Source organism: Streptomyces sp. NPDC093261, from assembly GCF_044753645.1.
Lineage (GTDB): Bacteria > Actinomycetota > Actinomycetes > Streptomycetales > Streptomycetaceae > Streptomyces.
This window is the reverse complement of the sequence record NZ_JBIVNO010000001.1, coordinates 338597-568076: the sequence shown is the minus strand read 5'-3', so window position 1 is coordinate 568076 and position 229480 is coordinate 338597. Positions and strand designations below refer to the sequence as shown.

Sequence of the window (229480 nt, the reverse complement as noted above, 5' to 3'; positions counted from 1 at the left end):
GGCAGACGGCGCCGGAAGAACAGCTCGCCCTCGCCCAAGTTCTCGTCTTCGTCGGCGGGCGAGAAGGGCGGGGAGTGCGGGTCCCGGCACAGCACGAACAGGCCCCTGGTCTGCGGGCCGTGCCGGGGCAGGACCCGTAACGCGTCCCCCGACCGAGCGGCCCGAGGATCGCGAGCGGCCCGAGGATCGGGGGAGCCCCGCACGGAACGGCCCCGCCCGTCATACGACGGGGGGGCCGGGTCCGATGCGGCGACCGCCGCGCTCACCGTGGTACCGGCGCACTCACCGTGGTGGACGCCATCGGCGCGCGCTCCCTCGTGCCGGTCAGGCCGCGGTGCCGGATTCCTTCGACTGCGCGGACGGCTTGCGGTGCCGGCCGTGCGGAGCCGCCTCGTGGTCCTCGGCGGAGACCGGGCCACGGTGCCGGCCGTGTCCCAGGGGGTCCTGGGCCTCGGCGGACAGCGGCGATGCGGTGCTGGTGTCGTTCATGAGAAGTGTTCACCCCGTCAACATGATCCTTCGTACAGCCGGGCGAGTCTAACGGGCCGCGGTGACAGCCGTGGCAGGGGTTGACGCGACGGTCGTGTCGGGGGGTGTGACCCTTGCCTTTCCGGGGGCTGCGGGGGTGGTCTCGGCCGCGGGCAGGGGTTCTCCCGGGGGCCGTGACCTGCCGGTGCTGCCGGTGCTGCCGGTGCCGGGACGGGGCCACGTGAGTGTGCGGCGGAGGGAGGCCCCGGTCGATGCGGGATTCCTGCGGGAGCGTGGTGGCGGGGCCGGCTGCTGCGGGGGCGCCTGTCGGGGTGGTGTCTGTCGGGGTGGTGTCTGTGGGGACGGTGGTTGTTGGAGTGGTGTCCGTTGGGACGGTGGCTGTGGGAGTGGTCGCGGGGGTGGCTGTGGGAGTGGCGCCTGTCGCAGGGGTGGCTGTGGGAGTGGCGCCTGTTGCAACGGCACCGGGCGCACCGGCGCCGGTGCGCCCGGCACCGGCTCCCGCACGGGAGACTCGACCGGCGTCACGGGCGGTTCCAGCCGTGCCACCCCACAGCTCACCGCACCCGTCGTGAACGGCAGCCGCAGTACGCCCTCCCGGGTCCACAGCCCCGCTCCTGCCAACCACCCCTGAGGCGCGGCGAGATGCAGGACCCGTCGGTGCGCGGGGCGCCAGACCGCGACCCAGCTGCCGTCCGCCCCGTCGACCCTCAGCGCCACCGCGCAGCTCTCCGGCGTGAGCACCTGCCCCGGCTGGATCGCGAACGGGGTCACCGGACAGTCCAGGCGCAGGCAGTCGGGGAAGCGCACCGGCAGCGTGCTCCCCAACACCCCCCAGCCGAGCCGCTCCCGGCCCGGGGAGGGGGCGTCGGAGCGGATCAGCAGCAGCCCACTGTCCGGATCCGCGAGCAGCAGCCGGTCGTTGCTCCCGTCCGTGATCTGCAGCAGCGGCGACACCTCCCCGCCCCGCGCCAGATCCACCACCACCGTCTTCGTGGGGCCCCCGTCCGGTGTGCGGTCCAGCGCCAGCGTCCGGCCGGCACGGTCCAGCCAGACCCCGCCCGAGCAGTGGCCGGGCAGCTCCGCCAGGCGCTCGGGCCCGGCCGCCCCGCCCGCCACCAGCCATACCGCCGTGGAGCGTGGGCCCACCGCGAGCGCGAACGCCCGGTCCCCGGTCGGCGCCGGCGGCAGCAGCCGCAGCCGGCCCCCCTCGCCCGGGTCGTCCACCGCGCCGAGCGGCAGCTCGCCGGTCCCCGCTCCGGCCGGGTACAGCAGCGAGAACAGGTGGCGTCCCGCCACGAGGCGGTGGATCAGCACCCGGCCGTCGGCCAGCGGCTGGACCTCGGTGCCGGGCTCCTCCGGCTGGCTGCCGGGCAGCGGTACGGCGTACGGTTCCGGGCCGTCCAGGGTCCAGCGCTCCGGGTACCAGGACTCGCCGCTCAGGGCGAGGCGGGCCGCGTAGGACCCGTCCGCGGTGATCACGCATCCGGGCCGGGCAGCCGACTCACTCCCGTCCGCCGTGGCGGACTCGAAGGCACAGGCCGTCATCGTTCGGTCACCTCCGGCGACGAAGCTAGTTTTCGTACGCACGGACGTGACCTGCACGGACGGCCGCTTCACACATAAGGGTGTTCGTGCGGCCAAATACCTGAGGAAACCGGGGCGGGTGTGCTGCACGACGGGGCGCACACCACAGCCGTTCGCAACCCCCGTCACCGGTTCGGCAGTCGGGTGGCCCCGGGGCCGGTACCCGGGATGTCCGGATCACTCGGCCCCGTGACCTGCCCGGCCGACCCGGAGTGTCCGGCCTGGGAGAATCGTCCGCGGCCGGTCGGGCACCGACCTGGGGCAGGTAGCCTTTTCCCCGTGCCCCGTCTGTCTGAAGTCATCGCCGCGCTGGAGACCCTGTGGCCCGCCGAGCGGGCCGAGTCCTGGGACGCGGTCGGCACCGTCGTCGGCGATCCCGGCCAGGAGGTCTCGCGGGTCCTCTTCGCGGTCGACCCCGTCCAGGAGATCGTGGACGAGGCGGTGAAGCTGGGCGCGGACCTGCTCGTGACCCACCACCCCCTCTATCTGCGCGGTACGACGACGGTGGCGGCCTCCACCTTCAAGGGCCGCGTGGTGCACACCCTCATCAAGAACGACATCGCGTTGCACGTCGCCCACACCAACGCCGACCGGGCCGACCCCGGCGTCAGCGACGCCCTCGCCGGCGCGCTCGACCTGCGGGTCGTGCGCCCCCTGGTCCCGGACACGACCGACCCGGAGGGCCGCCGGGGCCTCGGCCGGGTCTGCGAGCTGGAGCACCCCCTGACCGTGCGCGAGCTGGCCGCCCGCGCCGCCGAGCGGCTGCCCGCCACCGCGCAGGGCATCCGGGTCGCCGGTGACCCCGAGGCACTGGTCCGCACGATCGCCGTCAGCGGCGGTTCCGGCGACAGCCTCTTCGACGACGTCCGCGCGGCCGGTGTCGACGCCTTCCTCACCGCGGACCTGCGCCACCACCCCGCGTCCGAGTTCATGGCCGACGGCGCCCACCGGCCTCTCGCGCTGCTCGACGCGGCGCACTGGGCCACCGAATGGCCCTGGTGCGAGCTGGCAGCCGCCCAGCTCGACGAGATCTCCGACCGTCACGGATGGGACCTGCGCGTCCATGTCTCGAAGACGGTCACCGACCCCTGGACCGCCCACGCGGCGTCGTCCAACCCCACGAAGACCCCTGGAGCCCCCAACTGAACGCCGCGCCCGCCGACCAGATCCGACTTCTCGACGTACAGGCCCTGGACGTACGCCTGCAGCAGCTTGCGCACAAGCGGAAGTCCCTGCCCGAGCACGCCGAGATCGAGTCGCTGACCAAGGACCTCACGCAGCTGCGCGACCTGCTGGTGGCCGCGCAGACCGAGGAGAGCGACACCGCCCGCGAGCAGACCAAGGCGGAGCAGGACGTGGAGCAGGTGCGCCAGCGCGCCGCCCGTGACCAGCAGCGTCTCGACTCGGGTGCGGTCGCCTCCCCCAAGGACCTGGCGAACCTCCAGCACGAGATCGCCTCGCTCGCCAAGCGGCAGGGCGACCTCGAGGACGTCGTCCTGGAGGTGATGGAGCGCCGCGAGTCCGCGCAGGAGCGGGTGGCCGAGCTGACCGAGCGCGTCGCGTCGGTGCAGTCGAAGATCGACGATGCGACCGCGCGCCGGGACGCGGCCTTCGAGGAGATCGACGGGGAGGCCGCGTCGGTGTCGAAGGAGCGCGAGGTCGTCGCGGGCTCGGTGCCCGCGGATCTGCTGAAGCTGTACGACAAGCTGCGCGCGCAGCAGGGCGGCATCGGTGCGGCCAAGCTGTACCAGCGCACCTGCCAGGGCTGCCGCCAGGAGCTGGCGATCACCGAGTTGAACGAGATCCGCGCGGCCGCCCCCGACACGGTCGTCCGCTGCGAGAACTGCCGCCGCATCCTGGTGCGCACGTCCGAGTCCGGCCTGTAAGAGGCGTTGCACGTGCGCGAGTTCGTCGTCGAGGCCGATGGCGGTTCCCGGGGCAACCCGGGGCCCGCGGGCTACGGCAGCGTGGTGCGGGACGCGGCGACGGGTGACACGCTCGTGGAGCGGGCCGGGTTCATCGGGACCGCCACCAACAACGTCGCCGAGTACCGGGGGCTGCTGGCCGGGCTGAGCGCGGCCCATGAGCTGGACCCGGCCGCGCGGGTGCATGTCCGCATGGACTCCAAGCTGGTCGTGGAGCAGATGTCGGGCCGCTGGAAGATCAGGCATCCGGCGATGCGGCCGCTGGCGATGCAGGCTGCCGCCCTGTTCCCGGCCGGGCAGGTCACCTACGAGTGGATCCCGCGCGAGCAGAACAAGCACGCGGACCGGCTCGCCAACGAGGCGATGGACGCCGGGAGCCGGGGGGAGCGGTGGGAACAGGCCCGCTCCACCGCGGAGTTGGACACGCACACCGTCACGGACCCCGAGCCGGCCGGCCCACCGGGCGACGCGGCCGCGGGCGCGGCCCGGGCCCGCGCGGCCCTGGCCACCGCCACTGCCGGCACGACCCCCGCCGCCCCGGCCGCCGCCACTGCCGGCACGACCCCCGCCGCCCCGGCCGCCGCCACCGCCGGCACGGCCCCCGCCGCCCCGGCCGCGTCCCGCGAGGGAGCGGTGCCCGTGGCGCAGGAGACCGGACGTGCCGACGGCTCCGCGTCGGCCGATGTGCGGGCCGCCCGCAATGTCGCCTCCGCCCCGCCCGACCTCGGTACTCCGACCACCTTCGTCCTGCTGCGGCACGGCGAGACCCCGCTCACCGCGCTCAAGCGGTTCTCCGGCAGCGGCGGCAGTGATCCGTCGCTTTCCGACATCGGCCGCCGCCAGGCGGAACTGGCCGCCGGTGTGCTCGCCGCGAGGGGGACCGTCCAGGCCGTCGTCTCCTCGCCCCTCGCCCGGTGCCGTGAGACGGCCGAGGTCGCCGCCGCCCGCCTGGGGTGCGAGGTGAGCATCGAGGAGGGACTGCGGGAGACCGACTTCGGCGCCTGGGAGGGCCTGACCTTCGGTGAGGTCCGGGAGCGGTACCCGGACGACATGGACGCCTGGCTGCGCGACCCGGAGGCCGAACCCACCGGCGGCGGCGAGAGCTTCGCGGCCGTCGCCCGCCGGGTCGCCGCCGCACGGGACCGGCTCGTGGCCTCGTACGCGGGCCGCACGGTCCTGCTCGTCTCGCATGTCACGCCGATCAAGACCCTGGTCCGCCTCGCCCTCGGGGCGCCGCCGCAGGCGCTGTTCCGCATGGAGCTGTCGGCGGCCTCGCTGACCGCGGTGGCGTACTACGCGGACGGCAACGCGAGCGTCCGGCTGCTCAACGACACGTCGCACCTGCGCTGAGCACCCGTCGGCGGCACTCCGCCCGGGCTCTTGGGGCGGTGCGCTACCCCCGCAACGCCGCCGCCTCCCGCGCCAACCCCTCGATCCTCACCCAGTCCCGCTCCGCGATCGCGTCCTGAGGAACCATCCAAGTCCCGCCCACACAACCGACGTTGGGCAGCGACAGATACTCCGGGGCGTTCCCCGGCCCGATCCCGCCCGTCGGACAGAAGCGCGCCTGGGGGAGCGGTCCGGCCAGCGACTTCAGATACGCCGTGCCGCCCGCGGCCTGCGCCGGGAAGAACTTCATCTGCGTGACGCCCCGTTCCAGGAGCGCGACGACCTCGGACGTCGTCGAGACGCCCGGCAGAAACGGCACCCCGGACCCCTGCATCGCCGTCAGCAGCACGTCCGTCCACCCCGGACTGACGAGGAAGCGCGCGCCCGCCGCCACGCAGTCGCCGACCTGCCCGGGCGTGAGGACCGTGCCCGCCCCCACCACCGCGTCCGGGACGTCGGCCGAGGCCGCCCGGATCGCCTCCAGCGCGGCCGGGGTCCGCAGCGTCACCTCGATCGCCGGCAGCCCGCCCGCCACGAGCGCACGCGCGAGTGGTACGGCATCGGCCGCGTCCGCCACCACGACCACGGGGACGACGGGCGCGACGTCGAGGACGGAGAGCGCGGACGGCGACGAGGGCAGGGACGAGGCCATGGCCTCATCCTGCCCAGGCAAAGCACTCTGCGCAAAGGTCATTGCATATGCTGCAACGATCGGTCCTCCGTGGGGGGTACCTCAGTGGATCTCGGTCACCACCACATCCAGCGTCCACGCCTTCCCCGCCCGGCCCGGCGGCTCGGCCTCCACCACGTACCCCAGGTCCCGCAGGGCCTCCACCAGGTCCGCCGGACCTGCGGGGACGGCCCCCGCCGTCAGCAGACTGCGGACGATCCGCCCCTTCGTCGCCTTGTTGAAGTGGCTGACGACCGACCGCTTCTCCACCCCGTCCACCATCCGGGAGTGCAGCACCCGCACGGTCGCCGTCCGCCCGGCTACCTCGCCCTTCGGCTTCCACGCGGCGGCGTATGCGGAGGACCGCAGGTCGAGCACCAGCCCGTCGCCGGCCGCCTCCGGCAGGGCGGCGGCCATCGGCGTACGCCAGTACGCGCCGAGCGTGCCCAGGCCGGGCAGCTTCACCCCCATCGAGCAGCGGTACGAGGGAATGCGGTCCGTCACGCGGACCGCGCCCCACAGCCCGGAGAACACGAGCAGGCACCCGGCCGCGCGCCGGGCGGCCGCCGCGTCAAGCGAGCCGAGGTCCAGGGCGTCGTAGAGCACACCGGTGTAGATCTCCCCGGCGGGCCGTGCCCCCGCCGTCCGCAGCCCGGCGTTCTTGGCGATCTCCCCGCGCAGGCCCTCGCCGATCCCCAGCACCTCGCGCGCCTTGTCCTCGTCCCCCGAGCACAGCTCCACCAGCTCGCCGAGCACCGCCTCCCTGGCGGCGGTCAGCCCGGGCAGCGACAGCGACTCCAGATCCAGCGGGGCACCGCTCCCTGAGGGGGCCTTGCCTTCGGAGGGCGGCAGCAGGACGAGCACGAATACTCCTTGGTACCGGACGGCGGGACTCGCGCCAGGTTACGCGGGGTGTCGCGGGGGAGAAGCCTCCGCACCCGGGCCCCGCACCTTCCGGACCGGCGACGGCACGTTCGCCCCTCGGGAGCCGCGGATCTTCCGGGGCACCGGCTCCTGGATGCCGTGCGACGGCGTGACGATGGTCCTGGAGATGACGTCCACCAAGCCCGGGATCGGCCGCGAGGGCGAACGGCGCTGCTACGTCCCTCGGCGGCATCCCGCTCCATCCGCTGGTCGACCGTGACGCCTCCTCGGTCACCCTGTTCGGCGACCCGGAGCATGACGACTACCGCCGGCACTGCACGATCCCCCTCGGTAAACCGCTCGCCGTCCCGGAACCGCCCTCCCGGAACCCTTCGCCCTCGAGCCGGAGACGGCGGAGCGCCGCTGACCGCCGGACCGGGAGGTCGCGGCGCCCGGTATCATGGTCACCACGGCAGACGAGCCGGGCGGACGGCCGCGTGGAGGTCTTGTGACCTCCCCGAGGAACGTCCGGGCTCCACAGGGCAGGGTGGTGGCTAACGGCCACCCGGGGTGACCCGCGGGACAGTGCCACAGAAAACAGACCGCCGGGGACCTCGGTCCTCGGTAAGGGTGAAACGGTGGTGTAAGAGACCACCAGTGCCCAGGGTGACCTGGGCAGCTAGGTAAACCCCACCCGGAGCAAGGTCAAAAGGGGCCGCCGTAAAAGGCGCCCTGCGCGGACGTCGGAGGGCTGCCCGCCCGAGTCCGCGGGTAGACCGCACGAGGCCGGCGGCAACGCCGGCCCTAGATGGATGGCCGTCACCGAGGGGCCCGCGAGGACCCCCTGGTACAGAACCCGGCGTACAGCCCGACTCGTCTGCCGCTACCTGCGGCTTCGCCTGAGCAAGGGCCTCTGACCTGCGTCGGAGGCCCTTTCCGATCTTTCGGGGCCTTGCTGCGTCAGGCGGCGAAAAGTCCCTCGGAAGTCCCTCGGACAGCGCTGGAAGTCCCTGAAGAGTCCCAGGAGCAGAGCCTGCTGGCTTGGCCGCCGTGGGGTCGGTCGTGATGCGCCGGCTGCTGTGGCTCGGGGAGTCGGCTTGGCTCTTCTTACCTGTCGGGCGAGTCGGTACTCGTCGGCTTCACGGATGAGTTCTTGAGAGCGGATCTGGTGCAGCTCGGACCGCATGCCGCTCGCTCCTACTCCTGGAGCTCCGTCACGTCGGCGATCACACAGCTGACGTTGTCGGGGCCGCCGGAGCCGTTGGCGAGGGCGGTGAGTTCGCGGACGGCGTGTTCGGGCTCGCTGATCTCGGAGAGAACCCGGTGGATTTCTTCGGTCGGCACGACGGTCGACAGGCCGTCGGAGCAGAGCAGGTATCGGTCTCCCCGCTGGGCGTCGTGGAGGCGCATGTCGGTGGTGGCGTCGGTTCCTTGGCCCAGGGCGCGTGTGAGCAGCGACCGCTGGGGGTGGGAGGCGGCTTCCTCGGGGCTGAGGCGTCCTTCGTCAACCATCGACTGGACCATGGTGTGGTCGTGGGTGATCTGGAACAGTTTTCCGTCGCGCAGGAGGTAGACGCGGGAGTCGCCGATGTGGACGAGGGCGAGCTGTGATCCGGTCCAGAGCATTGCGGTGAGTGTCGTGCCTGTCTCTTCGGGTGAAGAGCTGGTTTCGGCGATGCCGTGCACGGCCTGTTTGGCTTGTTCGATGCCGTCTTCGAGGAGGTTGAGGAGGTCGCCTGCCGGGATGCTGTCGGTTTCGAGGTGCTTGAGCGCGTCGATGGCGGCGGCGCTTGCGGGGGCTCCTCCGCTGCCGCAGCCGTCGGCGACGGCGAGCAGGCGGGACCCGGCGTAGGCGGTGTCCTGGTTGCTCTGGCGGACAAGGCCCGTGTCGGAAAGTGCGGCGTAACGGATTCCCAGGGGCTTGGCGGTCGGGGGCATGGCAGGGTCCTTCCCGGACAGGTGGTCGATGAGGAAGGTGGCCAGGTCCCGTCGTGCGGCGGTGTCGGCCTCGACCTGGGCCCAGAACGCGCGGATCTCCTGGGCCGCCGGGACTGCCTCCAGCGTGCAGACGCGCCGGATGCGGGCGAGGGGCATCCCCAGACGTCGGAGCCAGGCGACCAGCCGGGCCTGGTCCAGTTGTTCCGGTGCGTAGAGGCGGTAGCCGGTCACCGGGTCGACGCGAGCGGGGGTCAGCAGGCCGAGTTCGTCGTAGAGACGCAACGCCTTCGGCGACAGCCGGGACGCCTTCGCGAAAGTCCCGATGGTCAGCAACCCCATGCTCGCTCCTCCTCATGCCGAGCACGTCGCCCGGCCCCACCGATGTTGTGGGCTCCCCCAAGGTGAAGGTCAACCCGGGTTCTGATCGGCTCCGTCTGATGGCCCCTCAACCGTTCGGGGACTGGGTGATCGGTCGAGGACGCTGGCCGGCGCGGGCCTCGATGCAAGCACCGCCTGGTCTACGACGGCAAGGGCACCCCGCTGCACGTCATCACGACCGCCGCCAACGTCAACGACATCACCCGGACCCTCGACCTCGTCGACGGCATCCCGGTCCGTCGCCGGACGACCCAGCCGGCCCCTGCGGCGGCCGGAGTGCCTCCTGGGCGGACAAGGCAGACGACTCGAAGGCTGTGCGCGGTGAGCTCCGAGTCCGCCGCATCCAGGCGGTGATCTCCCGCAAGGGTTCCCCCGCACATCAAGGGCCTGGGCAAGCTTCCGCTACGTCGTCAAGCAGACCTTCACCCGGCTCCACCAGGTCAAGCGCCTCGCCGTCCGCTGGGAACGACGTATCCAACTCCACGACTTCCCCCTCTCGTTGGCTTGCAGGCTCATCCGCTGGAGACGCCTCAAGAGGGCCGGATCTTGATCGCGCTACGAGCTGGCCGCGGTCGAGGACAAGCGGCTGTACCGCACCCGTGCAAGGGCAACAGCTCGATCAAGCCGCCGAAGACGCCGGAACGGAAGGCTCGCGCCTGGGAGCAGGATCGTGTTGACGCCGCACGTCAGAGCGTGATCGCTTCCTGAGCGGAACAGAACCCGGCGTCCAGCCCGACTCGTCTGCCGCCCGATCCCTGACCCGCGCAAGAAGCGGGGTCTTCTGCTCGGCTCGGCCGTTCAGGGCTGGGGTCGGGTGAGGAGGTAGCCCTGCACCGGGCCCAGGCTCTCGTCGTCCAGATGGCGCGTGTCCGACCAGTTGCGTTCCTGGACTGGTGCCAGCAGGGACTCGATCGTGCACGACCAGGCCTGGCACAGGCCCCGCAGGAAGAGTCCGTACAGGCCGCCCGACAAGCGCCACCACTCCTTCTGCCAGGTGAGTGTGGTGTCGTTGCGCGCGGACTCGTAGGCGGAGTCACGGTTCTCGACGTCCGGGAAGACCTCCGACAGCGGTGGGGTCATGACCTTGACGGCCACGATGATCCAGTTGTCGGGGAGCAGCACTGTCTGCCCGGAGAGGTAGTGGAAGGCCAGCGGGGGCCGGCTTCGCCAGGTGAGGGGCACGCCGAAGGCCATGAAGACCTCGTCCTTGGGTGCGGCCCAGTCGGCCAGGTCGGCGGGGCGCAGGACGCCCTCCGCCGTGAGGGCGAAGGCGACGTCGTCGGTGAGTGTGTGGAACGCGTTGTTGAGGGTATGGGCCAACTCCAGCTGGACCGGGTCCCCGAAGTGCCCGTTGTCCCGTAGCTGGTGTTCCTGCCGACGCATCCACAGCCGGACCTGGTCCTGGTTCGCGACGAGGCTCGCCCGGTCTCGTGAGGCCCGGCTGGGCTGACCGGCGAGGTATCCCGCAAAGGAGATCGATTCGTCGGCGAGCAGACCGTTCACCGTGACGATGCCCTGGAAATTGCGCCGTGACAGGTAGTACATGTCGTTCCAGAGGGTGGCCAGTCCGATCCGCCTTCCCTTGGCGTCCAGCAGCTCGGTGGCCCGGGCGATGAAGTCGTCACGCATCTGGAGACGCTGCTTCTCCTCTCCGACGCGCCGGTTGTCGATCGCGGGAGGGTAGAGGCGGTCGAAGACCTCGTCCGGTGATCCCGTGGCCAGCGTGAACGGGGCGAGGATGTCCGGTCTGGTGGAGCCGGGTTCCCAGGTGTGGACGGGCACCGCGTTCTCCAGAACCAGCCGCTGGACCAACTGGGTGAGCCGATCGTCGTCGGTGAGGTAGAGGAGGCCACGTACGTCGTTGGGACTCTTCTTGAGTCTGACGCGCACGGTCGTGCCCTCCGCAACCCAGTCCTGTGTGGGCAGCGGCGTGAGCAGGGGGCGATGGGAGGGGCCGTCGAAGGCGAGGCGACGGGCGTCCTGGGTGGACGAGTCGTAGCGGCGGGTGATCAGCTCGACCTGGTCGCCGAGGAGAAAGACGGAGAAGAAGCCGATGCCGAACCGGCCGCTGGGCTGGAAACCGCCGTCGGCCAGTCCTGGGAGCCCGTTGCGGATGCTCGTGGTGTTCCATCCGCTCTTGCCGAAGTCGAGCAGGCCGTGGATGAGGGTCTCCTCGTCCATGCCGATGCCGTTGTCTCGGATCTCGAGGCACCAGCACCCGTCGGTCTCGGTCAGCCGCACTTCGATGCGCCCGTCCGCGAAACCGGGTTGCAGGGCCCGGCGGGCCTGGACGGCGTCCTGGGCATTCTGGATCAGTTCTCGCACCGCGACTTCGGGCTCGTCCCCGTACAACTGCTCCCCGCCGAGGCCTTTGACCAGGGCGGGGACGTCGGTGATCTTGATGGCCGCGTCGATGGGGCGCCACCCCTGCACGCGGAAGAGCTCGGCAAAGCGCTCGGGGGAGTCGACTCCGGTGACCGCGCGAGCGGCGAGCCGGTCACGGCCGAGGTCGTGCAGCAGGGAGTCGACGGACTTCAGCTCCTGGTCGATACCACGCAGGTAGTCCAGTGCCAGCCACCAGGAAGCGGCCTCGTGTGAGGGAAAGGGGCGCAGCGAGGTGTATCGCACCCGGTCGCCGCTGAGATGCGGGCGGCTGATGTGCTCCTGGAACCGCCAGTGCTCGCGCGCCACACCCTGCGGATTGCGCAGGGAGAACAGCAGTGTCGGAGCCCGGCGGCTGTCGATCTGGGTCGCGTCGGCCAGCCGGAGCACGCAGGCCAGCTTGAGCGGTTCGATGGTCCACTCGCTCGGTTGCCAGGGCAATGACCCGATCGTATGCCGGAATTCACCTGCGAGCCGGTCCACCGGCCACCAGTGGCTGGCCGCCAGTTCGCCGATCAGCGGGCCGTACACCTCACGTAGCTGGACCTCCTCGATGAGGTGGATCTCGTTGCCCGTACTGGAGCGCCAGGGGTGGTCGACCAGGCGCCGTGCCTGCTCCGCATGCGTTTCGCGGATCGCGGTCGCCCGGCAGGCGTTGGCGATCTCGGTGGGTGGTGCGTTCAGCTGCTCCTGATCAGGCCAGCATCCCTCTCGGCGGTAGTAGGCCACCGACACCAGGTCGCGCCACCGCTTCTCACCCAGGGTCTCGCGCACGCTCGTCCCGTACGCGGCCGCCCCCATCGCCGCGTCGTGCAGCACGAAGGCACAGCCCAGCACATACGCTTCGGCGGGATTCAGCGTCACCTGACGACCGCACACGAGATCGGCCGTCTCCCACAGCGCGTCCACATGGCTGATGTCGTGCACCGTGAAGTCGGGCATGCTGTGCTCGTTCTCCTTGAGGAGCACGGCTGCCTTCCGCCGTAGTTCGACGTACGACGTGCGCAGTCGTTCACGCTGTTCGCCGTGGATGTCGCCGCCGGGACGTGCGGCGAGGGTGTCCCGCCACAGAGGCGCGCTGGTGTAGTCGTGCTCGGGCACTGGGGACGATCACCTCATTGCCGGCAGAAGGAGGAGCGTGGTGAGCACCCACATGGTGATCAGCGAGACAAGGATGAAGAGCAGCACGTAAGTCTCGTACCAGCGCAGGAAGTTGCCAGGACGCGGGCGTTTGCGGAAGCCCGGTCCGACCACCTCGTCGGTGATGTCGCACTCTTCGTTGCGGAAGTCGAGCCATGACAGGGCGCCCACGACGATGAGCGTGCCGGTGAACGCGGCGACCACCGTGACGAGGACCAGCAGTCCGATGACCCCGCCCCGTGCGGTGGCGGGCGGCACATTCCACCTGCGGTAGCCGACGAACAGGGCCAGGGCCCCGCTGACGAGTGCGGTGGCGAGCGTCTGATAGAGGGCGAGGAAGCGGTGGGCGTTCTCGTTCACCGCATTGATCTGCTGAAGGATGTACCGGTACCGCTCCAGCGCGAACTCATTGCGGACCGCAGTCACTTCCGGCCCTGTCTCCCCCGGTGCCGCCATCGCCCCCCACCCCGTCTGAGCCCCCATCAGCATAGATAAGTCGAGTCCGCTTGGCAGCCGGTGTCGCCGAGCTCGTGAGCGGAAAAGGAGGCCGGGAAGAGTCCGATGCGGTCCGGGCGTGAGCGCGATGGCGGGCGGTCCTGGGGAAGGGGAAGGGAAAGGGAGGGCGGGGACTAGGGCCCCCGCCCAGCCGTGGAGGCGGTTCAGACCAGGTGCCCGGTGCGGCGTCCGCCGCGGTTGTACCCGGCTTCCGCGAGGACCGATGCCAGCAGTTCGGAGTCGAGGGTGGAGGCGTCGGCCAGGCGGGTGGTTGCGGCGTGGGCGTTGAGCAGGAGTTTGTTGACGCGCAGGGCGGCGGGGGAGCGGCGGAGGATGGGCTTGGACCAGGCCGTCACCGCCGCGTCGAGGTCCTCTTCGGGGACGACGTTCTGCAGGATCGACAGGGTCCGGGCCTCGTGGGCGGTGAAGGCGCGGCTGGTGAGGATGAGTTCGCGGACGCCGGCCGCGCCGACCTCGTTCAGGAGCCGGGGGAGGAGGCCGCCCCAGGCGGTGGGGAGGCCGAGGGCGAGTTCCGGGAGCCGGAAGGTCGCGGTGTCGGCCCCGACCCTGAGATCGCAGGCGAGGGCGAGGGCGAGGCCCGCGCCGATGGCCTTGCCCTGGACGCGTGCGATGGTGACGGCCGGGTTGTCGGCGAGGGCCGCGCAGACGCGGCGGGCCTTGGCGCCGGAGGCGCGGATGCCGCTGCCCGCGGGATCCTGGGCCAGGTGCTCTGCGTACTCGGTGCGGTCGCCCCCGAGGCTGAAGTCGGGGCCGGCGCCGGAGAGCACGATGACCCGGGTGCCGGTGTCCTGGGCGTCGAGGACGGCCAGAAGCTCGTCGAGCAGGGTCTCGGTGACCGTGTTGCCCTGGTCGGGGGTGTTCAGCTCGATGGACAGCACGGGACCCTGCCGGTCGGTCCGCAGCGTCTTGAGGGACTGGCTGGCGTGGGTGGGCAGGACGCTCATGTCGTCACTTTCAGGGAGGTCACGCGCCGGAAGACCATGCGGGGTGCGTAGGTGGGGCCGGCGGCGAGTCGGAGGTTCGGGAATCGGTTCAGCAGGCTGGTCAGCAGGGTTCGGACCTCGAGCCGGGCGAGGGCCGCGCCGAGGCAGTAGTGGGCTCCGCCGCCGAAGGTGAGATGGGCGCCGTTGCGGAGGATGTCGAACGTGTGGGGGTTCTCGTTGCGGCGGGGGTCGTGGTTGGCGGCGCCGTACAGGACGTGGACCATCGTGTCCTTGGCCATGGGCACGCCCGCGAGGACGGTGTCGTCGGCGGCGATGCGCGAGTTGAGGTGGATGGGCGGGTCGTAGCGCAGGGCCTCGTCGATGGCGTCGTCGATGTGGTCGGGGTGGCGGCGCAGCCAGTCCCATCGGGCAGGGTTCTCCAGGAGGAGCCGTACGGCGTTGGAGAGCAGGGTCGCCGACGTCTCCAGGGAGGCGATGGTGATGAACATCGTGAGGTAGTAGAGGAGGCGGTCCGCGGTCGCCTGGTCGTCGGGCAGTTCGGCGTCCCAGTAGCGGATCCACCCGGAGACGACATCGTTGCCGGGACGGTCGCGGCGCCGGCGGACGAGGCCGGTGAAGTACTCCCGGAGCTGGAGGGTGGCCTCGGCGGAGACGGCGAGTTCGCTGCTGGTGGGCAGGAGTTCCTGGGCGTGGACCTGCCGGTGGGTGATGTCCAGGATGTGCGCGAAGTGCTCGGCGGGGATGCCGAGCCAGCGCCCGACGGTGTGGACCGGCAGCTGCTCGCTGACCGTGGCGACGAAGTCGGCGTCGCCGTGGGCTCGCAACCGTTCGTCGAGGTCGTCGAGGATCCGCTCGACGTGCTCTTCGATGTCGGGCCGCATGCTCTCGAGGGTCTGACGGTCGAAAAGGTTGCCGAGAGCGCGGCGCTGGCAGGTGTGGGCGGGAGCGTTGAGCCGGGACAGCGCGTGGCTCATCTCCTGGGTGGCCAGGGCCTGCCAGCGCTCCGGGTCGGGCCGGCGCTCCTGCCAGGCGATGTCGGGCACCAGCCAGTTCCTGTCGCGCAGGACCTGGCTGCATGCCTCGAAACCGGTGACGAAGTACCCGCCCCAGGGGGCGGGGACGACGTCTCCCATCGCGCGTAGTTCTGCCCAGACGGGGAGAGGGTTGTGTTGTCCGTCGGTGGAGCGAAGACGCCGGAGGACTGAGATGACGGCGCGGCGGTCGATGGATATGCCACCTATGTCGTCAACAGCGGTCACGCGGAGCTCCTTTGGCGGGGCGTTACCGAAGTGATTCCGGCGGAATCTACCCTTCCATGGCCTGAAGTCATGCCCCGCTGAGTGTTGCCCCTGTCACATTCCGTGTCTCACACGCGGAACAAGTCGAGGAAAGTGCTCCAGAATCCCTTCCTGGCCGGCCTGGTCTCCTGACGGGGAATCGGTGCGGCGTGGGCCCGGGGCGGCTCCGTCGTCGCCGTCCGAGTGGCCTGCACGGGGGTGTGCAGTGCGGCCACCCGGGTGCCGGGAGTCGGGGTGAACCGGACGGGCAGCGCGGCCAGGGCACGGTGGAAGGGGCCCGGGCGCCACTGGAGCTGGTCCGCCGGAACATCGAGGGCGAGGTCGGGAAGCGCGTTGAGGATCGCCTCGATCGCGGTCAGGGCGATCACCGTGGCCGGCGACTTCGCCGGGCAGGCGTGCGGCCCGGCGCCCCAGGCCAGGTGCGCCCCCTTGCTGAGGGACTGACGGGCGTCCCGGAGCGCGGGGTCGTTGTTGGCCGCCCCGAAGCTGATCACCAGGGGGGTGTTCGCCTCGACGGGAACGCCGCCCAGGTCCACGTCGTGAACGGGATAGTGGGTGGCGTAGTTGGCGATCGGCGGGTTGTTCCACAGGACGTGGTCCAGCGCCTCCTCCGTCAGCATGCCGGCGCCGCGGGCCGAGGAGCCGCTGGACAGCAGCAGGAGCAGGGCGCTGCCGATGAGATTGCGCTCGGGCTCGACGCCGGCGCCCATCAGCATGACCAGCTGGTCCTTGAGCTCCTCGTCGTTCAGCCCGGCGGGATGCTGGATGAGCCAGGAGGTGACGTCGTCCCCGGGTTCACGCCGCTTGAGCGTGATCAGCTCCATCAGGCAGGCGGTCAGCTCCTCGTTGGCCTTGAGGGCGTCCTTGCCGTCGAAGATCGCGGACATCGAGCTGGTGAGCCGGTCACCGATGCCGGCGGGGCAGCCGAAGAGCCGGTTGAACAGCAGCAGCGGCAGAAGCTTGGCGTAGTCGTTGAGGAGGTCGGCGCGCCCGCGCTCGCTGAACTGGTCGATCAGGAACGCGGCGATGGGCTCGACATCACGGCGGATCCTGCCGATGTTCAGCCGGTCGAGGCTGTCGGTGACGGCCTTGCGCAGCCGGAGATGGACGGCGCCGTCGGTGAACAGGCAGTTGGGACGGTACGCCATCATCGGCAGAACCGGGTTGTCCAGGGCTATCCGGCCTTCGTTGAGGGCCTTCCAGCGACGGGGGTCCCGGCTGAAGTCCGTGGTGTTCTGCAGGACGGTCCGCGCCGCCTGGTAATCGGTGACGAGGGTGGCGTCCACGCCCGGGGCGAGTTCGACCGGCGCCGCCGGCCCGAACGCGCGCAAGGCGTCATACACGTGGTGGGGGTCGTCCGCGAAGTCCTGGCCGTGCATGGGGCATCTCGCAGGGACGCCCGATACGGCGGCCGATTGCTGAAAGTCCATGAGGTGTTCCTTTGAGTTCCCGGAGCGCTCGCGCTCCGGGCCGTGGGGGCGAAAGGCGGTCGGCTCAGGCCGACCGGACGAGGAGATGCCTGACGAGGGTGATCAGTGCCTGGGCCGACGACTCCCGCTTGCGGGCGTCGCAGTACGAGACGGGCGTGTCGGGCAGGAGATCGAGCGCCTCACGAATCTCGTCCTCTTCGTACCGGGTGTGCGGGGTGAAGCTGTTCACCACGATGGAGTACTCGAGGCCGTACTTCTCGACCAGCTCGATCACCGGGAACGAGTCGGCGAGCCGGACGGGATCGACCAGGATCAGTGCCCCCATCGCGCCGCGGGCCATGTCCTCCCACAGCTGCATGAACCGCTGCTGACCAGGCGTGCCGAAGAGATACAGCACCACCTCGTCGCTGAGGGTGAGACGGCCGAAGTCCAGGGCCACGGTGGTCGTCAACTTGTCCGGCGCGCCGCGCAGATCGTCCACATGGGTGGACGCCTGCGTCATCTTCTCCTCGGTGCGCAGGGGGGCGATCTCGGACAGCGAGCCGATGAACGTGGTCTTGCCCACGGCGAAGTGCCCGACCACGAGAATCTTCGCGGTGGTGGTCACCGCGCCCGAGACATAGCGGCCCTCAGGCGAAACGGGTTTGGAGTCCATACAGCACCTTTTCGATCAGGTCTCTGTCGACGGCCTGGGCAGGGGGCGGCGCGGCGCGGCGCAACAGGTGTCCCTGCTCGGCTAAGTCGCTCAGCAGCAGACGGGCGACACCCACCGGCAGGCCCAGGTGCGCGGCCACTTCGGCCACGGCCAGATAGCCACCGCCGCACAGCTCCCAGATGGCCCGCACCTCCGGGCCGGCCCCCAGGGGCAGTTCGCGGTCGGGAGCCAGGGTGACCAGGGTGTGCAGCGACAGGTCCTCAGCGGAGGGCAGCCGCCGGCCGCCGGTGATGACGTAGGAGCGGACGAGTTCGCTGGAGACCGGAGCTTCCTCGCCGGGCATGGTCATGCCTCGGCACCAGCGCTCTGGCGCTCCGGTGTACTCAGAGCGACACCCAGTGCCTTCACCTGCTGCTGCATACGGATCGACATGAGCTCCATGTCGACGTCCAGGGCGGCGGAGACCGCCATATAGGACCCGCTGCCCGCCGCGATCAGGAAGATCCAGCCGCCGTCGTACTCCATGAGCGTCTGCTTCCAGACCCCCTTGCCGCCGGCCACGAAGGGGGCGACCGCCCGGCTCAGGGACTGCATCGAGCTCATCGCTGCGGCGTTCTTCTCGGCGTCGTCCCGGGAGATGTCGCTGGAGCGTTCCAGGAGCAGGCCGTCGGCCGAGACGAGGATCGCATGGCGGGCGCCGCTCACCGTCAACACGTCGTCGAGCACCCACGACAGATCGGGCTTCACTGTTCTTGAGTTCCTTCCGTGGTGGTCGTGTCCCGCCCGCGCAGCGTTCCGCGTGCGAAGGCCCCGATACGCGACGCGGTCACCTCGCTGTTGTGCTCCGACACCGGCCCCGGGTCCGGCTCGGCGACGGCCGGCTGCGGAACCACCGCGACCGCACGGCGGCGCTTGGGCAGTCCGCCCGCCGTCGTCCCGATGATCGGCACCGCGGCCGGAATCCGGGCGACGCGGGGCGCGACCGCCGGTGCGTCGGTGTCGGCGGACAGGTCGGTCTCGGCCGCGGGTTCGGGGGCTTCGTTGGTCAAGAGGCTCTCCGGCAGAAGGATGACCGCGCGTACACCGCCGTACGGCGATACGGAGTCGACGGAGACCTTGAAGCCGTACCGGTCGGAGAGCACTCCGGCGACGGCGAATCCGACGCGGGGCGGGTTGCCGAGGCTGGTGATCGAGATGGGGGCCGCCGGGCTCAGCAGAGCGGCGGCACGGTCCTTCTCCTCCTGGCTGATCCCGAGACCGGCATCGTCGACGATCAGGCAGATACCGGTCGGGACGGCCTGGATGTTGATTTCCACGGGCGTGCCCGGCGCGCTGTAGTTGGTGGCGTTGTCCAGCAGTTCCGCGAGAACGACGGCCACGGGCTCCACCGCTGTGGCGGCGACATGGACATTGACCCGGCTGTGGATCCTCACCCGGTCGAAGTGCTTGATACGGCCTGTGGCGCTCCGGGCCACGTCGTACACCGACGCGGCGGTCTCGCGGCGCCCCAGCCAGCCGCCGCACAGGGCGGCGATGCCCTGGGCACGCCGGCCGAACTGGCTGTTGGTGTGGTCGATCGTCATCAGGTCCGCGAGGATCTGCGGATCATTGCCGTACTTCAGTCGCGCCAGATCGCTGATGGAGCGCTGCTGCTGATCGGCCAGCACCTGCAGGCTGCGCATCCACGCCTTGAGAACGTCCTTCGTCTCCGTTTCCGCGTCGCCGCGCACCTCCGCCAGGGCGCGCTCCTGGGCGGCCCGCAGTGCCGCGTACTCGCCGTGCAGCCTCTGGGTCTCCGTGTGGAGTCCGTCCCGGACGGTGCGTAGATCGGCGTTCTGTTTCCGGAGCGCCATGTTGGTTCTCCGGGCTCGATTCACTGCGACACCCGCAGCGATCAGTACTACCAGCAGGATCCACAGGAGCGGATCCTTGATCAGTGACGTCATGAGACTCTCTTCAAGTCGCCTCGCGGAAGTAACTGCCGGCCACACGACCGCGGCCCCGTATCGCGGGCCGCGGGCCTTATCGGCGGACCAACGGCTACTCCTTCGCGATGGGGCCTGCGAGACTGTCCCCCGTTTGCGCGTACGTGACGCGATACCAGCCTGCTGAAAGTCCGTTGATCGTATCAGTCGGGTAAGTATCAACGCCCTTGCAGGAACGCTCACTTGGCCAGTTGGACACGAACACTTCACTGTCGTTCATCGCCCGGCTGCGGGGCGAGGCGGTGCCGAAACGATCCTCCAGTGTCATGGCCGGCAGTGGCTCGCCCAGTGGGTCCACAGCGCCTGCGATGCTCCTCCTGCCGGTGAGTCCGCTCCCGGGTGCGCCACCGTCCGAAGACGTTCGGCGGACCACCCCTGGCCCGCTCCCGGCCGGGGCGGCCCGCATGGCAGGCTGCAGACATGAACGAGCACGACACACCCGCGGACCTCTGGGAGTCGATCGGCCGGCTGCACGCCTGGCTGGACGCGCACCGTACGCACGACGGCGCGGAGGGGCTGCTGCTGCGGGTCCTGAAGCTGTCGGAGGAGGTCGGCGAGGTCGCCCAGGCGGTGATCGGCGCCACCGGGCAGAACCCCCGCAAGGGCACCACGCACGGCTGGGAGGACGTCCAGGCCGAGCTGTGCGACGTGGTGATCACGGCCCTGGTGGCGCTGCGCACGATGACCCCGGACGCGCGCGAGGTGTTCACGGCCCATCTGGAGCGGGTCACGACACGCTCGCTGGGCGCGCCGGATGCGGGGCCTGGGAACGCGGGGCCTGGGAACGCGGGGTCCGGGAACGCGGACTCCCGGAACGCCGGGTCCGGGGCGGCCGCCGGCCCGTACGCCGGCTCGTAGGGACGCGCGCCCACCTGGTCGTAGAACCGCCCACGCACTCGTAGAACCGCCCACCTGCTCGAAGAACGGCCCACCTGCTCGTAGAACCGCCCGCCCGCCCGCCGGCTCGTAGGGACGCCCGTCCCGAGGGGCCGTCGCCCCGCCCCGCCCGCTACTCCTCGAACAGGGCCTCCTGCTTCCCCGCCGAATTCCTCCGCAGCCGCCTGTTCCGCGCCCCGATCACCAGTGCCGTGACCGCCGCCGTCACCGCGAACGCCGCCGGGACCATCCACTCGCGGTTCATGGCCTGGCCGAACAGCGCGTCCACGGAGAGCCGGCCCGGCCCCGCGACCGCCAGGCCCGTCGCCATGAGGCCGAGGGTCGCCGGGTGCTCGTAGCCGCCGTTCTGGGCGAAGAAGCCGTTCGGTACGTGCACCGCCGCCGCCCCCGTCATCGCGCCGGCCGCCGCCGCGCCCGCCGCCGGTGTCGCGAGGCCGAGCGCCAGCAGCACACCGCTGCCCGTCTCCGTGAGCCCGGACGCCATCGCGGATGCCTTGCCCGGGTAGTAGCCCACCGACTCCATGAACTGACCGGTGCCCGCGATACCGCCGCCGCCGAACCAGCCGAACAGCTTCTGCGTGCCGTGCGCGGCGAGCACACCGCCGGTGCCCAGCCGGAGCAGCAGCAGCCCCACGTCGCGTCGGTCGATACAGTTCACGATCACTCCCGGGCCGGACAGCAGGAACGGTTTCCCCGTCTTCCCACCGTCCCACCGGCCCGGTCCGTCCGGCCTGTCCACCGTGCCGTTCGGGTGGCGCCGGCGCCAGGCGGAGGAGAGCGCGGGGCGATCGCGAAGGGGCCGCTCACGCCCGGCCAGGTGGCCGAGGTCGACCGGGTCCTCGGAAGGGGAGGGGTTCCAGGGGGAGCGGGCCAGGAAACGGCGGGCACGGGCCGGTAGTTCGTTCAGTCGGTGTCGAGGCCGTCGACCAGGCGGTTGAGGAACCGGGTGAAGGTGGCCTCGGGAGTGAGGGGGCGACCGGGGGCGGCGAGGGCCTCGGCGAGTTCCGGGTGGTGGCCGTCCGCGGCGACAGCGGCGAGGTAGCGAGCCTCGGCCGCGCTCCGGTCGGGGGATCGCGCGGCCGCGGCCTGGGCGATCTCATGGCCGACGTGCCCGGCCACGAAGGCGGTGAGCTGGGCGAAGATCTCCAGCCTCGCCGCACCGTCCAGTCCGGAGGGCCGCAGGGCGGCGAGGGCGCGTTCCAGGAAGGCCAGGGTGTGGGGGCCGGGGGTACGGCGGGTGGACAGGGCGGCGGGCAGCCAGGGGTGCCGCAGCATGAGAGCGCGCTGGAGGTGGGCCGTCGCCTTGAGGTCGGCTCGCCAGTCGCCGGTGAGGGGATCCGTCGTCGGGAGTTCGCCGCTGACGTGGTCGACCATCAGTTCCAGCAGCGTCTCCTTGTCGGGGGCGTAACTGTAGAGCGACATGACGCCGGCTCCGACCTCGGCGGCGACCCGCCGCATGGTGACCGCTTCGAGTCCCTCCGCGTCCGCCAGGGCGACGGCCGCCGCGGTGATCGCCGCGCGGCTGAAGGAGGGCCTGCGGCCCCTGCGGGGTTCGGTCGGACGCAGCCAGAGCTGTTCCGGGCTGACGCCCGCGGCGCCGGATCCTCCGTCACGGGGCACGGTCTCGCGCTCCTTTCCCTGGTCGGTGCGGCTTTCCGGCCGGTGCGGCCATCGCCGGTAGGCGCGGCCATAGCCGGCTGGTGCGGCCATCGCCGGTCGGTGCGGCGGCACTTGCGAAGGTCATCCAAGCATCCTCTATTCTCGTACATGGTACGCAATGAAGGAGGGGAACGATGTCATCACGCATGCCCGGTGCCGTGGCCGGGCCGCCCTGGGCGCCACCGGCCGGAAAGCCGCCGCTGTCCTCACGGATGATGCGGGCGACCTGGCGAGGCCTGCCGGCGAAGCGGCACGATGCCGGATGGGAGCCGGGGCTGGTGGTGCCGGCCGCCGACGGCAGCCCGTTGATCACCGACCGCTACTTCCCACGCACGGAGGGGGACTTCCCCACCCTCCTGGTCCGCTCGCCCTACGGCCGGGGCCTGCCGTGGGGTCCCATGTACGGCCTGCTCTTCGCCGAACAGGGCTTTCACGTCGTCCTTCAGAGCTGCCGCGGCACCGGTGGTTCGGGGGGCACGTTCGACCTGTGGCGCAACGAGGCGGCCGACGGCCGGGCCACGGTGTCCTGGCTGCGTGAGCAGCCCTGGTTCGACGGAACGCTCGGGACCGTCGGCCCCAGTTACCTGGGCTATGTGCAGTGGGCCCTGGCCTCGGATCCACCGCCGGAACTGAAGGCCATGGTGGTGCAGGTGGGCCTGCACGACCCCTACGCCCTGTTCTACGCGGACGGTGCCCTACGCCTGGAGAACGCCCTCGCCGTCGGTGTGGGCATGACCTACCAACACCAGGGCATGGCACCGTTTCTGAGGGCGGCACTGCGCCTGCAGCGCCGTCTGCGCTCCCTCACCACCGCGCGGCCGCTGCGTGGGGCGTACGCGTCGGCCCTCGGGGGCGAGGTGCCCTGGCTGGACGAGGTGATGGCCCATCCGGACGCCGGCGACACGTACTGGCGCGGCGCGTCGCCCGCGGAGTCGGCGGAGCGGACCGCCGTGCCCACGAGCCTGATCACCGGATGGCACGACGTGCTGGCCGATCAGACCTTCGAGCAGTACGACCGGCTGCGCCGGGCCGGATGCGAGACCGCCCTGCTCGTCGGCCCCTGGACCCACACGTCCGCCCTGCGGCAGGGGTGGCCCGAGGTGTTCGACGAGAGCCTCGCCTGGCTGCGCGCCCATCTGTGCGCCGACCCCTCCGGCCTGCGCCCCACCGCGGTGCGCGTGCACCTCGGCGGCGAGAACGCGTGGCGGGACCTCGACGACTGGCCGCCGGCCCCGGCCGCCGCCTCGTGGTACCCCGCCCCGGACGGCCATCTCACCCGGCAGGCCCCCACGGACTCCGCGCCGCTGACGGCGTTTCGCTACGACCCGGCCGACCCCACCCCGTCCCTCGGCGGCCCTCTGCTCTCCCGTACCGCCGGACCTCGCGACAACCGGGCCCTGGAAGCCCGGGCCGACGTCCTGACCTTCACCGGCCCGCCACTGACCGAGCCCCTGGACCTCCTGGGCCCGGTCTCCGCACGGCTGAGCATCTCCACGGACACCGGCGACGCCGACGTCTTCACCCGCCTGTGCGACGTGGACCCGCAAGGCCGCTCCGTCAACGTCTGCGACGGGCTGGGCCGGCCGCGGACGACCGGCCCTGCGCCCGCGCAGGTCACCGTGGCGATGAGCGCCACCGCCCATCGTTTCGCCGTCGGTCACCGCCTCCGCTGGCAGATCAGCGGAGGCGCTCATCCGCGCTACGTCCGCAATCCCGGGAGCGGGGAGTCGCCGGTGGATGCCACCACCTTCGCACCGGTGCGCGTCACGCTCCACGCGGACTCGGTGTTGACGCTTCCGCACAGGTGAGGGCGCGGGAGGCAGGCGCGGGTGACCTTGCCATGACCTCGGTTTTGCCGCCGCTTTGGGGTCCCGCTGTCCGCTGTTGAAGGCTTCCTTGTACGGTCCCGGGGTGCGTGATTCCTCTTCGCCCTCCCCGCGTGCCGCGCGGATGTCCCGGCGAGCCGTTCTCGGGCTCACCGCCGCCGCGCCGCTGACCGTCGCCGCGCCCGCCTCCGCGAGCCCCGAGCGTCCCGGGACCATCGGCGGCACACGTCTGGGCGGCTCCGGCGTTCAGGTGCGGGGGGCCGCCGCGGGCCTGCCGAAGAACCTCACCGCACGCTCCTGGCTCGTCGCCGACCACGACAGCGGCGAGGTGCTGGCCTCGTACAACGCGCACCAGCGGCTCGCGCCCGCCTCCACGCTGAAGATGCTGTTCGCGGACACCGTGCTGGGCAGATTCGACCGCACTCTCACCCACAAGGTGACCGACGCCGAACTCGCGGACGTCCCGGCCGGGTCCAGCCTGGTCGGCATCAAGCCCGGAATCACCTACACCGTCGAGCAGTTGTGGCTCGGTGTCTTCCTGCGTTCCGGCAACGACGCGGTGCACGTGCTCAGCCATATGAACGGCGGCCTCGCGAAGACCGTCGCCGAGATGCAGGCCAGGGCCGAGGACCTCCAGGCCCTCGACACCCATGTCATCAGCCCCGACGGCTTCGACCACAAGGGACAGCTGTCCTCCGCGTACGACCTCACGCTGTTCGCCCGTCACGGCCTGAAGAACGCCGACTTCCGCGGATACTGCGCCACGAGGACCGCCGAGTTCCCGGCGGGCGGCAGGAAGACCTTCCAGATCCAGAACACCGACCGCCTGCTCACCGGTGCATGGGGCCTTGGCACCTACAAGGGGCTCATCGGCGTCAAGAACGGCTACACCACCAACGCGGGCAACACCTTCACGGGAGCCGCCACCCGCGGGGGCCGCACCCTCCTCGTGACCGTGATGCACCCCCGGCCGGGCGGCAACGGTGTCTACGAGGAGACCGCCGCCCTGCTCGACTGGGGCTTCGGGCACGCGGGGGCCGCCGGGGCCGTGGGCGCGCTGGTGGAGCCGCTCAGCGAGGGCGGGGCGAAGGCGACGCCCTCACCGGGGGGACCGGCGCATGCCGCCTCGGCCGGGGCCGCCACCGCGCACGACCGCTCGTCGTGGGGCCTGGCCGGCGGGGCCTCGGGCGTGGTGGCGCTGCTGGCCGGCGGGGCGTACGCGCTGCGGGGGCGCCGGCGGCGGGTGGCGACGGAGGAGGGGCGGCACCGGTGCTGACGAGCCGTCGTAGACGGAGGAGGAGCGGCACCGGCGCTGACGAGCCGTCGTAGACGGACGAGGGGCGGCACCGGCGCCATCGGCGTGTGGGCGGCAGCCGTTCCGCGATCCGTGCGCACCCCGCGGTCCCGGGCGGGGTCCACCCCCTGCCGGTCCGCGGAACGGCTGCCGCCTCCCCCCTGGTGTGGTCTCCGGAACCCCAGTGCTCCAACTGTGAAGCTCTGGTGGAGGAGTGTTGAGCATAAGCCCGCTATATGCCCGCATGGTTCGGAGGCTCAAATTCCGCTTGTGTAGGTTGAACGGAGTGACGGCCCGCCTGGGGCGCCCGGAGCGCCCACCGGCCGTCCGGTTTCTCCTGGCGCCCTCCAGGAGCTGAGAACATGGGGGCGGAACGCGAGGAGAGGGAGGGGCTCATGCCCGAGCGTGGCCGCACCACGCGTCACCGGAACGAGCCGGAAGACCACATACCCGGGGCGGAGGCGACGGCCCCCGCCGCACCACCGCCCACCGCCACGGCGCCGATGGCCCCGGCCGCGCCCCCCGCCCAGGACGGTGCCGCGCTCCGCCGTACCGGGCTCCTCGTCACCTTCCTCCTCGGCGGGCTCACCGCCACACCCCCGCTGGCCATGGACATGTACCTCCCGTCGCTGCCGGAGGTCACCACATCCCTGCACGCGCCCGCCGCGACCGTGCAGCTCACCCTCACCGGCTGCCTCGCCGGCATGGCCGTCGGCCAGCTGGTGGTCGGCCCGATGAGCGACAGATGGGGACGGCGGAGCCCTCTGCTCGCGGGGCTGGCCGTCTATGTCGTCGCCACCGCGCTGTGCGCGCTCGCCCCCTCGATCGCGGCGCTCGCCGCGTTCCGGTTGGTGCAGGGGCTCGCGGGCGCGGCCGGCATCGTGATCGCGCGTGCCGTCGTCCGTGATCTGTACGACGGCGTGGCCATGGCCCGCTTCTTCTCCACCCTCATGCTGATCTCCGGGGTCGCGCCGATCGTCGCGCCGCTGATCGGTGGCCAGATCCTGCGCTTCACGGACTGGCGGGGCGTCTTCGTCGTCCTCACGGCCGTCGGGGTCGCGCTCGCCGCTCTCGTGTGGGCGAGGCTGCCCGAGACGCTTCCGCGAAGCCGCAGGCACGGCGGAGGAGCGGGCGCGGCCCTGGGCTCCCTGCGGGGCCTGCTCGTCGACCGGGCATTCACCGGCTACACCCTCGCGGGCGGCTGCGCCTTCGCCGCGCTCTTCGCCTACGTCAGCGCCTCCCCGTTCGTGATCCAGGAGATCTACGGCGCCTCCCCGCAGACCTTCAGCCTGCTGTTCGGCCTCAACTCCGTCGGCCTCATGGTCGCCGGGCAGATCAACGGCAAGGTCCTGGTCGGCCGGGTCGCTCTCGACAAGGTGCTGGCGACGGGCCTCACCGTCGTCACCCTCGCCACGGCCGCGCTGCTGCTGCTGACGACGGGCGCCCTCGGCCCCGTCGGGCTCGCGCCGGTCGCCACGGCCCTCTTCGTCCTCATGTCGGCGATGGGCTTCACCCTCCCCAACACCCAGGCGCTGGCCTTGATGCGCACCCGGCAGCACGCCGGTTCCGCCTCCGCGCTGCTCGGGACCACCTCCTTCCTCATCGCGGCGGGCGCCTCGCCGCTCGTCGGGATCGCCGGCGAGCACACCGCCGTCCCGATGGCCGTCGTCCAACTGGCGGCCGCACTGGTGGCCGTCACCTGCTTCGTGGCACTGTGCCGTCCCTGGCACACCCGCACCCGCGCGGGCGTGGAGAACGTGGGGGAGGAGAGCTGAGCGCACCGAGACTGCGCATCGACACCCCGGAGAAGGCCGGGCTCGATCCGGAGGAACTGCGTCTGGTCGTACGGGACCTCCATGACGCCGTCGGCGGGGAGCGCCCCTGGGCGGCGGGTGCCGTGGTGATCGCCGGACGCGGCCCGGTGATCGCCGTGGCGGAGGCGGCGGGCTGGGCGGTCCGGTACGCCGCCTACGACGCGGAGGCGGACCGGGGTGTCGAGCTGCCGCCCGAGGCGCGGGTGCCGATGACCGTGCACACGCCCTTCGATCTGGCCTCGCTCACCAAGCTGTTCACGGCGGTCGCCGCGATGCAGCAGCTCGAGCGCGGCACGCTCGGCATCGACGCGCGCGTGGCGGCGTATCTGCCGGACTTCCACGCGGCGGCGGAACACGGCATCACCGTACGGCAACTGCTCACCCATACCTCCGGGCTGCGGCCCGAACTCCCGCTGTACGACTGCCCGTCGGACGCGGACCGGTTCGCGCTGCTGCGCGCGGAGGCCCCGGTCGGCGCGCCCGGCACCTACCGCTACTCGGACCTGAATCCGCTGCTCCTTCAGTACGTCCTGGAACGCGTCACCGGGCACACGCTCGACGTGCTCGTCCACGACTGCATCGCCCGGCCCCTCGGGATGACGGCGACGGGCTTCGGACCGAGCCCGGAGGCGGCGGCGACCGAGGACCAGCGGCGCCCATGGGCCAAGGCGGACCGGGGCATGCTGCGCGGGGTGGTCCACGACGAGAACGCCTGGGCGCTCGGCGGGGTCGCCGGCCACGCGGGCCTCTTCTCGACGGCACGGGACCTGGCCGTCTTCTGCCGCGCCCTGCTCTCCGGCGGCTCCTACGGGCCCGCGCGCATCCTGGGTCCCGACCTCGTCGATCTGATGCTGACCCCGCCGGGCCTGGGCTTCGCGGTCGACCAGCCGTGGTTCATGGGCGCTCTGGCGGGCGGGGGCGCGGCGGGCCATACGGGCTTCACGGGCACGTCCCTGGTCCTGGACCCGGCGACGGACACCTTCCTCGTCCTCCTCGCGAACACGGTCCACCCCCGCCGCCGGGACCCGGACCACCGGGTGCGGGTGGCGATGGCGGATCGGCTGGCGCGGGCGGTCCGGGGCACCTGAGAGAATCGGCGGGTGAACGCCCCCGTCTCCCCATCCGACACCCTGCGCGCCGCCCTGGCCGGACTGCTCGACGGGCTGCCGCCCACGCAGGCCGCGCAGGCCGTGGAGCGGCTGATCGCCAACTACCGGGGGCGCACCCCGACCGATGCGCCCGTGCTGCGGGACCGTTCGGACGTGGTCGCGTATGCCGCGTACCGTATGCCCGCGACATTCGAGGCGGTGTCCGCGGCGCTGGAGGCGTTCGCCGACGCCGTGCCCGGATGGACGCCGGGGAGCCATGCGGACATCGGCGGCGGCACCGGGGCGGCGACCTGGGCCGTCAGCGCCACCTGGGACGGGGAGCGCCCGGTCACCGTGCTCGACTGGGCCGAGCCCGCGCTCGCGCTGGGCCGGGAGATCGCCGCCGCCAACCCGGCGCTGAAGGCCGCCGAGTGGCGCCGCTCTCGTATCGGATCGGCGCTCACTCTGGAGAGCACTGATCTCGTCACGGTCTCCTACGTTCTCGGCGAGCTGACCGAGGCCGACCGTGCCGCGGTCGTCGACGCCGCCGCGACCGCAGCGCAGGCCGTCGTGGTCGTCGAACCCGGCACCCCGGACGGCTACGCCCGAGTGATCGAGGCCCGCGACCGGCTGATCGGCGCCGGCTTCCAGGTCGCCGCCCCCTGCCCGCACAGCGCGGCCTGCCCCATCGTGCCCGGCGAGGACTGGTGCCACTTCTCGGCCCGGGTCAGCCGTTCCTCGCTGCACCGGCAGGTCAAGGGCGGCTCGCTGGCGTACGAGGACGAGAAGTTCAGCTATGTCGCAGCGGCCCGGTTCCCGGTGCACCCGGCCGCCTCCCGCGTCGTCCGCCGGCCGCAGATCCGCAAGGGCCAGGTGCTCCTCGACCTGTGCGGCCCGGACGAGTCCCTGCACCGCGACACGGTGACCAAACGCCACGGCGGCCTCTACCGGGCGGCCCGCGACACGAACTGGGGCGCCCCCTGGCCCCCACCACCCGAGGACTGACCCCAGACGGGCTACCGGAGGACGCCGTACCCCTGCTCCCGCCACCAGCACCGGGCCCCGCAGGCCACGGAAGCCCCGCTCGCACGCGAGTGCGGCCGGACACTCGCGTCGGTCTCCCTTTCGTCGCGTGCATGGGGACAAATCCCGCAATGGTCCCTGATACCGGCCCGCGGCTGGCATCGCCCCACCTACCCCGGATGGGGGCTCCGGTCACCCGGGGCGCAGGATGGTGGGACCATGGGACATGCGTCCCGACCACGGCAGTGAGGCGAGGGATAGATGAGCGCTGAGTTCGGCCGCCGCACGGGCGGGCAGGGCAGGATCTCCCAGTGGCTGCGCGGACGCCGTCCCGCCCGTCTCCAGGAGGACGCCGGCGACGGCGGCCGTGAGGCGATGCTGCTGGCTGCCGCCGCCGCGGGGCTGCCGCTCGCGCCCGCCGCGCACCCCCTCGGCTACCGCTGCTCCTGCGACCGCATCGGCTGTCCCACGCCCGCCCGGCACCCCGTCTCCTTCGCCTGGCAGACCCAGTCCACGACGGACCGCGCGCAGGTCGAGCGCTGGGTCAGGCACCAGCCACAGGCGAACTTCATCACCGCGACCGGGATGGTGCACGATGTGCTGGACGTCCCGAGGGAGGCCGGCGAGGAGGCCCTGGAGGCGCTGCTCGCCTCCGGCGTGGAGGTGGGGCCGGTCGCCACGACCGGTGACGGCCGCATGCTGTTCTTCACGCTGACCCGCGGCACCCCCGAGGACGAGGACGAGTGGTGGCCCTGCGCGCTGGACTGCCAGCCGGAGACGATGGACGAGCATCCGGGCCTGCGCTGGCACTGCCGGGGCTCGTATGTCCTCCTCCCGCCCGCGCGGCTGCCCGGTGAGCTGACGGTCGAGTGGGTACGGGGACCGGAGCACGCGCTGCCGGATCCGCTGAGCCTGCTGGAGCATCTGACGGACGCCTGCGCGCGTCACGCCGGGGACGCCGCCGAGGATCGGCTCGCGGGTCGGCCGCACGGGCGCTGAGCCTCGAGGAGCAGCTCGCGGGTCGGCCGCACGGGCGCTGAGCCCTCACTCCCCCTTCGCGCCCGTCAGCCCCTCCACCCGGCTCAGGAACTTCACCTGACCCCGCGTCGGGTCCAGCACCGCCTGGTTGGAGACGAACTCCAGCGTCAGGGACTGCTTGACCTCCCCGGTCAGCAGGGCCTTGACGCTCGGGTCGCCGATGGTGATGTTCACGCCCGCCGCGGCCGTCTGCTTCTCGTAGCGGCGCGTGGCGAAGAACACCAGCGCGCCACCGTCGGTGGTGCGCAGTCCCAGCGGGGCGTAGGCGCCGCCCGTCAGCGGCTGGTCGAGGTACTGCCGGGCCAGACCGGGCCTCTTCGCACTCGCCAGCCGGCCGGCCCGGAACTGCGAGGTGTGCGGACCGGGTGCGAACGTGTTCCCGCCGCTCCTCAGATACGACGCGTACGCCGCCGCGAGACCGCGCGGCCGCACGGCGAGCGCCGCGTCGTCCGCGGTGACGGGTTTGGCCCAGCCGTCCTTGTCCTTTTCGAACGTCGGCACGTCACCCGGCGCGAGGATGGTCAGATACGACACCGCCCACACTTTGTCGGGGTCGGTGCGGGTGAAGACCAGCAGCCAATGGGCGTCCGCGCTGCCCTTGTTGGCGTGGGCGTCGGCGACGAACCAGCGGGGCCACCCCGCCTTCTTCGGGATCGTGAACGTGGCGTCGGTCAGCTTCAGCGGGACATGGCCGGGGTTGCCGTCCGGGTTGGTCCTGTGCCCCGCCTCCAGCTTGCCGGCGTCGATGTCGGCGAGGGCGCCGGTGACGCGGTCCGCGTCCTGGGCGCGGTCGTAGGTCTTGTCCGCCTTGTTGTAGGCGGCGAGGAAGTCCTTGAGCGCACGGGCCGCCTCGGGCCTGGTCGCCGTCGGCACGACCTCGCGTTCGCCGTGGACGACGACACAGCCGCTCGCCGTCATGGAGACGACGGCGGCCACCGCTGTTGCCAGGGCGAAGCGGCTGTGACGACGAGGCGTCCGGGGGCCGCGACCACGAAGCGCCCGAAGGCTGCGACTACGAAGCGTCCGAGGGCTGCGATCCCCGCCGACCCCGCGATCCCTGCTCATGAGTGACCTTCACCTTCCCCTTCCCGGAGGCGAACCCTACCGGGACGGGGCAAGCGGTGAGCGGCGGGTTCCCCGGTCGCGTCCGCACCGTGACACCGCCGACGGCGGCCGGCGCCCCGTCAGACCTGGTCGCGTACCGGCGGAGGCGTGGCCTTCTGCCTGCCCTTGCCCGGGGCGAACCCGGTGGGGGAGAGGAAGAGCGCCAGCGTGGGGACCAGATACAGGGCCCACACGGTGAGTTGGAGGACCGTCGGGTCGGGCTGGAAGTTGAACACGCCCTTCAGCAGCGTGCCGTACCAGCTGTCCGGCGGGATGACGCCGCTGATGTCGAAGGCGAGGTGCGTCAGCCCCGGGAGCCAGTCGGCCTCCTGGAGATCGTGGAAGCCGTAGGCGAGCACGCCCGCGGCGATGACGACCAGCATGCCGCCGGTCCAGGTGAAGAACTTGGCGAGGTTGATCCTCAGTGCGCCGCAGTAGAACAGCCAGCCCAGCAGGACCGCCGTGGCGAGACCCAGGGCGACGCCGACGAGCGGACGCGGGGTGCCGTCGCCGGCCGCGTGCACCGACGCCCACACGAACAGCGCGGTCTCCAGGCCCTCCCGGCCGACGGCCAGGAACGCGGTGGCGACCAGCGCGCCCGTGCCCATGGAGAGGGCCGCGTCCAGCTTGCCGTGCAGCTCCGACTTCAGATGCCGGGCGGTGCGCCGCATCCAGAACACCATCCAGGTCACCAGGCCGACGGCGACGATCGACAGCGAGCCGCCGAGCGCCTCCTGGGCCTGGAACGTCAGCTCCTGGGAGCCGAACTCGAGGGCGCAGCCGAAGCCCATCGCGAGGGCGACCGCGATGCCGATGCCGATCCAGATCGGCTTCAGCGCGTCCCGGCGGCCGGTCTTGACGAGGTAGGCGATCAGGATGCAGACGACGAGCGACGCCTCCAGCCCCTCGCGCAGGCCGATCAGATAGTTGGAGAACACGGACTACGCCTCCTTGGTCAGTAGGGTCCGGCCCCACCAGTCGTCCTTGTCGCGGACGCCCGGCGGGACGGCGAAGACGGCCGAACCCACGTGCTGGATGTACTCGTTGAGCGCGTCGGACGCCGACAACTTGCGCTGCAGCGGGATGAATCCCTTGCGGGGGTCGCGCTGGTAGGCGAGGAAGAACAGGCCCGCGTCCAGGCGGCCCAGTCGGTCCGTGCCGTCGGTGAAGGAGTAGCCGCGGCGCAGGATCGTGATCCCGTTGTTGGACGCGGGGTGGGCGAGCCGCACATGGGCGTCGGGCTTCATCGCCTTCAGGAACGGCGCGTCGTGCTCCTTCGCCTTGCCGACGGGGGCGCCCTCGCGCTTGTCGCGGCCGAAGACGTCCTCCTGCTCCCGGAGCGAAGTGCGGTCCCAGGTCTCGATGTTCATGCGGATGCGCCGGGCGACGAGATACGAGCCGCCGCTCATCCAGGCCGTGTTCCGGTCACCGTCGCCGTCCCCGACCCACACGGACTTCTTCAGCCGGTCCGTCTCCGTGCCCGCGATGTTGCGGGTGCCGTCCTTGAATCCCATGAGGTTGCGGGGGGTCTGGGCGTCCGGGGTGGTCGACGAGGTCTTGCCGAAGCCGAGCTGGGACCAGCGGATGGCGACCTTGCCGAAGCCGATGCGGGCCAGGTTGCGGATCGCGTGCACGGCGACCTGCGGGTCGTCGGCGCAGGCCTGGACGCACAGGTCGCCGCCGGTGCGGGACTTGTCGAGGTTGTCGCCCGGGAAGGCGGGCAGATCGACCAGCGCCTCGGGCCGCTTGTCCCGCAGCCCGAACTTCTCGAAGAACGACGGTCCGAAGCCGATCGTCAGCGTCAGCCGTGACGGTTTGAGGCCCAGCGCCTCACCGGTGTCGTCCGGCGGGGCCTCGGCGAGCCCGCCGTAGGCGCCCTCACCGACCGTCCGGCCCGCGGTCATCCGCCGCGCGGCCGCCGTCCAGTCCTTGAGGAGCCGGACGAACTCCGCGCGGTCGTCGGTCTTCACATCGAACGCGGCGAAGTGCAGCCGGTCCTGCACGGGGGTGGCGATGCCCGCCTGGTGCGCGCCGTGGAAGTCCACCGCGGCGCCCGTCTCGGCGGCGGCCGGATCCACGTCGTTGCCCGCCGTGACCGCCGCCACCGCACCGCCGGCCGTGGCGGCGCCAAGCGCGAGCCCGGCGCCGCCCCAGCCGATCAGCGCGCGGCGGGAGGGGGAGGAACCGCCCTGGGTCTCGGTCATGTCCGTCTCCTACTTCACGACCGCGGCGGCGAGCTTGGACAGCGGCTCCGCGAGGGCGTTGACCGCGTCCGACAGCTCCTTGCGCTGGTCCTTGGTGACCTTGTCGTAGGAGACGAAGTCGTACCCGTTCCTGTCGATGCGGTACTTGTCCAGCAGCGTGTTCAGCGAGGTGAACTGCTTGTCGAGTTCGGTGGTGAGCGCGGAGTCGTTCTTCGCCGCGACCGGCCTCAGCAGTTCGTACGCCTTCTGCGCGCCTTCGACGTTGGCCTTGAAGTCGACGAGGTCGGTGTGCGAGTAGCGGTCCTCCTCACCGGTGACCTTGCCGGTGGCGACCTCGTCGAGCAGCTCCTTGGCGCCGTTGGCCATGGAGGTCGGGGTGATCTCCGCCTTGCCGACCCGGGTCTGCCAGTCCTTCAGGTCGGTGACAAGCCGGCCGGCGAGGGTCTTCTCCTCGGCGCCGACCTTCTTGTCCTGCCACAGGGCCTTCTCCAGCCGGTGCCAGCCGGTCCACTTCCGGCCCTGCTCCAGGCCGTCGGCGCGCGTGTCGGTCTTGGGGTCGATGTCACCGAAGGACTCCGCGACCGGCTCGGTGCGCTCCCAGCCGAGGCGCGAGGGCGCGTAGGCCTTCTTGGCGGCCTCGAGATCGCCGGCCTTGATGGCCTTCGCGAAGGTCTCGGCGAGGGGCACGGTGGCGTCGGCCTGCTCCTGGGCGTAGGCGCGGTAGTCGGCGACGGCCTTGTCCAGCTTCGGGTTCCGCTGGGCGACCGTGCCGCCGGTGACGGTCAGCTTCTGCCGCACACCGTGGCCCTGCATGCCCGGGCGGCAGGCGATCTCGTACGAACCGGCCTTGATCTCGGCGGTCAGCGTGTACTTGGTGCCCGGGCCGATGTTCTCCTTCTCGGAGACGATCCGGTCGTCCGGGAAGACGATCTCGACCTCGGTGGCCTTGGAGCCCTTGTTCTCGATCTTCAGCGTGACCTGGCCTGCCGGCACGGACCCGGCCGAGGTGTCGCACGTGGAGTCGGCGGCCGTCACCTGGATCGCGTCGCCGTCCTTGGCGTCGCTCTTCGCGGTGCAGGCCGTGACGGCGGTCAGGACGGCCGCGGTGGCGACGGCGGTGACGACGGGGAGTCGGACGGCTCGCATACATGCTCCAAGAGGGCGAACGAAGGACACACCGCCCGGAGAGGGTCCGTGCGGTGTGGTGAGGCTTACCTAAGTTACCTGAGCCTTACCTAACCCAGGCCCCCAGGTCGCGATTCGGCCGGCAGGGAAAGATCACGGATGCGGCTTGATTGCGCCGCCTCAAAGGGAACCCCAAGGAATAGCCAAAGGAAGGTCAAGTGGAGGTGGGGTGGTCCGGGAATCCAGGTCGGCACTCCCGCCTCCCGGGGGGATGTTTGAATGCCGGAGTGACTGACTACGACGTGCTGCGTGTCTTCTGCGGACCCGGCGGCGGTTACGGCAACGCCCTCGGTGTCGTCCGCGACGGCTCGACGGTTCCCGAGCGCGGCGACCGCCAGGCGCTGGCCGCCAAGCTCGGCTTCAGCGAGACCGTGTTCGTCGACGATCCCGAGCGCGGCGTCATCGACATCTACACCCCCACGCTGCGGCTGCCGTTCGCCGGGCACCCCTGCGTGGGCGCGGCCTGGCTGCTCGACGTGCCCGAACTCGTCACCCCGGCCGGGGTCGTGGGGGCACGCCTGGACGGAGAGTTCAGCTGGATCGAGGCCCTCCCCGAGTGGGCGCCGCCGCGCACGCTGAAGCAGTACGCGACGGCCGCCGAGGTGGATGCGCTGGAGGTCCCCCCGCCAGGGGAGTGGATCTACGCCTGGGCATGGGAGGACGAGGCGGCGGGCCGGGTCCGGGCGCGCGGCTTCCCCGGCCGCGACGACGGCATCGACGAGGACGAGGCGACGGGCGCGGCGGCGCTGCTGCTGACGGCGCGACTGGGCCGGGCGCTGAACATCACCCAGGGCGCGGGCTCGCAGATCCTGACGGCACCGCAGCCCGAGGGCCGGGTGGAGGTCGGCGGACGGGTGTTCCTGGAGCGCTGACGGACGCTACGCGCTCAGCGGGAACTCCTCGCCCAGGGCCCGGAAGACGGCCGTGTTGAGCGTGTACGCCTGCCGGCACTCGGCGACGACCCGCTGCTTCTCCATGTCGTCCGCCCGGATCCCGTCCAGCAGCGCCCGGTAGGTCTTCTTGAACGCCGCCGGGTTGGGGATCCCCTCGAACACATAGAACCGCACCCCATCGCCCTTCCGGGTGAATCCCCAGGTCCGCTCCGCCGTGTCGCGGATGATCTGGCCGCCGGCCAGGTCTCCCAGATAGCGGGTGTAGTGGTGGGCCACATACCCGCCGGGCCATCGCTCGGCGCACTCCCGCACCCGGGCCGCGTACGTGCGGGTCGCGGGCAGAGGGGCGAGGCGCGTCCGCCAGCGGGGGCCGCGCAGATGCGCGAGGTCCCGCTCCAGCGCGGCCAGCCGGAACAGTTCCGGCCGTACGAAGGGGCCCGCCACCGGGTCACCCGCCAGCCGCTCGGCCCCGGTCTCCAGGGCCTCGTAGACGAACCACAGCTGCTCGGTGTAGCGCGCGTAGGCCTCGACGCCGAAACCGCCGCCGAGCAGACCGGTGATGAAGGCGGAGGTGCTCGCCTCCCGGTGGTGGTCCAGGGATGCGGTGCGCAGGAGCGTCGAGAACGCCGTGCGGGACGGGTCCGGCGCGTTCATGGGGCCTCCTCGGTCTTACCGACGGGCTGTCGGTAAGACCGTACCCACGATGCCGGGACCTCTCCACATGACGGAGCCCGCTCCGTGGAGGGAGCGGGCTCCGGGGCGCGGACGGGCGCGGACGGGGTGCTACGGCAGAGTCAGGATCTCCGCGCCCGTGTCCGTCACGACCAGCGTGTGCTCGAACTGGGCCGTGCGCTTGCGGTCCTTCGTCACCACGGTCCAGCCGTCGTCCCACATGTCGTACTCGTGGCTGCCGAGGGTGAGCATGGGCTCGATGGTGAAGGTCATGCCGGGCTGCATCACCGTGGTGGCGTGCGGGCTGTCGTAGTGCGGGATGATCAGCCCGGAGTGGAACGACGAGTTGATCCCGTGCCCGGTGAAGTCCCGCACCACGCCGTAGCCGAACCGCTTGGCGTACGACTCGATGACCCGGCCGATGACGTTGATCTGGCGGCCCGGCCGGACGGCCTTGATCGCGCGGTTGAGGGACTCACGGGTGCGCTCGACCAGCAGCCGGGACTCCTCGTCCACGTCGCCGACGAGGTAGGTGGCGTTGTTGTCGCCGTGCACGCCGCCGATGTACGCCGTCACGTCCAGGTTGATGATGTCGCCGTCGCGCAGGACCGTGGAGTCCGGGATGCCATGGCAGATGACCTCGTTGATCGAGGTGCACAGCGACTTGGGGAAACCGCGGTAGCCGAGCGTCGACGGGTAGGCGCCGTGGTCGCACATGTAGGCGTGCGCGACCCGGTCCAGCTCGTCCGTGGTGACGCCCGGAGCGATCAGCTTCGCGGCCTCCGCCATCGCCTGGGCCGCGATCCGCCCGGCGACGCGCATCGCCTCGATGGTTTCGGGCGTCTGCACCTCGGGCCCGGCGTACGGGGTCGGCGCGGGCTTGCCCACGTATTCGGGGCGCCGGATGTTTCCTGGAACGGAACGGGTGGGAGACAGCTCTCCTGGTACGAGCAGCGACTGGCCAGACATGCCGGCGAGTCTATCCAGCGCGCGTACGGGAACATGGGCCCTGGGGAAAGGAGCTCCTGCGATGGCGCTGTTCAAGAAGCGGACGGCCGGGAAACCGGGCGAGTGGTACTACTGCCTGGTCCACAGGAAGGTCGAGGAGGGCCCCGAGTGCCCGGCGAAGGACCGCTTCGGTCCGTACGCGTCCCGCGAGGAGGCGCAGCACGCGATGGACATCGCGCGCGAGCGGAACGAGGAGTGGGACACGGACCCCCGGTGGCACGACGCGGCCGCGGGGGAGCGAGAGGACGACTGAGCGGTACGGCGACCGAGGGCGACGGCGACCGAGCGGGGCCGGGCGGGTGGGGCAGGCCCCGCCCGGCCGGCCTCAGACGGCCTCTCCCGCCCGCTGGGCCCTCAGCCGTAACGCGTGCTCGTTCGTCCGGGCGTCATAGCCCATCAGGCCCGGCAGGCACAGGGCCGGCAGGGCCACCGCGCCGGTGCACAGCACCCCGCCCGACCAGACCGAGGCACGCACACCCCGCCACGCCGCCATGCCGCCCGAGCGGACCTGACCGAGCTGCGCCAGGGCGCGAGGCCGGGGAGCAGGGCACGCAGCCGGGAGCCGCTCGCGGGGGAGGCGCCGCCGGCCTCGGGCCCCGGGGCGTCCAGGGGCGCCGGGGGCGGTGTGGCTGCTGTCGCGGGGGGAGCGGGGGCGTCGTGGGTCACGACGGGCCACAGCCGACCCGGCACAGCCGGGCAACCGGTTTTCCCGTCGCTCACCACCGTGGCGGCGGCGGTGACGTCAGATGGTCGGCCAGACGCGAGAGCCGGTCCCGGAAGCGACGGCGACCCCGCGGGGCCGGCAGCACGTTCTCCCCGGCCGCCGCGCTCACCAGGTGCTGCACCGTGTCCAGATCGAGGTCCGTGTCCGCCGGCACCGTCAGCGCCTCGTGCGCCAGGGCCTGAAGATCGCGGTCCCCGGACTCCAGCGCCAGCACCGTCGCCCCGGCCCGGCGCGCGTCATGGACCCGTTCCAGCAGCCCGGCCTCGGGCGCGGCGGGCGACACCACGAGCAGCGTCTCCCCGCGCCGCGCCGCCGACAACCGTCCGAGCCCCACCGCCAGATGCGCCGGGTCCGAGATCCGCGCCGCGTGCCGGACCAGCGTCGGGGACAGCTCGGGCGTGCCCGACCAGGCCGCCTCGTCGACCAGGTGCGCGGCCAGGTGCCAGGGCTCGTACTCCTCCGTGCCGACCAGCAGCAGCCCGCCCCCGTGCGACACCACGGAACCGCGCAGGGCCCCCGCGAACCGCCGCGTGGCACCCGGCCACTCGGTCCCGGCGAGCACTTCCCGCAACAACGCGACCCGTACGGCGTCCATACGAAAGCATCCTGCCGCAAACGGCCACTCGTGACCCGGAGTTCACCCCGAATTCGCCCGACTCGGGCAGGGAGCCGAACCATGGTTCACGATCGTCGCGCCACGCTCCACAGCCGCCTTGCCCGAGGAGCCGCATGACCGAGAAGAGCGAGAAGACCGAAGCAGCGGACGGGTCCGCCGAGACCTCCTGGACCCCCGGGCCCGCCGAGACCCCTGACACCCCCGAGCCCGCCGGCCCCGCCGAGACCCCTGACACCCCCGAGCCCGCCGGCCCCGCCGCGGGATCCGTCCCCTTCCGCGCGGGCCGCGAGGGATACGCCGGTTACCGGATCCCGGCCATCGTCGCGACCCGGGCCGGCACGCTCCTCGCCTTCTGTGAGGGGCGGGTGACCTCCAACGCCGACCACGGGCACATCGACATCGTGCTCAAGCGGTCCACGGACGGCGGCCGCACCTGGGGCCCGCTCCAGGCCGTCGCCCGCAACGGGACCGGGACGGCCGGCAACCCCGCGCCCGTCGTCCTGGACACCGGCCGCATCCTGCTCGTCCACGTCCGCGCGGCGGCGAGCGCGACGGAGGACGCCATTCTGCGCGGGAAGGTCAAGGCCGCCGACGGGCGCCGCGTCTGGGTGCAGCACAGCGACGACGACGGGCTGACCTGGTCCGCCTCGAGCGAGATCACCGGGCAGGTCAAGAAGCAGGGCTGGCGCTGGTACGCCACCACCCCCGGCCACGCCCTCCAGCTCACCACGGGCCGCGTCCTCGTCCCCGGCAACCACACCCTGACGCCCACCGGCGGCGACACCGGGGCCGAGGCCAGGTACAACAGCGGCCACTGTCTGCTCAGCGACGACCGCGGCGCGAGCTGGTACCTCGGCTATCTGGACGAGAACACGGACGGCTACATCAACGTCAACGAGACCACGGCGGCCGAGCTCCCCGACGGACGCGTCTACCTCAACACCCGCAACGACTCCCCGTCCCCCGGCAACCGGGCCGACGCCCACTCCGCCGACGGCGGCCGCACCCTCGTCAAGCCCTTCCGTCCCCAGGCGGGCCTTGTCGCGCCCGTCTGCCAGGGCAGCGTCCTGCATCTGCGCGACCCCGATCTTCTGCTGTTCTCCGGTCCCGCCGACCCCGCCTTCCGCGCCCTGATGACCGTGCGCGTCTCCGCCGACGCCGGGACCACCTGGCGGGCCGCGTACACCGTCGACGGACTGCCCGCCGCGTACTCCGACCTGGTCCGCGTCGACGCCGCCACCGTCGGCCTGCTCTACGAGACAGGCGACTTCGGCGCCTACGAGACGATCACCTTCCGCCGGATCCCCGTGGTGGCCCTCACCTGAGCGGCGAACGGGACCGCGGCGCACGTAGAGTCGGCCCATGACCTCTAGCGACAGTGCACCCAAGGCCCCCGCCAAGGACCCCTGGGACCTTCCCGACGTCTCCGGGCTCGTCGTCGGCGTGCTCGGCGGTACCGGGCCGCAGGGCAAGGGCCTCGCCTACCGGCTCGCCAGGGCCGGCCAGAAGGTGATCATCGGCTCCCGTGCCACGGAGCGCGCCCAGGCCGCCGCCGGACAACTCGGCCACGGCATCGAGGGCGCCGACAACGCCGAGACCGCGCGCCGCAGCGACGTCGTGATCGTCGCCGTGCCGTGGGAGGGCCACGGCCCGCTCCTTCAGTCCCTGCGCGAGGACCTGGCCGGCAAGCTCGTCGTCGACTGCGTCAACCCGCTCGGTTTCGACAAGAAGGGCGCCTACGCGCTCAAGCCCGAGGAGGGCAGCGCCGCCGAGCAGGCCGCGGCGCTGCTGCCGGACTCGCGCGTCACCGCCGCCTTCCACCATCTGTCCGCCGTCCTCCTGGAAGACCCGGAGATCGAGCGGATCGACACCGACGTCATGGTCCTCGGCGAGGAGCGCGCCGATGCCGAGATCGTGCAGGCGCTGGCCGGCCGTATCCCCGGCATGCGCGGCATCTACTCCGGGCGACTGCGCAACGCCCACCAGGTCGAGTCCCTCACGGCGAACCTGATCTCCGTCAACCGGCGGTACAAGGCACACGCCGGGCTGAGGGTGACCGACGTCTAGCGAACCCCGGGCATGGGGGACACTGGACGCGCCACGACCGCACCGTCCGTCCGTCAGGAGCCGACCCCCATGCCCCGCCTCGCTCTCTACGCCCTCGCCGTCTGCGTCCTGTCCGTCGCCGCGGCCGTCGTCTCCTTCGTCCAGGGCAGCTGGCTGGGGATCGTCTGGGTGCTGCTCGCGGGCGTGTCGTCCAACATGACCTGGTTCTACGTGCGCCGCGGACGCGGCCGGGGGCGGTCGGTCACGGGCTGACGCAGCCCTCGGGGGCGGGCCGCCAGAAGCGGTACAGCTCCCAGCCGCAGGCGCTGTGCAGATCGTCGATGCCCAGCGCGTTCAGGACCGAGTTGATCCCGTCGAAGAAGGCACCGCCCACCGACGGGATCCCCAGGACCGCGAACACGACGAGCAGCCCGAAGGGCGCGAAGGGCTCCACCTGGCGCTTGACGCCGTACGGCAGCCATGGCTCGATCACCCCGTAGCCGTCCAGGCCCGGAACCGGCAGGAAGTTCAGGATCGCGGCCGTCACCTGGAGCAGGCCCAGCAGGGCCAGGGCGAACTGGAACTCCGCGGGCACCCCGTCCAGCGCGTGCAGCCAGAACGGGGCCGTGCACACCACCGCGAACAGGACGTTCGTCAGCGGGCCCGCCGCCGAGATCAGGCTCTGCCGCCAGCGGCCCCGGATCCGGCCGCGCTCGATGAAGACGGCGCCGCCGGGCAGACCGATCCCGCCCATGATCAGGAAGATCACCGGCAGCACGATGCTCAGCAGCGCGTGGGTGTACTTCAGCGGGTTCAGCGTGAGATACCCCTTCGCGCCGACCGAGATGTCACCGCTGTGCAGGGCGGTGCGCGCGTGCGCGTACTCGTGCAGACACAGCGACACGATCCAGGCGGCCGTCACGAACAGGAAGACGGCGACTCCCGGCCTGGCGGCGAAGCCGGTCCAGGTGGCCCAGCCGGTGACCGACGTCACGGCCAGCAGCCCGACGAAGACGGGGCTGATCCTCCGGTCGCTGCGCCGGGTGGCGGCGGTGGTCATGGGGCTCCCTGGGCGTAAGAGGCGGTACGGACGGCCCGACCGTACCCGGCACACCGGGAAAACGTCTCGCCCCGCGGACCGAGTTCCGCAAAGGTGGGGGTGTGGGGATGTGGCAGGTGTTCTACGCGGACTGGCAGATGGAGTGCTGCGGCACGCCCTTCGCCGTGGGGGAGGAGGTGAGCTGGCCGCTGCTGCTCATGGACGCCGACGACGTGCTCGGGGGAGGCTGGAGCGACCCGCTCAGCACCCTGGCCGGGCCGGCGGAGGGGGCGGTCGACGCGACCGGCGCGCCACGGCTGGCGCGGGCGGCGGACGGGCTGGTCGCCGCGGTGTCCGGGGTGACCGCGAAGGCGGACGGCCGCCGGCGCGGACTGCTCTGTGTCGAGCGCCACAGCGACCGCTGGGCCGAGACGACCGGCCATGTGCGTGCGATCCGGCTGGTGCACCAGACCTGGGCCCCGGTCTCGCCCGGCTCGCGCACGCGGGTGCCCGTGCCCGGCGAGCGCTCGCTGGAGACCGTGTACCGCTGTCCGAAGTGGTTCGGCCAGGGGCGGTCGGGCGCCCTCGTCGACCTCGAGGTGTCCGGCGGCGCCCCGCCAGGACCGTGACCGGCTCGCCCGCCCTCCCGACTACTCCTTCCCGCTCCCGGCTTCGCCGGGCGGGGGCCCCGCCCGGGCGGTCCTCCCCTCGCCACCGGAGACAATGAACCCCGTGCGCTATCGCATTCTCGGCACCACCCAGGCACTCCGCCCCGACGGCACGACCGTCCCGGTCGGCGGGGCCCGGCTGCGTGCCCTGCTGACCGTGCTCGCCCTGCGGGCCGGCCGCCCGGTCCCCGTCGGCCTGCTCGTCGACGAGGTGTGGGACGGCGACCCGCCCGCCGATGCCACCGGCGCGCTACAGGCCCTGGTGGGGCGGCTGCGCCGGACGCTCGGGCCGGACGCGGTGGAGTCGGCGGACGGCGGCTACCGGCTGGCGGCGGCCCCGGACGACGTCGATCTGCACCGTTTTGAGCGGCTCGCCGGTGACGGACTGCGCGCGCTGGGCGACGGCGACCCCGGGAAGGCCGCGGTCGTGCTCGACGACGCCCTCGCCCTGTGGCACGGACCCGCCCTCGCCGACCTCCCGGACCGCACCGCCGAGGCGGCCCGCTGGGAGACCCGCCGTCTCGACGCGCGGCGCGCCCGTCTCACCGCGGCCCTCGCCCTCGGCGACGGGGAGCACCACCTGCCCGAGCTGACCACCCTGTGCGACCTCCACCCGCTCGACGAGTCCCTCCAGGCGCTACGGCTGCGCGCGCTGCGCGACGCGGGCCGCCCGGCGGAGGCCCTGGCCGCCTACGAGGCCGTACGACGGCTGCTGGCGGACCGCCTCGGGTCCGACCCGGGACCGGAACTGCGGGCCCTGCACGAGGAGTTGCTGCGCGGACAGGTGCCGCGCGACCCGGCACCACCCGCACCGTCCGCAGCCCCGCACGCCGGGGTCCCGGGAACCGCCGCCCCGCCCCTCGGCAAGGCGGGCGCCGCCGCCCCGCCCCTCGGCAAGGCGAGCGCCGCCACCCCGCACCGCGGCAACCTCCGGGCCCGCCTCACCTCCTTCGTCGGGCGGGACACCGACATCGAGACCCTGCGCGGGGACCTCGCGGCCGCACGGCTGGTCACCCTGCTCGGACCCGGCGGCGCCGGGAAGACACGGCTGTCGCAGGAGGCCGCCGAGGCCGTGGCGCAGGAGGTCCCGGACGGGGTGTGGCTGGCCGAGCTGGCGCCCGTCGACGACCCGGAGGCGGTGCCCGAGGCCGTGCTCACCGCCGTCGGGGCCCGCGAGACCGTGCTGCGCGGCGCGGGTGCCGAGGAGATGCGCGCCGTCACCGACCGGCACGACGACCCGCTCCAGCGGCTCGCCGAGCACTTCGCGCGCCGCCGTATGCTGCTCATCCTCGACAACTGCGAACACGTCGTGGACGCGGCCGCCCGCCTGGTCGAGTACCTCCTCCAGCACTGTCCCGAGCTGACGGTCCTCGCCACCAGCCGCGAACCGCTCGGCGTGCCCGGGGAGTCGCTGCGCCCCGTCGAGCCGCTGCCGCAGCCGCATGCGCTGAGGCTGCTCGCCGACCGCGGCGCCGCCGCCCGGCCCGGCTTCCGGGTCGACGCCGACGAGGACACCGCCGCGGCCGCCGCGGAGATCTGCCGCCGCCTCGACGGACTGCCGCTCGCCATCGAACTGGCGGCGGCCCGGCTGCGGATGCTGTCACCGCGGCAGATCGCCGACCGGCTCGACGACCGCTTCCGGCTGCTCACCTCCGGCAGCCGTACCCTGCTGCCCCGGCAGCAGACCCTGCGGGCCGTCGTCGACTGGTCCTGGGACCTTCTCGACGCGGACGAGCGCGCGGTGCTGTGCCGGCTGTCCGTCTTCGCCGGCGGCTGCGACCTCACCGCCGCGGAGGCCGTGTGCGGCCCCGCCGCACTGGAGCTGCTCGGCTCGCTCGTCGACAAGTCCCTGGTGGTGGCGGCCCCTTCGGGCGACGGGGAGATGCGCTACCGGCTGCTGGAGACCGTCGCCGAGTACGCGGGCGAACGGCTCGACGAGTCGGGCGACCGGCCCAGTGCCGAGCGCGCCCACCTCACGTACTACCGCGAACTGGCCCGCACCACGGATCCCTTGCTGCGCTCCTCCGCCCAGCGCGCGGCGGTCGAACGGATCCAGGTGGAGTACGAGAACCTGCGCACCGCCCTGCGCCGTGCCGTCGCCGACCGCGACGAGCACGAGGCGCTGTGCCTGCTGCACTCCCTGGCCTGGTACTGGCAGATCCGCGATCAGCGCGTCGAGTCCCGCAGCTGGTCCACCGCGGTCATCGCGCTGGGCCCCGATCCCTTCACGGCGCCCGCCCGGCCGGTGCCGGACCTCCTCGAGCAGTGCACCGCCGCCCCGCCCCCGATGCGTCCGGAGATCCTCCAGGAGGCCCGCCGCGGCGCCCATCTCGTCCATCTGGCCTGCATGGACACGGAGGTCCAGGCGTGGGACACGCCGGCGGCGCGGGAGAAGCTGCGGGTCGTCAGCGAGACCTACCGCCCCGGCCAGCCGCAGACCTGCCGGTTTCCCGGCTTTCTGTGGTTCTACGCCGTCGTGCTCAGCGGTGACGTCGACCGTATGCGTGAGCTCCTCGACAAGTCCGTCCGCACCTGCCGCGAACTGGGCTACACCTGGGAGCTGGCCCAGGTCCTGCAGATTCGCGCCAATATCCTCGCCAACCGCAGCCACTGGGCGGGGGACGCGACCCGGGACGCGGACGAGGCACTGGAGATCTTCCGCCGGCTCGGGGACGCCTGGGGCGCGGCCGAGGCACTGTCCGCCCGCGGCGAGGCCCGCGAACGGCGCGGCGACTACCTGCCCGCCGCCGACGACTACCGGGCCGCCCAGGAGTACGCCGAACAGCTCGGCGCCCGCTCCCAGATGGCCGTGCTCGGCGCCCGTCTCGGCAGTGTGCTGCTGGAGGCCGGGCAGGGCGAGCAGGGGGAGCGGCTGCTGCGCGAGGTCATCGAGGAGGTCCACGACACGACGCACGACGCCAATCCGTTCGCCCGGCTGTCCCTGGCGTGGTGGCTCAGCCGCACCGGCCGGGTACCGGAGGCACGCGAGCAGCTGCGCCTGCTGCGCAGCGAGTTCAGGGCCCTCGCCTTTCCGGTCTTCGAGGGCATCGTGCTCGGTCTGGAGGCCTGGCTGGATGTGCTGGAGGAGCGGTACCCGCAGGCCCTTGCCACGGTGCGGCAGGCGCTCGAGCGGGCCGGGGACCGGATGGCGCTGGTGATCGCGCCGCATCTGACGTCGATTCACCTGACGACCGCCGCGATAGCGCTCGCCGGCGCCGACGGCGGGAGCCGCGCCCGGGACGCGGCGGTCTGCCTGGGTGCCGCCGACGGTCTGCTGCCGCTCGGCCACTTCCTGGGGACGATGGAGCGCGAGACGCGGGCCAGGGCGGAGGCGGACGCGCGGGCCGTGCTGGGCGACGCGGTGTACGAGGCGGCGTACGCCGAGGGCGGCGGCCTCTCCGCTGAGGAGGCCACCGCCCTCGTCTGACGCGGACCGGTGTACCGCGCGGCAGGTCAGGTCTTGTTCGTGAACTTGCGGATGGCGATGGGAGCCATCACCAGCGTGAGGACGACCGACCAGCCCAGGGTCATCAGCACATCATGGGCGACCGGCTCATGGCCGTTCATCAGCCCGCGGGCCGCGTCCGCGAGCGACGACAGCGGGTTGTAGTCGGTGAAGGCCTGGAGCCAGCCCGGCATGGTCCTGGTCGGGGCGAAGATCGACGAACCGAACTGCAACGGCATCAGCACGAGGAACCCCATTCCCTGGACGGCCTGGGCACTCTTCATCACGACGCCCAGGGTCAGAAAGATCCACATGACTCCGAAGCCGAAGACCATCGACAGGCCGATGGCCGCGAACAGGCCGGGTACGTTCGACACCGACAGCCCGAGCAGGAAGCCCACCACGAGCAGGACCGCCGTGGCGACCAGCATCCGCCCGATCTCCACGGTGATCTTGGCGATCAGGACGGAACCGCGGCTGATGGGCAGGGACCGGAAGCGGTCCATCACGCCCTTCTGGAAGTCCTCGTTGAATCCGGTGCCGACACCCTGGGCGATGTTCATGCCCATCATCGCCATCAGTCCGGGGACCACGTAGTTCACGTAGGCGTGGCGGTTGTCGGCTCCGGCGATCGCGCCGCCGAAGACGAACACGAACAGCAGACAGAAGACGATCGGGAACAGGACCGCGTCGAACATCGACTCCGGGTCCTGGCGGATCCACAGCAGATTGCGGCGGACCAGGGCGCCGATGTGGCGCAGATTGCCGCGCAGCCCGATGCGGCCGTCGGCGGCCGGTGCGGGGGTAGCGGTGATGGTGGCCGTGCTCATGCGGCGATCTCCTCGCGGGCGGGGGACGCGTCCTGCGGGGCACTGGCCTTGTGGCCGGTGAGGGACAGGAACACCTCGTCCAGGCTGGGCAGTTCGGTGGCGATGCCGGCGAGCGTGATGCCGCGGGCGGTGAGCGCGCCGACCACCGCGGTCAGCTGCTCGTCGCTGAGGATCGGCACGAGGACGGTGCCGCTCTCGGTGTCCACGGTCGCGTTGCCGGGGCCGGTGAGGCCGAACTCGTCGAGCGCCGTGGCCGTCGGGCGCAGCTCCAGTGGGTCCGCCGGGCGGATGCGCAGCGTACGGCCGCCGACCTTGGACTTCAGGTCGTCGATGCGGCCGCCGGCGATGACCTTGCCGCGGTCGATGACGGTCAGTTCGGAGGCCAGCTGCTCGGCCTCCTCCATGTACTGGGTGGTGAGCAGCACGGTCGCGCCCTCGGCGACCATCCGCTTGACCTCGGTCCACACCTCGTTCCGGGTGCGGGGGTCGAGACCCGTGGTCGGCTCGTCCAGGTACAGGACGGCCGGGTGCCCGATCATGGAGGCGGCGAGGTCCAGCCGCCGCCGCATGCCGCCGGAGTAGGTGCGCGCCGGGCGCTTGGCGGCCTCGGTGAGGGAGAACCGCTCCAGAAGCCCCTCGGCCCGGGCCCGGGCCTCCTTGCGGGACAGGTCGAGAAGCCGGCCGATCATGTACAGGTTCTCGAAGCCGGAGAGCTTCTCGTCGACCGAGGCGTACTGGCCGGTGAGGCCGATCACGCGCCGGGTCTGGCGGGGCTGCCGGACGACGTCGTAGCCGGCGACCGTGGCGTGGCCGGCGTCGGGGGTGATGAGGGTGGACAGGCAGCGGACCAGGGTGGTCTTGCCGGCGCCGTTCGGCCCGAGCACGCCGAGGACGGTGCCCTCGCGCACATCGAGGTCGACGCCGTCCAGTGCCCTGGTCTCACCGTAGTGCTTGACCAGCCCCCGTACGGTGACGGCCGCGTCCGGAGCGGCGTCGGTGGGGTTCTTGTCGATTCGCGTCATGCCGACCAAGGTGTCAGCCACCACCGACAAACCGCCTACAGGCCGCCGACAGGATCGCCTACGACCGCCGACACTTCCCCGACGACTCCCACCACGCGCGACAGCCCGCCGACGGGGGAAGATCGGCGGGCTGTCGGGGCGCCCCGTCAGGAGGGCGCCGGGAACTGCGCGGCCGGCCTGAAACGGCCCGCAGTGGGTCGGTCAGCGCACCCGGCGGGCGCTCAGTGCACCGAGTGCTCCTCGAGCGGGAACGTTCCGCCCACGACGTCCTCGGCGAACGCCTTCGCCGCGTCGCCCATGACCTGGCGCAGATCGGCGTACTTCTTGACGAACTTCGGCACCCGGCCCCCGGTCAGACCCAGCATGTCGGTCCACACGAGCACCTGCGCGTCCGTCTCCGGACCGGCCCCGATGCCGACGGTCGGGATGTGCAGCGCGCGCGTGACCTCGGCCGCCAGCTCCGCCGGCACCAGCTCCAGCACCACCGCGAACGCGCCCGCGTCCTGGACCGCCTTGGCGTCCCGCATCAGCTGGGCGGCGGCCTCCTCGCCGCGGCCCTGCACGCGGTAGCCCATCGCGTTGACGGACTGCGGGGTCAGGCCGATGTGCGCCATGACGGGGATGCCGGACTCCACCAGCAGCTCGATCTGGCGGTGGGAGCGCTCGCCGCCCTCCAGCTTGACCGCGCCGACCCCGGCCTCCTTCACCAGGCGGGTGGCCGAGCGCAGCGCCTGCACCGGGCCCTCCTGGTAGGAGCCGAAGGGCAGGTCGCCGACGATCAGGGCGCGCCGGGTGCCCCGAACGACCGCGGCGGAGAGCATGGTCATCTCGTCGAGGGTGACGGGTACGGTCGTCTCGTACCCGAGGTGGCAGTTGCCCGCCGAGTCGCCGACGAGCATCACCGGGATGCCGGCCTCGTCGAACACGGACGCGGTCATCGCGTCGTAGGCGGTGAGCATGGGCCACTTCTCGCCGCGCTCCTTGGCGGCGGTGATGTCGCGCACGGTGATACGGCGGGTGCTCTTTCCCCCGTACAGCGCCTTGCTGCTGTCGGAGGGCCTGAGCGCGCCCTGGGCGGACTGCTCCTGGGCAGCCGGAAGCTGCGTCATCGCAACGGCTCCTTCGGTCATCTCGAGGCGCCCTTTCGGCGTCCCCGGATCACCCCCATGGTGGCACTTCGTGCCACGGGCGGCTAGTGGGGGGGATGCGCCGTGCCCGCACCGGGAGACGGGCCCGGGACCCCGCCACGTCCGACCGGTCTCTAAGCTTCACGTAAAGAGTTCAAGGTCTCCGCAAAGAATTTCGATACGAGACGGTTCCGTTTCATAAATGGCCTACGCTCAGCGCCATGACTACTCCAGCTGCCTCTGTCGAACGGCGGGTGCCGGAGGCGGTGCACCGGCGCCGGTGGGCCATCCTCGGCGTACTGATGCTCAGCCTGCTGATCGTGGTGCTCGACAACTCCATCCTGAACGTCGCCATCAAGACGATCTCCAGCCCGGCACCGACCGGTCTCGGGGCCACCCAGAGCGAGCTGGAGTGGGCCATCAACGCCTACACCCTCGTGTTCGCCGGGTTGCTGTTCACCGCGGGCCTCCTCGGCGACCGCCTGGGCCGGAAGAAGACGCTGCTGGCCGGTCTCGCCGTGTTCGGCGCGGGCTCGGCGCTCGCGGCCGAGTCCGGCTCCCCGGCCCAGCTCATCGCGTTCCGCGCGCTCATGGGTCTCGGCGCGGCCTTCGTGATGCCCGCGACGCTCGCGGTCCTCATGAACGTCTTCGAGCGTGACGAGCAGCCCAAGGCCATCGGCATATGGGCCGGCGGCGTCGGCCTGGCCATCGCGATAGGACCGATCACCGGCGGTGTGCTGCTCGCGCACTTCTGGTGGGGCTCCGTCTTCCTGATCAACGTGCCGATCGTGGTTCTCGCGCTGGCCCTGATGATCTGGCTGGTCCCCGACTCCCGCGACCCCCGCCCCGGCCGGATCGACGCCGTCGGCGTGGTCCTGTCGGTCGTGGGCCTGGTCCTGCTCGTCTACGGCATCATCAAGGGCGGCCAGCTCGCCGACTTCACCGACGCCAAGGTGCTGGCGACGATCGCCGCCGGTCTCGCCGTCCTCGCGTTCTTCGTGATCTACGAGAAGCGCAGCGACCATCCGTCCATCGACGTCACGTACTTCCGGAACAAGGTCTTCTCCGCCGCCATCGCCGCGATCGCGCTGGTCTTCTTCGCGCTGATGGGCGTGACCTTCTTCTCCGTCTTCTACACCCAGAGCGTCCGGGGCTACTCGGCGCTCCAGACGGGCCTGCTGATGCTGCCGCTGGCCGCCGCGCAGATGATCTTCGCGCCCCGCGCCCGGCTGCTGGTGGACCGGTTCGGCAACCGGGCCACGACCACCGCCGGCATGATCGTCATCGCCGCGATGCTCGCCGCGTTCGCCACCCTCAAGGCGGACACGCCGATCTGGATCCTCGAGGTCGTCTTCTTCCTCATGGGTACCGGCATGGCTCACATCATGACCCCGACCAGCGTCGTCATCATGCAGGCGCTGCCGCGCGAGAAGGCGGGCTCCGCGTCCGCGCTCAGCAACACCTTCCGCCAGGTCGGCGGCGCGCTCGGCATCGCCGTGCTCGGTTCCGTGCTGTCGACGACGTACCGCGACAGCATCCAGGACAAGCTCTCCTTCCTCCCGGCGGGTGTCCGGCACACCGCGGGCGAGTCGATCGAGGCGACGCTCGGCGTGGCCGCGAAGCTCGGCCCGAACGGCAGGGCCCTCGTCTCCCCGGCCAACGACGCCTTCCTGCACGCGATGCATGTGACGGCGCTGTGGGGGTCGGGCGTGGCGGTGATCGGCGCGATCGTGGTCGCGCTGTTCCTGCCCGGGAAGACGCCCGCGGCACAGAGCGGCAAGGAGGAGGCGCAGTTGGTCGCCGCAGACCACTGACGGCACGTCATCGACCGGGCACCGGCGGGGTGTCGGTGCCCGGCGGGCGCGCACGGGGGGAGAATGACCCTCAGTGAAGCAAGGACGGAGTCGAACGTGAGCCTCGCCGACAGCCGGCCCCACCGGGACTGCCCCGTACGCGGACGCCCCCGCAGTGAGGCCGTCGAACGGGCCATCATCGAAGGTGTGATGAAGCTCGTCGAGGAGGGTGTGCCCCTCGCGGATTTGTCCATAGAGCGCATCGCCCGCACCGCCGGTGTCGGCAAGGCCACCATCTACCGCCGGTGGAGCAACAAGGAGGACCTCTTCGTCGACGTGCTGCGCGCCGTCGAGCCCGAGGGCCCCGAACTGCCCGGCACCTCCCTGCGCGAGGACCTCGTCGCGCTCCTGGAGTCGCTGCGGCGCCGCGGCCTGGCCAGCCGCTCCTCGGCCATCCTGCGCACGGTGAACGCCCAGATAAAGAGCAGCCCCAAGATCTGGGCCGCCTATCACTCCACCGTCGTCGCCCCCCGGCGCCGGCTCGGGCTGGAAGTCCTGCGCCGCGCACAGGAGAACGGTGAACTGCGCGGGGACGTGGACATCGAGCTGATGAACGACATCCTCGTCGGTCCCCTGCTGGTGCGGTCCGTGCTGCGTCCCGGCGCCGAGCTGGAGGAGGGCCTTGCCGAGCGGGTCGTCGACACGGTCCTGGAAGGGCTACGGCCCGTCAGTTCGTAGCCGTTGTGTGCGCGTTTTGTCACAGAAGCCTCTCTCGCGTCCGTCACCGGAACTCCCGCAGCCGACTTCTCCGTCTTCGTCCGCGTACGGCCGTCATGGGACGGCAGGAACGGAGCCGATCATCCCCTAGGGTCGTAACCGGGGGAGACGGTGTGCACGGCAAGGTGTGAGGCGACGTATGGCGCAGGCGTACATGACGGAGACGGGTAGCGGCGGCACGGATCCGCACCGCCCAGGATCCCGGCTCCGGCGCCTGCTGGAGAGCCTGCGCGGCGACCGCGGCATCTGGCGCCGCGGCATCGTGTCGGCAGCTCTCGCCGTCCTTCTCGCGCTGGTGATGCTGCTGCACGCGCGGATCCCCAACGACATCGGCAACCTCGGCAGTCTCACCGAGACGTTTCTGCCGTGGCTCGGTGTCGTGGGCGTCCCGCTGCTGCTGATCCTCGCGCTGGTGCGGAGGTCGGCGACCGCGCTGATCGCCGTGCTGGTGCCGGCGGCGGTCTGGCTGCACCTCTTCGGCGGGCTGCTCGGCGACAAGACCGGCAGCGGCGGCGATCTGACCGTCGCCACCCACAACGTCAACGCCGAGAACCCCGACCCGGCCGGCACCGCCCGCGAGGTCGCCGCCTCCGGCGCGGACGTGCTGGCGCTGGAGGAGCTGAAGGCCTCCGCGGTCCCGGTCTACGAGCGGGCGCTGGCGCCGACGTACAAGTACCACTCGGTGCAGGGCACGGTCGGCCTGTGGAGCAGGTACCCGCTCGCCGATGTGCGGGCCGTGGACATCAAGCTGGGCTGGACCCGCGCGATGCGGGCCACCGTCGAGGCGCCCGAGGGGCGGGTCGCCGTCTATGTCGCCCATATGCCCTCGGTACGGGTCAAGCTGGCGGCCGGGTTCACCGCGCGGCAGCGCGACACCAGCGCGGACGCGCTCGGCGAGGCCATCGCCGACGAGCGGCTCAGCCGGGTGATCCTGCTCGGCGACCTCAACGGCACCATGAACGACCGTGCCCTGAACGCCGTCACCTCGCAGATGCGCTCCACCCAGGGCGCGGCGGGCAGCGGCTTCGGCTTCAGCTGGCCCGCGTCGTTCCCGATGGCGCGGATCGACCAGATCATGGTCCGGGGCGTGGAGCCGGTCGGCTCCTGGACCCTCCCGCGCACGGGCAGCGACCACCTTCCGATCGCGGCCCGCGTGAAGGTCGGCACGGGGTCCTGAGCACCGGAACGCGGGGTTCTGGGCTGCCCGGAACATGGGGTCCCGGGCGCCCCGGCGCGTGGCGTCCCGAGCTGCCGAACACAGAGCCCTGGCCGCCGGAATACCGGGCGTGAGAGACTTTGTTCCGTACTTGAACTTATGGCTCGCATCCGGTACGGAACTCCGCTCTGAAAGGTCCCTCATGCCCCTGGCCCTGCTCGCCCTCGCCGTGGGCGCCTTCGGCATCGGCACCACCGAGTTCGTGATGATGGGCCTGCTGCCCAACGTCGCGGACGACCTGCACATATCCATCCCCACCGCCGGGCACCTGGTCTCGGCGTACGCGCTGGGCGTGGTGATCGGCGCGCCGCTGCTCGCCGCGGTCACCTCGCGGCTCGCCCGCCGCACGGTCCTCATCGGTCTGATGGCCCTGTTCGTGGTGGGCAACGCACTGTCGGCCCTCGCGCCCGGCTACGACGCGCTGCTCGCCGCCCGCTTCCTGAGCGGACTGCCGCACGGCGCCTTCTTCGGCGTCGGCGCGGTCGTCGCGACCGGCCTGGTCGCCCCCGAGCGCAAGGCCCGCTCGGTCTCGCTGATGTTCATGGGCCTCACGGTCGCGAACATCGCCGGCGTCCCCGTCGCCACCCTGATGGGCCAGCACCTGGGGTGGCGGGCGACGTTCCTCGGGGTCAGCGCGATCGGCCTGGCCGCGATCGTGTCGCTCTCCCTGCTGATCCCGCGCGACCACACCCACGAGGCGGCCGGCGGCCTGCGGGGCGAACTCGCCGCCCTGCGCTCCCTGCCGGTCTGGCTGGCGCTGGGCACCACGGTCGCGGGCTTCGGCGCGCTGTTCGCCGCGTACAGCTACATCACGCCGATGCTGACAGACGCGGCGGGCTACGCGGACGCCAGCGTGACCCTGCTCCTGGCCCTGTTCGGCGTCGGCGCGACGATCGGCAACCTGGTGGGCGGCCGGCTCGCGGACCACTCGCTGCGCGGCACCCTCTTCGGCGGCCTGCTCGCCCTGGCCGCGGTGCTGGGGGTGTTCCCGCTGCTCATGCACGCCGAGTGGAGCGCGGCGCTGGCCGTGGCGCTGCTGGGCACGGCCGCGTTCGTCACCGGCTCCCCGTTGCAGCTCATGGTGATGGAGAAGGCGTCCGCCGCCCCCTCCCTCGCCTCCTCGGCCAACCAGGCGGCCTTCAACCTGGCCAACGCGGGCGGCGCCTGGATCGGCGGCCTCGCGCTGGCCGCGGGTCTCGGCGTCACCTCCCCGGCGCTCGCGGGCGCGGGGCTGGCGGTGCTGGGCCTCGTGGTGGCGGGGGTCGCCTACGCGGTGGACCGCCGCCGCAGCCTTCCGGTGGCCGGGCGGGAACGCCTGGTGGCGACGCATGTACCGGAGGAGTATCCGCAGAGCGTGCGCGGCTGAGCGCGGGCCGGGGCACGGTGGAGACCACGGTGCCCCCGGCGGAGCCGTCACGCGTGTTCGCGCCAGTGGTTGGTGATCGGCAGCCGGCGGTCCTTGCCGAAGCCCTTCGCCGAGATCTTCGTGCCCGGCGGGTACTGGCGGCGCTTGTACTCGGCCGTGTCGACCATCCGGAGCGTCCTCACCACAAGGTCGCGGTCGAAGCCCGCCGCCACGATGGCGTCCGCGCCCTGGTCCCGGTCCACATACAGATCCAGGACCGCGTCCAGGACCGGGTAGTCCGGCAGCGAGTCCGTGTCGACCTGGCCCGGGCGCAGCTCCGCGCTCGGCGGCTTGGTGATCGAGTTCTCCGGGATCGGCGGCGTCTGGCCCCGCTCGGCCGCCGCACGGTTGCGCCAGCGCGCGAGCTGGAACACCGATGTCTTGTACAGGTCCTTGACCGGGCCGTACGCGCCCACCGAGTCGCCGTACAGCGTCGAGTAGCCCACCGCCAGCTCCGACTTGTTGCCGGGCGCCAGCACGATGTGGCCCTCCTGGTTGGAGATGGCCATCAGCAGCGTGCCGCGCAGCCGGGACTGGAGGTTCTCCTCCGCCAGGCCGGTCAGCCCGAGGGCGTCCATGTAGGCGCCGAACATCGGCTCGATGGAGACGGTACGGAAGTGCAGCCCCGTGCGCCGGGCCAGCTCCGCCGCGTCGTCCCGGGAGTGCCCGGAGGAGTACTTGGACGGCATCGAGACCCCGTACACGTTCTCCGCGCCCACCGCGTCGCACGCGATCGCCGCGACCAGGGCCGAGTCGATACCGCCGGAGAGGCCGATGAGCACGGACCGGAAGCCGTTCTTCGCCACATAGGCCCGCAGGCCCGTCACCAGCGCCGAGTACACCTCCTCGTCATCGTCCAGCCGCTCCGCGTACCCGCCCGTCAGCTCGGGCTCGTAAGCCGGCAGCGGCTCCTCGGACAGCAGCAGGCGGTCGATGCGCAGTCCGTCGTCGACGACACCGTCGGGCGCGTCCGGCTGCGCCGCGGGCAGCTCGAGGTCCAGGACCACGCAGCCCTCGACGAACTGCGGTGCCCGCGCGATCACCTCGCCGTCCGGGCCGACGACGATCGAGTCCCCGTCGAAGACCAGCTCGTCCTGGCCGCCCATCATGGCGACGTAGGCGGTGGTGCAGCCGGCCTCCTGCGCCCGCTTGCGCACCAGCTCCAGGCGTGTGTCGTCCTTCTGGCGCTCGTACGGCGAGGCATTGATCGAGAGCAGCAGCCCGGCCTTCGCGCTGCGCGCCGCCGGCACCCGGCCGCCGTCCTGCCACAGGTCCTCGCAGATGGCGAGCGCGATGTCGATCCCGTGCAGCCGCACCACGGGCATGGTGTCGCCGGGCACGAAGTAGCGGAACTCGTCGAAGACGCCGTAGTTGGGCAGATGGTGCTTGGCGAAGGTCAGGGCCACCCTGCCGCGGTGCAGCACCGCCGCCGCGTTCTGCGGGGCGCCCGCCGGCTGGCCGTACTTCGGCTGGGCGGTCTCGGCGCGGTCCAGATAGCCGACGACGACCGGCAGCTCCCCGAGGCCCTCGCCGGCCAGCCGTGCGGCAAGGTCCTTCAGCGCCGCGCGCGAGGCCTCGACGAACGATGACCGCAGGGCCAGGTCCTCGACGGGATACCCGGTCAGCACCATCTCCGGGAACGCGACCAGGTGCGCTCCCTGGTCGGCGGAGTGCCGGGTCCAGCGGACGATCGCCTCGCTGTTCGCGGCGATATCTCCGACGGTCGAGTCGATCTGATTCAGGGCGAGGCGAAGTTGAGGCACCCGCCCAGTGTAATCGTCAAAGCGACACAATGGGCTGTGGCCCACCCCACGCGACAGTCCGGTCCCGCCCGCGGGCAGCCGTCGTGCGCCGGCCAGGCCCGCCGGGAGGCCACGCCCCGGGGACCTGCCGCGCCGGCGACGACGGGTGGAACCGTCCCGCCCGTGCCGGTCCCGGTGCGCGTACGCACGTGCGCCCGTCCCCCGCGAGAGGGGACGGGCGCGACGCGGGTCACCGCAAGGGACCGCCGGTCAGTGGCGGCGCCACGAGTCGACGTAGCCCGGGGCGGGCGAGCCCACGCCGGTCACGTCGTCGTAGCCCTTCACGGCCTGGAGCGAGCTGTCCTTGCCGAGGCTGCGCACGGAGGTGCTCAGACCGCCGCTCGCGTCGAGGCCGTTCACGAAGTCGACGCGGGCCACCGCGAGGCCGGAGCCCGTCGGGTTGTCCGTGACGTCGTGGAACGACTTCGAGCCGTACTTGGCGTAGATCGCCGGGTTGGCGAAGCCGATCGCCTTGCCGCCGTGCGCCTCCTGCGCCAGGGCCTGGACGGCCGCGATCACCGGCGCGGCGAGCGAGGTGCCGCCGATCCGGTACTCGCTGTACTGCTGCGACCCGTCCGGGAAGGTCTGGGTCTGGCCGACCCGGAAGCCCGTGTTGGGGTCGGCGATCGCCGAGATGTCCGGCACGACGCGGTTGCCCGTGGCGTTGTTCGCCGTGGCCAGCGCGTTCGGGACCACGCCCTTCTGGTAGTACGGCTGCGCCACGGTCTTGCTGGTGCCGCCGCCCGCGCCCGAGGTGAAGGCGCCCGGGAAGTTCACCCAGCTCTTGCCGTCCGCGGACAGCGAGGCCTTCTCGGTGCCCCAGCCGGTCTCCCACAGGTACTTGTCGCCCTTGCCGACGGCCAGCGAGGTGCCGCCGACCGCGGTCACCCACGCCGAGTTGGCCGGGGTGTCGACCTGCTTCGTCCCGGTGTGGGCGACCTCGTCGCCGTTGTCGCCGGACGAGAAGTAGAAGCCGATGCCCTCGACCGCGCCGAACTGGAAGACCTGGTCGTAGGCGGCCGCGAGGTCCGGCGTCTGGTTGGCCTCGATGTCGCCCCAGGAGTTGGAGACGATGTCGGCCAGGTGGTTGTCGACGACCTTGCTGAGCGAGTCCAGCAGGTCGTCGTCGTAGCAGGACGCGGCGCCGACGTACGTGATGTCCGCGCCGGGGGCGACCGCGTGCGCGGCCTCGACGTCGAGGGTCTCCTCGCCGTACCAGCCGGCGGCCCCGCACTCCTTGGTCTTCGTGTAGCCGTTCGGCAGCACCTGATGCAGCTGGCTGGTGCTGTACGCGGCGTCGCCGTGCTTCTTCGCGTAAGTGGCCGCGTCGAAGGCGATGGTCGGCGAGGCGTAGGCGTCGGTGATGGCGATCCGGACACCCTTGCCGGTGTACGTCCCGGCGCCGTACGCGGCCCGCAGCTGCGTGCCCGTGTAGCCCTGGACGGCGTAGGGGATCTTGGTGCCGTACGCGTCCGGCAGCGTGGTGGCCGTGTTGGAGCCGTAGTACGAGGAGAACGGTCCCGCGTTCTTGAACACGGCGTCCGGCGGCGGCAGCTGATCGCTGTGGTTCGCCTTGTGCGGGGCGTTGTCCAGGCCGGTGACGGTCAGGACGGCACCCTTGAGGGCCTCGGGCGCGGAGGCCGCCTTCGACGGCGCGTGGTAGGTCTTGGAGCCCTTGGCGTAGTTGTGCAGCTGGGTGCCGAACGCCTTCTCGGCGGCGGCCACGTCACCGGTGACGGCGACGTAGTGCTGCGTGACCGCGGTGACCTTGAGGCCCGACGACTTCAGCCACGACGTGACCGCGGCCACCTGGGCCTTGGTCGCACCGAAGCGCGCCTGCGTCTGCTTGGCGTTCAGATACTTGCCGTAGAGCGGCGAGGTCGGGTCGGAGACGGCCTTCGCGTAGGCGGCGAGGCCGGCGGCGTCGCGGCCGGCGAAGTAGACGCGGGCCGAGAGCTGGGCGCTGTTCGCGGTGGCACCCTTGTCCGCCTTGGCCGTGGCCCACGCGGGCTTGGTGCCCGCGAGCGGGGCCCGGCCGGGGTTGTCCGCGGCATGCGCCGCGGGTATGCCGAGCGCCAGTGCGCCGGTGAGCAGCGGCAGTGTCGCTGCCAAGCTCACCCCGGCGCGCGCCGTGGCGCGGTTGGATCTCATAAAACCCCCTGCTATGCGATGCGTCGCACGGTGTGGCCGTGATGATCCGCGTAGACGACCGTGCGGTGACGGCGCGATGAATGGATCACACGGTGGGGGCCACTCTTTCGATGAACGGTTCATGCCAGGGGAATGAAAAGGCCAAGAAGACGCCAAGTGGGCGCGCATACGCGGCATTTGACCAGCTTTGGCGGAACTCCCTTTGATTGCGGGGATGTTGCGATCGTCGCGGATTCCTTGCGGAGACGCGCGACCTCCTCGCGGCGCCGCACGGAACGTACGCCGGCAGTGGACCGCGGTCGCTGGTTCGCCTGGTTCGTGGTCGCGTGGAGGCGTGACCGACGAGCGGCGGGCAGTGCCGGGGCCGCTGTTGCCGAGGCGCAAGAAGTCCGGCCGACCGCCCGCGCGGACCGGACCGCAGGTGATCGACGGCATGCATGTCCGGAGCCGCACCGTCATCCGGTGGCGGGCCGACTCAGTCGAAGACCACGCTGGTCACGCGGCTTGGCGCCCCGCTCCTTGAGCATCGTCGCCATCAGCCCGATCTCCGACTGCTGTGCGTCGACCATGCCCTGGGCGAGCTTCTTCTCCACGCCCACCGTGCACTTGGCGACACAGCCCTCGGCCATGTGGATGCCGCCCTTGTGGTGGTCGGTCATGAGTTGCAGGTAGAGGATCTCGGCCTGCCTGCCCTGAAGCGTGTTCAGCTTCTTCAGCTCGGTGTTGGTCGCCATGCCCGGCATCAGCGCGCCGTCCTCGCCGGGGGGCATGTCACCCATGCCCATCCACGTCATCGGCGGATCGGCGGAGACCTTCGGCAGCCCCCACAGATCGAGCCAGCCCAGCAGCATGCCGCGCTGGTTGGCCTGCGTCTGCGCGATGTCGTACGCGAGCCGGCGCACCTCCTCGTTCCTCGTGCGGTCGCGCACGATGTACGACATCTCGACGGCCTGCTGGTGATGGACGGCCATGTCCCGTGCGAAGCCCGCGTCCGCGGAGTCGGCGGTGGGCACCTTCGTCGTGGGCGGGGTGTCCTCGGCCGCGGCGTAGGTGATCGCCCCGGCCGCGACGAGTGCCGCCGCCGCGGCGCCCGCGATCCAGCCGATGTACCTCACTGGCCCAGCCCGCCCGTGCAGGCGGCGCCCGGCTCGGGCGTCTGGGCGCCCTGGACGAACGTCGCGAGGAACTTGTCCACGGCCGGGTCGTTCGCGCTCTTCACCGTGCGCTGGTGGGCCCAGGCGCTGAGCATGATCGGGTCCTTCTGGTCCTCGACGGGGCTCATCAGCGTGTACGGCGTCTTCCGCACCTTGGCGGCGAGCGCATCGACGTCGCTCCTGGCCGCCTTGCTGTTGTACGTCACCCAGACCGCGCCGTGCTCCAGGGAGTGCACGGCGTTCATGTTGTTGACCGGCTTGGTGTAGACATCGCCGTTGCAGTTCTGCCACACCGGGTTGTGGTCGCCGCCGACCGGGGGCTCCATGGGATAGGTGACGGGCTTGGTGGTGTGGGTGCGGCCCAGGGTGCCCTTCCAGGTCCTGACCCCGTCCGCGCCGGTGACGAAGTGGCCCGTCTCGCCCTTCTTCGTCTTCGTCCCGCCCTTCGTCCCGCCCTTCGCGTCGCTCGCCGCGGCGGCCTTGTCGCCGTTCTGCGACTGGATGAGGACGACCCCGCCCACGACGAGGGCGCCGACGACGACCACGCTCGCCGCGATCGTGAGGATCCGGTTGCGCCGCTCGCGGGCGCGCTCTGCTCGACGCATCTCCTCTATCCGGACCTTGCGGCCGGCGGAGCCGGTCTTGTTGGCGGAACCCATGGCCAGTCCTTTGTGGGGAGGGACGTTAGGGACGGCTGATGGTAATGGGGCCGGGCGGCCGGAACGTAGACCGGACACGCGAATGACTTAAGAAGCGGCTTTCGTTCCGATAATTTGAACGAGAGATGCGATTGTTTGCAGCGCGCGACTGTTGCGCTCCACGGACCTCGCGTTGCGTGGCCTGATGGGGCCGGCCGTCGCCGATGAGTCCGGCCCTACGACGTGGCCTGATGGGGCCGGCCGTCGCCGATGAGTCCGGCCCCACGACCCGCGAGGTCGCGGAGGTCATGGACATGCCCCCGCGGACCCGCGCCCCGCGGACCCGACGGGACGGCTCCTGCCGACCATCTCCCGGCGGCCTTGACCGGCGGCCTTGACCGGCGGCCGTGACCGGGGGCCCTGACCGGCGGCCGTGACCGGGGGCCCTGCCGACGGCCCTGACGCGGACCGAGACGTACGGCCCGGCGTGGAAGTCCGGGACGGGACCGTCGTCGCCCGGGCGGAGCCGGAAGTGGCGGCGTCCGCGGTCTCCTCGACGCGTCCGGCCACCCGCCAGGTCCGCCGGCCGGTCTGCGCGATCTCCCCGTACAACCGCCTCTCGACCGCGATCAGCGCGTTCACCATCGGCGCAACATTCAAGTGGGGACAACGGGCTGTGGACGGCCATGACGAATGGGCCGACGAACAGGCAAGATGGGCGGCAGAGCGGAACACCTGCCGTACGGAGGAGTTCGGTGCGGGCCGGCCGGCCGATCAAGGTCCGCAACGCGCACGAAACGGTGGTGTGGTGGGATGCTCAGGTGCCCGACCGTCTCTCCCGTGGCATCGGCGACAGGCGGCCTGACCAGCAAGGATGGGGAAGCGGAAGATGGACAAGCAGCAGGAGTTCGTGCTCCGGACGTTGGAGGAGCGCGACATCCGTTTCGTTCGCCTGTGGTTCACGGACGTGCTGGGCTTCCTCAAGTCCGTGGCCGTGGCGCCCGCCGAACTGGAGCAGGCCTTCGACGAGGGCATCGGCTTCGACGGCTCCGCCATCGAGGGCTTCGCGCGGGTCTACGAGTCCGACATGATCGCCAAGCCGGACCCGTCGACCTTCCAGGTACTGCCCTGGCGGGCCGAGGCTCCGGGCACGGCCCGTATGTTCTGCGACATCCTCATGCCGGACGGTTCCCCGTCGTTCGCGGACCCGCGCTATGTCCTCAAGCGCGCCCTCGCCCGCGCCTCCGACCTGGGCTTCACCTTCTACACCCACCCGGAGATCGAGTTCTTCCTGCTGAAGGACCGTCCCCTCGACGGCAGCCGCCCGACCCCGGCCGACAACTCCGGCTACTTCGACCACACCCCGCAGAACGTCGGCATGGACTTCCGCCGCCAGGCGATCACGATGCTGGAGTCGATGGGCATCTCGGTCGAGTTCTCCCACCACGAGGGCGCGCCGGGCCAGCAGGAGATCGACCTGCGCTACGCGGACGCGCTCTCCACGGCGGACAACATCATGACGTTCCGCCTGGTCATGAAGCAGGTGGCGCTGGAGCAGGGCGTCCAGGCGACGTTCATGCCCAAGCCGTTCTCGGAGCACCCCGGCTCCGGCATGCACACGCATCTGTCCCTCTTCGAAGGCGACCGCAACGCGTTCTACGAGTCGGGCGCGGAGTACCAGCTCTCCAAGGTGGGCCGGTCCTTCATCGCGGGACTGCTGCGCCACGCGGCGGAGACCTCGGCGGTCACCAACCAGTGGGTGAACTCCTACAAGCGCATCTGGGGCGGCTCCGAGCGCACGGCGGGCGCCGGCGGCGAGGCCCCCTCCTACATCTGCTGGGGCCACAACAACCGCTCCGCCCTGGTCCGGGTCCCGATGTACAAGCCGGGCAAGACCGGATCGGCTCGGGTGGAGGTCCGCTCGCTCGACTCGGGCACCAACCCGTACCTGGCCTACGCGGTCCTGCTGGCCGCGGGCCTGAAAGGCATCGAGGAGGGGTACGAGCTGCCGCCGGGCGCCGAGGACGACGTCTGGGCCCTCACGGACGCCGAGCGCCGGGCGATGGGCATCGAGCCCCTCCCGCAGAACCTCGGCGAGGCGCTGGCCCTGATGCAGCGCAGCGACCTCGTCGCTGAGACCCTGGGCGAGCACGTCTTCGACTTCTTCCTGCGCAACAAGAAGCAGGAGTGGGAGGAGTACCGCTCGGAGGTCACGGCGTTCGAGCTGCGCAAGAACCTGCCGGTGCTGTAGGCGCACGTCACAGCGGGTTTCCCGCTGACTCGGCGCGTGGGACCGACGGTCGTGGACCGTCGGCCCCACGGCGTCTCAGCGACCCTGCCCCTGGGCCGTCTCCAAGCCGTAAGCCGCATGCCGAGGGTTTTCTCCAGCGTGGCGATGCGTTTGGAGACGGCCTGCTGGGTGATCGACAGGTCGGCGGCGGCGTCCTGGAACCGCCCCGCGTCCGCGGCGGCCACAAAGGTGCGCACAGCATCAAGATCCACGCCTGGCAGCGTAACGACACAACGCAGGGTTGTGCTTTCCTGTCCCGTCGGTTGTTTGATCGGGCGGCCTGCTCCTCGCTTTGATGCCGACGGTCAGCGTGTGGCTGTTCAGATCGGTAGGGGTGCGGTGCGTATGCCGGGCAGGCGGGCGCTGGGGCGGCGGTTCGGGTGGTTGTGGGCGGCGTATGCCGTCAGCTCTTACGGCACCTGGCTCGGGTTCGGTGCTTTTCCCCTGATCGCGATCCTCGTGCTGCACTCCGGGCCGACCCAGGTGGCGGCGCTGTCCGCCGCAGGGCGTGCGGTGGGGGCCGTGGTCGCCGTGCCGCTCGGCCCGTGGGTGGAGTTCCGTCGCAAGCGGCCGGTCATGATCGCGATGGACCTGACCCGGTTCGCGGCGATGCTGAGCGTCCCCGCCGCGTTCGCGCTCGGCCTGCTCGGTTTCGCCCAGCTCCTCGTCGTCTCCGTCGTCGTCGCCGCGGCCAACATCGCCTTCAACGCGGCGAGCGGTGCGTATCTGAAGGCGCTCGTAGCGCCGGAGGACCTGCTCGTGGCGAACGGCCGGTTCGAGTCCACGGCGTGGAGCGCGACCATGGTCGGGCCCACGCTCGGCGGGGCCGCGATCGGGATGTTCGGCCCGATGACGAGCCTGGTGGCCGACGCGGTCAGCTATCTGCTCTCGGCGCTGGGCATCCGCGCCGGCGGCGGGACGGAACCGCGCCCTGCGCGCACCGGTGCGCCGCGGCTGCGCGCAGGCGACCTGCTCGAGGGCTGGCGCCACATCCTCGGCCACCCCGTGCTGCGCCCTCTGTTCTTCAACACGCTCGTGGTCAACGGTCTGATCATGGCGACCGAGCCGCTGCTCGCCGTACTGCTGCTGGGCCGCCTCGGGTTCGCACCCTGGCAGTACGGTCTCGCCTTCGCGGCCCCCTGCGTCGGCGGCCTCGTCGGCTCACGCCTGGCGCGCCCGCTCGCGGCACGGTTCGGGCAGCGCCGGGTGATCCTCACCTCCGGGGCGCTGCGCGCGTGCTGGTCCGTGGGACTGGCCTTCGTCCGGCCCGGAGTCCCCGGGATCGTCCTCATCATCGCCGTCCAGCTCGGCCTGGTGACCTGCTGTGGCCTGTTCAACCCGGTGCTGGCCACCTACCGGCTCGAGCACACCGCCCCCGACCGGGTCGCCCGTACCCTGACCGCGTGGTCGGTCGGCAGCAGCGCCGCCATCGCCGCCCTGACCGCCGTGTGGGGCCTGCTGGCCGCCGTCACCGGCCCCCGCACAGCGATCGCGGTCGCCGGAGTCCTCCTCCTGGCCACCCCGCTGCTGCTCCCGCGCCGGGAGAAGGCGCCCCGGGACACCAGGGAACAGGCCGCGAGCCTCACCTGACCTGCCACGGCCCGACAGCCTCCCAGCGAAAGGCCGGAAAGCGCTCTACGCGCCGGTTTGAGCCGTGTGATTGCGTCAACGGGAACTGTATGGCCCAGTCGACACGAGAGACAGAACGCAAGTACGCGACACCCGCGGCCGACGACATCTCCTGGCTGCCCGACCTGACCGGGGTGGACCAGGTCGCCTCGCTCGTGGAGCGCGGGGTGCAGGAGCTGGACGCCGTCTACTACGACACCGGCGACCTGCGACTGACCCGCACCAGGGCGTCCCTGCGGCGCAGGACGGGCGGCACGGATGCCGGCTGGCATCTGAAACTGCCCTTGGCGGGCGACAGCCGGGAGGAGATCCGGGCCCCGATGTCGTCGGAGACCGTCCCCCCGGGGGAACTGCGGGAACTGGTCCTCTCCCGCACTCGCGGGGCACCGCTGCGACCGGTGATGCGGATCCGCTCCACCCGCTCCCTGCGCCATCTCCTCGATGCCGAGGGCGCCGTCCTGGCCGAGCTGAGCATGGACGCGGTGCGGGCCGACTCACTGCTCGACGACGGCGGGCACGCGGTGTGGACCGAGATGGAGGTCGAACTCGCCGACCGCGGCGGCCCCGCGCTTCTGGACGGCATCGAGAAGGTGCTGCGCAAGCACGGCGTCGACCGCGCGCAGAGCCCCTCGAAGGTGGTCCGCGCCCTGGCGGAGACCGCGCCCTTCCTGGAGCACACGGCGGACGCACGCGTCGATCTCGCCCCGAGGTCGGCCGGCGACCATGTGCTCGCCTACGTCGACGGGCTGGTCGGAGCCCTCAGGGACCTCGACCCGGCTGTCCGCCGCGACCTGCCCGACGCGGTGCACCGGATGCGCACCACGGCCCGCCGTCTGCGGGGCTGCCTGCGCGCCTACCGTTCCGTCCTCGACCGTGAGGTCACCGACCCCATCCGACGGGATCTGAGGTGGCTCGCCGGCGAGCTCGGCGCGGAACGCGACCACGAGGTGCTCCGGGAGCGGGTCACCTCCGGTGTGCGGGAACTGCCCGGCGAACTGGTCCTCGGCCCCGTCACCGCACGGCTGAAGGCCTGGGACGTGGCGCAGCGGGCCGAAGGCCGTCGACGCACCCTCGAGGCGCTCGCCTCGCCCCGCTATCTGGACCTGCTGGAGAAGCTGAAGGGCCTGACCGACGCGCCGCCGCTGCGTGCCAAGTCGGCGGGCAAGCCCGACAAAGTCCTGGTGAAGGCGCTTCTGAAGGAATACGGCCGGCTCGCCCGGCGCATGGACCGTGCGCTCGGCATGCCCTCCGGGGCCGAGCGTGACGCCGCGATCCACTCCGCCCGCAAGGCCGCAAAGAGGCTTCGCTACGCCGCGGAGGCCGCCCGCCCGGCCCTGGGGAAGCCCGCGCGACGTCTCGGCAAGCGCGCCAAGGCCGTACAGCAGGTGAGCGGTGCCCAGCACGACAGTGTGGTGAGCCGCCATGTCCTGCGCCGTATGGCGGTCGCCGCGCACACGGCGGGCGAGCCCGGCTTCACCTGGGGCGTGCTGCACGGTCAGGAGAGGGCCGCGGCCGACGCCCGGGAGCGGGAGCTTCCCGAGGCGTGGGCTGGTGCCCGCGCGGCGGCACGCCGATTCGGCGGATAGGGCGGGCGGGTCGTGGACCGTCGGCCCCGGCAGCCGGGGCCGGCGACGGCACCGCCCGCCGCTTTCCGCGCGCCCGTCAGCCGTCGCCGCGGCGGACGTACGCGGGGGACACCGCCGCGGTGTCGATGCGCAGCGGCTTGCCCGTGCCGTCCGCCGGCAGCTCGTACAGATCCGCCCCGTAGTCGCCGGGCAGGGCGTAGACCAGGGTGTGGTCGTCCCGCCAGACCGCCTGGTCGTCGACGCTGCGGGGCTCGGCAAGCGGGGTCTCGTGCCCGGTGCGCAGGTCGAGGACGTACAGGTGCCAGGGGGCGTCCTTGGGGAGCCCCGCAACGCGCTTCTTGAAGGCGACGCGGGTGCCGTCGGGGGAGAGGGAGGGGCACTCGACGTTCGTATGGAGCGTTGTGACGGTCCGGGCGCGCAGGTCGCCGCGGACCAGGTACGTCCTCCCGCGCGTCGCCAGTGTCGCGTAGAACGTCCGGTCGTCGGACGCGAACGTCACGCCCCAGAAGTTGACGTCCGGCGCCCGGTAGCCATGACCGTCCTTGACGATGCGGTACGCCTCCAGGGTCGGCGTCACCTCGCCCGTGCGGGTGTCCACGATCGTCGCACGGGTGGAGAAGTTCGTCCCGGCGTACGAGTCCCCGCCCACGAAGGCCGTCCACGCGGCGTAGCGGCCGCTGGGGGAGACCCGGGCGCGGGACGGGATGCCCGGGACGTCGTAGCGGGCCCTGATGCGCAGGGAGGCGTCGAGGATCACCGCGCGGTAGGTGTCCGAGACCGGACCGTGGACGGCCTGGAGGCAGACTCCGGTGCCCGAGGCGGCGTGGAAGCGCAGGCACTTGACGCCCGAGGCGATGCGCGGGGCCGAGGGGTCCGCGGCGGGGACGGCCGTCAGTTCGTCGCGGTGCGGGCCCCACGCCATGTTGCGGAACACCATACGGCCGGGCTGCGTCAGGGTGACCGTGCCGGAGGTGACGGACGGGCCGCCCCCCTGGGGCTGGTTCCTGCGCTCCGCGCGTGCCGACGCGTGCAGCACCGAGGCCGTGGCGACCCCGGTGAGCACCACGAGCGCCGAGAGCAGGACCAGGATGCGGGTGCGGACCGTCATGCCGTGCCTTCCGGACAAAGGGGTGCCGGGTCTTGCGGGCGGAGTGTCAGGGAGAACGCCGCGCACACCGCCAGCGCCGCGGTCGAGGCCAGCAGCGCCGTACGGTCGCCCCACAGCGTCCAGGCCGCCCCGAACCCGAGCGAGCAGGCGAACCGGGCCGTCGCCTGGCCCGTCTGCACCAGGGCCAGACCGGACGAGCGCAGATGCTGCGGGACGCTGTCCGAGGCCGCGGCCATCAGCACCCCGTCGGTCGCCGCGTAGAAGGCGCCGTGCAGGGCGAGCACGGCGTACGGCAGCGCGCCCGAGTGCCAGGAGGTGAGCAGCAGGACGTACGCCAGCAGGAGCGCACCATGGCCCCCGAGGAAGACCCGCCAGCGGCCCATCCGGTCCGCGAGCCGCCCCAGCGGCACGGCGAGGACCAGGAACGCCGCCGCCGTGCCCAGCGGCAGCAGCGCGAACCAGCGGTCGGGGACGCCGAGGCGCCGTTGCAGCAGCAGATAGACGAACGAGTCGCTGACCGTCGCGAGGCCCAGCAGCAGCGCGCAGACCGTGATCCGGCGCAGCCCGCGGCGGCGGAGGAGGGACAGGGCGGCGCGGAGGGTGGGGCGGGCGCCGTCCGCGGGAGCCGTGCGGTCGGAGGGTTCCGCGGCGGGGCGGTCGGAGGGTTCCGTGGCAGCGGGGCGGTCGGAGGGTTCCGCGGCGCGCGTGTCGCCCGGTTCCGCGGTGGGGCCGCCGCCCGGGACGAAGAGCACCAGCACCAGAACGCCCGCCAGGGCCACGCAGAAGCCGACCGTGAAGACCGCGTCGTACCCGTCCACCGTGGCTCGCAGGATCACGAACGCCACGAGCGGGCCGAGCAGCGCGCCCGCGGTGTCCATGGCCCGGTGCACACCGAAGGCCCGGCCGCGGGTCTCCGGCGTGCTGGACAGCGAGATCAGCGCGTCCCGGGGCGCCGTCCGCAGGCCCTTGCCGGTGCGGTCGGCGGCCAGGACCAGGCCGATGGGGGTCAGGGTGTGGGCGAGCAGCAGCAGCGGTTTGCACAGCGCCGAGATGCCGTAGCCGACGCCCGCCACCCACTTGTGACGCCCGCCGTCCCGGTCGGCCAGATGGCCCCCCGCCAGCCGTACGAGCGCGGAGAAGCCGTTGTAGATGCCGTCCAGGAGCCCGAAGCCCAGCGGGGACACGCCGAGGCCCGCCACCAGGTACAGCGGCAGCACCGCCGTGACCATCTCGGAGGAGACGTCGGTGACCAGGCTGACCGTGCCGAGCGCGAGCACCGTGGGGGCGACCGCGGCGCGGCGCCGCCCGGCGGAGGGCCGGACGGCGCCGTCCGTGGACGCCGCCGATGGGGGTCCCCCCTGCTCGGGCGAGCTCGAGAGCTTGGGGGAACCCGCGCGGCTGTCCGCTACATACACCTCAGGACACCCAGACGCCGGTGATGTCCTTGGCGGAGGCCGCGTTGCCCGCGTGCGCCGTCAGGCCCTGGGTGTCCTCCAGGGTGCGCAGCAGGTCGTAGTGGTTGTACGTGGTGGAGCTGCTGGACCCGGCCGTGACCGGCTGGCCGTACAGCACCGTCGGGATGCGGTTGCCGCTGAGCCGGTTGTCCTCGTCGAAGGTGACGACGAGCAGGCTGTTGTGGGTCTTGGCCCAGGTGGCGTACGCGCCGAGGTTGTTCTTCAGCCAGGTGTCACCGGTCGACACCGAGCAGTCGTGCATGTCGCTGCACAGGTTGGGGACCACGAAGGACACCTGCGGCAGCGTCGAGTAGTCGCTCGGGAACTGCGCGAACGTCTTCGCGGACGATGTCGGCACATTGCTGAAACCGAACCAGGGGTTGTGCTTGCGCGCGTAGTTGCCGCTGCTGCACGTGGTCGAGCCCTGGCTGGGCAGCGTCTCGTTGTAGCTCGCCCAGGTCCGGCCCGCGGCGATCAGCTCGGAGGCCAGGTTCGGGGCGGAGGAGAAGCCGGGCGTGTAGCAGCTGTCGTCCGTGATGCCCTGGGTGGAGCCGGAGAACAGCGCGAAGTAGTTGGGCTGGCTGGGGTGGGTCTCGGCGTACGACTGGGTCAGGTTGGCGCCGCCGGACTTCAGCGAGTTGATGTACGGGGCGCTGGAGGAGCCGATCACCTGGCTGTAGGCGTGGTTCTCGAAGACCACGACGACCACGTGGTCCGGGGTCGGCACGGCGCCCGCGGCGTGCGCGGGGGACTCGCCGCCGAGCCCGGTCCACAGTCCGAACGCTGCGGCGGCGAGGGCCGCCGCGGACGCCACGGCGGCGCGGGTACGGCGGTACACGGAACTGCCGGACACTTCAACCTCCGGTGGGGGGAGGGTACGGGGTGGCGGTGCGGATAGAGCATGCACACGCCAACACTCCGTGCCCTCACGCCGCCTCACCCGGCGGATGAAGAGCCGGTGAATTGCTGCCGCGCCATAGCCGCCCGGCTGACCCGGCGCCGGGCGGGTATCCGCGGCTTATGGGTGAGATCCTCGTGGGGACGTGTTCCTGGACCGACCGGGCGTTGATGGCGAGCGGGTGGTATCCACGCGGGCGGCGCGACGCCGAGGGACGGCTGAGGTTCTACGCGGAGCGGTTCCCCGTGGTCGAGGCGGACTCGACGTACTACGCGCTGCCCGGCCCGCGCACCGGCCGGCTGTGGGCCGAACGCACCCCGGACGGCTTCGTCTTCGACGTCAAGGCCTTCTCGCTGCTGACGGGGCATCCGACGCGGCCGGCCGCGCTGCCCGCGGATCTGCGCCCGGCCCTCACCCGCCGGCGGGCGCCCGCGCCGGACAGCGGTGACGCGGGGTTGCTGGACGAGGTGTGGGCGCGCTTCGCCGAGGCGCTCGCACCGCTGCGGGAGGCCGGACGGCTTGGAACCCTGCTGTTCCAGTTCCCTCCGTCGCTCGCGCCCGGCCCGCGTGCGGAGAAGGCGGTACGCCGCTGCCGGGAGCGGGCCCGCGGCTGGCCGTTCGCCGTGGAGTTCCGTCATCCGGACTGGTGGCAGGAGAGCCGGCGGACCGCCACGGCGGCGCTGCTCGCGGACCTGGAGGCCACCGCCGTGGCCGTGGACACGGCCCAGCGGCTGCCCACCTCCCTGCCGCCCGTCACGCCCGTGACCACGCCCGCGCTCTCCGTCGTCCGCTTCCACGGGCGCAGCCCGGCATGGGGGACCGGTTCCAAGGAGGACCGCTTCCGCCATGCGTACACCCTCCGCGAACTGGGGGAGTGGGTGCCGCGCATCCACGCCCTGGCCGAGCGGGCCGCACAGGTCCACGTCCTGTTCAACAACTGCTGCGGCGACGCGGCGGTCCGCTCGGCGGAGGCCATGCGCCGGCTGGTGGGCGGGCACCTCCCGCACCAGGTGACGCCCGCCGGGCCCCGCGGCCCGAGCCACCCGGGCGGGGAGGACACGATCCCCGCGCATCGCGCGGCGCCCGCGTCGGGGACTGGGGCTAGGCTCAAAGCCGCAGGACCTTGATCGACGCTCGGGAGGCCAAGGGATGACCGTGCCCCAAGGACGCAGAAGCAGTACCTTCACGCGGCTGCTGCGGCACGGCTTCACCGACCCCTCCGCCGCCGAGCGGCTCCTGGAGAGCGTCGAGCTGGCGCCGATAAGGGCCGATCCGGTGCTGCTCGAGGCCCTGGGCGCGACCGCCGACCCCGATCTGGCGCTGCACGGGCTCGTCCGGCTGCTGGAGGCGCAGCCCGCCCCCACCGCCCGGCGCGAGCTGCTCGACACGCTGATCGCGGCCAAGCCCCTGCGGGACCGGCTGCTCGGCGTCCTCGGAGCCTCCGCCGCACTCGCCGACCACCTCGCCCGCCATCCCGGCGACTGGCACGTCCTGGTCACCTACGAGCCCCAGGACCTCCACCCCGGGGTGGAGGAGTTCGAACGGCAGCTCGCCGAGGCCACCGACCCCGTCTCCCTGCGTGTCGCCTACCGCCGCTGTCTGCTGTCGATCGCCGCACGCGATGTGTGCGGCACCACCGATGTCGCGCAGACCGCCGCCGAACTGGCCGACCTCGCCACCGCCACGCTCCGTGCCGCCCTCGCCATCGCCCGGACCGCCGCCCCCGACGACGCCGCGCTCTGCCGGCTCGCCGTGATCGCGATGGGCAAGTGCGGCGGCCACGAGCTCAACTATGTCTCAGACGTGGACGTGATTTTCGTCGGCGAGAGCGCGACCGGCGCCGACGAACGCAAGGCCCTGCAGGCCGCGACCCGGCTCGCCTCGCACATGATGCGGATCTGCTCCGAGACGACCGTCGAGGGCAGCATCTGGCCCGTCGACGCCAATCTGCGGCCCGAGGGCAGAAACGGCCCGCTCGTGCGCACCCTGAGCAGCCACCTCGCCTACTACCAGCGCTGGGCCAAGACCTGGGAGTTCCAGGCCCTGCTCAAGGCCCGCCCGGTGGCCGGTGACGTGGAACTCGGCGAGGAGTACGTGGCCACCCTCGCCCCCCTCGTCTGGGGGGCCGCGGAGCGCGAGAACTTCGTCGCGGACGTGCAGAAGATGCGCCGCCGGGTGGTCGCCAACATCCCCGCCGGGGAGGTCGAGCGCGAGCTGAAGCTCGGTCCCGGCGGCCTCAGGGACGTCGAATTCGCCGTACAGCTCCTTCAGTTGGTGCACGGGCGCACCGACACCTCGCTGCGCAGCGGCACCACCCTGGACGCCCTGAAGGCGCTCGCGGCCGGCGGCTACGTCGGGCGCGTCGACGCCGTGCAACTGGAGGAGGCGTACCGCTTCCTGCGCGCCCTGGAGCACCGCATCCAGCTCTACCGGCTGCGCCGCACCCATCTCCTCCCCGAGGACGAGGCCGATCTGCGGCGCCTCGGCCGCTCCCTCGGCCTGCGCATCGACCCCGTGGACGGGCTGCGGCGCGAGTGGAGGCGGCACACCGGTGTCGTACGGCGGCTGCACGAGAAGCTGTTCTACCGGCCGCTGCTCGACGCGGTCGCCCAACTCGCCCCCGGGGAGGCGCGGTTGAGCCCCGGCGCGGCCCGGGAGCGCCTTGTCGCGCTCGGCTACGCCGACCCGGCCGCCGCGCTGCGCCATCTGGAGGCGCTGGCCTCCGGCGTCACCCGCAAGGCCGCCATCCAGCGCACCCTGCTGCCCGTCCTGCTGGGCTGGTTCGCGGACTCCGCCGACCCGGACGCGGGCCTGCTCAACTTCCGCAAGGTCTCGGACGCGCTCGGCAAGACCCCCTGGTATCTGCGGCTGCTGAGGGACGAGGGCGCCGCCGCCGAGAACCTCGCCCGTGTGCTGTCCGCGGGCAAACTCGCCCCCGACCTGCTGATGCGCGCGCCCGAGGCCGTGGCCCTGCTCGGCGACGGCGACGGCGGCGGGCTCGAACCACGCCGGCGGGCCCATCTGGAGCAGGAGATCCTCGCCGCGGTCCGCCGCGCCGAGAACGCCGAGCAGGCGGTCACGGCGGCACGCGGGGTCCGCAGACGCGAGCTGTTCCGTGTGGCCGCGGCGGACATCGTCGGCTCGTACGGGAGCCCGGACGCCCCCGCGCCCTCCGACCAGGGCGAGCTGATCGACCTGGTCGGAGGCGCGGTCTCGGATCTGACGGCGGCCACCCTCGCGGGCACGCTGCGCGCGGTCGTGCGGGCCGGCTGGGGCGACACCCTGCCCACCAGGTTCGCCGTCATCGGCATGGGCCGCTTCGGCGGACACGAACTGGGCTACGGCTCCGACGCGGATGTGCTGTTCGTGCACGAGCCGCAGGAGGGCGTGGACGAGCGGGAGGCGGGCGAGGCCGCCAACAAGGTGGTGGCGGAGATGCGGCGGCTGCTCCAGCTGCCGAGCACCGACCCGCCGCTGCTCATCGACGCGGGACTGCGGCCCGAGGGCAAGTCGGGGCCGCTCGTGCGCACCCTGGCGTCGTATGAGGCGTACTACCGGCGCTGGTCGCTGGTGTGGGAGTCGCAGGCGCTGCTGCGGGCCGAGCCCGTGGCCGGGGACGAGGACCTGGGCCGCCGCTTCATCGAGCTGGTCGATCCGCTGCGCTACCCGGCGGCGGGGCTCGAGGGCGACGCCGTGCGCGAGATCCGGCGGCTGAAGGCCCGCATGGAGTCCGAGCGGCTGCCGAGGGGCGCGGACAAGGCGCTTCACACGAAGCTGGGCCGGGGCGGCCTGTCGGACGTGGAGTGGACGGTCCAGCTGCTCCAGCTGCGGCACGGCTCGCAGGAACCGGGCCTGCGCACCACCCGCACCCGCGCCGCCCTCGCCGCCGCCCGCCGGGCGGGACTGCTGTCCGAGGAGGACGCGGCGATCCTGGACGAGGCGTGGGTGCTCGCGTCCCGGGTGCGCAACGCGGTGATGCTGGTACGGGGGCGGGCGGGCGACACATTCCCGACGGAGGCCCGGGAGCTGGCCGCGGTGGGCCGCTATCTCGGGTACGGACCGGGGCACGCGGGCGACATGCTGGACGACTACCGACGGACGACGCGCAGGGCCAGGACCGTGGTGGAGGAGCTTTTCTACGGCGCGTGACGGTGTCTGCCATGGTTCGGGGCGGCGGCCTGCCGCGGCGCGTGGCGGCGTCTGCCATGGTTCGTCCTCGGCGGTCTGCCACGGTTCGTGACGGCGAGCGAGGCGGCTCAGGCGCCCCTCACGGCTCCGCGGGCAGCAGCACCGGGCCGCCCACCCCCACCCGGCGCGGCAGCGCGTACGGCAGGGCGCCGTACCACAGCCAGGCCGTCGCCATGCCGGCCGAGAGACACAGCGTCCCGCCGACCGCGTCCAGCCAGAAGTGGTTCGCCGTGGCAACGATCACCGTCAGTGTCACCGCCGGGTACAGCAGGCCCAGGACCCGCACCCAGTTCACGGTGGCCAGGGCGAACAGCGTCAGGCCGCACCACAGCGACCAGCCGATGTGCATCGACGGCATGGCCGCGTACTGGTTCGACATGTGCTTCAGATCGCCCGACGCCATCGAGCCCCAGGTGTGGTGCACCACCACCGTGTCGACGAAGTCCCCGCCGCTCATCAGGCGGGGCGGCGCGAGCGGGAAGAAGTAGTAGCCGAGCAGCGCCACCGCCGTCGTGGCGAACAACGCGAGCCGTGTGGCCGCGTACCGGCCCGGATGGCTGTGGTACAGCCACACCAGGATCCCGAGCGTCACCACGAAGTGCAGTGTGGCGTAGTAGTAGTTCATTCCGACGATCAGCCATGTCACCGAGTTGACGGCGTGGTTGACCGAGTCCTCGACCGCTATCCCCAGATGGTGTTCGAGGCGCCACACCCCGCCCGCGTTGGCCAGTGCCTGCGCCTTCTGCTCCGGTACGGCGTTGCGGATCAGGGAGTACGTCCAGTAACTGACCCCGATGAGCAGGATCTCGAACCAGAAGCGCGGGCGGCGCGGCGCGCGGAGCCTGCGCAGGAGACTCGGTCCCGCGCGGTCCTCCGTCTCGTCCGTGACGTCCTGTGGCGCGGCCGGGCCCCGGCCTTCCACTGTCGTCACGGTCCTGTCACCCATAGGCACAGAGTCTGCCAGAAAAGACTTCCCCTGCCGATCATCCCCTGGACGGGTTCCGGTCGCATGTTCTCCACCCGGGGGACCCCCGCGGGGCCCGGGGCCTCCTGCCTAGGAACGACTCCGGTCCCCAGGGGCCGAGGCGGTCGATCCCCGCACCACCAGCTCCGGCATGAACACGAACTCACTGTGCGGCGCGGGCGTCCCGCCGATCTCCTCCAGCAGCGTCCGCACGGCCGCCTGTCCCATCGCCGGTACCGGCTTGCGGACCGTCGTCAGCGGCGGGTCCGTGAACGCGATGAGCGGGGAGTCGTCGAAGCCCACCACCGAGATCTCCCTGGGGACTTCCAGCCCGCGCTGCCGCGCCGCGCGTATCGCGCCCAGCGCCATCATGTCGCTCGCGCACACCACCGCCGTGCACTCCCGCTCGATGAGCGCGCTCGCCGCCGCCTGGCCGCCCTCCAGGGTGTAGAGGGAGTGCTGGATCAGCCGCGACTCGACGTCCTCGGGAGACAGCCCGAGCTGGTCCTGCATCGTGCGGACGAAGCCCTCGATCTTCCGCTGCACCGGTACGAAGCGCTTGGGCCCGAGCGCCAGCCCGATCCGGGTGTGCCCCAGGGACACCAGGTGGGTGACCGCCAGCGACATCGCGGCCCGGTCGTCGGGGGAGATGAAGGGCGCCTGCACCTTGGGGGAGAAGCCGTCCACCAGGACGAAGGGCACGCCCTGGGCGCGCAGCCGCTCGTAGCGCTGCATGTCGGCGGTGGTGTCCGCGTGGAGTCCGGAGACATAGATGATGCCCGCCACCCCGCGGTCCACCAGCATCTCCGTCAGCTCGTCCTCGGTGGAGCCGCCGGGGGTCTGGGTCGCCAGCACCGGGGTGTACCCCTGCCGCGTCAGCGCCTGGCCGATGACCTGGGCGAGGGCCGGGAATATCGGGTTCTCCAGCTCCGGGGTGATCAGGCCGACCAGGCCCTCGCTGCGCTGGCGCAGCCGTACCGGACGCTCGTAGCCCAGCACGTCGAGCGCGGCCAGGACGGACTGGCGGGTGGTCGCGGCGACGCCCGGCTTCCCGTTGAGGACACGGCTGACGGTCGCCTCGCTGACCCCCGCCTGCGCCGCGATGTCGGCAAGCCGTGTGGTCACGTGGTTGGACTGTACCGGTCGCGTCTCGGCTTGCCCACCAATCGGACGCCGGGTCCGGGCGGTTGACCGGCCCCCTGCGGGTTGCTGCGTCATCGCGCTCCCTCGTGATCGTGTTCGGCGTCCGTGTCCGCAAGGGGATGATCCCCGCGCGTACTCCGCGTGGCAAGAGCTTGCAGAGTCTTGCACAAGTGTCCCTGTCCCGCAGATCAGGCCGGAATCCGGGTGTACCGACCCTCACAGCGAGATCACGGACAGGTAACCATAGTCAGTCCTTGCACTTTTTTTCTGCAAGGTCTTTCGCGCCGGTTGCATCGCTGTTACGTTCACGTCGCCCGGCGGCGGCAAAGGCGCGGTCGGCACAGTCGGCAGGGGCGGCGGACGGGACCGCCACCTGTACCTAGACGGGCTTTCACCCTCAAGGAGAACTCATGCGGCGTGGCATAGCGGCCACCGCGCTGGTGGCGTCCGTTGCCCTCGCGGCGACGGCCTGCGGCGGAAGTGACAGCGGCAGCGGCAAGTCCGACGGTCCGGTCACCATCACCTGGTGGGACACCTCCAACGCCACCAATGAGGCGCCGACGTACAAGACCCTGGTCGCGGACTTCGAGAAGGCCAACCCGAAGATCAAGGTCAAGTACGTCAACGTCCCCTTCGACCAGGCACAGAACAAGTTCGACACCGCCGCCGGCTCCAAGGGCGCCCCGGACGTGCTGCGCTCCGAGGTCGGCTGGACCCCCGCCTTCGCGAAGAAGGGTTACTTCCTGCCGCTGGACGGCACGGAGGCCCTCGCGGACAAGGACAAGTTCCGGTCCAGCCTGATCCAGCAGGCCCAGTACCAGGGCAAGACCTACGGTGTGCCCCTGGTGACCGACACCCTCGCGCTGGTCTACAACAAGGCCCTCTTCAAGAAGGCCGGGATCACCGAGGCGCCGAAGACCTGGGACGAGCTGAAGTCCGACGCCGCCAAGGTCAAGGACAAGGCCGGTGTCGACGGCTACTGGGGCTCCACCCAGGCCTACTACGCGCAGAGCTTCCTCTACGGCGAGGGCACCGACACGGTCGACGCCTCCGCCAAGAAGATCACCGTGGACTCGGCCCCCGCCAAGAAGGCCTACGGCACCTGGCTGAGCCTGTTCTCCGGCAAGGGCCTGCACGCCGCCGACACCACCGCCGACGCCTACGCCCACATTCAGGACGCGTTCGTCAACGGCAAGGTCGCCGCGATCGTCCAGGGCCCCTGGGAGATCACGAACTTCTACAAGGGCTCGGCCTTCTCGGACAAGTCCAACCTCGGCATCGCCCCCGTCCCGGCCGGCTCCTCCGGCAAGGCGGGCGCCCCGACCGGCGGCCACAACCTCTCCGTGTACGCGGGCTCGGACAAGGCCCACCAGGACGCGGCGCTGAAGTTCGTGAACTTCATGACCTCGGCGAAGTCCCAGGAGACCATCGCGCTGAAGAACTCCACGCTGCCGACGCGTGAGGACGCCTACAGCGCCCAGGTCAAGGCCGACCCCGGGATCGCCGGCTACCAGAGCGTGCTCAGCGCGGCCCAGCCGCGCCCGGCGCTGCCCGAGTACAGCTCGCTGTGGGGCCCGCTCGACACCGAGCTGCCCAAGATCGCGGGCGGCAAGGAGTCGCTGGACAAGGGCCTGAGCAACGCCGAGGTGGCCATCGCCAAGCTGGTTCCCGACTTCAGCAAGTGAGCCCTTGTGGCCGTCGGATCTCCCCCCACTCCCGACTTCGCCCGAGCGGGGGGACCCCCACCGGGGGAAGGATCCGGCGGCCACCGCCCTGTGCCCGGCCCAACCCCTGATCGTTTTGAAGGTGTCGAACCATGACTGTCGCCATCGACCGCGCGACCGGCAAGCGCCGCGGTGACCGCGGGCCTCGGCCCGGGCTGGGGCAGCGCCTCAAGAACGGCTACCAGAAGTACTGGTACGCCTACGCGATGATCGCCCCGGTGGTCGTCGTACTCGCCGTGATCGTCGGCTACCCGCTGATCCGCGGCTTCTACCTGACCCTCACCGACGCCAACAGCCTCAACTCGGCGCGCACGATCGGCGTCAACCACATCGCGGCCACGTACAAGTTCATCGGGCTCGGCAACTACAAGGACATTTTGTTCGGCCCGCTGTCGTACGACCGGTTCTGGTCGCACTTCCTGTGGACCGTCGTCTGGACGGTCGCCTGTGTGGCCCTGCACTACGTCCTCGGCCTGGGCCTCGCGCTCATGCTCAACGAGAAGCTGCGCGGACGCACCTTCTACCGGGTGCTGCTGGTCGTGCCCTGGGCCGTGCCGACCTTCGTCACGGTCTTCTCCTGGCGGATCATGCTCTCCGACTCCGGCGTGCTCAACCAGGTGCTGCACTCCCTGCACCTGCCCGAGCCGCAGTGGCTGGAGGACACCTTCTGGCAGCGCTTCGCCGCGATCATGGTCAATACCTGGTGCGGTGTGCCGTTCATGATGCTCTCGCTGCTCAGCGGCCTGCAGTCGATCGACTCCTCGCTCTACGAGGCGGCCGAAATGGACGGCGCGAGCGCCTGGCAGCGCTTCCGGCACGTCACCCTGCCGGGGCTGAGGTCCGTCAGCTCCACGGTCGTACTCCTCGGCATCATCTGGACCTTCAACCAGTTCGCCATCATCTTCCTGCTGTTCGGCCCGACCGGCGCCCCCGACGCCCAGATCCTCGTCACCTGGGCCTACTTCCTGGGCTTCGGACAGCAGCCGCGCGACTTCGCCCAGTCCGCCGCGTACGGCGTACTGCTGCTGTCGATCATCACCGTCTTCACCTCCTTCTACTTCCGCTGGCTGAAGCGCAATGACCAGCTCGCCGTCTGACGCCGCAGGAGCCGCCGCCATGAGCACCACGACCCTCGAGAAGACAGCGGCCGCACCGGCCACCGCCGCCCAGCCCTCGCGCCGGACCCGCCGGCGCGGCGAGCGCGGCCCGGTCGGCACCGCCCTGCTGCACGGCGGCCTCGCCGTCGCCAGCCTGATCGCGCTCGCCCCGGTGGCCTGGCTGATCTTCCTGTCCCTCGGCCCCGAGAAGGACGACTACCTGCACCCGGGCAAGATCCTGGGCAAGGTCACCTTCTCCAACTACAGCTTCGTGCTCCAGCACACCGGCTTCTTCGACTGGTTCAAGTCGACGATGATCGTGGCCGTCGGCACCACCCTGATCGGTGTCTTCGTCGCCGCCACCACCGGCTACGCGGTCTCGCGGATGCGCTTTCCCGGCTACAAGCAGCTGATGTGGGTGCTGTTGCTGACCCAGGCCTTCCCGATGGCCATCCTGATCGTGCCGATGTACGAGATCTTCAGCGAGCTGGATCTCATCGACACCTACTGGGCGCTGATCGTCATCAACTGCACCACGGCCGTGCCGTACAGCGCATGGCTGCTCAAGGGGTACTTCGACACCATCCCCTTCGAGATAGACGAGGCCGGACGCGTCGACGGGCTCAGTCCGTTCGGCACCTTCTTCCGGCTGATCCTGCCGCTGGCCCGCCCCGGGCTGGCCGTCGCGGCCTTCTACAACTTCATCACGGCCGTGGGCGAGGTCGCCTTCGCGACCACCTTCATGCTCGACGACTCGAAGTACACGTTCGCCGTCGGCCTCCAGACCTTCGTCAGCGAGCACGACGCGCAGTGGAACTACATGGCCGCCACCGCGGTGTTGATCGCGATACCCGTGTCCGTGTTCTTCTACCTTGTCCAGAAAAACCTGGTGACCGGCCTCACCGCGGGCGGCACGAAGGGCTGACCACCCTCCCGGGGTTCCCGCGTGCCTGATCCGCGCGGGTGGCGGCCGCGGTGTCGATCCGACCCCGCTGTCACCGCGGCCGCCCAGTCACCTCCGCCCTGCCCAAGCCCCATGACCCGATCCTCTCCTCCGCTCTGGGCTTCGCTCGACCGGGGGGACCCCCACCGCATCAAGGACGCCATGAGCCAGCACTCCGCCGACCCGGCCCCGAACACCGCCCTCGCCACCGTCGCCACCCACCGCGACTGGTGGCGTGACGCGGTGATCTACCAGGTCTATCCGCGCAGCTTCGCCGACAGCAACGGCGACGGCATGGGCGACCTGGAGGGCGTACGTTCCCGACTTCCGTATCTGCGCGACCTCGGCGTGGACGCCGTATGGCTCAGCCCCTTCTACGCCTCGCCGCAGGCCGACGCCGGCTACGACGTCGCCGACTACCGCGCCGTCGACCCCATGTTCGGCAACCTCCTGGACGCCGACGCGCTGATCCGCGACGCCCATGGGCTGGGACTGCGCATCATCGTCGACCTGGTCCCCAACCACTCCTCCGACCAGCACGAGTGGTTCAAGCGGGCGCTCGCGGAGGGGCCGGGCTCCCCGCTGCGGGAGCGCTATCACTTCCGCCCCGGCAGGGGTGAGGGCGGCGAGCAGCCGCCCAACGACTGGGAGTCCATCTTCGGCGGCCCCGCCTGGACCCGGGTCACCGAGCCGGACGGCACTCCCGGACAGTGGTATCTGCATCTCTTCGCGCCCGAGCAGCCCGACTTCAACTGGGACCACCCCGCGGTCGGCGACGAGTTCCGCTCGATCCTGCGCTTCTGGCTGGACATGGGGGTCGACGGCTTCCGTATCGACGTCGCCCATGGCCTGGTGAAGGCGGCGGGCCTGCCCGACCTCGGCAGCCACGACCAGCTCAAGCTGCTGGGCAACGATGTCATGCCGTTCTTCGACCAGGACGGTGTCCATGCCATCTACCGCCAGTGGCGGACGATCCTCGACGAATACGCGGGCGAACGTATTTTCGTGGCCGAGGCCTGGACCCCGACCGTCGAGCGCACCGCCCTCTACGTCCGCCCGGACGAACTGCACCAGGCGTTCAACTTCCAGTACCTGGGCACCGACTGGGACGCGGAGCAGCTGCGCGCCGTCATCGACCGGACCCTGGACGCGATGCGCCCCGTCGGCGCCCCCGCCACCTGGGTGCTGTCCAACCACGATGTGACCCGCCACGCCACCCGCTTCGCCAACGAGCCCGGCCTCGGGACCCAGATCCGCACGGCCGGCGACCGGGAGCTGGGCCTGCGCCGGGCTCGCGCGGCCACTCTGCTGATGCTGGCGCTGCCCGGCTCGGCGTATGTCTACCAGGGCGAGGAACTCGGCCTGCCGGACGTCGTGGACCTGCCGGACGAGGTGCGCCAGGACCCGGCGTACTTCCGGGGCGAGGGCCAGGACGGCTTCCGTGACGGCTGCCGGGTGCCGATCCCGTGGACCCGCACCGGGCCGTCATACGGCTTCGGCAGCGGCGGCAGCTGGCTGCCGCAGCCTGCGAGCTGGGGCGACCTCAGCGTCGAGGCCCAGCAGGGGGTGCCTGGCTCGACCCTGGAGCTGTACCGCACCGCCCTCGCCGTGCGGCGCGAGCAGCCCGGCCTGGGCGCGGGCGACTCGGTGCAGTGGCTGAGGGCGCCCGAGGGCGTGCTCGCCTTCCGCCGCGGGGACTTCGTCTGTGTCGCCAACACCACGACCGAGGCGGTCGCGGTGCCGTCGTACGGCAGGGTCCTGGTCGCCAGCGGTGAGGTGGCGGAGACGAACAGCGAGACCAAGGTGCCGGCCGACACCACCGTGTGGTGGACCGCCGGCTGATCCGCCGCAAGCCTTTCACCGGGTTTCAGGGGCCCGTCGTCCGTCCGGGACGGCGGGCCCCGTCGTCTGCCCGCGTCGGGTGATGCGGCGTCAACCGGCCGCAACCCGGCTCTATTTCGCGTATGTGACAGGAGCATGTCCGGGGGGTTGACCGTCGAGGTCGGGACTCGTACGGTCTGCTGCACTGCAACTAGTTGAAAACTTGCAGTAATTCCCTTCAGGGATCTCGGGGTCCGCCAGGACCTCCCCCCAGTAGATCCTTCAACGGAGAAGGACCCCCACATGCCCAGGAGAACGCTCTCCGGCGCCCTCGCCCTCGCGGCGGCGGCGTCGGTCGCACTCGCCGTCCCCACGGGGACCGCATACGCCTCCCCACCCGGCACCAAGGACGTCACCGCGGTCCTGTTCGAGTGGAACTACGCCTCGGTCGCCAAGGAGTGCACCAAGACCCTCGGCCCGGCAGGCTACGGCTATGTCCAGGTCTCCCCGCCCGCCGAGCACATACAGGGCCCCCAGTGGTGGACCTCGTACCAGCCGGTGAGCTACAGGATCGCGGGCCGCCTCGGCGACCGCGCGGCCTTCCAGAACATGGTCGGCACCTGCCACGCGGCGGGTCTGAAGGTCGTCGTGGACACCGTCATCAACCATATGTCGGCGGGCAGCGGCACCGGGACGGGAGGCTCGTCGTACACGAAGTACGACTACCCCGGCCTGTACTCGTACGCCGACTTCGACGACTGCACCTCCCAGGTCACCGACTACCAGGACCGCTGGAACGTCCAGCACTGCGAGCTGGTGGGCCTCGCCGATCTCGACACCGGTGAGGAGCACGTCCGCGAGACCATCGCCGGCTATATGAACGACCTGCTCACCCTCGGGGTGGACGGCTTCCGCATCGACGCCGCCAAGCACATCCCGGCCGAGGACCTGGCCAACATCAAGTCGCGGCTGACCAACCCGTCCGCGTACTGGAAGCAGGAGGTCATCTACGGCGCGGGCGAGGCGGTCCAGCCGAGTGAGTACACGGGCAACGGCGACGTCCAGGAGTTCCGCTACGCCTACGACCTCAAGCGGGTCTTCAACAGCGAGAAGCTCGCCTATCTGAACAACTACGGCGAGGGCTGGGGCTATCTGAGCAGCTCGGTCGCCGGGGTCTTCGTGGACAACCACGACACCGAGCGCAACGGCTCGACCCTGAACTACAAGGACGGGGCCAACTACACGCTGGCCAACGTCTTCATGCTGGCCTGGCCCTACGGCGCCCCCGACATCAACTCCGGCTACGAGTGGTCCGACGCGGACGCGGGCCCGCCCAACGGCGGTGCGGTCAACGCATGCTGGCAGGACGGCTGGAAGTGCCAGCACGCCTGGCCCGAGATCAGGTCGATGGTCGCCTTCCGCAACGCCACACGCGGCCAGGCGGTCACCAAGTGGTGGGACGACGGCAACAACCTCATCGCGTTCGGCCGCGGCACCAAGGGCTATGTGGTGATCAACCACGAGAGCACGACGGCCGACCGGTGGTTCGAGACCTCGCTGCCCGCCGGCACCTACTGCGATGTGCAGGGCAACAGGTCCGTGACGGTGAACGGCAGCGGCTGGTTCGAGGCGTCCGTCGCCCCGAACACCGCGCTCGCCCTCTATGCCGGGAAGTCGAGCTGCTGACCCGCTGACCGGCCCGCCCGGTGCCCTCCGGCAGACCCGCCGAAGGGCACCGGGCCGAGTCCGTGTGTCAACGGCCGTACCGGACACGGGAACCGACGGCCGGGCGAGATTGGCTCTGAAACCACTTGCCATGAGTTTCATAACTCTTGCTGTAAGGCTTTCGTCGGCGGTACGGTCGCGCGGGCGCCCGGCGACGCAGCCGTCCCGCGGCGCAGGGGTCGGACCCAATTGAGCCGCACTCGCAAGGAGTTCACGCCTGTGATACCGAGATGGCCGGCGCCCCCGAGGCGCCGTACCCCCAGCCGGAGAAGGGTCACGGCCCTCACCGTCGCCGCGCTCGCCGCGGCGCTCCTCCCGCCCCTCGCCGCCAGGGCGGCCACCCCGCCCGCGCCCCCCTCCGATGCGCGGCTCGCGGCCGAGCCCGCCCGGCACGACGACACCCGTGAGCAGTTCTACTTCGTGATGCCGGACCGGTTCGCCAACGGCGACACCTCCAACGACCGGGGTGGGCTGACCGGTTCGCGCCTGGCCACCGGCTACGACCCCACGGACAAGGGCTTCTACCAGGGCGGCGACCTCAAGGGCCTGACCCGGAGGCTCGACTACATCAAGGGCCTCGGCACCACCGCCATCTGGCTGGCCCCGATCTTCAAGAACCAGCCCGTGCAGGGGACCGGCGCCGACGCCTCCGCCGGCTACCACGGTTACTGGATCACCGACTTCACCCAGGTCGACCCCCACTTGGGGACCAACAAGGACCTGGCGAACCTCATCTCCAAGGCCCACGCCAAGGGCATGAAGGTCTTCTTCGACGTCATCACCAACCACACCGCCGACGTCGTCGACTACGAGGGCGCCTCGCACGACTACCTCTCCAAGGGCGCCTTCCCGTATCTGACCAAGGACGGCCGCCCGTTCGACGACGCCGACTACGCGGACGGCACGAAGGGCTTCCCGCAGACCGGCACCGGGTCCTTCCCGCGTACGCCCGTCGTGCCCGCCGCGAAGAAGAACATCAAGGTCCCGTCGTGGCTCAACGACCCGACGATGTACCACAACCGCGGCGACTCCACCTACGCCGGCGAGAACGCCACCTATGGCGACTTCTCCGGTCTCGACGACCTGTGGACCGAGCGCCCCGAGGTCGTCAGCGGCATGGAGAGGATCTACGAGCGCTGGGTGCGGGACTTCGGCGTCGACGGCTTCCGGATCGACACCGTGAAGCACGTGAACATGGAGTTCTGGACGCAGTGGGCGACCGCGCTCGACCGGTATGCCGCCGCGCACGGCCGCAGGAACTTCTTCATGTTCGGCGAGGTCTACTCCGCCGACCCGTCGATCACCTCGCCGTATGTCACCCAGGGCCGCCTGGACGCCACACTCGACTTCCCGTTCCAGGAGGCGGCCCGGGAGTACGCCTCCCAGGGCGGCAGCGCACGGAAACTCGCGGGTGTCTTCGCCGACGACTACAAGTACACGACCGACAAGGCCAACGCGTACGAGCAGGTCACCTTCCTCGGCAACCACGACATGGGGCGGATCGGGTACTTCCTGAAGCAGGACAACCCGAAGGCGTCCGACGCGGAGCTGCTGAAGAAGGACGAGTTCGCCAACGAGGTGATGTTCCTCAGCCGCGGCAACCCGGTCGTCTACTACGGCGACGAGCAGGGCTTCACCGGCTCCGGCGGTGACAAGGACGCCCGCCAGACGATGTTCGCCTCCAAGGTCGCGGACTATCTGGACGACGACGAGATCGGCACCGACCGCACCCACGCGAGCGACGCGTACGACACGCGTGCGCCGCTCTACCGGCAGATCGCCGCTCTCTCCACGCTCCGCAAGGCCAACCCCGCCCTCGCCGACGGCGTCCAGACCGAGCGCTACGCGGCCGACGGCACGGGCATCTACGCCTTCTCGCGCACCGGCACCGACGGCACCGAGTACCTCGTGGCCCTCAACAACGCCGACCAGCAGAAGACGGCGGCCTTCGCCACCGGCTCCGCGGACATGACGTTCCGGGGCATCCACGGGACGGACGCCTCGGTCCGGAGCGACGCCGACCGCAAGGTCACCGTCACCGTCCCGGCCTACTCCGCCGTGGTTCTCAAGGCCGCCCGCCCGCTCGGTGCTCCGGCCTCCAAGCCGACGATCACCCTGAAGGCCCCGGACGCGGGCGCCACCGGCACGGTGGAGCTCTCCGCGGACGTCGAGGGCGGGCAGCTCGACCGCGTCGTCTTCGCCTCCCAGACCGGCAACGGCCCCTGGAGGACCCTCGGCTCCGCCGACCACGCCCCGTACAAGGTCACCCAGACCCTCGCCAGGAACGTCCCGGCCGGAACCGCCCTGCGCTACAAGGCGGTCGTGGTCGACTCGGCGGGCCGGACGGCGAGCGCGACGGCGGACAGCACGACCGGCACCCCGCCGGCCCCCCAGGTTCCCACCGCCTCCTCGCGCGACTATGTGATCGTCCACTACAAGCGCACCGACGGCGACTACGGCAACTGGGGCCTGTACGCCTGGGGCGACCTCGCCGACGGCGAGGCGACGAACTGGCCGGACAGCCACCCCTTCGTGGGCCGCGACGCCTATGGCGCCTTCGCCTACGTCAAGCTCAAGCCAGGTGCCTCCAGCGTCGGCTTCCTCGTCATCGACAGGAACGGCGACAAGGACGTCTCCACCGACCGCACCATCGACGTCACCAAGACCGGCGAGGTCTGGGTCGAGCAGGGCAAGGAGACCGTCCTCACCGAGAAGCCGACGGCCGACTACCCGCCGCAGGACCGGACGAAGGCCGTCCTCCACTACCACCGCGCCGACGGGAACTACGACGGCTGGGGCCTGCACGTCTGGACGGGCGCCGCCCACCCCACCGACTGGTCGAGCCCGCTGAAGCCGGTACGGACCGACGCGTACGGCGCGGTCTTCGAGGTGCCGCTCGCCGACGGCGCCACCAGCCTCAGCTACATCATCCACAAGGGTGACGAGAAGGACCTCCCCGCCGACCAGTCGCTCGACCTGAAGTCGAACGGCTACGAGGCATGGCTGCTGAACGGCCAGGAGAAGTACCTGCTGCCGCAGCCCCCGGGCAGCGCGGCCGCTCTCGACCTGACCGCCTCCAAGGCGGTGTGGATCGACCGGAACACGCTCGCCTGGAACGGCGTCGACGGTGCCGCCTCCACCCAGCTCGTCTACTCCCACGACGGCTCGATCGCCGTGAAGGACGGGACACTGACGAGTGACGACGAGCGCTGGCTGCGGCTGACGAGGACCACGCTCACCGACGCCCAGAAGGCGAAGTTCCCGTACCTGAAGGACTACACCGCCTGGTCTGTCGACCCGCGCGACCGCGACCGGGTGCGCGAGGCCCTGAACGGCCAGATCGTCGCCTCGCAGCGGGCCGCGAACGGGGCGGTGCTGGCGGCGACGGGCGTCCAGATCGCCGGCGTACTCGATGATGTGTACGACGCGACGAAGGCCGACCTCGGGCCGACGTTCCACCACGGCCGTCCCACGCTGGCCGTGTGGGCGCCGACCGCACAGTCGGTGAGGCTCGAGCTGGGCGGCTCCACGGCCGCCATGAAGCGGAACGCCACCACCGGAGTCTGGTCCGTCACCGGCCCGGCGTCCTGGAAGAACAAGCCCTACCGGTACGTCGTGAAGGTGTGGGCGCCCAGCGTCCGGAAGATCGTCACCAACAAGGTCACCGACCCGTACTCCCTCGCCCTGACCGCCGACTCCGCGCGCAGCCTCGTCGTCGACCTGAACGACCGGTCCCTCGCTCCGAGCGGCTGGTCGGGCCTGAGGAAGCCGAAGGCGGTGCCGCTCAGGGACGCCCGGATCCAGGAGCTGCACATCCGGGACTTCTCCGTCGCGGACAGGACCGTGCCGGCCAAGGACCAGGGCACCTATCTCGCCTTCGCCGACAAGAACAGCGACGGCTCCCGGCATCTGCGCGCGCTGGCGAAGGCGGGCACCTCCTACATCCATCTGCTGCCGGCCTTCGACATCGCGACCATCCCCGAGAGGAAGTCCGAGCAGAAGACCCCCGACTGCGATCTCGCCTCCTACGCCGCCGACTCCGACCGGCAGCAGGCGTGCATCGCCGCCACCGCCGCGAAGGACGCCTACAACTGGGGCTACGACCCGTACCACTTCACGGTCCCGGAGGGCTCGTACGCCACGGACCCCGACGGCACCCGGCGCACGGTCGAGTTCCGCACGATGGTCAAGTCGCTCAACGAGGACGGCCTCAGGGTGGTGATGGACGTCGTCTACAACCACACGGCGGCGAGCGGCCAGGCGGACACCAGCGTCCTGGACAAGATCGTGCCCGGCTACTACCAGCGGCTTCTCGCCGACGGCTCGGTGGCGAACAGCACCTGCTGCGCCAACACCGCGCCCGAGAACGCCATGATGGGCAAGCTGGTCGTGGACTCGCTCGTCACCTGGGCCAAGGAGTACAAGGTCGACGGGTTCCGCTTCGACCTCATGGGCCACCACCCGAAGGCCAACATCCTCGCGGTGCGCAAGGCACTGGACGCGCTGACCCTCGCGAAGGACGGGGTCGACGGCAAGAAGATCATTCTCTACGGCGAGGGCTGGAACTTCGGCGAGGTGGCCGACGACGCCCGTTTCGTCCAGGCCACCCAGAAGAACATGGCCGGCACCGGCATCGCCACCTTCTCCGACCGCGCCCGTGACGCCGTGCGCGGCGGCAGCCCCTTCGACGCGGACCCGGGCGTCCAGGGCTTCGCGTCCGGCCTGTACACCGACCCCAACTCGTCCACCGCCAACGGCACTCCGGCCGAGCAGAAGGCCCGGCTCCTGCACTACCAGGACCTCATCAAGGTCGGCCTGACCGGCAACCTCGCGCAGTACCGCTTCACCGACGACGACGGCAGGCAGGTCACCGGCGCGGAGATCGACTACAACGGCGCCCCCGCCGGCTACGCGGACGCCCCCGGGGACGCCCTCGCCTACGTGGACGCGCACGACAACGAATCCCTCTTCGACGCGCTCACCTACAAGCTGCCGGCCTCGACCAGCGCCTCGGACCGGGCCCGGATGCAGGTGCTGGCGATGGCCACGGCCGCCCTCTCGCAGGGCCCGGCCCTCTCCCAGGCGGGCACCGACCTGCTGCGCTCGAAGTCGCTGGACCGCAACTCCTTCGACAGCGGCGACTGGTTCAACGCCATCCACTGGGACTGCGCCGACGGCAACGGTTTCGGACGCGGGCTGCCGACGGCGGCTGACAACCAGTCCAAGTGGAGCTACGCCAAGCCGCTGCTGGGCACGGTCACGGTGGGCTGCCCGCAGATCGACGGCGCCTCCGCCGCCTACCGGGACCTGCTGAGGATCCGTACGACGGAGAAGGCGTTCTCCCTCGGCACGGCCGCGCAGGTGCAGGACCACCTGTCCTTCCCGCTGTCCGGCAAGGACGAGACACCCGGCGTGATCACCATGGTCATCGGTGACCTGGTCGTGGTGTTCAACGCGACGCCCGAGCGGCAGGAGCAGCGGATCGGCTCCCTCGCCGGGACGCGACTGCGGCTGCACCCGGTGCAGGCGGCCGGCGCGGACACGGTGGTGAAGACCTCCTCCTACGCGGCGGCCACGGGCACCTTCACCGTCCCGGCGCGGACGGTGGCGGTGTTCTCCCGGGGCGCGTGACGACGCACCTCCACGGTGGGGCCGGGCCCGGTGGCGGGCCCGGCCCCACCCGTGCGTGCGGCGGAACTCGGGGCGGGCACCACGGCGAACTAAGGTGAGCCATGTCGTCGTAGAACAGGAGTGCCCATGCCGCAGATCACCGTCGACTACTCGGCCCGGCTCGCGGAGGACTTCGACCGTCCCGGATTCGCCCGGGCGCTCCACGCCGCCACCGTGGAGATCGCGGCGGCGAAGCCCGAGGCCTGCAAGACGCAGTTCCGCCGGACCGAGGACACCGTGGTCGGCCCCGACAGCGAGGGGCACGCCGTCGTGCACCTCTCCATCGGCCTGCTGGCCGGGCGCACCCAGGAGACGAGGGCCCGGCTCGCCGAGACCGCGCTGGAGCTGCTGCGCCGGTATCTGAAGCCCACCGGGCGCCTGGCGCTGCACGCCTCGGCCGAGGTGCGCGACCTCGACCCGTCATACCGCAAGTTCGACGCCTGAGCCGTCAGGACGCGAGGGCGATCAGCCGGGCGACCAGGTCGGCGAAGGGCCCGTCGGCCGGCTCGTCCTCGAGCATGCGGCGCACCAGGGCGCCCATCTCCTCGTCGTAGGCGGCGCTGACGGCCGCGAGCGCGCCGAAGTCGTGCACCAGCTGGCTCTCCAGCTCGGCGCGCGGGATGCGCCGGCCATCCAGCCAGATCAGCGCGGTCGACTCCGCGAGCGAGATCCAGGAGCGGACGATCAGCTCCAGCCGCACGGGCGGATCCTTGATCTCCAGATGCGCGATGATCTGGTCGTACGCGGCCTGGCGCACCGAGTCGACAAGGGCGTTCGTCGTCGACGAGCCGACCGCCGGGCCGCCGCGCATCAGCGCCGAGAAACCGGGTCCGTGCTCGTCCACGAAGTCGAAGAAGCGGCCCATCACCCGCAGCAGCCGCGCCCCCAGTGGACCTTCGTGCGACTCCCCGAACCGGCACGCCAGATCCTCCGCGGCGCGCTTCAACGCCGCCTCGTACAGGCTGAGTTTGCCGGGAAAGTAGTGATAGACCAGCGGCCGCGAGATGCCCGCGGCCGACGCTATCTCATCGATGGAGACCTCGTCCGGGGAGCGCTGGCTGAACAGTTCGAGTGCGACGCCGATCAACTGCTGCCGCCGCTCCTCGACTCCCATTCTGCGGCGTACCCCGGTAGTCATACGAACACCTTACCGATCGGATTCGGCCTTGAAGCGGCCGGATCCCTTTGGTGTGTTCACATCTCCGGCACGCCACCCTCACCGGACCCCCGTGATCCGTCGACCGGTCGGCGCGCTCACCGCAGTCCGCCGACCGTCCTTCCGTCGGTCAGGGTGCCCCTCAGCCCGGCCCGGGCCCCCTGCCTTGTGCGCACCGTCAGCAGGTTCCCCCGCGCGGACCCGCTCACCCCGCCGGTCGTCCGGATGGACGCGGTGTTCTCACTGCCCGCGGCGAGCAGGTACCAGGCGCCCTCCGCCGACTTCCACAACACCCCGGCCAGCACATGAGGATCCTTCGCCCCGCACGCCGCGACGCCCTCGGCCTGTGCCGCGACCACTCCGGACCGCCCGCCCGGGGTGCGGAACTGCGCCAGCACCCGCGGGTCGTCGCCCCGCCAGGTGTCCGCCCGGGTGCACACCCACTCCGCGGCCCCGGACCCGTCCGGCAGCGACTGCCGCGCGTACTCCCACGCGTTCACGGCCCGCACGCCCTGCGAGCGCACCGCCGCCAGCGAGCACGCGAGCGGCGCCCAGGTGCGCAGGGCCGCCGTCCCGGACGCCTCCCGTGGGCCCGCCGGCCGTCCCACGGTGAGATGCGCCGGCATCAGCTCGCCGAGGTCGGCCAGCAGCCGCGTACCCGAACCGTCCGTCAGCTGGAGCACGTTCCACGACGCGCACGAGCCGCTCGACTGGGCCGGGCTCGCGAGCGGCGCGGTCACTCCGTCCGCCGGACGCAGGTCCATCGCGACCGACGACGGCCGCACCAGGTCCCGTTCCGCCGCGGCGCGCACCCAGGGGGCCGTCAGATAGCGGACGTTGCCGTCGGCGCGGTCCAGCACCAGTGCCTCCGCCTCGGCCCCGGTCGCCGCGTCCGCCCGCGCGAGGTCGAGCGCGGCCCCGTCCGTGCCGTCCTTCGGCTCGGCGTAGCGCACGATGCGCAGACCGTCGTAGAAGATCACCACACGGGCCGCGTCGACCTGGCCCGCGTACAGCAGTTGCGGCGGGCCGGCGGGGCCGCCCGAGGGGGTGCCGGGGGTGGCCGAGACCCGCACGGTCTCCCCGGGCCGCGCCCAGACGGCGAGCGCGCGCCGCAGCAGCCTCCGGTCGCCGGTCAGAGCGCCGCGGGCGGGCCACACGGAGAAGTCGGTGCGCGCCGAGGTCCGCCAGGCGGTGGGCACCACGCGTGTCACCCGGGCCGGATCCAGAGCGGCCCGCGCGGCCGGGTTCTGCGCGTCGGAGGGGGCGGCCGCGCCGTCCGGGCCCCAGCCGCCGGTCGGCAGCGCGAGCAGCGCGCCGCACACCGCGACGGCCGCCGCGGCCGCGAGCGCGGCCTTGGTGTGCTGCCGGCGCCGCATCAGGTCGGTGGGCCGGGCCTGGAGCGCACACGGGTCGAACTCGGGCGAGTTCAGCAGGGCGTCCTGCGTCGGTAGGGCCGCGGCCTCGCGGATCGCCGTCCTCGGGTCCGCGACGCCCGCCGCGGCCAGCACCCCGCGCACCTCGTCCTCGGGGAGCTTCTCCAGACCGCGCAGCACATGGGCGGCGCGGGCCGGGGCGGACAGTGCGGACAGCCGCTGGTCCAGGGCGAGTTCATCGGCGCCGCCCGAGTGTGGGAACAGCCGCAGCCCCCACACCTGGGGCAGCAACGGCGGGAGCTGGGACCGCTTCGGCCAGGCCGCCCACCGCAGCGGCCGGCCCGCCTCCAGTGCCGCGCGCACCACACGCAGCCGCAGCAGCGCGTACCCGGGGCCGCCGTCGAGGTTCTCCGCCGGGCCCCCGGCTCCCCCGGCACCGCCGGTTTCGCGGGTGCGGGGGAATGCCCCCGCGCTGTGCCGGCCCCCGCTCTGGGACGGGATCACGGCCGCAAGGGCGCGCCCCCGGGGCAGCGCTCGCTGGACCAGGGCGTGAGCGGTCAGCACCCGCCGGTTGCGGCCGAGGCCCGGCGGCAGCACCAGATAGGCGAGCCGGACGAGCCGGGGATAGTGCTCGACGAGCGTGGCCTCGGCCTGCTCGACGTCGATGACCGGACCGCAGGCCGGTGCGGGGTGGGAGGCGACGTCGTGTGACTGCACGTTCAGCAGAACGAGCGAAGCGGTGGTTGGTCACCTGGACACGGGGGCGGTTCCGGTGAGGCTCCAGGGCCGCCGCCAGGGCAGCGGAACCCTCAGCTCCCAGGTGCGACCAGCAGGCGGGCGTAGGCCGCCATCGACCGCTGGTAGCGCGGCAGATGGGGCGCGAGCGCGCCGAGCACCAGGGACAGCCCCTCGCGGTCACGGCCCAGGCTCGACAGACACAGGGCCAGACAGGCGCGCACGGCGTCGTCCAGCTCGTCGGACGGGCCGTCGAGTTCGGGGGTGAGCAACTTGACGCCCTCCTCCGCCTGCCCGATGTTCCGCAGCGAGCTGGACAGCTGGATCTTCGCCCGGCGGCCCCGGTAGCCGTCGAGACCGCGCGCCAGCGCCTCCCGGTACAGCGGCACCGCCTTGTCCGAGTGGCCCGTCGAGTCCCAGGCGCAGGCCTGCTCGAAGGGGCCGAGCGGACTGCCGGCGGGCAGCTCGGCGACAAGGGCGTCGATCACGGCACGGAAGTCCTCGGCGTCCTCCTCGGCGTAGTCGTCGAAGGTCGCCCATGCGGCGGCCACGCGCCTGTCCCAGTCCTGTGTGCTCACGCTTCCCCCTCGATCCGAGTGCCAGACGGCCCACCTTCGCACATGTGTGCCGGTGGGGGCAGCGGATTTGGGTGGTGATCCCGCAGAGGTCCGGGGGCCGTTGAGTACGGGAGGCGCCACAGCCGTACGGAAGGGCAGGGCCCTCGTGGGGGCTTCCAGTGGCATGGGTCGGAACGACCGGAGGAAGACATGAGGACGCGCGAGAAGCTGGCGGCCGGTGCGGCCGTCGCCCTGCTGGTGCTCACCGGCTGCGCCGGGTCGGGCGGGTCGGGCGGGTCGGGCGCTGCCCAGAGCAAGGTTCCGGCGACCGCGACCGGCAGCCTGGAGGACCTGGCGGCGGACGTGCGGTGCAAGCCGAACATCCAGACGGACGCCGACGAGATCCGGCAGGCCATCTGCACCAACTCCGACGGCAAGTTCGTGCTCGCCACCTTCGCCACCGACCGGGGGCAGCGCGAGTGGATCAACGATGCCAAGGACTACGGCGGTTACTACCTTGTGGGCCGCAAGTGGGTCGCCGTCGGGGACGACGGGGTGGTCAAGGCGCTGCGCGGCACGCTCGGCGGCGATGTCGAGATCGGGGTCAACCACCACGCCCACGCCGGGCACAGCGGCTGAACCGCGGGCCCCGCGGCCCGGCCGCCGCGGGGCCGCACGGCGAAGGTCCGGCCGCCGCGGGCCCGCACGGCGAAGGTCCGGCCGCCGCGGGCCCGCACGGCGAAGGTCCGGCCGCCGCGGGCCCGCACGGTGAAGGTCCGGCCGCGATGCGGCACACACGTCGAAGGCCGGTGGCGGGAGATCCCGCCACCGGCCTTCTTCAGTGGATCACCGTGTCGGTGTCACCGCCTCAGCGGGTCACTGGCACTGCCGCCCGGAGTTGATGCAGTTGGCGATCTTGTTCGCCAGGCCGCCGGTCGTGACGCTGATGAAGTCGTCGTGGTCGGTGGCCGCCTTGTGGAGCTGGTCCGGGAAGCCGTCGACCGCGTAGGCGTTCTTCACCTGGCCGTTCTGGATGGTCGGCGGGTTGATCTTGTACACGAGGCGCATCGTCAGCTGCGGGATCGCCTTGAAGCCGTTCCCGCAGACGCCGCTCGCCGGGTCGGCGAAGGCCACGTGCGTACGGTGGTTGGCGCTGTCGATGTTCTGGCCGTCCCAGCAGCTCTGGAAGGCGAACGTGCGGACCACGTTGCTGCCCTGCGGGCAGATCGGGTACTGCGTCGTCAGCTGGACCTTGTTCTCGAAGCCGGTGCAGCTCCAGTGCGCGTTGGCGTTCGCCAGACCGTTGGTGGTGGTCTTGGCGTCACCGGTGATGATCCGCAGGAACTGCGGCATCGCGACCACCTTGCTCGCCGGGCTGCCCACGTACTTGATCTGGGCCTGCACCGGGGTCAGGATCCGGCCGACGTTGCCTTCCTTGCCGCCGCCGTCCGCGTTCTGGTCGAAGTCCTGCGTGCCGTCCTGGACACGGACCACCGGCCAGTAGTACGCCGACAGGTCGTTCCTGTTCTGGCAGCTGGTGCCGCCCTGGAGGAACGTCTGGTTGCTGGAGAACGCGTTGACCTTCTGATTGCCGACGTAGTCGTGCAGGTGGTGCGCGCCGTTGGCCACGCCGGGCGCCACGATCACGTTGTCGGTGTTGTGGTTCTTGTTCGCGTTCACACCGCACCGGGTGATGAACGTACCGGTCGAGGCGTTGGCCAACTGGCGTGGCCTGCCCTGGACGTTGGGGGCGACCTTCGTGATGTCGACGAAGTCGGCCGCCACCGGGCCGTTGCCGGCCTGGCCGCCGTTGCCCTGCTGCTGCCCGCCGTTGTTCTGCTGGCCGTTGTTCTGCTGGCCGCCGTTCTGCTGACCCCCGTTCTGCTGGCCGCCGTTTGTCTGGCCGCCGTTGGTCTGGCCGGCGGTGGTCTGGTTGGCGGTCAGCGTCGTGCAGGCGGCGAGCTGGGACAGCGACTGGTTGAAGGTCCCGCCGACGCGCTGGATGTCGATTCTGATCCGGTCGATCGTCGCGGCCCGCTTCTCCTTCAGAGGCCCGACGATCGCGTTCTGCACGAAGCTCGCGTCGTTCGCCTGGGCCTGGCGCGAGGAGGCGAGCCGGGCATAGGCCTCGGTGATCTGCTTGTCGAGGTTGGCGAGCTCCGCGGCCACGCCATTGCGTGCCGCGGTCGGCACGTTCGTCAGCTTCTGGCCGACGTCCGGGCACGAGATGGTGGCCGCCTGCGCGCTCGCGGCCTTGGTCTGGTTACCACCCCAAGCGTTGTTGGTCTCGTGCGCCGAAGCGTAGTAGTTCGCCCAGATCAGCCCGCCCCCACCGAGCGCTAGGGCAGCCGAGGCGGCTATGGCCTTCGTGGCCAGCGGCGTACGGCGTTTTCGAGTGTTGCGTCCCATGGAACTCCTCTGACTTCCTTTCGGGGCGGAGGCGCCCGACAGGGGTGAAGCGGCGTCCTCTCATACGAAGGGGGTCCCGTGGGTGTTCAGAAGCCTCGGAAAAAACTGAGAAGTAGTTGAGGTCATTTCGGGCACAAGGGTCACAGAAGCCCCTGTTTCACCGGGAGTTGAGGAGGGTATCCGCGCTTTTTTGAATTCAATTCAGTGTTCGGCGCCGCCTTTGCCTTTACCGGCCAGCACTTTCTCCTCCACCGCGGGATCGAGGCCCACTGCCGGACGGTCGGACCGCCGGGGCGCGTTCGTGCCGACGCCGCGCAGCCAGGCCCAGGTGTCGGCCACGGTCTCCGTCACAGGCCGGCAGCGCAGCCCGTCCCGCACCGCCCGCGACACGTCCGCGCTGTGCAGGGCCGCATGGGCGTCGCTGTGTGGCGGCACCCACACCGGCAGCTGCGTCCAGGGCTCGATCCCCGCGTCGAGGATCACCTCGGGCGCGGTCCAGCACAGCCGCGCATCGCTGCCGGTCTCCCGTACACACGCCTCCAGCAGCTCGCCCATGGTCGTGTGACCCTGCGGGCTCATGAGGTTGTACGGCCCGCTCAGCTCCCGCTCCACCGAGCCGAGGATCCACTCCGCGAGATCGCGAACGTCGATGTACTGCAACGGCAGATCGCGCGGCCCGGGGGCGAGGACGGGGCCGCCGCGCGCGATCCGGGTGAGCCACCACGGCAGCCGGTGGATGTTCTCGTACGGCCCGAGGATCAGCCCCGAGCGCACCAGCAGGGACCTCTCCGCGCCGAACGCCGCCGCGGCGGCCAGCTCCCCGCCGAGCTTGTCCTGCGCGTACGCGGTCTGCTCCGCGTCGGCCGCCGCCCCCTGGACAAGGGGAGCGCCCTCGTCGTAGCCGGGGCAGGGGGCCCAGGCGTAGACCGAGCAGCTCGACACATACACATACCGCCCGGCCCGGCCGGCGAGCAGCCGGGCGGACTCGTGCACCGCGCGCGGCGCCGCCGACCAGGTGTCGACGACCGCGTCCCATGCGCCGGTCTCCGGGCTTCGCCCGAGCGCCGCGAGCCCGCCGGGCGCGGTGCGGTCACCCCGCAGCTCCCTTGCTCCGGGCGGGAGCCGGTGCCGTCCCCGGTTGAAGACGGTCACCTCCCAGCCCCGGCCGAGGGCCGCCTCCACGACCGCCCGCCCCGCGAACTCCGTACCGCCCAGCACCAGAAGTCTCATGCCGACGACTGTGCCCGGCCGCTCCGCGGGGCGGAACCCGGATCTGCTGACAGAAGATCCGGGGTGGCGGGGTCAGCGGACCGGTGTGTACTTGTAGCCCACGCGCCGTACGGTCTGGATCGCCTGGCGGTGCTCGGCGCCGAGCTTGCGGCGCAGCCGGGCGATATGGACGTCCACGGTGCGTCCGTCGCCCACATGCCCGTAGCCCCAGACCGTGCTCACCAGTTGGTCCCGCGTGTGCACCCGGTGGGGATGAGCCACCAGATGGGCGAGCAGCTCGAACTCCAGATAGGTGAGGTCGAGCGGCCGTCCGGCCACCTCGGCGGTGCGCCGCGCGGTGTCGATGCGGAGGAGCGGATCCCCGGCGGTGCGGTCGGTGGTCCGCTCGGCCCAGGCGTCGCCCGCCGGGGTGCCGTCCGTCCGGGCGCGGTCCGGATGGTGGTCGTCCGCCGGGGCGGGCACGGCGACCGGGGCGAAGGGCGGCAGCTGGTCGGCCGGCACGAGCACCAGATAGCCGATCATCGGCGGGCGGCCCGGCAGTTCGGGCAGGGAGTGCGGGGGCGCCGGCAGCCAGGTGGCGCCCGGCGGCAGGAAGTCCGGCACACCGGCGATCTCGTCCCGGTCGACGGCACGCAACCGGTGCCGTGCGGAGCCGGTCGAGGGGGCGGTCGGGGCGTTGTGGGTGGCGGTCGGCAGAGAACGAGGGGTCGCCATGAGAGGTCAGCTCTTTCGCGCGAGGAGTTCGTCGGGGAGGCCGACGACCGCGGGTTCGTGGCCGGGGCCGTCGAGGACGTACGTCGTGCGCGCTGGCCGAAGGCCGGGGTGCCGGCTTTAGAGGGCCCGCGCGTTCCGCGCGCGACAACACACCCGGTCGAAGTCGTGGTGCTGACGGGACGGCCAGAAGGGCTCGAGGTCATGGCGACCCGTCGCGCTGCACTCCTGGAAGCTGGCCATGGCCCCATTGAAGCAGACAGCCGCGCCCGGGAGCAGTCTTCTCTCACGCATTGGACGCCCCCTTGACGCGAACGTGACCGGGCACACCGCCCCCGGCCTGTGGGTTGATCCGTCTCGGGGAGTGGCCCGGAGTTCCGTCCCCGGGAGCCGCCCCACTGGGTGGACGGTCTGCGACACGAGGGGGCGCCCACCGGACGGCGGGCGCCCCCTCGGGAGCCGTCGGGCGCCGGTCAGACCTGGCCGGCCTTCTCCAGGGCCGTGCAGCAGGTGTCGACGAGCAGCCGGGTGACCACGTACGGGTCGACGTTGGCGTTCGGGCGGCGGTCCTCGATGTACCCCTTGCCGTCCTTCTCGACCTGCCACGGGATACGGACGGAGGCGCCGCGGTTGGAGACGCCGTAGGAGTACTCGTTCCACGGGGCGGTCTCGTGCAGGCCCGTCAGGCGGTCGTCGATGCCGGCGCCGTAGTTCTTGACGTGGTCCAGGGGCTTGGAGCCCTCGCCGAGCGCCTCGCACGCGGTGATGATCGCGTCATAGCCCTCGCGCATCGCCCTGGTCGAGAAGTTGGTGTGCGCGCCGGCGCCGTTCCAGTCGCCCTTGACCGGCTTCGGGTCGAGGGTGGCGGAGACACCGAAGTCCTCGGCGGTGCGGTACAGCAGCCAGCGGGCGACCCAGAGCTGGTCGGCGACCTCCAGCGGGGCGAGCGGGCCCACCTGGAACTCCCACTGACCGGGCATGACCTCGGCGTTGATGCCGGAGAGGCCGAGGCCCGCCTTCAGGCAGTTCTCCAGGTGCGCCTCGACGATCTCACGGCCGAAGATCTCGTCGGCGCCGACACCGCAGTAGTAACCGCCCTGGGGGGCCGGGAAGCCGCCCTCCGGGAAGCCGAGCGGACGCGAGCCGTCGAAGAAGGTGTATTCCTGCTCGATGCCGAAGACCGGCTCCTGCGCGGCGAACCTCCCGGCCACCTCGGCCAGCGCGGCCCGTGTGTTGGAGGGGTGCGGGGTCATGTCGGTGTCGAGGACCTCGCACAGCACCAGCACGTCGTCGCCGCCGCGGATGGGGTCGGGACACGAGAAGACCGGCTTGAGCACGCAGTCCGAGGAGTGTCCCTCGGCCTGGTTGGTGGAGGACCCGTCGAAGCCCCAGATCGGAAGCTCGGCGCCCTTGAGGTCGTCGGCCAGGATCTTCGTCTTGGAACGGAGCTTGGCCGTCGGCTCGGTGCCGTCGATCCAGATGTACTCAGCCTTGAAGCTCACGGGCCACTTCCTTCGGGGGCGGGTCTCGGCGCACTTGCGGGTGCCGCGGCGCCTCGGCGCCGCTTTTTCCTGCCCGGCAGCCTGTCAAGAGGCGATTTCCCGACCATTGCCCCGGTGTGAACCCCGTGTTACCCGGGCCGTGTCCCGTGCGCCGTGTGGTGACCGGTCCGTCCCCTTGGGACCGGGGCGCGGGGCATGGGGCGCGGGGCGGCGCCGCGTCAGCGGGCCGGGGAGGGCCGGGCCTGGTCGGCCGCGGCCTTGCGGACGCCGTCCAGGAAGCCCCTCACCGCCGCCAGTTCCCGCTCGTCGTACCCCTTCAGCAACTCCACCGCCTGCCCGATCAGAGGGCCGAAGAACGCCCAGCCGAGTTGCACCGCCCGCTCGTCGACCTCGACGAGCACCCGCCGCCGGTCGCGCCCGTCGCGTACCCGCCGCACATGTCCGAGCCGTTCCAGCCGGTCGACGAGGGCCGTCGTACCCGCGGAGTTGAGCCCGAGGAGCGCGCCGAGACGGCCCGCCGTCATGTCCTCCCCGACGCGCGACGCGTCCATGAGGGCGATCAGGGCGCGCACGTCGGTCGGGTGCATTCCGTTGCCGCTCGCGAACCGGGCGCTGTGCAGCCCGAGTTGGACGGTCACCGCCCGCAGCAGATGGACGATCTCCATCTCTGGCCCCTGCTGTGCCTGTCCCGCCATGCTCACCCCGGTGTCTCCGAATCCCGCTGGCCAAATATCTCGCTCAGCGAGAGAATAGGCGCTCATGGACTCCTCTGTGTACGAGGCCCACGGCCCGGCGGACTTCCACGCGGCGTACGACAGGGTGCTGGCCCAGTGGCCCGCCGGCACCCGATCGGGCACCGTCGCCACCGTCTTCGGCGCCACGCACGTGAACACCTGCGGCCCGGCCGACGGGCCGCCGCTCGTCCTGCTGCCCGGCGGTCGCGCCACGGCCGCCTCCTGGTACGCCAACGCGGCCGAGTTGGCGCGGACCTTCCGTGTGCACGCGGTCGACCTGATCGGCGACCCCGGCCGCAGCGTCCCGGACCCGAGCCGCCCGCTGCGTACCGTCGCCGACCTGACGGCCTGGCTCGACGCGGTTCTCGACGGGCTGGGGACCGGCCCGGCCGCCCTGGCCGGGCACTCGTACGGCGGCTGGATCGCTCTCCACTACGCGCTGCACGCCCCCGGCCGCGTCACCCGCCTCGCCCTGCTCGACCCGACCCAGTGCTTCGCCGGGTTCCGGGCCGGATACCTCCTGCACGCCCTGCCCCTGCTCCTGCGCCCCTCCGCGCGCAGGATCCGGGCCTTCCTGGAGTGGGAGACGGGCGGGGTGCCGCCGGCCGAGTGGCTGCGGCTCCAGGAGGCGACGGCCGGGTTCCCGACGGCCCGCCCGGTGACGGGCCCGCGCCCGAGCGCCGCCGCGCTGCGCTCGCTGCACACAAGGGTCCTGCTGCTCGTGGCCGCGAACAGCAGGACCCATGATCCCCGCCAAGTGGCCGCCCGGGCCGCCGGGTTGCTGCCGAAGGTGGAGACCCACCTGCTGCCGGACGTGTCTCACCACGCCCTGCCGTACACCAACCCGTCGGCCACGAACCGCCGCCTCCTGGAGTTCCTAAGCGGGTGACCTCACCCCACCTTCTCGATCAGCGCCCGGCGGATCAGGAACTTGCCGGGCTCGCGGACCTGCTCGAAGGCCGCGTTGTTGAGCAGCACGCAGCTGCCGGAGACCGAAGTGACCGTCACCGTCGTGGACTTGTTGTTGTCCAGGTTGGTGACCTTCAGCTTGGTGCCCGACGGGAACTGGTTGCTGGACGCGGCCGGGGCGCCGGCCTCACCGGAGAGGGTCACGGTCGAGCCCTTGCAGACCTGCTGGCCCGAGGCCGCGTTCCCGGCGTTGCCCGCGTTCCCGTTGTTCCCGGCGCCGTTCGCGGGGGCCGTGTTCGCCGGCGCGGACGCGGACGCGGACTGGCCGGCCTGGGGGTCCTGAGCCGACCCCCCGGCCTGCGCCGCCCCTCCGGCCTGCGCAGCGCCCCCGGCCTGAGCCGCGCCGCCCGCCTGGATGGACTCCCCGACCTGGCAGCCGGACGCCTCCTGCTGGCGCTTGATCTGGGCGACCACCGCCTCGCGGTTGGCGATCCGCGCCGCCGACTGGGCGTCCGGATTGGCCTTCTGGCCGGCGATGAACGACTCGTTGTTGCCGAGTGCGGTGGCCAGTCCCTTGCAGACCGTCGAGGTGGACGCGTTCTGCACATTGGCCGCGTTCGAGGTGGCCGCGAGGGCGAAGGCCCCACTGCCGGCCACGGCGAGGGCGGTGACCGCCAGTGCGATCTTCTTCTTGGGGCTGAGGGTTCTCCTACGCGACATGCGCGCCTCCTGTTCCCGGCCGCCGCTGCCGGCGGCCGGTCGCGATAGGTACGCCGCTATGTACGAGATCCCGAACGGGGTTACTCAGCGGTTGCGGGAGTCATCGAAGTAACTTGGGTCACAGGGGAGTTGGGGTCACCGGGACAAAGCGTCCCGTACCGCCTCGTCCGTGCGGCCGACGACGGCCGTACCGTCGTCGGCGGTGATGATCGGCCGCTGGATGAGCCGGGGGTGCTCGGCGAGCGCGCGCACCCAGCGGTCGCGGTTCGTGTCGTCCCTCGCCCACTCCTTCATGCCGAGTTCCTTGGCGTCGGGCTCCTGGATGCGGGTGATGTCCCAGGGTTCGAGGCCGAGCCGTGTCAGTACCTCCCGGATCTCGTCCTCGGTCGGGACGTCCTCCAGGTAGCGGCGGACCGTGTACTCGGCGCCCTCGGCGTCGAGCAGGGTGAGGGCGCTGCGGCACTTCGAGCAGGCCGGATTGATCCAGATTTCCATGGCCCGCACGGTAGTCGAGTTTCCTCGTCCCCCGTGCCCGCTCCTGCGCACAGCCGGGGGCCCTGTTCGAATTTGATGCCGCCTCACGCGCCCCTCGCGGAGCTGGTGTGACAGTGCGGCAATTTCCTTTCTGAGCTGGGCTTTAAGGACCCATGCAAGCTCCCTGGATGTCAGTGCCGGGCGGTAGACTGGAAGCAGTGTTCGAGGGAGTGGCCGGGGCTTCCGGTCGGCTCCCTGACCGCGACAGGAGGATGCCCGTGCCCGCTGCCGCAACCAGGCCGAAGCCGAGGCCGACCCAGTCCACCGCCAGGAGGCCGGTCCTCATGGACCTGCCGTACGCACCGGTGGAGAAGCGCCCGCTCCCGCCGGGGCGCCCGCGCGAGTGGTACGTCACACACAACCGGCGTCTGAAGGCGATGCGCCTCGCGATCGCCCTGCTCGACTCCGGGGTGTATCTGCCGAACCAGGCGCGCAACGAGACGATACGGAGCACGGCGGAGCAGATCGGCGTCCATCCGCCGTCGGACACGACCTGCCACATGGTGCGGGCGCTGATGCGGTACAGCCGTTGACCCGTTGACCCGTTGACCCGTTGACCCGTTGACGCGCGGGAGTCGTCGAACCGGGCGCCTTGTGTCCTGGGGCGCCCGGCGATACCCGTCCGTCGGCGGCGTCCCGTCACCCGGAGTGCCGTACCCGGCATGCGGACGGTCTCCATCCGGCCTTCACTGAGGCTGGGACGGTGCGCGGAGCCGTCGCGAAAAGGCGGGAGAGGCGATGGCACGACACGGACGCACCCCGACGGCGTCAGCCCCGACGGCGCCCGTGCCGAACGGCACCGACCCGGTGACCGCCCCCCACGCCCCGTGCTCAGGCCCCCGGCCCCCGGGCCGGCCCGCGACCCGCACCGGCCCCCGTCCCACGGGCCCCCGGCCCAGGGGCCCCTACGGCCCGCGTCCGGGGCCGGGTCCCACGGACCCCCGGCCCGCGAGCGGGGCGCGAGCACCTCGTTCCCGTACGCGCTGAGCCGTACGGCCACCCTGGCGAGAACCCGCCGCGGCGAAAAGGGGATGCACGGCCCGTAACCGCCTCCCTACGCTGGACACGCGTTCCGGAGGCGCCCACCACCGCTTTTCGAAGGACCGGTACCAGCCGGTGGACTCAGGGCTACTCTCTACGCACCCACGACGGCCGCCCACCCCCAGCGGCCCGTCGGACAGCGTTGGCACAACCACTCACCCACGCCACGGAGGCCCGTCATGGGCACCATCCTCATCGCCGGAATCGTCGTCCTCGTCCTCCTGGGGTTCACCCACCACTTCTGGTGGCTCGCCGCCGTCGTCCTCGTCTTCCTGTATGCCCAGTACGGACGGCGTTCGTCCTCGGCGTCGTCGGGCACGGGAGCCGCACCGGGGGCGGCGGCCACCTACCAGCAGTACCGCGAGCGCCGTGACCAGCAGGCCAAGTGGGAGCGCCGCTACCGCCGTGAGCGCCCCTTCGAGGCCCGTCGTCAGCAGCGCGAGAAGAGCAAGTGAGCCGTGGGGGAGCCGCCGGTCACAGGCCGGGGGCACCCCACACCGGGAACCAGCGGCTCAGATCCGGCTCGATCCTGAGATCGTTCGCGAGCGCCGCCTTCACCTGCAACTCCAGCGCGCTGTCCCGGCTTTGAGAGGCACCGGGCAGCGGGGCGAAGGGATAGAAGGTGCCGCGCTTGTAGAGGTAGACGAGGGCCAGCCGCCGCCCGGCGCGGCCCCCGTCCCGCCCGCTGCCCCCTTGGTTGCCGGACGTGTACTCGAACCCGGCCAGCGAGCACAGCAGCTGCGGCCCGAAGCCGTTGACCTCCATCGAGCTGTTCACCGCGTGCAGATCGTTGACGAGCTGGGGCAGCTGGTCGGGGGTCCGCCGGGAGACCAGCCAGGAGTAGCCGTAGTCGTCCTGCCTCAGCTCCACCGGCGGACCGGTGCGGTCGGCGTCCGCGTCCAGAAGGGCCTGGACCTCCCGGTGGGTCTGCTCGAAGGCCGCGCCTTCGACCGTGGCGAAGCACACCGCGCCGCCGCCGGTCGGCGTGAACCCGGCCGCCGCCTGGAGCGTCACCGCCGCCGACGGCAGCGCGAACAGCCGGTCGAGGTCGGGCGCGACGGGCTTCGTACGGCCCAGCAGGATGTCCAGCAGCCCCATGCTCAGCCCGCCTTGCCCGGCGCGGCCGCCTCGCCCAGCTCCGCGGAGATCCGTCCGAGCTGGTCCAGCCGCTGCTGAAGGGTCGGGTGGGTGGAGAAGAACCGCTCGATGCCGGGCTCCTTCCCGGTCGCCGGGGTGAAGTAGAAGGCGTTGAAGGCCTGGGCCGTGCGCAGGTCCTTGGTCGGGATGCGGGCGATGTCCCCGGTGACCTTGGTCAGCGCGGAGGCCAGCGCCGACGGGCGCCCGGTCAGGTGCGCGGCCGCCCGGTCGGCCGCCAGCTCCCGGTACCGGGACAGCGTTCGGATCAGCAGGAAGCTGATCGCGTACACGGCGGCCGAGACACCCAGCACCGCGGCGAAGACGGCGGCGGTGTTCTGGTCCCGGCGGCCGCCTCCGAAGACCTGCGAGTAGAAGGCGAACCGCACGATCAGGCCCGCGATCACGCCGAGGAAGGAGGCGACCGTGATCACGGCGACGTCCTTGTGCGCCACGTGCGACAGCTCGTGCGCGAGCACACCCTCCAGCTCGGCCGGCTCCAGCCGCCGTAGCAGGCCCGTGGTCACACAGACCACGGCGTGGTCGGGATTGCGCCCGGTCGCGAACGCGTTCGGCATGTCCATCTCGGACACGGCGACCACCGGCTTCGGCATGTCCGCGATCGCGCACAGCCGGTCGACCACCGCGTGCAGCTCGGGATACTCCTCGCGCTCCACGACCCGCCCGTGCATGGCGAACAGCGCGATCCGGTCGGAGAACCAGAACTGCGCCACGAACATCGCCCCGACCAGGACGACCACCAGCACCCAGGACCTCAGCAACGCGATCAACGCGGCGATGAAGGCCACGTACAACAGTCCGAGCAGGAACAGCGTGACCGTCATCCGTACGGTCAGCCGCCGATCGCTCCGGAAGCGGCTCTGCATCTGCATCACCCCGCAGTCAGGCACTCGTCCCGCTGTCCAGTGTGCACCTGCCGACTGCCATGAAGTGGTTCCGAACGGCCCTAGGAGCAGCAAAAGGTCCCTGTGAGTCGCGGTGCGTCGCTGTGCGTCAGCCCGCGTACGCAACCCGCGGGCGCCCAAGCCGTCGGACGGGTGAGGGAACGCGGCGGGGCCGCCACCCTTGCGGGTGGCGGCCCCGGAAGACGGCCGAGCAGCGCCGATCACACGTCGAAGTAGAGCTCGAACTCGTGCGGGTGCGGACGCAGCTGGAGCGGCGCGATCTCGTTCGTGCGCTTGAAGTCGATCCACGTCTCGATCAGGTCGGCCGTGAAGACGTCGCCCTGGAGGAGGAACTCGTGGTCGGCCTCGAGGGAGTCGAGGACGGCCGGGAGGGAGGTCGGGACCTGCGGGACACCCGCGTGCTCCTCGGGAGCCAGCTCGTAGAGGTCCTTGTCGATCGGCTCGGCCGGCTCGATCTTGTTCTTGATGCCGTCCAGACCCGCGAGGAGCAGGGCCGAGAACGCCAGGTACGGGTTGCCGGAGGAGTCCGGGGCGCGGAACTCGACGCGCTTGGCCTTCGGGTTCGAGCCGGTGATCGGGATACGCATCGCGGCGGAGCGGTTGCGCTGCGAGTACACCAGGTTGACCGGCGCCTCGAAGCCCGGCACCAGGCGGTGGTACGAGTTCACCGTGGGGTTGGTGAAGGCCAGCAGCGACGAGGCGTGCTTGAGGATGCCGCCGATGTAGTAGCGGGCGGTCTCCGACAGGCCGGCGTAGCCCTGCTCGTCGTAGAACAGCGGGTCGCCGTTGCTCCACAGCGACTGGTGGACGTGCATGCCCGAGCCGTTGTCGCCGAAGATCGGCTTCGGCATGAAGGTCGCGGTCTTGCCGTTGCGCCAGGCGACGTTCTTCACGATGTACTTGAAGAGCTGGAGGTCGTCGGCGGCGGCGAGCAGCGTGTTGAACTTGTAGTTGATCTCGGCCTGGCCTGCGGTGCCCACCTCGTGGTGCTGGCGCTCGACCTTCAGGCCGGCCTTCTCCAGCTCCAGGCTGATCTCGGCGCGCAGGTCGGCGAAGTGGTCGACCGGCGGGACCGGGAAGTAGCCGCCCTTGTAGCGGACCTTGTAACCGCGGTTGTCCTCCAGCGCACCGGTGTTCCAGGCGCCGGCCTCGGAGTCGATGTGGTAGAAGGACTCGTTCGCGCTGGTCGCGAAGCGGACGGAGTCGAAGACGTAGAACTCGGCCTCGGGACCGAAGTACGCGGTGTCCGCGATACCGGTGGAGGCGAGGTAGGCCTCGGCCTTCTTCGCCACGTTGCGCGGGTCACGGGAGTACTGCTCACCCGTGATCGGGTCGTGGATGAAGAAGTTGATGTTGAGCGTCTTGTCGCGGCGGAAGGGGTCGACCCGGGCGGTCGTCAGGTCCGCGCGCAGCGCCATGTCGGACTCGTGGATGGCCTGGAAGCCACGGATCGACGATCCGTCGAAGGCCAGCTCCTCGTCCGGGTCGAACGCCTCAACGGGCACCGTGAAGTGCTGCATGACGCCCGGCAGGTCGCAGAAGCGGACGTCGATGAACTTGACGTCCTCGTCCGCGATGAACTTCTTGGCCTCGTCGGCGTTCTGGAACATCCAGCTCCTCCTACTCCCGACCGTCCGTGCCGGGGTGGTAGTTCGTTCGTGCGGCCAGTGCGGTGGCACACGCTGGTGCCGACCATAGGGACGGGGGATTTCTCGGGCGTGACCCATTTGTTTCTCCCAGGTTAACCAGCCGGAGGCCGGTCGACCCCGCCTTCCTGTGTCCGAAATGGGGCGCAGTACCGTGGACGGGTGGACAACAGGCAAGCAATCGGATCGTGGCTCTCCGGTCCCCGCGCGGCCATGGAGGAAGCCGGGGCGGACTTCGGCTACCGGGGACAGCAGCTCGGTCTGCCCGAGGAGGGGCCGGGCTCGATCGCCCGCCCGGGCCGGCGCATCGGCGCCCTCGCCGTCGACTGGGGCCTGTGCGTCCTGATCGCATACGGCCTGATCACCGACGGCTACACGCCTGCCACACCGAACTGGGCGCTGCTCGTCTTCTTCGTGCTGAGCGTCCTGACGGTGGGGACGGTGGGCGTCACCCCCGGCAAGCGCCTCTTCGGCATCCGGGTGGTGGCGCTGGACACCGGCCGGACGGCCCCCCTGCGCGCCCTGGCCCGCACGATCCTGCTGTGCCTGGCGATCCCGCCCCTGATCTGGGACCGAGACGGCCGCGGCCTCCACGACCGCCTGGCCAAAACGGTGGAAACCAGAATCTGACACCCCGGTCCGTCTCGGGCCCCGAGGAACCGCCGTGTCATCCGGTGCCGCGCCCCCACAGGCCGGCACCCGAGAACGCTCGAACGGGGCCCGGGCCCTCAGGGGCGCGGGGAACTGCGCAAAGCCACCGACGGTCCCGCACTCGTGAACGCTGGGACGGAAGGGCTCTCAGGGGCGCGGGGAACTGCGCAAACCCCGACCGCCCCGCACCGCCGCCCCGCACACACCCGAGAAACCCGCACCACCCCGACCCGCCCCAAAAAAGGGCCCTCGAAGAACCGCACAGGTTCTCCAAGGGCCCCGAAATCCGGCCAAGCCCAGCGGCAGCGTCACCGCTGGCGACCACCCCGCGGCATCCGCATCCCCTTGGGCAGCGGCCCCTTGGGCAGCGGCATATTGCTCATCAGATCACCCAGCGCCCGCAGCCGATCGTTGGTCGCAGTCACCTGCGGCCCCGTCAGCACCCGCGGAAACTTCAGCATCGTCGTGCGGAGCTTCTTCAGCTCGACCTGGCCCTCGCCCGTGCCGACGACCACGTCATGCACCGGCACGTCCGCCACGATCCGGGCCATCTTCTTCTTCTCGGCGGCCAGCAGGCTCTTGACCCGGTTCGGGTTGCCCTCGGCGACCAGCACGATGCCGGCCTTGCCGACCGCGCGGTGCACCACGTCCTGGCTGCGGTTCATCGCGACCGCCGGCGTCGTGGTCCAGCCACGGCCGATGTTGTCCAGGACCGCAGCGGCGGCGCCCGGCTGTCCCTCCATCTGACCGAAGGCGGCACGCTCGGCCCGGCGCCCGAAGACGATCGCCGTCGCGAGGAGGGCGAGCAGGAAGCCGAGAATGCCGAGATAAGTGGGGTAACCGATCAAGAAACCGATCGCGAGGAAGACACCGAAGGTGACGATTCCGACAGCCGCGAGTACAAGACCGATCTTGGGGTCGGCCTTGCGGGTCATCTTGTAGGTCAGGGCGATCTGCTTCAGTCGCCCCGCGTTCGCAGCGTCCGCTGCGGGTTCCTTCCTCGCCATGCCACGAAGTCTACGTGGCTCGGGAAGCGGCCACGACGGCAGTGCCGGGTGGGGCGGGGGAGGGGGGAGCGGTGGGGGCGCTCCGGGAGGGGAGGAGCGTGGCCGTCGCTAGGAGCGGGAGGCCACGGACTCGAACACGCGCTGCGCCTCGACGCGGGCCTTGGCCCGGCGGCGGTCCTCCAGCACGGAGGTCCAGGCGTTCTGGCGGGCGGTGCGCTGGCCGCCGCTCATGAGAAGCGATTCGATGGCACGGAGTGCATCGGTGAACGACGGGATCGCGGTGGCGCGTACGGGCGCGGCCTGCATGGTGGAGGTCCCCCCTCGGGTCGGCGGCTCGGGCAGGAGTTGTACGTGGCGTGAGTCCAGCGTCACTGTTTGGTGTTACCAGGGCGTGACCGACCGGTCAAACGCCAATGAAACCTTGATGTGGGCCCCCAAAAGCCTGACGCGGCCCCGACGGCCCCCCAAGCTGCGGGGACGGTCGGAACCGCGTCAATCGGCCACTACCGGGCGGTAGTCACTTGTGTGCGGATTCACACGCGGGAAGTGGCACGGGGTGTCACAAGCCTAGGCGAACCGGGGTCAGACGGCCTGCGAGGCGACGTAGGCGCCGCGCTTCTCGACCGCCATCTGGTAGAGCCGTCCGGCGCGGTACGAGGAGCGGACCAGCGGTCCGGACATGACGCCGGAGAAGCCGATCTCCTCGGCCTCCTCCTTCAGCTCCACGAACTCCTGCGGCTTGACCCAGCGCTCCACGGGGTGGTGGCGGACGCTCGGGCGCAGATACTGCGTGATGGTGACCAGCTCGCAGCCGGCGTCGTGCAGCTGGTGCAGCGCCTCGCTGATCTCCTCGCGCGTCTCGCCCATGCCGAGGATCAGGTTCGACTTGGTCACCAGGCCATAGTCGCGGGCCGCGGTGATGACCTTCAGGGAGCGCTCGTAGCGGAAGCCGGGGCGGATGCGCTTGAAGATCCGCGGGACGGTCTCGACGTTGTGCGCGAAGACCTCGGGGCGGGCGGAGAAGACCTCTTCGAGTTGCTCGGGAACCGCGTTGAAGTCGGGGGCGAGGAGCTCCACCTTCGTGCGGCCGGCCGCGCGGTCCGCCGTCTGGAGGTGGATCTGCCGGACCGTCTCGGCGTACAGCCAGGCGCCGCCGTCCTCGAGGTCGTCGCGGGCGACACCGGTGATGGTGGCGTAGTTCAGATCCATGGTGACCACGGACTCGCCCACACGGCGGGGCTCGTCGCGGTCCAGTGCCTCGGGCTTGCCGGTGTCGATCTGGCAGAAGTCACAGCGCCGGGTGCACTGATCGCCGCCGATGAGAAACGTGGCCTCGCGGTCCTCCCAGCACTCGTAGATGTTGGGGCAGCCGGCTTCCTGACAGACCGTGTGCAGACCCTCGCTCTTCACGAGGTTCTGCATCTTCGTGTACTCGGGACCCATTTTCGCCCGGGTCTTGATCCACTCGGGCTTGCGCTCGATGGGGGTCTGGCTGTTGCGGACCTCGAGGCGCAGCATCTTGCGTCCGTCGGGTGCGACTGCGGACACGTCGGCTCCCTGCCTGTCTGCGTAGACTTTCGATTCTTCGGCGTACACAGCGTACGCCCGTGATGTGTACGGCTCCGTGCGTGGGCCGACCTCGGGCAACGGGGGTTCATTCCCCCTTCGGCGCTAGGCCGGCGTCCGCTCGATCTCCCGCGGCCTGAGCTCGGCGCTCTCCAGGACGTCCTTCAGATGGCGTTCCGCCACCGGCAGCACCTCGCCGATGGTCACGTCCCCTCCCAGCTCGTTGGCGAGGGAGGTGACACCCGCGTCCCGGATCCCGCACGGGATGATCTTGTCGAACCACGCGTTGTCCGGGTTCACGTTCAGCGCGAAGCCGTGCATCGTGACGCCCTTGGCGACCCGGATGCCGATCGCCGCGATCTTGCGGTCCTCCCGGCGCTGGCCGGCGTTGGAGGGCGCGTACTCCGGACCGTTGAGCCGCGGGTCGAACTCCTCGTCGGTCAGGCGCGGGTCGAAGTCCAGCGAGAGGCCGCCGAGGGACGGGCGCTGCTCCACCGGGTCGCCGAGGACCCAGACGCCGCTGCGGCCCTCCACCCGGGTGGTCTCCAGGCCGAACTCCGCGCAGGTGCGGATCAGGGCCTCCTCGAGGCGGCGCACATGGGCGACGACGTCGACCGGGCGCGGGAGCTTCTGGATCGGGTAGCCCACCAGCTGGCCCGGGCCATGCCAGGTGATCTTGCCGCCGCGGTCCACGTCGATGACCGGCGTGCCGTCCAGGGGGCGCTCGTCGGGCGCCGTGCGCCGCCCGGCCGTGTAGACCGGGGGGTGCTCCAGGAGCAGGCAGGTGTCGGGGATCTCGTCCGCGAAGCGGGCGGCGTGCACCCGGCGCTGCTCGTCCCAGGCTTCCTGGTACTCGACGGCCTCGGCCCCGAACCCCATACGGACGAACCGCAACTCACTCACGGCAAGCGCCTCCCTAGAAGCTTCGTAAGGCGCGAAAGGCGCCCACGCCACTGTACGACTCGCCCGGATGCCGGTGGCGTCCGGTGGCCCGTCAGCCGGACGGGGCAATCCTCACACGATCGGATGAATGCACACCGAAGTCTGCGATCGGCTGCTCACTCTCCGCTACATTCGCGCCGTTCAGGAGGCCATAAGGGCTGCTCACCAAGGCGATACGGGCACCGCGGCGACCCGGGAGGCAGGCATGCCTTCCCCGGGGTCGCGTCGATGCCCGGGAGGCAGGAGACCGCACCGCAGATGACGGAACGACCCGCGCAGCGCACCCCCAACCGACAGCTCGCCGCGCTCATCGCAGAAGCGGGGTTCTCCAACGCCGGTCTCGCCCGTCGCGTCGACCAGCTGGGTCTCGAACACGGGCTCGATCTCAGATACGACAAGACATCCGTGACCCGGTGGCTGCGCGGGCAGCAGCCGCGCGGCACCACGCCCGCGCTCATCGCCGAGGTGTTCACCCGCCGGCTCGGCCGCCGGCTCACCGCGCAGGACCTCGGCCTTGACGCCTGCGCCCCGGTGTATGCGGGTCTGGAGTTCGCCGCCACCCCGGAGGAGGCCGTGGACATCGTCAGCGGTCTGTGGCGCAAGGACTCCGGCAGCCATGCCGAACTGCGCAAGATCGCGTTCACCCCGGCAGGTCTCGTGGTGCCCAGCCGGGACTGGCTGATCGGCCGGGCCGATGACCGGGTCGGCCGCGGCGAGACGATCGCCCGCGTCCCCGCCCAGGGCCGCCCCGCGTCCCCCCGCTCCACGCCCGCGCTCGAACCGGGGGGATCGCTGCCCCGGCAGCGCAGCCAGTCCGAACGCGGACCCGGCCAGAAGGTCACCGGCGGGGACATCGCCGCCCTCCGCTCGGTCGGCGAGCTGTTCCGGGCCCTCGACCACGCCTACGGCGGCGGCCACGCCCGCCAGGCGCTCGTGCGCTACCTGGAGCACGAGGCCGAGCCGATGCTCCGCGGCAGCTACGGCGAGCAGACCGGCCGCCGGCTGTTCGCCGCGGCCGCCGATCTCACCCGGCTCGCGGGCTGGACGTCGTACGACATCGGCGCGCACGGTCTCGCCCAGCGCTACTTCGTCCAGGCGCTGCGGCTCGCCCAGGCGGCCGGGGACCGGGTCTACGGGGCCTATGTCCTGATCACCATGAGCCGGCAGGCCGTCTATCTCGGCCACGGACGCGAGGCCGTGCAACTCGCGCGCGTCGCCCAGCAGGGCGTGGGCACCTCCGCGCCACCCGTCATCCAGGCCCTGCTGCACGCCGTGGAGGCGCGCGGCCACGGCGTGCTCGGCGAGGTGCGCGCCTGCACGGCATCGCTGGTGCGGGCCGAGCGCGCGCTGGAGTCCGCCCGGCCCGGCGACGAAGTCCCCCACTGGGCACGGTTCTTCGACGAGGCACAGCTCGCCGACGAGTTCGGGCACTGCCACCGGGACCTTCAGCAGTACCGGGCGGCGGTCCAGCACGCCGAGCGCTCACTCCAGCTCCGGGCCCCCGGCTACGCTCGCAGCCGGCTGTTCTGCCGGGTCGTGCTCGCCTCGGCGCGGCTCGGCCTCGGCGAGCTGGACCTGGCCTGCCAGTTGGCGGCCGAGGCCGCCGGACAGGCGTCGGAGATGCGGTCGGTGCGGGCGGTGGAGTACGTACGGGACTTCGAGCGCCGGCTGGAGCCGTACCGGGACGCGGCACCGGTGCGCGGGTACCGCGACAAGGTGGCCGCGCTGGCTTGAGTCTCAGGCCGCCGTGGGCAGCGGGTCCGCCAGCCGGGTCGGGCCCGTGCCCAGGTCCGCGAGGAGGGCGGACGCCGCCCGGTGGCCCGAGTGCAGCGCGCCCTGGACCGTACTCGTGTCCCGGTGGTCGCCGCACACATACAGCCCGGCCAGCAGCCGTACCGGCCGGCGCAGATCGTGCGGCGGGCGCATCGCCGGGACGGCCCGCGCGGTGTGGTGCACGGCGAGCGTCTCCCAGCGCGTGGTCGAGGTGCCGTACAGCCGCGCCAGATGAGCCCGTACGGCACCGTCCACATCGTCGGGGGGTGTGCCGAGGACCGTGGAGGAGACCAGGGCGCGGCCCGCGGGTGCCCGGGACGGGTCCACCAGGCTGACGACCGCCGTGTGCGCCACCGGACCGTCGCGGTCGGCGTCCAGCAGCAGCGCGTCGCCGGTCGTCGGCGGCTCCTCCATGGTGTGGTGGACGACGGTGACGGGATGGAAGTCCGGCACGCGCAGCCCCGGCAGCAGCTCGGCGGCGGCCGACGCGTCGGTGGCCAGCACGACGGCCCGGCAGCGCAGTTCACCGTGGTCCGCGGTGGTCACCGATGTCGTGGAGACGGAGGTGGCGCGCACGCCGGTGTGCACCGTGCCCGGCGGCAGCGCCCGGGCCAGCAGCTCCGGCAGGACCTCGGCGCCGCCCTCCGGCATGCACAGCCGGCCGCCGGCGAAGGCGTGCAGCGCCAGATCGGCGCAGCGACTCGACGTGGTCAGCTCCGGGTCGCACAACAGGGCGGCGAGCAGGGGGCGGAGAAAGCCGTCGACGGTACGGGCGGGGATCCCGCGCGCCGCGAGCGCGTGCCCGGCGGCCGACTCGGGCCGGGCCAGCAGCCGTTCCGGCGGTGTCGCGGCGATCCGGGACAGTGCCGCACCCAGGCGGGCCTGGTCCATGGCGCCGCCCAGCGGGGCCCCGGGCCGCGAGCCGGCCGCGCGGGATCCCGTGGCCAGCGAGCGGGCCGTGTGGGCCGGCCCCGTTCCGCTCGCCGACCGGGGCGCGGAAGCCCTACGGGGAGCGGTGGCAAGGGCGCGCACGGCGCTGAGCGCCGTCCGTGCGCCCCCTGCGCCCCCACCCGGCAGGGCGGCGCCCGCACGATGGTGGCGCCCCTCGCTGTGCACCAGGACGCCCGGCGCGAAGGGGCGTAGGACGAGGGACTCGAGCCCCGGCGTCAAGCGCAGCTCGGGGTACGCGGTGGACAGAAGCTGTCCGATCCGGTCGAGCCGGAAGCCGTCGACCTTCTCGGTCGACATGCGCCCACCGACGCAAGGGGCGGCCTCCAGGACCGCGGTCGTGACTCCTGCGCTGGTCAGCCGATGGGCCGCCGCGAGGCCGGCGACCCCGGCCCCGACGATGACGACGTCCGCGTGATACACGGGCTGTAGCACGTGCCCCTCCTCGAGGTTGTGCGGCCGGTGGAGACGTCATGCCCCCAACTGGCTGGAGAAATACCCGAGTTCGGATCGAGCGTAGGTCCGTGAACGGTCAGGTGTAGTCGCGCATGAACAGAGCACGGTCGCACGGCGGTCGCATGCGGTCGAAAGCGGTGATCCCCTGCCTCCTGCCCCCCGCCGACCGCCGTGGCCACACCGTCCCCTACCGCTCCAGCGCGGCCCGCAGCGCCTCCTCGATCCCGGGGAACGCGAAGGAGAACCCGGACTCCAGCAGCCGCTCGGGCACCACCCGCGCGCTGCCGAGCACATCCCCGGACATCTCCCCGAGGACCAGCCGCAGGGCCGAAGCGGGCACCGGGAAGAGCGTCGGGCGGTGCAGCACACGCCCCATGGCATCCGTGATCTCACGGTTCGTCAACGGCCGGGGAGCCGTCAGATTGAACGGGCCGGACAGGTCGTCACGGTCGATGAGATGGCGCAGCGCCGCGACCTCGTCGTGCAGCGCGATATACGACCAGTACTGCCGCCCGTCCCCCATGCGCCCGCCGAGCCCCGCCTGGAAGAGCGGGAACAGCCGTCCCCAGGCCCCGCCCTCGCGGGCCACCACCAGACCCGTCCGCGCGAACACCGTCCGCACGCCGGCCTCCTGTGCCGGGGCCGCGGCCTCCTCCCACTCCACGCACAGCGAGGGAAGGAAGCCGTCCCCGGGCGGTGCCGTCTCGTCGACCGTGCGGTCCCCGGTCTCGCCGTAGTAGCCGATCGCGCTGCCGCTCACGAACACCCGCGGCGGCTCGGGCAGGGAGGCCACCGCCTCCGCGAGTGCCGCCGTGCCCAGCACCCGGCTGTCGCGGAGCGTCTTCTTGTAGGCGTCCGTCCAGCGGCGGTCGCCGATGCCGGCCCCGGCGAGGTTCACCACGGCGTCGCATCCGATGAGCCCCGTCGCGTCGACGTACTGCCCCTCGGGGTCCCAGCAGACCTCGTTCTCGCCCCGGGCCGAGCGCCGCACCAGACGCACCACCTCGTGTCCGTCCGCGGCCAGCGATCGCACCAGGGCACTGCCGATCAGACCGGACGCACCGGCCACGGCGATTCGGGAACGTTCCATGCGCCCATCCTGCCCCGTGATTCCCAGGCGGCCCGCCCGGCGGCCCGGGGAGAGCTCCGGACGGGTCCCGGGAAGATCGCCGGGAAAGACGCCAGGGGGGTCGCCGAGAAGGTCGCCGGGGAAAGCTCCGGGCGCGTCGCCGGCGAAAGCGCAGGAAAACGCCGGGCGGGTCGGCGGCGAAAGCGCCGGACGGTTCGCCGGGGAACGGGCGGGTCGGCGGCGAAAGCGCCGGACGGTTCGCCGGGGAACGGGCGGGTCGCGGGGGGAAGCGCCGGACGGTTCGCCGGGGAACGGGCGGGTCGCGGGGGAAAGCTCCGGGCGGGGCGCCGCAAAAACGCCGGGCGGGTCGCCGGCGAGAGCTCCGCGCGGGGCGCCGTGGAAACCCCGGACGGGTTCTCCCGCCCCAGCCGTACAGTGAGCCCCATGCCCGTTCCGTACATACGCCTCGCCACGTCCGACGACGAGGACTCGCTCGGCCGCCTCGACCGTGCCACCTGGTCTCCGCTGCACTCCGTACAGCCGCGTCCCGAACCGCCGTACGGGACCTTCTTCACCGAGCGGTTCGGGCCGCGGGACCATCTCGTGGCCGAACTCGGCGGCGCCGTCGTCGGCTACCTCCGGCTCGGGTTCCCGACGTCGCTGGAGTGCAACGCGCATGTCCGGCAGATCCAGGGGCTCGCCGTCGCCGACGAGGCCCGTGGCGCCGGGGTCGGCCGGGCGCTGCTGCGGGCCGCGCGGGAGGAGGCGAGTCGGCGGGGAGCCCGGCGCCTCACCCTGCGCGTCCTCGGACACAACACCCCGGCCCGGCGCCTGTACGAGTCCGAGGGGTTCACGGTGGAGGGGATCCTGCCCGAGGAGTTCCTGATCGACGGGAAGTACGTCGACGACGTGCTCATGGGCCTGTTCCTGTGAGCGCGAGCCCCGGCGGGCAGAGCCCGCGGGCCGGTGCTCAGGGGGTGACGAGATCGCCCGTGCCCACCGCCGCCGTGGCGTCCGCCGCGCGTCCGGCGTCGCCCGCGACCTCGTCCGACGTCAGCACGTACCCCGTCTCCGGGTCCGAGGTGGAGCGGGCGAAGACGACGCCGTAGACCCGGCCGTCCGTGGTGAGCAGCGGGCCGCCGGAGTTTCCGGGCAGCACGGTGGAGCGGACGGAGTAGATGTCCCGGGTGACCGTGTCCGAGCTGTAGATGTTCTGGCCCGTGGCCCGGATCCGGCTGGCGACCGTGGCGGCCCGCAGCGTCAGATCACCGTCCTCCGGATAGCCCGCGACCACGGCCGCGTCACCGCGCTTGGCCTCGCCGTCGAAGCGCAGCACGGGCGCGTGCAGATCCGGCACATACAGCACGGCCACGTCCCGGTCCGGGTCGAAGAGCACCACCCGGGCCGCGTACGACGGGCCGACACCGCCGACACGGACCGTCGGATGGTCGATGCCCGCGACCACATGGGCGTTGGTCATGACATGCCGTGCCGCGTACACGAAGCCGCTGCCCTCACGGCCCTGGGTGCCCACGGCGCCCTCGATCTTCACCGTGCTGAGCTTGGCGGCGTTCGTCGCGCTCGGGGTGACGTTGTCCCCCGAGGGCTTGGGCACCCCGGCCGTCGGCTCGTTCTCGAACGGGTTGAAGACCTGGGGGAAGCCTGCCTGGGCGAGCGCGGTCGTGGCCCGCGAGAACCAGGCCGGGGTGGTGTCCGGCATCACCTTCTGCACGGAGCCCAGCAGCCGGGAGTCCCGGATCGCCTCGGTGACCAGCGGGGAGGAGGAGGCGCCCAGCACGCTCGCGGCCACCCACGCCACAAGCAGCACGGCCAGCGTGTTGGCCGCCGCGCCGCCGATCCCGTCGGCCACCCGCAGTGGCCCGTGGTCCAGCTCGCGCCGCAGCCTCAGCGCGAGGCGCCCCGCCAGCTCGTGGCCCACCACCGCCGGGACCAGCACCGTGAACACCGCGGTGACCGTCGCCGCCGTCGTCCCCCGTGTCACCAGGTCCATGACCCACGGCAGGATCCACACACCGACGACGGCCCCGCCCACGAAGCCGGCCAGGGAGACACAGCCGGCCAGCAGCCCGCGCCGGTAGCCGGACGCCGCGTAGGCCAGGATGACCAGCATCAGCAGGATGTCGAGCAGGTCCACGAAGCCGCCTTTCTCTAGGACCCCTTAGTACGCGCCGCAGGGGCCCAGTGATCAGCCACGCGCGCGGGGACGCCCGCGAACGGGCACGCACGTCGACCTCTTAAAACGTCTCGGACCGGGACAATGGTTCCGCCAGGTGGCACAGCACACATCGCGGAGGCCGGGGGACCCGCCGAGAGTGGGACCATGCGTGTCTTGCCAAGAGCCAGGCTGGTGCGACCCCGGTGCGTACGGGTGCCGGGGGCCGCCCTGATGCTGCTCGGCTGTCTGCCCGGATTGGCCGCCTCCCTCACGCTGATGACGTGCCCGTCCCGGGTCGAGCAGACGGTGTCGATCCTGCGCCCGCACCCGGTTGAGGCCCGGTCCGCCGTGCTGCACGCGGCACCCAGGCCGCGGATCGTGCCGCGGTCGTCCTGGACACGCGCGGTCAGGCCGAGCCAGCCGCCGCCGCGCTACGACGACAAGGTCATCGCGGTCTTCGTGCACCACACCGACTCGCCCAACCGCTACGACTGCGCCGACGTGCCCCGCATCATCCGGGCGCTGTACGCCGGCCAGATCGGCAACCGCCGGTGGGACGACATCGGCTACAACTTCCTGGTCGACCGCTGCGGCAGGATCTACGAGGGCCGCGCGGGCGGCGTCGAACGCCCCGTCACCGGAGCCCACACCCAGGGCTTCAACCACCGCACGGCGGGCATCGCCGCCATCGGCACCTTCACGGCGGGCGTGCCGGTGCCCCGGGCCATGACCGACGCGATCGCCGCCCTGGCCGCGTGGAAGCTGGGCCTCGCGGACATCGACCCGCGCAGCAGGGTCCGGCTGGTCTCCAGCAATGGCAAGAGCCGCTACAAGGAGGGCGCCGCCGTCATGCTGCCCGCCCTCGCGGGTCACCGGGACGGCTACGCGACCACCTGTCCCGGCGCGGCCCTCAGCGCCCTGCTCCCGGCGATCAGGGAACGGGCGGCCCATCTCCAGGGCAGACGGTGACCCGCCCGGGCCCGGGGGCCGGGGACCGTGTGCCGCCGCGAGACCCACAGACACATCACAGGGCAGGCGCGGTGTCCTCCGATTCCCGCGTCCTACGGTCGTGCGCGGAAGCCGACCGAAGGTGGGGATCATGAACGCCGTCAGCCGTACGGAGACGAAGAGGACGGGCACCCGGGCCGGGGCCGTGCGCAACCCCTGGACGGTGGTCCGGGCGGTGGTGACGGTCGTGCTCGGCCCGGCCGCGGTTGCGGCGTCCGCCCTCGACCAGGCCAACCGGGCGCCGCTGCACCACGGGGCCGATCCCGGCCGGCAGCCGGGTCAGCCCTTGAAGCGGTCCCACAGCCTCGGGTAGCGCTCGGCGAGCAGCGACTCGTCCTCCAGGTCGAACGGTGTCCCCTCCGGCTCGGAGGCCGTGGGCGGGATGCCCAGGTCGGGCGCCACGGTCCCGGTGAGCTGCTCGTAGGCCTCGTCCGCGGCGTAGCCCAGCTCCTCGCCGTCCCCGTCGACCTCCTCGTCGAAGTCCCCTAGCAGGCCGGCGAGCGCGTCGGGGTCGTGCAGGGCCCCCTCGAAGACCTCCCGGCCCTGGCCGATCAGCCAGCACCGGAAGAAGTCGAACGCGTCGTCGCTCGCCCCGTCCAGCAGCACCCAGGCGGCGCCCCACAGGTCCCAGCGGTAGGCGCGGTTGTAGCGGCACTCGAAATGGCGGGCGAAGTCCAGCACGGTCTCCGGGTCCAGCTGGAGCAGCCGTTCGACGAGCTGGTCGGCCTGCTCGTCGGCATCGCCCCCGGCGGCCTCGCGGCTCGAGTCCACCAGCGCCCAGAACTCCGTCTCGTCCATCACGGGACCAGCATCGGCCCTCGACGGGCGGGGCGCACGCGGAGTGCGGTGGAAAGCCACGGGCCGTAGAGCAGGACGATCCGCAGCGCGTCCCGCGCGAGACGGGCGCGCAGTCCCGGGGGCGACAGCACCTCGACCTCCGGCCCCGGCGCCGTGAGTTGCGCGTCGGCGACGTCCTCGGACTCCACCGGCAGGGTCACCGTCAGGCGGGCGGCACGCATGCGGTCATCATGCCGCCGGGCACCGACAGCGAAGGGGTACGGCGGCCGCCGTACCCCTTCGCCTCACCGCATCACCGGCTCTTACAGGCCGTACTTCTCGCGGGCCTCCTTGACGGCCGTCGCCTTGACCTCGCCGCGCCGGGCGAGCTGGGCGAGTGCCGCGACCACGATCGACGGGGCGTCGACACCGAAGTGGCGGCGGGCCGCCTCACGGGTGTCCGAGAGGCCGAAGCCGTCGGCGCCCAGCGAGGAGTAGTCCTGCTCCACCCACTGCGCGATCTGGTCGGGGACCTGGCGCATGTAGTCGGACACCGCGAGGACCGGGCCCTCGGCGCCCTGGAGCGCCTGGCGGATGTACGGCACCCGCTCCTCGCCCCGCAGCAGCGCCGCGTCCGCCTCCATGGCGTCCCGGCGCAGCTCGCCCCAGGACGTCGCCGACCACACGTCCGCCGCCACGCCCCACTCCTCGGCGAGCAGCCTCTGCGCCTGAAGCGCCCAGTGGATCGCCGTGCCGGAGCCCAGGAGCTGGATGCGCGGGGCGTTGGCCACGGGCGACAGGCCCGCCGACTCCGCCGTGTTGTAGCGGTACAGGCCCTTGACGATGCCCTCGTCGATGCCGAGGCCGGACGGCTTCGCCGGCTGCGGCAGCGGCTCGTTGTAGACCGTGAGGTAGTAGAAGACGTTCGGGTCCTCACCCGGCGCGGTCTCGCCGTACATCCGGCGCAGACCGTCCTTGACGATCACGGCGATCTCGTACGCGAAAGCCGGGTCGTAGGTCAGCGCGGCCGGGTTGGTGGCCGCGATCACCGGGGAGTGGCCGTCGGCGTGCTGGAGGCCCTCGCCCGTCAGCGTCGTGCGGCCCGCCGTGGCGCCGACGAGGAAGCCGCGGCCGAGCTGGTCGCCGAGCTGCCACATCTGGTCGGCGGTGCGCTGCCAGCCGAACATCGAGTAGAAGATGTAGAACGGGATCATCGCCTCGCCGTGCGTCGAGTACGACGTCGATGCGGCGATGAAGTCGGCCATCGAACCGGCCTCGGTGATCCCCTCGTTGAGGATCTGGCCGTTCTCGGCCTCCTTGTAGTACATCAGCTGGTCACGGTCGACCGGCTCGTACGTCTGGCCCTTCGGCGAGTAGATGCCGAGGGACGGGAAGAGCGACTCCATGCCGAAGGTGCGCGCCTCGTCCGGGACGATCGGCACCCAGCGCCGGCCCGTCTCCTTGTCGCGGACCAGGTCCTTGACCAGGCGGACGAAGGCCATGGTGGTCGCCACGTTCTGGGAGCCGGAGCCCTTGTCGAAGGACGCGAACGCCTTCTCGGACGGGGCGGGAAGCGGTGCGACCGGGTGGACACGGCGGGCCGGGGCCGGGCCGCCGAGGGCCGCGCGGCGCTCCTGGAGGTAGCGGACCTCGGGGGAGTCGGCCCCGGGGTGGCCGTAGGGCACCACGCCGTCGGCGAACCGCGCGTCCGGGATCGGAAGTTCCAGCAGGTCGCGCATCGCCTTGAACTCGTCCACCGTCAGTTTCTTCATCTGGTGGTTGGCGTTCTTCGACGCGAAGCCCGCGCCGAGGGTGTGGCCCTTGACCGTCTGCGCCAGGATCACCGTCGGGGCGCCCTTGTGCTCCAGGGCGGCCTTGTAGGCGGCGTACACCTTGCGGGGCTCGTGGCCGCCGCGCGAGATGTGGAAGCAGTCGAGGATCTTGTCGTCGCTCAGCACCTTCGCCATCTCGACGAGCGCCGGGTCCTTGCCGAAGAAGTCCTGGCGGATGTAGGCGGCGTCGCGGGTCTGGTACGTCTGGACCTGGGCGTCCGGTACCTCGCGCAGCCGGCGTACGAGCGCGCCCGTGGTGTCGAGGGCGAACAGCTCGTCCCAGGCGCTGCCCCACAGCGTCTTGACGACGTTCCAGCCGGCGCCGCGGAACTGGGCCTCCAGCTCCTGCACGATCTTGAAGTTGGCGCGCACCGGACCGTCGAGGCGCTGCAGGTTGCAGTTGATGACGAAGGTGAGGTTGTCCAGCTCCTCACGGGCGGCCAGCGCGAGCGCGGCCGTCGACTCCGGCTCGTCCATCTCGCCGTCGCCGAGGAAGGCCCAGACGTGGGACGCCGAGACGTCCTTGATACCGCGGTTGGTGAGGTAGCGGTTGAAGCGCGCCTGGTAGATCGCCGACAGCGGGCCGAGACCCATGGAGACGGTGGGGAACTCCCAGAGCCAGGGCAGCCGGCGCGGGTGCGGGTAGGAGGGCAGGCCGTTGCCGCCGGCCTCCTGGCGGAAGTGGTCGAGGTGGTGTTCGCTCAGCCGGCCGTCGAGGAAGGCGCGGGCGTAGATGCCGGGGGCGGCGTGGCCCTGGACGTACAGCTGGTCGCCGGAGCCGTCGCCCTCCTTGCCGTGGAAGAAGTGGTTGAAGCCGGTCTCGTACAGCCAGGCGGCGGAGGCGAAGGTGGCGATGTGGCCGCCGACGCCGTACTTGCTGCCGCGGGTCACCATCGCGGCCGCGTTCCAGCGGTTCCAGGCGGTGATCCGGGCTTCCATCGCCTCGTCACCGGGCACGGCCGGCTCGGCGGCGGTCGGGATGCTGTTGACGTAGTCCGTCTCGAGAAGCTTCGGCAGCGCGATGCCGGTGCCCTCGGCGCGCTCCAGCGTGCGGCGCATCAGGTACGCGGCACGGTGCGGCCCGGCCGCCTTGGTGACGGCGTCCAGGGAGGCCTGCCATTCGGCGGTCTCCTCGGGGTCGCGGTCCGGGAGCTGGTCGAGCTCGCTCGGCTGGATGGCGTTGGGGTCGGTCATGTCGCCGCCTTCCTCAGTCGAAGGGGGTTCCCTCATCGGTAAGGGTCGGGGTTGCCCTTGGTCTTTGGCAGGACAGGGCGGTGGACTTCGGTGGAAGTCCGTCGGCGACTGTAACTCCCTGATCGATGATCGATCAAAGGGGTGAGGGGCAAAACCTCTCGATTTCGAGAAAGTCGGCACGCGGTGCCGTCGAACGAGACACCGAGTGTCGCTCTTTCTCGGGGGTTTTCGCAGGTCGCCCGCGTTCGAACGGGGCGGCGCTCCGGTGCTGGGGAAGGGGCTCCTAGGCCCGTGGGGCGCACCCCAGCACGTGTGCCTTCACGATCTCCGCGATCCGCGGGTCGCGCCGCCGGAAAGCGGCCACCAGCTCCTCGTGCTCCTCCGCGTACGACTGCTGCACCGTCCCCAGCCAGCGGATCGACAGGGCCGTGAACACCTCGATGCCCAGTCCCTCCCAGGTGTGCAGCAGCACCGAGTTCCCGGCGGCCCGCACCAGCTCCCGGTGGAAGGCCACCGTGTGCCGCACCTGCCCCGTCCCGTCCGACCTGCGGTCCGCCTCGTAGAGGGCCGTCACGTGCGGTTCCAGGGCCGAGCAGTCCTCCGCCAGCCGTCCGGCCGCCAGCTCCGCCGCGATGGCTTCCAGACCGGCCCGGACGGGATAGCTCTCCTCCAGGTCGGCTGCCGTCAGATTCCGCACACGCACGCCCTTGTTGGGTGCCGACTCGATCAGCCGCAGCGACTCCAGCTCCCGCAGCGCCTCCCGGACCGGCGTCTGGCTGACCTCCAGCTCCGTGGCGATCCGCCGCTCCACGATCCGCTCGCCCGGCTTCCAGCGCCCGCTGACGATCCCCTCCACGATGTGCTCGCGGATCTGCTCGCGCAGCGAGTGGACGACGGGCGCGGTCATGAGGGCTCCTCAGTCGGGGCGTTCGACGCTTAGACAATACGGCGGTCAGCCCGTGGGGGAAGAGCGCATGCGGGCGCTTTCCCGCAGGTGAGACAAGGCTTACACCCCGCTGTCACGGACAGACACGGCGCCCCCGTCCGGAACGTCCGGACGGGGGCGCCGTGGAACAGGCCGGCTGTCGGTGGCTCAGAGGCCGAGCTCGACCTCGAACTCGCCTGCCTCCAGGATCGCCTTGACCGCGGTCAGGTAGCGGGCGGCGTCGGCGCCGTCCACCAGACGGTGGTCGTAGGAGAGGGTCAGGTAGGTCATGTCGCGGACGCCGATGACCGTGCCCTCCTCGGTCTCGATGACCGCCGGGCGCTTGACCGTGGCACCGATACCAAGGATCGCGACCTGGCCCGGCGGCACGATGATCGTGTCGAACAGCGCGCCCCGCGAACCGGTGTTGCTGATGGTGAAGGTCGCGCCGGACAGCTCGTCCGGAGTGATCTTGCTGGCCCGGACCTTGCCCGCCAGCTCGGCGGTGGCCTTGGCGATGCCCGCGATGTTGAGGTCACCGGCGTGCTTGATGACCGGGGTCATCAGGCCCTTCTCGGAGTCCACCGCGATACCGATGTTCTCGGTGTCGAAGTAGGTGATGGTGCCCTCGGCCTCGTTGATCCTGGCGTTGATGACCGGGTGGGCCTTCAGCGCCTGGGCCGCCGCCTTCACGAAGAACGGCATCGGGGAGAGCTTGACGCCCTCGCGGGCCGCGAACGCGTCCTTGGCCTGGGCGCGCAGACGCATCAGGCGGGTCACGTCGACCTCGACCACCGAGGACAGCTGGGCCTGCTCGTGCAGGGCCTTGACCATGTTGTCGCCGATGACCTTGCGGATCCGCGGCATCTTCACGGTCTGGCCGCGCAGCGGGGAGACCTCCAGGGCCGGCGCCTTGCGGGCGGCGGGCGCCGCGGCGGCGGGAGCCGGAGCCGCGGCGGCGGCCTTCGCGGCCTCGGCGGCGGCGATGACGTCCTGCTTGCGGATGCGGCCGCCGACGCCGGTGCCCTTGACGGTGGACAGGTCGACGCCGTTCTCGGCGGCGAGCTTGCGCACCAGGGGGGTCACATAGGCGCCCTCGTCGGTCGGCTGCGCGGCGCGAGCCGCCGGGGCCGGGGTGACCGGGGCGGGCGCCGGGGCCGGGGCGGCGGGCGCGGCGGGGGCCGGGGCGGCAGCGGCGGGGGCCGCCGGAGCGGCCGGAGCCGGGGCCGGGGCGGCGGGCGCGGCGGGGGCGGCGGGGGCGGCAGCGGCGGGTGCCGGAGCCGGGGCGGCGGGGGCCGGGGCGGCCGCGGGAGCGGCACCCGGCTGGCCGATGACGGCGAGCTTGGCGCCGACCTCGGCGGTCTCGTCCTCGCCGACCACGATCTCCAGGAGCACGCCGGAGGCGGGCGCCGGGATCTCGGTGTCGACCTTGTCCGTGGAGACCTCGAGCAGCGGCTCGTCGGCATCGACGGTGTCGCCGACCGACTTCAGCCAGCGGGTGACGGTGCCCTCGGTGACGCTCTCACCGAGCGCGGGCAGGACCACGTCCGTGCCCTGGGCGCCACCGGCCGGAGCGGCGGGGGCGGCGGGAGCGGGGGCCGGGGCCTCGGCGACCGGGGCCGGCTCGGCGGCCGCGGCCGGGGCGGGCTCGGCCGGCGGGGCGGGGGCCTCGGCGGCGGCCGGGGCCGGAGCCGCGGCGGGGGCGCCCGTGCCGTCGTCGATGACGGCCAGCTCGGCGCCGACCTCGACGGTCTCGTCCTCGGCGACCTTGATGGAGGCCAGGACGCCGGAGGCGGGGGCGGGGATCTCGGTGTCGACCTTGTCGGTCGACACCTCGAGCAGCGGCTCGTCGGCCTCGACGCGTTCGCCCTCGGCCTTCAGCCAGCGGGTGACGGTGCCCTCGGTGACGCTCTCACCGAGCGCCGGAAGGGTTACGGAAACCGGCATGGTTTCGGTTGCTCCTTACGAAGTGCGGAAGTCTGTGTCGTCGCGTTCGTCGACCGAGGGTCAGTCGTGCATGTGAAGAGGCTTGCCGGCCAGGGCGAGGTGAGCCTCGCCGAGCGCCTCGTTCTGCGTCGGGTGGGCGTGGATCAGCTGGGCGACCTCGGACGGCAGCGCCTCCCAGTTGTAGATCAGCTGGGCCTCGCCCACCTGCTCGCCCATCCGGTCGCCGACCATGTGGACGCCGACCACGGCACCGTCCTTCACCTGGACGAGCTTGATCTCGCCCGCGGTCTTGAGGATCCGGCTCTTGCCGTTGCCCCCGAGGGGGAACTTGATGGAGACGACCTTGTCCGCGCCGTAGATCTCCTTGGCCTTGGCCTCGGTGATGCCGACGGAGGCGACCTCGGGGTGGCAGTAGGTCACCCGCGGCACGCCGTCGTAGTCGATCGGGACGACCTTCAGGCCGGCCAGGCGCTCCGCCACCAGGATGCCCTCGGCGAAGCCGACGTGCGCGAGCTGGAGCGTCGGGACCAGGTCACCGACGGCGGAGATGGTCGGGACGTTGGTGCGCATGTACTCGTCGACGAGGACGTAGCCGCGGTCCATGGCGACGCCGGCCTCCTCGTAGCCCAGATTCTGGGAGACCGGGCCGCGGCCGACGGCGACGAGGAGGATCTCCGCCTCGAACTCCTTGCCGTCGGCGAGGGTGACCTTGACACCGTCCTGGGTGTACTCGGCCTTCTGGAAGAAGGTGCCCAGGTTGAACTTGATGCCGCGCTTGCGGAAGGCGCGCTCAAGAAGCTTGGAGGAGTTCTCGTCCTCGACCGGGACGAGGTGCTTGAGGCCCTCGATGACCGTGACGTCGGCACCGAAGGACTTCCAGGCGGAGGCGAACTCGACGCCGATGACGCCGCCGCCGAGGATGATCGCGGACTTGGGCACGCGGTCCAGGACGAGGGCGTGGTCCGAGGAGATGATGCGGTTGCCGTCGATCTGGAGGCCGGGCAGCGACTTCGGCACGGAACCGGTCGCCAGGAGGACGTGGCGGCCCTGGATCCGCTGACCGTTCACGTCGACGGAGGTCGGGGAGGAGAGCCGGCCCTCGCCCTCGATGTAGGTCACCTTGCGGGAGGCGATCAGGCCCTGCAGACCCTTGTACAGGCCCGAGATGACCTCGTCCTTGTACTTGTGGACGGCCGGGACGTCGATGCCCTCGAAGCTGGTCTTGACACCGAACTGCTCGCTCTCGCGGGCCTGGTCGGCGATCTCGCCCGCGTGGAGCAGAGCCTTGGTGGGGATGCAACCCTTGTGCAGGCAGGTGCCGCCGACCTTGTCCTTCTCGATCAGGGCGACGTCCAGACCCAGCTGCGCCCCTCGCAGGGCCGCGGCGTAACCACCGCTACCACCGCCGAGGATCACTAGGTCGAAAACGGTGCTGGCGTCGTTCGCCACGTCACGTCCTCCATGCATGTGCGCCGTGCGCCGGTCTCCGATGACCGGCAGGCGGCTGGTGTCCGGCCGCTTGTTGCTTCGGCCCTTCGGTGGGGGCCCTGTCCTGCCGAGACCCCATCTTTGCACTTGTCGGCGGCTGAGGAGACGCCGGGCCGCGGTCTGGGACGTCTGATCCATCACGTCGGGAGGTCGTGGCCGCCCCCGCCCCCGCGGATTTCGTCGAGGGCGTAACGCCCGTACGGCCGGGAGCACGGCCCGGGCCCGAGGGCGGGACGAGGGAGGCCCCGGATGCCGTGGCATCCGGGGCCTCCCTCGTGTGTGGCGCACTCCGGTGCGCGTCACTGCGTGCGGGCGTCAGCCGAGGTCGCCCGCGGCGGTCAGCTCCGCGAGCCGCACCAGGGTGCGGACCGCCGAACCGGTGCCGCCCTTGGGGGTGTAGCCGAAGGGGGCCTGCTCGTTGAAGGCCGGGCCGGCGATGTCGAGGTGGGCCCAGGTGATGCCCTCACCGACGAACTCCTTCAGGAACAGACCGGCGACCAGGCCGCCGCCCATCCGCTCGCCCATGTTGGCGATGTCGGCCGTCGGGGAGTCCATGCCCTTGCGCAGGTGCTCGGGGAGCGGCATCGGCCAGGACTCCTCGCCGACCTCCTCGGCGGCCTCGTGGATCGCGGTGCGGAACGCGTCGTCGTTCGCCATGATCCCGAAGGTGCGGCTGCCGAGCGCCAGCATCATCGCGCCGGTCAGGGTCGCGACGTCCACGATCGCGTCGGGGTCCTCCTCCGACGCCGCCCACAGGGCGTCGGCGAGCACCAGACGGCCCTCGGCGTCCGTGTTGAGGACCTCGACGGTCTTGCCGCTGTACATGCGCAGCACGTCGCCCGGGCGGGTGGCCGAGCCGGACGGCATGTTCTCGGCCAGGGCGAGCCAGGCGGTGACGTTGACCTCGAGACCGAGCCGGGCTGCGGCCACGACCGCGGCGAAGACCGCCGCCGCGCCGCTCATGTCGCACTTCATGGTCTCGTTGTGGCCGGCCGGCTTGAGCGAGATGCCCCCCGAGTCGTAGGTGATGCCCTTGCCGACCAGTGCCAGGTGCTTGCTCGCCTCAGGGTGCGTGTACGACACCTTCACCAGGCGCGGCCCGGAGGCCGAGCCCGCGCCGACGCCGAGGATGCCGCCGTAGCCGCCCTTGGCCAGCGCCTTCTCGTCGAGCACCTGCACCTTGAGGCCGTGCTCCTTGCCCGCGGTCTGCGCCAGGGACGCGAAGGCCGCCGGGTTCAGGTCGTTGGGCGGCATGTTGACGAGGTCGCGGGCGCGGTTGAGTTCCTCGGTGACCGCGATGGCGCGCTCGACGGCCGCCTTGTAGGCCTTGTCGCGCGGCTTGCCGCCGAGCAGGGCGACCTCGGCGAGCGGAGCCTTGCCGTTCTTGGAGTTCTTGCCGTTCTCCTTGTACGCGTCGAAGGAGTACGCGCCGAGCAGCGCGCCCTCGGCGATGACGCCGGCGTCGGCGGCGTCCGTGAGCGGCAGCGCGAAGACGGCCTTCTTGGAACCGGCGAGCGCACGGGCGGCGGCACCGGCGGCCCGGCGCAGCGATTCGGCGGCGTAGGACTCGTCCTTCTCCGGCGCGGCACCGAGGCCGACGGCCACCACGACGGGAGCCTTGAAGCCGGAGGGTGCGGGCAGCTTCGTCACCTCGCCCTCGGCACCCGAGGCGCCCAGAGTCTCCAGGACGACGGCGAGCCTGCCGTCGTACGCCTGGTCCACGGCCTCGGCGCCCGGTGCGACGACCGGGCCCTCGGCGCCCTTCGCGACACCGACCACGATCGCGTCGGCGCGCAGGCCGGCCGCCGCGGCGGTGCTGAGAGTGAGAGCAGTCACGGTGGTGAAATCTCGCTTCCGATTGAGTTTCGGTGGCCGAACGGGATGGGGTCGACCGGCCCGGGACCCGACCCTAGATTGCTCCGATCGTTCGGTCTTCACCTGGGCAGGGAAACACCCGGCACGAGCCTACGCGCGGTGGCCGGTGCGCTCGTTCCCTTGGGTGTTCACCTCTTCGTGGTGCCTTGGCCGTCTGCCGCCCGGCCGATCGGTGGCCCGGATCACACCGGGGCTTCCCGCGAGCGGCCCGCCCACCGTTTTCGGTGATGGTTTTTCATGATGTCTGCCGGTTCCTCCCGGTCCGACCCCGGCGCCCTGGCCCGTCGTGGGGCCCGGACGTGGACGATCAGCCCAGGGACAGGACGACGAGCGCGGTCGTCGCGGCCGTCTCCGCGAGAGCGCCGAAGACATCACCCGTCACTCCGCCGAACCGCCGGACGCAGTGCCGCAGCAGCAGTTCCGCGGCGGCCACCGCGACCACCACCGAGGCCGCCGCACGGACGGCGCCGTAGAGGCCGAACAGCGCGCCCCCGGCCGCCGCCGCCGCGGTCACGGCGAGCCCCGCGGCGAGGGAGCCCCCCACCGGGACCACCCCGGCGACCGCCGCCCCCAGCCCCTCCGGCCGCGCGGCCGGCACCCCCTCGCGCGCGGCCAGGGTGAGGGCGAGCCGCGCGGCGGTCGCCGAGACGACGGCGGCCAGCAGGCCTCGCGTCCAGGAGGTGCCGTACGCCTGGGCGAGGGCCGCCACCTGGGCGAGCAGCACCAGGACCAGAGTGATCACGCCGAACGGGCCGATGTCCGACTGCTTCATGATGCGCAGCGCGTCCTCGGCGGCCTTCCCGCTGCCGAGTCCGTCGGCGGTGTCGGCGAGCCCGTCCAGATGCAGGCCCCGGGTCAGCACGGCCGGTACGGCGGCGCCGGCGACGGCGGCCGTCAGCGGACCCGCGCCCAGCAGGAGCAGGACCGCGCCGAGCAGCCCGGCGAGGACCCCGACCACCACTCCGGCGAGCGGCGCGCACACCATGCCGCCGCGTGCGGCCGGGCGGTCCCAGCGGGTCACCGTGACGGGCAGGACGGTGAGGGTGCCGAAGGCGAAGCGGAGGCCGTGCAGGCGCGGGGTCTTGGACACGGGCGAAGGGTACGTGAGGGGTGGGATCGTGCTTCCGTGGGGCGGCCGTGCGTGGGCAGGCGGCCGTGCTTCCGTGGGACGGCCCTGCTCGGGGCGGCCGTGACAGGCGGTTCGGGGCCGTCGCGGGCACACTTTCCCCATGGGCCACTGGCTGGAGCGCAACATCGTCGAGCCGGGCAAGCTCCCGCTGCTGCTCGCGCTGGCCTCGTTCGTGCTGACGTTCGTGGTCACCCGGGTCGTCACCCGTCTCATCCGGGCGGGCAAGGGGCCGTTCGGCAACGTGAGCGCCGGTGGCGTGCACGTCCACCACGTCGTCCCCGGTGTCGTCCTCGTCGTCGTGGGCGGCTTCGGCGCGCTTGCCGGCCGCCATGGCCCGGGTTCCGGTGTGTGCGCGATCCTCTTCGGCGTCGGGGCGGGCCTGGTCCTGGACGAGTTCGCGCTGATCCTGCACCTCGCGGACGTCTACTGGACGGCGGAGGGCCGCAAGAGCGTCGAGATCGTCGTGCTCACGGCGGCGCTGGTCGGCCTGGTCCTCGCGGGCTTCGCGCCGTTCGGCGTCAACGACGTCTCCGCGAGCGAGCTGCACGACCGCGGCACCGTCATCGCGAGCGTCGGCGCGAACTTCCTCTTCTCGCTGCTCGCCCTGAGCAAGGGCAAGGCGCGCACCGCGCTCTTCGGCGTGATCGTCCCGCTGGTCGCCGTGATCGGCGCCGTGCGGCTGGCCCGCCCCGGCTCCCCGTGGGCCAGACGGTTCTACCGCCGCCGGCCGCACGCCCGCGCCCGGGCGGGCCTGCGGGCCTACCACCACGACCGCCGCTGGGCGGTCCCCAGCCGCAGACTTCAGGACTGGATCGGCGGCAGGCCCGACTCACAGGACACCCGGGTGCCCCAGCGCCAGTAGCGGCTGAGCGCCGACATCCCGCACAGCACCAGCACCGCGGCGATCGCGGCGATGTGCTCCTTGCCCGCGAGGTTGTCCTTGATCAGGAGTTCGCCGATCATCGCCGCGGTCACCACGCCTCCGGTCAGATAGGCCTGGTACCGCCAGCACAGGAACAGGGCCAGCCCGATCACCGCCGCCGACGGACCGGTGTCGACGACCTGCGCGTCCGTCGGGAGCAGCCCCAGCGGATGATGCGCTCCCCACTGGACTCCCATGCGCGCGTAGAGCGTGCCGGACAGGGTGGTGGCGTACGCGATGCCGAGCGTGCGCCACCAGCCCAGACAGATCTCGGCGATCCCGAACACGCACAGGATCTGGAGCAGTGCCCCCCACACCGGCAGATCGAGGGCCGGTACGAAGAGGGAGAGCGGGGTGCGCAGCAGGGCCAGATGGAGCGGCTCCTCGGCCCGTACGGACCCGATGTGCTGTACGAACCCGAAGCCCCACGGCTGGTTCTGCACGAACTGGAGGACCGATGTCAGGCACACGGCCGTCAGCGTCATCGGGACCGCCCGCCGGCTCCGTCGCGCGAGGGCCTGGCGCACGGTGACGTACAGCAGTCCCCATTCGGCGCGGGCCAGGCGGGCGAGGGCGTTCATCCGGCGTTCCTCATCGTCCGGTGCTCCTCATCGTCCGGTGATTCTCATCGTCCGGTGCTTCTCATCTGTGCGACTCAAGGTGCTTGCGGTGCAGCCACTTCGGCAGTCCCGGAGCCTCCAGGAACCCCTCGGCGCGCGCCGAGGCGACGCCGATGCGCAGCAGGTCCGCGCTCTTCTCGAAGAGCAGGAACCGGGGCTCCCAGATGGGCCGGTACTTCGCGTTGGCCCGGTACAGCGACTCGATCTGCCACCAGCGCGAGAAGAAGCTGAGGAGCGAACGCCACAGCCTGAGCACCGGTCCGGCACCGAGGCGCGCACCACGTTCGAAGACGGATCGGAACATGGCGAAGTTGAGCGATACCTGGGTGATCTCGATCTCGCGGGCGCGGCGCAGGAGTTCGATGACCATGAACTCCATCAGCCCGTTGTCGGAGTCGCGGTCACGGCGCATCAGGTCGAGCGAGAGCCCGCGCGGGCCCCACGGCACGAAGGACAGCAGCGCCCGCAGCCGGCCCTCGGCGTCCACGCACTCCAGCATCACGCACTGCCCGTCCTGCGGGTCGCCGAGCCGCCCCAGCGCCATGCTGAACCCGCGCTCGGTGGCCCCGTCCCGCCAGTCGTCGGCCTTCTCCAGCAGATACGCCATCTCCTGCGCGGGGATGTCCTCGTGGCGCCGGATACGCACCGTGTACCCGGCGCGCCGCACCCGGTTGTAGGCCTGGCGGACGGTGCGCATGGCCCGGCCCTCGAGGGTGAACTCGCCGATGTCCACGAGGGCTTCGTCACCGAGTTCGAGCGCGTCCAGCCCGTGCCGCGCGTACACGGTCCCGGCCTCCTCGCTCGCGCCCATCACGGCCGGGATCCAGCCGTGCGCCCGGGCCTCGGCGAGCCAGGGCTCGATGGCGCCGGGCCAGGCCTCGGGGTCACCGAGCGGGTCGCCGGAGGCGAGCGAGACACCGCCGACGACGCGGTAGGCGACCGCGGCCTTGCCGGTGGGGGACCAGATCACGCTCTTCTCCCGGCGCAGCGCGAAGTACCCGAGCGAGTCCCGCTCGCCGTGCCGGGCGAGCAGCGCCCGCAGCCGCTTCTCGTCGTCCTCCGTGAGGGGGTCGACGGCGCGCCGGGAGCGGAAGGCGGCGTAGAGCACGGCGAGGACCAGCAGCGTGCTGAAGACGTTGATCGTGACGTTGACCCAGTTCGGCGTGGTGATACCGGGGTAGTGCGACTCGTCGGCGGCGACGGAGACCAGGCGCAGGGTGCCGTAGCGCCACCGGTCCAGGAAGGTCGAGCGGTGCGGGTCGTGCGCGGTGTTGGTGACGGTCACCAGGAGCGCCGCGAGCAGCGAGGAGGCGAGCAGACCGCCGACGGCGACCACGGCGGCGAGCCGCGGGTTGGAGCGGTCGCCCTTGGCGTAGAACTCGCGCCGCCCGACGAGAAGGGCACCGACGAAGCCCGCGGTGAGCACCAGGGAGACCCAGTTCTGCGCGTACTGCCGGATCTCCGGGAAGCTCATGGCGAAGGCGAACAGCAGCAGGAACGGGCCACTGAGCACGAGGTTGAGGATCCATGCGGCCCGCTTGCGCCGCCGCATGGTGACGGCGAGGAACATCGTGAAGACGCCCGAGGCGAATCCCGCGGTCAGCAGGTACGGGGTGAAGAGGTTCTCCTGGTTGTGTCGCCGTACGTCCTGCCCCAGGGAGACCCAGACGGCGGAGAGGAAGTTGATGAAGGTGACGGCGCGCAGGTACCAGACGGCGCATGCGGCGGCCCGCCGGGAGGCCCGACTGGACCGCCGTGGCTCGCCCCCCGGCCGAACCGTGCGTTCCTGTTCCATGGTGAAACGGGCATCTCCCATGAAGGGCGATGATATGGGGCGGCCGGGTGTGCGCGGGGGAGCGGTGCGGGACGGAATCCGCCGGATCGGACCCCCTTCGCCGCACAGCCGACCGCACGTCATCCTCGGCCGCCGTCGGCGCGCCTGGTCGCTCGTCAGGTTCAGGCCGCTGGTCGTGTCCGGCTGGTGATCACGGCCGGGCCGCTTCTCGCACCCGCCGGCTGCGGCGTCCCGCCGCTGCCGGTGTCCGGCCGGCCCCCGGAGGGCCGCGCTCCGCCTTGGGCTGCTTGTCGGCCGGCCGCTGCGGCCCCTCGGTGCTCGTCGTTCCCGGCTGCCCGCCGGGCCTCACCGCACGCCACGTCCGGTCGCGCGTCTCCCGGGGCGACTCCACACACCCGGGCGACTCCTTACGCCCGGCCGCGCGTCGGGCCGCTTGTCGTCCGCGGGCCATCCGCCGTGTCCGGCCCGCGCGTCGCGCCCGGGCAACTCCGCTGCCCGGGCGGCGAGCCGCCCCGAGCAACTGCGCACGCCCAGGCGGCTCCTGACGCCCCGACAGCTTCCCGCGTCCGTCGGCCGGGCACGCCCTGACCGCCGGCCCGTGGGGGCTTGTGCGTGCCCGTCGCCGGCCCATGGCCGCCTGTCGTGCCCGCCGCCCGCCCGCGGGGGCTTGCCGTGCCCGCCTGCCGCGCACCCTCCCAGGCCCCCCTGAGCTACTCGTCGCCCCGGGCCTCCGTGGCCGTCTCCGGGAGTTCTGCCGCCAGGGCGGCGGCGGCCTGGATCAGGGGGAGTGCCAGGAGGGCGCCGGTGCCCTCGCCGACGGTCACGCCGTGGTCGAGGAGCGGCTCCAGTGCCATCCGGTCCAGTGCCTTGGCCTGCGCGGGCTCCCCGCTGTTCTGGCCGGCCAGCCACCAGTCCGGCGCGCGGAACGCGATCCGCTGCGCGACCAGCGCGCACGCCGCCGACACGACCCCGTCCAGGATCACCGGGGTCCTGCGCACGGCGCACTGCAGCAGGAAGCCCGTCATCGCCGCCAGATCGGCCCCGCCGACCGCGGCGAGCAGCTGCAACTGGTCGCCCAGCACCGGCCGGGCCCGCCGCAGCGCGTCCCGTACGGCCGCGCACTTGCGCATCCACGCCAGGTCGTCGATCGCGAGCCCCCCGCGCCCGGTCACCACGGACGCGTCCGTCCCGCACAGGGCGGCGATCAGCACGGCCGCCGGCGTGGTCCCGCCGACGCTCAGGTCACCGAGGACCACCAGATCGGTCCCGGCGTCCGCCTCCTCGTCGGCGACCGCGGTCCCCGCCCGGAACGCCGCCTCCGCCTCTTCGGGCGTCAGCGCGTCCTCGACATCGATGCGTCCGCTGCCGCGCCGCACCCGGTGCCGTACGACATCCCCGGGCAGTTCGTCCGGATCGCAGTCGAGCGCCAAGTCGACCACGCGCACGGGCACGTTCAGTTGCCGCGCCAGGATCGACGCCGGGCTCGCGCCCTCCAGTACCGCCCGCACCAGCCGGTCCGCGCTGCCCGCCGGCCGCGCGGACACCCCCAGTGAGGCGATGCCATGGTCACCCGCGAACAGCACGACGCGCGGTCGCTCGATCGGCCGCACGGGTACGGCGGACTGCGCGGCCGCCAGCCACTCACCCAGGTCGTCCAGACGGCCCAGTGCCCCGGGCGGCACGATCTGACGCTCCCTGCGCGCCTCCGCGTCGCGGCGCACCCCGCTGTCGGGGCGCTCGATCAGATCGGTGAAGTCGTCGAGATTAAGCGAGCTCATTGGTCGAACAGTACCGGCCCTGATCGTGCGTTGAGGCGCCACGTCGACGGCACGTCATTGCACCACTGAGTGGTGTCCCGTACGTACCTTTTGTGCATGTACGGCTGTGCACCCCCGTGGTCGCGGCCGTACCCCTGTCGCCGCGGTCCTCCGTCGTCCCGCCCGCCCCCAGCCGCCACCCCCGTCGCCACAGGAGCCGCCCATGCGCCGCACCCCACGGACGGCCGCCGCGCACCGCGCCGAACGCCGCGGTGAACCCGCCCCGGACCCCGCCCGCCCGCCGGAGCCGCGCCGCGAGGACTGCCCGTGGTGCGGCTCCACACGACTGCGCATCCGCGTCCGCACCCGGCCGAGCGCCGCCCCGGACCCGGTGCGGCCGGGCGCCCTCGGCGTCGACGAGTGCCGGGACTGCGCCCATGTCTTCCGCAACCCCCGCCCCGCCGCCGGGGAACGCGCCCGCCACGACTCCGACGCCCCCGACGGCAGCCGGGAGCGCCACCGCTTCGCCGAGCGCTTCCTCGGCGCCCGTGCGAGCGCCCGGCGCCACCGGGCGGCCGCCCGCGCGCTGCTGTCCCTCCCGGAGCCGGAGAGCTGGCTCGACGTCGGCACGGGGCACGGCCACTTCCCCGAAGCGGCCAGGGAGATCCACCCCTACACCTCCTTCGACGGACTGGACCCCACGTGGCGCGTCCACCGGGCGTGGGCCGCGGGCCGGGTCGAGGAGGCTCACCGCGGACACCTCACCGACCCGGCGATCCTCGCGCGTCTGCGCTGCCGCTACGACGTCGTCAGCATGGTGCACCACCTGGAGCGCGCCCCCGACCCGCGCGCGGAACTGCGCGCCGCCCTGACCGTGCTGCGCCCCGGCGGTCACCTGCTCGTCGAGGCCATCGACCCCGGGCGCGCGTTCGGCCGGCTGCTCGGCGGGCGGTGGTTCCCGCACGGGGAGCCGCACCGCCTCCACCTCGTGCCGCCGGCCAATCTGCTGGCCGAACTCCAGGCCCTGGGCTGCGCGATCGTCGCCACGGACCACCGCGCGCCGCAGACGCCGTACGTGCCGGCGGGCGCCCTCGCCCCGACGCCGGCCGGTGCCCTGCCGGTGCCGGACCGCGCCCCGGCACCGCCGCTGCGGCGCATCCGCTTCTCCGGCGCCTACCGGGTCATCGCGCGCACGCCGCCCTCATCCCCGTAGCGTGAGCGCCTGCCCGGCCACCACCAGCAGGACGTGCTCGCACTCCGCCGCGAACGCCGCGTTCAGACGGCCGAGTTCGTCACGGTAGCGGCGGCCGGACGCCGTCGCCGGGACGATGCCGGAGCCCACCTCGTTCGAGACGGCGACGACCTTCCGGCGGGTCTCCCGCACCGCCGCCGCCAGCTTCTCCACCCGCGTCCGCAGGGCCCGTTCGCCGCCGTCCGCCCACTCCGCGTCGTCCCACGCGTCCACCGCGTCCATCGCGTCGGTCAGCCACAGCGACAGGCAGTCGATCAGCAGCGGCGGCCCCTCCTCCTTCAGCAGCGGCAGGAGGTCGCAGGTCTCGGTGGTGCGCCAGGAGCCGGGCCGTCGCTCCCGGTGCGCGGCCACCCGCGCCGCCCACTCCGTGTCCCCGCCCCGCGTTCCGCCGGTCGCCACGTACAGCACGTCCGGGAACGCCTCCAGCCGCCGCTCGGCCTCCACCGACTTGCCCGAGCGCGCCCCGCCCAGCACCAGCGTGCGCCGCGGCACGTCAGGGACCTGGTCGTAGGCTCCCACGGCCAGCGTCGTCCCGTCCGGCACCGCCCGCGCCCCCGCGGCCGCGAGCCGCCGCCGCAGCTCGGCGCCCGGCGGCACGTCGTGGTCGAGGTGCACGGCGATGACGTCGGTGGTCGGCCCGAGCGCCCCCACCGCCCGCAGCCTCGCGACCGCGTCCGGCCGCCCCACCACGTCGGCGACCACCATGGCGTACGGCTCCACCGGCCCCACGAGGCCGGCGGGCGCCCCGCCCGGCGGCAGATACAGCAGCCGCATCCCGTCCGGGCCCGTCACCGCGTAGCCCGTGCCCGGCGCGTCCATCGCCAGGGCCCGCACCCGGTGCCCGGTCAGCAGTGCCAGCTCCCGCCCGTCCGGCACCCGTGCGGGCTGCGGCAGACCCGCCGGGACCTCCACCGGGGGCCCCTCGTGCGGGTGGGTCAGAAGTACCTGGCGTACCCCGGCCAGAGAGTGCCCGGCACGTGCGGCCGCGAACGCCGCACCCGGCGTCAGGTCCAGCAGCAGCGTGCCGTCCACCAGCAGCGAGGTCGCCGCGCGCGCCTCCGGGCCGAGCGCACGCGCGCAGGCCGCACAGGGACAGTCGGGGCGGGGGAGTCCCGCGGGGGCACCGGTGCCGAGCAGAGTCAGTTCCACGGACCCGATTTTCCCGGGTCGCCGCAGGTCTTGCGCGTCCGGCTAGGCTCAGGACAGCGGCCGGACCAGGATCCGGCCGGTGCTCTGCATGTGCTCACATCTGGGAGGCGTACATGGCGGCATGGACGTGGCGGTTCGAGAAGGCCGACGGGGCGGAGGTCCAGCCCGCGGTCGTGCCCGAGGAGTTCACCACGCAGGGGGACGCCGAGTCCTGGATCGGGGAGCACTGGAGGGAACTGCTCGACGGCGGCGCCGACCGGGTGCGGCTGTACGAGGACTCGACGGAGATCTACGGGCCCATGAGCCTGCGCGCCGACGAGTCGTAGCCGGGGACGCACGCACGCGCGGGGCGGACGGGGCCGTACGGCCCTCGCCCGCCCCGACCCGTCATCCGCTGCCGTCCGCCTACTGCCCGCCCGGGGTCCCGCCTACTGCCCGCCCCGGGCCCCCTTACTGCTCGCCCAGGGTGACGGCGACCGTCCGCCGGCCGCCGTCGCGGGTGAAGGTGACGGTCGTCCGCTGTCCCGGCCTGTCGCCGGCGAGCGCCTCCGCGAGCGAGGTGATCGTGGTGACGTCCCGGTCGCCCAGCCTGGTGATGACGTCCCCGGCCCTCAATCCCGCCTTGTCGGCCGCGCCGCCCGGCTGGACCTCGACCACCGCGACTCCAACCGGCTGATAGGCGCCGTTCACCACCGTGCGGCCGGTGATGCCGAGCGCGGCCCGTCCCGAGTAGGTGACCCGGCCGCTCTTGATGATCTGGTCGGCGATCGCCTTCACCAGGGACGCCGGGATGGCGAACCCGATGCCGGGCGCCGCGCCGTTGCCGAGTTCGGGGTCGACGGCGGCGAGCGTGGGGATGCCGATGACCTGGCCGTTCAGATCGACGAGCGCGCCCCCGCTGTTGCCGGGGTTGATGTCCGCCGAGGTCTGCACCATGTTCGCGATGGTGGCGCCCGTACCGCCCTCGCTGTTCCCCTCGCTGACGGTCCGTCCGGTCGCCGAGACGATCCCGTCGGTCACGCTCGACGACAGCCCGAGCGGTGAGCCCATGGCGAGGACGATCTGACCCACCTGGACCCTGGCCGAGTCGCCGAAGACAGCCGGCCGCAGGCCCTGCGGCGTCCGGTCCAGCCGGATGACGGCGAGATCCTGCTGCGGATACGAGGAGACGAGGCTCGCGGTGAGCACCTGCTGGCTGTTGGCGGTGGTCACCCTGAACTTCTTGCTGCTGCCCACCACATGCGCGTTGGTGACGATGTGCGCGTTGCCGTCGTAGACCACCCCGGACCCGAGGGCCTCGCCGGCCTGGATCTGCACCACCGACGGCAGCACGTTCTTGATGACCCGCTGGTAGTCGCTCTGCAGATCGTTGGCCGTCGTGGGGGAGGGGGCCTGCGCGTTGGTCGGGTGCTCGGTCGGGGCCGGCTGCCCGGAGCCGGTGCAGCCGGGCAGGACCAGACACCACAGGAGAAACGGAACGCACCGCCGAACGGCACGGGCACGGGTAGCGTCCATGCCCCGAGTCTCCCCTCGGGAGGGTTCCCGGGCTCTTCCTGCGCGTCCGAACGAGGCGGCCGGCCGTGGCTCAGCCGCGTACCCCGCACAGATGCAGCAACGCGGCCACGCCCCGGTACGGATCCGTGCGTCCCGCCCGTTCCTCGGCGGCCAGCAGACGCTCCACGTCCGCGGGGAGCGGCGCGTCGTCGGGCGCCGTGTCCGTGAAGACCCGCACCCCGTACCAGGCGTGCAGCGGAGCCCCGATCCCGGCGAGCGTCGCGGTCAGCGTCGCCAGCCGGTCGGCGCGCACACCCGGGCCCAGGGGGGATGGGGATCCCCCCGCTCGAGCGGAGTCGGGAGTGGGGGAGCAGGCGGTGGTGCCGAAGGAGGCGAGCGCCGTGTCCCAGTTCCCGGACAGCCCCGGCCGCATCGCCAGCGCGTCCCCGTTCCGCACGAGCAGCGACAGCAGTCCCCCGGGCGCGAGCATCCGCGCCAGCCCCGCCAGCAGCGGATCGGGCTCGTCCACGTACATGAGCACCCCGTGGCACAGCACCACGTCGAAGCTGCCCGGCAGGAAGTGCACCCCCGTGTCGCGCCCGTCCCCCTCGATGATCCGCATCCGCTCCCGGATGCCCTCGGGCTCCCCGGACAGGGCCTCGCGGGCCACCGCGAGCATCCTCGGATTCTGTTCGAGCCCGGTGACCCGGTGCCCGGCGCGGGCCAGGCGCAGCGCCTGGGTGCCCCGGCCCATCCCCACGTCGAGCACCCGCAGCCGCTGCCCGACGGGGAACCGCCCGGCTATCTGCTCGTCGAGCTGCCGGCCTACCAGCTCCTGCCGTACGACATCACGCAAACCGCCCGGCCTGTCCGGCCAGGCACCGACCGCATCCCCGGAGAGAGAATCCGCGCTCAGGGCCGCTCTCCGCGCTTGACCAGCGGCTTCGGTAGCCTGAATCGGCGGATCTGCAGGGAGCGCATCAGCGCGTAGGCGATCGCGCCCTTCTTGTTCCGGTCGGGGAAGCGCTCGTTCAGCCGCTTGCGCAGCCGGAACGCGGAGAAGATCGAGTCGACCACGATCAGGACGATGACGACGAGCCACAGCAGCAGCGCGATGTTCTGCAGCGAGGTCACCTTCACCAGGCTCAGCGCCAGGATGATCACGGCCATCGGCAGGAAGAACTCCGCGATGTTGACGCGCGCGTCGATGTAGTCGCGGGCGAACTTGCGGACCGGGCCCTTGTCCCGCGCCGGCAGATACCGCTCGTCACCGCCGGCCAGCGCCTGTCGCTGCCGCTCCATCTGGACGCGGCGCTCCTCGCGCTGGCGCTTCGCGGCGTCCTTGCGCGTCATCGGCGTGTTGGCGACGCTGCGCCGCTGGGACTGGGCCTCACTGCGCTTGGGCGTGGGCCGGCCCTTCTTGGCCTGCGGGTCACGGGGCTGCTTGGAGTCGGTCACCGGCGCCTTGTCGGCGGGGGCCTTCTCTTCCTTGGCACGGCTACGGAACACAAAACCCAAGGGTACGGGGTTCCCCCGCATGGACCCCAGCCGGCTGGGGAACGATCCGGCAACACCGCTCGTCTGTAGGGGGACAGAGGCCCTCAAAAAGGAGGACAGCCGGCGTTCTTCCGGAAGCCGGCCGAGGGAATCCGGGCGTCTCCCTGTACGTAACCTCGGGGGACACCTACTCCCTACGCCGGAGCGGGACCGTACGCAGTCGTCCTTGGGGATGACCGCATCCGTCCCCGAACAGTGCGGTAATGGATGCAGGGCCCGTACTGTGGGTCCTGTCGCAGACCTGTGAGCTGGAGTCCGTCAGAAGGGGGCGCGCGAAGCCCATGAGCGGTGTCATGAAGCGTATGGGGATGATCTTCCGCGCGAAGGCGAACAAGGCCCTTGACCGGGCCGAGGACCCGCGCGAGACCCTCGATTACTCGTACCAGAAGCAGCTCGAGCTGCTCCAGAAGGTGCGCCGTGGAGTCGCGGACGTGGCGACCAGCCGCAAGCGCCTGGAGCTCCAGCTCAACCAGTTGCAGCAGCAGTCCTCCAAGCTGGAGGACCAGGGCCGCAAGGCGCTGGCGCTCGGCCGCGAGGACCTGGCCCGCGAGGCGCTGTCCCGGCGCGCCGCGCTCCAGCAGCAGGTGACGGACCTGGAGACCCAGCACCAGACCCTGCAGGGCGAGGAGGAGAAGCTGACCCTGGCGGCCCAGCGCCTCCAGGCCAAGGTGGACGCCTTCCGCACCAAGAAGGAGACCATCAAGGCGACGTACACGGCGGCCCAGGCACAGACCCGGATCGGCGAGGCGTTCTCCGGTATCTCCGAGGAGATGGGCGACGTCGGCCTCGCGATCCAGCGCGCCGAGGACAAGACGGCACAGCTCCAGGCCCGCGCCGGCGCCATCGACGAGCTGCTGGCCTCCGGCGCCCTGGACGACCCCTCCGGTATGGCCAAGGACGACATCCAGGCGGAGCTGGACCGGCTCTCCGGCGGTACGGACGTGGAGCTGGAGCTTCAGCGCATGAAGGCGGAGCTGGCGGGAGGCGCCTCCGACCAGCGGCAGGCGCTGGAGGGTGGCACGGGCCAGGGGCAGTCCCAGTCCCAGCCGCAGGACACCCCGCGCTTCGACAAGCAGTGACGCTCGGCGGACCGTCACCTCACGTAACGCTGTCATCCACCGGGTCCCACGCCGACAGGAGGGCCACATGATCGTACGGATCATGGGGGAGGGGCAGGTGAAGCTGGACGACACCCACTTCACCGAGCTCAACAAGCTGGACGACGAGCTGCTGCGGGAGATGCAGAGGGACGACGAGGAGGGCTTCCGGCGCACGCTGAACGCCCTCCTGGACGCGGTGCGCCGGCTGGGCGCCCCGCTGCCGGACGACTCCCTGGAACCGTCGGAGCTGATCCTGCCGTCGCCGGAGGCCACCCTCGCGGAGGTCCGCGAGATGCTGAACGACGACGGCCTGATCCCGGGCTGAGGGGTTCGGCACCTCCGGGTGCCGGTCCCTTCGCATCCCCAGGCCCTTCGGCGGCTCCGGGTCCCTTGCGGCGGCTCCGGTTTTTTCGGCGGGCCCGGTCCCTTTTGGCGGCTCCGGGTCCCTTCGGCGGCTCCGGGCCCTCTCGGCAGCCCGGGGTCGCTCGGCACTCCCAGGTGCGTTCAAGGCGCCCCTTCTCCGGGGCCCCACCACCCTGGTTCCGCCCGCCGCAGGCCCCCCGTACCGTGAACCCGTGAGCCCCCTGGAACGCACCTGGTGCCGGATCGGCGCCCATCCCCTCGCGCTGGACGCCGCCCTCGCCTTCGGCGTCCTCGTCTCCATGGTGGCCAGTTCCTTCGTCGACCCCCATGGCGAGCACGGCGCGGACTGGAGCCCACGCAGCCCGGGTGTGCTGAGCCTCGCCCTCATGGTGCTCGGTGCGGCGGCGCTCATCCTGCGGCGCCGGCGGCCCCTGGCCGTCCTCGCGGTCACGGTCGCCCTCTCCCTCGTGGAACTGGTCGCCGCCGACCCGCGCGCCCCCGTCGCGATGTCCGCGGTCGTCGCCCTGTACACCGTCGCCTCCACCACCGACCGCCCCACCACCTGGCGCGTCGGCCTGCTCACCATGACGGTGCTCACCGGTGCCGCCATGCTCGGCGGTCCCCTGCCGTGGTACGACCAGGAGAACCTCGGCCTCTTCGCCTGGACCGGCATGGCCGCGGCCGCGGGCGACGCCGTCCGCAGCCGCCGCGCCTTCGTGCACGCCATCAGGGAGCGCGCCGAACGCGCGGAACGCACCCGCGAGGAGGAGGCCCGCCGCCGGGTCGCCGAGGAGCGGCTGCGCATCGCCAGGGATCTGCACGATGTGGTCGCCCACCACATCGCCCTGGTCAATGTCCAGGCCGGGGTCGCCGCGCATGTCATGGACAAGCGCCCCGACCAGGCGAAGGAGGCCCTCGGCCATGTCCGCGAGGCCAGCCGGTCCGCGCTCAACGAGCTGCGCGCCACCGTCGGTCTGCTGCGGCAGTCCGGGGACCCCGAGGCACCCACCGAGCCCGCCCCCGGCCTCGCCCGACTCGACGAGCTGGCCGACACCTTCCGCCACGCCGGGCTCCCCGTGGAGGTCGCTCGCGCCGACCACGGCACCGTCCTGCCCGCGGCCGTCGACCTGGCCGCGTACCGGGTGATCCAGGAGGCCCTGACCAATGTGCAGAAGCACGCCGGCCAGACGGCGAAGGCCGAGGTCAGCGTGGTCCGGGTGGGACCGCATATGGAGATCACGGTCCTCGACGACGGCACGGGCGAGGACACCGGGCCCGAGAACGACGACGGATACGGCGGGCACGGGCTGCTGGGCATGCGGGAGCGCGTCACCGCCCTGGGCGGAGCCCTCACCGCCGGTCCCCGCTACGGAGGCGGGTTCCGGGTCCATGCGATCCTGCCGCTCGAGACGCGCACGACGACCGCAGCCGGGGAGAGCGTGTGACCGCCGCCCAGGGAGGGCCCGTATGACCATCCGTGTCCTGCTCGCCGACGACCAGGCGCTGCTCCGCAGCGCCTTCCGGGTCCTCGTCGACTCGGAGCCGGACATGGAGGTGGTGGGCGAGGCGTCCGATGGCGCGGAGGCGGTCCGGCTGGCCGGGGAGCAGCGCGCCGACGTGGTCCTCATGGACATCCGGATGCCCGGGACGGACGGTCTCGCCGCGACCCGGCTGATCAGCGCGGACCCCGCCCTCGCCCACGTCCGTGTGGTCATCCTGACGACCTTCGAGGTCGACGACTATGTCGTGCAGTCACTGCGCGCCGGGGCCTCCGGGTTCCTCGGCAAGGGGTCCGAGCCGGAGGAGCTGCTGAACGCCATCCGGGTCGCGGCGGGCGGCGAGGCGCTGCTGTCCCCCGCCGCCACCAAGGGACTGATCGCCCGCTTCCTCGCCCAGGGCGACGACGACGGACGCGACCCGGCCCGCTCCGACCGGCTGGACACGCTGACCGGCCGGGAACGCGAGGTGCTCGTCCAGGTCGCCGGGGGCCACTCCAACGACGAGATCGCCGTACGTCTTCAGGTCAGCCCGCTGACGGTCAAGACGCATGTCAACCGGGCCATGGCCAAGCTGGGCGCACGCGACCGGGCCCAACTCGTCGTCATCGCCTACGAGTCGGGGCTGGTGCGTCCGAGGGTGGAGTGAGCGGGGCCGGGCCCGCTACATCCACGGGTGGAGCGGGCTCCGTCGGGCCGTACTGCGCCCGCAGTAGGAGGGGCCCGAGGAACGGGACCTCGGGGCGAGGGAACCACCCCGTGCGATGCCTCAGGGTAATAGGGGGCGCACCTGTGTGCCCCTGACCTTCCGCTCAGCCACAGAGAGAGACGCCGACCCATGTCCTGGCTGTCACGATTCAGCCTCGCGCAACGGGCCCTGATAGCGCTGATGTCCATCGTCGCGCTCGTCTTCGGGGCGATCGCGATCCCGCAGCTCAAGCAGCAGCTCCTGCCCACCATCAACCTGCCCGTCGTGTCCGTCCTGGCGCCGTACCAGGGGGCGTCCCCCGACGTGGTCGAGAAGCAGGTCGTCGAGCCCCTCGAGAACACCCTCCAGGCCGTCTCCGGCATCAAGGGCGTCACCTCCACGGCGAGCGAGGGCAACGCCGTCATCATGGCGTCCTTCGACTACGGCAACGACACCAAGCAGCTCGTCGCCGATGTCCAGCAGGCCGTCAACCGGGCCCGCATCAAGCTCCCGGACTCGGTCGACCCGCAGGTGATCGCCGGTTCGACGGACGACATCCCGACCGTCGTTCTCGCCGTCACCTCGGACAAGGACCAGCAGGCCCTGTCCGACCAGCTCGACAAGACCGTCGTGCCCGCGCTGAAGGACATCTCGGGCGTCGGCCAGGTGACCGTCAACGGCGTACGGGACCTTCAGGTCACGGTCACGCCCGACAACGCGAAGCTCGCCCGGTCGGGGCTGACCCCGGCCGCACTGGGCCAGGCCCTGCAGGCGGGCGGCGCCACGGTCCCCGCGGGCTCCTTCGACGAGAACGGGGGCAACCGCACGGTCCAGGTCGGCGGCGGATTCACCTCGCTGCGGCAGATCGAGGACCTGATGGTCACCGGCGAGCCCGGCAAGAAGCCCGTACGCCTCGGTGACATCGCCACGGTCCGGCAGCAGGAGGCCAAGGCCGACTCGATCACCCGCACCGACGGCAAGCCGAGCCTCGCCGTGGCCGTCACCATGGACCACGACGGCAGCGCGGTCGCCATCTCCAAGGCCGTCCGGGACAAGCTGCCGGACCTGCGCAAGGACCTCGGCTCCGGCTCCACGATCACCGTGGTCAGCGACCAGGGACCGGCGGTCTCCAAGTCCATCGACGGTCTGACCACCGAGGGCGCGCTGGGTCTGCTCTTCGCGGTCCTGGTGATCCTGCTCTTCCTGGCCTCGGTGCGTTCCACCCTCGTCACGGCGGTCTCGATCCCGCTGTCGGTCGTGCTGGCCCTGATCGTGCTGTGGACGCGCGACGTGTCGCTGAACGTGCTCACGCTCGGCGCGCTGACCATCGCCATCGGCCGGGTCGTCGACGACTCGATCGTGGTCCTGGAGAACATCAAGCGGCACCTCGGCTACGGCGAGGAGCGGCAGACGGCGATCCTCACCGCCGTCCGCGAGGTGGCCGGCGCGGTGACCTCGTCCACCCTGACGACGGTGGCGGTCTTCCTGCCGATCGGTCTGGTCGGCGGCATGGTGGGCGAGCTGTTCGGCTCGTTCTCCCTCACCGTGACGGCGGCCCTGCTGGCCTCGCTGCTGGTGTCGCTGACGGTCGTCCCGGTCCTGTCGTACTGGTTCCTGCGCGCTCCGAAGACCATGCCCGAGGACGCGGGCGAGGCGCGCCGGGTCGCCGAGGAGAAGGAGGCGAGGAGCCGGCTCCAGCGCTTCTACGTGCCGGTGCTGCGCTTCGCCACCCGTCGCCGCCTCACCAGCGTGGCCATCGCGGCGGTCGTTCTGATCGGCACCTTCGGCATGGCGCCGCTGCTGAAGACGAACTTCTTCGACCAGGGCGAGCAGCAGGTGCTCACCGTCAAGCAGAAGCTCAGGCCGGGCACGAGCCTGGCGGCGACGGACGCCCAGGCCAAGAAGGTCGAGCAGATGCTCTCCGGGGTGAAGGGCGTCAAGGACTACCAGGTCACCGTCGGTTCGTCCGGCTTCATGGCCGCCTTCGGCGGGGGCACCGGCAGCAACCAGGCGTCGTACACGGTCATGCTGGACGACTCCGCGAAGTACAAGGACGTGCAGACCCGCGTCGAGGACGGTCTGGCCAGGCTCTCCGGGATCGGTACGACCACGGTGTCGGCCGGGGACGGGTTCGGCAACCAGGACCTGAGCGTGGTCGTGAAGGCGGCCGACGCGGATGTGCTGCGCACGGCGTCGGAGCAGGTCCGGGCCGAGGTCGCGAAGCTCAAGGACGTCACGGATGTGTCGAGCGACCTGGCGCAGAGCGTGCCGCGCGTCTCGGTCCAGGCCAACTCCCGCGCGGCGGCGGCCGGTTTCAACGACCAGACGCTCGGCGCCGCGGTCGCCCAGGCCGTGCAGGGCACCACGACCGGCAAGGCGATCCTGGACGACACCGAGCGGGACATCGTCATCAAGGCGGCGAAGCCCGCGCAGACGCTGGACCAGCTGAAGCAGCTTCAGCTCGGCCCGGTGAGGCTGGGTGACATCGCGACGGTGAAGCTGGTGGACGGCCCGGTGTCGATGACCCGGATCGACGGCCAGCGCGCGGCGACGATCACGGCGCGCCCGACCGGCGACAACACGGGCGCGGTGAGCGCGGACCTCCAGGCGAAGATCAAGGCGCTGAAGCTCCCGGCGGGCGCGAAGGCCGAGATCGGCGGTGTCTCGCAGGACCAGAGCGACGCCTTCAAGAACCTGGGCCTCGCGATGCTGGCCGCGGTGGCCATCGTGTTCATGCTGCTGGTCGCCACGTTCCGCAGCCTGGCCCAGCCGCTGATCCTGCTGGTCTCCATCCCGTTCGCGGCGACCGGCGCGATCGGTCTCCTGGTCGCCACGGGCACCCCGATGGGCGTGCCGGCGATGATCGGCATGCTGATGCTGATCGGCATCGTGGTGACCAACGCGATCGTGCTGATCGACCTGATCAACCAGTACCGCAAGCAGGGCCACGGCGTGGTGGAGGCCGTGATCGAGGGCGGCCGCCACCGTCTGCGCCCGATCCTGATGACGGCCCTGGCCACCATCTTCGCGCTCCTCCCGATGGCCCTGGGTGTCACGGGCGAGGGCGGTTTCATCGCCCAGCCGCTGGCCGTGGTGGTGATCGGCGGCCTCGTCACGTCGACGCTGCTGACGCTTCTGCTGGTGCCGACCCTCTACGCGACGCTGGAGCTCCGCAAGGAGCGCCGCGCGAAGAAGAGGGCGGCGAAGCGGGCGAAGAAGGCGGGGGCACCGGTCGAGCAGGCGGAGTCCGGGGAGCCGGAGCCCGCGGGGGTGTAGTGCCCCGGGTATGAGTGACCGAAGGCCCGGCCCGCACGAACGTGCGAGCCGGGCCTTGGCGTGTGCGGGCGGACGGAGAGCCGGCCCGGCGAGCGGCTACGGCAGCGCGAGCATCCGCTCCAGGGCGAGCTTCGCGAACGCCTCGGTCTCCTTGTCCACCTCGATGCGGTTGACCAGGGTGCCCTCGGCCAGCGACTCCAGCGCCCACACCAGGTGGGGCAGGTCGATGCGGTTCATCGTCGAGCAGAAGCAGACCGTCCTGTCGAGGAAGACGATCTCCTTGCCCTCCGGCGCGAAACGGTTCGCCAGCCGGCGGACGAGGTTCAGCTCCGTGCCGATGGCCCACTTGGAGCCCGCGGGGGCGGCCTCCAGCGCCTTGATGATGTACTCCGTCGAACCGACGTAGTCCGCGGCGGCCACGACCTCGTGCCGGCACTCCGGGTGCACCAGCACGTTCACCCCCGGGATCCGCTCCCGCACGTCGTTCACCGACTCGAGGTTGAAGCGGCCGTGCACCGAGCAGTGACCGCGCCACAGGATCATCTTCGCGGCGCGCAGCTCCTCGGCGGTCAGCCCGCCGTTCGGCTTGTGCGGGTTGTAGACCACGCAGTCGTCCAGCGACATGCCCATGTCGCGCACCGCCGTGTTGCGGCCCAGGTGCTGGTCGGGCAGGAAGAGGACCTTCTCCCCCTGCTGGAACGCCCACTCCAGGGCCCGCCGGGCGTTCGACGACGTGCAGATGGTGCCGCCGTGCTTGCCGGTGAACGCCTTGATGTCCGCGGACGAGTTCATGTACGAGACCGGGACGACCTGCTCGGCGATGCCCGCCTCGGTGAGCACGTCCCAGCACTCGGCGACCTGCTCGGCGGTCGCCATGTCGGCCATGGAGCAGCCGGCCGCCAGGTCCGGCAGGACGACCTTCTGGTCGTCCGACGTCAGGATGTCAGCCGACTCCGCCATGAAGTGCACACCGCAGAAGACGATGTACTCGGCCTCCGGGCGGGCCGCCGCGTCCCGGGCCAGCTTGAAGGAGTCGCCCGTGACGTCGGCGAACTGGATGACCTCGTCGCGCTGATAGTGGTGGCCGAGCACGAAGACCTTGTCGCCGAGCTTCTCCTTGGCCGCGCGGGCGCGCGCGACCAGGTCCGGGTCGGACGGCGAGGGCAGGTCGCCGGGACACTCGACTCCCCGTTCGCTCTTGGGGTCGGCCTCACGGCCGAGCAGCAGGAGGGCGAGGGGCGTCGGCTGTACGTCGAGCTCCTGGGTCTGGGCGGTGGTCACCTCACGCACCCTTTCTGTTCTGCGGCTCGCCGCCCGAAGAGGGACGGCGGGACATGCGGGACAAAGCCTTTTCGTCGAATTGACGCTATCTATCATAACCGCTTCATGTCAGTTTGACGATGGCCATAGTGTCGATGTGACGTGAATCCCGGCCCGGTCCGCTGCCCGCCCCAGAGGCCCCAAGCCGTACGACGGCGATCCGCCCCGTCGCCTGGCGGCACTCCACGCCTCATACGGCGGCGGTACGCAGGCCCGTACGCAGGCCGTACGACGGGGGCGCGGCGGTGTCACCCGGCCGTCCACAGGCCGGTGTCCATGTTCCGGGGCATGTGCGAGCATGAAGGGGGGAAGCGAGAAGAAACGCGCTCGGCCTGGAATGAATCCGTGGCCATGCCGGTTGCACTCGTCGGCAAGCAGTCTCCGTACAACCCGGGAGAGATGTAGATGTCCGTACAGGACGAGACCACCACCGTCACCGACGGCATCATCCTGACCGACGCCGCCGCGGCCAAGGTCAAGGCCCTGCTCGACCAGGAAGGCCGTGACGATCTGGCGCTGCGGGTCGCGGTCCAGCCCGGCGGCTGCTCCGGCCTGCGCTACCAGCTCTTCTTCGACGAGCGCTCGCTCGACGGCGACGTGGAGAAGGACTTCGGCGGAGTCAAGGTCGTCACCGACCGGATGAGCGCCCCGTACCTGGGCGGCGCCACCATCGACTTCGTCGACACGATCGAGAAGCAGGGCTTCACCATCGACAACCCGAACGCGACGGGCTCCTGCGCCTGCGGCGACTCCTTCAGCTGAGCAAGCCGGCGCCTCACCGGTACGCGCTGATGCACGAAGGCGGCGTCCCCTCCGCGGGGACGCCGCCTTCGTTCTGCGGGAACCGTCGTCAGCGGGGGGCCATCGACCCCGCCCCGCCCGTCGACGCCTTCGGCAGCGTGTCCGCCGAGTCCTTGGGGATCGGCGTGCCGTCCGAGTCCACCACCCGGCGGTCGCCGAGCGGCGCGTTCAGGTGCAGCGTCGTGTGGTAGATCTTGGCGATCATGGCGCAGACCCTGCCCTGCCAGGGCGTCTCGGTCACGGTCACCGTCACCCGGTCGGAGTCCTCACGCACGAATGCCGCGTAGTCGGCGCACACCCCGCCCTCGTAGGCGATGGTGAGGTCCCGGCCGTCGGCGGTGTAGCCCAGCACCTTCACCTCACGGTGCGTCGGCGCGGGTGAGGGCCGGTTCCCCGGTCCGCTCGTCGACGGGCTCGGCTGCGGGACCGGCGCCCCGCTCGCCCCGCCCGTCGGCCGAGGGGCCACCAGATACCGCGGATCGACCGCGGGATACGTCACCGTGAAGGTGTCGCCGCTCCCCGAGGCCCCCGTCCCCCGCACCGCGAACAGCCATGACGGCACCAGCACCGCCTTCCCGCTCACCGCGTGCACGGCCAGTCCGAACACCGCGCCCTCCACGGACGCCGACGCACGCTGCGAGGCGGCCGGGCCCGCCGTGCACGGCTTCTCGTCCCGGTCCCTGACCGGTACGGGTCCGGGGCAGCCGCCGATGCCCTTGCGGCCGTACGACGACGGCGCGCCGTTCATCAGGTCCAGCGTCTTGCGCGCGCCGAGCACGGGATAGACGGCCCCCTTCACCGGTGCCACGAGATTGCCGCTGCCGCCGATGACCCTGCCCTCGGAGCTGATCCGCAGCCCGGTCGTCCAGCCGTGCGTGGGCAGCCCGCCCACCACCGGTTCGGCGTTCACCACCCGCACCCGGTCCATGAGCTGGGACGCGTCCAGCTTCGCGTCGTCCTGGCCGACAGCCTTGAGCACGGGAGCGGCCGCCTGCCGCGCCGCCTCCTCGCTCACCGGGCCCGGCCGCACCCCCGCGGTCCCGGACCCGACGGGCCGGCACATCGTGCCCCGGGGGCAGTTGTCGGTGCCCGGCACAGAGGAGCTGAATGTCCAGGTGCCCGGTCCGTCCCGGTTGACCCGCAGATTCGGCTCCGCGCTGTCCTTCGCCGCCCCCACCTGCCAGGTGTCTTTGACGAGCCTCGGAGTGCCGCCGAGGTCCAGCGCCTTGGCGAGCCGGGCCACCTGGTCCTGGGTCACCCGGCCCTTCGCCCAGTACACCGGCGCCGACCTCGGCCCGTCGGGGAGCGTGCCCCGGACGGTGTACGTGGTGCCGTAGGGGTTGGGCTCGCCCACGGCGATGCCCGGTGTGGCGCCCTCGCTCGAGCCGTCGAGGGCCAGGGCCGGGGGAGTGCCGTCGCCGCCCGGCGCCGGGGAGCCGCCAAGCCCGCCGGACGCGCTCGCGGCGAGGAAGGCCCCGCCGCCGCCGACGAGCAGAACCGCCGCCGCGACCGAGGCGACCACCGCGGGGGAGCGCCGGCGCGGCGTGGCAGCGCCCGTGTCCTCGGTGACGTCGGGTGCGCCGTTCGTGTCGTCGGGTCGCTCGGTGCTCACCGCATCGCTCCTTCGGCTCCACTGCTGTCCCGGAGGACCCCGCCGCACCCGAAAGGAGCACCCAGAGGTCGTACCCCGCCTCCCCATCAAAGGGGACGGCGATGGGACGCGCGGGGGGAGCGCGCGGTTCCCTCATGGCGCGCCCGGGGCCGAGGGGACCCGGGCGCGTTCCCGGAGGCGGACCGGTCAGTCCCCGTAGTCGGACATCGCCTCCAGCAGACGCGCCGAGGCGGGCGGCACGCTGACGCCGTGGATCAGGGAGGGGGAGACCGGCCGGGAGGCGCTCTTGCCGGGCGGGGCCCAGTGCGGGACCATCCGGGCGCAGTCGCCGCGCAGCGCCGCCAGGCCTCCCTCGGGATCAAGCGGTCCGGTGCCGTGGAATTCGGGCTTCGTCATAGCGGAACCGTAGGCACGCTGAAGGCGAAGGCGAAAGATCTACTATTGGGTAGTTTCGCCTGCTTCAGTGGAACGGGTCGACCGGGTAGCGTGAACTGTCAATCCCCCCTCCTCCACAGGAGCGTGTCCTCGCCGTGCGTATCGCAGTCACCGGCTCCATCGCCACCGACCACCTCATGACCTTCCCCGGTCGTTTCGCCGATCAGTTCGTCGCGGACCAGTTGCACACGGTCTCGCTGTCCTTCCTGGTCGACCGTCTCGACGTACGCCGGGGCGGAGTGGGCGCGAACATCGCCTTCGGCATGGGTCAGCTCGGCACCCGGCCGGTCCTGGTCGGCGCGGCAGGCTCGGACTTCGACGAGTACCGTGCCTGGCTGGACCGGCACGGGGTGGACACGGCCTCCGTCCGGATCTCCGACACCCAGCACACGGCCCGCTTCGTCTGCACCACCGACGCCGACCACAACCAGATCGGCTCCTTCTATACCGGCGCGATGAGCGAGGCCCGGCTCATCGAACTCAAGACGGTCGCCGACCGGGTGGACGGCCTGGACCTGGTGCTGATCGGCGCGGACGACCCTGAGGCGATGCTGCGCCACACGGAGGAGTGCCGCTCCCGGTCCATCCCCTTCGCCGCGGACTTCTCGCAGCAGATCGCGCGGATGAACGGCGACGAGATCCGGATACTGCTGGACGGGGCGACCTACCTCTTCTCCAACGAGTACGAGAAGGGGCTCATCGAGAACAAGACCGGCTGGAGTGACACCGAGATCCTGGCCCGGGTGGGCCACCGGGTGACCACGCTCGGCTCGCGGGGCGTGCGCATCGAGCGGTCCGGCGACGACCCGATCGAGGTCGGCGTGCCCGAGGAGACGGCCAAGGTCGACCCGACGGGTGTCGGCGACGCCTTCCGCGCGGGCTTCCTGTCGGGCCTCGCCTGGGGTGTCTCGCTGGAGCGCGCCGCCCAGGTCGGCTGCATGCTCGCGACCCTGGTCATCGAGACGCTGGGCACCCAGGAGTACCAGCTGCGCAGGGCCCACTTCATGGACCGCTTCACCAAGGCCTACGGCGACGAGGCCGCGCTCGAGGTCCAGGAACACCTGGCCTGACCGCCGGACCCGCCCGCCTGCGGGGCGATGGAGACCATACGGGGCGGTTCAGGAGAGCCGGCGGACCAGATAGGCGGAGCCCCGTTCCGCCGGCTCCTCGCCCACGAACTGCTGTTCCCGCATCTCGCACCACGCCGGGATGTCGAGCCGGGCCGCCTCGTCGTCCGCGAGCACGCGTACGGTGCCGCCCACCGGGACGTCCCCGATGACCTTCGCCAGTTCGATCACCGGGATCGGGCACCGCTTGCCGAGGGCGTCCACGACGAGGGCCTCCTCGTGCGCGGCCGTCCGCGGAGCCGGGGCGCCGAGCTTCTCGCGCACCGTCGCCACCACGCCCGGCAGCACCGAAAGGAACCGGTCGACTTCCCCGGCCGCGACCCCCGGCGGCAGCGACACCCGGACGTTGCCCTCGCTCAGCACCCCCATCGCCTTCAGCACATGGCTCGGGGTCAGCGTGCTGCTGGTGCAGGACGAGCCCGACGAGACGGAGAAGCCCGCCCGGTCCAGCTCGTGCAGCACCGTCTCCCCGTCGACATAGAGACACGAGAAGGTGACGATCCCGGGCAGCCGCCGGACCGGGTCGCCCACCACCTCCACATCGGGCACCAGCTCCGGCACCCGGGCCCGGATTCGCTCCGTCAGCCCCCGCAGCCGGGCCGCCTCTTCGGCCGCCTCCGTCCGCACCGCCCGCAGCGACGCCGCGGCCGCCACGATGGCCGGGATGTTCTGGAAGCCGGCCGCCCGTCCCGACTCCCGCTCGTCCACGGGTCCTTGAGGCGCGAACCGCACGCCCTTGCGGACGGCGAGAAGCCCGACCCCCGAGGGCCCGCCCCATTTGTGCGCGCTCGCGGTCAGCAGCGACCAGCCGCCCTCCACCGAGCCCCAGCCCAGTGACTGCGCGGCGTCCACCAGCAGCGGCACCCCGGCCGTCCGGCACACCTCGGCCACCTCGGCCACCGGCTGCACCGTGCCCACCTCGTGGTTGGCCGACTGCAGGCACGCCAGGGCGGTGTCCGGGCGCAGCGCCGCCCCGTACGCCTCGGCCTCGGCCCGGCCCGCCCGGGAGACCGGCACCCGGGTCACCGTTCCCCCCGCTGCCTCGAACGCCTCCGCCGAATGAAGGACAGAGGAGTGTTCGACGGCGGACACGATCAGGTGACGTCCGACCCGGCGGCGGCCGGCCAGCGCTCCCTCGATCCCGGAGTGCACCGCCCGGGTGCCCGATGAGGTGAACACCAGCTCGTCCGGGCGGCAGCCCACCGCCTCGGCGGCGGTCTCACGCGCCGCGTCCAGCAGCAGCCGGGCCCGCCGTCCCTCGCGGTACAGCCGGGCGGGGTCGGCCCACCCCTCGTCCACGGAGGCCAGCAGGGCCTGACGGGCGACGGGATGCAGCGGAGCGGCGGAGGCGGCGTCGAAGTAGGACACACCGCAACGCTAACTCCTGCGCACCTCAGGGCCCCTCGCGGCGGCCGAAGGACCCGTCAGGAGAGCCCCACAACCAGGCACTCCCTCCCTTCGGGGTGTCCGGCGGCGCGTTGGGCACCCTCCCCGCGCGACCCCAAATGGCGTCCAGTAGGGTTTGGTCCGCATAAACATCCAAACCCCTGCCCGACGCAGGGCGGCGACCGACCAGCGAGAAGGCCAGGCCGCAGCCGTACAGCGCGGGCGAGACTCTCGGGAAGGCGCTACGTGAGTCCCAACGGCTCCGACCGCTCGCCGCGGCGCCCGATGCGGCGGAAGCTGCTGCAGGCACTGACCGCGGGCCTGGTCCTGGCGACCGCCACCGGTTGCACATACAAGGACTTCCCCCGCCTTGGTATGCCCACCCCGACCACGGAGGAGGCTCCCCGGATCCTCTCCCTGTGGCAGGGGTCCTGGGCGGCCGCGCTCGCCGTCGGCGTGCTGGTGTGGGGCCTGATCCTGTGGAGCGCCATGTTCCACCGGCGCAGCCGCACCAAGATCGAAGTTCCTGCGCAGACCCGGTACAACATGCCCATCGAGGCGCTGTACACCGTGGTCCCGCTGATCATTGTCTCGGTGCTCTTCTACTTCACCGCCCGTGACGAGTCGAAGCTCCTCAGCCTCGACAAGAAGCCCGACGTCACCATCAACGTCGTCGGCTACCAGTGGAGCTGGGGCTTCAACTACGTCACCCCCGTCAGCGGGGTGACCGGTGACGCCAAGACCGATCCGAACCTGAACGCGATCCCGGACCGGTTCAAGAAGGACTTCCCGGCGAACGCCGGCGGTGTCTACGACTTCGGTACGCCGGGCACACGGAACCCGCAGACCAACAACCCCGGCCCGACCCTCTGGCTCCCCAAGGGCAAGACGGTCCGCTTCGTCCTGACCTCGCGCGATGTCATCCACTCCTTCTGGGTGCTGCCGTTCCTGATGAAGCAGGACGTCATTCCGGGCCACACCAATGCCTTCCAGGTGACCCCCAACATGGAGGGCACCTTCCGCGGCAAGTGCGCCGAGCTCTGCGGCGTCGACCACTCCCGAATGCTGTTCAACGTGAAGGTCGTCTCGCCCCAGCGTTACGAGCAGCACCTCAAGGACCTGGCGAAGAAGGGGCAGACCGGTTACATCCCCGCGGGCATCGCGCAGACGAGCCACGAGAAGAACCGGGAGACGAACAACCTGTGAGCATCCTCAACGAACCCCAGGGTGCCGCCGCAGCCGCAGGCTCATATGAGAACGAGCTGCCGGTCAGGCGCAAGAATCCCGGCAATGTCGTCGTCAAGTGGCTGACCACCACGGACCACAAGACGATCGGCACGCTGTATCTGGCGACGTCGTTCGCGTTCTTCTGCATCGGCGGTGTGATGGCGCTCCTCATGCGCGCCGAGCTCGCCCGGCCGGGTCTGCAGATCATGTCGAACGAGCAGTTCAACCAGGCGTTCACGATGCACGGCACGATCATGCTGCTGATGTTCGCGACGCCGCTGTTCGCCGGCTTCACGAACTGGATCATGCCGCTCCAGATCGGTGCGCCCGACGTGGCGTTCCCGCGGCTGAACATGTTCGCCTACTGGCTCTACCTGTTCGGCTCGCTCATCGCGGTCGGTGGCTTCCTCACGCCGCAGGGCGCGGCCGACTTCGGCTGGTTCGCCTACAGCCCGCTGTCGGACGCGGTCCGCTCGCCGGGCGTCGGCGCCGACATGTGGATCATGGGTCTGGCCTTCTCCGGCTTCGGCACGATCCTCGGCGCGGTCAACTTCATCACGACGATCATCTGCATGCGCGCACCCGGTATGACCATGTTCCGCATGCCGATCTTCGTGTGGAACGTGCTGCTGACCGCTGTGCTCGTCCTGCTGGCCTTCCCGGTGCTCGCGGCCGCGCTGTTCGCCCTGGAGGCGGACCGCAAGTTCGGCGCGCATGTGTTCGACGCGACCAATGGCGGCGCCCTACTGTGGCAACACCTCTTCTGGTTCTTCGGCCATCCAGAGGTGTACATCATCGCGCTACCGTTCTTCGGCATCATCTCCGAGATCATCCCGGTCTTCAGCCGTAAGCCGATGTTCGGTTACATGGGCCTGGTCGGCGCGACCATCGCCATCGCCGGTCTGTCGGTGACGGTGTGGGCGCACCACATGTACGTCACCGGTGGCGTGCTGCTGCCGTTCTTCTCCTTCATGACGTTCCTCATCGCCGTCCCGACCGGTGTGAAGTTCTTCAACTGGATCGGCACGATGTGGAAGGGCTCGCTGTCCTTCGAGACACCGATGCTCTGGGCGACCGGCTTCCTGATCACCTTCACGTTCGGTGGTCTGACCGGTGTCATCCTGGCCTCGCCGCCGATGGACTTCCACATCTCCGACTCGTACTTCGTGGTGGCGCACTTCCACTACGTGGTCTTCGGTACGGTCGTCTTCGCCATGTTCGCCGGCTTCCACTACTGGTGGCCGAAGTTCACCGGCAAGATGCTCGACGAGCGCCTCGGCAAGATCACCTTCTGGACGCTCTTCGTCGGCTTCCACGGCACGTTCCTGGTGCAGCACTGGCTGGGCGCCGAGGGTATGCCGCGACGCTACGCGGACTACCTCGCGGCTGACGGCTTCACCGCCCTGAACACGATCTCGACGATCTGCTCGTTCCTGCTCGGCCTGTCGATCCTGCCGTTCTTCTACAACGTGTGGAAGACGGCGAAGTACGGCAAGCCGGTGGGCGTGGACGACCCGTGGGGCTACGGCCGTTCGCTGGAGTGGGCGACTTCCTGCCCGCCGCCGCGGCACAACTTCCTCACGCTGCCGCGGATCCGCTCCGAATCCCCCGCTTTCGACCTGCACCACCCGGAGATCGCCGCGCTCGAGCAGCTCGAGCACGCGGGCGCGGGCAGCAAGGCCGTCGCTGGTGGCAAGGAGGCCGGCAAGTGAAAATCCAGGGCAAGATGTTCCTCTGGCTGGCGGTCTTCCTGCTGGTCATGGCCATCGTCTACGGCCTGTGGTCGAAGGAGCCGGCGGGTACCACCGCGCTGTTCCTGGCCTTCGGCCTGAGCGTGATGATCGGCTACTACCTGGCCTTCACGGCCCGGCGGGTCGACGCGGGCGCCCAGGACAACAAGGAGGCCGACGTCGCGGACGACGCCGGTGAGGTCGGCTTCTTCAGCCCGCACAGCTGGCAGCCGCTCGCCCTCGGTATCGGTGGCGCCCTCGCCTTCCTGTCCATCGCGATCGGCTGGTGGCTGATGTACTTCTCCGCCCCGCTGATCCTGGTCGGCCTGTGGGGCTGGGTCTTCGAGTACTACCGCGGCGAGAACCGCACCCAGTAACACGCGCCCAGCGCACGGGAGCCCGGACACTCTCCGAAGTGTCCGGGCTCCCTCTTTTGCCGCGTTTCGCGTCCCCCGCACGGCTCTCCCGGCGCGCCGCGCCCGAGCGGGCTTCATAGCGTTACGGTCATGAGCCACTCAGTGTTCTTCCGGGGGCCACGACGCCGCACCGTCGTCGGCTGCACCCTGCTGCTGATATCCCTCGCCGCGGGCCCCGTCGCCTGCGGCGTCGACGGCGACCCGCTCGCCGCGCATCCCTTCGACGCGGCGGACCAGATCGCGTACAACGCCCCTGACGACAACGACAAGAAGGCCGATCCCGACAAGCCCCTGGAGATCACCGCCTCGGACTCGGACGGGCGCATCACGGACGTCACGGCCGTGGACGCCCGAGGGCGCTACCTGGCCGGTGAACTCAGCGCCGACGGCAGCCGTTGGCACAGCACCGCACCGCTGGCCGCCGGCACCCACTACACGGTGCGGGTGAGCACGGAGGACGAGGACGGCGCACCGGGCCGCAAGGTGCTCGAGTTCGACACCGCCGTCCCGAAGAGCAAGAAGATGCTGAACGTCGCTCTCGGTCCCGACACCGGCACCTACGGCGTCGGTCAGCCCGTCACCGCCCAACTCAGCGAGCCCGTCAAGGACAAGGCGTCCCGTGCGATCGTCGAGCGCGCCCTCAAGGTGGACTCGGCGCCCGCGGTCGACGGCTCCTGGTACTGGGTGGACGACAAGACGCTGCACTACCGTCCCAAGGACTACTGGCCCGCCCACGCCACCGTCACGGTGCACAGCGACCTCGCGGGCGTGAAGGTCGCGGACCGTCTGTGGGCCGCCGACAGCAAGCCCGTGCAACTCACCGTGGGCGACCGCCTCATCGCCGTCACGGACGCCGCCGCGCACCGGATGACGGTCTACAAGAACGACCAGGTGCTCCGGCGGATCCCCGTCACCACCGGCAGGCCCGGCTACGACACCCGCAACGGGATCAAGGTCATCCTGGCCAAGCAGCCCGCCGTACGGATGCGCGGGACGACCATCGGCATCTCCAGGAACTCCGGCGACTCCTTCGATCTGATGGTCTATTGGGCGGCCCGGGTGACCTGGAGCGGCGAGTATGTGCATGCCGCGCCCTGGTCCGTCGACTACCAGGGGTACGCCAACGTCAGCCACGGCTGCACCGGCATGACCACCGGCAACGCCCACTGGTTCTTCGACACCGTGCGGCTGGGCGACATCGTCCAGGTCGTCAACTCCCGGGGCCGGCAGATGGACCCCTTCGGCAACGGCTACGGCGACTGGAACCTCGACTGGGACAAATGGAGCAAGGGCAGCGCGCTGATCCCGGACAAGCCTGGCCCGAGCCCGGCGGACATCGCAAGGCTGCGCCCGCAGGCCGTGTGACCGGTGCGCCCGTGCCCCGGCAAGGGGCGCGGGGCCGGGGTGATGTCAGGCGGGTGCGCCGACGCGGGCGCGAGGGGCCGCCAGGGCGCCCGTGAGCGCCGTGTCAGGCCCCGCGGGCCCCTGGCCGCGGCTTCGGCCGCCCAGCACCGTCACGCGCCGGCAGGCGCCCCAGGCACCGTCACGCGCTCGCCAGGGCCCGCCGGCGCAGCAGCGAAGCGAGCGCGGAGGCCAGCTCCACGGGCTCCACCGGCAGCGCCACGGCGGCATCGGCCCGGCTCCACGTCGCCAGCCAGGCATCCTGTGGGCGCGCGATGAGCATCAGCACCGGAGGGCAGTTGAAGATCTCGTCCTTGATCTGCCGGCACACGCCCATGCCGCCCATCGGCACGGCCTCGCCGTCCAGCACGCACACGTCGATGCCGCCCTTGTCCAGCTCCCTGACGACCGCGTCGGGCGTCGCGCACTCCAGGAACCGGACCTCGGGGACGTCCGGCGCCGGCCTGCGCCCGGCGGCAAGCCGCACCTGCTCGCGCGTGCGGGAGTCGTCGCTGTAGACCAGCACCGTGGCGGTCGGCTGCATGCTTCCTCCGGGACGTCAGCGTCGTACGGAACGGACCGTTCGGGGCGGATGCTACTCCCTTGAACACCGGGTCAACAGCGGTCCGCGCATGGCTTCGATGGGCCATACGGGCCCACCACACGCTGCGGACACTCCGAACGGCACCCCCCGGAGTGAGGGCGGGATAAGCGCCCGACATAATGTCGGTCGTGGCGACAGCAACGACAGTAGAAACCGGGCACGCGCACCCGTCGGTCAACCGGCCGAACCTCACCAGCGTCGGAACCATCATCTGGCTGAGTTCCGAGCTGATGTTCTTCGCGGCCCTCTTCGCGATGTACTTCACCCTGCGATCGGTGACGGGTCCGACGCACTGGAAGGCGATGGCGAGCCATCTCAACCTTCCGTTCTCGGCGACCAACACCACGATCCTGGTGCTCTCCTCGCTGACCTGCCAGCTCGGCGTGTTCGCGGCCGAGCGCGGTGACGTGAAGAAGCTCCGTGGCTGGTTCATCCTCACCTTCATCATGGGTGCGATCTTCGTCGGCGGGCAGATCTTCGAGTACACCGAGCTGGTCAAGAAGGACGGCCTCTCGCTGTCCTCGGACCCGTACGGCTCGGTGTTCTACCTGACCACCGGCTTCCACGGCCTGCACGTGACGGGTGGTCTCATCGCCTTCCTGCTGGTCCTCGGCCGCACCTACGCGGCCAAGAGGTTCACCCACGAGCAGGCGACCGCCGCCATCGTCGTGTCCTACTACTGGCACTTCGTCGATGTCGTCTGGATCGGCCTCTTCGCCACGATCTACCTGATCAGGTAATCGGTGGTCGGCCGCGGCGAACGGTCACCCGATCGGGGAGAACCGATCGCCCGCGACGCTCCGATCCATTTCCAGAAGCATCGACGCAGAAGATCCTGACACCGGGGTAATCCGTGAAAAAGCTCTCCGCACGACGACGCCATCCGCTGGCGGCTGTCGTCGTCCTACTCCTCGCGCTGGCGGCCACCGGGGGGCTGTATGCCGCGTTCGCGCCCGCGAGCAAGGCTCAGGCCGATGAAACCTCCCAGTCCCTCGCCATCGAGGAGGGCAAGAAGCTCTACCAGGTGGGCTGCGCCAGCTGCCACGGCACCGGCGGTCAGGGCAGCTCCGACGGTCCGAGCCTGGTCGGCGTCGGCGCCGCGGCCGTGGACTTCCAGGTGGGCACCGGCCGTATGCCGGCCGCCACCTCTCAGGGTCCCCAGGTGGTGAAGAAGAGGAACATCTACAGCCAGGCCCAGATCGACCAGCTCGCGGCGTACATCGCCTCGCTCGGCGCCGGCCCGGCCGTGCCGACGAAGAACGACTACAGCCCCGAGGGTGCCGACATCGCCAAGGGCGGCGAGATCTTCCGCACCAACTGCGCGCAGTGCCACAACATCACGGGCGAGGGCGGTGCCCTGTCGCACGGCAAGTTCGCGCCGAGCCTCGCGGGCGTCGAGCCGAAGCACATCTACGAGGCCATGCAGACCGGCCCGCAGAACATGCCGTCCTTCCCCGACACCACGCTGTCGCAGCAGAACAAGAAGGACATCATCGCCTACATCAAGGCGGTCAACGGTGACCAGACCGAGAACCCCGGCGGTCTCGACCTGGGCGGTCTCGGCCCGGTCTCCGAGGGCCTCTTCGCCTGGATCTTCGGACTGGGCGCGCTGATCGCGGTCGCCGTCTGGGTCGCCGCTCGGACCGCAAAGGCCAAGAAGTCATGAGTAGCCAAGACATTCCCGAAGAGAACCTGCCCGCTGAGCAGGACACCGAGGCCGGTGCCGTAGCGGTCGCGGACGAGGAGAACCCGTTCGCCGACCCGGGCCTGCCGCCCCACGAGCACCGGATCCAGGACATCGACGAGCGGGCCGCCAAGCGCTCCGAGCGCACGGTCGCCATGCTGTTCACCGTGTCGATGCTGGCCACGCTCGGCTTCATCGCGTCGTACGTCACGATCCCGAACGACAAGGCCATCTACGTCTTCCCGATCGGGCACATCAGCGCGATGAACTTCGCGCTGGGCCTGACGCTGGGCGTGGCGCTGTTCACGATCGGCGCGGGCGCGGTCCACTGGGCCCGCACCCTGATGTCCGACGTCGAGGTCGCCGACGAGCGTCACCCGATCGAGGCGCCGCCGGAGGTCAAGGCGAAGGTCCTCGCCGACTTCCAGGCGGGTGCCAGGGAGTCGCAGCTCGGCCGTCGCTCGCTGATCCGGAACACGATGTTCGGCGCGCTGGCCCTGGTGCCGCTCTCCGGCCTGTTCCTGCTGCGTGACCTCGGCCCGCTGCCCGGCACCAAGCTGCGCCACACTCTGTGGTCCAAGGGCAAGCTCCTCGTCAACATGAACACGAACCAGCCGCTGCGTCCCGCGGACCTGGCGGTCGGCTCGCTCACCTTCGCCAAGCCCGAGGGCCTGGAGGAGACCAACGAGGACTTCCAGAAGCAGATCGCGAAGGCCGCCCTGATGCTCGTCCGGCTCCAGCCGGAGAACATCAAGGACAAGAAGGAACTCTCGTGGTCCCACGAGGGCATCGTGGCCTACTCGAAGATCTGCACCCACGTCGGTTGCCCGATCTCCCTGTACGAGCAGCAGACGCACCATGTCCTCTGCCCGTGCCACCAGTCCACCTTCGACCTCTCCGACGGTGGCCGGGTCATCTTCGGCCCGGCTGGTCACGCCCTGCCGCAGCTGCGCATCGGCGTCAACGCGGACGGCTACCTCGAGGCGCTCAGCGACTTCGAAGAGCCCGTCGGTCCTGCTTTCTGGGAGCGCGGATGAGCACTTCATCGAGCAACACGAGTCGGTCTGCCGCTGACGCGGCGGGCGCTTCGCGCGGAAGGGCACCGGCCGGCGAGCGCGTCGCCGACTGGGCCGACGGCCGCCTGGGGATCTACTCCCTGGCCAAGTCGAACTTGCGCAAGATCTTCCCCGACCACTGGTCGTTCATGTTGGGTGAGGTCTGCCTCTACAGCTTCATCATCATCATCCTCACGGGTGTGTATCTGACGCTGTTCTTCCACCCCTCGATGAACGAGGTGGTGTACCACGGCAGTTACGTGCCCCTGCAGGGCCAGCTGATGAGCGAGGCGTTCAACTCGGCGCTGCACATCAGCTTCGACGTGCGCGGCGGTCTGCTGATCCGGCAGATCCACCACTGGGCGGCGCTGATCTTCCTCGCCGGCATGTTCGTGCACATGATGCGCGTGTTCTTCACGGGCGCGTTCCGCAAGCCGCGTGAGATCAACTGGCTGTTCGGCTTCCTGCTGTTCGTCCTGGGCATGTTCACCGGCTTCACCGGCTACTCGCTTCCGGACGACCTGCTCTCCGGCACCGGTGTCCGCTTCATGGAGGGCGCGATCCTGTCCGTGCCGATCGTCGGCACCTACCTGTCGTTCTTCCTCTTCGGCGGCGAGTTCCCGGGCGGCGACTTCGTGGCCCGCTTCTACTCGATCCACATCCTGCTGCTGCCGGGCATCATGCTCGGTCTCGTGGTCGGCCACCTGATCCTGGTCTTCTACCACAAGCACACGCAGTTCGCGGGTCCCGGAAAGACGAACAACAACGTCGTCGGCATGCCGCTGCTGCCGGTCTACATGGCCAAGGCCGGAGGCTTCTTCTTCCTGGTCTTCGGTGTCATCGCGGCCATCGCGGCGATCGCGCAGATCAACCCGATCTGGGCCATCGGCCCCTACCGCCCGGACCAGGTCTCCACGGGCGCCCAGCCCGACTGGTACATGGGCTTCTCCGAGGGTCTCATCCGTACGATGCCGGGCTGGGAGATCAACGTCTGGGGCCACACGCTCGTCCTGGGCGTGTTCGTCCCGCTGATGATCTTCCCGCTGGTCCTGGTCGCCATCGGTGTCTACCCCTTCATCGAGTCCTGGATCACCGGCGACAAGCGCGAGCACCACATCCTGGACCGCCCGCGGAACGCGCCGACGCGTACGGCCTTCGGTGTCGCGTGGATCTCCTGGTACTTCGTGCTGCTGCTCGCCGGCGGCAACGACATCTGGGCCACGCACTTCCACCTGTCGATCAACGCGATCACCTGGTTCGTCCGCATCGCCTTCTTCGTGGTGCCGGTGCTCGTGTTCGTCGTCACCAAGCGGATCTGCCTCGGCCTCCAGCGCCGCGACCGCGACAAGGTGCTGCACGGCCGTGAGTCGGGCATCATCAAGCGGCTGCCGCACGGTGAGTTCATCGAGGTCCACGAGCCGCTCAGCCAGGAGCAGCTGCACACGCTCACGGCGCACGAGCAGTACAAGCCGGCCGAGATCGGCCCGACGGTCGACGAGAACGGTGTCGAGCGGAAGGTCAGGGGCTCGGAGAAGCTCCGTGCCAGGCTGAGCAACGCCTACTACGGGGAGGACAGCCAGATCCCCAAGCCCACGGTCGAGGAGTACAAGGAGATCACGAGCGGCCACGGCCACCACTGATCGCTGCGCGCGCCACGCCACGGTCGAAGGGCCCCGTCCATGCCGGACGGGGCCCTTTGCCGTGCCCTGGGCTGGATAGGGTGGACCTGTTCGAGAAATGTGTCCCGAGCGGGACACCGACCCAGGAGCGGCTTATGAGCGCTGTGAACCCCGCTGGAGGCGACACCGCGGCGGGCCGTTCCTGGCCCCGGGTGCTGAACGCGCTGCTGGACGGCCACGACCAGAGCGTGGACGACACGGCCTGGGCGATGGACCGCATCATGCGCGGCGAGGCGACGGACGCGCAGATCGCCGCCTTCGTCGTCGCGCTGCGGGCCAAGGGCGAGACGGTCGAGGAGATCACCGGGCTCGTGCGGGCGATGTACGAGCACGCGAATGTGATCGAGGTACCGGGTCCGGCGGTCGACATCGTCGGTACGGGCGGCGACGGCGCGAAGACGGTCAACATCTCCACGATGTCCTCGATCGTGGTGGCCGGCACGGGCGCGAAGGTCGTCAAGCACGGCAACCGGGCCGCGTCCTCCGCGTCCGGCTCCTCGGACGTGCTGGAGAAGCTCGGCATCAATCTGGACCTCACCCCGCGACGGACGGCCGAGGTGGCCGAGGAGGCCGGGATCACGATCTGCTTCGCGGTGAGGTTCCACCCGGCGCTGCGGCATGTGGCCGCGGCGCGTGGGCAGCTCGGGATCCGTACGACGTTCAACGTGCTGGGCCCGCTGACCAACCCGGCCAGGGTGAAGGCACAGGCGGTGGGTGTCGCGGATCCGCGGATGGCGCCGATCGTGGCGGGGGTCCTCGCCGAACGCGGGAACTCCTCCCTGGTCTTCCGTGGCGACGACGGACTGGACGAGCTGACGACGACCTCCACGTCCCGGGTGTGGGTGGTCCGCGACGGCAAGGTCACCGAGGAGTCCTTCGACCCCCGGGACGTCGGCATCGAGCGGGTGCCGGTCGAGGCGTTGCGCGGGGCCGACGCCTCCTACAACGCCGATGTGGCGCGGCGCCTGCTGGACGGCGAGACCGGGCCGGTCAGGGACGCGGTGCTGTTGAACTCGGCGGCGGCCCTGGTGGCCCTGGAGCCGACCGGGGCGCCCCTGGCCGGGCAACTGCGCGCGGGGATGGAGAAGGCGGAGGAGTCGATCGACTCGGGCGCCGCGAAGCGAACGCTGGAACGCTGGGTGGCCGCAAGCCACCGATGAGCCCCAGGGCGAGGGGGAGCGCGGCGCGGCCGGGCTCCCCCTTTCGCATGCCGCCGGGAAACAGGGCGTATGTCCCGGCATCCGGACACGTGTTGCGGCCGGCCGATCATGTCGCGTAGCGTCCTGCCCAGGTCATGAGCGACAGCCATGCGGCCCCGGCCGGCTGTCCGGCAACCCTCCGTCCGTGGCGGGGTGCCCCGGGTGAAGACCAGGTCGTGGGCAGCGAGGTCCACGGCAAGCGCGGACCCCTCGCACGCTTCGCATGAGCGTGGGGCCAGGGGTCCTGGTCGTTCGAGGGAGCCTTCCGTGAGCAAGCGAATGCGCTAGGGCCGCAGAGCCCCGCCTCCGCATCCCCTTTTCACCTTTTTCACCCTTTTCCCGCGCCGTCGACGCGAGCCCGCGCCCTTGCGCGCGCCCTCCGGCGCGGTGATCCCTTCTGCCTTCACGGGAGTGCACCCATGTCCGTCTCCACCCTTGCCGCCGACCCCTACGTTTGCGCCCCGCTGCCCGTTCTGGGCAGGGATGTCAGCGTCCCGCTCGTCACGGGCGGCACCGTCACCTACGCCGCGCTCGACTACGCGGCCAGCGCCCCGGCGCTCCAGCGGGTCTGGGACGACGTGGCGGCGTACGCGCCGTACTACGGCAGCGTCCACCGCGGCGCCGGGTATCTGTCGCAGCTGTCCACCGACCTCTTCGAGAACGCCCGCCGGACCGTCGCAAAGTTCCTCGACTGCCGCGAGGCGGACCAGGTGATCTTCACCCGGTCCACCACCGACTCGCTCAACCTGCTCGCCGCCGCCCTGCCGGCCGACTGCCAGGTCCTCGTCTTCGAGACCGAGCACCACGCCTCGCTGCTGCCCTGGCGGGACGCCCGGGTCACCGTCCTCGACGCCCCGCGCACCCCGCAGGGGGCCGTACGGGCCCTGGAACGCGCCCTCGCGGACCGCGACCCCCACGGACCGGCCCTCGTCTGTGTCACCGGCGCCTCCAACGTCACCGGCGAGCTGTGGCCCGTACGCGAGCTGGCGGCGGCCGCCCATGCGCACGGCGCCCGTATCGTCCTGGACGCCGCCCAGCTGGCCCCGCACCACCCCGTGTCGGTCGCGGACCTCGACGTGGACTGGGTCGCCTTCTCCGGCCACAAGCTCTACGCGCCCTTCGGCTCCGGGGTGCTGGCCGGCCGCGCCGACTGGCTGCGCGCGGCCGAGCCCTACCTCGCGGGCGGCGGCGCCAGCCGCAGGGTCACCCGGCGCACGGACGGGGGAGTGGACGTCGACTGGCACGAGACCGCCGCGCGGCACGAGGCCGGTTCGCCCAATGTGATCGGCGCCTACTCCATCGCCTCGGCCTGCAAGGCCCTCACGGAAGCGGGCTTCGACGCGCTCGTCGCCCGTGAGCGGTACCTCATCCGCAAGGTCAGGGAGGGACTCGCCGAGATCCCGGAGGTCAGGGTGCTCTCCCTCTTCGGCGACGACGCGCCCCGCGTCGGCGTCCTCTCGTTCGTCGTCGAGGGCTGGAACAGCTCCCATTTCGCCGCCGCGCTCTCCGCCGAGTACGGCATCGGCGTCCGCGACGGCCTGTTCTGTGCCCATCCGCTGGTGCGCACCCTGCTGGGCGGCGACCCGGGGACCCAGGGCGAGTGCGGCGCGCCCGAGGCCGCTCCCGGCGAGCGGTCCCTGAACGCCATCCGCGTCAGCTTCGGCGCGGGCACGCCCGACGAGCATGTGGAGCGGTTCGTGCGGGCGGTCGCGGAGCTGGTCCGGCACGGCGCGCGGTGGACGTATCGCACACAGGACGGGCGCTGTGTTCCGGCGGTCTGAGGCCCCCGGCCGGTGGACGTCCGTCGAGCCCGGCGCCTGGTTCCGGCCCGGCGCCTAGTTGTCGAGCCCGATCGCGAACGCCGCCTCCAGGTCGTGCTGGGAGTACGTGCGGAAGGCGACGTGTGTATCCGTGCCCAGCACGCCCGGGATCTTGCTGATCCGGCCCGGGATGACGTCCGCCAGGTCGTCGTGTGCCCGCACCCGGACCATGGCGATGAGGTCGTACGTGCCGGTGACGGAGAAGACCTCGCTGACGGAGTCCAGCGCGGCGATCGACTCGGCGATCTCCGGGATCCGGTCCACGCTGGTCTTGATGAGCACGATCGCAGTGATCACGGCTGGCCTTCTCCCTAGGTGCACGCTCGGACCTGTCACTCTAAGACCTGCTCCACCGCTCACCAACAGACGTGCCCCGGCGGCGCGGGGACCGCGCCGCCGGGGCACGTCCGTGTCCGGTCACCGACGCGGCACCAGCACAGGTCTGCGCACCCAGGCGTAGAGGAAGCCCAGCGCGAACCCCACGACATGGGCCAGGTAGGCGACGCCCGGTCCCTGGGCGGCGCGGTCCGCCGCGATCCACTGGAGGGTCGCCCAGAAGGGCAGCACCACCCAGGCGGGAAAGCGCAGCGGCAGGAAGAAAAGGAACGGAAAGAGACTGGTCACCCTGGCTCCCGGGAACAGAAACAGAAACGCGCCGAGCACCGCGGAGATCGACCCCGAGGCCCCGACCAGGGTCTGTGCCGACTGCGCGTGGGCCGCCGCGTACCCGAGGAGCGCCAGATAGCCGCAGCCCCCGTAGAACAGGGCGAACTCCACATGACCCATCCGCTCCTCCGTCATCGCCCCGAAGACATAGAGGAACAGCATGTTGCCCAGCAGATGCACCCAGCTGCCGTGCACGAACAGCGCCGTCGCGGGGGTGAGTGCGGCCCGTGGCGCCCCGCTGAACAGGTCCGCGGGCACCACCCCCCAGCGGGTGAAATAGGCCCGCTGGGCGGCGAGCAGCGCCTCGCCCCGGCCGTAGGCGGGATTCAGGCCCGAGGCCGGCCCCAGCACAAAGATCAGACAGCACAGGACGATCAGTCCGTACGTCACGGGCGCCGACTGTCCCCGCAACGCCCTCCCGGCCGTCCTGCCCCAGGTGCTGATCATGGGACAGAGCATGGCGTAACCGGACCGATCCGCACAGAGTGCCTCGCCGCGTGATACGAGCAGGCGGCGGTCGCCCACCAGGCCGTAGGGTTACGAGCCACACGCTCCAGGGAAACTGGCGCATCACGGAGACTGGAAGAAGGAAGAGCAGCCACGATGACGGTGCCCCTGCCGACCGAGACGACCCGCTGGCGCTGCACGCTCTGCGGCAACCTCACCCGGTTCGACGTGACCCGCTCGTCGAAGGTGGTCGAGTACGTGCATCTCGATCTGGCCGGGGAACCGACGGTCGAGGAGCGCGACGTGGTCAGTGAGACCATCGAGTCGGTGCGTTGCCGCTGGTGCAACGCCCTGGACCAGGTGGAGCTCGTGGACAGGCCGGGCGCCGGCTCCTGACGGAGGCGGCCCCGCACAGGCATTGGGGTGACGGATGGTGGAGACATCGGGCGGGGAGCCGGTCGACGGCACCGCTGAGGTGCTCGACCGTCCGCTGCCCGACGGAGTGCGCCGTCGGGTCGTGCAGATCGTCTCGGACGGCTTCGGCGGGCTGACCCTGGCCGAACTGCCCGCACAGTTGCGGCAGTACGCCCGGTTCGCCCCGAACCGTCGGGCCAAGTTCGCCGGCAACGCCATGGCCGCGGCCGTGGAGACCGACGCGCTCTTCCGGCAACGGATCGCGGAGAAGCTCAGAGAGGCCCAGCCGGAACTGACCGGCGCCCTCGACTCCGGCTCGCCGCCCCCGGCCGCGGACCCGCTCGACGTGGCGGCCGCGGCCTACGTACTGCGCCCGGCGGGCTGGGTGAAGCTGGTGACCGCCGCGGGCGAGGAGGCCCAGCGGGCGGACGCCGAGCGCGCGGACGAGGAGAACCGGGCCGAGCTGGAACGGCTGCGGGCGGAACTGGGCGCCGCCCGCGAGCAGACCCGCGCCGAGACCGAACGGCTGCGCGGGGAGCTGGAGTCGGCCCGTAAGGAAGCCGAATCGCTTCACCGGAAGCTGCGCGCCGCGCTCAGCGATGTCAAGCGCGGCGAGGCAGCCCTGCGCAAGGTGCGGAGCGAGGTCGAGGCCGCACGCGCCGAGGGCCAGGCGCAGCTCTCCGCCGCCGAGAGCGAGACGCGGCGGCTCAAGGGACGGCTCGGCGAGGCGGAGGCCGCCCTGGAGGCCACGCGCCGGGCGGCGCGCGAAGGGCGCAGCGTCGAGGACATGCGCGTACGGCTGCTGCTCGACACCGTGCTGGACGCGGCCCAGGGGCTGCGGCGGGAGCTGGCGCTGCCGCCGGTCTCGGTGCGGCCCGCGGAGACCGTGGACGCGGTCGAACCGGGACGGATGACGCCGAAGGACATCGCCGCCCGGGCGCTGTCCGAGAACGATCCCGCCATCCTCGACCAGCTGCTCGCGCTGCCGCAGGCGCATCTGCTCGTCGACGGGTACAACGTCACCAAGACCGGCTATCCCCAGATGCCGCTGGAGAAGCAGCGGCTCAGACTCCTCGGGCAGCTCTCGCAGCTCGCGGCGCAGACCGGCGCGGAGGTCACCTGCGTCTTCGACGGGGCCGAACTGGCCGCTCCCGTGCTGCTCGCGCCGCCGCGCGGCGTGCGGGTGCTGTTCTCCAAACCGGGCGTCACCGCCGACGAGCTGATCCGTCAACTGGTGCGCGCGGAGCCGCCGGGCCGGCCGGTCATCGTGGTCTCCACCGATCGCGAGGTGGCCGACGGAGTCGCCAGGGCGGGTGCCCGCCCCGTCGCGTCGGTGGTCCTGCTCAAGCGATTTTCCAGGGCATAACGGACTTCCTTGCCGGGCGCGCCCGTTGCCTCGAACACCCCATGGGTCGCCAACGCACCAAGCGCAACATCCGCCGGGCATGCCCGAATTGAGGTGGTCGTGGCGCAACGTAGCGTCAAGGCCGCATCACCCCAGGTGAGTTCCGTGCAAAGAATGCATTGCGTGACGGGAATTTTCCCGCTCAGGATTTGAACTGATCACAGCGAGGTCACTAGGGTCGGGCCTCGAACCTCCGCACGGGTGATCACTCACAAGGGGTGAGTGACGGCGGAGGGCACCGCCCGCCGGCGTGTCGGTAGGCGGCTGAAGGAAGAAGGAGATCGCCCCCGTGGCGTCCCACCGTCGACCCAAGCAGCCGAGCCGCGCACGTGTGACCGTGCTCACCACCGCAGCGGCCGCCGCCGTGGCCTTCAGTGCCCAGGCCGCCAACGCAGCCCCCAGCGAGAAGCCGAGCAAGGACGAGGTCAAGTCCCGGGTCGACAAGCTCTACGGGGAGGCCGAGCAGGCCACCGAGGCCTACGACGGCGCCAAGGAGAAGCAGGACAAGCTGGAGAAGCAGATCTCCAGCCTGCAGGACAAGGTCGCCCGGGGTCAGGACGAGCTGAACCAGCTGCGTGACGGCATCGGCACCATGGCGAGCGCCCAGTACCGCACCGGCAGCATCGACCCCTCCGTGCAGCTGTTCCTCTCCTCGAACCCGGACGACTACCTCGACAAGGCGTCCACGCTGGACCAGTTGAGCAGCCAGCAGGTCGAGGCGCTCAAGAAGATCCAGGAGAAGCAGCGCGAGCTGGCCCAGGAGCGCCAGGAGGCCGCCGACAAGCTCAAGGACCTCGCGGCCACCCGGACCGAGCTGGGCAAGAACAAGCAGGAAGTCCAGGGCAAGCTCGCCGCGGCGCAGAAGCTGCTCAACTCCCTGAGCGCGCAGGAGAAGCAGCAGCTCGCCGCCGAGCAGGACCGGGCCAGCCGGGCCAGCGAGCGCAGCGTCCTCGGCGGCGACACCGGGTCCGCCTCCGGTCGGGCGGCCGCGGCGTTCGCCGCCGCCCAGTCCATGATCGGCAGACCCTACCAGTACGGTGCCACCGGCACGGCCACGTTCGACTGCTCGGGCCTGACCTCCTGGGCGTACGCGCAGGCGGGTGTCTCCATCCCGCGCACCTCGCAGGAGCAGGCCAACATAGGCACCCGGATCTACTCGGTCAACGACCTGAAGGTCGGCGACCTGGTCTTCTTCTTCAACGACATCCACCACGTGGGCCTCTACGCGGGCAACGGCCAGATCCTGCACGCCCCGCGGACCGGCACCGTCGTCCGCTACGAGTCGATGAGCACGATCGGCGGACCCTTCATGTTCGGCGTCCGAGTCTGACCGGATCCCTCGCGGACCGGGCCGCCACTCCGCCCGAACGGGCGAATTCCAGCGACGCCCGCTGACCCCACGCCCCGCCGATGACCTGCGTCAGCGGTGGGGCGCCGCGTTGTGCGCCCGTCTCGGCCTCTTTGGACCATGCGTGATCATCCGGCTACTGTCTGCCGCGTTTCCCTCGCCGTGTGGCGGGGGTGTGTCAGCGGAAGGGAGTGCGACCGGTCGTGGGGTCCCATCGACGCCTTGCATCAACCGGCCTCGGCGGGGGCCGTGACGCCGCCGTGCGTCCGGTGAGCCGAAGGGACACCGGGGCGGACGCCCCGGAGCCGCACCAGGCTCTGAGGAAGACAGCCGCCGTGGTGTCGGCCGCCGCGGCGGCGGCAGCCGCCACGGCGTTCGGTGCCGCGCCCGCGGACGCCGCCCCCTCCCGTGACCCCCGGGTCACGGTGGACCGGCTGTACCAGGAGGCCGAGCAGGCCACCGAGGCCTACGACAAGGCCACCGAGCGGGCCGGTTCGCTGCGCCGGCACGTCGGCCAGGCGCAGGACCGGATCGCCCGGCAGCAGGACCGAGTCAACGCCCTGCGGGACGAGCTGGGTTCGGTCGCGGGGGCCCAGTACCGCTCCGGCGGCCTCGCCTCCTCCCTCGGGCTGCTGCTGTCCGACGATCCGGGCGAGTACCTGGACCGGACGGCAGCGCTCGACCGGATCGGCTCCCGCCAGGCCGGAAAGCTCAGGGAACTCCAGACGGCCCTGCGCGAGCTGGGCCGGGAACGCGCGGACGCCACCGGTGAGCTGGCGGAGCTGGAGCGCGACCGCGAGGCCGTCGCCCGGCACAAGAGGACCGTCGAGCGGAAACTCGCCACCGCGCGACGGCTGCTCGACTCCCTGCCGTCCAGCACGCGCACCGCCTACCACCGGGCGTCCCGCTCCGGCGCCGACGTGCCCGTCCTCACCGGTGCCGGAGCGCCCGACGCCCGCGCCGCGGCCGCGGTCGCCGCGGTCCGCTCCGCGCTCGGCCGCCCGTATGTGTGGGGAGCCAGCGGACCGGGCGGCTTCGACTGCTCGGGCCTGATGCAGTGGGCGTACGGGCGGGCGGGCATCGGACTGCCGCGCACCTCGCAGGAGCAGCGGTACGCCGGCCACCAGGTGCCGCTGTCCCAGGCACGCCCCGGCGACCTGATCGTCTACCGCTCCGACGCGAGCCATGTGGCCATGTACGTCGGCGGCGGCCAGGTCATCCACGCACCCCACCCGGGGGCCGCGGTCCGCTACGACCCGGTCGGGATGATGCCGATCGCCTCGGTCACCCGGCCCTGACCGCGGCGCCGATGGGCGGCGCGGCCGCCGCGTACGATCGGACAGTGGCTGGTCATGGGCGTGCGCCGGGGGTCGTGGCGTGCTGTGTGCTGCTCCTCGCCGGGCTCGTAGGCTGCGGTGGGCGACCCGCGCCGGACTCCCAGACGGCCGCCGTGCAGCAGGTCCTCGACCGGCGGGCGGCCGCCGTCCTCGCCGGGAACCGGCCCGCGTTCCTCGCGACCGAGGCGCGCACCGCCGACGCCGGGGGCCGGCCGGCCGCCGACGCGGCCGAGTTCGACCATCTGCGTGGCGTGCCGCTGGCCGCCTGGTCGTACCGCGTCACGGCCCTGCACCGCACCGGTGACCGGGCCAGCGCCGACGCCGAACTGCGCTACCGGGTCAAGGACTACGACCGGGCGCCGGTCACCGCCGCCCGGGTGCTGCGGCTGACCCGCACCGACGGCCGCTGGTACGTCAGCGCCGACGAGCCCGCGAAAAGGGCCGGTGAGCAGTTGTGGGAGCAGGGTGCCGTCGAGACCGTCCGCGGGACGCACAGCCTCGTCCTCGGCGTGGGGCAGCCCGGGGAGGTCCTGCGGGCCTACGCGGAGCTCGCGGACCGTTCGGTCCCCGCCGTCACCGACGCCTGGGGCACGGACTGGGTCCGGCACGTCGTGGTGCTCGTGCCGCGCTCGCTGGAGGGGATGGCGGGTCTGCTCGGCGCGCCGGCGTCCGGGTACCGGGGGATCGCCGCGGTCACCACCGGGGAGGCCGGAGGCACGACACGGGCGCCCGCGGACCGGATCATCGTCAACCCGGACGCGTACGGCGTCCTCGGCGACCTGGGCAAGCAGGTCGTGCTCCGGCACGAGACCACCCATGTGGCCACTCGCGCCCACACCACGGCGGCCACGCCCCTGTGGCTGTCCGAGGGCTACGCCGACTGGGTCGGCTACCGCGGCAGCGGCCGCACCCCCGGCGAGGTGGCGCCCGAACTCGCCCGCTCCATCGCGCGGGGACAGGTCCCGGCCGCGCTGCCCCGGGACACGGACTTCGCCTTCTCCGAGGACGCGGACGCCCTGGCACAGGCCTACGAGAGCGGCTGGCTGGCCTGCCGGATGATCGCCGACCGCTGGGGAGAGGCCCGGCTGAACGCCTTCTACCGAGCGGTGGGCGACCACCGGACACGCTCCGGAGCGGTCGAGTCCGCCTTGCGGCACACCCTCGGGATGAACCTGGAGACGTTCACCCGTCAGTGGCGGGCGTATCTCGGAACGCAACTGGGCTGAGACCCGGGGCACACGGCAGGGGGCCGCTCGTGTCCCGTCACGAGGAGCCGCCCCGTCAGGAGGGCGCCAGGGTCTCCTGGGTGCGAGGGGTCTGAGGGGGGACGGACGGTGGGGGGCCGGAGACCGTGGCGCGCCACAGTCGGCGGGCGGCCGTCACCGCCGCGAGCAGCAGCAGGCCGTTGCGGGCGAGGAGGAGGGCGATGCCCAGCCGGTCGCTTGCGACGACGTTCGCGAAGTAGACGGGGAACTCCAGGACCGTGGCCAGGCAGGCGGCGAGGACCAGCCCGGCGGGCAGGGTCATCGGGCTGCCGCGGTGGCACAGGCACACCGCCGCCAGTCCCACCAGCCACACCATGTACTGGGGGCTGATCACCCGGCTGGTGACCGTGAACAGCAGCACCGCGACGAAGGCCGCGTCCGCGAGCGCGTGCGGCGGCAGCCGGCGGACGCGTACCCGCCACAGCAGCAGCCAGCCGAAGGCGACCACGGACAGGGCCAGGGCCGCCGCGCTCACCCAGTCCACGGACGGGCCGAGGAACTCCACCGAGCCGTAGTTGAGCAGCACCTGGCCCTGCCAGCCGAAGTGCCGGGCGATGTGGAAGACCAGCGAGCCCATCGACTCCACCTCGGTGCCGCGGTCGCGCTGGGCGGTCAGGAAGGAGAAGGCGCCGGGCGCCGTCAGGCCGAACAGCAGCGCCAGGGCGCCGGCCGTCGCTGCGGCCGAGACCCAGGCCCGGCGGCTCGCGGCCCCCGCCAGCAGCAGCACCGGCCACACCTTCAGCAGGGCGCCGAGGCCCGTGAGCGCCCCCATCACCCGCGGCCGGCCCGCCCCCGCGAGCAGTGCCGCGACCGCCACCGCGCTCACCATCAGGTCGTAGCGGGCGTAGACGGTCGGGCCGAGCAGGGCGACCCCGGCCGTCCACAGCCAGGCACCGCGCAGCGTCCTGCCGGGGCGTGTGCCCGCGTACCAGAGGAGGCCGAGGACCGTGAGGTCGGCGAGGAGGGCGAGGACGTAGAAGGCCCGCGCGTAGTCCAGGAAGGGCAGCAGCGCGGGCGAGAGGATCGCGAGTGCGGCGGCGGGCGGGTACTGCCAGGTGACGTCGTGGCGCGGGAACGCCCCGGTGCGCAGGGTGTCGTACCACCCCTGGTAGATGACCGAGACGTCGGTGGTGACGTCCGGGCCGGGGAAGACGAACACCCTGAGGACGAAGAGCAGCAGGGCCGCCCTGGTCAGGCCCCAGACGGCGAGCAGCCAGACCGGGAACCTCCGTGTGCCCGCCATCTCCACCCGACCCCTGTTCCGGCGCGTCGCGCGTCGTCGTCGCCCTGCGGGGCCATGATTCCGTGCGGGACTGCGCGAGGGCCATCAAGCGCGGCCGTACGGAGGTGTGAGGACGGTCGCACGCCGGGTTCGGTACTGTCGACGACGATGCACAAGACCTTGATCGTGACCAACGACTTCCCGCCCCGCCCGGGCGGGATCCAGGCGTTTCTGCACAACATGGCGCTGCGTCTGGACCCCGAGCGCCTGGTCGTCTACGCCTCCACCTGGAAGCGCGGGCGTGAGGGCGCCGAGGCGACGGCCGCCTTCGACGCCGAGCAACCCTTCACCGTCGTACGGGACCGCACGACGATGCTGCTGCCGACGCCGGGCGCGACCCGGCGGGCCGTGGGGCTGCTGCGGGAGCACGGCTGTACGTCGGTGTGGTTCGGGGCGGCGGCACCGCTCGGCCTGATGGCGCCGGCGCTGCGCCGGGCCGGGGCGCGGCGGCTGGTGGCCACCACCCACGGCCACGAGGCGGGCTGGGCCCAGCTCCCCGCGGCGCGCGACCTGTTGCGCCGGATCGGCGAGTCGACGGACACGATCACCTACCTCGGCGAGTACACCCGCTCGCGGATCGCCTCCGTGCTGACCCCGCAGGCGGCCGGGCGCATGGTGCAACTGCCCCCGGGTGTCGACGAGAAGACGTTCCATCCGGACTCGGGCGGCGACGAGGTCCGCGAGCGCCTCGGATTCACCGACCGCCCGGTGGTGGTCTGTGTGTCCCGGCTGGTCCGGCGCAAGGGCCAGGACACGCTGATCCGGGCGATGCCGCGGATTCTGGCCAAGGAGCCGGACGCGGTCCTGCTGATCGTCGGGGGCGGGCCCTACGAGAGGGACCTGCGCGGACTCGCCTACGAGACCGGGGTCGCCGGTTCCGTCCACTTCACCGGCGCCGTCCCCTGGGCCGAGCTGCCCGCGCACTACGGCGCGGGGGACGTCTTCGCGATGCCGTGCCGCACCCGCCGGGGCGGCCTGGACGTCGAGGGACTCGGCATCGTGTACCTGGAGGCGTCCGCCACGGGCCTGCCGGTGGTGGCGGGCGACTCGGGCGGCGCCCCGGACGCGGTGCTCGACGGCGAGACCGGCTGGGTGGTGCGGGGCGGTTCCCCCGAGGAGGCCGCGGACCGGATCACCACCCTCCTGGGCGACCCGGAGCTGCGCCGCCGCATGGGCGAGCGGGGGCGCCGGTGGGTGGAGGAGAAATGGCGCTGGGACCTCTTGGCGGAGAAGCTCGAAGCCTTGCTGTGAAGGGCGCCGCGGCTCTAGCCGGAACGGAATAGTCCGCCCATGCTGCGCTCATGACAGAAAAACTGACGCACCGTCACCTGACCAGACGTCACATCCTGGGCATGATCGCCCTCCAGACGGCGGCCACCGCCGGCCTCACCCGCGTCGGCCTCCAGTCCGCCCACGCGGCCGAGCCCGACACCGTCGACAACGCTCCCGCCATCGTCATCGGCTCCGGCTACGGCGGCGCCGTGGCCGCACTGCGCCTCGGCCAGGCGGGCATCCGCACCCTTGTGCTGGAGATGGGCCGCCTGTGGAACACCTCCGGCCCCGACGGCAAGGTGTTCTGCTCCACCAGCGCCCCGGACCAGCGAGCGATGTGGTTCCGTACGCGCACCGAGGCGCCGCTCGCCACCTTCCTGTGGCTGGACGTCGTCAACAGGGACATCAGCAGCTACCCCGGCGTCCTCGACCGCGTGCACTTCGACCACATGTCCGTCTACGTGGGCCGGGGCGTCGGCGGCGGCTCCCTGGTCAACGGCGGCATGGCCCCGGCCCCCCAGCCCTCCTACTTCAGCGAGCAGTTCCCCACCGTCGACGCCGACGAGATGTACGGCACGTACTTCCCGCGCGCCCGCTCCATGCTCGGCGTCAACACCGTCGACCCCGCCTGGTTCGAGTCGACGGAGTGGTACAGGTTCGCCCGCACCTCACGGAAAGCCGCCGCCGGCACCGGTCTGAAGACCGCCTTCGTGCCCAACGTCTACGACTTCGGCTACATGCAGCGCGAGGCGGCCGGCACGGCGGCCAGATCCGCGCTGGCCGGCGAGGTCATCTACGGCAACAACCATGGCAAGCGCAGCCTCGACAAGACCTATCTGGCCGCCGCGCTCGGCACCGGAAACGTCACCATCAACACCCTGGAGCGGGTCAGGGAGATCCGCCGGGCCGCCGACGGCACGTATCTGCTGACCGCCGACCGCATCGACATCACCGGCGCGGTCGTCGAGACCAGGCAGTACGCGTGCACATACCTCTTCCTCGGCGCCGGCAGCCTCGGCACCACCGAACTGCTGCTGCGCGCCCGGGAGACAGGCGCCCTGCCCGCGCTCGACGCGAGCGTCGGCACCGGATGGGGCACCAACGGCAATGTGATGCTCGGCCGCGCCAACCACCTCTGGGACACGGTCGGCGCCAACGAGTCGACCATCCCCGTCATGGGCATCGACGACTGGGCCAACACGGACAACCCCGTCTTCGCCGAGATCGCCCCCCTGCCCATGGGACTGGAGCACTGGGTCAGCCTCTACCTGGCGATCACCAAGAACCCGGAGCGCGCGTCGTTCTCCTACGACGCCGCGTCGGACTCGGCGAGGCTCGGCTGGACCGCCGCCCAGAGCGCCGTCTCCGTGAGCATGGCGAAGAAACTGTTCGACCGGATCAACGCCGCCAACGCGACCATCTACCGGTACGACCTCTTCGGCACGACCGCCAAGGCCTTCGCCGACGACTTCACGTACCACCCGCTCGGCGGCTGCGTCCTCGGCCGGGCGACCGACGACTACGGCCGGGTCAAGGGCTACCCGAAGCTGTACGTCACCGACGGCTCCCTGGTGCCGGGCTCCCTCGGCGTCAACCCGTTCCTCACCATCACCGCGCTCGCCGAACGCACCATGACGCGGGTCCTCGCCGAGGACACCGCGTCATGACCTGAGATCCGGGGACCGCTACTTCCGGTAGATGGCCTCGATCTCCTCCGCGAAGTCCTTCGCCACCACGGAGCGCCGGAGCTTCAGGGACGGCGTGAGGTGGCCCGAGTCCTCGTCGAACTGGGAGGAGAGAATGCGGAACTTCCGCACCGATTCCGCCTTCGACACCGCGGCGTTGCCGTCGTCGACCGCGCTCTGGATCGCCGCGATCAGATCCGGGTCATCGCGCAGCGACGCCGCGGTGGAACCCGCCGGCTTGCCGTGCTCGGACGCCCAGCGCGCCAGGAACTCCTCGTCCAGGGTGATCAGCGCGCCCACGAACGGCCGCCCGTCACCCACCACCATGCACTCCGCGACCAGCGCATGCGCCCGGATGCGGTCCTCTATCACGGCCGGGGCGACGTTCTTTCCGCCCGCGGTGACGATGATCTCCTTCTTGCGGCCGGTGATCATCAGATAGCCGTCCTCGTCGAGGGTGCCGATGTCACCGGTGTGGAACCAGCCGTCGGACAGCGCCTCCGCGGTCGCCGCCTCGTTGTTCCAGTACTCACGGAAGACGTGCTCGCCGTGGATCAGCACCTCGCCGTCGTCCGCGATACGGATCACGGAACCCGGCAGCGGCTGGCCGACCGTGCCGATCTTCTGCCGGTCCCAGGGGTTGAAGGCCGTGGCCGCGGCGGTCTCGGTCAGGCCGTAGCCCTCCAGGACCGTGAAGCCGAGGCCGCGGAAGAAGTGGCCCAGGCGCTCGCCGAGCGGGGCGCCGCCGGAGATGGCGTACTCGCCACGCCCGCCCAGCACCGCGCGCAGCTTGCTGTAGACGAGCTTGTCGAACACCTTGTGCTTGATCTTCAGACCGAGCGAAGGGCCGGACGGGGTGTCCAGGGCGCGGCTGTACGCGATGCCCGTGTCCACCGCCTTGTCGAAGATCTTCCCCTTGCCGTCGGCCTGCGCCTTGGCCCGCGCCGAGTTGTAGACCTTCTCGAAGACGCGCGGCACACCGAGGATCAACGTCGGTCTGAACGCGGCGAGTTCCTCGGTGAGGTTCTTGATGTCCGGGACGCAGCCCAGCTTGATGGGCGCCATCATGGGCGCGATCTGCACCAGACGCCCGAGGACGTGCGCGAGCGGCAGGAAGAGCAGGACGGAGCACTCGCCCGTGCGGAAGAGCGGACGCAGCCGCTCGACGATGTTGCCGCACTCGGCGAAGAAGTTGCGGTGAGTCAGCACACAGCCCTTGGGGCGCCCGGTGGTCCCGCTGGTGTAGACGATCGTCGCCGGGTCGTCGGCCTTGGCGAGCGAGCTGCGCTCCTCGACCGTCGTGTCGCTGACGTCCTTGCCGGCCCTGCCCAGCTCCTCGACGCCCCCGGCCTCGATCTGCCAGACGTGCTTGAGCGCGGGCAGCCGGTCGCGCACCGACTCGACGGCCGCGACGTGCGCGTCCAGCTCCACGATGCAGGCGGTCGCGCCCGAGTCGCCGAGGACCCACTCCACCTGCTCCGGCGAGCTGGTCTCGTACACCGGGACGGTGACCGCCCCGGCGCTCCAGATCGCGAAGTCCAGCAGGGTCCACTCGTAGCGGGTGCGGGACAGAAGACCCACCCGGTCGCCCGGCTGCACACCGGAGGCGATGAGTCCCTTCGCAGCGCTCCGCACCTCGGCGAGGAAGGAGGCGGCGGTGACGTCCTGCCAGACACCGCCCACCTTGCGGGCCATGACGGCGACGTCCGGATGCTGCGCGGCGTTTCTGCGGACGATGTCGGTCAGATTGCCGTCCGCAGGGACCTCGTACAAAGCCGGAAGGCTGAACTCGCGCAAGACTGCTGCTCCTCACAGGGCGCCGACGCCACGACGTTGTGTGCTGCGACGGTGCGGTCCAAGGCTCGGTCAGGTGCGCAGGGTTCCCGTGACAGCCGTTGGTTGAAACCCTGAGCACGACTGGACTGCCCGGACGTTACCCGCCGGTATGGCCTTCGGGACAGGGGGTCCCGGCGAGATGTTTCGTGCGTCACACGTCTTGGCGTTCCTTGGCGCACAGTAGTCCACCGCCTTCCTGACTGGCCAGTAACCGCAGGTCCGACCGCCACTGTTCACATATGTCCCACACCCCTACGCTTGATCGTCATGACACCCACACCGGACGGCAGACCGAGGACGCGCGTTCATGTGGTCAGCGACGTGCACGGCAACGTGCGCGACCTGGCCCGGGCCGGAGACGGGGCCGACGCCCTCGTCTGCCTGGGGGACCTGGTCCTCTTCCTCGACTACGCCGACCACTCGCGCGGGATCTTCCCGGACCTGTTCGGCAAGGAGAACGCCGACCGGATCGTCGCGCTGCGCACCGCCCGCCGCTTCGAGGAGGCGCGCGCCTTCGGCGCCCGGCTCTGGGCCGGTGTGGGCGAGGACCGCGCCGCGGCGATCGAGAAGGCGGTGCGCAGGCAGTACGCCGAGCTGTTCGCCGCGTTCCCGACCCCCACCTACGCCACCTACGGCAACGTCGACATACCGGCCCTGTGGCCCGAGTACGCCGGCCCCGGCACCACCGTGCTCGACGGCCGGCGGGTGGAGATCGGCGGCTGGACCTTCGGCTTCGTCGGCGGGGGCCTGCGCACTCCCATGCGGACGCCGTACGAGATCAGCGACGAGGAGTACGCGGCGAAGATCGAAGCGGTGGGGGAGGTGGACGTGCTGTGCACCCACATCCCGCCGGAGGTGCCCGAGCTGGTCTACGACACGGTGGCGCGCCGCTTCGAGCGCGGCAGCCGGGCCCTGCTGGAGGCGATCCGCCGCACGCGCCCGCGGTACTCGCTCTTCGGCCATGTCCACCAGCCGCTGGCCGGCCGGATGCGGATCGGCGCGACGGAGTGCGTGAACGTGGGGCACTTCGCGGGGCGCGGGAGACCCTGGGTGCTGGAGTGGTGACCCGCGGGCCCCCCGGCCCGCCCCGCGCGACGATCCGGTGGCCGGACCGCAGGTGGGGTGGTAGCGGCACGGCGCGTGCGCGGTAGCCTTCACGCTGCACACACGTGCGCACGGGCGCACCACCCTCCCTCACCGGACCGCATCTGGAGGAGCCACGGCGATGGCGGAACACACCAGCTCGAGCATCACGATCGAGGCGGCTCCGGCCGACGTCATGCGGGTGATCGCCGACTTCGCGCGCTATCCGGACTGGACGGGCGAGGTGAAGGAGGCGGAGGTGCTGGCCACGGACGCGCAGGGCCGCGCCGAGCAGGTCCACCTGGTCATGGACGCGGGCGCGATCAAGGACGACCAGACGCTGGCCTACACCTGGACGGGCGACTACGAGGTCTCCTGGACCCTGGTCAAGTCCCAGATGCTCCGCTCCCTGGACGGCTCGTACCTGCTCAAGCCGGCGGCCTCGGGCGGCACCGAGGTGACGTACCAGCTGACGGTCGACGTCAAGATCCCGATGCTCGGCATGATCAAGCGCAAGGCGGAGAAGGTCATCACCGACCGGGCCCTGGCGGGGCTGAAGAAGCGGGTGGAGTCGGGCGAGAAGTGACCCGAGCCGGGCCGGTGCGGGGGCCCGGGCGCGGCAGCCGCCGCCCCTGGCCCGTGCGGGGGTCCGGTCGCGGCAACGGTCGTCGGCGCCCGAGGCGCGGGTTCCGGACGGCAGCCGCCGGACGGCGTCCGCCGTCCGGGCTCGCCGATGACCTGCTCAGCGCGGGGGCCGGGCACCGGTAGCGTTCACCCCCATGCGCACCATCCTGATCACCGGCCCCGGCGGCTCCGGGCGCACCACCGTCGCCGCGGCCACCGCGCTGGAAGCGGCACGCCGGGGCACCCGCACCCTCGTCCTCGGTGCCGACCGCACCGACACGCTCGGTGCGGTCCTCGGGGTCCCCACCGGCACCACCCCCGCCGAAGCAGCGCCCGGGCTCACGGCCTGGCGACCGGACGCCGACGCCCGCTTCCGGGAGGACCTCGTGGCCTTCCAGGACCGCGCGGCCGGCGCCCTCGACCTGCTCGGCGCCGCCCGGCTGGACCCCGAGGAGGTCACACCCCTCCCCGGCGCCGGGGAACTCGCCCTCCTGCGGGCCCTGCGCGACGCCGCCCTCTCCGACGCCTACGACCTTCTCGTCGTCGATCTGCCGCCCGCCCCGCAGGCGCTCGCCCTGCTCGCGCTGCCCGGGGAACTCCGCCGCTATCTGCGGCGGCTGCTCCCACCGGAGCGGCAGGCCGCCCGCGCCCTGCGCCCCGTCCTCGGCCGCCTCGCGGGCGTGCCGATGCCCGCCGAGTGGCTGTACGAGACCGCTGCCCGCTGGAACGTCGAACTGGCCGCCGTCGAGGCCGTGATCGCCGACCGGGCCACGAGCGCCTGGCTGGTCGCCGAGCCGGGCCCGGCCGGCGCCGACGCCGTCCGGTCCGCCGCCACCGGCCTCGCCCTGCACAGCCTGCGCCCCGAGGTCCTGGTCGCGAACCGGGTCCTGACCGACGACGCCCCCGACGCGTGGTTCGCCGGGCTCCTCGCCCAGCAGCGCAAGACCGTGGAGGAGTGGCGGGGCGTCTACGGCGTCCACGTCGTCCCCCATCTCGGCCGGGACCCGCGCGGCGCCGAGGACCTCGCCGCGCTCGCCGCCCCCGCCGTCAATGCGGCGCCCGGCCCCGTCGAGTGGCCCGTGACGGACCGGCGCGCCGAGGACGGCGTGCTGGTGTGGCACATCCCGCTGCCCGGCGCCATACGCGACGAACTGGACCTCGTCCGGCGCGGCGACGAACTGGCCGTGACCGTGGGATCGTTCCGCCGTATCGTCCCGCTGCCGTCGGCCCTGCGCCGCTGCACCGTCTCCGGGGCCGCGCTGCGGGAGGGAGAGCTGCGCATCCGTTTCGCACCGGACCCGGAGCTGTGGCCGCCACGGGTCTGACCGGGGCCGTTCCGGGCACCAGAAAACGGCCCCGTACACGGTGAACCGCGTACCGCCGTTCGGGTACCGTCGGAGGTACGAACCGCCAGTCAGGAGTCCGCCATGAGCGAAGAGCGCCCCCCGACCGACGCCGCTCAGGAGGAGGCAGCCGACGGCCGGGGCACCTCCTCTTCGGGCGCAGCCGACGCCGACGCCTGGGCCAAGGCGTGCGCCGAGGACCTCGCCGCGGAGAGGACCCGCCGCGGTACCCGGTACGGACCGCCGCCCGGCTCGGCCGCCGAGGAGCTGCGCAGGCTCGTCGACGCCGTCGCGGACAAGCTGTCCGAGCTGCCGACGCCCCTGTTGGGCGCCGCCGCCTCGGGCGCGGCCCAGCAGATGGTCCAGCAGGTGGTGCAGCAGGCCAAGGCCGCCGTGGAACCGGTGATAGAGCGCAACCCGGACGTCTTCGACCATCTCGCCGCGGCCGGTTCGGAGCTGCTCGCCGCCTACCGCTCCGCCGTCGAGGCCCGGGAGCGGCGCTGGACGAGCCGCACCTCCGGCGACGACGACCCCCGCCGCCGGGGCGGGGAGCAGGGGCCGGGGGAGCGCATCGACCTGGACTAGGGCCCGGACCAGGAGGCGTGGGGCCGCGGGGAGCGTCCGACGGGGCTCAGCCCCCTCGGGTACGGTGGGCCGTAGCGGGGCTCGACCGAAACTGAGGGATTCATGGGACTCACCATCGGCGTCGACATCGGCGGCACGAAGATCGCGGCCGGTGTGGTCGACGAGGAAGGCAACATCCTCTCGACCCACAAGGTGCCGACTCCGGGCACGCCCGAAGCGATCGTGGACGCCATTGCCGCTGCCGTCGAGGGCGCCCGTGCCGGGCACGAGATCGTCGGCGTGGGCATCGGAGCCGCCGGCTACGTCAACCGCCAGCGTTCCACGGTCTACTTCGCGCCGAACATCGACTGGCGCCAGGAGCCGCTGAAGGAGAAGGTCGAGGCCCGGGTGGGCCTCCCGGTGGTCGTCGAGAACGACGCGAACGCGGCCGCGTGGGGCGAGTACAGGTTCGGCGCGGGCAAGGGGCACCGCAACGTCATCTGCATCACGCTCGGCACCGGGCTCGGCGGCGGCATCATCATCGGCAACAAGCTCCGCCGCGGCCACTTCGGCGTGGCCGCCGAGTTCGGCCACATCCGTATGGTCCCGGACGGCCTGCTGTGCGGCTGCGGTTCGCAGGGCTGCTGGGAGCAGTACGCCTCCGGCCGCGCCCTCGTGCGGTACGCCAAGCAGCGCGCCAACGCCACCCCCGAGAACGCCGAGCTGCTGCTCTCGCTCGGTGACGGCAGCCCCGAGGGCATCGAGGGCAAGCACATCTCCATGGCCGCCCGCCAGGGCGACCCGGTGGCCGTCGACTCCTACCGCGAGCTGGCCCGCTGGGCCGGTGCCGGCCTCGCCGACCTGGCCTCGCTGTTCGACCCCTCCGCCTTCATCGTCGGCGGCGGCCTCTCGGACGAGGGCGAGCTGGTCCTCGACCCGATCCGCAAGTCGTACAAGCGCTGGCTGGTCGGCGGCAACTGGCGCCCGGTCGCCGATGTGATCGCCGCGCAGCTCGGCAACGAGGCGGGCCTGGTCGGCGCCGCGGACCTGGCCCGGGAGCCCGACCCGATCATGTGAGGTGAACAGGGGCGGAAGCGGACCGCGCGCAGGGTTCCCCCGCGGCGGCCACCTCCGCCCCTCACACGTCCGTCCCGCACCCGCCGCCTCCCCGCCCGTCCCGCACCCGCCGCCTCCCCGCGGCCGTCCCGCACCCGCCGTGCCTCTCACGCGCAGGCCCTCACGCGCGGCCGTCCCGCACCCGCCGCCTCCTACCGGCCGGCCCTCAAGCGCCGCGCCCCTCACGCGCGGCCGTCCCGCACCCGCCGCCTCACCCGCGGCCGTCCGGCACTCGCCGCCTCCTACCCGGCCGTCCCGCACTCGCCGCCTCCCCGCGGCCGTCCCGCACCCGCCGTGCCTCTCACGCGCAGGCCCTCACGCGCGGCCGTCCCGCACTCGCCGCCTCCCACCGGCCGGCCCGCACACGCCGCCACACCCGCGGCCGTCCCGCACTCGCCGCCTCCCCGCGGCCGTCCCGCACCCGCCGTGCCTCTCACGCGCAGGCCCTCACGCGCGGCCGTCCCGCACTCGCCGCCTCCCACCGGCCGGCCCGCACACGCCGCCACACCCGCCGCCTCCCACCGGCCGGCCCGCACACGCCCGCACACCCGCGGCCGGCCCGCACGCGGCACGCCTCACCGCCGATGCCCGCCCCGGCGTATCTTGATCGGCATGGCGACGACCCTCACGCTGCCCAACTCCCGCACCGAGCCCGATGGTTCGGCCGTCATCCGTGTCCTCAGCTACAACATCCGCTCGATGCGCGACGACACCGACGCGCTCGCCCGGGTGATCAGTGCCTGCGCGCCCGACCTGGTGCTCGTCCAGGAGGCGCCCCGTTTCTTCCGCTGGCGCAAGAAGCTCGCCCGGCTGGCGTCGGCCGCGAACCTCGTGATCCTCTCGGGCGGCGCCACCGCGGCCGGACCGGCCCTGCTGTGCTCGCTGCGCGCCACGGTCGAGCGCACCGAGGACGTGCTGCTGCCGCTCACCCCCGGACTGCACCGGCGGGGCCTCGCGACGGCGGTCGTACGGTTCGGCGGTGTCCGGCTCGGCGTCATCAGCTGCCATCTGAGCCTGCAGAAGGACGAGCGGTACGCGCAGGGCGGCATGCTGCTCGACCGGCTCGCCCGCCTCGGCACGGCGCACGCGATCGCCGGCGGTGATCTCAACGAACGGCCGGGCGGTCCCACCTTCGCGCGCCTGGCGGGCGAACTCCAGGACGGCTGGGCCACCGCCCCCTGGGGCGCCGAGCACACCTGGACGCCGTCCGATCCCTATCAGCGCATCGACGCGATCTTCGCCACGGGCGGCGTCGAGATCCTCGGCTGCGGTGTCCCGCTCGGCCATCCGGGAGTGACGGAGAACGACCTGAGGGCGGCCACGGACCACCTTCCGGTCCTGGCCGCCCTCAGGGTGCCCGCGTCGTCGTAGGGCGCTCAACGCCGTGGCGGGGCGCCGGTCAGACCACCGCGCCCCGGCCCGGGTCGTCGCCGTCGTCGTCTGTCTTCATCCGCACCACCAGCGTCGCGCAGCCGCCCAGGAAGCCGCCGACGCCGAGCGTGGTGAGCCACCACGTCATGTCCCAGCCGAGCAGCACTGCCAGCAGCAGCAGGACCGGGCCGCCGATCATCCCGAGCCAGGCGAACTTCGCCGTGGTGTCGGCCGTCGGCAGCGGCGGCGGCTCCGGGGGAACGAAATGCCCCTCGTCGTCCTCGTCGAAGTCGTCCTCCGAGGGCTCCGGCGCCGTGTAGTCGCGCGGGCCGACACCGGGCGCGAAGGAGATCGAACCGCCCAGCGGCTTCGGCGGCTCGATCTTCGTCTCGTCGCCCTTGCCGCCGGCCGGCTCCGGATCGGGCAGCGCCAGGTCCTCGATCGACCGGAACGGTCCGGCGCCCGGCGGGTCCGCCGGCTCCTCGCCGTACCCCGCGACGATCGCCGCCCAGGCGGCCTCCTCGTCGAGGGGCACACCCTTCTCTTCCGGCTCGCGGTCCTCGCGGTCGGAGTCGTGCTCAGCCACCTGCGGCCGTCCCTTCCTTGCCGAGACTGGGCGCGAGCCGGCCGATGAACGCGAGGCTCTCCTCGAAGATCCGGTCCGCATCGTGGTCCAACGTCGCCACGTGGTAGCTCTGTTCCAGCAGGATCTCCCGTACGTCCGTGGAGGAGACCCGGCTGAGGATCCGCGCCGAGTCGGCGGGCGGAACCACATGGTCCTGGGGGCTGTGCAGAAGCAGCAGCGGCTGGGTGACCTGCGGCAGCTCGCCGTCGACGACCCGGAAGAAGGCGCGCAGGGAGTGCGCGGCGTGCAGGGGCACCCGGTCGTAGCCCAGCTCGGTGCTTCCTTCCTTGGCGATGTCGCTGGCGATGCCCTTGGTCGTCCGGACGAGATGGCGGGCCACCGGGAGGGCGTACGCGGACAGGCCGTGCACCTTGTTCGCCGGGTTGACGACCACGATGCCGCTGACCGCCTCCCCGTGCCGGGCGGCGAGCCGCAGGGCCAGGGCACCGCCCATGGACAGCCCGGCCACGAACACCTGCGTGCAGCTCTCGCTCAGGGCGCGCAGCGCGCGGTCCACCTCCGCGTACCAGTCGGGCCAGCCGGTGAGCTGCATGTCCTCCCAGCGCGTGCCGTGCCCGGGCAGCAGCGGCAGAGACACGGTGAGGCCGCGCTCGGCGAGATACTCCGCCCAGGGGCGCAGTGACTGCGGGGAACCGGTGAAGCCGTGGCAGAGGAGGACGCCGATCTCCCCGCCCTCGTGGCGGTACGGCTCGGCTCCGGGGAGGACCGGCACGTCGGTCTCCTGTTCATGAAAAGGGGCTGGGCACGTCGATTGCAGGTACTTCACCGTACGCGACGGCACTGACACCGACCAGGGTCGTCGGACTCTTTGACGGCGGACCGGGTTAAGGTCTGTTCCACAGACACAGGAGGCACTCGGTTGTTGTACGGCGCGATGAAGGTATCCATCGGGGGGCCGCTGAAGCTCGCCTTCAGACCCTGGGTGGAAGGCCTCGAGAATGTCCCCGCCGAGGGTCCCGCCATACTGGCGAGCAACCATCTGTCCTTCTCGGACTCGTTCTTCCTGCCCGCGGTCCTGGACCGCAAGGTCACGTTCATCGCGAAGGCCGAGTACTTCACCACGCCGGGTGTGAAGGGACGGCTGACCGCCGCCTTCTTCAAGGGCGTGGGCCAGCTCCCCGTCGACCGCTCCGGAGCGCGCGGGGCGGGTGAGGCGGCCATCAAGAGCGGCATCGAGGTGCTGGAGCGCGGCGAGTTGTTCGGCATCTATCCGGAGGGCACCCGCTCGCCCGACGGCCGGCTCTATCGGGGCAAGCCCGGCGGTCTGGCCCGGGTGGCGCTCGCCACCGGCGCTCCCGTCATCCCCGTCGCCATGATCGACACCGAGAAGATCCAGCCTCCGGGGAAGATCGTCCCCAAGCTGATGCGCCCGGGCATCCGTATCGGCCGGCCGCTGGACTTCAGCCGCTACCAGGGCATGGAACACGACCGTTTCGTGCTGCGCGCGGTGACCGACGAGGTCATGTACGAGATCATGAAGCTCTCCGGCCAGGAGTACGTCGACATGTACGCGACCGCCGCCAAGCGGCAGATCGCGGAGGCGGCGAAGGCGGAGAAGCAGGCCCAGAAGGACGCCGCCCACGCGCAGAAGGACACCCAGAGGGACGCCGCGCAGGCGGAGAAGGGCACGCAGCAGGCGGCCGGAAAGGAACAGACGGGCGCGTAGGGGCGCGTCCGTTCGGCTCGGAGGGAGCGGGGACGGGCGTCGCCCGCGGGTGAACGGCCCACCAGGGGGAGGGGCATGGCCAGGCGCGAGCGGGTCGTCAGGATGTCGGTCGAGCAGCCTCTGTGGCGCGCGCTCACGGCGTACCGCGTACTCACGATGCTGTACGCGATCGGGCTGTTCGCCACCGCCTACGGCAGGTTCGCGCGGCCCTGGACGGCGATCGCCTACTACGTCGTGCTCAGCGTCTGGACGCTGGCCACACTGCCCAGGGTGGCGAACGCGGCGAGCTGCACCAAGCGGTTCCTCGCCGCCGACCTCGCCATCGCCCTCACCGGCGTCCTCCTGACGCCCCTGGCCGACACCCATCAGCGGATCCTCGCGGGCGGCCCGACCCTGCCGTCGATATGGACCGCCGGATCCGTCCTCGCGTACGCCGTCAAGGGCGGCTGGCGCTGGGCGGCCCTCGCCTCCACCCTGGTCGCCGCGGCCAATCTGGTCGAACGCGGCGCCCCCGCCCGCGACACCGTCCACAACGTGGTGCTCGTGTGCATCGCCTCCATCGCGATCGGCTACGTCGTCGAGGTCGCCCGTGCCTCCGAGCGCACCCTCGCCCGCGCCCTGGAGATCGAGGCCGCGACCCGTGAGCGGGAGCGGCTGGCCCGGGACATCCACGACGGCGTGCTCCAGGTGCTCGCCATGGTGCAGCGGCGCGGTACCGCCCTCGGCGGCGAGGCCGCGGAGCTGGGCCGGCTCGCCGGTGAGCAGGAGGTCGCACTGCGCACCCTGGTCACCGGCGGCCTCGTGCCCCTCTCACGGGTGTCGGAGGACGCGGCGCTCGGCGCGGTCGTCCGCGTGGTCGACGAGCCGGACGCCGAGGACGGCCCGGTGGACCTGCGCCTGCTGCTCGTCCCCTACGCCGGCGCGCGGGTGACGCTCTCCGAGCCGGGCGCCCCCGTGCCCCTCGGCCCGGCCGCCGCGCGCGAGGTCGCCTCCGCCGTCGGTGCCGCCCTGGACAATGTCCGCCGGCACGCGGGGCCGGAGGCGCGTGCCTGGATCCTGGTCGAGGACGAGCCGGACTCCATTGTCGTGACCGTGCGCGACGACGGGCCGGGCATCCCCGAGGGGCGGCTCGCCCAGGCCGAGGGGGAGGGGCGGCTCGGGGTGGCCCAGTCGATCCGCGGCCGGCTGCGCGACATCGGCGGCACGGCCGAGCTGATCTCCGTCCCGGGCCAGGGCACGGAAGTGGAACTGAAGATACCGAAGGACGCGGGGGCCCGGGGGGCCTCACAGGGGAGGGCCGAGACGCGATGACCGCCGACACCGGGGACGTGCCGCAGGAACCGATCAAGGTCATGGTGGTGGACGACCACCCCATGTGGCGGGACGCCGTCGCCCGCGACCTGACCGAGTCCGGCTTCGACGTGGTCGCCACCGCGGGCGACGGCGAGCAGGCGGTGCGCCGCGCCCTGGCCGCCGCGCCCGACGTCCTCGTCCTGGACCTCAATCTGCCCGCGAAGCCGGGCGTGCAGGTGTGCAAGGAGCTCGTGGGCGCCGATCCGGCGTTGCGGGTCCTGGTGCTGTCGGCGAGCGGTGAGCACGCGGATGTGCTGGAGGCGGTGAAGTCGGGCGCGACGGGCTATCTGCTGAAGTCCGCGTCCACACAGGAGCTGCTCGACGCGGTGCGCCGTACGGCGGTCGGGGACCCGGTGTTCACCCCGGGTCTCGCGGGGCTGGTCCTCGGCGAGTACCGCCGCCTCGCCGCCGAACCGGCCCTTGCCGCGGGTGCCGGCGAGCCGGAGGCGCCGCGGCTGACCGACCGTGAGACCGAGGTGCTGCGGCTGGTGGCCAAGGGCCTGAGCTACAAGCAGATCGCCGAACGCCTGGTCATCTCGCACCGCACCGTGCAGAACCATGTGCAGAACACCCTCGGCAAGCTCCAGCTGCACAACAGGGTGGAGCTGGTGCGGTACGCGATCGAGCGAGGACTGGACGGGGACTGACGGGGACTGGACGAGGACCGAGGAGGACTGGACGAGGACCGGGCGAGGACCGAGGAGAGCTGACGGGCGCGGCCAGGCGTGCGAGGGGGAGTGAATCGCTCACACGTGCCTCCACTACCCACCTTCGAGTGAAGTCCGAATCATCCTGAGTGATCAACTCCCCGACTATTCACCGGAATTGACCTTTCGAGGCATGCCGAAGTGACGTGCGTCACCATTAGCGTGACCCGCATCAGGCAACCGCGGCGAAGGGACATTTCCATGCGGGTCGGAGTACTGACCGGAGGCGGCGACTGCCCCGGGCTCAACGCCGTCATCCGGGGCATCGTGCGCAAGGGCGTGCAGGAGTACGGCTACGACTTCGTCGGCTACCGGGACGGCTGGCGGGGTCCCCTCGAGGGCGACACCGTGCGGCTGGACATCCCTGCCGTGCGCGGCATCCTGCCCCGCGGCGGCACGATCCTCGGCTCCTCGCGCACCAATCCGCTCAAGCAGGAGAACGGCATCCGCCGTATCAAGGACAACCTCGCCAAGGACGAGGTCGACGCGCTCATCGCGATCGGCGGCGAGGACACCCTCGGAGTCGCGGCACGCCTGGCCGGCGAGTTCGGCGTCCAGGTCGTCGGCGTCCCCAAGACCATCGACAACGACCTGTCCGCCACCGACTACACCTTCGGCTTCGACACCGCCGTCAACATCGCGACCGAGGCGATCGACCGCCTGCACACGACGGCCGAGTCGCATATGCGGGTCCTGGTGGTGGAGGTCATGGGCCGCCACGCGGGCTGGATCGCGATCCACTCGGGGCTGGCCGGCGGCGCGAACGCGATCCTCATCCCCGAGCAGCGCTTCGACGTCGACCAGGTGTGCGCCTGGGTGACGTCGCGGTTCAAGGCGTCGTACGCCCCGATCGTGGTGGTGGCCGAGGGCGCGATGCCCAAGGACGGCGACATGGTGCTCAAGGACCAGTCGCTGGACTCGTTCGGGCATGTGCGCCTCTCGGGCGTCGGCGAGTGGCTCGCGAAGGAGATCGAGAAGCGCACGGGCAAGGAGGCCCGTACGACCGTTCTCGGCCATGTCCAGCGCGGCGGCACGCCCAGCGCCTTCGACCGCTGGCTCGCCACCCGCTTCGGCCTGCACGCCATCGAGGCCGTCCGCGACGGCGACTTCGGCAAGATGGTCGCCCTGCGCTCCACCGAGATCGTGCGCGTTCCGCTCTCGGAGGCCACGGCCAGGCTGAAGACGGTCGACCTCAAGCTGTACGAAGAGGTCGGCGTGTTCTTCGGCTGACGGCCCGCACGGGCCCTGACCCTCTCCTCATGGGGGTGCCGTCCGCACGGGCACCCCCAGCCCACCCGTCTCCTCCTCCGCCGGGCGCTACCGCGCCGGTCGCCGCTCGGACAGCGCGCCGGCGCCGCACAGCCGGCCGGCCAGCTCCCGAAGGATGCCGGCGCCGTTCAGCGTCAGCACCGACTCCGGATGGAACTGCACCCCGGCGAAGCCGGGCCCGCGCAGCGCGTACACCTCCCCGCCCGCGCCCCGGCTGACCTCGACGCCGTGCGCCGCCAGTTCCGTGGCCGCCTCGTCGTCGCAACGCGCCACGAAGCTGTTGTAGAAGCCGACGGTCTCCCGCCGCCCGAACAGGTCGATCTCCGTCTGCGCGCCCTGGTACGGCACCTCCTTGCGGACGATCTCCAGCCCCAGTTCGGCCGCGAGCAGCTCATGGCCCAGGCAGACGCCCAGCACGCCGTGCCGGTGCCCCCGGACGACCTCCGCCGTCAGCGCCCGCAGGAAGCGCATCTTGGGGTCCTTCGGGTCCGACGGGTCGCCCGGGCCCGGCCCGAGCACCACCGGGCCCTCGTTCGCGAGCACCGCCTCCCGCAGCCCCTGCTCGTCGTAGCGCCGTACGCTCACCTCCAGGCCCGACGACCGCAGCACATGCGTGAGCATCGCCGTGAAGGTGTCCTCACCGTCGACGACCAGCGCGTGCCCGGTCAGTTCGGGGGACGGCGTCTGCATCCGCAGCCAGAACGGCGAGAGCAGGGCCCGCCGCCCGTCCAGCGCCGCCCGCACCCGGGGGTCGTCGGCCAGCCGGGGGCATGCGTGCTCCGCGACCGGCCGGGCCGCCGCCACCCCCAGCGCCGCCAGCACCCCCGCCGCCTTGGCGTGCGTCTCCGCGACCTCGCTCGCGGGGTCCGAGCCGCGCACCAGGGTGGCGCCGACCGGCACCCGCAGCGTGCCGTCCGCGTCGATGTCGGCGGTGCGGATGAGGATGGGGGAGTCCAGGGTCTGGGCGCCGCCCGCGTCCCGTCCGATGAGCGCCAGCGCCCCCGCGTAGTAGCCACGCCCGCCGGTCTCGTACCGCTCGATGACCCGGCAGGCGTTCTGCACGGGCGAGCCGGTGACGGTGGCCGCGAACATGGTCTCGCGCAGCACCTCCCGCGCGTCCAGGGACGTCCGCCCGCGCAGCTCGTACTCGGTGTGCGCGAGGTGCGCCATCTCCTTCAGCCGCGGCCCGACGACCATCCCGCCCCGGTCGCCGACCGTGCACATCATCTTCAGCTCCTCGTCGACCACCATCGACAGCTCCTCGATCTCCTTGCCGTCGGCGAGGAAGCGGAGCAGGTCCTCGGGCGTCGCTCCGCCGGCCGGATAGCGGTAGGTGCCGCTGATCGGGTTCATCACGACGGTCCCCCCGGTCCGTCCCCCGCCGTCGCCGTCGGCCGGGAGCGCGTCGCGCCCGTCCCTCCCGCCGGACATCCGCACATGCACCTCGGGGCTGGCCCCGACCAGGGTGCGGTCGCCGGTGTGCACCACGAAGGTCCAATACGCGCCGCGCTCGCCGACCAGCAGCCGCCGGAACAGCGCGAGCGCGTCGGCCCGGCAGAACCCGGGGAGGCGGCCCTCGTACGTCCGGCGGATCACGAAGTTCGCGCCCTCGCCGCGGCCGATCTCCTCGCGCAGCACCCGCCCGACGATCCCGGCGTACTCCTCGTCGGGAACGTCGAAGCCACCGTCCTCGACGCGGACGTCGTGCCGCGGCAGTTGGGCCAGGGCCTGCTCCAGCGGGAGGGTGCGGGACTCCTCGGGGAGCAGGGCCAGCAGCGGGGTGCCGTCGTCGTGGACGTCGAAGCCGCGCTCGCGGATCTGGCGGTACGGGATCAGAGCCAGTGCCTCGCCGGGGAGGTCGGCGAGGCGCGCGTACTCCTCGACCGGGCCGACCAGTACCTCCACGGTGTCGTGATCGTGCCCGGGGGTGCGGCGGCGGAGCAGGGCGAACGGGCGGGGGTCGGTCGGCAGATCGGTCAGCTGCATGGTCCGTGTCCTTCTCGGTGATCGGTGAGGCGAGAGGGAACGGCCCGGTGCCGGAAACACGGAAGGCCGCCCCTCGGGCGGCCTTCGCGAAGTCGTGGGTACGCGCGTCAGTGGGCCGCCGGAGAAGCGGTCCACCACCAGGTCTGGCTCGTGTGCGCGAACATGCGACGCACTGTACCCCATGTCCACAGCGTGTAGCGGGTGTCTCACTTTCTGGGCGCGGGGCGGGAGGCCCCACCCGACCCCGTACTGTTGAGGGCGTGACCGTGAACGCTAAGACCAGCTCCGGTGCTGGCAACACCTGGCGAGACCTGCCCGCGGCGCAGCAGCCCGAGTACCCCGACCCCGAGGCTCTGCGCAAGGTGATCGCGGAGCTCGAGTCGTATCCGCCACTCGTCTTCGCGGGCGAGTGCGACCAGCTGCGCGCCCGGATGGGAGCCGTCGCCAGGGGCGAGGCGTTCCTGTTGCAGGGCGGCGACTGCGCGGAGGCCTTCGACGCGGTGTCCGCCGATCACATCCGCAACAAGCTCAAGACGCTGCTCCAGATGGGCGCCGTGCTCACGTACGCGGCCTCGGTCCCGGTCGTGAAGGTCGGCCGGATCGCCGGCCAGTACTCCAAGCCGCGCTCCAAGCCGACGGAGACCCGCGACGGGGTGACCCTGCCGGTCTACCGCGGCGACTCCGTCAACGGCTTCGAGTTCACCGAGGAGTCCCGGATCCCCGACCCGGAGCGCCTGAAGCGGATGTACCACACGTCCGCCTCGACGCTGAACCTGGTGCGCGCCTTCACCACGGGCGGCTACGCCGATCTGCGCCAGGTGCACGCCTGGAACCAGGACTTCGTGAGGTCGTCGCCGTCCGGGCAGCGCTACGAGCAGCTCGCGCGCGAGATCGACAACGCCCTGAACTTCATGCACGCCTGCGGGACCGACCCGGAGGAGTTCAAGACCGTCGAGTTCTACTCCTCGCACGAGGCGCTGCTGCTGGACTACGAGTCGGCGCTGACCCGGACCGACTCGCGCACCGGGCAGCTGTACGACGTGTCCGGGCACATGGTGTGGATCGGTGAGCGCACCCGCCAGCTCGACGGTGCGCACATCGAGTTCGCCTCCCGGATCCGCAATCCGATCGGCATCAAGCTGGGTCCGACGACCACGGCCGAGGAGGCGCTTCAGTACATCGACCGCCTCGACCCGGACCGGGAGCCCGGCCGGCTGACCTTCATCGTGCGCATGGGCGCGGACAAGATCCGCGACCGGCTGCCCGAGCTGGTGGAGAAGGTGACGGCCTCGGGCGCGGTGGTGGCCTGGGTGACCGACCCGATGCACGGCAACACCTTCGAGGCGGCCTCCGGCCACAAGACCCGCCGCTTCGACGATGTGCTCGACGAGGTCAAGGGCTTCTTCGAGGTACACAAGGAGCTGGGCACGCACCCGGGCGGCATCCATGTCGAGCTGACCGGCGACGATGTCACCGAGTGCGTGGGCGGCGGCGACGAGATCTTCGTCGACGATCTGCACCAGCGCTACGAGACGGCGTGCGACCCGCGGCTGAACCGCAGCCAGTCCCTCGACCTGGCGTTCCTCGTCGCGGAGATGTACCGGGACCAGTAGCCCGCGGGCTGCTGCCGGCGGGTGAGTGGGGCGCGGATCACATGCGATCCGCGCCCCGACCCGCTTCTACGGGTCCGGGGACGCAGGTAAGGTTAGGTTTGCCTCACCGAAACGATCGGGGCGGCACGACCCAGCGATCCCGTCGGGAGGTGAACCGCGTGTACGTCTGCAGTTGCTTCGGCATCACCGAGCAGCAGGTCAAGGACCACGCGGCGAACGGCGCCTGCACTCCCCGGCAGGTCGCGTCGGCCTGCAAGGCGGGCACGGACTGCGGGTCGTGCGTACGGCGGATCCAGGCGCTGCTGGGCAGGGGCGCGTGCCCGCGCCGCGAACTCGCCGACCGGGGCGAACCGGTTCTCTCCACTCCGGACGGCCCGGGGAGCCTGCGGGACGCCGCCTAGCGCTCGCGCCTAGCTCTCGGGCTGCTCGATGATCTGCGAGATGTACAGCGCCTCGCCGAGCTTGTCCACCAGGTCAAGCTGGGTGTCCAGATAGTCGATGTGCTGCTCCTCGTCCGCCAGGATCGACTCGAAGATGTTCGCGGACGTGATGTCGCCCTTCTCCCGCATGATCTTGATCCCGCGCCGGAGCCGGTCGATCGCCTCCACCTCGACCTGCCGGTCCGCCTCGAACATCTCCCGCACGGTCTGTCCCACCCGCACATGGAACAGCCGCTGGTAGTTCGGCAGCCCCTCCAGCAAGAGGATGCGGTCGGTGAGCACCTCCGCGTGCTTCATCTCGTCGAACGACTCGTGCCGCGTGTGCTGGGCGAGCTTGTACCAGCCGAAGTTCTCCTGCATCTTCGCGTGCAGGAAGTACTGGTTGATCGCGGTCAGCTCGCCGGTGAGCTGTTCGTTGAGGAATTCGATGACCTCGGGGTCGCCCTGCATCGCCCGGGCTCCTTCCAAGCGGGGGGACTGGCGGATTGCGCCGCATGATTGCACCGGCACACAGGGGCGTCCAGTAAGTGCATGCTTAGTGCGAGTTGCCCGGATTGGGCTGCGGGTGGTCGGATGCACCCTCTGCGGTCTGTCAGGATGGAGTCATGGGTCATCCGGTGGAGCGCATGTCAGGAGAAGCGGTACGGTCCGAGCTTCCGCCGGGACAGCGACTGCAGCGGGGCTGGCCGGTCACCCATTACGGCCCGGTGCCCAAGTTCCGCCCCGAACGATGGGACTTCCGGGTCTTCGGCGCCACCGCGGACGGCGAGAAGCACTCCTGGAACCACGAGGAGTTCACGGCCCTGCCGTACACGACCGTGGTGGCCGATCTGCACTGCGTCACGAAGTTCAGCATGCTCGGGGCCGAATGGGGCGGCATCCCGGCCCGCACGATCCTCGAGATCGCCCCTCCGGCCCGCGCCGTCACCCATGTCATGGTCTGGGCGGAGTACGGGTACAGCGCGAACCTCCGCCTCGCCGACTTCGCCTCGGAACGGACGATCTTCGCCACCCACAAGGACGGTGAACTGCTCACCGCCGAGCACGGCTTCCCGCTGCGTCTGATCGTCCCGCACCTGTACGCCTGGAAGGGCCCCAAGTGGGTCCGAGGTGTCGAGTACATGACCGCCGACCGGCGCGGCTTCTGGGAGGAGCGCGGGTACCACAACATCGGCGACCCCTGGCGGGAACAGCGTTACTCCTACCAGGAGGAACCCGGCGACGGCCCGGAACTGTGAGCGCGGCGCGACGGCCCGCCACCGCGGTAACCCACGGCCCGCCACCGCGGTAACCCACGGCCCGCCGGCAAGCGCGGGGGGTCAGCCCACGGCCCGCTACCAGGCCCGGGGCGCTCAGCCCGCGGCCCCCCGGCAAGCCCGGGGCGGTCAGCCCTCCCGTAGCTTCTTCAGTCGCTCCACGTCCGCCGCGTGGCCTTCCTTCCCGCCCGGCGTCTCGATGATCAGGGGCACGCCCGCGGTGGCCGGGTGGGTCATCAGGGCGCGGAACGGATCCTCGCCGATATGGCCGGAGCCGATGTTCGCGTGACGGTCCCTGTGGGCGCCGACCCTCTCCTGGGAGTCGTTCGCGTGGACCAGCTTCAGCCGCCCCTCGCCGACGGTGTCCACCAGCAGATCCAGGGTCTGATGCATACCGCTCGGCCCCGTCAGATCGTGCCCGGCCGCGAAGACATGGCAGGTGTCGAGGCACACACCCAGCCGGGGATGCGCGTCCAGCGCCTCGAAGTACGCCGCGAAGTCCCAGGTGCGCGAGCACAGGGAGGCGCCCTGGCCCGCGGTCGACTCCAGCAGGAGGTACGGGTCGTCGTCGTGTGCCAGCTCGTCCAGCAGGGGCAGCACCCGCTCGCGCACCTGCCGCAGCGCGACCGCCCGCTCCCGCCCGCCGGTGGCGCTCCCGGTGTGCACGACGACGCCCAGCGCCCCGATCTCACGTCCCCGGCGCAGCGAGTGCCGCAAAGACTCCACCGACTGCTCGACCGTCGCCTCGGTGTGCGAGCCGAAGTTGATCAGATACGGCGCGTGGACGTACACCGGTGTCGAGCCGGCGGCACACGCGGCCCGGAACGCCTCGTCCTGCCGTGGATTGCCGGCCGGGGTCGCCCAGCCCCGTGGATTGGCGACGAAGACCTGCACGGCCTCGGCCCCGATGTCCCGCGCATAGGCCAGCCCGACGGAGTGCAGACCCCCCGCCACGGGGACATGACTGCCGACGGGATTGCGGAGGGCGGCGGGCGCGCCGAGGGCGCCGGTGGACTGGGGAGTGCTCACGCTCCAAGGGTGTCACGCGGGCCCGGGCGCCCGGGCGGCCGGGCGCCGTCGGGGGCCCTTCAGCGGATCTTGAGCGTGATCGTGGATCCCTTGGGCGCCTTCTGCCCGCCCTTCACCGACTGGTCCTTGACCGTGTCGCCGAACAGGCCCAGCAGGCCGCGGTCCTCCTCGACCTGGAAGCCCGCCGCCTCCAGGGTCTTGCGCGCGTCGTCGACGTTGTCGCCGACCACGTCCGGCACCTCGACCTGCTCGCGGCCCTTGGAGACGGTCAGCGTGACCGTGTCGCCCTCGGCGGCCTGCTTGCCCGGGTCCGGGGACTGCCGGGCGACCTTGCCGGCGTCGAACTCGGAGGTGACCTGCGTGTCCGCGATCCGCACCTTCAGGCCCTCGTCCTGCAGCCGGGTCGTGGCGTCGTCGAGGTCGGAGCCGGTGACCTCGGGAACCTCCACCGGGCTGCCCCTGCTCACGGTGAGCGCGATCGCCGAACCGCCGTGGCGCTTGGTGCCCGCCCCCGGGTCCGTGCCGATCACGGAGCCCTTGGCCACGCCCTCGCTGAACGCCTGCGTGACCATGCCCGGGACCAGGCCGGCCTTCTTCAGCCGCTCCTGCGCGCTGGCCAGCGGTTCGCCCTTCACATCGGGCACCTGCACCGTCTCGGGACCGTCGGAGAGGGTCAGCGTCACCGCGTCGTGGGAGCGGATGCGCTCGCCCGCCGACGGATCGGTGCTGATCACCGTGCCGGGCTTCACCGTGTCGCTGTAGGCGTGCCGGACCTGCCCGACCTCGAGCCCGGCCCGCTGAAGCCGGGCCCGTGACTCGGCCTCGGTCTTCGCCAGCAGCGGCGGCACCTTGGTGAACTGCCCGGAGTTGATGTACCAGACGCCCGTGCCGACCCCGAACGCCACCAGCGCGGCAAGGACGAGCGCGAGCAGCCGGCGGGGGCGCGCGGAGCGCCCGGCGGGCTCGGACGGCGGGGTCTGGAGCACGCTCGTCCGGTTGACCACGGCCGTGTCGCGGGCGGGGTCCCCGGGCCCCTCGGGGTCGCCGTGCACCGGGCGGACCGGCACCAGGCGCGGGATCACGCTCGTACGGTCCCCCGAGCTGTCGTGCTCCGCGGCGAGGGCCCCCGGCGGTACGGCGTCCAGCTGCTCCGCGGTGAGCGTGCTGCGCGCGTCGAGCACCTCGCCGAGGAGCGCCACCGCGTCGTCGGGACGCAGCTCGGGACTGCGGGCGGTCGCCGCCGTGACCAGTTCGTCGAGCTCGATCGCCAGCCCCGGCACGGCGTCCGACGGCGGCGGCACATCCTCGTTCAGATGCTGGTAGAGCACCTGGGCGGGGGAGTCGCCGCCGTGCGGCTTGGCGCCGGTCAGCATCTCGTACAGGACCACCCCGCAGGCGTACACGTCGACCCGGGGGTCGGCCGTGCCGTGTTCCATCTGCTCGGGGGCGAGGTAGGAGACGGTGCCGAGGACCGCGCCCGTGGTGTTCGTGACGGTGTCGACGGCCCGGACGAGGCCGAAGTCGGCCACCTTGACCCGGCCGTCGTCGCCTATCAGGACGTTCTCCGGCTTCATGTCGCGGTGCACGAACCCGGCGCGGTGCGCGGCGCCCAGCGCGGCCAGCACCGGCTCCAGGATGTCCAGGGCGGCGCGCGGCTGGAGCGCCCCCCGCTCGCGCAGCACGTCCCGCAGGGTGCAGCCCGCGATGTACTCCATGGCGAGGTAGACGTAGGACCCGTCGGTGCCCTGGTCGAACACCTGCACCACATTGGGGTGGGCCAGGCGCGCCACCGACTTGGCCTCGCGGATGAAGCGCTCCACGAAGGACGCGTCGGCGGCCAGCGCCGGGTGCATCACCTTGAGCGCGAGGACCCGGTCGAGGCGGGTGTCCAGGGCCCGGTAGACCGTGGCCATCCCGCCGATCGCGATCCGCGCGTCGACGCGATAGCGGCCGTCGAGCACCTGCCCGACGAGAGGGTCCTGAAGGGTCGTATCCACGCAGGTGAGTCTACGAGGGACCACGGTCGGTCCCCTCGTTTGCCGCTGCCGGGGGGTATGACTGCAGCCGAGCTGTGACGCACGCCGCACTCGGCCCCCGCCCGGCGGACGGCCGTGCCCGCCCTCAGAAGGCGGGCCGCTCCGGGTCCAGGCGCGCCATGCCCTCCGTCGGCGACGACGGCTCCGCGAAGTGCCGGCGCGGGATGCGCCCCGCCCGCCGGGCCAGCCGGCCCGCCTCCACCGCGTGCCGCATCGCCTCCGCCATCAGGACCGGCTCCTGCGCGCGGGTGACCGCCGAGGCGAGCATCACGCCCGCGCACCCCAGTTCCATCGCCAGGGCCACGTCCGAGGCCGTGCCCGCGCCCGCGTCCAGGATCACCGGCACGCGCGCGTGCTCCACGATCAGCTGGAAGTTGTGCGGATTGCGGATGCCGAGCCCGGAGCCGATCGGCGAGCCGAGCGGCATGATCGCGGCGCAGCCGACGTCCTCCAGCTTCCGGGCGAGGACCGGGTCGTCGTTCGTGTACGGCAGTACCGTGAAACCGTCGTCGACCAGGGTCTCGGCCGCGTCCAGCAGCTCGATCGGGTCGGGCAGCAGGGTGCGCTCGTCGGCGATGACCTCCAGCTTCACCAGATCCGTGCCGAGAGCCTCGCGCGCGAGACGCGCGGTGAGCACCGCCTCACCCGCGGTGAAGCAGCCCGCCGTGTTGGGCAGCACCCGGATCCCGAGCCGGTCGAGCACGGACAGCACCGAGCCGTGCACCGAGGCGTCGACGCGGCGCATCGCGACCGTCGTCAGCTCCGTGCCGGACGCCACCAGCGCCCGCTCCATGACCTCGAGGCTCGGCGCGCCGCCGGTCCCCATGATCAGCCGGGACGAGAACGTCGTGCCACCGAGGACGAAGGGATCGTCGGCCATGATCAGCCTCCTTGGACGGCGGTGAGGACCTCGACGCGATCGCCCTCCCGGAGCGGTGTCGACGGCCACTGCGTACGCGGGACGACGGTTTCGTTGAGGGCGGCGGCCACACCCGAGGGGGCCGCGGTCAGGACCCGTACGACGGCGTCGAGTGCCGTGCCGGGAGCGAACTGGCGGGACTCTCCGTTGACACAGATGTTCATGCGGGCTGCTCCGTGAGCGCGGTGGCGGCGAACCGCCGGGGGGTGAAGGGCCGTGCCTCGTCCGGGAGGTCGCCCGTGGTCAGGACATGAGCCATGACATCGCCGGTCACCGGGGTGAGCAGGACGCCGTTGCGGTAGTGCCCGGTGGCCAGCAGCAGGCCGTCCAGCTCGGTCGGTCCGAGCAGCGGCGCGTTGTCCGGGGAGCCCGGGCGCAGTCCGGCCCGGGTCTCGGTGAGCGGCAGCTCCGTGATGCCGGGGACCAGCTCGTGCGCGTCGCGCAGCAGCTCGTACACCCCTCCCGCGGTGACCGTCGTGTCCCAGCCCAGCTCCTCGCTGGTGGCGCCGACCACCAGCTCGCCGTTCTCGCGGGGCACCAGGTAGACGTGGCCGCCGCGGACGACAGCGCGCACGGTGCGGTTCAGGAACGGGGCGTACCGCTTCGGCACGGTCAGCCGCACCACCTGCCCCTTCACGGGGCGTACGGGCGGCAGCACCTCGTCGGGCACCCCCGCGAGCTGCCCGCTGAGACTGCCCGCCGCGAGTACGACCTGTTCCGCGGGGAGGTCGGTGCCGTCGGCGGTCCGGACTCCGGCGGCCCGCTCCCGCACCACCGTCAGCCGCTCGGCCCAGCTTCGGTGGAAGGCGACCCCGGCCCGTTCACACGCCGTGACCAGGGCCGCGACCAGCCGTCGCGGGTCGATCTGGTGGTCGCCGTCGACCTTGAGGCCGCCGCGCACCCCGGGGGCGAGCATCGGCTCCAGGCGCCGGCACTCGCGTCCGCTCAGCCATTCCGACGCAAGGCCGGAGCGCTGCTGCAGGGCATGCAGGTCCCGCAGATGGGCGCGGTCGTCGGCGTCCAGGGCGACGGCGAGCGTGCCGCACCGGCGGTATCCGAGATCCCGGCCGGTGGCCTCGGTCAGCTCGGCGGCGAAGTCCGGGTAGCGCCGTGCCGACTCCAGATTGAGCGCGAGCAGCGTCTGCTCGCCGTAGTGCAGTTCGGTGACGGCGGCGAGCATCCCCGCGGCCACCTGGGCGGCGCCGCCGCCCGGGGCGGGATCGACCACGGTCGTGGCGAGCCCGCGCTGCGCGGCACGCCAGGCCGTGACGAGTCCGATGATCCCGCCCCCGACGACGAGGACGTCCGAGGTACGCATGGGCGACATGGGCGGTCAGCCCCCTCCCTTCGCCGGCATGATCCGGATCAGGTTCGTACGGTCGGAGGCCGCCAGCCTCCCTCTCAGCCCGGTGCGTCCGGGCTCCCGCGAGTGCTTGTACGGGGGCCACCCTAGTCCGTGCCCGTCCGCGCCGGTAAGGGAGCCTCCCGGGGGTCGAGGTTGTGACGTGCCGCGGCGGGTAGGCGCAGGGAGGACCGCCCCGGTTCCCGGCGGACACGGTTGGGGCAGGTCGCGGCAGGCAGCGGGACGAGTGCTGTGCAGCAGGTCACTCAGCATGCCCGCTGACTGACACATTGTCAGTTGGCTAGGGTGATCAGGTGAGCGAGCAGACGCAGGAACGGGGCGATTCGGCACGGCGCGTCGTCGTCGTGGGTGCGGGCATGGCCGGGGTGCAGACCGCGGTCGCGTTGCGCGAACAGGGGTTCACCGGCGGGGTGACGCTGATCGGGGCGGAGCCGCACCAGCCCTACGACAGGCCGCCGCTGTCCAAGGCCGTGCTGCTCGGCAAAGCCGAGGGCTCCGCCTTCGACGTCGACTTCCAGGCCCTGGGCATCGAGCTGCGGCTGGGCTGCGAGGTGATCGGGCTGCGCCCCGGCGACCATGAGCTGGACACCGTCGAGGGCCCCGTCCCGTACGACGTGCTCGTGCTCGCCACCGGAGCGGAACCGATCCAGCTCCCGGGCGCGGAAGGCGTCCCCGGGGTGCATCTGCTGCGCACGCTGGACGATGCCGAGCGGCTGCGGCCGGTCCTCGCCGACCAGCACGACATCGTGGTGGTGGGCGCGGGCTGGATCGGCGCCGAGTTCGCCACCGCGGCGCGCGAGGCGGGCTGTGCGGTGACCGTGGTGGAGGCCGCGGACCGGCCGCTCGCGGGCGCGCTGCCCGCGGAGGTCGCCGCGCCGATGGCGGCCTGGTACGCGGACAGCGGGGCCGAACTGATCACCCACGCGCGTGTGGACCGCATCGAGCCGGGGGCCGTGGTGCTCGACGACGGGTCCCGGGTGCCCGCGGGCGCGGTGGTCGTGGGCATCGGAGCGCGCCCGGCCACCGCGTGGCTCGCCGGCTCGGGCATCGAGCTGGGGGCGCACGGGGAAGTGCTCGCCGACGAGCATCTGCGCACGTCGGTGCCGGACGTGTACGCGGTCGGGGACTGCGCGTCCTTCCCCTCGGGGCGGTATGAGCAGCGCCTGCTGGTTCACCACTGGGACAACGCCCTCCAGGGCCCGCGCACGGTGGCCGCGAACATCATCGGGGAGACGCCGATGGCGTACGACCCCGTGCCGTACTTCTGGTCGGAGCAGTTCGGCCGCTTCGTGCAGTACGTCGGCCACCACGCCTCGGCCGACACCACCGTCTGGCGCGGGAACCCGCAGGGCGCCGCCTGGGCGGTGTGCTGGCTGCGCTCGGGCCGCCTGGTGGGCCTGCTGGCGGTGGGCCGGCCCCGGGACCTGGCGCAGGGCCGCCGCCTGATCGAATCGGGCACCCCGATGGACGCCGACCTGCTGGCGGACCCCTCGCGCCCGCTGAAGGAGGCGTCGGCGTAGGGGCACGGACCGGGTGGTCCGTCCGGGCCCGCGCATCCCCCCGTTCGCGGGACGCCCGGGGTCCCCCGTGTCCACCGCCGGAGGCAACCGGCACTCCGCCGGAGGTGCCCCGCTTCCGACTGTCAGTCCGGGATGGCACGCTTGATCCCGTGACCGAGATTGACGCAAAGATCGATGCTCTCGTCCCCGCCTGGCTCACCGTCCCCGACATCGCCGAAGCACTCGGCGTCGAGGTGACCCGCGTGCGGCAGCTGGTCAAGGAGGGCCAGCTCATCGCCGTACGCCGTGGCGAGAACCGCGCACTGCACGTCCCCGCCGCCTTCATCGACGGGGACAAGGTTGTCAAGGGCCTGTCCGGGACCCTGACCCTGCTGCGGGACGACGGCTTCACGGTCGAAGAGATGATCGAGTGGCTGTTCACCTCCGACCCGACCCTGCCCGGCACCCCCGCGCAGGCCCTCAGGGAGAATCGCGGCACGGAGGTGAAGCGCCGCGCGCAGGCGCTCGCCGTCTGATCCGACCGAGAACAACCGTCCGGCGTACGGGCCGCGGGTCCACGGACCCCGGCCCGAGTCCGACCGTGCCCGCCGCGGCCCGTACGCCACCGACCCCGGGGAACCCACCGTGCCCGACATCGCCCGCTCCGCCCGGCTCGCCGACGCCCGCGTCTATCTGTGCACGGACGCCCGCGCACGCCAGGGTGACCTCGCCGAGTTCCTCGACGCGGTCCTGGCCGGCGGCGTGGACATCGTGCAGCTGCGCGACAAGGGCATGGAGGCGGCCGAGGAACTGGAGTACCTGAAGGTCTTCGCCGACGCCTGCGCCCGCCACGGCAGGCTGCTGGCGGTGAACGACCGGGCGGACGTGGCCCACGCGGCCGCCTCGGACGTCCTGCACCTCGGCCAGGGCGACCTCCCCGTCCCCGCCGCCCGCGCCATCCTCGGCGACGATGTCCTCATAGGCCGCTCAACGCACTCCGTGGCGGAGGCCGAGTCCGCCGCCGTCCAGGACGGAGTGGACTACTTCTGCACAGGCCCCTGCTGGCCCACCCCCACCAAGCCCGGTCGCCCCGCCCCCGGCCTCGACCTGGTCCGGCACACCGCCGCGCTGGGCACCGACCGGCCGTGGTTCGCCATCGGGGGCATCGACCTCGGCAATCTGGACCAGGTGCTGGAGGCCGGTGCCCGCCGGGTGGTCGTGGTCCGTGCGATCACGGAGGCCGACGACCCGGGTGCGGCGGCGGCGGAGTTGGCCAAGCGGCTGCGGACGGCGTAGGGCGGCTACGCGTCACGTGGAGCGCCCGCGGGCGGCGTAGGCGGCTGCGGACGGCGCGCTACGGCCGGCTCGTCGCCCCGATCGGGTGACGGTGTCCGACTGGTGGACAACAGCGCGACAATTCAGGCAAATCTCCGTCGCCCGGTTGGGGGACCGCCTTCCCCTGGCTAACCTGCGACTATGGCCCTCGGAACCGCATCCACGAGGACAGATCGCGCCCGTACGGTGCGCGACATCCTCGCCACCGGCAAGACGACGTACTCGTTCGAGTTCTCGGCGCCGAAGACCCCCAAGGGGGAGCGGAACCTGTGGAGCGCGCTGCGGAGGGTGGAGGCGGTCGCCCCGGACTTCGTCTCCGTGACCTACGGCGCGGGCGGCTCGACTCGCGCGGGCACGGTGAAGGAGACCGAGCAGATCGTCGTGGACACGACGCTGACCCCGGTCGCCCACCTCACCGCGGTCAACCACTCCGTCGCGGAGCTGCGCAACATCATCGGCCAGTACGCGGACGCCGGGATCCGCAACATGCTCGCCGTGCGCGGCGATCCGCCCGGCGACCCGATGGGCGAGTGGGTCCCGCACCCCAAGGGCCTGGCCTACGCGGCCGAACTGGTCCGGCTCATCAAGGAGGCGGGCGACTTCTGCGTGGGTGTCGCCGCCTTCCCCGAGATGCACCCGCGTTCCAGCGACTGGGACACGGACGTCTCGCACTTCGTCGACAAGTGCCGGGCCGGGGCCGACTACGCGATCACCCAGATGTTCTTCCAGCCGGAGTCGTATCTGCGGCTGCGCGACCGGGTCGCCGCGGCCGGCTGCCCGACCCCGGTCATCCCCGAGGTCATGCCGGTCACCAGCGTGCGGATGCTGGAGCGGCTGCCGCAGCTCAGCAACGCCACCCTCCCCGTCGCCCTGAAAGAGCGGATCCTCACAGCGAAAGAGGATCCGGCGGCTGTACGCTCGATTGGCATCGAGTTCGCCACGGAGTTCTGCGCGAGGCTGCTGGCCGAGGGAGTCCCCGGACTGCACTTCATTACACTCAACAACTCCACGGCGACGCTGGAAATCTACGAAAATCTGGGCCTGCACCATCCGCAGCAGACCTAGACCGGTCGTACCGATCTACGACAGACTGCGTAGCGGCCACTGTGAGAGGGGCGTACATGGGCTGGACGGTCCTCTACATCGCGTTCGGCATCGTCGCGCTGTGGCTTCTCGGTGAGGTGCTGCTCCAGTACAAGGCTCGCCTGCGCTGGCGGCTGCTGGCGTTCGTCGGCTTCCTCGGCGTCGTGCTCGGCGTGCTCACCGCCTCGGTCCTGGTCATCGCAGTGGGCGCCGCGGCGTTCGCGGTCGGGCAGACCTACGTCACGCTGTCGTTCCGCCGTGGCTTCGCGGCCGGCTGGGCGGTCGGCAACCGTCCGCGTGAGGCCGGTGGCAGCAAGCGCCGCCGGGGCGAGCCGCCCCGGCAGGAGCCGGCGCCGGAGACCGACGGCCCCGAGGACGAGCAGACGACGGCGGCGACGCACCCGCAGGACGACGCCCACGACGACGACAACGTCTTCACCCGCGCCCAGCCCGCGGAGAGCGCCGCCGAGGCGACCGCCGTCTTCGAGCCGCAGCCCCTGCCCGAGGAGACCGGCTCGTACGGCGTCTACACCGGCGCGGCGTACGCGGCCGCCACGGACCCGTCCTATGCGAACGCGGCCCAGGCCCAGGACCAGCAGGCCTACGCCTACGACGGCTACTCCGCCTACGGCCACCAGGGTTACGGCTACGAGGGCGCCCAGCAGCAGTACGGCGGCTACTCCGACCCGTACGCCGGCGCCCAGACCTACGGCGGCGGCACCTACGACCCCGCGTACGGCGGTCAGGAGCAGTACGGGCAGCAGGCCTACGGCCAGGAGCAGTACCCCACCGGTACGTACGGCGAGACCCCGGCCGCCGGTGTCTGGGTTCCCCAGCAGCGCAGCAACGACGGGGTGTTCGGCGGTGAACTGCCGCAGGAGCAGCCCTACCCTTACCAGGGGGACGGCACCGTGCCGAACGGCACCGCGCAGGGCCACGGCTTCGACGAGCACTACCGCTTCTGAGCGGCCACGATCACGCCTGTCCGAGGGCCCGGTGCCGAGCACCGGGCCCTCGCGCACGACCGGCCTCCCGGTGCCTCACTGCGAGCCCCGGAAGTCCGGCCCCTCCACGATCAGCCCGGCGACCAGGGCCCCCGACATCCCGGCGTGCGGGAGCCCGCCACCGGGGTGGGACCAGCCGCCGACCGTGAACAGACCGGGCAGGCCCGTGCTGTTGGACGGCTGCAGCAGCCGTCCGCCGGCCGCCGCGAGGGCGGGTGCCGGGACCGCACCGCCGGGCACACCGGTCTCCTCGGCGATATCGCCCGGGGCGCGCACCTCCCGCCACAGCACACGGTCGCGCAGACCGGGTACCGCGCGCTCGGCGGCCTCCACGATCCGGTCCACGTCGGATTCGGAGGGGCTCAGGCCCGCCGGCACCGTGACCGACAGGGTGACCGCCTCGTGCTCCGCGCCGGGCACCAGTGCGGGGTCGTCCGGGCGCAGCACGGTCACCGTCGGGGCGGCCGGCAGCCCGGCGTCCGCCCCGAACAGGCGGTCCAACTCACCCTCGCGGTCGGCCGGGTGGACCACCGTCCGGTGCGCCGCGCCCTCCGGCCGCGCGCCGCGCAGCGCCAGCAGCACCGTCAGCCGGGCGAGCATCGCGCGCTGCGGCGGAACCTCGCCGGTCCCCCGCACGGACGCCGTCCCCGCCACCAGACGGTCCAGCACGCCGGGCGCGACCCCGGCGACCACATGGTCCGCCTCCACCACCGAGCCGGGCCTCCGGGAGGTGTCCCCGGCCAGCTCCACCCCCGCCGCCCGGCCGTCCTTCTCGACGATCCCGGTGACCTCGGCGCCGAAGACGAACTCCACCTTTCGCGCCACGCACCGCTCGTACACGGCGCGCGCCAGCTCCCGTATCCCGCCGCGCACATACCAGATGCCGAAGGCGTGCTCCATGTACGGCAGCACCGCCGCGCTCGCCGGAGTCGTCCGGGGATCCAGGCCGTACGCCAGGGCGTGGCTCTCCAGCAGGGCCGTCAGCCGCTCGTCGCGCAGCTCGAAGGCGCCGATCTCGGCGAGCGTGCCGGCCCGCCGGGTGCGCAGCAGCCTGCGGTGCGGCGCCGACGGGTACGGCTCGCGCTCGGCCAGCACCGCCCAGTCGGGCCACAACGGCTCCTCCAGGAGCGGCCGGCGCGTGCGGTCCCACGCCTCACGGGCCCGCACCAGGAAGTCGCCCCAGCGCTCACCCGCACCGCCGCCGAGCGCCGCGTCCAGCGCCGACACGGCGCCCGCGCGTGACGCGTTCGGCAGTGCGACCTCGGTGCCGTCCGCGAAGACATGCCGCGCGGACGGGTCCACCTGGACCAGCTCGACCTGGCTCTCCAGCGGCTCCCTGCCGGTCTTGACGAACAGGTCGCGGTAGACCGCGGGCAGCGGTAGCAGGCCCGGGCCGGTGTCGAAGGAGAAGCCGTCGCGCGTGAAACGGCGCACCGCACCGCCGTATGTCTCCGTGCGCTCGTAGACCACCACCCGGTGGCCCGCGACGGCCAGCCGGGCGGCGGCCGCCATCGCGCCCATCCCGGCGCCGATCACCGCAATCCGTGCCATGCCGGTGACTTTATCCGCCACCGCCGACAGTCCGGCGGCGGGTCTGTGATCAGCGCCTTTTGGACGTGAGGCCGGCGCCTCGGCACCACCCGGGCGTGGGGATGAGCGCTCAGGCCTGAGTATGCGTACCTAGTCGGTGAGATGAGTACGCGCACGGATGGGGGCCCACCAGCGCGAACGAGACAGTGGAGACACGGGAGAGGGGTGCGGCCCGGGACCGCCGACACGGGGCGGCGGAACGGCGCCCGCGCCCTTGCCCGCTCCTTCCGCCGACCCTGTTCGGCGGAAGCGAGATACGGGGGACCCGGGGGAACGACCGAACGGGGGCCCTAAGGGGAGCACGGGGGAACGACGGAGCGCCGGTTCGAGGCGTCCCACCAGGGACGCGACCACCTCGGACCGGCGCTTTCGCGTTTCTTTCGCGTCTTCGCGTCTTCGCGTCTTCGCGTCTTCGCTTTGCGCCTTTCGTGCGCCGGGCGCGCGCTACCTGTTGCCGCTCACGCGCCCCTGGATCAATCTCGACAGCGCCGCGTGGACGTCGTCCAGGGAGCGCTCCGGCTGGAACGACTGCCAGTCGAGGGCCGCCACCAGGACCATGCCGACCAGCGCTGCCGCCGTCAGCGGGACATCGATCTCTTCGCTGAACTCGCCGTTCGCCACACCCTCGCGCAGCACGTCCTCGATGGCCGCGACGACCTGCCGGCGCACCACCATGAGCGTGGACTGCCAGGCCCGGTTGGTGCGCCACAGCTCGGCCACGTACAGCTGGGTGAAGGCCGGATAGCGGGCGATGAAGCCGAGTCCCGCGCGGATCATGGCGTCCAGGGCGTCGACCTTGCTGCCGCCGGCCAGGGCGGTCTGCTCGGCCGCCTCCCTCAGAGAGGCGGTGAGCAGACCCACACCATGGCGCAGCAGCTCCTCGAAGAGGACGGACTTGCTGGCGAAGTTGTAGTAGACCGTGCCCTTCGCGACCCCGGCCCGTTCGGCGATCTCGTCGACGGTCGTCGCGGAGAAACCCTGTTCCGCGATGAGGGTGACCGCCGCCTCGTAGAGCTTCTGCCGGGTCGCCGCGCGACGGCCCGAGCCGCCTGGCGCGGCGGCACTGCTGCGTTCCATGGCCTTGATTCTCACAGGAAAGCCCCCGTCAAAGGACGCAGGTCCGGCTGTGGCCGTCACAGGCTCAGCTCCGGGTGCAGCCGGTCGAGGGTCCACACCTGCCTGCGGCGGGCCGACAGGGCGGTCAGCGCGAGGGCGCCCGCGGTGAACGCCGTCAGCACGGCACACGCCTGCCACACGGGCCCGAGGCCGCCGCCGGTGATGAGCCTGCGCAGGGCCTCGATGACGTAACTCATCGGCAGGAAGGGGTGGATCGCGTTGAAGAAGCCGGGACTGGTCTCCACGGGGTAGGTGCCGCCCGCGGATGTCAGCTGGAGCATCAGCAGGGCGAGGACGAGGATCCGGCCCGCCGCGCCGAACTGCGCGTTCAGCCACTGCACGATCGCCGCGAAACACACCGCCACCAGGAACAGGAACCCGATCGTGCCGGCCGCCCGCATCATCTCCAGGCCGATCGCCCAGTGCAGCACGGCCATGAGGGCGGTCGTCTGGAGGACACCGACGCCGGCCGCCGGCAGCCAGCCCGCCAGCGCGATCCGCCAGGCCGAGGCGCCCGCGGCGAGCGCACGCCGGTTCAGCGGCGGGATCAGCATGTACGCCACCATCGCACCCACCCACAGGGACAGCGGAATGAAGTAGGGGGCGAAACCGGTGCCGTAGTTCGGCGCGTGGTGCAGGTCCCTGGAGGCGAGCTGCACCGGGTCGGCCATGACCCCGGTGCGCCGGTCGCGGTCCTGCTTGTCGTAGGCCGGGATCTTCGAGGCCCCGTCGTGCAGTCCGCCAGCGAGCTTTCCGGAGCCGTCGGCGAGCTTGTACATGCCCCCGTTGAGGTCGATCGCGCCCGTCTCCAGCCTGCCGATGCCCGCGTTCAGGTCGGCCGCGCCGGTCTGCGCGGTGCCGAGCTTGATGTGCAGGGTCCTGGCCCCCTGGGCGACCTGGGCGGCGCCCTTGTTGAGCGCGTCCACCTTGGCGACCGCGTCATCGAGGTCCTCGGAGAGGTGTGGTGCCGCCTTGGCGAGGGCCCGGGCCTGCTGCTGGAGCGTCTTCAGGTCCGCCTTCATGGCGGCCATGTCCCCGTGGTAGTCCTGCACGACGGTGTTCACGTCATGGGCGAGCTTCGCCGCCTGCGCCGCCGCGTCCTTCGCCTTCTTCAGGTCGTCGCACGCAGGGTCGGGCAGCAACTGGCCGACACAGCGCCGGTCGTAGACGTCGTTCAGCGCCTCGGACGCCTTGCGGGTGCCGCTCTCCGCGATCGGGGCCGTGGTGACGAACGCGTCGAGGTGGTCGCTGATCACACCCGACGAGTCGGCCACCAGAGTCGCGGTGTCGGCGATCTGCCTGCCGTTCTTCTTCAGAAACGGCCGCACCTGGTCGGCCGTGCCGTCCACGCGGTCGGCCAGCGCCTGGGTGCCGTCCGCGACCTGTTGCGCCCCGTTCTGGAGGTCGCCCGCGCCTCGGGTGAGCTTCGTCAGGCCGCTCGACAGCTTTCCGCTGCCGTTCTCGGCTTCCCTGAGACCGTCGGCGAGGTCCTTGGAGCCCTGCTTCGCCTTGCCGATCCCGCCCGTGAGCCGGTCGGCCCCCTCGGCGGCCTGGACGGTCTTGCCGTGGATGTCGGAGAAGGAGATGAAGATCCTGTCCAGGAACGACCGCGACGTCTTCGTGGAGGCCGCCGCGCGCACCTCGTTGAACACCGTCTTGGAGATCTGCCCGACGATGTAGTTGTTCGCGTCGTTGGTGCGCACCTGGAGGGCGCCGGTCTCGGGGGAGTTCCCGGAGCTGGAGGCGATCCGCGCACTGAAGTCGGAGGGCATCGTCAGCGACAGGTAGTAGGTGCCGCTCTCGACGCCCCGCCTGGCCTCGGCCGCGCTCACCTCGTGCCACTCGAAGGTCCTGCTCTCGCGCAGTCCCTTGACGAGGTCGTCGCCCGCAGTGATCCTCCGGCCGTCCGCCGTCGCCCCCTTGTCGTCGTCGACGAGCGCCACGGGGATGCGGTCCAGGCGCCCGTACGGGTCCCAGAACGACCACAGGTACAGGGCGCCGTACAGCAGCGGCAGCAGCAGGAGCGCCACCAGCGCCGCGCGCGGCAGCCTTCCCCTGCCGAACCGCCTCAGCTCAAGCGCGGCCAGTTTCGGCGAGCGCATCCGCCGTCTCCTTGTCGTCTTCTGCGCCGTCCTCGGACGGCTCCTCGGGGGTGGTGGCCTTCCGGGGCGCGTCCTGCGCGTCCTCTCCGGCGGCCGGCGGGTGCACGTCCTCGCCAGGCGCCACGCGGCCGCCGGGGGCCGTGGACACCACGAGCGCGTCCTGTGGGGCCTCCGTGCACACCGCGAGCACCGTGGTCCCGGCCTCGGCGACGGACCTCAACAGGGCCCATGCCTCGGCCCGTTCGGCGGCGGAGAGCTTGTGGTCGGTGTCGTCGACGGCGAGCAGGCGCGGCCGGCTCATCAGGGCCAGGGCCACGGACAGCCGCAGGGCCTGAAGGCGCTCCAGATCGCGTACGGCGGTGCGGGGCCCCTTGGGCAGCGTGTCCGGGTCGAGCCCGGCCGCGGCGAGAGCGATGTCGATGCGCCGTTTCGCCGCCTTCGTGCGCTCGTCGCGCGGCCGCAGCAGCGCACGCAGGGAGTCCCCGAACCGGCTCTCCAGCAGGGCTCGTTCGCGCAGTTGCTCGCCCACGGTCAGCGCCGGCTCCGGGTCGGTGACGCCGGACACGTTCGCGATCGCGCTGATCCGGCGCACCGCGGACATCTCCCTGGGCAGCCGGTGCCCGCCGACCATGGCCCGTCCCTCGCTGGGCTTCATCCGGCCGGTGAGGGTCAGCAGCAGACAGGTCCGGCCCGAGCCCGACGGCCCCTCCACAGCGATGAGAGCGCCGGGCCGGGCCGTCACATGGACACCCCGGAACACGTGGCCGCGCGGGCCCTTCAGGCCGAGGTCCGCGGCCTCCACGGCGACCCCGGCCGTTTCCTCTTGCATGTCCATGTCCCCCCTCGTTCCCCTGGGCGACAGGCCCAGTCGTGGGACGGTTTTGAACTGACTGGTCAGTGCAAAAGCTACCCCGAACCTACGAACGAAGCAAAGCCGCAGGTCAGAACGGACTGTCAGTGCCATACCCCACGATGGGCGCATACGGCCACAGTGCCGTCACGCAGACGACAGGAGGTTCGTCATGGCCAGCTATCCCGCGGGTGCCGCACCCCGGCGCCGCGCCACCGGCCCTGCCCCCTCACTGACCGGCCCGGCGAGCGACGTGCACCCCGTACCCCGCCGGGCCACGGCCCCGCCCGCCGCACTGGACCTGCTCGCCCAGGCCCGCGCCGGACTCGAGGAGGCGGCCCGACTGGAAACCCCCAACGAGCGCTATGCGACGGCCCATCTGGCGGCCCTGCGCACGGCGGCCGCCGTACTCGCCGCGCGCGGCCGGCCGGAGCCCACCGCCCGGCGCCGCGCCAGGATCAGGAGCGCCTGGGAAGTGCTCCCCGAGATAGCGCCCGAACTGACCGAGTGGAGCGCGCTGTTCGCCTCCGGTGCCGCCCGTCGCGCCCGCGCCGAGGCCGGCATCCCGGGCGCGGCGAGTACCCGCGACGCCGACGATCTGATGCGGGACGTGGCGATGTTCCTGCGTCTGGTGGAGCGGACGCTGCTGCTCCAGCCGGTGCTGCCGCAGCCACGGCGGATCGGTGACAGGGGGATCGGCGAGCGGGGCGGCGGTGGGCCGGAGGTGGGGGAGAGGGGGATGCCGGACGCTGGGTGAGCCCGGGGCCGGGCCGTGCGGTGGTGTGGGTCGGGGCTCCGGGCATGGTGCCGGAGGCAATAGGGTGGAGCCGCTGAAGCCTTTCGCCCTGGTAACGGATCCGGAAGGCCGTCCGATCGCTCCGCCGCACAAGCAGGCGGTGCCGCGCCGAGGAGTCAACTGCCGTGTCGGACCCGATGCGCCCCCGCGCTTCTCTCCGTACCGCCGTGGTCTGGGAGGTTCTCAAGGACGCCCTCGACCGCCGCGTCAAGGCCACGGGGCGGGACGTGCTGGACGTCCTCGACACCGGTGGCGGCAGCGGCAACTTCGCGGTGCCCGTCGCCCGCCTCGGTCACCGGGTCACCGTCGTCGACCCCAGCCCGAACGCTCTGTTCGCGCTGGAACGCCGCGCCGCCGAGGCCGGCGTCGCCGACCGGGTGCGGGGCGTCCAGGGCGACGCCCACGGCCTCTTCGACGTGGTGGAGCCGGGGGGCTACGACGTGGTGCTGTGCCACGGCGTCCTGGAGTACGTGGACGACCCCGCCGAGGGCGTACGCAATGTGATCGCCGCGCTACGCCCCGGCGGCGTCCTCAGTCTGCTCGCCGCGGGGCTCGGCGGCGCCGTCCTGGCGCGGGCCCTCGCCGGTCACTTCAAGGAGGCCAGGCAGGCGCTCCAGGACCCGGACGGCCGCTGGGGCGAGGGTGACCCCGTGCCCCACCGCTTCACCGCGGACCAGCTCACCGCGCTCGTCGAGGACGCGGGCCTCGGTGTCGCCGCCGTGCACGGCGTCCGGGTCTTCGCGGACCTCGTGCCCGGAGTGCTGGTGGACACCGAGCCGGGTGCCCTCGACGCACTGCTCAAGCTGGAGGCCGCGGCGGCCGAGGTTCCCGCCTTCCACTCCGTGGCCACGCAACTCCATGTCCTCGGCGAGACCCGGGGTGCGGCCGAGGCCTGAGTCCACCGCCGTTCACGCGCCGTTGATCAGCGGCGAGACGGCGCATGGAGTACGCCACAGGACCTCCTATCGGGCGGTGTGCGCCGTATGATCGAGGGAGACCGCCCGGCATGACGGGTCGGCCACTGGGGAATGGAAGCCTCAGTGAGCCAGGACGGCCATGGCGGGTTCCGGTTGGCCAATTGGCGTAGAGGGGCGGGTTTCAAGGGGGCGATTCCCTGCCTATCCTGAAGGGGACCCCCGGTCGCCCCGGCGACTGCACGATGAGGAGGACTCCGTGCCGCTCTCGGAGCACGAGCAGCGAATGCTCGAGCAGATGGAGCGAGCGCTGTACGCCGAAGATCCCAAGTTCGCGACAGCGCTTGAGGGAAGCGGGCTGCGTACATACACCCGGCGACGGGTCTACCAGGCGGCAGCGGGCTTCCTGGTGGGTATCGCGCTCCTCATGGCCGGAATGGTCGCAAAGCAGATCTGGATCAGCGTGGTGGGCTTCCTCGTCATGCTGGGCTGTGCGGTGCTTGTCGTGACCGGCTGGCGCAAGGTTCCCAAGCCGGGCGAGCAGGGGGCGGCGGGCGCCCGCAGGCAGGTCAGGCAGCGGCGTTCCATGATGGACCGAATCGAACAGCGCTGGCAGCGACGCCGGGACGAACAGGGCCACTAGCCCTCCGGTCCCAAGACGAGACTTCCGCAAGGGGGCGACCACCGACTGGTGGCCGCCCCCTTGCGTATGCCGTTGGCCGTTGGCCGTTGGCCGTTGGCCGTGCGCCGAGGGCCTGGGCCAGGGACAGGACGGTGGCCTGTGCCAGGGACGGACCGGACGGTGGCCTGGGCCTGGGACCGCACCGTGGCCTGGGCCTGGGACCGCTCTGTCCGGGGGCGTGGCCTCGCGGCCGCTTCCGCGAGCCGTCCGCGCCTGGCGCGCGCGGCGTGGGCCCAAAAGGCCCCGCCGACCCCTGCTGCGGAGGCGGACGGCCCTTATGTCACGGGCGCCGTCCGCCTTGAGCAGCCTGGCCGGCGGCGGCGCACCGGCTCTCCGGCAAGGAACGCCTGGATGTCCTCGACGGCGCGCCGTCGGAATCACCGGACCGGCCGCCGTGGCGGCCGCCCACGCCGCTCCGGGTGGCCGCGTCCCCGCCGAGCCGGCCCCGCGTGTGCCGTTGCGGCTGGTGGGGGCCCTAGGCCGCGCCCCTCTCAGCTCTTCCCCCGGGGCAAGCCACCCCCCGGCCTCAGCCGCGCTGCCGGGCGGCTGCCCCCGGCCTCAGCCGCACTGCCGGGCGGCCGCCCCCGGCCTCAGCCGGCGGGCCGCCCTCGCCTCACCCGCTCTCCTGCCCCGACGGGCGGCGCAGCAGGGCGCTCAAGCGGGTTGTCCAGCGGGTCTTGAGGTCCGCCCAGCGGTCGCCGACGGCCCAGACGACGCGCAGGGCGGAGCGCGGTGCCACCACCGCGCGCACCCGGCTTCGCAGGCTGATCCGGGACCGCAGTGCCGCCCGCACCCCGCGCACATCGTCGACGAGACCGGCCTCGGAGCGCGGCTGCGGGGCGAAAAGCACCTGCTCCACGGCTCCGGCCACGCGGTGCACGGCAGCGGCGGCGGGCCCGTCCAGCCGGCCGAGCCGCACGATCCGCTCGGCGGCTCCGCGCGGGGTCAGGGCGTCGTCCGGCACGATGCCGTAGTCCCAGGCCGTGTCCGTGAGCTCGCGCCACACGGCCAGGGTGTGCCCCACGGCCACCTCGGCCGCCCGGCCCGGAGGTCCCTCGCCCGGCAGCAGGGCCACCTCGACGTCACCGGCGTACTGCTCACCGGCCCCGGGTGTCCGGCCTGCCCCGACCGGCAGCAGGCCCGACGACGCGTGCCGCGCGGAGGCCAGCCGCACCGACCGGCTCCGCAGCCGCCACAGCATCGGCGTCAGCGGCACCGCGATCAGAGCCAGCCCCAGCAGCGTCCACCCCGCCACCTGGTACCACGGCGGCCCGCTGTCACCGGCGACCGCCACGGCACCCGAGGACTGGTTCGGGCACGCCTCCAGCTTGTGCATGGCCGCCGAGCAGCTCTCGCTCGCCGACGGACCCGTGGACGGCGCCGTCGTCGACGACAGCGACGGCCGCGGCGGAAGCGGGTTCTCCCCGCTGGGCGTGTCCGCCTGTGTGTACGAGGGGGTCGTTCCCCGGTTGGGGGTCGGCTCGAAGCGGGTCCAGCCGACGCCCTCGAAGTACAGCTCGGGCCATGCGTGCGCGTCCCGCAGCCCCACCGACATGGAACCGTCCGCCTGCGGGGATCCCGGGGTGAAGCCCACGGCGACCCGCGCCGGAATCCCCAGGGTCCGGGCCATCGCGGCCATCGCGAACGAGAAGTGCACGCAGAAGCCCTGCTTGCTCTTCAGGAACCGCGCGATGGCCCCCGGCCCGGTGCCGACCTGGACATCGGTGTTGTAGCTGAACCCGCCGTCGACCGAGAAGTAGTCCTGGAGCCTGACCGCCTGCTCGTAGTGGTTGGTCGACCCCGCGGTCACCTTGCGGGCCGTCTGCCCCACGACCGCCGGCAGTGACGCCGGCACCCTGGTGAACTCGCGCTTCAGCGCGTCCGACGGCTCCGGCGCGGTGGCCAGCTGCTCCGCGGTCGGCTGTACGATCAGACTCTTGACGTCGTACTGAAGGCCACGGGTGCTCTGTCCGTGGTCGCCGACGAGCGTGCGGCCCACCGGCTCGAAGCGCCAGCTGCCCTTGATCTTCACGCTGGTCGCGGGGTACGGCATCGGCAGCCAGTCCTGTGCGTACCAGTCCGCCGCCGAGATCCGTGTCTCGATCTCGGTCCGCCGCACACCGCCCGCGAGGCCGGCCGGAGTGGGGAGCGCGTCCGGCACGGCGGTGATGTGCCGTTGCGCCGGCCGCCAGGTGGTGCCGTCGAAGTCGTCCAGGGCGACGATCCGCAGATACATGTCCTGGGTGTCGTCCGTGTTGGTGCGGTAGGCCATGACCTGGCGGTCCTGGTCCACGTTCAGGCTGTCGCGCAGCGAGACCAGGGGGTTGACCGCGGAGATCGTGTTGCCGTTGCCGAAGCCCGCGCCGACGCCGGTGCCGGTGCCGTCCAGCAGGCCGTTCCTGAGCGAGGGCAGCGCGAGCGGCACCACCAGGGCGACGCCCAGGGCGACCGCGCCGATGCGCCGTCCGGTGCGGACCGGGGCGACCGTGCCGCCCGAGTCCCGGTCCCGGCCGCGCGCGGCGCCGGCGAAGACCCGCCCCCACTGGGAGAGCCGGTCACGGCCCTCGGCCAGCAGCAGCGTCAGATACCCGCTCGCGGCGATGAGGAACCACAGCCAGTCGGCGGCGCCGTCGGAGAGCCCTGCGGCCACCGAGTACAGCGCGAGCAACGGCAGCCCGGCCGGGGCCGCCGCGCGGAACGTCACCGCGAGCGCGTCCACGAGGAGCCCGATGAGCAGCACCCCGCCGACGACCATCAGGCGGATGCCGGGGGTCAGCGGCGCGGGGGTCGCGTACTGCCCCACGTCCTGCGTGCCCGACCGCAGCAGCTCCCCGAAGCGGCGGAAGGCGTCGGGGCCGGGGAGGAAGCCGGCGATGGCCTGACCGTGCGCGAAGATCAGCGTGAGCAGCAGCAGGCCGACGACCGCCTGGCAGGCGATGGTCAGCGGGCGCGCCAGCGGCACCCGCCGGGCCAGTGCCCCCACCCCGGTCTGCACGGCCACCAGGAACGCCGCCTCGAACAGCCAGGTCATCGGGGACACCAGGGGCAGCAGCGCGCACGACGCCGCCAGTGTCGCCGCCGCGGCACACAGCGCCAGCCGGGCCCGCCCGCTCATGACCGTCCCTCCGCACCGCTCACGGCGCCCACGCCCGTGCGCTGCCGGTCCGCCTCGCGCCACAGCTCCGCGATCGATACCCCGCGGGGCACAGCCAGCGCCGTCCAGCCGGCCTCGCGCAGCATCCGCAACCGTTCCCCGGTGGGGTCCGGGGGGCCCGGCACATCGGTCTCCTCGCGTACCCAGGTGGCGCTGTCCAGCAGGAAGGCGAGCGCGCCGCCGCTGCGTCTGCTCATCTTGGCGGCCACCGTGGCCTGCTCCTCGTCCAGGTCGCCGAAGAAGGCGACCAGCAGTCCCTCGTTCCCGCCGCGCAGCACGTCGTACGCGCGGGACAGGCCCGTGCCGTCCGAGTGGTCGATCACGGCGAGCGTGTCCATCATCAGTCCGGCCGCGTCCGCGGACTCCTGGCTCGCGCCCGCGAACCCGTCCGCTCCCTCTCCGGGCACCGAGTTGCCCGTGTCCGTCAACAGCCGGACGGAGAAGCCCCGTTCGAGCATGTGCACCAGCGTGGACGCGGCGCCCGCGACCGCCCACTCGAAGGCCGTGTCCGGTCCGGTGCCCCGGAAGGCGATGCCCCGGGTGTCGAGCAGCACCGTGCACCTGGCCCGCTGCGGCTGTTCCTCCCGGCGCACCATCAGCTCGCCGTAGCGCGCGGTGGAGCGCCAGTGCACCCGGCGCAGATCGTCACCGTGACGGTAGCCGCGCGGGATCACGTCGTCCTCACCGGCCAGCGCCAGCGAGCGCTGCCGCCCGTCGCCGTAGCCCGTCGCCTCGCCCGTGAGCCGTACGGGCGGCAGCGGCTCCACGCGCGGGACGACGGTGAGGGTGTCGTAGGTCGAGAAGGAGCGGGTCAGCTCGCACAGCCCGAAGGGGTCGGTCAGGCGCAGCTGGAGCGGGCCCAGCGGATAGCGTCCCCGCAGATCGGAGCGGACGCGGTAGGACACCTCGCGACGGCCGCCCGGCTCCACCCGGTCCAGCACGAACCGGGGGCGCGGCCCGAGGACGTAGGGCACCCGGTCCTGGAGCATCAGCAGCCCGGTGGGCAGCCGCGAGACGTTGTCCATCCGCAGATGGACGCGGGCCTCGGAGCCGGCGGGAACGCGCCCTGGGGACAGGCGGCGGCTGCCCGCGACCCGGTAGCGGGTGCGGTAGAGCACCGCCGCGCAGACCAGGGGCAGTGCGGCCAGCAGCAGTCCGACCCGGAGCAGATCGGCCTGCCCGAGGACGTAGGCGCAGATCGCGGCCGCGATCCCGGCGGCGAGGAAGGAGCGCCCGCGCGTGGTCAGCCCGGCGAGCGCGGTGCGCAGCCCGCCCTGTTCGTCCCGGCCGCCGGGTGCCGTCCCCCCGTGGGTCATCACAGCCTCCGGGGCGGCTGCTGGCCGTAGCCCCGGCCCAGGGGGAGACCGGACTGCTGAGGTGTCGCGGGCACCGGGGTGCTCTGCAGGATCTCCTGGACGACCTGCTGCGCCGTCCGGCGGTTCAGCTGGGCCTGCGCGGTGGGCAGCAGACGGTGGGCCAGGACCGCCACGGCGAGGGCCTGTACGTCGTCCGGCAGGGCGTACTCCCGGCCGGACAGGGCGGCGGACGCCTTCGCCGCGCGCAGCAGATGCAGGGTGGCGCGCGGCGAGGCGCCGAGTCTGAGATCGGGGTGGGTGCGCGTGGCGGCGACCAGGTCCACCGCGTAGCGCCGGACCGACTCCGCCACATGGACGCCCCGGACGGCCTCGATGAGCTTCACGATCTCGTGCGCGTGCGCCACCGGCTGGAGGTCGTCCAGCGGACTGACGCCACCGTGGATGTCGAGCATCTGCAACTCGGCGTCCGCGCTCGGGTAGCCGATGGAGACACGGGCCATGAAGCGGTCCCGCTGGGCCTCGGGCAGGGGATAGGTGCCCTCCATCTCCACCGGGTTCTGGGTGGCGACCACCATGAACGGGCTGGGCAGCTCGTAGGTCTGGCCGTCGATGGTGACCTGGCGCTCCTCCATCGACTCCAGCAGCGCCGACTGGGTCTTGGGGGAGGCACGGTTGATCTCGTCGCCGATCACGATCTGGGCGAAGATGGCGCCGGGCTTGAACTCGAAGTCCCGGCGCTGCTGGTCCCAGATGGACACGCCTGTGATGTCCGAGGGCAGCAGGTCGGGTGTGAACTGGATGCGCCGCACCGAACAGTCGATGGAGCGCGCCAGCGCCTTCGCGAGCATCGTCTTGCCGACGCCGGGGACATCCTCGATCAGAAGATGTCCCTCGGCGAGCAGCACGGTCAGTGAAAGCCGTACGACCTCGGGCTTGCCCTCGATCACTCCTTCCACCGAACTGCGGACGCGCTCCACAGTGGCGGTCAGATCAGTAAGGCTCGCTCGATCGTCATAGGTCGTCACCCGGCCCTCCTCGGCCCGTACTTTCTCCGGGCCGACGCTCTGCGATGCGGACCGGCCCACCCCGAACACGGACATCACACGGGAATGGTTCCGTGTGACGCCACACCCCGCATTCTTGTGGCCGTTACCGGTTCGTGTCACTCGGCTGTGGATAAGTGGCCGCGGTATGTCGGCCTTACGGCCTTTTTGGCCCACCGGAGCCGGGATTTTTGCTCGAGCGGATGTTCGCGGCGGCGCGGTGACGGGACGGGCCGGCCGCCGGAACGCACCACTACGCCGGGTCGACTTCCCGCAGCAGACCCGTCTTCACGTCGAAGACGAAGCCCCGTACGTCGTCGGTGTGGAGCAGGAACGGCGAGGTGCGCACCCGCTGCATCGACTGCCGGACGTCCTGGTCGACGTCGCGGAAGGCCTCCACCGCCCAGGCGGGCCGCTGGCCGACCTCCATCTCCAGCTCGTGCCGGAACTCCTCGGTCAGGGACTCCAGACCGCAGCCGGTGTGGTGGATCAGGACGACGCTGCGGGTGCCGAGCGCCCGCTGGCTGATGGTGAGGGAGCGGATCACGTCGTCGGTGACGACGCCGCCCGCGTTGCGGATGGTGTGACAGTCGCCCAGCTTCAGGCCGAGTGCGGCGTGCAGGTCGAGCCGGGCGTCCATGCAGGCCACGACCGCGACCTGGAGCACGGGACGGGCGTCCATCCCGGGATCCGTGAACGCGGCGGCATAGCGCTGGTTGGCCTCCACGAGTCGTTGGGTAACGGTGCCGTCTATGGCGCCTTCGGGGCCGGTGGGTACGGATGCGGAAGTCGTCATACCCATGACGTTACTGGTCACAGCCGGTCCAGGCCTGCTGTGAGAGCGGACAAAGAACGACAGCGCAGCTTGTTGTGACGTACCCCACACGGGGGTGAGACCTCTGCCGGACGGGTGAAGAGCGATGTGCCGCCCACCGTGGCGGGCCGGACGGGCGACGCGCAGGCCGGTTGATTGACCGCAAGACAGGGTGGACTAAAGTGACGCGAAGTGGGAGGCGAGACGCTCTCCCCACGGACTGTTCACCCAGGAGACGCCGGCCGCGCGCCGGTTTCTCCCCGCGTGCGCGGCGCGTACGTATGGCTCGGCCTCCTCCCGCTCCCGGTCGGCTGACGCTTCCGGCGCCGGCAGGCACTCTTCACGGGGGCCTCCCCAGCGCCGTCTGGAGGAGGGCGGCCGGCCGTCCGTGCGGACCGGCGCGCCGGATATGAGAGGCCCCCTTGAGCAAGAGTCGACACGTGCCCGTCATGCTCCGGCAGTGTCTGGACATGCTGGCCCCGGCCCTCGCCGAGCCGGGGGCCGTCGTGGTCGACTGCACCCTCGGACTCGGCGGCCACAGCGAGGCGCTGCTGACGCGGTTCCCCGAGGCACGGCTCGTGGCACTCGACCGCGACAAGGAGGCGCTGCGCCTGTCCGGGGAACGGCTCGCCCCCTTCGGGGAACGCGCCACTCTGGTGCACGCCGTCTACGACGAACTCCCCGCCGTGCTCGCCCGCCTGGGCCTCGCGCGCGTGCAGGGAGTGCTCTTCGACCTCGGCGTCTCCTCCATGCAACTCGACGAGGCGGAGCGCGGGTTCGCGTACGCGCAGGACGCCCCGCTCGACATGCGCATGGACCAGACGGCGGGAGTCAGCGCCGCCGAGGTCCTCAACACCTACCCGCCGGGCGAACTGGTCAGGATCCTGCGGGCGTACGGCGAGGAGAAGCAGGCGAAGCGGATCGTGGCCGCGATCGTGCGCGAGCGCGAGAAAGAGCCGTTCACCACCAGCGCGCGCCTCGTGGAGCTGATCCGGGACGCGCTGCCGCAGGCCGCCAAGCGGACCGGCGGCAACCCGGCCAAGCGCACCTTCCAGGCGCTGCGCATCGAGGTCAACGGCGAACTCGCCGTCCTGGAGAGGGCGATCCCCGCGGCCGTGAAGGCCCTCGCCGTCGGCGGCCGGATCGCCGTGCTGTCGTACCACTCGCTCGAGGACCGTCTCGTCAAGCAGGTGTTCGCGGCAGGCGCCGCGACCACCGCGCCTCCCGGGCTCCCGGTCGTCCCCGAACACCACCAGCCCCGGCTCAAGCTCCTCACGCGCGGTGCCGAACTTCCCACCGAGGAGGAGGTCGCCGAGAACCGCCGCGCGGCCCCCGCGCGTCTGCGGGGCGCCGAGCGCATCCGCGAGGACGCCGAGTGAGCCCGACGGAAGCCGAGTGAGCCCGACGGAAGCCGAGTGGGCCTGACGAAAGGGGTGGGCGAGTGAACAGAGCAGGCCGTGTGAGCGGGGATCCCGAACTCAGGGGGAGGGCCGCCCGGCTCGCGCGCCTCATCCCGGCCGGCGGTGGCGGCGCCGCCGCCGCCCGTACCCCCTTCGTGCTGCTCGTCGTCCTGCTGCTCGGCGGCGGGCTCATCGGACTCCTCTTGCTGAACTCCGCTCTCAGCGAGGGCGCGTTCCGGCTCGACGACCTGCAACGGCAGACCAAGAGCCTCACCGACGAGGAACAGGCCCTCCAGCGGGACGTGGACGCCTACGCGGCCCCGGACGCCCTCCAGCGCCGCGCCCGGGAACTCGGCATGGTCCCCGGCGGCGACCCCGCGTTCCTCAACCCCGACGGCACCGTCAAGGGCGTTCCCTCCGCCGCCGCCCAGCAGCCCGCGGCGAACACCGCCGCGCCGCGCCCGCCCGAGGTACTCAGCCCCTATCCGGACCCCACGGCGCCGTCGTCCCCGGCCGCCCCCGTGCGACCCGCCCCGAGCGCCCCGGCGCAGCCGTCCCCGGCCTCCCCCTCGGCGGCCGGCTCCGCGACCGCGCCCTCCACCCCGCCCGCACACCCCTCCCCGACCCCCGGCAGGTGACGGAAGTGTCCGACAGGGAACCGCCGCGCCGCCGCGTGCCCGGCCCCTCCCGGCCCGTACGCCCCGACGCCCGGCGCCGCCCCGCCCCAGGCGCCCGCCCCGGCCCAGGCGCCCGCCCCGCGCGCCGCCCGGCCCCGGCCCGAGGCCCCGCTCCCCGCGGCATCCGGCTGGCCAGCCCCCGCCCCCGGCTGCGCCTGGTCGGTGTCGCCCTGACCCTGGTGATGCTGGCCTTCGTCGTACGACTGCTCCAGGTGCAGGCCGTGGACGCGAGCGCGTACGCGGCCAAGGCCGACCAGAACCGCTATGTGGGCCGCACCCTGGCGGCCGTACGCGGCGAGATCACCGACCGCGGCGGAGTCGAGCTGGCGACCAGCGTGGACGCGTACGACATCACCGCCGACCCCACGCTGTTCACTCCGGAAGCCACCAAGACGCCGGACGCCCCCGCGCAGGCGGCCGCGCTCCTCGCCCCGATCCTCGGCCAGGACACCGCCGCCCTCACCGCGAAGCTGAAGACCCCGCACACCCGCTACGTCCTGCTGGCCCACCGCCAGACCCCGCAGGTCTGGAACCAGATCAAGGACCTGAAGAACACGCTCGCGGCCAAGGCCGGGACCGACCGGAACACGGTCAACGTGCTCGCCGGCGTCCTGGCCGAGCCCACCAGCAAGCGCGTCTATCCGAACGGTGATCTCGCCGCCGGGATACTGGGCTGGGTCAACGCCGACGGCAAGGGCGGGGGCGGTGTCGAGCAGCAGCTGAACAAGGAACTGGCCGGCAGGGACGGCAAGATCCGCTACGCCCAGTCCGGCGGCCGGCTGGTGCCGACCGCGGGCTCCGCCGAGACCCCCGCCGTGGCCGGCACCGATGTGGAGCTCACCATCGACCGCGACATCCAGTGGGCCGCCCAGAACGCCATCACCGAGCAGGTGAGGAAGTCCAAGGCGGACCGCGGCTATGTGGTGGTGCAGGACACCCGCACCGGCCAGATCCTGGCCATGGCGAACTCACCCGGCTTCGACCCGAACGACCTCTCCAGGGCGAGCCCGGCGGCGCTCGGCAACGCGGCCCTCCAGGACGCGTACGAGCCCGGCTCGACCGCCAAGGTCATGACGATGGCCGCCGTGCTCCAGGAGAACGCCGCCACCCCCATGACCCATGTGACGGTGCCCAACCGGCTGCACCGCGGCGACCGGCTGTTCGCGGACGACATCGACCACGCGACCTGGTACCTCACGCTCAACGGCGTGCTGGCCAAGTCCAGCAACATCGGCACCATCCTGGCGGCCGGCCAGCTCGGCAAGACCCAGGAGGCCGCCAACCGGGTCCTCTACTCGTACCTGCGCAAATTCGGCGTCGGGGAGCCCACCGGACTCGGGTTCCCGGGCGAGACGAAGGGCATCCTGGCGCCGCCCGGCAAGTGGTCGACGTCCCAGCAGTACACGATTCCTTTCGGCCAGGGCGTGTCGATCAACGCGGTGCAGGCCGCGTCCGTCTACTCCACCATCGCCAACGGAGGCGTGCGCGTCGAACCCACCCTGGTGCGCGGCACCAAGGGCCCGGACGGCCGCTTCACACCGGCCCCGAAACCCGAGGAGACCAGGGTCGTCAGCGCGAAGACGGCGAAGACCCTCGCCGAGATGCTGGAGTCCGTCGTGGACGACGAGCAGGGCACGGGCATCAAGGCGCGCATCCCGGGGTACCGGGTCGCGGGCAAGACGGGTACGGCCAACCGCGTGGATCCGGCCACCGGCAGATACCGCGGATACACGTCCTCCTTCGCCGGGTTCGCTCCCGCGGACAACCCACGCGTCACCGTCTACTGCGCCATCCAGAACGCCACCAAGGGCAGCTACTTCGGCGGCCAGATCTGCGGCCCCATCTTCAAGCAGGTCATGGAGTTCTCCCTGAAGACCCTCCAGGTCCCACCCACCGGGGCCGAGGCCGCGAACCTCCCCGTCACGTTCACCCCGTGACCAGCACCACGGAAAAGACCGATCAGGAACCAGCTCGTGACAACGATCACTCCGGACCCCGGGAACCACCCCCCGGCCCCGCCCCCGTCCTCGCCGGACCGCGCTGAGCGCGGGCTCCTTTTTAGCCCCGGCGGGGGTACGCCCGGTACGCTCACCGCCGTGCCACACGCTGATCAGTCCCAAACCACCCAGAAGGCCGTTTCCGTGACATACCCGGGACCGCCGCGACCGGTTCACGTCTCCGCCGTACCCCTCGCGGAGCTGGCCGATCAGCTGGATGTCACCGCCCCGGAGCCCCCGGCCGGCGCCGTCGAGGTCACGGGCATCACCCATGACTCGCGCGCCGTCCGCCCCGGTGACCTGTACGCGGCCCTGCCCGGGGCGCGCCTGCACGGCGCCGACTTCGTCACCCAGGCGGCAAGCCTCGGCGCGGCGGCCGTGCTGACCGACCCGACGGGCGCCGAGCGTGCCGCCGCCACCGGGCTGCCGGTCCTGGTGGCCGACGACCCGCGCGCCCGCATGGGCGATCTGGCGGCCACGATCTACGGCCATCCGGGCCGGGACCTGCTCCAGGTCGGCATCACCGGCACCTCCGGCAAGACCACGACCGCGTACCTCGTCGAGGGCGGTCTGCGCACGGCCCGCTCCACCGGACTGATCGGCACCGTCGAGATGCGCATCGGCGACGAGCGCATCAAGTCCGAGCGCACCACCCCCGAGGCCACCGATCTGCAGGCCCTGTTCGCGGTCATGCGCGAGCGCGGGGTCGAGGCCGTCGCCATGGAGGTCTCCAGCCATGCGCTGGTCCTCGGCCGCGTCGACGGCTGTGTCTTCGACATCGCCGTCTTCACCAACCTCAGCCCGGAACACATGGAGTTCCACTCCGGCATGGAGGACTACTACCAGGCCAAGGCGCAGCTGTTCACCGAGCGGCGCAGCCGGCGCGGCGTGGTGAACCTCGATGACGAGTACGGCCGCCGGCTGGTGAAGGAGTCCGGCGTCCCGGTCGTCACCTTCTCGGCCGAGGGCCACCCGGACGCCGACTGGCGTGCCGAGGACGTGCGGATCGGCCCGATGGACGCCACGTTCACGGCGATAGGCCCCAAGGAGCAGCGGATCGCGGCGCGGTCGCCGCTGCCCGGTCCCTTCAACGTGGCGAACACCCTCGCCGCGATCGTCGCCCTCGCCGAGGCCGGCCTGGACCCGCAGACCGCCGCCGACGGCGTCGCCGCCGTGCCGGGCGTCCCCGGGCGCCTGGAGCGCGTGGACGCCGGGCAGCCCTACCTCGCGGTCGTGGACTACGCCCACAAGACCGACGCCGTGGAGTCCGTGCTGCGGGCCCTGCGCAAGGTCACCGAGGGCAGGCTGCACGTGGTGCTCGGCTGCGGCGGCGACCGGGACACCACCAAGCGCGCCCCGATGGGGGCCGCCGCCGCCCGGCTCGCGGACACGGCGGTGCTGACCTCCGACAACCCCCGCTCCGAGGATCCCCTGGCGATCCTCGCCACCATGCTCCAGGGAGCGGCCTCCGTGCCCGCGCACGAACGCGGTGAGGTGCAGGTCTTCGAGGACCGGGCCGCCGCCATCGCCGCCGCCGTGTCCCGCGCGCGGCCCGGGGACACCGTGCTGGTCGCGGGCAAGGGCCATGAGCAGGGCCAGGACATCGCCGGGGTGGTCCGTCCGTTCGACGACCGCCAGGTGCTTCGCGAAGCTATCCAGCAGACCCAGGGATGAACTTGTGATCGCCCTCTCCCTCGCCGAGATCGCAGAAGTCGTCGGCGGGCAGACGCATGACATACCGGATCCGTCCGTCCAGGTCACCGGGCCCGTCGTCCGGGACTCCCGCGAGGTGGAGCCCGGCGCTCTCTTCGTCGCCTTCGTCGGCGAACGCGTGGACGGGCACGACTTCGCCGACGCGGTCGTGCGGGCGGGTGCCGTCGCCGTGCTGGCGTCCCGCCCCGTCGGCGTGCCCGCGATCGTCGTGGACGACGTCCAGACCGCCCTCGGCGCCCTCGCCCGCCATGTCGTCCGGCGGCTCGGGGCGACCCTCGTGGCCCTGACCGGTTCCGCGGGCAAGACCAGCACCAAGGACCTCATCGCCCAGGTGCTCCAGCACAAGGCGCCGACCGTGTGGACGCCCGGCTCGCTCAACAACGAGATCGGGCTGCCGCTGACCGCCCTCAGCGCCACCGAGGAGACCAGGTTCCTCGTCCTGGAGATGGGCGCCCGCGGCATCGGCCACATCCGCTACCTCACCGGCCTGACCCCGCCGAGGATCGGCCTGGTGCTCAACGTGGGCACCGCCCACATCGGCGAGTTCGGCGGCCGGGAGCAGATCGCACTGGCCAAGGGCGAATTGGTCGAGAGCCTGCCCGCCAAGGACGAGGGCGGCGTCGCGGTCCTCAACGCCGACGATCCGCTCGTACGCGCCATGGCCTCCCGGACGAAGGCGAAGGTGATCCTTTTCGGAGAGTCCGACGAAGCGGACGTACGCGCCGAGAATGTGCGACTCACGGACGGTGGACAACCGGCCTTCAGCCTTCACACACCCTCCGGGTGCGGCGATGTGACCATGCGCCTGTACGGTGAGCACCACGTGTCGAACGCGCTCGCCGCGGCCGCCGTCGCCCATGAGCTGGGCATGTCTGCGCAAGAGATCGCCACCGCGCTCTCCGAGGCGGGCTCCCTCTCCCGCTGGCGTATGGAGGTCACCGAGCGCCCGGACGGCGTGACGATCGTCAACGACGCCTACAACGCCAATCCCGAGTCCATGCGGGCCGCCCTGCGCGCGCTGGCAGCCATGGGCAAGGGACGGCGGACCTGGGCGGTGCTCGGCAAGATGGCCGAGCTCGGGGACGAGGCGCTCGCCGAGCACGACGCGGTCGGACGGCTCGCCGTCCGGCTCAACGTCAGCAAGCTCGTCGCGGTCGGGGGCAGGGAAGCGTCCTGGCTGCAACTGGGCGCATACAACGAGGGTTCGTGGGGTGAGGAGTCGGTGCACGTGTCCGACGCACAGGCGGCGGTCGACCTGTTGCGCAGCGAGTTGCGCCCGGGAGACGTCGTACTCGTGAAGGCGTCCCGGTCGGTCGGGCTCGAGAGCGTGGCGCAGGCGCTGCTCGAGACCGGTGCCGAGGGTGAGGTTGCCGCCCGATGATGAAGCAGATCCTGTTCGCAGGAGTCATTGGTCTGTTCCTCACCCTGATCGGCACTCCGCTGCTGATCAAGTTGCTCGCCCGCAAGGGCTACGGCCAGTACATCCGTGACGACGGACCGCGCGAGCACGCCAGCAAGCGCGGTACGCCGACCATGGGTGGCATCGCGTTCATCCTGGCGACGATCGCCGCGTACTTCCTGTCCAAGGTGATCACGGGCAAACCGCCGACCTTCTCCGGTGTGCTGGTGCTCGGCCTGATGGGCGGCATGGGCCTGGTCGGCTTCCTCGACGACTACATCAAGATCGTCAAGCGGCGCTCGCTCGGTCTGCGGGCCAAGGCGAAGATGGCCGGCCAGCTGATCGTCGGCATCGCCTTCGCCGTGCTGGCCCTGCAGTTCGCCGACGCCCGCGGCAACACCCCGGCCTCCACCAAGCTGTCCTTCGTGCAGGACTTCGGCTGGACCATCGGCCCGGTGCTCTTCGTGGTCTGGGCCATCTTCATGATCCTCGCCATGTCGAACGGCGTGAATCTCACCGACGGTCTCGACGGCCTGGCCACCGGCGCCTCCGTGCTCGTCTTCGGCGCCTACACGTTCATCGGCGTCTGGCAGTTCCAGGAGTCCTGCGCCAACGCGCAGACCCTGACCAACCCGGCCGCCTGCTACGAGGTACGAGATCCGCTCGACCTGGCGGTGGTCTCCTCCGCGCTGATGGGCGCCTGCCTCGGCTTCCTGTGGTGGAACACCTCGCCCGCCAAGATCTTCATGGGCGACACCGGATCGCTGGCCCTCGGCGGCGCGCTCGCCGGTCTCGCGATCTGCTCCCGCACCGAGCTGCTGCTCGCGCTGCTCGGCGGTCTCTTCGTCCTGATCACCATGTCGGTGGTCATCCAGGTCGGCTCGTTCCGGCTGACCGGTAAGCGGGTCTTCCGGATGGCGCCGCTCCAGCACCACTTCGAACTCAAGGGCTGGTCCGAAGTCCTCGTCGTGGTCCGTTTCTGGATCATTCAGGGCATTTGCGTCATTGTGGGACTCGGCATCTTCTACGCGGGATGGGCAGCGGAAAAGTGACCGACTGGCAGGGGAAGCGCGTCACCGTCGCCGGGCTCGGCGTCTCCGGCGTCCCGGCGGCCAAGGTGCTGCACGGGCTCGGCGCCCGCGTGACCGTCGTCAACGACGGCGACGACGAGCGCGCCCGGGCGCAGGCCGCGGAGCTTTCGGCGCTCGGCATCACCGTGCGCCTCGGCGACGGAGCGACCCTGCCGGAAGGCACCGAGCTGATCGTCACGGCGCCCGGCTGGAAGCCCGACAAGCCGCTGTTCACCGCCGCGGCCGAGGCGGGCGTCCCGGTCTGGGGCGATGTCGAGCTGGCCTGGCGGCTGCGCGGCCCGGACGCCGCTCCCTGGCTCGCGGTCACGGGCACCAACGGCAAGACCACGACCGTGCAGATGCTCGCCTCCATCCTCAAGGCCGCGGGCCTGCGCACGGCCGCCGTAGGCAACATCGGGGTCTCGCTGCTGGACGCCGTCCTCGGCGAGGAGCAGTACGACGTCCTGGCCGTGGAGTTGTCGAGCTACCAGCTCCACTGGGCGCCGTCGCCGCGCGCCCACTCCGCCGTGGTGCTCAACCTGGCGCCCGACCATCTCGACTGGCACGGCTCCATGGAGGCGTACGCCGCCGACAAGGGCCGTGTCTACGAGGGCAATCGGGTCGCCTGTGTCTACAACGCCGCCGACAAGGCGACCGAGGACCTGGTGCGCGAGGCGGACGTCGAGGAGGGCTGCCGGGCCATCGGTTTCACGCTCGGTACGCCCGGCCCCTCCCAACTCGGCGTCGTGGACGGCATCCTGGTCGACCGCGCCTTCGTCGAGAACCGGCAGAAGAACGCCCAGGAGCTGGCCGAGGTCTCCGATGTGAACCCGCCGGCCCCGCACAACGTCGCCAACGCCCTTGCCGCCGCGGCCCTCGCGCGCGCCTTCGGGGTGCCCGCCCACGCCGTGCGGGACGGTCTGCGGTCCTTCACCCCGGACGCGCACCGCATCGCGCATGTGGCGGACGTGGACGGGGTCGCCTACATCGACGACTCCAAGGCCACCAACACGCATGCCGCCGAAGCCTCGTTGGCGGCGTACGAGTCCATCGTGTGGATCGCGGGCGGACTCGCCAAGGGCGCCACCTTCGACGAACTGGTCGCGGGCGCGGCGAAGCGGCTTCGGGGCGTGGTGCTCCTCGGCGCGGACCGTGAGCTGATCCGTGAAGCCCTTGCGCGACACGCGCCGGAAGTACCCGTCGTCGACCTCGAACGGACCGACACTGGGGCGATGCGCGCGGCTGTGCGGGAGGCGCGACGGCTGGCCGGCCCCGGCGACACGGTGCTGCTGGCACCGGCCTGTGCCTCCATGGACATGTTCGCCAACTACAACAAGCGCGGCGACGCCTTCGCGGAGGCGGTTCGCGAACTCGGCGCCACCGGCGCCTGACGGCGGGGCTCGGCCACGGCGGGTGCTTCGGGACCCTTGGAGGGACGCGTGACTCGGAAGCGGCCGGGGCATCGCCCGCGGCGTTCCGCCGCCGGTGCGGTGCCGTGCGGGTCCGTCCCCGGGTCCCGGGAGGCCCCGGCGGGACGCGCTCCCACGGCAGGGAA

The 229480-nt window shown here is 71.8% G+C and carries 196 protein-coding genes, 1 other RNA gene, 4 pseudogenes and 2 riboswitches; of the genes and pseudogenes, 100 read left to right on the top strand and 101 right to left on the bottom strand.

Annotated elements, in window-relative coordinates:
* Positions 1-324: 324 nt before the first annotated feature.
* Both ACIP94_RS02595 and ACIP94_RS02590 read right to left on the bottom strand, forming a co-directional pair.
* Positions 325-489 carry a hypothetical protein gene (locus ACIP94_RS02595; RefSeq protein WP_402418438.1) on the bottom strand — a complete coding sequence of 55 codons (165 nt, stop codon included), beginning with the start codon at positions 487-489 and terminating at the stop codon, positions 325-327.
* 48 nt (positions 490-537) lie between these two features.
* Complete coding sequence (locus ACIP94_RS02590; RefSeq protein ID WP_402418435.1) at positions 538-2034, bottom strand: hypothetical protein; 1497 nt, start codon at positions 2032-2034, stop codon at positions 538-540.
* A 318-nt stretch (positions 2035-2352) separates the two neighbouring features.
* On the opposite strand from ACIP94_RS02590, the gene ACIP94_RS02585 reads away from it, so the two are divergent.
* Genes ACIP94_RS02585 through ACIP94_RS02575 form a run of 3 tightly spaced genes read left to right on the top strand, consistent with a single transcriptional unit; the run spans position 2353 to position 5348 of the window.
* Complete coding sequence (locus ACIP94_RS02585; protein WP_402418432.1) at positions 2353-3219, top strand: Nif3-like dinuclear metal center hexameric protein; 867 nt, start codon at positions 2353-2355, stop codon at positions 3217-3219.
* Positions 3216-3959 (top strand): zinc ribbon domain-containing protein, encoded by a 744-nt coding sequence (locus ACIP94_RS02580; protein WP_402420327.1) that lies wholly within the window; start codon positions 3216-3218, stop codon positions 3957-3959. Before ACIP94_RS02585 ends, ACIP94_RS02580 begins: the two co-directional genes overlap by 4 nt.
* Positions 3960-3971: 12 nt before the next feature.
* The gene (locus ACIP94_RS02575; RefSeq protein WP_402418429.1) at positions 3972-5348 is read left to right on the top strand and encodes a bifunctional RNase H/acid phosphatase; all 1377 of its coding nucleotides are present in this window, start codon (positions 3972-3974) and stop codon (positions 5346-5348) included.
* A 43-nt stretch (positions 5349-5391) separates the two neighbouring features.
* On the opposite strand, the gene eda is transcribed toward ACIP94_RS02575, so the two are convergent.
* Both eda and yaaA read right to left on the bottom strand, forming a co-directional pair.
* Positions 5392-6039, bottom strand: coding sequence for a bifunctional 4-hydroxy-2-oxoglutarate aldolase/2-dehydro-3-deoxy-phosphogluconate aldolase (eda, locus tag ACIP94_RS02570; RefSeq protein WP_402418426.1), 648 nt, complete (start codon positions 6037-6039; stop codon positions 5392-5394).
* An 81-nt stretch (positions 6040-6120) separates the two neighbouring features.
* Complete coding sequence (gene yaaA, locus ACIP94_RS02565; protein ID WP_402418424.1) at positions 6121-6921, bottom strand: peroxide stress protein YaaA; 801 nt, start codon at positions 6919-6921, stop codon at positions 6121-6123.
* 97 nt (positions 6922-7018) lie between these two features.
* Between yaaA and ACIP94_RS02560 the strand changes: the two are divergent.
* Positions 7019-7298 (top strand): annotated as a pseudogene (locus ACIP94_RS02560) (Uma2 family endonuclease); the annotation flags it as partial.
* A gap of 100 nt (positions 7299-7398) precedes the next feature.
* An RNA gene (gene rnpB / locus ACIP94_RS02555) (RNase P RNA component class A) lies at positions 7399-7801 on the top strand.
* A 317-nt stretch (positions 7802-8118) separates the two neighbouring features.
* Here the strand turns inward: rnpB and ACIP94_RS02550 are convergent.
* Positions 8119-9198, bottom strand: a complete 1080-nt coding sequence (locus tag ACIP94_RS02550) for a MerR family transcriptional regulator (protein WP_402418421.1) — start codon at positions 9196-9198, stop codon at positions 8119-8121.
* Positions 9199-9351: 153 nt separating this feature from the next.
* Between ACIP94_RS02550 and ACIP94_RS02545 the strand changes: the two are divergent.
* A pseudogene (locus ACIP94_RS02545) lies at positions 9352-9591 on the top strand (hypothetical protein); the annotation flags it as partial.
* Positions 9592-10035: 444 nt separating this feature from the next.
* Here ACIP94_RS02545 and ACIP94_RS02540 read toward each other — a convergent pair.
* The 10 genes from ACIP94_RS02540 to ACIP94_RS02495 form a co-directional block, all read right to left on the bottom strand.
* Complete coding sequence (locus ACIP94_RS02540) at positions 10036-12720, bottom strand: ATP-binding protein (RefSeq protein ID WP_402418418.1); 2685 nt, start codon at positions 12718-12720, stop codon at positions 10036-10038.
* 9 nt (positions 12721-12729) lie between these two features.
* Complete coding sequence (locus ACIP94_RS02535; protein WP_402418415.1) at positions 12730-13185, bottom strand: hypothetical protein; 456 nt, start codon at positions 13183-13185, stop codon at positions 12730-12732.
* A 233-nt stretch (positions 13186-13418) separates the two neighbouring features.
* Positions 13419-14219 (bottom strand): enoyl-CoA hydratase/isomerase family protein, encoded by an 801-nt coding sequence (locus ACIP94_RS02530; protein WP_402418413.1) that lies wholly within the window; start codon positions 14217-14219, stop codon positions 13419-13421.
* On the bottom strand, positions 14216-15478 hold the full coding sequence (locus ACIP94_RS02525; RefSeq protein ID WP_402418410.1) for a cytochrome P450: 1263 nt from the start codon (positions 15476-15478) through the stop codon (positions 14216-14218). The genes ACIP94_RS02530 and ACIP94_RS02525 overlap by 4 nt, the downstream gene beginning before the upstream one ends.
* Before the next feature lie 107 nt (positions 15479-15585).
* Positions 15586-16896: a cytochrome P450 gene (locus ACIP94_RS02520; protein WP_402420324.1), complete on the bottom strand. Its 1311-nt coding sequence runs from the start codon at positions 16894-16896 to the stop codon at positions 15586-15588.
* A 115-nt stretch (positions 16897-17011) separates the two neighbouring features.
* Positions 17012-17602: a GTP-binding protein gene (locus ACIP94_RS02515; protein WP_402418407.1), complete on the bottom strand. Its 591-nt coding sequence runs from the start codon at positions 17600-17602 to the stop codon at positions 17012-17014.
* Positions 17577-17951, bottom strand: a complete 375-nt coding sequence (locus ACIP94_RS02510; RefSeq protein WP_402418404.1) for a DUF742 domain-containing protein — start codon at positions 17949-17951, stop codon at positions 17577-17579. The genes ACIP94_RS02515 and ACIP94_RS02510 overlap by 26 nt, the downstream gene beginning before the upstream one ends.
* A complete protein-coding gene (locus tag ACIP94_RS02505) occupies positions 17948-18349 on the bottom strand; it encodes a roadblock/LC7 domain-containing protein (RefSeq protein ID WP_402418401.1) in 402 nt (133 codons plus the stop codon). Before ACIP94_RS02505 ends, ACIP94_RS02510 begins: the two co-directional genes overlap by 4 nt.
* A complete protein-coding gene (locus ACIP94_RS02500) occupies positions 18346-19548 on the bottom strand; it encodes an ATP-binding protein (protein WP_402418398.1) in 1203 nt (400 codons plus the stop codon). The genes ACIP94_RS02505 and ACIP94_RS02500 overlap by 4 nt, the downstream gene beginning before the upstream one ends.
* A gap of 94 nt (positions 19549-19642) precedes the next feature.
* Positions 19643-19855: a hypothetical protein gene (locus tag ACIP94_RS02495; protein ID WP_402418395.1), complete on the bottom strand. Its 213-nt coding sequence runs from the start codon at positions 19853-19855 to the stop codon at positions 19643-19645.
* Between the two features lie 152 nt (positions 19856-20007).
* Here ACIP94_RS02495 and ACIP94_RS02490 point away from each other — a divergent pair, with 152 nt between their 5' ends.
* A complete protein-coding gene (locus ACIP94_RS02490; protein ID WP_402418392.1) occupies positions 20008-20445 on the top strand; it encodes a MazG-like family protein in 438 nt (145 codons plus the stop codon).
* A 151-nt stretch (positions 20446-20596) separates the two neighbouring features.
* Here ACIP94_RS02490 and ACIP94_RS02485 read toward each other — a convergent pair whose 3' ends face one another.
* Complete coding sequence (locus ACIP94_RS02485) at positions 20597-21142, bottom strand: DoxX family protein (RefSeq protein WP_402418389.1); 546 nt, start codon at positions 21140-21142, stop codon at positions 20597-20599.
* 245 nt (positions 21143-21387) lie between these two features.
* On the bottom strand, positions 21388-22104 hold the full coding sequence (locus ACIP94_RS02480) for a TetR/AcrR family transcriptional regulator C-terminal domain-containing protein (RefSeq protein ID WP_402420321.1): 717 nt from the start codon (positions 22102-22104) through the stop codon (positions 21388-21390).
* Between the two features lie 254 nt (positions 22105-22358).
* Between ACIP94_RS02480 and ACIP94_RS02475 the strand changes: the two genes are divergently transcribed.
* The 6 genes from ACIP94_RS02475 to ACIP94_RS02450 all read left to right on the top strand — a co-directional run bounded on the left by ACIP94_RS02475 (position 22359) and on the right by ACIP94_RS02450 (position 30187).
* Entirely contained in the window at positions 22359-23951 is a 1593-nt protein-coding gene (locus ACIP94_RS02475) for a CocE/NonD family hydrolase (protein ID WP_402420319.1), read from the top strand.
* 142 nt (positions 23952-24093) lie between these two features.
* Positions 24094-25245: a D-alanyl-D-alanine carboxypeptidase family protein gene (locus tag ACIP94_RS02470; RefSeq protein ID WP_402420317.1), complete on the top strand. Its 1152-nt coding sequence runs from the start codon at positions 24094-24096 to the stop codon at positions 25243-25245.
* Between the two features lie 413 nt (positions 25246-25658).
* Positions 25659-27038, top strand: a complete 1380-nt coding sequence (locus ACIP94_RS02465) for a multidrug effflux MFS transporter (protein WP_402418386.1) — start codon at positions 25659-25661, stop codon at positions 27036-27038.
* Positions 26978-28165 (top strand): serine hydrolase domain-containing protein, encoded by a 1188-nt coding sequence (locus tag ACIP94_RS02460; protein ID WP_402418383.1) that lies wholly within the window; start codon positions 26978-26980, stop codon positions 28163-28165. The genes ACIP94_RS02465 and ACIP94_RS02460 overlap by 61 nt, the downstream gene beginning before the upstream one ends.
* A 12-nt stretch (positions 28166-28177) precedes the next feature.
* Complete coding sequence (locus ACIP94_RS02455) at positions 28178-29170, top strand: small ribosomal subunit Rsm22 family protein (RefSeq protein WP_402418380.1); 993 nt, start codon at positions 28178-28180, stop codon at positions 29168-29170.
* Positions 29171-29449: 279 nt separating this feature from the next.
* Complete coding sequence (locus ACIP94_RS02450; protein WP_402418378.1) at positions 29450-30187, top strand: bifunctional DNA primase/polymerase; 738 nt, start codon at positions 29450-29452, stop codon at positions 30185-30187.
* A gap of 45 nt (positions 30188-30232) precedes the next feature.
* Here ACIP94_RS02450 and ACIP94_RS02445 read toward each other — a convergent pair whose 3' ends face one another.
* From ACIP94_RS02445 to efeO, 4 genes are all read right to left on the bottom strand, one after another.
* Positions 30233-31144 carry a hypothetical protein gene (locus tag ACIP94_RS02445; RefSeq protein WP_402418375.1) on the bottom strand — a complete coding sequence of 304 codons (912 nt, stop codon included), beginning with the start codon at positions 31142-31144 and terminating at the stop codon, positions 30233-30235.
* 266 nt (positions 31145-31410) lie between these two features.
* Positions 31411-32268, bottom strand: a complete 858-nt coding sequence (gene efeU / locus ACIP94_RS02440; protein WP_402418372.1) for an iron uptake transporter permease EfeU — start codon at positions 32266-32268, stop codon at positions 31411-31413.
* A 3-nt stretch (positions 32269-32271) separates the two neighbouring features.
* A complete protein-coding gene (gene efeB, locus ACIP94_RS02435) occupies positions 32272-33534 on the bottom strand; it encodes an iron uptake transporter deferrochelatase/peroxidase subunit (RefSeq protein ID WP_402418369.1) in 1263 nt (420 codons plus the stop codon).
* Between the two features lie 9 nt (positions 33535-33543).
* Positions 33544-34680, bottom strand: coding sequence for an iron uptake system protein EfeO (efeO, locus tag ACIP94_RS02430; protein ID WP_402418366.1), 1137 nt, complete (start codon positions 34678-34680; stop codon positions 33544-33546).
* A 266-nt stretch (positions 34681-34946) separates the two neighbouring features.
* Between efeO and ACIP94_RS02425 the strand changes: the two genes are divergently transcribed.
* Complete coding sequence (locus ACIP94_RS02425; RefSeq protein WP_402418364.1) at positions 34947-35591, top strand: PhzF family phenazine biosynthesis protein; 645 nt, start codon at positions 34947-34949, stop codon at positions 35589-35591.
* 6 nt (positions 35592-35597) lie between these two features.
* Here the strand turns inward: ACIP94_RS02425 and ACIP94_RS02420 are convergent, their stop codons facing one another.
* The gene (locus ACIP94_RS02420) at positions 35598-36266 is read right to left on the bottom strand and encodes a heme oxygenase (biliverdin-producing) (RefSeq protein WP_402418361.1); all 669 of its coding nucleotides are present in this window, start codon (positions 36264-36266) and stop codon (positions 35598-35600) included.
* 129 nt (positions 36267-36395) lie between these two features.
* Positions 36396-37253: a type I methionyl aminopeptidase gene (map, locus tag ACIP94_RS02415; protein ID WP_402418359.1), complete on the bottom strand. Its 858-nt coding sequence runs from the start codon at positions 37251-37253 to the stop codon at positions 36396-36398.
* Between the two features lie 61 nt (positions 37254-37314).
* Between map and ACIP94_RS02410 the strand changes: the two genes are divergently transcribed.
* Positions 37315-37545, top strand: a complete 231-nt coding sequence (locus ACIP94_RS02410) for a hypothetical protein (RefSeq protein WP_402418356.1) — start codon at positions 37315-37317, stop codon at positions 37543-37545.
* Positions 37546-37617: 72 nt separating this feature from the next.
* Here the strand turns inward: ACIP94_RS02410 and ACIP94_RS02405 are convergent.
* A pseudogene (locus ACIP94_RS02405) lies at positions 37618-37812 on the bottom strand (MFS transporter); the annotation flags it as partial.
* A gap of 196 nt (positions 37813-38008) precedes the next feature.
* Positions 38009-38611 carry a hypothetical protein gene (locus ACIP94_RS02400; RefSeq protein ID WP_402418354.1) on the bottom strand — a complete coding sequence of 201 codons (603 nt, stop codon included), beginning with the start codon at positions 38609-38611 and terminating at the stop codon, positions 38009-38011.
* 134 nt (positions 38612-38745) lie between these two features.
* Between ACIP94_RS02400 and ACIP94_RS02395 the strand changes: the two genes are divergently transcribed.
* The 3 genes from ACIP94_RS02395 to ACIP94_RS02385 are packed head-to-tail and all read left to right on the top strand — an operon-like array spanning position 38746 to position 40951.
* The gene (locus tag ACIP94_RS02395; protein WP_402418351.1) at positions 38746-39957 is read left to right on the top strand and encodes an exo-alpha-sialidase; all 1212 of its coding nucleotides are present in this window, start codon (positions 38746-38748) and stop codon (positions 39955-39957) included.
* Positions 39958-39994: 37 nt separating this feature from the next.
* On the top strand, positions 39995-40699 hold the full coding sequence (npdG, locus tag ACIP94_RS02390; protein WP_402418349.1) for an NADPH-dependent F420 reductase: 705 nt from the start codon (positions 39995-39997) through the stop codon (positions 40697-40699).
* A 12-nt stretch (positions 40700-40711) separates the two neighbouring features.
* On the top strand, positions 40712-40951 hold the full coding sequence (locus ACIP94_RS02385; protein WP_402418346.1) for a hypothetical protein: 240 nt from the start codon (positions 40712-40714) through the stop codon (positions 40949-40951).
* Here ACIP94_RS02385 and ACIP94_RS02380 read toward each other — a convergent pair.
* Positions 40941-41738 (bottom strand): site-2 protease family protein, encoded by a 798-nt coding sequence (locus ACIP94_RS02380; protein WP_402418344.1) that lies wholly within the window; start codon positions 41736-41738, stop codon positions 40941-40943. The two genes, ACIP94_RS02385 and ACIP94_RS02380, sit on opposite strands and share 11 nt — an antisense overlap.
* A gap of 107 nt (positions 41739-41845) precedes the next feature.
* Between ACIP94_RS02380 and ACIP94_RS02375 the strand changes: the two genes are divergently transcribed.
* Together ACIP94_RS02375 and ACIP94_RS02370 are read left to right on the top strand one after the other, a co-directional pair.
* Positions 41846-42346 carry a DUF6578 domain-containing protein gene (locus ACIP94_RS02375; protein WP_402420315.1) on the top strand — a complete coding sequence of 167 codons (501 nt, stop codon included), beginning with the start codon at positions 41846-41848 and terminating at the stop codon, positions 42344-42346.
* 94 nt (positions 42347-42440) lie between these two features.
* Complete coding sequence (locus ACIP94_RS02370) at positions 42441-45812, top strand: AfsR/SARP family transcriptional regulator (RefSeq protein WP_402418341.1); 3372 nt, start codon at positions 42441-42443, stop codon at positions 45810-45812.
* 26 nt (positions 45813-45838) lie between these two features.
* Here ACIP94_RS02370 and ACIP94_RS02365 read toward each other — a convergent pair whose 3' ends face one another.
* The 3 genes from ACIP94_RS02365 to panB form a co-directional block, all read right to left on the bottom strand.
* The gene (locus ACIP94_RS02365) at positions 45839-46660 is read right to left on the bottom strand and encodes an ABC transporter permease (protein ID WP_402418339.1); all 822 of its coding nucleotides are present in this window, start codon (positions 46658-46660) and stop codon (positions 45839-45841) included.
* Positions 46657-47682 carry an ATP-binding cassette domain-containing protein gene (locus ACIP94_RS02360; protein WP_402418336.1) on the bottom strand — a complete coding sequence of 342 codons (1026 nt, stop codon included), beginning with the start codon at positions 47680-47682 and terminating at the stop codon, positions 46657-46659. The genes ACIP94_RS02365 and ACIP94_RS02360 overlap by 4 nt, the downstream gene beginning before the upstream one ends.
* A gap of 221 nt (positions 47683-47903) precedes the next feature.
* Positions 47904-48791 carry a 3-methyl-2-oxobutanoate hydroxymethyltransferase gene (panB, locus tag ACIP94_RS02355; protein WP_402418333.1) on the bottom strand — a complete coding sequence of 296 codons (888 nt, stop codon included), beginning with the start codon at positions 48789-48791 and terminating at the stop codon, positions 47904-47906.
* Between the two features lie 239 nt (positions 48792-49030).
* Between panB and ACIP94_RS02350 the strand changes: the two genes are divergently transcribed.
* The 4 genes from ACIP94_RS02350 (at position 49031) to ACIP94_RS02335 (ending at position 53961) form a co-directional block, all read left to right on the top strand.
* Positions 49031-50623, top strand: a complete 1593-nt coding sequence (locus tag ACIP94_RS02350) for an MFS transporter (protein WP_402418330.1) — start codon at positions 49031-49033, stop codon at positions 50621-50623.
* A 96-nt stretch (positions 50624-50719) separates the two neighbouring features.
* Positions 50720-51340, top strand: a complete 621-nt coding sequence (locus tag ACIP94_RS02345; protein WP_402418327.1) for a TetR/AcrR family transcriptional regulator — start codon at positions 50720-50722, stop codon at positions 51338-51340.
* A gap of 178 nt (positions 51341-51518) precedes the next feature.
* On the top strand, positions 51519-52556 hold the full coding sequence (locus tag ACIP94_RS02340; protein ID WP_402418324.1) for an endonuclease/exonuclease/phosphatase family protein: 1038 nt from the start codon (positions 51519-51521) through the stop codon (positions 52554-52556).
* Between the two features lie 181 nt (positions 52557-52737).
* A complete protein-coding gene (locus ACIP94_RS02335; protein ID WP_402418321.1) occupies positions 52738-53961 on the top strand; it encodes an MFS transporter in 1224 nt (407 codons plus the stop codon).
* Positions 53962-54008: 47 nt separating this feature from the next.
* Here the strand turns inward: ACIP94_RS02335 and ACIP94_RS02330 are convergent, their stop codons facing one another.
* The 4 genes from ACIP94_RS02330 to ACIP94_RS02315 form a co-directional block, all read right to left on the bottom strand.
* On the bottom strand, positions 54009-55763 hold the full coding sequence (locus tag ACIP94_RS02330; protein WP_402418318.1) for an NAD+ synthase: 1755 nt from the start codon (positions 55761-55763) through the stop codon (positions 54009-54011).
* A gap of 249 nt (positions 55764-56012) precedes the next feature.
* Entirely contained in the window at positions 56013-57953 is a 1941-nt protein-coding gene (locus tag ACIP94_RS02325; protein ID WP_402418315.1) for a protease pro-enzyme activation domain-containing protein, read from the bottom strand.
* A gap of 455 nt (positions 57954-58408) precedes the next feature.
* Positions 58409-59068, bottom strand: coding sequence for a DUF305 domain-containing protein (locus ACIP94_RS02320; protein ID WP_402418312.1), 660 nt, complete (start codon positions 59066-59068; stop codon positions 58409-58411).
* The gene (locus tag ACIP94_RS02315; protein WP_402418309.1) at positions 59065-59766 is read right to left on the bottom strand and encodes a DUF3105 domain-containing protein; all 702 of its coding nucleotides are present in this window, start codon (positions 59764-59766) and stop codon (positions 59065-59067) included. The genes ACIP94_RS02320 and ACIP94_RS02315 overlap by 4 nt, the downstream gene beginning before the upstream one ends.
* A gap of 868 nt (positions 59767-60634) precedes the next feature.
* Here ACIP94_RS02315 and glnA (ACIP94_RS02310) point away from each other — a divergent pair.
* Positions 60635-61996 carry a type I glutamate--ammonia ligase gene (gene glnA, locus ACIP94_RS02310; RefSeq protein ID WP_402418307.1) on the top strand — a complete coding sequence of 454 codons (1362 nt, stop codon included), beginning with the start codon at positions 60635-60637 and terminating at the stop codon, positions 61994-61996.
* Positions 61997-62070: 74 nt separating this feature from the next.
* Here the strand turns inward: glnA (ACIP94_RS02310) and ACIP94_RS02305 are convergent.
* Positions 62071-62247 (bottom strand): annotated as a pseudogene (locus ACIP94_RS02305) (LysR family transcriptional regulator); the annotation flags it as partial.
* A 133-nt stretch (positions 62248-62380) separates the two neighbouring features.
* Here ACIP94_RS02305 and ACIP94_RS02300 point away from each other — a divergent pair.
* A complete protein-coding gene (locus tag ACIP94_RS02300) occupies positions 62381-63625 on the top strand; it encodes an MFS transporter (RefSeq protein WP_402420312.1) in 1245 nt (414 codons plus the stop codon).
* Positions 63626-63714: 89 nt separating this feature from the next.
* Positions 63715-65250 carry a CHAD domain-containing protein gene (locus ACIP94_RS02295; protein WP_402418304.1) on the top strand — a complete coding sequence of 512 codons (1536 nt, stop codon included), beginning with the start codon at positions 63715-63717 and terminating at the stop codon, positions 65248-65250.
* A 76-nt stretch (positions 65251-65326) separates the two neighbouring features.
* On the opposite strand, the gene ACIP94_RS02290 is transcribed toward ACIP94_RS02295, so the two are convergent.
* Genes ACIP94_RS02290 through ACIP94_RS02280 form a run of 3 tightly spaced genes read right to left on the bottom strand, consistent with a single transcriptional unit; the run spans position 65327 to position 68665 of the window.
* Positions 65327-66358, bottom strand: a complete 1032-nt coding sequence (locus tag ACIP94_RS02290) for a TolB family protein (RefSeq protein WP_402418301.1) — start codon at positions 66356-66358, stop codon at positions 65327-65329.
* Positions 66355-67773: an MFS transporter gene (locus tag ACIP94_RS02285; protein WP_402418298.1), complete on the bottom strand. Its 1419-nt coding sequence runs from the start codon at positions 67771-67773 to the stop codon at positions 66355-66357. The genes ACIP94_RS02290 and ACIP94_RS02285 overlap by 4 nt, the downstream gene beginning before the upstream one ends.
* A gap of 1 nt (position 67774) precedes the next feature.
* On the bottom strand, positions 67775-68665 hold the full coding sequence (locus ACIP94_RS02280; protein ID WP_402418295.1) for an alkaline phosphatase family protein: 891 nt from the start codon (positions 68663-68665) through the stop codon (positions 67775-67777).
* 167 nt (positions 68666-68832) lie between these two features.
* Here ACIP94_RS02280 and ACIP94_RS02275 point away from each other — a divergent pair, with 167 nt between their 5' ends.
* Together ACIP94_RS02275 and ACIP94_RS02270 are read left to right on the top strand one after the other, a co-directional pair.
* The gene (locus ACIP94_RS02275) at positions 68833-69837 is read left to right on the top strand and encodes a DUF72 domain-containing protein (protein ID WP_402418291.1); all 1005 of its coding nucleotides are present in this window, start codon (positions 68833-68835) and stop codon (positions 69835-69837) included.
* 22 nt (positions 69838-69859) lie between these two features.
* Positions 69860-72859, top strand: coding sequence for a bifunctional [glutamine synthetase] adenylyltransferase/[glutamine synthetase]-adenylyl-L-tyrosine phosphorylase (locus tag ACIP94_RS02270; RefSeq protein ID WP_402418288.1), 3000 nt, complete (start codon positions 69860-69862; stop codon positions 72857-72859).
* A gap of 118 nt (positions 72860-72977) precedes the next feature.
* Here the strand turns inward: ACIP94_RS02270 and ACIP94_RS02265 are convergent, their stop codons facing one another.
* Together ACIP94_RS02265 and ACIP94_RS02260 are read right to left on the bottom strand one after the other, a co-directional pair.
* Positions 72978-73844, bottom strand: coding sequence for a phosphatase PAP2 family protein (locus tag ACIP94_RS02265; RefSeq protein ID WP_402418285.1), 867 nt, complete (start codon positions 73842-73844; stop codon positions 72978-72980).
* A 108-nt stretch (positions 73845-73952) separates the two neighbouring features.
* Positions 73953-74987: a LacI family DNA-binding transcriptional regulator gene (locus tag ACIP94_RS02260; protein ID WP_402418283.1), complete on the bottom strand. Its 1035-nt coding sequence runs from the start codon at positions 74985-74987 to the stop codon at positions 73953-73955.
* A 428-nt stretch (positions 74988-75415) separates the two neighbouring features.
* On the opposite strand from ACIP94_RS02260, the gene ACIP94_RS02255 reads away from it, so the two are divergent.
* From ACIP94_RS02255 to ACIP94_RS02225, 7 genes are all read left to right on the top strand, one after another.
* A complete protein-coding gene (locus ACIP94_RS02255; RefSeq protein ID WP_402418280.1) occupies positions 75416-76690 on the top strand; it encodes an extracellular solute-binding protein in 1275 nt (424 codons plus the stop codon).
* 131 nt (positions 76691-76821) lie between these two features.
* Complete coding sequence (locus ACIP94_RS02250; protein WP_402418277.1) at positions 76822-77826, top strand: carbohydrate ABC transporter permease; 1005 nt, start codon at positions 76822-76824, stop codon at positions 77824-77826.
* A 19-nt stretch (positions 77827-77845) separates the two neighbouring features.
* Positions 77846-78751, top strand: coding sequence for a sugar ABC transporter permease (locus ACIP94_RS02245; protein ID WP_402418274.1), 906 nt, complete (start codon positions 77846-77848; stop codon positions 78749-78751).
* A gap of 180 nt (positions 78752-78931) precedes the next feature.
* Positions 78932-80611, top strand: a complete 1680-nt coding sequence (locus tag ACIP94_RS02240) for a glycoside hydrolase family 13 protein (RefSeq protein WP_402418271.1) — start codon at positions 78932-78934, stop codon at positions 80609-80611.
* A 282-nt stretch (positions 80612-80893) separates the two neighbouring features.
* Positions 80894-82276: an alpha-amylase family protein gene (locus ACIP94_RS02235; protein WP_402418267.1), complete on the top strand. Its 1383-nt coding sequence runs from the start codon at positions 80894-80896 to the stop codon at positions 82274-82276.
* A gap of 258 nt (positions 82277-82534) precedes the next feature.
* Positions 82535-87946: a pullulanase-type alpha-1,6-glucosidase gene (gene pulA / locus ACIP94_RS02230; RefSeq protein WP_402418264.1), complete on the top strand. Its 5412-nt coding sequence runs from the start codon at positions 82535-82537 to the stop codon at positions 87944-87946.
* 126 nt (positions 87947-88072) lie between these two features.
* Complete coding sequence (locus ACIP94_RS02225; RefSeq protein ID WP_402418262.1) at positions 88073-88429, top strand: 5-carboxymethyl-2-hydroxymuconate Delta-isomerase; 357 nt, start codon at positions 88073-88075, stop codon at positions 88427-88429.
* A gap of 4 nt (positions 88430-88433) precedes the next feature.
* Here ACIP94_RS02225 and ACIP94_RS02220 read toward each other — a convergent pair whose 3' ends face one another.
* The 3 genes from ACIP94_RS02220 to ACIP94_RS02210 form a co-directional block, all read right to left on the bottom strand.
* Entirely contained in the window at positions 88434-89123 is a 690-nt protein-coding gene (locus ACIP94_RS02220) for a TetR/AcrR family transcriptional regulator (RefSeq protein WP_402418258.1), read from the bottom strand.
* 116 nt (positions 89124-89239) lie between these two features.
* A complete protein-coding gene (locus ACIP94_RS02215; RefSeq protein WP_402418256.1) occupies positions 89240-91231 on the bottom strand; it encodes a hypothetical protein in 1992 nt (663 codons plus the stop codon).
* A gap of 92 nt (positions 91232-91323) precedes the next feature.
* Entirely contained in the window at positions 91324-91827 is a 504-nt protein-coding gene (locus ACIP94_RS02210) for a tetratricopeptide repeat protein (RefSeq protein WP_402418253.1), read from the bottom strand.
* Positions 91828-92016: 189 nt separating this feature from the next.
* Here ACIP94_RS02210 and ACIP94_RS02205 point away from each other — a divergent pair, with 189 nt between their 5' ends.
* Positions 92017-92445 carry a hypothetical protein gene (locus tag ACIP94_RS02205; RefSeq protein ID WP_402418250.1) on the top strand — a complete coding sequence of 143 codons (429 nt, stop codon included), beginning with the start codon at positions 92017-92019 and terminating at the stop codon, positions 92443-92445.
* A 237-nt stretch (positions 92446-92682) separates the two neighbouring features.
* Here the strand turns inward: ACIP94_RS02205 and ACIP94_RS02200 are convergent, their stop codons facing one another.
* From ACIP94_RS02200 to ACIP94_RS02180, 5 genes are all read right to left on the bottom strand, one after another.
* On the bottom strand, positions 92683-94215 hold the full coding sequence (locus ACIP94_RS02200) for a DUF1996 domain-containing protein (protein ID WP_402418247.1): 1533 nt from the start codon (positions 94213-94215) through the stop codon (positions 92683-92685).
* Positions 94216-94416: 201 nt separating this feature from the next.
* On the bottom strand, positions 94417-95445 hold the full coding sequence (locus tag ACIP94_RS02195; protein ID WP_402418246.1) for an NAD-dependent epimerase/dehydratase family protein: 1029 nt from the start codon (positions 95443-95445) through the stop codon (positions 94417-94419).
* Between the two features lie 72 nt (positions 95446-95517).
* On the bottom strand, positions 95518-96159 hold the full coding sequence (locus tag ACIP94_RS02190; protein ID WP_402418243.1) for a winged helix-turn-helix domain-containing protein: 642 nt from the start codon (positions 96157-96159) through the stop codon (positions 95518-95520).
* Positions 96160-96629: 470 nt separating this feature from the next.
* The gene (gene glnII / locus ACIP94_RS02185; RefSeq protein ID WP_402418240.1) at positions 96630-97658 is read right to left on the bottom strand and encodes a glutamine synthetase; all 1029 of its coding nucleotides are present in this window, start codon (positions 97656-97658) and stop codon (positions 96630-96632) included.
* A 218-nt stretch (positions 97659-97876) separates the two neighbouring features.
* The gene (locus ACIP94_RS02180; RefSeq protein WP_402418237.1) at positions 97877-98353 is read right to left on the bottom strand and encodes a MarR family transcriptional regulator; all 477 of its coding nucleotides are present in this window, start codon (positions 98351-98353) and stop codon (positions 97877-97879) included.
* Between the two features lie 64 nt (positions 98354-98417).
* Between ACIP94_RS02180 and ACIP94_RS02175 the strand changes: the two genes are divergently transcribed.
* Positions 98418-99281 carry an alpha/beta fold hydrolase gene (locus tag ACIP94_RS02175; protein ID WP_402418234.1) on the top strand — a complete coding sequence of 288 codons (864 nt, stop codon included), beginning with the start codon at positions 98418-98420 and terminating at the stop codon, positions 99279-99281.
* Positions 99282-99283: 2 nt separating this feature from the next.
* Here ACIP94_RS02175 and ACIP94_RS02170 read toward each other — a convergent pair whose 3' ends face one another.
* Together ACIP94_RS02170 and ACIP94_RS02165 are read right to left on the bottom strand one after the other, a co-directional pair.
* The gene (locus ACIP94_RS02170) at positions 99284-100021 is read right to left on the bottom strand and encodes a hypothetical protein (RefSeq protein WP_402418231.1); all 738 of its coding nucleotides are present in this window, start codon (positions 100019-100021) and stop codon (positions 99284-99286) included.
* A gap of 135 nt (positions 100022-100156) precedes the next feature.
* Positions 100157-100516, bottom strand: coding sequence for an arsenate reductase family protein (locus ACIP94_RS02165; protein ID WP_402418228.1), 360 nt, complete (start codon positions 100514-100516; stop codon positions 100157-100159).
* Between the two features lie 257 nt (positions 100517-100773).
* Here ACIP94_RS02165 and ACIP94_RS02160 point away from each other — a divergent pair, with 257 nt between their 5' ends.
* Together ACIP94_RS02160 and ACIP94_RS02155 are read left to right on the top strand one after the other, a co-directional pair.
* Positions 100774-101088, top strand: coding sequence for a hypothetical protein (locus ACIP94_RS02160; protein WP_402418225.1), 315 nt, complete (start codon positions 100774-100776; stop codon positions 101086-101088).
* A gap of 687 nt (positions 101089-101775) precedes the next feature.
* Positions 101776-102051, top strand: a complete 276-nt coding sequence (locus ACIP94_RS02155; RefSeq protein WP_402418222.1) for a hypothetical protein — start codon at positions 101776-101778, stop codon at positions 102049-102051.
* 19 nt (positions 102052-102070) lie between these two features.
* Here the strand turns inward: ACIP94_RS02155 and ACIP94_RS02150 are convergent, their stop codons facing one another.
* From ACIP94_RS02150 to glnA (ACIP94_RS02140), 3 genes are all read right to left on the bottom strand, one after another.
* A complete protein-coding gene (locus tag ACIP94_RS02150) occupies positions 102071-102694 on the bottom strand; it encodes a hypothetical protein (RefSeq protein ID WP_402418218.1) in 624 nt (207 codons plus the stop codon).
* A gap of 2 nt (positions 102695-102696) precedes the next feature.
* The gene (gene htpX, locus ACIP94_RS02145; protein ID WP_402418215.1) at positions 102697-103617 is read right to left on the bottom strand and encodes a zinc metalloprotease HtpX; all 921 of its coding nucleotides are present in this window, start codon (positions 103615-103617) and stop codon (positions 102697-102699) included.
* 239 nt (positions 103618-103856) lie between these two features.
* Positions 103857-105266: a type I glutamate--ammonia ligase gene (glnA, locus tag ACIP94_RS02140; protein ID WP_402418212.1), complete on the bottom strand. Its 1410-nt coding sequence runs from the start codon at positions 105264-105266 to the stop codon at positions 103857-103859.
* Between the two features lie 198 nt (positions 105267-105464).
* Here glnA (ACIP94_RS02140) and ACIP94_RS02135 point away from each other — a divergent pair, with 198 nt between their 5' ends.
* Positions 105465-105932 (top strand): RDD family protein, encoded by a 468-nt coding sequence (locus tag ACIP94_RS02135; RefSeq protein WP_402418210.1) that lies wholly within the window; start codon positions 105465-105467, stop codon positions 105930-105932.
* Positions 105933-106261: 329 nt separating this feature from the next.
* Here ACIP94_RS02135 and ACIP94_RS02130 read toward each other — a convergent pair whose 3' ends face one another.
* The 4 genes from ACIP94_RS02130 to lipB all read right to left on the bottom strand — a co-directional run bounded on the left by ACIP94_RS02130 (position 106262) and on the right by lipB (position 109429).
* Positions 106262-106960, bottom strand: coding sequence for a DUF4191 domain-containing protein (locus ACIP94_RS02130; protein WP_402418208.1), 699 nt, complete (start codon positions 106958-106960; stop codon positions 106262-106264).
* Between the two features lie 108 nt (positions 106961-107068).
* Complete coding sequence (locus ACIP94_RS02125) at positions 107069-107266, bottom strand: hypothetical protein (protein ID WP_390742413.1); 198 nt, start codon at positions 107264-107266, stop codon at positions 107069-107071.
* A gap of 276 nt (positions 107267-107542) precedes the next feature.
* Positions 107543-108508, bottom strand: coding sequence for a lipoyl synthase (gene lipA / locus ACIP94_RS02120; RefSeq protein ID WP_402418204.1), 966 nt, complete (start codon positions 108506-108508; stop codon positions 107543-107545).
* 123 nt (positions 108509-108631) lie between these two features.
* Complete coding sequence (lipB, locus tag ACIP94_RS02115) at positions 108632-109429, bottom strand: lipoyl(octanoyl) transferase LipB (protein ID WP_402418201.1); 798 nt, start codon at positions 109427-109429, stop codon at positions 108632-108634.
* Between the two features lie 297 nt (positions 109430-109726).
* Here lipB and ACIP94_RS02110 point away from each other — a divergent pair, with 297 nt between their 5' ends.
* A complete protein-coding gene (locus ACIP94_RS02110; protein WP_402418198.1) occupies positions 109727-111202 on the top strand; it encodes a regulator in 1476 nt (491 codons plus the stop codon).
* A gap of 3 nt (positions 111203-111205) precedes the next feature.
* Here the strand turns inward: ACIP94_RS02110 and ACIP94_RS02105 are convergent, their stop codons facing one another.
* Together ACIP94_RS02105 and ACIP94_RS02100 are read right to left on the bottom strand one after the other, a co-directional pair.
* Positions 111206-112624, bottom strand: coding sequence for an NAD(P)/FAD-dependent oxidoreductase (locus tag ACIP94_RS02105; protein ID WP_402418196.1), 1419 nt, complete (start codon positions 112622-112624; stop codon positions 111206-111208).
* Between the two features lie 208 nt (positions 112625-112832).
* Positions 112833-113735 (bottom strand): TIGR01777 family oxidoreductase, encoded by a 903-nt coding sequence (locus tag ACIP94_RS02100; protein WP_402418193.1) that lies wholly within the window; start codon positions 113733-113735, stop codon positions 112833-112835.
* Between the two features lie 423 nt (positions 113736-114158).
* Between ACIP94_RS02100 and ACIP94_RS02095 the strand changes: the two genes are divergently transcribed.
* Entirely contained in the window at positions 114159-114647 is a 489-nt protein-coding gene (locus tag ACIP94_RS02095) for a GNAT family N-acetyltransferase (RefSeq protein WP_402418190.1), read from the top strand.
* Positions 114648-114684: 37 nt separating this feature from the next.
* Here ACIP94_RS02095 and ACIP94_RS02090 read toward each other — a convergent pair whose 3' ends face one another.
* A complete protein-coding gene (locus ACIP94_RS02090; RefSeq protein ID WP_402418187.1) occupies positions 114685-115869 on the bottom strand; it encodes a MarP family serine protease in 1185 nt (394 codons plus the stop codon).
* A 252-nt stretch (positions 115870-116121) separates the two neighbouring features.
* Between ACIP94_RS02090 and ACIP94_RS02085 the strand changes: the two genes are divergently transcribed.
* Both ACIP94_RS02085 and ACIP94_RS02080 read left to right on the top strand, forming a co-directional pair.
* Positions 116122-116859 carry a peptidoglycan recognition protein gene (locus ACIP94_RS02085; protein WP_402420309.1) on the top strand — a complete coding sequence of 246 codons (738 nt, stop codon included), beginning with the start codon at positions 116122-116124 and terminating at the stop codon, positions 116857-116859.
* Between the two features lie 130 nt (positions 116860-116989).
* Positions 116990-117211, top strand: a complete 222-nt coding sequence (locus tag ACIP94_RS02080) for a hypothetical protein (RefSeq protein WP_402418184.1) — start codon at positions 116990-116992, stop codon at positions 117209-117211.
* On the opposite strand, the gene ACIP94_RS02075 is transcribed toward ACIP94_RS02080, so the two are convergent.
* The 8 genes from ACIP94_RS02075 to ACIP94_RS02040 form a co-directional block, all read right to left on the bottom strand.
* Positions 117178-117696, bottom strand: a complete 519-nt coding sequence (locus ACIP94_RS02075; RefSeq protein ID WP_402420306.1) for a DUF4240 domain-containing protein — start codon at positions 117694-117696, stop codon at positions 117178-117180. The two genes, ACIP94_RS02080 and ACIP94_RS02075, sit on opposite strands and share 34 nt — an antisense overlap.
* Positions 117696-117917, bottom strand: a complete 222-nt coding sequence (locus ACIP94_RS02070) for a hypothetical protein (RefSeq protein ID WP_402418182.1) — start codon at positions 117915-117917, stop codon at positions 117696-117698. Before ACIP94_RS02070 ends, ACIP94_RS02075 begins: the two co-directional genes overlap by 1 nt.
* A gap of 81 nt (positions 117918-117998) precedes the next feature.
* A complete protein-coding gene (aceE, locus tag ACIP94_RS02065) occupies positions 117999-120701 on the bottom strand; it encodes a pyruvate dehydrogenase (acetyl-transferring), homodimeric type (protein WP_402418179.1) in 2703 nt (900 codons plus the stop codon).
* Positions 120702-120984: 283 nt separating this feature from the next.
* Entirely contained in the window at positions 120985-121608 is a 624-nt protein-coding gene (locus tag ACIP94_RS02060; RefSeq protein WP_402418176.1) for a GntR family transcriptional regulator, read from the bottom strand.
* A gap of 186 nt (positions 121609-121794) precedes the next feature.
* Complete coding sequence (gene sucB, locus ACIP94_RS02055; RefSeq protein ID WP_402418174.1) at positions 121795-123573, bottom strand: 2-oxoglutarate dehydrogenase, E2 component, dihydrolipoamide succinyltransferase; 1779 nt, start codon at positions 123571-123573, stop codon at positions 121795-121797.
* A gap of 60 nt (positions 123574-123633) precedes the next feature.
* The gene (gene lpdA, locus ACIP94_RS02050; RefSeq protein WP_402418171.1) at positions 123634-125022 is read right to left on the bottom strand and encodes a dihydrolipoyl dehydrogenase; all 1389 of its coding nucleotides are present in this window, start codon (positions 125020-125022) and stop codon (positions 123634-123636) included.
* Between the two features lie 354 nt (positions 125023-125376).
* Positions 125377-126897, bottom strand: a complete 1521-nt coding sequence (locus ACIP94_RS02045; protein WP_402418168.1) for a leucyl aminopeptidase — start codon at positions 126895-126897, stop codon at positions 125377-125379.
* 346 nt (positions 126898-127243) lie between these two features.
* Positions 127244-128026 carry an adenosylcobinamide-GDP ribazoletransferase gene (locus ACIP94_RS02040; protein ID WP_402418166.1) on the bottom strand — a complete coding sequence of 261 codons (783 nt, stop codon included), beginning with the start codon at positions 128024-128026 and terminating at the stop codon, positions 127244-127246.
* A gap of 139 nt (positions 128027-128165) precedes the next feature.
* Here ACIP94_RS02040 and ACIP94_RS02035 point away from each other — a divergent pair, with 139 nt between their 5' ends.
* Positions 128166-128927, top strand: coding sequence for a hypothetical protein (locus ACIP94_RS02035; RefSeq protein ID WP_402418164.1), 762 nt, complete (start codon positions 128166-128168; stop codon positions 128925-128927).
* Here the strand turns inward: ACIP94_RS02035 and ACIP94_RS02030 are convergent.
* The 3 genes from ACIP94_RS02030 to cobT form a co-directional block, all read right to left on the bottom strand.
* Complete coding sequence (locus ACIP94_RS02030) at positions 128867-129568, bottom strand: hypothetical protein (protein WP_402418161.1); 702 nt, start codon at positions 129566-129568, stop codon at positions 128867-128869. The genes ACIP94_RS02035 and ACIP94_RS02030 overlap by 61 nt on opposite strands.
* 61 nt (positions 129569-129629) lie before the next feature.
* Positions 129630-131402 carry a phosphatidylglycerol lysyltransferase domain-containing protein gene (locus ACIP94_RS02025; RefSeq protein ID WP_402420302.1) on the bottom strand — a complete coding sequence of 591 codons (1773 nt, stop codon included), beginning with the start codon at positions 131400-131402 and terminating at the stop codon, positions 129630-129632.
* A gap of 710 nt (positions 131403-132112) precedes the next feature.
* Complete coding sequence (gene cobT / locus ACIP94_RS02020; RefSeq protein ID WP_402418157.1) at positions 132113-133180, bottom strand: nicotinate-nucleotide--dimethylbenzimidazole phosphoribosyltransferase; 1068 nt, start codon at positions 133178-133180, stop codon at positions 132113-132115.
* A gap of 202 nt (positions 133181-133382) precedes the next feature.
* Between cobT and ACIP94_RS02015 the strand changes: the two genes are divergently transcribed.
* Complete coding sequence (locus ACIP94_RS02015) at positions 133383-134372, top strand: class I SAM-dependent methyltransferase (protein ID WP_402418154.1); 990 nt, start codon at positions 133383-133385, stop codon at positions 134370-134372.
* Here the strand turns inward: ACIP94_RS02015 and ACIP94_RS02010 are convergent.
* Positions 134361-135560, bottom strand: a complete 1200-nt coding sequence (locus ACIP94_RS02010; RefSeq protein ID WP_402418151.1) for a bifunctional adenosylcobinamide kinase/adenosylcobinamide-phosphate guanylyltransferase — start codon at positions 135558-135560, stop codon at positions 134361-134363. The two genes, ACIP94_RS02015 and ACIP94_RS02010, sit on opposite strands and share 12 nt — an antisense overlap.
* Before the next feature lie 113 nt (positions 135561-135673).
* Here ACIP94_RS02010 and ACIP94_RS02005 point away from each other — a divergent pair, with 113 nt between their 5' ends.
* A complete protein-coding gene (locus ACIP94_RS02005) occupies positions 135674-135886 on the top strand; it encodes a hypothetical protein (RefSeq protein ID WP_402418148.1) in 213 nt (70 codons plus the stop codon).
* Between the two features lie 124 nt (positions 135887-136010).
* On the opposite strand, the gene ACIP94_RS02000 is transcribed toward ACIP94_RS02005, so the two are convergent.
* The 3 genes from ACIP94_RS02000 to ACIP94_RS01990 form a co-directional block, all read right to left on the bottom strand.
* On the bottom strand, positions 136011-137075 hold the full coding sequence (locus ACIP94_RS02000) for a S1C family serine protease (RefSeq protein WP_402418145.1): 1065 nt from the start codon (positions 137073-137075) through the stop codon (positions 136011-136013).
* Between the two features lie 70 nt (positions 137076-137145).
* Positions 137146-137886, bottom strand: a complete 741-nt coding sequence (locus ACIP94_RS01995) for a class I SAM-dependent methyltransferase (RefSeq protein ID WP_402420299.1) — start codon at positions 137884-137886, stop codon at positions 137146-137148.
* 80 nt (positions 137887-137966) lie between these two features.
* Positions 137967-138593, bottom strand: a complete 627-nt coding sequence (locus ACIP94_RS01990) for a DUF3043 domain-containing protein (protein WP_402418142.1) — start codon at positions 138591-138593, stop codon at positions 137967-137969.
* Positions 138594-138892: 299 nt separating this feature from the next.
* Here ACIP94_RS01990 and ACIP94_RS01985 point away from each other — a divergent pair, with 299 nt between their 5' ends.
* From ACIP94_RS01985 to ACIP94_RS01965, 5 genes are all read left to right on the top strand, one after another.
* Positions 138893-139690 (top strand): PspA/IM30 family protein, encoded by a 798-nt coding sequence (locus tag ACIP94_RS01985; protein WP_402418139.1) that lies wholly within the window; start codon positions 138893-138895, stop codon positions 139688-139690.
* 67 nt (positions 139691-139757) lie between these two features.
* On the top strand, positions 139758-140036 hold the full coding sequence (locus tag ACIP94_RS01980) for a hypothetical protein (protein ID WP_402418137.1): 279 nt from the start codon (positions 139758-139760) through the stop codon (positions 140034-140036).
* Between the two features lie 250 nt (positions 140037-140286).
* Positions 140287-141519: a sensor histidine kinase gene (locus ACIP94_RS01975; RefSeq protein ID WP_402418134.1), complete on the top strand. Its 1233-nt coding sequence runs from the start codon at positions 140287-140289 to the stop codon at positions 141517-141519.
* 22 nt (positions 141520-141541) lie between these two features.
* Positions 141542-142219, top strand: a complete 678-nt coding sequence (locus tag ACIP94_RS01970) for a response regulator (RefSeq protein WP_402418131.1) — start codon at positions 141542-141544, stop codon at positions 142217-142219.
* 189 nt (positions 142220-142408) lie between these two features.
* Entirely contained in the window at positions 142409-145534 is a 3126-nt protein-coding gene (locus tag ACIP94_RS01965; RefSeq protein WP_402418128.1) for an efflux RND transporter permease subunit, read from the top strand.
* A 96-nt stretch (positions 145535-145630) separates the two neighbouring features.
* On the opposite strand, the gene nadA is transcribed toward ACIP94_RS01965, so the two are convergent.
* Positions 145631-146815: a quinolinate synthase NadA gene (gene nadA, locus ACIP94_RS01960; protein ID WP_402418125.1), complete on the bottom strand. Its 1185-nt coding sequence runs from the start codon at positions 146813-146815 to the stop codon at positions 145631-145633.
* Positions 146816-147259: 444 nt separating this feature from the next.
* Between nadA and ACIP94_RS01955 the strand changes: the two genes are divergently transcribed.
* Positions 147260-147616 carry an iron-sulfur cluster assembly accessory protein gene (locus ACIP94_RS01955; protein ID WP_055491910.1) on the top strand — a complete coding sequence of 119 codons (357 nt, stop codon included), beginning with the start codon at positions 147260-147262 and terminating at the stop codon, positions 147614-147616.
* A gap of 88 nt (positions 147617-147704) precedes the next feature.
* Here ACIP94_RS01955 and ACIP94_RS01950 read toward each other — a convergent pair whose 3' ends face one another.
* The gene (locus ACIP94_RS01950) at positions 147705-149267 is read right to left on the bottom strand and encodes a hypothetical protein (protein WP_402418122.1); all 1563 of its coding nucleotides are present in this window, start codon (positions 149265-149267) and stop codon (positions 147705-147707) included.
* Between the two features lie 186 nt (positions 149268-149453).
* A complete protein-coding gene (locus ACIP94_RS01945) occupies positions 149454-149663 on the bottom strand; it encodes a hypothetical protein (protein ID WP_402418119.1) in 210 nt (69 codons plus the stop codon).
* A gap of 134 nt (positions 149664-149797) precedes the next feature.
* Here ACIP94_RS01945 and ACIP94_RS01940 point away from each other — a divergent pair, with 134 nt between their 5' ends.
* Positions 149798-150772, top strand: coding sequence for a carbohydrate kinase family protein (locus tag ACIP94_RS01940; protein WP_402418117.1), 975 nt, complete (start codon positions 149798-149800; stop codon positions 150770-150772).
* A 48-nt stretch (positions 150773-150820) separates the two neighbouring features.
* Here the strand turns inward: ACIP94_RS01940 and ACIP94_RS01935 are convergent, their stop codons facing one another.
* Positions 150821-152197 carry a cysteine desulfurase/sulfurtransferase TusA family protein gene (locus ACIP94_RS01935; RefSeq protein ID WP_402418115.1) on the bottom strand — a complete coding sequence of 459 codons (1377 nt, stop codon included), beginning with the start codon at positions 152195-152197 and terminating at the stop codon, positions 150821-150823.
* Between the two features lie 264 nt (positions 152198-152461).
* Between ACIP94_RS01935 and coxB the strand changes: the two genes are divergently transcribed.
* The 4 genes from coxB (at position 152462) to ACIP94_RS01915 (ending at position 156953) form a co-directional block, all read left to right on the top strand.
* Entirely contained in the window at positions 152462-153421 is a 960-nt protein-coding gene (gene coxB / locus ACIP94_RS01930) for a cytochrome c oxidase subunit II (protein WP_402418113.1), read from the top strand.
* Positions 153418-155154, top strand: coding sequence for a cytochrome c oxidase subunit I (gene ctaD / locus ACIP94_RS01925; RefSeq protein ID WP_402418111.1), 1737 nt, complete (start codon positions 153418-153420; stop codon positions 155152-155154). The genes coxB and ctaD overlap by 4 nt, the downstream gene beginning before the upstream one ends.
* The gene (locus ACIP94_RS01920; RefSeq protein WP_402418109.1) at positions 155151-155549 is read left to right on the top strand and encodes a cytochrome c oxidase subunit 4; all 399 of its coding nucleotides are present in this window, start codon (positions 155151-155153) and stop codon (positions 155547-155549) included. The genes ctaD and ACIP94_RS01920 overlap by 4 nt, the downstream gene beginning before the upstream one ends.
* A gap of 129 nt (positions 155550-155678) precedes the next feature.
* A complete protein-coding gene (locus ACIP94_RS01915; protein ID WP_402418107.1) occupies positions 155679-156953 on the top strand; it encodes an Ig-like domain-containing protein in 1275 nt (424 codons plus the stop codon).
* Positions 156954-157131: 178 nt separating this feature from the next.
* Here the strand turns inward: ACIP94_RS01915 and ACIP94_RS01910 are convergent, their stop codons facing one another.
* Positions 157132-157533 (bottom strand): hypothetical protein, encoded by a 402-nt coding sequence (locus ACIP94_RS01910; RefSeq protein ID WP_402418105.1) that lies wholly within the window; start codon positions 157531-157533, stop codon positions 157132-157134.
* Positions 157534-157712: 179 nt separating this feature from the next.
* Between ACIP94_RS01910 and ACIP94_RS01905 the strand changes: the two genes are divergently transcribed.
* From ACIP94_RS01905 to ACIP94_RS01880, 6 genes are all read left to right on the top strand, one after another.
* Positions 157713-158333, top strand: a complete 621-nt coding sequence (locus ACIP94_RS01905) for a heme-copper oxidase subunit III (RefSeq protein ID WP_365166417.1) — start codon at positions 157713-157715, stop codon at positions 158331-158333.
* A gap of 113 nt (positions 158334-158446) precedes the next feature.
* Entirely contained in the window at positions 158447-159259 is an 813-nt protein-coding gene (locus ACIP94_RS01900; protein WP_402418103.1) for a c-type cytochrome, read from the top strand.
* A complete protein-coding gene (locus tag ACIP94_RS01895; protein WP_402418101.1) occupies positions 159256-160314 on the top strand; it encodes a Rieske 2Fe-2S domain-containing protein in 1059 nt (352 codons plus the stop codon). Before ACIP94_RS01900 ends, ACIP94_RS01895 begins: the two co-directional genes overlap by 4 nt.
* On the top strand, positions 160311-161972 hold the full coding sequence (locus tag ACIP94_RS01890; RefSeq protein WP_402418099.1) for a cytochrome bc complex cytochrome b subunit: 1662 nt from the start codon (positions 160311-160313) through the stop codon (positions 161970-161972). Before ACIP94_RS01895 ends, ACIP94_RS01890 begins: the two co-directional genes overlap by 4 nt.
* 134 nt (positions 161973-162106) lie before the next feature.
* On the top strand, positions 162107-163171 hold the full coding sequence (gene trpD, locus ACIP94_RS01885) for an anthranilate phosphoribosyltransferase (protein ID WP_402418097.1): 1065 nt from the start codon (positions 162107-162109) through the stop codon (positions 163169-163171).
* Positions 163172-163301: 130 nt separating this feature from the next.
* Positions 163302-163418, top strand: a riboswitch (SAM riboswitch).
* Positions 163419-163629: 211 nt separating this feature from the next.
* Positions 163630-164991 (top strand): aminotransferase class V-fold PLP-dependent enzyme, encoded by a 1362-nt coding sequence (locus ACIP94_RS01880; protein ID WP_402418095.1) that lies wholly within the window; start codon positions 163630-163632, stop codon positions 164989-164991.
* Positions 164992-165045: 54 nt separating this feature from the next.
* On the opposite strand, the gene ACIP94_RS01875 is transcribed toward ACIP94_RS01880, so the two are convergent.
* Both ACIP94_RS01875 and ACIP94_RS01870 read right to left on the bottom strand, forming a co-directional pair.
* Positions 165046-165327: an Lrp/AsnC family transcriptional regulator gene (locus ACIP94_RS01875; protein WP_402418093.1), complete on the bottom strand. Its 282-nt coding sequence runs from the start codon at positions 165325-165327 to the stop codon at positions 165046-165048.
* 120 nt (positions 165328-165447) lie between these two features.
* Positions 165448-166143: a rhomboid family intramembrane serine protease gene (locus ACIP94_RS01870; RefSeq protein WP_402418091.1), complete on the bottom strand. Its 696-nt coding sequence runs from the start codon at positions 166141-166143 to the stop codon at positions 165448-165450.
* A gap of 156 nt (positions 166144-166299) precedes the next feature.
* On the opposite strand from ACIP94_RS01870, the gene ACIP94_RS01865 reads away from it, so the two are divergent.
* The 5 genes from ACIP94_RS01865 to ACIP94_RS01845 all read left to right on the top strand — a co-directional run bounded on the left by ACIP94_RS01865 (position 166300) and on the right by ACIP94_RS01845 (position 171873).
* Complete coding sequence (locus ACIP94_RS01865; protein ID WP_402418089.1) at positions 166300-166539, top strand: hypothetical protein; 240 nt, start codon at positions 166300-166302, stop codon at positions 166537-166539.
* Between the two features lie 34 nt (positions 166540-166573).
* Positions 166574-167923: an NYN domain-containing protein gene (locus ACIP94_RS01860; RefSeq protein WP_402418087.1), complete on the top strand. Its 1350-nt coding sequence runs from the start codon at positions 166574-166576 to the stop codon at positions 167921-167923.
* A gap of 328 nt (positions 167924-168251) precedes the next feature.
* Positions 168252-169292, top strand: coding sequence for an NlpC/P60 family protein (locus tag ACIP94_RS01855; protein ID WP_402418085.1), 1041 nt, complete (start codon positions 168252-168254; stop codon positions 169290-169292).
* A gap of 221 nt (positions 169293-169513) precedes the next feature.
* Positions 169514-170608: an NlpC/P60 family protein gene (locus ACIP94_RS01850; protein WP_402418083.1), complete on the top strand. Its 1095-nt coding sequence runs from the start codon at positions 169514-169516 to the stop codon at positions 170606-170608.
* Between the two features lie 44 nt (positions 170609-170652).
* Complete coding sequence (locus ACIP94_RS01845) at positions 170653-171873, top strand: hypothetical protein (protein WP_402418081.1); 1221 nt, start codon at positions 170653-170655, stop codon at positions 171871-171873.
* Positions 171874-171928: 55 nt separating this feature from the next.
* Here ACIP94_RS01845 and ACIP94_RS01840 read toward each other — a convergent pair whose 3' ends face one another.
* The gene (locus ACIP94_RS01840; protein ID WP_402418079.1) at positions 171929-173161 is read right to left on the bottom strand and encodes a glycosyltransferase 87 family protein; all 1233 of its coding nucleotides are present in this window, start codon (positions 173159-173161) and stop codon (positions 171929-171931) included.
* A gap of 141 nt (positions 173162-173302) precedes the next feature.
* Here ACIP94_RS01840 and ACIP94_RS01835 point away from each other — a divergent pair, with 141 nt between their 5' ends.
* Positions 173303-174445: a glycosyltransferase family 4 protein gene (locus ACIP94_RS01835; protein WP_402418077.1), complete on the top strand. Its 1143-nt coding sequence runs from the start codon at positions 173303-173305 to the stop codon at positions 174443-174445.
* A 50-nt stretch (positions 174446-174495) separates the two neighbouring features.
* Positions 174496-176133 (top strand): GMC oxidoreductase, encoded by a 1638-nt coding sequence (locus ACIP94_RS01830; RefSeq protein WP_402418075.1) that lies wholly within the window; start codon positions 174496-174498, stop codon positions 176131-176133.
* Positions 176134-176151: 18 nt separating this feature from the next.
* On the opposite strand, the gene ACIP94_RS01825 is transcribed toward ACIP94_RS01830, so the two are convergent.
* A complete protein-coding gene (locus tag ACIP94_RS01825; protein ID WP_402418073.1) occupies positions 176152-177948 on the bottom strand; it encodes an AMP-dependent synthetase/ligase in 1797 nt (598 codons plus the stop codon).
* 306 nt (positions 177949-178254) lie between these two features.
* On the opposite strand from ACIP94_RS01825, the gene ACIP94_RS01820 reads away from it, so the two are divergent.
* The 6 genes from ACIP94_RS01820 (at position 178255) to ACIP94_RS01795 (ending at position 184088) form a co-directional block, all read left to right on the top strand.
* The gene (locus ACIP94_RS01820) at positions 178255-179052 is read left to right on the top strand and encodes a metallophosphoesterase (RefSeq protein WP_402418071.1); all 798 of its coding nucleotides are present in this window, start codon (positions 178255-178257) and stop codon (positions 179050-179052) included.
* Positions 179053-179212: 160 nt separating this feature from the next.
* On the top strand, positions 179213-179656 hold the full coding sequence (locus ACIP94_RS01815) for an SRPBCC family protein (protein WP_402418069.1): 444 nt from the start codon (positions 179213-179215) through the stop codon (positions 179654-179656).
* 193 nt (positions 179657-179849) lie between these two features.
* Positions 179850-181019, top strand: a complete 1170-nt coding sequence (locus ACIP94_RS01810) for an ArsA family ATPase (protein WP_402418067.1) — start codon at positions 179850-179852, stop codon at positions 181017-181019.
* A gap of 102 nt (positions 181020-181121) precedes the next feature.
* Complete coding sequence (locus ACIP94_RS01805) at positions 181122-181622, top strand: DUF5304 family protein (RefSeq protein ID WP_402418065.1); 501 nt, start codon at positions 181122-181124, stop codon at positions 181620-181622.
* Between the two features lie 102 nt (positions 181623-181724).
* The gene (locus ACIP94_RS01800; RefSeq protein WP_402418064.1) at positions 181725-182678 is read left to right on the top strand and encodes an ROK family glucokinase; all 954 of its coding nucleotides are present in this window, start codon (positions 181725-181727) and stop codon (positions 182676-182678) included.
* Between the two features lie 651 nt (positions 182679-183329).
* Positions 183330-184088 carry an endonuclease/exonuclease/phosphatase family protein gene (locus ACIP94_RS01795; RefSeq protein WP_402418062.1) on the top strand — a complete coding sequence of 253 codons (759 nt, stop codon included), beginning with the start codon at positions 183330-183332 and terminating at the stop codon, positions 184086-184088.
* A 28-nt stretch (positions 184089-184116) separates the two neighbouring features.
* Here ACIP94_RS01795 and ACIP94_RS01790 read toward each other — a convergent pair whose 3' ends face one another.
* On the bottom strand, positions 184117-184674 hold the full coding sequence (locus ACIP94_RS01790) for a hypothetical protein (protein ID WP_402418060.1): 558 nt from the start codon (positions 184672-184674) through the stop codon (positions 184117-184119).
* Entirely contained in the window at positions 184667-185446 is a 780-nt protein-coding gene (locus ACIP94_RS01785) for an alpha/beta hydrolase (protein WP_402418058.1), read from the bottom strand. The genes ACIP94_RS01790 and ACIP94_RS01785 overlap by 8 nt, the downstream gene beginning before the upstream one ends.
* Before the next feature lie 162 nt (positions 185447-185608).
* Here ACIP94_RS01785 and ACIP94_RS01780 point away from each other — a divergent pair, with 162 nt between their 5' ends.
* The 4 genes from ACIP94_RS01780 to ACIP94_RS01765 all read left to right on the top strand — a co-directional run bounded on the left by ACIP94_RS01780 (position 185609) and on the right by ACIP94_RS01765 (position 189690).
* Positions 185609-186400 (top strand): lysophospholipid acyltransferase family protein, encoded by a 792-nt coding sequence (locus ACIP94_RS01780; protein ID WP_402418057.1) that lies wholly within the window; start codon positions 185609-185611, stop codon positions 186398-186400.
* Positions 186401-186475: 75 nt separating this feature from the next.
* Positions 186476-187711: a MacS family sensor histidine kinase gene (gene macS, locus ACIP94_RS01775; protein ID WP_402418056.1), complete on the top strand. Its 1236-nt coding sequence runs from the start codon at positions 186476-186478 to the stop codon at positions 187709-187711.
* Positions 187708-188400, top strand: coding sequence for a response regulator (locus ACIP94_RS01770; RefSeq protein ID WP_402418054.1), 693 nt, complete (start codon positions 187708-187710; stop codon positions 188398-188400). The genes macS and ACIP94_RS01770 overlap by 4 nt, the downstream gene beginning before the upstream one ends.
* A 261-nt stretch (positions 188401-188661) precedes the next feature.
* Positions 188662-189690, top strand: coding sequence for a 6-phosphofructokinase (locus ACIP94_RS01765; RefSeq protein WP_402418053.1), 1029 nt, complete (start codon positions 188662-188664; stop codon positions 189688-189690).
* Positions 189691-189777: 87 nt separating this feature from the next.
* On the opposite strand, the gene ACIP94_RS01760 is transcribed toward ACIP94_RS01765, so the two are convergent.
* Together ACIP94_RS01760 and ACIP94_RS01755 are read right to left on the bottom strand one after the other, a co-directional pair.
* Positions 189778-191715 carry an anthranilate synthase family protein gene (locus ACIP94_RS01760; RefSeq protein WP_402418052.1) on the bottom strand — a complete coding sequence of 646 codons (1938 nt, stop codon included), beginning with the start codon at positions 191713-191715 and terminating at the stop codon, positions 189778-189780.
* Between the two features lie 107 nt (positions 191716-191822).
* On the bottom strand, positions 191823-191879 hold the full coding sequence (locus ACIP94_RS01755) for a trp operon leader peptide (RefSeq protein WP_402420297.1): 57 nt from the start codon (positions 191877-191879) through the stop codon (positions 191823-191825).
* 96 nt (positions 191880-191975) lie between these two features.
* On the opposite strand from ACIP94_RS01755, the gene ACIP94_RS01750 reads away from it, so the two are divergent.
* Both ACIP94_RS01750 and ACIP94_RS01745 read left to right on the top strand, forming a co-directional pair.
* Positions 191976-193328 (top strand): class II 3-deoxy-7-phosphoheptulonate synthase, encoded by a 1353-nt coding sequence (locus tag ACIP94_RS01750; RefSeq protein WP_402418051.1) that lies wholly within the window; start codon positions 191976-191978, stop codon positions 193326-193328.
* Between the two features lie 158 nt (positions 193329-193486).
* On the top strand, positions 193487-193729 hold the full coding sequence (locus tag ACIP94_RS01745) for a bacterioferritin-associated ferredoxin (protein ID WP_402418050.1): 243 nt from the start codon (positions 193487-193489) through the stop codon (positions 193727-193729).
* A 9-nt stretch (positions 193730-193738) separates the two neighbouring features.
* Here the strand turns inward: ACIP94_RS01745 and bfr are convergent, their stop codons facing one another.
* Positions 193739-194218, bottom strand: a complete 480-nt coding sequence (gene bfr / locus ACIP94_RS01740; protein WP_402418048.1) for a bacterioferritin — start codon at positions 194216-194218, stop codon at positions 193739-193741.
* 155 nt (positions 194219-194373) lie between these two features.
* Here bfr and ACIP94_RS01735 point away from each other — a divergent pair, with 155 nt between their 5' ends.
* Positions 194374-195006, top strand: a complete 633-nt coding sequence (locus ACIP94_RS01735) for a sulfite oxidase-like oxidoreductase (RefSeq protein WP_402418047.1) — start codon at positions 194374-194376, stop codon at positions 195004-195006.
* A gap of 147 nt (positions 195007-195153) precedes the next feature.
* On the opposite strand, the gene ACIP94_RS01730 is transcribed toward ACIP94_RS01735, so the two are convergent.
* From ACIP94_RS01730 to thiO, 5 genes are all read right to left on the bottom strand, one after another.
* Entirely contained in the window at positions 195154-196053 is a 900-nt protein-coding gene (locus ACIP94_RS01730) for a deoxyribonuclease IV (protein WP_402418045.1), read from the bottom strand.
* Between the two features lie 59 nt (positions 196054-196112).
* Positions 196113-198050, bottom strand: coding sequence for a Stk1 family PASTA domain-containing Ser/Thr kinase (pknB, locus tag ACIP94_RS01725; protein WP_402418043.1), 1938 nt, complete (start codon positions 198048-198050; stop codon positions 196113-196115).
* Positions 198051-198174: 124 nt separating this feature from the next.
* Entirely contained in the window at positions 198175-198969 is a 795-nt protein-coding gene (locus ACIP94_RS01720) for a thiazole synthase (protein WP_402418041.1), read from the bottom strand.
* A 2-nt stretch (positions 198970-198971) separates the two neighbouring features.
* Complete coding sequence (gene thiS / locus ACIP94_RS01715; protein WP_402418039.1) at positions 198972-199172, bottom strand: sulfur carrier protein ThiS; 201 nt, start codon at positions 199170-199172, stop codon at positions 198972-198974.
* Positions 199169-200335 (bottom strand): glycine oxidase ThiO, encoded by a 1167-nt coding sequence (gene thiO / locus ACIP94_RS01710; RefSeq protein ID WP_402418038.1) that lies wholly within the window; start codon positions 200333-200335, stop codon positions 199169-199171. The genes thiS and thiO overlap by 4 nt, the downstream gene beginning before the upstream one ends.
* A riboswitch (TPP riboswitch) is annotated at positions 200334-200445 on the bottom strand. It overlaps the preceding gene by 2 nt.
* 219 nt (positions 200446-200664) lie before the next feature.
* Here thiO and ACIP94_RS01705 point away from each other — a divergent pair.
* The 5 genes from ACIP94_RS01705 (at position 200665) to ACIP94_RS01685 (ending at position 205253) form a co-directional block, all read left to right on the top strand.
* Positions 200665-201891 (top strand): NAD(P)/FAD-dependent oxidoreductase, encoded by a 1227-nt coding sequence (locus ACIP94_RS01705; protein ID WP_402418036.1) that lies wholly within the window; start codon positions 200665-200667, stop codon positions 201889-201891.
* A gap of 149 nt (positions 201892-202040) precedes the next feature.
* A complete protein-coding gene (locus ACIP94_RS01700) occupies positions 202041-202406 on the top strand; it encodes an Rv2175c family DNA-binding protein (protein WP_234514974.1) in 366 nt (121 codons plus the stop codon).
* 109 nt (positions 202407-202515) lie between these two features.
* Positions 202516-203166, top strand: coding sequence for a thiamine phosphate synthase (thiE, locus tag ACIP94_RS01695; protein WP_402418033.1), 651 nt, complete (start codon positions 202516-202518; stop codon positions 203164-203166).
* A gap of 180 nt (positions 203167-203346) precedes the next feature.
* On the top strand, positions 203347-204270 hold the full coding sequence (gene metF, locus ACIP94_RS01690; RefSeq protein ID WP_402418031.1) for a methylenetetrahydrofolate reductase [NAD(P)H]: 924 nt from the start codon (positions 203347-203349) through the stop codon (positions 204268-204270).
* Between the two features lie 56 nt (positions 204271-204326).
* Positions 204327-205253 carry a hypothetical protein gene (locus tag ACIP94_RS01685; protein ID WP_402418029.1) on the top strand — a complete coding sequence of 309 codons (927 nt, stop codon included), beginning with the start codon at positions 204327-204329 and terminating at the stop codon, positions 205251-205253.
* A gap of 75 nt (positions 205254-205328) precedes the next feature.
* Here ACIP94_RS01685 and ACIP94_RS01680 read toward each other — a convergent pair whose 3' ends face one another.
* From ACIP94_RS01680 to ACIP94_RS01665, 4 genes are all read right to left on the bottom strand, one after another.
* Complete coding sequence (locus ACIP94_RS01680) at positions 205329-206843, bottom strand: phytoene desaturase family protein (protein ID WP_402418027.1); 1515 nt, start codon at positions 206841-206843, stop codon at positions 205329-205331.
* A 483-nt stretch (positions 206844-207326) separates the two neighbouring features.
* Positions 207327-207959, bottom strand: coding sequence for a TetR/AcrR family transcriptional regulator (locus ACIP94_RS01675; protein WP_402418025.1), 633 nt, complete (start codon positions 207957-207959; stop codon positions 207327-207329).
* A 56-nt stretch (positions 207960-208015) separates the two neighbouring features.
* A complete protein-coding gene (locus tag ACIP94_RS01670) occupies positions 208016-210100 on the bottom strand; it encodes a YhgE/Pip family protein (RefSeq protein WP_402418024.1) in 2085 nt (694 codons plus the stop codon).
* Positions 210072-210929: an ATP-binding cassette domain-containing protein gene (locus ACIP94_RS01665; protein ID WP_402420295.1), complete on the bottom strand. Its 858-nt coding sequence runs from the start codon at positions 210927-210929 to the stop codon at positions 210072-210074. The genes ACIP94_RS01670 and ACIP94_RS01665 overlap by 29 nt, the downstream gene beginning before the upstream one ends.
* Positions 210930-211122: 193 nt before the next feature.
* On the opposite strand from ACIP94_RS01665, the gene ACIP94_RS01660 reads away from it, so the two are divergent.
* The 3 genes from ACIP94_RS01660 (at position 211123) to ACIP94_RS01650 (ending at position 213303) form a co-directional block, all read left to right on the top strand.
* Positions 211123-211707: an SAV_6107 family HEPN domain-containing protein gene (locus tag ACIP94_RS01660; protein ID WP_402418022.1), complete on the top strand. Its 585-nt coding sequence runs from the start codon at positions 211123-211125 to the stop codon at positions 211705-211707.
* A 164-nt stretch (positions 211708-211871) separates the two neighbouring features.
* Positions 211872-212642 carry a methyltransferase gene (locus tag ACIP94_RS01655; RefSeq protein ID WP_402418021.1) on the top strand — a complete coding sequence of 257 codons (771 nt, stop codon included), beginning with the start codon at positions 211872-211874 and terminating at the stop codon, positions 212640-212642.
* 277 nt (positions 212643-212919) lie between these two features.
* The gene (locus tag ACIP94_RS01650; protein WP_402418020.1) at positions 212920-213303 is read left to right on the top strand and encodes a DUF3040 domain-containing protein; all 384 of its coding nucleotides are present in this window, start codon (positions 212920-212922) and stop codon (positions 213301-213303) included.
* A 652-nt stretch (positions 213304-213955) separates the two neighbouring features.
* Here ACIP94_RS01650 and ACIP94_RS01645 read toward each other — a convergent pair.
* From ACIP94_RS01645 to ACIP94_RS01630, 4 genes are all read right to left on the bottom strand, one after another.
* The gene (locus tag ACIP94_RS01645) at positions 213956-216457 is read right to left on the bottom strand and encodes a transglutaminaseTgpA domain-containing protein (RefSeq protein WP_402418018.1); all 2502 of its coding nucleotides are present in this window, start codon (positions 216455-216457) and stop codon (positions 213956-213958) included.
* On the bottom strand, positions 216454-217812 hold the full coding sequence (locus tag ACIP94_RS01640; RefSeq protein WP_402418016.1) for a DUF58 domain-containing protein: 1359 nt from the start codon (positions 217810-217812) through the stop codon (positions 216454-216456). The genes ACIP94_RS01645 and ACIP94_RS01640 overlap by 4 nt, the downstream gene beginning before the upstream one ends.
* The gene (locus ACIP94_RS01635; RefSeq protein ID WP_402418015.1) at positions 217812-218837 is read right to left on the bottom strand and encodes an AAA family ATPase; all 1026 of its coding nucleotides are present in this window, start codon (positions 218835-218837) and stop codon (positions 217812-217814) included. Before ACIP94_RS01635 ends, ACIP94_RS01640 begins: the two co-directional genes overlap by 1 nt.
* A 271-nt stretch (positions 218838-219108) precedes the next feature.
* On the bottom strand, positions 219109-219651 hold the full coding sequence (locus ACIP94_RS01630) for a beta-class carbonic anhydrase (RefSeq protein WP_402418014.1): 543 nt from the start codon (positions 219649-219651) through the stop codon (positions 219109-219111).
* Positions 219652-220091: 440 nt separating this feature from the next.
* On the opposite strand from ACIP94_RS01630, the gene rsmH reads away from it, so the two are divergent.
* The 7 genes from rsmH to murD all read left to right on the top strand — a co-directional run bounded on the left by rsmH (position 220092) and on the right by murD (position 229316).
* Complete coding sequence (gene rsmH / locus ACIP94_RS01625) at positions 220092-221048, top strand: 16S rRNA (cytosine(1402)-N(4))-methyltransferase RsmH (RefSeq protein ID WP_402418012.1); 957 nt, start codon at positions 220092-220094, stop codon at positions 221046-221048.
* An 80-nt stretch (positions 221049-221128) separates the two neighbouring features.
* A complete protein-coding gene (locus ACIP94_RS01620) occupies positions 221129-221707 on the top strand; it encodes a septum formation initiator family protein (RefSeq protein WP_402418010.1) in 579 nt (192 codons plus the stop codon).
* Between the two features lie 5 nt (positions 221708-221712).
* Positions 221713-223683, top strand: coding sequence for a peptidoglycan D,D-transpeptidase FtsI family protein (locus tag ACIP94_RS01615; RefSeq protein WP_402418008.1), 1971 nt, complete (start codon positions 221713-221715; stop codon positions 223681-223683).
* A gap of 204 nt (positions 223684-223887) precedes the next feature.
* The gene (locus ACIP94_RS01610) at positions 223888-225417 is read left to right on the top strand and encodes a UDP-N-acetylmuramoyl-L-alanyl-D-glutamate--2,6-diaminopimelate ligase (protein WP_402418006.1); all 1530 of its coding nucleotides are present in this window, start codon (positions 223888-223890) and stop codon (positions 225415-225417) included.
* 4 nt (positions 225418-225421) lie between these two features.
* A complete protein-coding gene (gene murF / locus ACIP94_RS01605) occupies positions 225422-226837 on the top strand; it encodes a UDP-N-acetylmuramoyl-tripeptide--D-alanyl-D-alanine ligase (protein WP_402418004.1) in 1416 nt (471 codons plus the stop codon).
* Positions 226834-227907: a phospho-N-acetylmuramoyl-pentapeptide-transferase gene (gene mraY, locus ACIP94_RS01600; RefSeq protein WP_402418002.1), complete on the top strand. Its 1074-nt coding sequence runs from the start codon at positions 226834-226836 to the stop codon at positions 227905-227907. The genes murF and mraY overlap by 4 nt, the downstream gene beginning before the upstream one ends.
* Positions 227889-229316 carry a UDP-N-acetylmuramoyl-L-alanine--D-glutamate ligase gene (gene murD, locus ACIP94_RS01595; protein WP_402418001.1) on the top strand — a complete coding sequence of 476 codons (1428 nt, stop codon included), beginning with the start codon at positions 227889-227891 and terminating at the stop codon, positions 229314-229316. Before mraY ends, murD begins: the two co-directional genes overlap by 19 nt.
* Positions 229317-229480: the final 164 nt, after the last annotated feature.

What these genes read in the sequence shown, in the direction of transcription:
- ACIP94_RS01985 (WP_402418139.1), top strand. Translation starts at nt 138,893, where the DNA reads ATGAGCGGTGTCATGAAGCGTATGGGGATGATCTTCCGCGCGAAGGCG.
- ACIP94_RS01945 (WP_402418119.1), bottom strand. Translation starts at nt 149,663, where the DNA reads ATGACGAAGCCCGAATTCCACGGCACCGGACCGCTTGATCCCGAGGGA.
- ACIP94_RS02445 (WP_402418375.1), bottom strand. Translation starts at nt 31,144, where the DNA reads ATGACGGCGAGCGGCTGTGTCGTCGTCCACGGCGAACGCGAGGTCGTG.
- metF (WP_402418031.1), top strand. Translation starts at nt 203,347, where the DNA reads ATGGCCCTCGGAACCGCATCCACGAGGACAGATCGCGCCCGTACGGTG.
- ACIP94_RS02205 (WP_402418250.1), top strand. Translation starts at nt 92,017, where the DNA reads ATGAGGACGCGCGAGAAGCTGGCGGCCGGTGCGGCCGTCGCCCTGCTG.
- ACIP94_RS02295 (WP_402418304.1), top strand. Translation starts at nt 63,715, where the DNA reads ATGGCCCAGTCGACACGAGAGACAGAACGCAAGTACGCGACACCCGCG.
- ACIP94_RS02080 (WP_402418184.1), top strand. Translation starts at nt 116,990, where the DNA reads ATGAACGCCGTCAGCCGTACGGAGACGAAGAGGACGGGCACCCGGGCC.
- ACIP94_RS02155 (WP_402418222.1), top strand. Translation starts at nt 101,776, where the DNA reads ATGGGCACCATCCTCATCGCCGGAATCGTCGTCCTCGTCCTCCTGGGG.
- ACIP94_RS02035 (WP_402418164.1), top strand. Translation starts at nt 128,166, where the DNA reads ATGGGCCACTGGCTGGAGCGCAACATCGTCGAGCCGGGCAAGCTCCCG.
- sucB (WP_402418174.1), bottom strand. Translation starts at nt 123,573, where the DNA reads ATGCCGGTTTCCGTAACCCTTCCGGCGCTCGGTGAGAGCGTCACCGAG.
- ACIP94_RS02200 (WP_402418247.1), bottom strand. Translation starts at nt 94,215, where the DNA reads ATGGGACGCAACACTCGAAAACGCCGTACGCCGCTGGCCACGAAGGCC.
- ACIP94_RS01800 (WP_402418064.1), top strand. Translation starts at nt 181,725, where the DNA reads ATGGGACTCACCATCGGCGTCGACATCGGCGGCACGAAGATCGCGGCC.
- ACIP94_RS01865 (WP_402418089.1), top strand. Translation starts at nt 166,300, where the DNA reads ATGACGGTGCCCCTGCCGACCGAGACGACCCGCTGGCGCTGCACGCTC.
- ACIP94_RS02030 (WP_402418161.1), bottom strand. Translation starts at nt 129,568, where the DNA reads ATGAACGCCCTCGCCCGCCTGGCCCGCGCCGAATGGGGACTGCTGTAC.
- ACIP94_RS02240 (WP_402418271.1), top strand. Translation starts at nt 78,932, where the DNA reads ATGAGCCAGCACTCCGCCGACCCGGCCCCGAACACCGCCCTCGCCACC.
- ACIP94_RS02170 (WP_402418231.1), bottom strand. Translation starts at nt 100,021, where the DNA reads ATGTCGCGTAGGAGAACCCTCAGCCCCAAGAAGAAGATCGCACTGGCG.
- mraY (WP_402418002.1), top strand. Translation starts at nt 226,834, where the DNA reads ATGATGAAGCAGATCCTGTTCGCAGGAGTCATTGGTCTGTTCCTCACC.
- ACIP94_RS01890 (WP_402418099.1), top strand. Translation starts at nt 160,311, where the DNA reads ATGAGCACTTCATCGAGCAACACGAGTCGGTCTGCCGCTGACGCGGCG.
- ACIP94_RS01860 (WP_402418087.1), top strand. Translation starts at nt 166,574, where the DNA reads ATGGTGGAGACATCGGGCGGGGAGCCGGTCGACGGCACCGCTGAGGTG.
- ACIP94_RS02495 (WP_402418395.1), bottom strand. Translation starts at nt 19,855, where the DNA reads ATGACACTGGAGGATCGTTTCGGCACCGCCTCGCCCCGCAGCCGGGCG.
- ACIP94_RS01670 (WP_402418024.1), bottom strand. Translation starts at nt 210,100, where the DNA reads ATGCGCTCGCCGAAACTGGCCGCGCTTGAGCTGAGGCGGTTCGGCAGG.
- ACIP94_RS01810 (WP_402418067.1), top strand. Translation starts at nt 179,850, where the DNA reads ATGCGCACCATCCTGATCACCGGCCCCGGCGGCTCCGGGCGCACCACC.
- ACIP94_RS01870 (WP_402418091.1), bottom strand. Translation starts at nt 166,143, where the DNA reads ATGATCAGCACCTGGGGCAGGACGGCCGGGAGGGCGTTGCGGGGACAG.
- ACIP94_RS01815 (WP_402418069.1), top strand. Translation starts at nt 179,213, where the DNA reads ATGGCGGAACACACCAGCTCGAGCATCACGATCGAGGCGGCTCCGGCC.
- ACIP94_RS02470 (WP_402420317.1), top strand. Translation starts at nt 24,094, where the DNA reads ATGTCCCGGCGAGCCGTTCTCGGGCTCACCGCCGCCGCGCCGCTGACC.
- glnA (WP_402418212.1), bottom strand. Translation starts at nt 105,266, where the DNA reads ATGTTCCAGAACGCCGACGAGGCCAAGAAGTTCATCGCGGACGAGGAC.
- cobT (WP_402418157.1), bottom strand. Translation starts at nt 133,180, where the DNA reads ATGAGCTCGCTTAATCTCGACGACTTCACCGATCTGATCGAGCGCCCC.
- ACIP94_RS01685 (WP_402418029.1), top strand. Translation starts at nt 204,327, where the DNA reads ATGGGCTGGACGGTCCTCTACATCGCGTTCGGCATCGTCGCGCTGTGG.
- ACIP94_RS01675 (WP_402418025.1), bottom strand. Translation starts at nt 207,959, where the DNA reads ATGGAACGCAGCAGTGCCGCCGCGCCAGGCGGCTCGGGCCGTCGCGCG.
- ACIP94_RS01910 (WP_402418105.1), bottom strand. Translation starts at nt 157,533, where the DNA reads ATGCAGCCGACCGCCACGGTGCTGGTCTACAGCGACGACTCCCGCACG.
- ACIP94_RS02015 (WP_402418154.1), top strand. Translation starts at nt 133,383, where the DNA reads ATGCGCCGCACCCCACGGACGGCCGCCGCGCACCGCGCCGAACGCCGC.
- ACIP94_RS02005 (WP_402418148.1), top strand. Translation starts at nt 135,674, where the DNA reads ATGGCGGCATGGACGTGGCGGTTCGAGAAGGCCGACGGGGCGGAGGTC.
- ACIP94_RS01820 (WP_402418071.1), top strand. Translation starts at nt 178,255, where the DNA reads ATGACACCCACACCGGACGGCAGACCGAGGACGCGCGTTCATGTGGTC.
- ACIP94_RS02235 (WP_402418267.1), top strand. Translation starts at nt 80,894, where the DNA reads ATGCCCAGGAGAACGCTCTCCGGCGCCCTCGCCCTCGCGGCGGCGGCG.
- ACIP94_RS02315 (WP_402418309.1), bottom strand. Translation starts at nt 59,766, where the DNA reads ATGGGTTCCGCCAACAAGACCGGCTCCGCCGGCCGCAAGGTCCGGATA.
- ACIP94_RS02075 (WP_402420306.1), bottom strand. Translation starts at nt 117,696, where the DNA reads ATGGACGAGACGGAGTTCTGGGCGCTGGTGGACTCGAGCCGCGAGGCC.
- htpX (WP_402418215.1), bottom strand. Translation starts at nt 103,617, where the DNA reads ATGCAGAGCCGCTTCCGGAGCGATCGGCGGCTGACCGTACGGATGACG.
- ACIP94_RS02500 (WP_402418398.1), bottom strand. Translation starts at nt 19,548, where the DNA reads ATGACGTCACTGATCAAGGATCCGCTCCTGTGGATCCTGCTGGTAGTA.
- panB (WP_402418333.1), bottom strand. Translation starts at nt 48,791, where the DNA reads ATGACGCAGCTTCCGGCTGCCCAGGAGCAGTCCGCCCAGGGCGCGCTC.
- ACIP94_RS02515 (WP_402418407.1), bottom strand. Translation starts at nt 17,602, where the DNA reads ATGGACTCCAAACCCGTTTCGCCTGAGGGCCGCTATGTCTCGGGCGCG.
- ACIP94_RS02250 (WP_402418277.1), top strand. Translation starts at nt 76,822, where the DNA reads ATGACTGTCGCCATCGACCGCGCGACCGGCAAGCGCCGCGGTGACCGC.
- ACIP94_RS02325 (WP_402418315.1), bottom strand. Translation starts at nt 57,953, where the DNA reads ATGAGATCCAACCGCGCCACGGCGCGCGCCGGGGTGAGCTTGGCAGCG.
- ACIP94_RS01640 (WP_402418016.1), bottom strand. Translation starts at nt 217,812, where the DNA reads ATGACCCACGGGGGGACGGCACCCGGCGGCCGGGACGAACAGGGCGGG.
- ACIP94_RS01645 (WP_402418018.1), bottom strand. Translation starts at nt 216,457, where the DNA reads ATGAGCGGGCGGGCCCGGCTGGCGCTGTGTGCCGCGGCGGCGACACTG.
- ACIP94_RS01780 (WP_402418057.1), top strand. Translation starts at nt 185,609, where the DNA reads ATGAAGGTATCCATCGGGGGGCCGCTGAAGCTCGCCTTCAGACCCTGG.
- ACIP94_RS02395 (WP_402418351.1), top strand. Translation starts at nt 38,746, where the DNA reads ATGACCGAGAAGAGCGAGAAGACCGAAGCAGCGGACGGGTCCGCCGAG.
- ACIP94_RS02335 (WP_402418321.1), top strand. Translation starts at nt 52,738, where the DNA reads ATGCCCCTGGCCCTGCTCGCCCTCGCCGTGGGCGCCTTCGGCATCGGC.
- ACIP94_RS02265 (WP_402418285.1), bottom strand. Translation starts at nt 73,844, where the DNA reads ATGGGTGACAGGACCGTGACGACAGTGGAAGGCCGGGGCCCGGCCGCG.
- ACIP94_RS01915 (WP_402418107.1), top strand. Translation starts at nt 155,679, where the DNA reads ATGAGCCACTCAGTGTTCTTCCGGGGGCCACGACGCCGCACCGTCGTC.
- ACIP94_RS02510 (WP_402418404.1), bottom strand. Translation starts at nt 17,951, where the DNA reads ATGACCATGCCCGGCGAGGAAGCTCCGGTCTCCAGCGAACTCGTCCGC.
- ACIP94_RS01895 (WP_402418101.1), top strand. Translation starts at nt 159,256, where the DNA reads ATGAGTAGCCAAGACATTCCCGAAGAGAACCTGCCCGCTGAGCAGGAC.
- ACIP94_RS02130 (WP_402418208.1), bottom strand. Translation starts at nt 106,960, where the DNA reads ATGGCGAGGAAGGAACCCGCAGCGGACGCTGCGAACGCGGGGCGACTG.
- ACIP94_RS02350 (WP_402418330.1), top strand. Translation starts at nt 49,031, where the DNA reads ATGACTACTCCAGCTGCCTCTGTCGAACGGCGGGTGCCGGAGGCGGTG.
- glnA (WP_402418307.1), top strand. Translation starts at nt 60,635, where the DNA reads ATGGACAAGCAGCAGGAGTTCGTGCTCCGGACGTTGGAGGAGCGCGAC.
- ACIP94_RS02450 (WP_402418378.1), top strand. Translation starts at nt 29,450, where the DNA reads ATGAGCGCTGAGTTCGGCCGCCGCACGGGCGGGCAGGGCAGGATCTCC.
- npdG (WP_402418349.1), top strand. Translation starts at nt 39,995, where the DNA reads ATGACCTCTAGCGACAGTGCACCCAAGGCCCCCGCCAAGGACCCCTGG.
- ACIP94_RS02400 (WP_402418354.1), bottom strand. Translation starts at nt 38,611, where the DNA reads ATGGACGCCGTACGGGTCGCGTTGTTGCGGGAAGTGCTCGCCGGGACC.
- murD (WP_402418001.1), top strand. Translation starts at nt 227,889, where the DNA reads ATGGGCAGCGGAAAAGTGACCGACTGGCAGGGGAAGCGCGTCACCGTC.
- ACIP94_RS02550 (WP_402418421.1), bottom strand. Translation starts at nt 9,198, where the DNA reads ATGGGGTTGCTGACCATCGGGACTTTCGCGAAGGCGTCCCGGCTGTCG.
- ACIP94_RS01720 (WP_402418041.1), bottom strand. Translation starts at nt 198,969, where the DNA reads ATGGCCGACGATCCCTTCGTCCTCGGTGGCACGACGTTCTCGTCCCGG.
- ACIP94_RS02085 (WP_402420309.1), top strand. Translation starts at nt 116,122, where the DNA reads ATGCTGCTCGGCTGTCTGCCCGGATTGGCCGCCTCCCTCACGCTGATG.
- ACIP94_RS01970 (WP_402418131.1), top strand. Translation starts at nt 141,542, where the DNA reads ATGACCATCCGTGTCCTGCTCGCCGACGACCAGGCGCTGCTCCGCAGC.
- ACIP94_RS02220 (WP_402418258.1), bottom strand. Translation starts at nt 89,123, where the DNA reads ATGACTACCGGGGTACGCCGCAGAATGGGAGTCGAGGAGCGGCGGCAG.
- ACIP94_RS02190 (WP_402418243.1), bottom strand. Translation starts at nt 96,159, where the DNA reads ATGGCGACCCCTCGTTCTCTGCCGACCGCCACCCACAACGCCCCGACC.
- ACIP94_RS02300 (WP_402420312.1), top strand. Translation starts at nt 62,381, where the DNA reads ATGCCGGGCAGGCGGGCGCTGGGGCGGCGGTTCGGGTGGTTGTGGGCG.
- ACIP94_RS02100 (WP_402418193.1), bottom strand. Translation starts at nt 113,735, where the DNA reads ATGGAACGTTCCCGAATCGCCGTGGCCGGTGCGTCCGGTCTGATCGGC.
- eda (WP_402418426.1), bottom strand. Translation starts at nt 6,039, where the DNA reads ATGGCCTCGTCCCTGCCCTCGTCGCCGTCCGCGCTCTCCGTCCTCGAC.
- ACIP94_RS01770 (WP_402418054.1), top strand. Translation starts at nt 187,708, where the DNA reads ATGACCGCCGACACCGGGGACGTGCCGCAGGAACCGATCAAGGTCATG.
- trpD (WP_402418097.1), top strand. Translation starts at nt 162,107, where the DNA reads ATGAGCGCTGTGAACCCCGCTGGAGGCGACACCGCGGCGGGCCGTTCC.
- ACIP94_RS02125 (WP_390742413.1), bottom strand. Translation starts at nt 107,266, where the DNA reads ATGCAGGCCGCGCCCGTACGCGCCACCGCGATCCCGTCGTTCACCGAT.
- ACIP94_RS01660 (WP_402418022.1), top strand. Translation starts at nt 211,123, where the DNA reads ATGGCCAGCTATCCCGCGGGTGCCGCACCCCGGCGCCGCGCCACCGGC.
- thiS (WP_402418039.1), bottom strand. Translation starts at nt 199,172, where the DNA reads ATGAACATCTGTGTCAACGGAGAGTCCCGCCAGTTCGCTCCCGGCACG.
- ACIP94_RS02490 (WP_402418392.1), top strand. Translation starts at nt 20,008, where the DNA reads ATGAACGAGCACGACACACCCGCGGACCTCTGGGAGTCGATCGGCCGG.
- ACIP94_RS02370 (WP_402418341.1), top strand. Translation starts at nt 42,441, where the DNA reads ATGAACCCCGTGCGCTATCGCATTCTCGGCACCACCCAGGCACTCCGC.
- ACIP94_RS01630 (WP_402418014.1), bottom strand. Translation starts at nt 219,651, where the DNA reads ATGACGACTTCCGCATCCGTACCCACCGGCCCCGAAGGCGCCATAGAC.
- ACIP94_RS02255 (WP_402418280.1), top strand. Translation starts at nt 75,416, where the DNA reads ATGCGGCGTGGCATAGCGGCCACCGCGCTGGTGGCGTCCGTTGCCCTC.
- ACIP94_RS02150 (WP_402418218.1), bottom strand. Translation starts at nt 102,694, where the DNA reads ATGGGGCTGCTGGACATCCTGCTGGGCCGTACGAAGCCCGTCGCGCCC.
- ACIP94_RS01765 (WP_402418053.1), top strand. Translation starts at nt 188,662, where the DNA reads ATGCGGGTCGGAGTACTGACCGGAGGCGGCGACTGCCCCGGGCTCAAC.
- ACIP94_RS02365 (WP_402418339.1), bottom strand. Translation starts at nt 46,660, where the DNA reads ATGAGCACGGCCACCATCACCGCTACCCCCGCACCGGCCGCCGACGGC.
- aceE (WP_402418179.1), bottom strand. Translation starts at nt 120,701, where the DNA reads ATGACCGACCCCAACGCCATCCAGCCGAGCGAGCTCGACCAGCTCCCG.
- ACIP94_RS02520 (WP_402420324.1), bottom strand. Translation starts at nt 16,896, where the DNA reads ATGCACGGCCAGGACTTCGCGGACGACCCCCACCACGTGTATGACGCC.
- ACIP94_RS02175 (WP_402418234.1), top strand. Translation starts at nt 98,418, where the DNA reads ATGGACTCCTCTGTGTACGAGGCCCACGGCCCGGCGGACTTCCACGCG.
- ACIP94_RS02245 (WP_402418274.1), top strand. Translation starts at nt 77,846, where the DNA reads ATGAGCACCACGACCCTCGAGAAGACAGCGGCCGCACCGGCCACCGCC.
- ACIP94_RS02380 (WP_402418344.1), bottom strand. Translation starts at nt 41,738, where the DNA reads ATGACCACCGCCGCCACCCGGCGCAGCGACCGGAGGATCAGCCCCGTC.
- efeB (WP_402418369.1), bottom strand. Translation starts at nt 33,534, where the DNA reads ATGACCGAGACCCAGGGCGGTTCCTCCCCCTCCCGCCGCGCGCTGATC.
- ACIP94_RS01735 (WP_402418047.1), top strand. Translation starts at nt 194,374, where the DNA reads ATGGGTCATCCGGTGGAGCGCATGTCAGGAGAAGCGGTACGGTCCGAG.
- ACIP94_RS01880 (WP_402418095.1), top strand. Translation starts at nt 163,630, where the DNA reads ATGTCCGTCTCCACCCTTGCCGCCGACCCCTACGTTTGCGCCCCGCTG.
- ACIP94_RS02340 (WP_402418324.1), top strand. Translation starts at nt 51,519, where the DNA reads ATGGCGCAGGCGTACATGACGGAGACGGGTAGCGGCGGCACGGATCCG.
- thiO (WP_402418038.1), bottom strand. Translation starts at nt 200,335, where the DNA reads ATGTCGCCCATGCGTACCTCGGACGTCCTCGTCGTCGGGGGCGGGATC.
- ACIP94_RS02110 (WP_402418198.1), top strand. Translation starts at nt 109,727, where the DNA reads ATGACGGAACGACCCGCGCAGCGCACCCCCAACCGACAGCTCGCCGCG.
- ACIP94_RS01965 (WP_402418128.1), top strand. Translation starts at nt 142,409, where the DNA reads ATGTCCTGGCTGTCACGATTCAGCCTCGCGCAACGGGCCCTGATAGCG.
- ACIP94_RS02410 (WP_402418356.1), top strand. Translation starts at nt 37,315, where the DNA reads ATGGCGCTGTTCAAGAAGCGGACGGCCGGGAAACCGGGCGAGTGGTAC.
- ACIP94_RS02275 (WP_402418291.1), top strand. Translation starts at nt 68,833, where the DNA reads ATGGGTGAGATCCTCGTGGGGACGTGTTCCTGGACCGACCGGGCGTTG.
- ACIP94_RS02360 (WP_402418336.1), bottom strand. Translation starts at nt 47,682, where the DNA reads ATGACGCGAATCGACAAGAACCCCACCGACGCCGCTCCGGACGCGGCC.
- ACIP94_RS01980 (WP_402418137.1), top strand. Translation starts at nt 139,758, where the DNA reads ATGATCGTACGGATCATGGGGGAGGGGCAGGTGAAGCTGGACGACACC.
- ACIP94_RS02475 (WP_402420319.1), top strand. Translation starts at nt 22,359, where the DNA reads ATGCGGGCGACCTGGCGAGGCCTGCCGGCGAAGCGGCACGATGCCGGA.
- ACIP94_RS02025 (WP_402420302.1), bottom strand. Translation starts at nt 131,402, where the DNA reads ATGGAACAGGAACGCACGGTTCGGCCGGGGGGCGAGCCACGGCGGTCC.
- ACIP94_RS01760 (WP_402418052.1), bottom strand. Translation starts at nt 191,715, where the DNA reads ATGCAGCTGACCGATCTGCCGACCGACCCCCGCCCGTTCGCCCTGCTC.
- bfr (WP_402418048.1), bottom strand. Translation starts at nt 194,218, where the DNA reads ATGCAGGGCGACCCCGAGGTCATCGAATTCCTCAACGAACAGCTCACC.
- efeO (WP_402418366.1), bottom strand. Translation starts at nt 34,680, where the DNA reads ATGCGAGCCGTCCGACTCCCCGTCGTCACCGCCGTCGCCACCGCGGCC.
- ACIP94_RS01680 (WP_402418027.1), bottom strand. Translation starts at nt 206,843, where the DNA reads ATGGCACGGATTGCGGTGATCGGCGCCGGGATGGGCGCGATGGCGGCC.
- ACIP94_RS02385 (WP_402418346.1), top strand. Translation starts at nt 40,712, where the DNA reads ATGGGGGACACTGGACGCGCCACGACCGCACCGTCCGTCCGTCAGGAG.
- ACIP94_RS02595 (WP_402418438.1), bottom strand. Translation starts at nt 489, where the DNA reads ATGAACGACACCAGCACCGCATCGCCGCTGTCCGCCGAGGCCCAGGAC.
- ACIP94_RS02225 (WP_402418262.1), top strand. Translation starts at nt 88,073, where the DNA reads ATGCCGCAGATCACCGTCGACTACTCGGCCCGGCTCGCGGAGGACTTC.
- ACIP94_RS02060 (WP_402418176.1), bottom strand. Translation starts at nt 121,608, where the DNA reads ATGACCGCGCCCGTCGTCCACTCGCTGCGCGAGCAGATCCGCGAGCAC.
- ACIP94_RS01955 (WP_055491910.1), top strand. Translation starts at nt 147,260, where the DNA reads ATGTCCGTACAGGACGAGACCACCACCGTCACCGACGGCATCATCCTG.
- ACIP94_RS01830 (WP_402418075.1), top strand. Translation starts at nt 174,496, where the DNA reads ATGACAGAAAAACTGACGCACCGTCACCTGACCAGACGTCACATCCTG.
- ACIP94_RS01795 (WP_402418062.1), top strand. Translation starts at nt 183,330, where the DNA reads ATGGCGACGACCCTCACGCTGCCCAACTCCCGCACCGAGCCCGATGGT.
- map (WP_402418359.1), bottom strand. Translation starts at nt 37,253, where the DNA reads ATGTCTGGCCAGTCGCTGCTCGTACCAGGAGAGCTGTCTCCCACCCGT.
- ACIP94_RS02165 (WP_402418228.1), bottom strand. Translation starts at nt 100,516, where the DNA reads ATGGAAATCTGGATCAATCCGGCCTGCTCGAAGTGCCGCAGCGCCCTC.
- ACIP94_RS02375 (WP_402420315.1), top strand. Translation starts at nt 41,846, where the DNA reads ATGTGGCAGGTGTTCTACGCGGACTGGCAGATGGAGTGCTGCGGCACG.
- ACIP94_RS01990 (WP_402418142.1), bottom strand. Translation starts at nt 138,593, where the DNA reads ATGCGGGGGAACCCCGTACCCTTGGGTTTTGTGTTCCGTAGCCGTGCC.
- ACIP94_RS02095 (WP_402418190.1), top strand. Translation starts at nt 114,159, where the DNA reads ATGCCCGTTCCGTACATACGCCTCGCCACGTCCGACGACGAGGACTCG.
- ACIP94_RS01665 (WP_402420295.1), bottom strand. Translation starts at nt 210,929, where the DNA reads ATGCAAGAGGAAACGGCCGGGGTCGCCGTGGAGGCCGCGGACCTCGGC.
- ACIP94_RS02180 (WP_402418237.1), bottom strand. Translation starts at nt 98,353, where the DNA reads ATGGCGGGACAGGCACAGCAGGGGCCAGAGATGGAGATCGTCCATCTG.
- ACIP94_RS01805 (WP_402418065.1), top strand. Translation starts at nt 181,122, where the DNA reads ATGAGCGAAGAGCGCCCCCCGACCGACGCCGCTCAGGAGGAGGCAGCC.
- ACIP94_RS02590 (WP_402418435.1), bottom strand. Translation starts at nt 2,034, where the DNA reads ATGACGGCCTGTGCCTTCGAGTCCGCCACGGCGGACGGGAGTGAGTCG.
- ACIP94_RS01905 (WP_365166417.1), top strand. Translation starts at nt 157,713, where the DNA reads ATGTCGGTCGTGGCGACAGCAACGACAGTAGAAACCGGGCACGCGCAC.
- macS (WP_402418056.1), top strand. Translation starts at nt 186,476, where the DNA reads ATGGCCAGGCGCGAGCGGGTCGTCAGGATGTCGGTCGAGCAGCCTCTG.
- ACIP94_RS01835 (WP_402418077.1), top strand. Translation starts at nt 173,303, where the DNA reads ATGCACAAGACCTTGATCGTGACCAACGACTTCCCGCCCCGCCCGGGC.
- ACIP94_RS02000 (WP_402418145.1), bottom strand. Translation starts at nt 137,075, where the DNA reads ATGGACGCTACCCGTGCCCGTGCCGTTCGGCGGTGCGTTCCGTTTCTC.
- ACIP94_RS02290 (WP_402418301.1), bottom strand. Translation starts at nt 66,358, where the DNA reads ATGACGGTCCGCACCCGCATCCTGGTCCTGCTCTCGGCGCTCGTGGTG.
- ACIP94_RS02420 (WP_402418361.1), bottom strand. Translation starts at nt 36,266, where the DNA reads ATGAACGCGCCGGACCCGTCCCGCACGGCGTTCTCGACGCTCCTGCGC.
- ACIP94_RS02195 (WP_402418246.1), bottom strand. Translation starts at nt 95,445, where the DNA reads ATGAGACTTCTGGTGCTGGGCGGTACGGAGTTCGCGGGGCGGGCGGTC.
- ACIP94_RS02270 (WP_402418288.1), top strand. Translation starts at nt 69,860, where the DNA reads ATGACCGTGCCCCAAGGACGCAGAAGCAGTACCTTCACGCGGCTGCTG.
- ACIP94_RS02530 (WP_402418413.1), bottom strand. Translation starts at nt 14,219, where the DNA reads ATGAGCGTCCTGCCCACCCACGCCAGCCAGTCCCTCAAGACGCTGCGG.
- ACIP94_RS02070 (WP_402418182.1), bottom strand. Translation starts at nt 117,917, where the DNA reads ATGCGTGCCGCCCGCCTGACGGTGACCCTGCCGGTGGAGTCCGAGGAC.
- ACIP94_RS02465 (WP_402418386.1), top strand. Translation starts at nt 25,659, where the DNA reads ATGCCCGAGCGTGGCCGCACCACGCGTCACCGGAACGAGCCGGAAGAC.